This window comes from Marinobacter persicus (genome assembly GCF_900114155.1).
Classification (GTDB): domain Bacteria; phylum Pseudomonadota; class Gammaproteobacteria; order Pseudomonadales; family Oleiphilaceae; genus Marinobacter; species Marinobacter persicus.
The window spans coordinates 1-230,214 of the sequence record NZ_FOSC01000004.1; the positions used below are offsets into that span (position 1 = coordinate 1).

Sequence of the window (230,214 nt, forward strand, 5' to 3'; positions counted from 1 at the left end):
TGGCTCTGGCTCTGGCTCTGGCTCTGGCTCTGGCTCTGGCTCTGGCTCTGGCTCTGGCTCTGGCTCTGGCTCTGGCTCTGGCTCTGGCTCTGGCTTCGGTTTAGGTTCAGGCTTCGGTTCCGGCTCAGGCTTTGGTTCGGGCTGCGGGTCAGGCTCGGGTTCTTTTACCGGCTCTGGCTGGCGGGCTGGCTTGGGTTCATCTTTTTTCTGGCCAGCCAGGCTGATTTTCACCGCTGGTGCGGTGTTGACGCTACTGTCGCCCAGTACCGGCAGCTCCATGGGTTCCCTGGGGCTGGCGAAGACCAGTGCGATGGCGGCCAGGGTAATGGACAGGATGAGAAAGGCCGCTTTGGGGAGGTTGCCGGCGGTTTTCATCTGGCCGGCTCCGTCAGCAGCAGTACCTCGGTATAGCCTCCGGCTTCCAGTACTTCCAGCAGGGCCTCCAGGTCCGCCATGCCAAGATTTTCGTCGGCGGCTATTTTCAGCGGTTTGCTTTCGTCTGGTTCCCTCAGTTCGGGCAGCAGGGTGTCCTTGTTGTAGGTTTCTCCCTGCACCTGCCAGCTCCCGTCGGCCTTGACCATCAAGTCGGCCTCCGGGGTCCGTTCCTGTTCCAGTTGCGCACTGCCGGGCAACTCCGGCAACGGATCGTCGGCCAGCTGGCCCGCCACGATGAAAAACATCAGCAGCAGGAAAACCAGGTTGATCAGCGGCAGAAGCGCATCTTCAACTCGCTCCAATAAGCCTTTGCCGGATGTGGAGGGTGCGGGAACCAGATCTGTCATGAGTCGTTGCGGCTGCGTTGCCAGTGGGCTTCTATTCCGGCGCCATCCAGTGCGCTCAGGGTCTGGGTAAAGTCGGCTAATGCGGTATCTGGCGCGGTGCTTAGGTTGGCTTCACCGATGCCGGCGGCAGTCAGCGCCGATACCAGTTCTTCCAACGGATAATCCTCGCCCTGCCAGCGCACAGAGCCGTCGGCGGCCACAACCAGTTCCGGCAGTGGTTCGCCAGTGGACATCCCACGGCTGTCGGTGTTGTTGCCGAGCTCCAGATAGTCCACCGGTAGCAGGCGGGTGGTCAGCATGAAGAACACCAGCAGGATAAACACCACATCAATCAGTGGTGTTATCCGTATGGGCATTGGCCGGCTGGGACGGGGTTCAACCAGCTGCATGGGCAAAGCGGGGGCTGCTGGTAACGCTGTAATTGCTGTCCGGTTCCGGGCTGCTTTCCCGGTGCGCCGCCGGCGCCGGTGCGGGCTGAGCGGTTTCGGTGCTGGTCAGCGGTGTGACATTGAACACGCTCACCAGAGCACCGTTGATGTTCTTGTGAATCCGGCGCAGGCGGAACTCAATCCACGCCGCCAGTGCGGCAAACGGAATGGCCACGACTAGCCCCGCCGCCGTGGTTGCCAGGGCCTCATAGATGCCGCCACTGAGTTGGGTGGCATTGGCACGGCCTTCGGTGGCTGCCATGGCGCTGAAGGCTTCCATCATGCCCATGACGGTACCCAGCAACCCGAGCAACGGCGCCAGGGCAGCGATCACTTCGATAATCTTCAGGGGCGCCTCGAACGGCTCCAGTGCATTCTGGGCATCACGCACCGCAGTTTCACGAACGGCCGGTATGTTGGTGCTGCGCTGGCAATCCTGCATGGTGTTGGTAAGCAGGTGCAGCAGCGGGTTGGTGCGCCCCAGAAAGCCGGCCTGTTGCTGTACTTCCTGTGGCCGGGCACTGGCTGGATCTGCCTGCCACTGGTTGAGAAGGTGGCGGAGTTTTCGGCTGAAGCGGGGTGTGTAAAAGGCGCCGAACAGCATCAGGTAGAAGAAAGTCACCAGGCCGATTACCGCCAGGGCAATCAGCACCACCATGACCGGGCCGCCCATATCAATGAGTTGGGACAGCGGCCCCTGGGGTAGCAGGGATTCTGAAGCAGCACTTATGGAGTTCATGGCTATACGCACCGATTATCGAAACCTGAAGTGAATGGTAACGATTATCAGTAAAATTACAAGTCAAGAACTCATCCTGTTTGCAGCTTTTAGCCAATCCAGCCCGATGAGATCGCCGCCTGCCAGAGTAGCCTTAATGCCAGCAGGGTCAGGGCAATGTTGAATACCCAGCTGAACCAGCGATTGCTCATGGTGTTGAGCAGGTGCAGGCCGACCCAGGTGCCGGCAAAGCCGCAGGCAATCATGGCCAGAATGAACAGTAACCAATCGGAGAACACGAAGCCGGCGACGGTAAAGACCAATGCCTTCGGCGCGTGTTGTAACACCATGGCGGTGGCAAAGGTGGAAACGGTGCGAAACCGGTCGGTATGGATCTGTTTGATGAACGCCGCCACCAGCGGGCCGGTGGCACCGACGAACAGGCTGATAAAACTGGTAACGGCCGAGGCCAGAAGAATGCCCGGCGTACCAAAGGAAGCCTTGGGCAGCTTCGGCCCCCAGCACAAATAAAGGACAAAAAGCGCGATGGTCAGTTGCCACAGGTATTCGGGAAGATCCACCAGCAACCAGGCGCCCAGCGCAGAGCCGACTAAAACGCCCGGAGCAAAGGCGGCAATCACTCTCCAGTCGATGTGCTTGCGGGTGAGCGTGGCGCGGCCGGCGTTGGAGCCGAGCTGAATCATGCCATGCACGGGAATAATCGCGGCCGGCGGCATCCAGGACGCCATCAAGACCAGCAGCAACACGCCGCCACCGGCACCAAGGGTGGCGGTGATCATGGAGGTAACGGCCGAGGCCAGCAACAAAAACAGGCCGACGCCGGAACCGATGGCCTCCGGGAAAAAACTCAGCTCCATGAAGCTCACCTATGTCTATTAGTTTTTAAACGGGTGCTGGAACGAGCGGGGCAGGCCTTTCCAAAACACGCCTCGCAAGTACGTCCCTGGCAGATTTTTGCTCCTGCAAAATCTGCACTTCCGCCTTCCATGGCGGGCGTAGTCTTGACTGCAGCCATCCATGGCTGCAGACAGTTTTGGAAAGGCCTGCCCCGCTCGTTCTCGCACCAATCAATTAACCGCCGAGTTTTCCGCGTTTAACGAGTAATGTCCAGCAGGGGTTGTGATCCGTCTTCATCGCCTCCACGTTTATCTTTCTTACCGGAACAGGCTATGCTGTGGTTGAGGGAACCCGTTTCCCACCGACCCTGATGGCATCGAGGAGGCGAGCATTTATGAACCAATCGATGGCAATCGACGATCTGGTGTCTGTCGCACAGGCCGAAGCCATGGGAGAACTGGATGCTCCGATGATGGCCATTGTGCTCTCAAGCGAAGAGAGCTATGACCTGCCCATTAACTCCCTGGAAAGCGATGCCGACAAGGCCCGCTGGGGTCTGATTCTGCGTGCAGCCCGCGAGCACGTGGAAGCCGATGCTGTCGCGGTACTTTACCCGGCCTGGACAACAATCCGTCGCAAGCCTTCGGAAACCGACGCGGTGCAGGTGACCGATGACTCGGATGAAGATGATGACAAGGGGCCGATAGATACGCTGTTTGTCCAGCTGCACACCCGTGACCGGATTTACTGGCGCGGTTTCGAGCAGATTCGGGATCCCAAGCATCGGCGGATTATCGGTTTCCGGCGCATCAAGGCGCTATCCACCGATTACGACCGCGACAACGCACCGTCGGTGACCGCCTGGCTGGATACACTGTTTGAACCCTTGCCGGAAGAGGGCGAGGAAACCGCCGTCGATCGTGAACTGGCGGACCTGCTTGAAGAGCCGGAAGTCAGCGCCGCACTCTACCCCCGGCACATGCGCTCACTTCACTGAACCGGCAGCCCGGTAAATCGGGCTGCTATCGCGCCGACATCAACGCCAGGCACAGCTGGGCATTCTGTATGAAATGGGCAAACGCTTCTTCCTGTTGTTTTGACGGCACATAGCCGGCCGCCGCATTGTCCGCGTAAAACAGCCCGACCAGTCGCCCTTTGGCGGTCAGTGTCCCCACCAGTCCCCGGGTGATTTCCAGGAACGTGGTATGGAGAACGGCCCGCTGAGCCTCGATGGGCGGCTCCTCCAGCCGCAGCCGCTCCTCCAGCTCCGTGGCCTGGTCGGTCTCGCAGGACCAGAACGCCAGTTCACCGATGTTCATCAACAGCGCGCCGATGAAAACTTCCTCCAGCGCCTGCTCTTTTGTGCTTGGCAGCAGGCACCTGGCCTGAACGGCGGCGTGAATGGCCCGGCTGACGGTGCTCACCTGGGTGGCGGAGCGGTTGTAAAACACGGTGTTTGACAGGCGAAGCACCTGCGAGGTGAGCTGGGCGTCGTTCAGAATCACGTTGGCCAGTTCGTTGACCGTGCTGTTCTGGCTTTCGGTCAGCTCATTGATGCGCCGGAGTGTGTTGGCCAGAACCGGCAGCTCGACCTTGCTCAGATAAGAAACCCATGCCTGGGTGGAATTCATCCTTGAGGGCGGGTGTTCCGGAGTTGTTGTCACAGCTCGAATGCGCCTCAATCGGAAAATGGACAGTTGTTAATATGCGTTGGTTTTGTCAGTTTAGACGACAGCACATCGGCCTGTCAGGTAGCCAATGGTGTACGGGCAACTACACAGATGCCGTTGCTGCGAATGATTCGGGTTTGCCCGGCAAATAGGCTATAATCGCGCGTTTTAACGGCGCACCTGCAAGGCACTGATCGTGATTGTATTTGACCAGGTACAGAAGTCTTACCAGGTGGGCGGCCGGGCGATCCCCGCGCTGCACCCCACCAGTATGACCATCGACACCGGCGAAGTCTTCGGCATCGTCGGCCACTCCGGCGCGGGCAAATCCACCCTCGTGCGGCTGATCAACCGGCTGGAACCGTCTTCCGGCGGGCGTATTCTGATTGATGACGAAGACATCAACCGCTACAACCCGGCCGAGTTGCGTGCTTTTCGCCGCAAGGTGGGCATGATCTTCCAGCACTTTAACCTGTTGTCCTCGAAAACCGTGGCCGACAATATCGCTTTCCCCATGAAGCTGGCCGGCATCTATTCAAAAAAAGAGATCCGCGAGCGGGTGGAAGAGCTGCTGGCCCGGGTGAGCCTGAGTGACCACGCCAACAAATACCCGACCCAGCTCTCTGGTGGTCAGAAGCAGCGTGTGGGCATCGCCCGTGCCCTTGCCTGTCGGCCCACCATCCTGCTGTGCGACGAAGCCACCAGCGCCCTGGACCCGCAAACCACGCAATCGGTGCTGAAATTGCTGGCGGACATTAACAAGGAACTGGGCCTGACCATCGTACTGATCACCCACGAAATGGACGTGGTGCGCCGTGTCTGCGACCGAGTGGCCGTGATGGATGCCGGCGAAGTGGTGGAAATGGGGCCGGTTAGCGAAGTGTTCCTGCATCCTCAGCATCCCACTACCAGGGATTTCGTGTTTGAAAGCGAAAACGTCGACCGGGATGAGCTTCAGGAAGACCTGCAGAAAGCCGAAGGCCGAATCCTGCGTCTGACCTTCAAGGGCGAATCCACCTACAAGCCGCTGCTGGGCAGCGTCGCCCGGGAATCCGGTGTGGATTTCAGCATCCTCTCTGGTCGCATTGACCACATCAAGGACACCCCCTACGGCCAGCTGACCCTGTCGCTGGTGGGCGGTGATCTGGACATTGCCATGCAGGCGCTGGAAGCCGCCGACGTGCACGTGGAGGTGGTACGCTGATGGAAGCTTTACTGACGAATGTAGACTGGACGGAAATCGGCCTGGCCAGTTGGGACACCCTGGTCATGGTGGGCATGTCTCTGTTGTTCAGCGTGTTGATTGGCCTGCCGATTGGCGTGCTGCTGTTCCTGTTCGGCAAACGCCAGCTGCTGGAGCAGCCCGTGGCTTATGCCGTGCTGTCTTTTGTGGTGAACGTGCTGCGTTCCGTGCCGTTTATCATTCTGCTGATTGTGATGATCCCGTTCACCGTCATGTTGATTGGCACCTCACTGGGCGTGGCGGGTGCCATTCCCCCGTTGGTGGCCGGTGGCGCGCCCTTCTTTGCCCGGCTGGTGGAAACCTCCCTGCGGGAAGTGGATCGGGGCATCATCGAAGCCACCCAGGCCATGGGTGCCAACGTTCGCCAGATCATCTTCGGCGCCTTGTTGCCGGAGGCGCTTCCGGGCATTATCGCAGGTATCACGGTTACCGCGATCACGCTGGTGTCCTACGCTGCCATGTCCGGCGTTATCGGCGGTGGCGGCCTGGGTGACCTGGCCATTCGCTTCGGTTACCAGCGCTTTCAGACAGATGTGATGGTCATTACCGTCGCTCTGCTGGTAATCTTCGTACAAGTATTGCAAATGGTTGGTGACCGCCTGGTGCTGTACTTCAGCCGGCGCTAACTCCGAATCAGCGCGCCCTTGCGGCACCTCCTCCAGAAACTGTTGAGGGCCATGGATGGCCCGATTCAAGAGCACGACCGCCAAGGATGGCGAAAGTGCAGATTTTGCAGGAGCAAAAATCTGCCATGGAAGTGCTTGTAGGCGTGTTTCTGGAGGAGGTGCCGCAAGGGGGGGCGTCTGGCTCTCAACAGTTTCTGGAGACGGCCGGCCACACCGTGCATAGACCTTTTTCGAGCCTTCAAAGAATTTCAAACAGGAGCATAATAATGAACTTCAAGAAAACTCTGGTGGCCGTAGCCGCCGCAGCAAGTCTTTTTTCCACCACCGCCCTGGCCGAAAAACTGTCAGTCGCCGCCACCCCGGTACCCCACGCCGAACTGCTGGAATTCGTAAAGCCGGCTCTGGCCGAGCAGGGTGTGGAGCTGGACGTGAAAGTTTTCACCGACTACGTGCAGCCCAACATCCAGGTGGACCAGAAGCGCCTGGACGCCAACTTCTTCCAGCACCAGCCGTATCTGGATGAGTTTAACGACGGCCGTGGTACCAACCTGGTGACCGTTGCCGGCATTCACGTTGAGCCGTTTGGCGCGTATTCCAACAAGATCGACTCACTGGACGATCTGAAAGACGGCGCCGTGGTTGCTATTCCGAACGATCCCACCAACGGCGGCCGTGCCCTGTTGTTGCTGCAGAAAGCCGGTCTGATCACCCTGGAAGACGAAAGCAAGATCACCGCCACCCCGCGTGACATTGCTGACAACCCGAAAGACCTGGATTTCAAGGAACTGGAAGCCGCTACCCTGCCGCGTATTCTGGGCCAGGTGGACATCGCCCTGATTAACACCAACTACGCTCTGGAAGCAGGACTGAACCCGTCTGAGGACGCGTTGATCATCGAAGGCTCTGAGTCACCGTACGTGAACATCCTGGTGGCCCGTCCGGATAACAAGGACAGCGAGGCCATGCAGAAGCTGGCCAAAGCCCTGCAGTCCGAGGATGTGAAGGCGTTCATCAAGGAAAACTACGAAGGCGCGGTGGTTCCGGCATTCTGATCGCTGGCCTTCACGGCGGGCAACCTTGCCCGCCACCCATAAAAAAACCGGGCCGCCTGAGCAGCCCGGTTTTTTTATGCCTGAACTTTTTACACTTTAATACAGGGCTGGCGGATCAGTCGCCGCTCCAGTTGGCTGTCGGGTCCGGCGTCATGCGCAGGTACGACTTCACGGCCTTGTAGCCTTTCGGGAAGCGTTGCTTGATCTCATCCTCGTCCTGCAGAGACGGCACGATAACCACGTCGCCGCCACGTTCCCAGTTGCCCGGGGTGGCCACCTTGTGCTCGTCGGTCAGCTGCAGGGAATCGATCACCCGCAGTACTTCGTTGAAGTTACGACCGGTGGAAGCCGGGTAAGTAATGATCAGACGAATCTTCTTGTTCGGATCAATAATGAACAGCGAACGTACAGTCAGGGTGCTGTCGGCGTTCGGGTGGATCATGTCGTACAGTTCGGACACCTTGCCGTCGTGGTCGGCAATGATCGGGAAGTTAACGGCACAACCCTGTGTTTCGTTGATGTCCTTGATCCATTCCTTGTGGGAATCGACAGGATCCACGCTCAGGGCAATGGCCTTGACGTTACGCTTCTCGAATTCGTCTTTGAGTTTGGCGGTCAGGCCCAGCTCGGTGGTGCACACCGGCGTGAAATCCGCGGGATGTGAAAACAGAACGCCCCAGCTGTCGCCCAGCCAGTCATGAAAACTGATTTTGCCTTCACTGGAATCCTGTTCGAAGTCCGGTGCGGTATCTCCTAAACGCAGGCTCATAAACACTCTCCTTTTGGTGTCTTGATGGAAGCATTCTCTTCGTGGCTTCTACGTATGTTGGCGCGACAAGGGCGGAAAACAAGAGTCCGGCGAGTCATCGCTGTAATTATTTGCGCACATCCTTATGCGCTGTGTGACTATCCGCCGGTTATGGCCGGGTGCCTGCCTGCTTGTTGAAATAATCCCGGGTCAGCTTGAACACCACCGGGCTGAGTAACAGCAGGGCTATCAGGTTGGGCAGTGCCATCATGGCATTCAGGGTGTCGGCCACCAGCCAGATGAAGCCCAGGTTGACGGTGGCGCCCACGGGAATGGCGATGATCCACACCACCCGGTAAGGCACAATGGCGCGGGTACCGAACAGGAATTCGATACAGCGCTCACCGTAGAACGACCAGCCCAGAATGGTGGTAAAGGCGAAAATGGCCAGGGCGATAGCGACAATGTAGTTGCCAAAGCCTGGCAGGCCGGTTTCAAATGCCAGAGAGGTCAGTGCTGCACCGGTTTCGCCAGAGGTCCAAACGCCGGAGGTGATGATCACCAGGCCGGTGATGGAGCAGACTATGATGGTGTCGATGAAGGTGCCGAGCATGGCCACCATGCCCTGTTTCACCGGGTCCTTGGTTTGCGCCACTGCGTGGGCAATGGGCGCCGAGCCCAGGCCGGCCTCATTGGAGAAAATGCCACGGGCAACACCGAAGCGGATGGCGGCCCAGACCGCGGCACCGGCAAAGCCACCCTCGGCTGCCGTGCCGGTAAAGGCGGAGCTGAACACCATGCCGATGGCTGCCGGAATCTCGGTGGCGTTGATGGCCAGAACAATCAGGCCGATCAATACGTAGGACACGGCCATGAACGGGACCAGCGCACTGGCCACCTGGCCGATACGTTTGATGCCACCAATCAGTACCATGCCCACCAGCACCATCAGGATGATGCCGGTTGCCCAGTGTGGCAGGCCGAAGTTGGTTTCCAGTACATCCGCGACCGAGTTGGCCTGTACCGTGTTACCGATACCGAACGCAGCGACCGAGGCAAACACGGCGAACAGGATCCCCAGCCAGGCCCATTTGTTGCCCAGCCCGTTGCGGATGTAATACATGGGGCCGCCTACGTGCTTGCCGCGCTCGTCGACTTCCCGGAAGCGAACCGCCAGCACGGCTTCGGAGTATTTGGTGGCCATGCCCACCAGTGCTGTCAGCCACATCCAGAACAGCGCGCCGGGTCCGCCCAGAAATACGGCGGTGGCCACGCCGGCAATGTTGCCGGTGCCCACGGTGGCGGACAGGGCGGTCATCAGGGCCTGGAAGGGCGGAATCTCCCCCTCGTCTTCCTCGCCCCGGGCGCGGCCGCTCCACATAAGGCGGAAACCGGCGCCCAGTTTCAGTACCGGCATGAGTTTCAGGCCGATGCTCAGGAACAGGCCAACGCCCAGGATCATGACCAGCATGGGAGGGCCCCATACCAGTCCGTTGATTTGGCTAACGAAGTTTGAAATGGCTTCCATGGGGTCTCCCGCGTTGTGCCATGGATGAATGAAGATCAAACGCCCGTTTTGGACATGATTACAAGAGTTTAGCGGGAACTGGCGGCATGTAAACCGTTATCGGCGATTGTTCAGGAGCGAAAGCCCCAAAGCAGGCTGAAATCCATGGATGGCATGATTTCCGGCTCTTCCGGCCCCCGGATCATGTAATCCAGCAGGCTGGTGTCCCGCTCAAAGGTGCCGTTGTAGCGATGGCCCCGGGGATTGAAGATGGCCTGCACAAAAGGCCCCCGGGATTTGTTGGCCCGGCGGGTGACCACCCCCACTTCGTTGTTGTCCAGGCGCACCAGGACTCCGGGGGGGTACTTGCCGAGCACTTCGAGCAGCGCCCTGGGAATGGCGGGGCGGAATTTTCCGTCGGCCAGGTTGGCGATCATCTGGCGCGCTTCGGTGATATCCATGCGGTTGCGGTAGGCTCGTTTGGTGATCATCGCCACGTAGCGCTCGGCCAGGGCCAGAATTTCCGCCTCCGGCAGAATATCGCTGCCGCTCAGGTTGTCCGGGTAGCCGGAGCCGTCGGCGTACTCATGGTGCTGGGCAATAATGTTCAACAACAGCTTGTTGTCGATCCCGGCGGCCTCCAGCGCCCGTATGCTGCGGTCCGGATGCTTCTCGATGACGGCCCGCTGCTGCTGGCTCAGGATGATGTTGGATGAGTTCAGCTTGTCGGCCACCGGCACCAGGGCCAGGTTGGCGGCCAGGGCTGCGGCTGTCAGTATCCTTGTGCGTTTCTCATCAAGGCCGAACTGGCGGGCCGTGAACTGGCACAGAATGCCGTAAAACAGGATCTGCTCGTGGATGTTCGGGTTGACCGAATACAGGTGTACCAGCGCCAGGCTGGCATCCGGCGCTTCCATGCAGGTGCGTTCGAGCATCCGGCTCAGACCCAGCAGGCGCTTTTGTGCCGACTCTTCCCGGGAGGTGATGGCATTGAGGGTGGTTTCCAGGGTCAGCAGCAGCTCGGCGTAATCGGCAAACGGATTGCGGTGGCGGTTGTCCTCGAACTCCGCTTTTTTGTAGGGGCTCATCTTGCGGGGCTTGAAGCGGCCTCGCTCGAACAGGTGCTCCAGTTGGCTTTCGGTCTGGATCACATAGCCCTGGCGCAGCAGCACGTTGCCGTCGGCATCAAACACATCCCACGGCAAAGGCCGGCCAATAACGAGTGCCCCGGGGGCAATTCTTACGAGTGAATCCAATGCTGTGTCCTTGATGTCTGGAACCTTTATAACGGCGCCCTACAGTTTTACAGAATGGGTAGCGGTAAATACTAGTGAAAACTGCCCACACTTGCATGCACCAATATGTCGTGTCTGCCGATAGAATTGTTAAGAAACGTATCGTGCTAAGGAATTTATCCGCCTCCTGGTCTACGCTTGCCGGAAACAATAAGACTATCGTCTGAAGCGACACAACAATGCTGCACCGGCTGAAAAACGATTTCCGTCTTTCCATCATTACCCTGCTGGCGTTCAGCGCCATGGTCGGGGTAACGCCCTTTGCCATCCTCCGGCTCGTGCAGGGTAACTCACTGGCCTTTGTGATTGATGTTCTGATCCTTGCCGGCGTGGCCCTGGCCACAGGCCATGCCTGGCGTACCGGTGATACCCGCAGGGCTGGCTTATTAATGGCATGTGTCGCCACTTCCGGCGCGGTGATCATTGGCACCCTGGTGGGGGACCCCGGCCTGTTCTGGCTCTATCCGTGCCTGGTGACCAGTTTTTTCCTGACACCGCCGCGCGTGGCCATGGGCATCAACCTGTCCGCCGTGGCGGTAATGATGGGGCTGGGCGATGCCTTCCGCAGCCAGGAGCAGATGTGGTCGTTTGCCGCCACTGCCATTGTGGTGACCTCCTGCGCGTTTGTCTTTGCCATCCGTAACCGCGACCAGCGCCGGCGGCTGGAACATCTGGCCACCATTGACCCGCTAACCGGAGTAAACAACCGTCGCTCCATGGACCAGGAACTGGCCATGGCCGTGGCCAAACACGAGCGCACCGGGCTGGATCAGGCCCTGGTGATTCTCGACATTGATCACTTCAAGAAGATCAATGATCGGTATGGCCATGTGGTGGGTGACAACATCCTCAACGAACTGGTGGCGCTGATCGCCGCCCATACCCGCCGTTACGACCAGCTGTTCCGCTTTGGTGGCGAGGAGTTTGTTCTGCTGCTGCCCGGCGTTGGTCCGTTGGCACTGAAATCCGTGGTGGCAAACCTGCAGCGGATTGTTCGCCAACACTTGCGTGGGCCGGGTGGCCAGATCACCGTGTCGTACGGGGTGGCCGTGCTGCAGGCCGGTGAAACCGTCGAAAGCTGGCTGACCCGTGCCGATCATGCACTGTATCGAGCCAAGGACGCCGGCCGCAACCGGGTGATTTTTGCTGATGACGCCCCCCGCGAGTCGATGCCGGTCTCAGCCTGACGATCAGCCGGTTTTGCTGCCCCGCTATTGCATGGCGGCGTGGTAACGGAACGCCTGTTGCACGTGTTCGCGGATCTGTGTGTCATCCCAGGGTTTTGTCAGGAACTTGTAGATGGCGCCCTCGTTGATGGCTTCGGTGACCGATTTCAGATCGGTGTAGCCCGACAACACAATCCGCACGGTGTTCGGGTGAATGGCCTTTACCTGGCTGAGAAAATCCGTACCGGACATCTCCGGCATGCGCTGGTCCGAGATAATCACCTGTACCTCGTTGCTGGCCAGCAGGTTGAAGGCTTCGCTCACACTGGTGGTTGACAGAATCCGGTAGCCGTCCCGGCGCAGGGTGCGGGTCAGTGCCTTGATGATGTTGTGCTCATCGTCGAGCAGCAGCAGCGTTTTTTGCTCATTTTCACAGTCCAGGCGAGTGTGGGGTTGTCTGCCTCCGTGCACATGCATGAATTCGGTCAGTTCGTTAAACGGCATGGGGCGCGCAAAGGCGTAACCCTGAAGCAGGTCGCACTGGTTTCTGCGCAGGAACGATGCGTGGGCCTCGGTCTCCACCCCTTCTGCCACGACCTCCAGGGACAGGTGGTGGGCCATGGATATGACCCCCTGGGTGATGGCCGCATCGTTGCGGTTGTGGGTGACGTCCATGATGAATGAACGGTCGATCTTGATCTTGTTGGCCGGCATCAGTTTCAGGTAACTGAGGCTGGAAAAGCCGGTACCGAAATCGTCGATGGCAATGTGCACACCCAGTTCGCTGATCTCGTTCAGAGTCTGCACCACCTGATCGGTGTCGTAGAGTACGGCGGATTCCACCACTTCCAGTTCCAGGGACTCGGGTGGAAGGCCAGAAGCTTTCAGCTCCTTTTTGACCACATCCACAAACCCGGCCTGGCGGATCTGTACCGGTGACACGTTCACCGCCACCGTGCATTCCCGGAAACCGGCGGCGTGAATGCGCACCATGTCCCGGCAGGCCTGGCCCAGTACCCACCGTCCCAGGGCGACAATCTGCCCGGTTTCCTCAGCCAGCGGGACGAAGTGCACGGGTGAGACCAGTCCCCGGGTGGGGTGCTCCCAACGCACCAGTGCTTCCACGCAGCGGGCCTGGCCAGTGCGGGCATCAATCAGTGGCTGGTAGTAAATCAAGAGGGTTTCGGAATCGATGGCCTCCTGTAGCTCATTGCGCAGCTGTACCCGGTGGCTGGCTTGCTCGTTCATTTCCTCGGAGAACCACTGCCAGGTGTTTTTGCCAAGCTGTTTGGCCTGGTACATGGCCAGGTCCGCCTGCTGGATCAACTGGGCGGGGTGGTCGATGCTGCCGTCAGAGATCTGAATACCAATACTGGCGGTCAGGTGGAGTACTTTATCGTCAATCCGGTAGGGCAAGGACAGGGACTGCATGACGTGGTCGACCACCAGCTGGGCGTCTTCCGCCTCCGCCAGATCGGTCAATGCGATAACGAATTCATCCCCACTGACCCGGGCGACTGTATCGCCGGAGCGCACCAGGTCTTTCAGGCGGTGAGCCACTTCCACCAGGATTTTGTCACCGGTGCGATGGCCGAGGGAATCATTGATCAGCTTGAAGCCGTCCAGGTCTATGAACAACACACCCAGATAGCGTTCGTAACGGCGGGCAAAACGGCAGGCCTGCTCCAGCCGGTCCTCCAGCAGCGCCCGGTTGGGCAAGTGAGTGAGCACGTCGTGGCTGGAATTGTAAGCCAGCTGGCTTTCGATGGATTTGCGCTCGGAGATGTCGTTCTGGATACCTACATAGTGGGTGATTTCGTCCCGGCTGTTGCGAATGGGCGAGAGATACAGGTCGTTCCAGAAGGGCGAGCCGTCCTTCCGGTAATTGCGCAGCACCACGGCCACCTCTTCACCCTGGGCCAGTGCCCGGCGGATCTGGGCCAGCGGCTGTTCGTTGCTGAGGTCAAAATCGTCGCCCTGCAGGAACCGGCAGTTCTTGCCCAGCGACTCTTTGGCGCTGTAGCCGGTGATCGTCTCAAAGGTGGGATTGACGTACACCAGTGGCATGCCTTTGACCCTGGCATCGGTAATGACAATGCCGTTGGAGCTGGATTCAATGCACCGCTGTAGCAGTTTGAGCTGGCGGGTGCTGTCAATCTGCTGGGTTCTGTCGGTCAGGGTGTAGAGAACCAGCTCGTGCTGGTCGATCACCAGCTCTTCGCTGGCCAACTCCACAATCAGCGGCTTGCCGGTGCGGGTGCGGTGATGCACCAGGCGGCTGCCCGGTGGCAGCACGATGCCCTCGCCGTCCGGTTCGGCCGGATTGGCGGTGGTGTTTTCCAGGTCCGCCATGGTCAGCCCGGCCACGTCCTGGGCCGACAGTCGATACAGGGTGCGGGCGGCCTCGTTCATGGCGTTGATGCGCAGGGTGTCTGGCCGGGCCAGGCACATGGGCGTGGGGTTGTTCTCGAACAGCAGCCGGTACTGGGCCTCGCTGATGGCCAGGTTTTCGGTGGCTGCGGCCCGGTCAATGGCGTAACGGATACTACGCAGCAGGGTATGGCTGTCGAGTTTGCCCTTGACCAGATAATCAGCCGCACCCAGGGACACGGCCTGGGCGTCCAGCTCGTCATCACCCTGGCCGGTCAGCAGGATGAAGGGCGTGGTGATGCCTTCATCCTTGGCCTGCTGGATCAGATCCAGGCCCGAATCCGGGCCCAGGCGCAGGTCCACCAGGGCGACGTCAAAGGTTTCTTCCCGTAGTGAGGTAAGCCCGTCTGCCACGTTGTCGCGCCAGATCAGGCGGGTATCCACCGGGCTGGCTTCGGTCAGCAGGTCCCGGGTGATCAGGTAATCGTCTTCGTCGTCCTCGATCAGCAGAACGCGCAGCATTGGCTCAATCATGGCGAGTCCAGTAGTTTTCCAGGGATTGCACAAGGGTCAGCAAGGCCCGAAACCGGTTTGGCTTGACCAGGTAGTCGTCGGCGCCGGCCGCCAGGCAGGCCTGGCGGTCATCGTCATTGTTGGATGTGGTCATAATGACGATCGGCAGCCCCGTGAACGCCGGGGTGGCCCGCAGCTCCTTCAGCGCCTGCCGGCCATCCTTGAACGGCATATTCAGATCCAGCAGTAGCAGGTCCGGCAACTGCTGAAGCGATGGCGCCTGCAGATAGTCCAGCAGTTCCAGACCGTTGCTGACAAAATCCAGCCGGCAGTTCGGGCAGGCTTCCTGGAATGCATCTTCCAGGAGCAGGCGATCGTCAGGGTCGTCCTCGGCGATCAGGATATGAATGTACATCTCGTTCATGCTCATACGTTCCCTGACTAGCCCCGGCTGAAGCGGATGCGGAAAGTGGTGCCCTGTCCGGGCCGGCTTTTCACACTGACTGTGGCACCGTGCCGGTCCAGAATCTTTTTGACAATGGCCATGCCGATACCGGTGCCGGCAAACCCGTTTTTCTGGTGCAGGCGCTGGAACGGGTGGAACAATTTTTCCGCGTAACGCTCGTCAAAACCGATGCCTTTGTCGCTGACCACCAGTGTCCACTGGTCTTTGTCGATGGCCTCGGCGGTCACGGATATCTCCGGCCTCTGGCCCGGTTCGTGGAACTTGATGGCATTGCTCAGCAGATTCTGGAACACCTGGCGCAGCTGGGTGGCGTCGCCGAAGGTGTCGGGCAACTCACCCATGTGTATCTGCGCGTTTTCCCGGGTAATGGTGGTTTCCATGTCCTGCAGGACTTCCTGGAAAATCCTGCTGGTATGGCAGGACACCATGGGTTTGGCGCGGGTGGTGACCCGTGAGTAGGTGAGCAGGTCTTCGATCAGATTCTGCATGCGCCCGGCGGCGGACTGCATGCGCCGCAGGTAGTCTTTTTCCTGTTCGTCCAGATGCTCGGAGCGGGACACCAGCCGGTCGGAGAAGGCCTGTATCTTGCGCAGCGGTTCCTGCAGATCGTGAGAGGCGACAAAGGCGAAATCCTGCAACTCCCGGTTGCTTCGCTCCAGCTCTTCCCGCACCTGACGGGAGGCGGTGATATCCTGGAAGGCGCCCTGCAGGCCGACGATCTGGCCGTCGTCATCTTTTACCGCGTGGCCAATAGCACGCACCCAGCGCAGCCGGCCCTCGGCGGTACGGATCTGCAGGTCTTCATCGAACGGAATGCCGGTTTCTGCCGTTGTCTGCACGGCATTGCGGATGCGTTCCCGGTGCTCGGGTACGTAGAATTTGATGGCGTCGTCCACATCCGGTGCCTGGCCGGGGGCCACTTCGTGGATGGCACACACCGCGTCGGACCAGGTGGATTTGCCGGTCTGGAGGTCCACCACCCAGCCGCCGATCATGGCCACTCTTTCCGCCATTTTCAGCAGGGCCTCGTTTTCCTTCAGCTTCTGCTCGATGCGCCGCTGTCCGGTGGTGTCCCGGGCCACCACGTAGATCAGGTCGTCCGCGCTGAGAATGGCGTTGATGTTAAGCCAGTGGTGGTTGCCGGCCCGGTCAATCACCTGAATCAATAGCTCGAAGACATCATTGCCCTCCAGCAGTGACTGTACCGCCTCCATGACTTGTGGATGATGCTCCGGGTGCACAATATCCATATAGGAGGTGCCAATCAGCTCGTCCCGGGAGTAGCCCAGGGTTTCTACAAACGTGTTGTTGGTCTCGAAGAAATGGGTGTTCAGATCGACAATGCAGAACATGTCCGGCGACAGGGAAAAGAACTGGTCCCGCTCCCGGGTCAGGGTTTCGGCGACCAGCTGGTCGCTGATGTCGCGGCCAACGCAGAACAGTGCCTGCTCTTCTGCGGACCACTCCGCGGACCAGGAAATGGTGATAATGCGCCCGTCCCGGTGAATCATGCGGTTTCGAAAGCCCGAGGTTTTGGCATGATCACCGGACACCAACAGGTCGATTTCCTGATCGCTGGGGGACCGGTCTTCCTGCACCAGCAGGTCATGGAAGTGGGTGCCCAGGAGTATTTCCGGCCGGTAGCCAAGAATGAGTTCGCAGGCGGGGCTGATTTGTATAAAGCGTCCGTCCCGGCTGATAGAACAAAGAATGTCCCGGGAGAACTCCACAATGCGCTCATTGGTTTTACGTAGTTTCCGCTCCTGCTGAAGATGAACATTCAGGGTTTCGTTCAGCTGCTTGAGCGACGAGGCGCGGTGCTCGGATTCACGCCAGTACTGGTGGCTGAGCATCACCAGGAAACTGAGGCCCAGCCCGCCGAACAGCAGTAGCGGCGGCAGATAGCGTTCGCCGGGTGGAAGCGTGTTTTGTGAAATGCTGATGTCGATGGTCCAGCGGGTGTCATGGTGGGCCTCCACCTGCCGGCTGACCAGTGGCAAGCGTTCGCTCTCCGGCACCTGGGGTGCGGTGTCCAGCACCGGATGGCCGTAGTTGGAAATGGTGATGATCCATTCCGGGTCAATGTGCCGGACCATAGCCTGGTAGGTGCTTTGCAGATCCACCACCGCGATCACAGACCAGGACAGGCCCGGCCGGGGCGTGACAGGAACGATGACAGCTGCGTGGGCACGGCCGTCTTCAGTGTCCATGGCGCGGCTCAGGTGGGCGGACCTGGACTGGATGATGTGTTCAAGCCGATCGTCGAAGCCGGGCCGGTTGAGGAACTCGTGCAGCCAGAAGCGGTAGGTCAGATCACGGGATTCGATCATTACCGGCCGGTGCTTGGGGTCCAGAATGGTGATCAGGCGCAGCTCGGGAAAATCCCTGAGGTAGCTGTTCACTTCCCGTTGCCAGAGTTCCTCGGTGGGCATACCACCCATGGTTTCCCAGCGCTCGGCCATTCGGCGGATCAGCGTCAGCTTGGCCACGTAGGTATCTGTGCTGGCGGCTTCCAGGGTATCGCCCAGGGCCTCGGCTCGTTGCAGCAGGTATTCGGTATGCTGCAGGCGCAGCAGGTGCCAACTGAGTGTGGTTACCAGAATGCTGGCCACACCCACGGCCACCAGCCCCTTGTAGGGTACTTCCTGTTTCTGGTGGAACACCCGGCCAAGAAATGGCAGTACAAGACCGGTCAGTGCCACCATCGGGCCCAGAATCAGGCTGCTCTCCGCGCGCATGCCCAGTGCGAAGGGGGGTACGGCATCATGCCAGTGGGAAAATACTGACAGCAGGCCGACCAGCACGGTGATGCCGCTGGCCAGCCCGCCAAGGCGCCAGCTGCGTGGCAAGCGGATGGCGGCAACAATACTCAGAGTGATCAGGCCGGTGACCAGCAGCAACAATGGATTAATGGCCCACTGCAGGGTTGCTTTGGCTGAGCCGGCCAGCGGCAGAAGGGTGAAGGCCAGAGCCAGAACCAGCGCGCTGCCGGCCAAGGTTTGCGACAGCCAGCCCCGGCGAAAAACCAGGGCGAGCAGGGCCAGACCGAAACACAGGGACAGCAGACCAACGCCGGGTTTTAGCCGGATATAGCCCGGGTTGCTGGGGTGGTTGGTTGCCAGGCCGTCAAACAGCACCACCACACCCATGGCGGCCAGGGCAATGGCAATAGCCATTACGGCGCACAGCCAGAATACCGTGAAGTTCCGTGAATTACGCATTCAACACCTGCGGCCCCAGCAGACGCAGTACTTCTTCCGGGGTGGTCAGGCCCTGGCGCAGTTTGTCCAGCGCGTCGTCCAGCAGCATCTGCATGCCCTGTTTCCTGGCCAGGGCTTCAATCTGCATGGCGCTGGCGCCTTCGGTAATGGCCGCGCGCAAAGCTTCATCCACGGTCAGTACCTCGTGCAGGGCCACACGGCCCCGATAACCCTTGTGGCATTTTTCGCAGCCACGGCCCCGGTAAAAGGTAAGTTCGGGGGCCAGGAACTGTGGGCCCAGCTGCTGCAGGACGTCTTTCGGGGCCGGCACCTCTTCCCGGCAATGGTCGCACACCTTGCGAACCAGCCGTTGGGCAATAATGGCCTCCAGCGCCGAGGCCACCACATAGGGCTTGAGCCCCAGGTCCAGTAGCCGCGCCACGGTGGCGGCGGCAGAGCTGGTGTGCAGGGTGGAATACACCAGGTGGCCGGTCATGGCGGCATGGAACGCCACATCAGCCGTTTCCTCATCGCGGATCTCGCCAAGCAGGATCACGTCTGGGTCCTGGCGCAGGATGGCCCGCAGGATGCTGGCGAAATTCAGCCCGATACGGTCTTTCACTGGGACCTGGCCGGCCATGTCCACGTGGAATTCCACCGGGTCTTCTATGGTCACGTAGTTCCGCTCGGCGCTGGCGTTGTGCTGCAGCAGAGCGTACAGGGTGGTGGTCTTTCCGCTGCCGGTGGGGCCGGTGGCCAGGATGATGCCCTGGGGCTTGGCGGTGACGTGCATTAGCCGTTTCAGGTTGTGCCCGGACAAACCCAGGTCGGTCAGCGACTGGGCCGAGGACTGGCGTTCCAGCACCCGCATGACCACCTTCTCGCCGTTGATGGTGGGCAGGGTGGAAATGCGCAGATCGACAATGCGCATGGGCGTTTTGACGGTAATGCGGCCATCCTGGGGGCGCCGGCGTTCGGTGATGTCCAGCTCGGCCATGACCTTGATGCGCGAGACCACCGACATCAACAGGTTGGTGGGAATGTGGATCTTGTCCTGCAGCACCCCGTCAATCCGGTAGCGCACCACCAGGGATTTGGTGCGCGGATGAATGTGGATGTCGCTGGCGCCCAGGCGCAGGGCTTCCAGGATAATGGCGTTCACCAGGCGGATGGCCGGCGGCTCCTCGGAGCTGCCCAGTAGCTGTTCCAGCGATTCCTGGTCGGAATCATCGTCCAGGACAATTTCGATGCCTTCGTACGGGTCATCGGTGCCCACTTTGGTGGCGATGTCGTCCAGGTCCTGGGTTTCGCCGAAGATCTCCGCCAGTTTGGCCTGCATCTGGCCGGTCTCGGCCAGCAGCGGGTGAATGGTGTAACCGGTCATGAAGCCCAGTTCGTCGATCAGGTTTACGTCCATGGGATCGACCATGGCCAGCCGCAAACGCTGGCCGCTGACCCGCAATGGCAGCACCAACTGGCGGGTGCAGATTTTCTGCGGAATCAGGGACAGCAGGCTCGGGTCCGGCTGAAATTCCCGCAGGTCCACCTCCTCGAACAGCATGTCGTCCCGCAACAGCTCGAATACCTTGCGAAAATCCACCCAGTCATGCTTTAACAGGGAGCGCACCACCGGGTTTTTCTTGCTTTGCATTTCCCGGTGCAGTTGCTGGATCTGCTGGGCGTTCAGCCAGCCTTTCTTGTGCAGGAGGATGGCCAGCTGGCTGCGGTTGGTGGCCGTCAGCTTGCTGATGGTGTCCAGGTCCTTGCTCTGCTTTTTGGTCTGCTGTTCCAGGGCCCGGGTACGCTGGATCAGTTCGTATTGTTCCAGCGCCAGGGCGATGGTCAGGCGGATGTCGTCGTCGTTCCAGGGCTTGAGGATGAAGCGGTACACCGCTCCGTCGCGGATCGAGCCCATTACCGCATCGGTATTGGCGTGGCCGGTGAGCATGATGCGGATGGTCTGGGGCCAGCGCTCACGCACTTCCCGCAGCAATTCACTGCCATTCATGCCGGGCATCATGAAATCGGTCATGATCAGCTCGACCGGCTGCTTTTCCATGATGGCCAGGGCTTCGGTGGCGCTGGAGGCAAACAGTAGCTCATAGTTTTCCCGGTGGAATACCCGTTTGAGCGAGGCCAGAATGTTGGGCTCGTCGTCCACCAGCAGCAGCCGGTACGGGGCCTTTTTCGGCTCCGCGCTGCGGCTGTCGCTGGGCTGGGCATCTTTGCCATAAAACAATGAGGCGTAGCGTTTGGCCATCCGGCTTCCTTAATTGATTGGTAGGGTCAGCAGCACCCGGGTGCCGGTGCCTTCACGGGAGTGTAGCTGCAATTGGCCGCCGTGGGCACGTACCGTGTCCTGGGCCACGGTCAGTCCCAGGCCGGTGCCGGAACCCACCGGGCGGCTGGTGTAGAAGGCATCGAAGACCCGGGGTCGGTGACTGTCGGCAATGCCGCAGCCGTTGTCCTGGATAATCACTTGCACGCTGCCGTTCTGCTCCAGGGTTTTCACCAGAATGCGGCCGTTGTCCTGGGGTTTGTCCGGGCTGCGAATGGCCTGGGCGGCGTTGTCCAGCAGGTTGAAAAAGGTTTGTGACAGGCGCGAGGGATGGCCCGAAATTTCCGGCAGGTCGTTCAGCTGCTCCATGATGTGCAGCCCGTGGTCGTATTCGGTTTGCACCAGGTGAATGGCGCTGGTGAGCAGGGCGTTGATGTTGCAGCGGGTGTAGTCGGCCTGGTCAATGCTGGAGAAGGTTTTCAGGTCCGCCACGATGTCGGCGATGCGGCCGGCGCCGTCGATGGATTCGTTCAGCAGGTCGTTGAAATCCGTGGCCAGCTCCCGGTTGTCCTCGGTGTCTGGCAACATGGCCTGCATTTCTTTCACGTAGTCCCGTGCCACCCGCAGATTGCTGCTGATAAACCCGATGGGGTTGTTGATCTCGTGGGCCACGCCGGCGGCGAGCTGGCCCACCGAGCGTAGCCGGGCGCTTTCATAAAGCTCCTGCTGGGTCTGGCGGATCACTCCCACCTGTTCGTCCACTTTTTGTTGCAGCTGGTCCGACAGCTCCCGATAGCGGGCTTCCGATTCTCGCAGGGCGTCATTCTGGCGCTGCAGTTCGGCGTAGCTGGCCTCGGTGGTGTCGTGGTGCAGGTTGGCGGCCAGCCGGTATTTGCCGATGAACATCATCAGGAACGATACCAGGCCGGCGGCGGCTGCCCGCTCCTGCTGATCCTTCCCGCCCGAGAGCCAGCCCACGGTTTCCAGGTTGAATTCCACCGGGGTGGCGTCCCCGCCCGGGTGGCTTTCGGTCAGGGTGATCGGGGCCTGGCACAGGGCGCTCAGGCTATGGTTCAGCCGCGCCAGCTGCTCATCGTTGAGCAGTTGGGTCAGGGTCGGGTCATCTTCAAAATTCAGCACCGGGCACCTCGCTGTCGCTGCTCCGGCTGAGCCGTTCAACAAATTGCCGGCGGTTGATGCCGTGGTCGGCCGCCAGATGGAATTCGTCGTCAACCACGGTATACAAGCGGTCGAGTAAAGTCCGGAAGGTGCGGATAACGCCCTCGCCTTTCAGTGCGGAGGCCATGATGAGCGGTGCCCAGGGTGTATCCGCCCACCAGCCCTGCAATTCGTCCTCGGCCACCACGTGGGGCAAATCCCGTTTGTTGAACTGTACGGCCATGGGCAGGGTGTCGATATCCAGGCCGACTTTTTCCAGGTTTTCTTCCAGGTTGCCGAAGGCAATGGCATTGTTGTCCTGCTGGTTGAGTTGCGAGTCGGCGACAAAGACCACCCCGTCAGCCCGGGACAATACCGCCTTGCGGGTGCTGTCGTGCTGGACCTGGCCGGGCACGGTGTAGAGCTTCAGGCGCAAATCCAGGCCAGACGTACCACGCAGACCGATGGGCAGCATGTCGAAGAACAGGGTGCGGTCGTCACGGGTTTCCAGCACCATTAACTCGCCCTTGCGCTCCGGGTTGAGCAGGGTATGCAGCTGCATCAGGTTGGTGGTCTTGCCGCTCAGGGCCGGGCCATAGAACACCACTTTCAGCGTGAGTTTGTTATCTTCCGGGCTGAAATCAGGCATGGGTGGTCACAGTCGTTCAGTCATGGTTCAGGATGACCGAGCCGTCGGCATCCCGGCGTACCCGGGTGATGCCGGGGCTGTCGGCTTCCAGGCGCAGCAGTTCTTCTTCCCGGGCCTTGAGTTCGGCCCGCTGGCGGTCATTTTCCTCGCGCAGGCGCTGGTTTTCCTTGTGCAACTGGTACAGGTCCAGCGCGGATTTGATCGCCGCCACCACTTCGTAATCGTCCCAGGGCTTGGACAGGTAACGGTAAACCTCGGCCTGGTTGATGGCCTTGATCATCGACGCCCGGTCGCCATAGGCGCTGAGCACCAGGCGGATGGCGTCCGGCTGTTTCTGCTTGGCGAACTGCAGGTAGGTCACGCCGTCGGCTGTGGGCATCTGGTAATCGGAGATGATCACCGCGTATTCGTGTTCCAGCAGTGCGCCCAGGGCATCCTCCACCTGGGTGAAGGTGTCCACCTGCCAGCCCTGGGGTTTGAGCAGCCGGCGCAGGCTGCTGAGGATGTTCGGTTCGTCGTCTACCAGTTGAATGCGGGTCATGCCGGGTTCTCCGTGTCGTCTTCGTCCTCTTCGGGCTCGCGCACATACAGGATGTAGCGATGCCCGTCCGGTTCGCCCTGTTCAAAGGCCGCCAGTTTCTCGATCAGCAGGGCGGTCAGCACCTTGCCTTCATTCAACAGCAGCATGCCGGACGCGGCATAAAGATTCCGGGCCAGTATCATGCCGGGTTTCAGGCGCAGGGTATCCAGTATTTTTACCGATGGGTCATCGTGGTCGATGTCCGGCGCCAGTTCCACCAGCATGTCGATGAAGCGGTCGACCAGTTCCGGGTCGTACAGGCGGTTGCGGTAGCGCTTGAGCAGTTTGATGGCGTTTTCCCGGGCGACTTTGCGCTGAAGAATCAGGCCCAACTGAAGCTCCACGTAATCCACGGCGATTTTCAGCAGGCGGGACTCGTAGGGAATCTGGTCGCCTTCCAGCCTGTCGGGCACGCCGTAGCCGTTCCATTTTTCCTGGTGGTGGCGGATGATCCGGGCGGTGTCTTTCAGCGGTTCCAGCGCCATCAACAGCTGCTCGCCGGTGACCGGGTATTTCAGGTATTCCAGCCGGTCGTCTTTTTTAAGCAGGTCGGATGGTGCAGCGAACAGGTCGTCTTTCCAACTCAGCTTGCCCAGGTTGTAAAGGGCACCGGCCATGGCCAGGTTTTCGGTGGCCTCTTTCCCCATCTCTGTGTAATCGGCAAAGGTTTTAACCAGATGGATCACCTTGGCATTGGGCCGGCGCTCGGCGGGGAGGCGTTTGTTGATCAGCGAGGAAAATACCTCGGTGGTGGTGACATAACTCTGGCGCAGTTCCTGATAGGCCACTTCCACCATGCCGGCGGCTTCTTCCAGCTCTTCGGTGCGTTCCTTTACCTTTTCCTCCAGGTTGGCGTTGAGCGCCTGCAACTCCTTGTTCTGTTTGCGGGTAAGCTTTTCCAGAGCCAGGCGGCGGCGCTCGGAGTGCTGGAAGGCAAGGGCCTGGCGGATGACCAGGCGCAGCTCGTCATCATCCCAGGGCTTGCTGATATAACGGTAAATCTGGCCGTCGTTAATGGCCGAGATGGTGGAGGTGATATCGGCATAACCGGTCAGCAGAATACGGATGCACCAGGGGTATTTCCGGCGGATTTCCGCCAGCAGGGTCGGGCCGTCCATGCCGGGCATGCGGGCGTCGGAAATCACCAGATCAAACTTCTGTTCGGCCAGCACCGCCAGCGCATCCTCGCCGGAGATGACGGTGGTCAGTTCCCAGGGCTCGCGCCTAAGCACCCGCTGCAGGCTGCGCAGGATATTTTCCTCGTCGTCCACCAGCAGCACTTTGGCGCTGGCCGGCAGTGGCGGGCCGTGTTTTTCCGGTGCCACGGTCTGGTCAGCCATCGTTACCTTGCTCCGGCTGATTTACCGGCAGGGTGATGCGAAAGCAGGTGCCGTGGCCCGGTGTGCTCAGGGCTTCGATCCGGCCTTTGTGTTTCTCCACAATGTTGAAGGACAGTGACAACCCCAGGCCCGTGCCCTTGCCAATGGGTTTGGTGGTGTAGAAAGGCTCGAAGATGCGGTTGAGGTTCTCCGGCGAAATGCCCTTGCCGTTGTCCTCGATTTCGATAATGGCCTGCTCGCCCTCATGGCGGGTACGAATAGTGATTTTCCCGAACTCTTCGATGGCGTGGGCGGCGTTAACCAGCAGGTTCATGATCACCTGATTGATTTGTGAAATGATGCAATCAATTTCCGGCAGATCGCCGAAATCGCGGATAATTTCGGCCTTGTACTTAAGCTCGTTGTTGACCACGTTCAGGGTGGTTTCAATGCCCCGATGCAGATCGGCCGGTTTGAATTCTTCGTCCTCGATGTGGGAGAAATCCTTCATGGCGGAGATGATGGTCTTTACCCGGTCAATGCCCTCGCGGGATTCGGCCAGCAGGTCTTTGAGATCGCTCCTGAGGTAGTCGTAGTCGATGTTTTTCTTGATCAGTTGCAGGTCTTCCAGTGACCGGGCGGAGTCGACCGCGTCGGTCAGCCTGAAGATGTCGTTAAGATACCCCTCCAGGCTTTGCAGGTTTGAGTAGATGTAACCCACCGGGTTGTTGATTTCGTGGGCCACGCCGGCCGCCAACTGGCCAATGGCCGCCAGTTTTTCCGATTGCAATAGCTGCCGGTTGGCCTGCTCCAGCTTGGCATTGAGACGTTCGTTCTCGGTTTGCGCAATGGCGGCTTCTTTCATGGCGGCACCTGCCTGTTATCGGCCATAAAACTGATCTGGATCAATTATAGGGTTTTGCCGGACGGAGTTTCGTAACGATTGGTATCCGGCCGGAAACCAATGCAATTCCGATAATTTAAGTGTTTCTTATCAGGAAGTGTAGCCGACAGCGGGCTGTTTTCAGCCTGAGGATCTGTATCGGTTTATGGGGATTTGTTACCGATCGTTGCGGGGGCGATAACGAAACAGGCGCCAACCCAGTAGCAGGCTGGCGGAGGTTAGGCCGGCGGTCAGGCCCACCCAGAAACCGGCGGCGCCCATGGCGGGCACCAGCCAGTCGGTGAAGGTGAGCACATAGCCTAGCGGCAGCCCCACGCCCCAGAAGGAAAACAGCATGATGAAAAACGGGATGCTGGTGTCTTTGTAGCCGCGCAGCGCACTGATGCAGGTAACCTGTAACACATCGGCAATCTGGAACAGGGCGGCGAAGGCCAGAAGGCGCACGGTAACGGCCTGAACATCCAGATCACCGGTGTAGAGTGCGGCAATCTGGCGGCCAAACACGAACAGCAGCGTGGCGAAGATCAGGGCAATGGCCGAGGCCAGAATCAACGAGCTGCGGGAAATCAGCCGGGCGGTGTTCGGCGCGCCCGCGCCGATCAGGAAGCTCACGCGCAGGGTCAGGGCCATGCCCAGGCTCAGGGGCAGCATGAACACCAGCGACACCACGTTCAGCGCGACCTGGTGGCCGGCCACTACCACCGGCCCCAGCGGCGCCAGGAACAGGGCAATGATGGCGAACATGCTGGCCTCGACAAAAATGGTGAAGCCGATGGGCACGCCAATGCGCAGGATATAACGAATGCCCCGCCAGCTGGGCCTGGCCCAGTCGGTCAGCAAATGAAACTGCTTATAAAGAGGGCTACGGTTCAGATAGACCAGCATGGCAATGGCCGCCAGGCTGTTGGAAATGGTGGTCGCCCAGCCGCAACCCACGCCGCCCATGGCGGGCAGCCCCAGCTTGCCGTAAATGAAGATGTAGTTCAGCGGCAGATTGATCAGGGTGCTCAGCACCGAAAACGCCATGATCACCCGGGTGTGCCCCAGGCCGTCGGTGAGCCCGCGCAGGGCGTTGATCAATAACAGGGCGGGGATGCCCCAGGCGAAGGCGTCCAGGTAACCCTGGGCAATATCGGCGGTTTGGGTGTCCAGCTTCAGCATGGACAGCACCGGGTGCACGTTGGTCAGCAGCAGAGCCATGATAATCGTACCGCCGCCGGCAATGTAGATGCCCTGCCAGGTGGCCGGCATGATCTTCTCAGTACGGCGGGCGCCGTTGTAGCCGGAGATAATGGGTTGCAGCGCACCCAACAGGCCCATGAAGAACAGGAACAACGGCATCCACAAACTGCTACCGATGCCCACGGCGGCCAGGTCCTCGGCACTGGCGTGGCCGGCCATGATGGTGTCGATCGCGCCATTGGCCATTTGCGCCAGCTGGGCAATCAGGATGGGGCCACCCAGCAGGGACAGGGTTTTCCATTCGGTCAGTGTGCGCCGTACCAGTGGCTGGCGCGTTTCCGGTAATGGCTGGTGGGTTTCATCCATGGTGCTGGCGGCTTGTTGGTGGTGAAGTGACCTTGTGGTCCTGAAAGGCGGGCATGATACCTGAAATTTGGTGCTGACGAGCAGTCGGGGGGACCTTTCCAAAACTGTCTGCAGCCAGGGATGGCTGCAGTCAAGCTTACGACCGCCATGGACGGCGGAAGTGCAGATTTTGCAGGAGCAAAAATCTGCCAGGGACGTACTTGCGGGGCGTGTTTTGGAAAGGCCTACCCGACTGCGCCTGCACCTGAAGTTTATTGTTCCGCTGGCTGTGCTTCAGCTCTAAATTGGGTATCGTAGCCGCCGTTTATTTCATGGCGAGGTCAACATGGCATTACTGGTACTGGTAACGGTTCTCTGGGCGTTTTCCTTCAGCCTGATTGGCGAATTTCTGGCCGGGCGGGTGGACAGCGATTTCGCGGTGCTGAGCCGGGTGCTGCTGGCGGCGCTGGTGTTCCTGCCCTTCACCCGCTGGCGCGGGATTCCCGGAGGGATGAAGCTCGGCATTCTGGTGACCGGGATGCTGCAGTTTGGCGTCACCTATCTGTGCCTCTACCGCTCCTTCGGCTATCTGTCGGTGCCGGAAGTGTTGCTGTTCACCATCTTTACCCCACTGTACGTCACCCTGGTGGACGATGCCCTGTCCGGGCGCTTCTCACCGGTGGCGCTGTTGGCGGCTGCTATTGCCACTCTGGGTGCAGGCATCATCCGCTATGACGGGTTGAGTGAAGACTTCCTGATTGGCTTCTTACTGCTGCAGGTGGCCAACTTCACCTTTGCCGCCGGTCAGGTGGGTTACAAGCATGTGATGGCCCGCTATCAGCTGGCGGTGCCCGGTTATCGCACCTTTGGTTATTTCTTCTTCGGGGCGTTGGTCATCGCCCTGCCATCGTTCCTGATTTTCGGTGATGCCAGCAAACTGCCGGCCACGCCCACTCAATGGGGCATTCTGGCCTGGCTGGGCCTGGCGGCCTCCGGGCTTGGCCTGTACCTGTGGAACCGGGGTGCCTGCGTGGTGGACGCGGGAACGCTTGCAGTGATGAACAACGCCCTGGTGCCCGCTGGCCTGCTGGTCAACCTGCTGATCTGGAACCGCGATGCCGACCTGCTCCGGTTGGCGCTGGGTGGTGGCGTGATCGCCTTTTCTTTGTGGGTGAATGCCCGTTTTCACCCGCGGGCGCGGCTGGCACCGGGAACCGATTGAGGGAGACGCACTAAAGAAGTGCGTGGGGCAACCGTTAAGGGCATATGACCGTTACACTAATGTGACAGTGCGTAACCGTTTCGGCATTTTAATGTTGTCGGCATGCCAGTAGGCTACGCACGCTCGAACCCGGCCGTTTCCCAACGAACTGAAGCTCCCATGCGCAAGAACCTGCCCGTTACCGAACGTGAGATCAACATACCCGAGGGTATGCGTCTGATCAGCACCACCACCCTGAAAGGGGTGATCACCTACTGTAACGATGATTTCGAGACCATCAGTGGCTATACCCGCGAAGAGCTGATCGGCCAGGCCCATAACCTGATTCGCCATCCGGACATGCCCCAGGCGGTATTCGCCGACATGTGGGAATACCTGAAGGCCGGCAAGGCCTGGATGGGGGTGGTGAAAAACCGGGCCAAGAATGGCGACCATTACTGGGTGAGTGCCTATGCCACGCCGATCTGGGAGAACGGTCAGATGGTGGGGTACGAATCGGTACGGGTGGCGGCCACCCGGGACCAGATCGCCCGTGCCGAGCGGTTGTACCGCAAGATCAATGTGGGTCGGCTGACGTCTGCCTGGCGGAACAAGGCGCTGTCCATGCTGCGTTCCGGCTGGCCATTTCTGGTGTCCATGGGGCTCAGCCTGGCTGCCCTTTGGCTTGGCTCGCCGGTGTTGGCGGCGGGGATTGTGGTGGGCTCCCATGTGCTGGCGTTCTGGCTGGTGTTTCATTCGCTGTCCCGGCGCCTGCAGGGGCTGCTGGACTTACGGCCGGATGCCTTCCAGGACCCGATTGTGGCCCGCACCTACAGCGATGAGCGGGGGCTGATGTCGCGTCTGGCGTTGTTGCTGGTCAGTGAGCGGGCGCTGATCCGGACCGCCCTGGCCCGGATTGACGATCAGGCGGAGCACCTGTTCGAGCAGGCCGGCGCCACCCAGGAGCATATCACCGAAGGTGCACAAGCCATTTCCCGCCAGCGGGCAGAAACTGAGCAGACGGCGTCCGCCATCAATGAAATGACGGCGTCCATCCAGGAAGTGGCGGAGTCGGTCACCACCAATGCCCGGGAGGCCGAACAGACCAATCAGCTGGCACACCAGGGCCGCGAGCGCAGTGGTGAGGCTTTGACGGCCATTGATGAACTGGTGCAGCGGGTGCATGGTATTGGTGAGTCGGTCAGTAAGCTGGGTGAGGCCACCCGTACCATTGGCGAGGCGGCGGATCTGATTACCGGCATTGCCGACCAGACCAACCTGCTGGCGCTGAACGCGGCCATCGAGGCGGCACGGGCCGGCGAACACGGCCGGGGTTTTGCCGTGGTGGCGGACGAGGTTCGGGCGCTGGCGCGGCGGACTCAGGAATCGACGGTGAAAATCCACGACGTGGTGGCCGATTTTCGCACCCAGGTGGATCACACCATAGCCGCTGTGCGCAGCGGTGAGGAGTTGGCCGGCAACGGTCTGGCGCGGGTACGGGAAGCGGCCGATTCCCTGGAAACCATTGCCGGTTCGGTGGACTCCATTTCCGACAGCTTTATCACCATGTCCGCGGCGTTTGAGCAGCAGAGCCAGGTGTCCGATGAAATCAACCAGCAGATCGTCAACATTGCCGGTCTGGCGGATCAGAGTGACGAGCAGGCGAAATCCGCCCGCCAGAGCAGCGATGAGCTCAGCCGCCAGGCCCGTGGCCTGAAGGACCTCATCGCCCGCTTTATCAGCCGCAATGGCTGATTTTCCACCTTGCGTTGAAAAAATCACCAGTTGATGCCCTTCCAGCACTGGCATAGATGTGCCAGTGCTGGCAGAATCCCGCCCCAATTGCCCGGAACTTCCTTTCCGGCGCACATTCAATTCGTAGTTTCCTTAGCCAAAAGCACAGGAAGAACACTCATGAGTCAGTCCAACTCGGCATCCAGCGGCGGCAACGGGGCTCGCGGCCTCTGGTCATCCCGGCTTGCGTTTATTCTGGCGGCTACCGGTTCGGCCGTCGGCCTCGGTAACGTCTGGAAATTCCCCTATGTCACCGGCGAGAACGGCGGTGGTGCCTTCGTTCTGGTGTACCTGCTTTGTATTGCCATCATCGGTATTCCCATCATGATGGCGGAAGTCTTTATCGGGCGGAACGGACGCCATAACCCGATTACCAGTTTCCGGCTTGTGGCCGAACGTAACCTGGCGTCGCCGGGTTGGCGCCTGTCGGCGATAGTCGGCATGCTGGCCGCCTTTATCATCCTGTCGTTTTACTCGGTGATTGGCGGCTGGGCGGCCTCTTACGTGGGCCATGCTGCGGCTGGCGACTTTACCGGTGGCGATGCCGATTCCATCGGCGCGCTGTTTGGTGGTCTGCTGGGTAGTCCCCTTCAGCTACTGGGCTGGCACACCCTGTTCATGGCCCTGGTGGTCCTCGTGGTGTCCCGTGGCTTGAAAGGTGGTCTGGAGCGGGCCGTTACCATTTTGATGCCGGCGCTGTTCATTCTGCTGTTGCTGGTGGTTGGCTATGCCACAACCACAGGGCACTTTGGTGAAGCCGTCAGCTTTCTGTTCAACCCGGATTTCGGTGCCCTGACGGTGAACGGCGTGCTGGTGGCCCTGGGCCACGCCTTCTTCACCCTGAGTCTGGGCATGGCAATCATGATGGCCTATGGCTCCTATCTCGGTACCGATGTGAACATCGGCCGTACCGCCATCAGCGTGGCGATCATGGACACCGTGGTGGCCTTGCTGGCGGGCCTGGCCATCTTCCCGGTGGTCTTTGCCAACGGCCTGGAAGCCGGTGCCGGCCCCGGGCTGATTTTCCAGACCCTGCCCCTGGCCTTCGGCGCGATGCCCATGGGCAGCGTGTTCGGTACCCTGTTTTTCGTACTGCTGCTGTTCGCCGCCTGGACCTCCGGCATCTCCCTGCTGGAGCCGGTGGTTGAGTGGGTGGAAGAAAAGACCACCCTGGGCCGCACGGGCAGTGCCGTACTTGCTGGTGGTGCCTGCTGGGCGCTGGGTATTGTCTCCATCCTGTCGCTGAACGTCTGGTCGGATGTGACACCGCTGGGCATGTTCGCGGCCTTTGAAGGCAAGACCATCTTTGATCTGCTGGATTACTTCACCGCCAACATCATGCTGCCGCTGTCTGGTCTGCTGACCGCCGTTTTTGTCGGCTGGTTCGTGGCGAAGGAATCGCTGCAGGGCGACCTGGATCTGCGCGGTGGCGGCTTCAGCCTGTGGTATAACCTGATCCGGTTCGTAACCCCGGTTGCGGTGCTGATTGTGTTTATCTACAACCTCACCGCCTGACCGGTTCCGGTTGTCAGGCAAAAGAAAACCCCGCTGCCGGTTTGTGCCGGTAGCGGGGTTTTTTGTGGGCTAACGGAAGGAGCGGGTCAGACCTTGAAGCGCCCCACCTGGGTGCTGAGTCCTTCGGCCAGACGGGCGAGCTCCTCGCTGGCGCTGGACACCTGCTCGGTGGAGGCGGCGCTGTGCTCGCCCACATCCCGAATGCGGGTGACGTTCTGGTTGATGTCTTCAGCCACGGAGGCCTGCTGCTCGGCGGCGGTGGCGATCTGGCTGTTGTACTGGCGGATTTCTTCCACCGCATCGGCCATCTCGCGAATGGTGGTGCCGGCCAGCTCGGCCCGCTCCAGGGTCTGCTCACCGAGCTTGATGCTTTCCTCCATGGTGGTTACCGAGCCTTCAGTGCTGGTCACCAGGTTGTTGATCAGCGTTTCAATCTCTTCTGCGGAGCTTTGTGTGCGCTGGGCCAGAGAACGAACCTCATCGGCCACCACGGCAAAGCCACGGCCTTGCTCACCGGCGCGGGCGGCTTCGATGGCGGCATTAAGGGCCAGCAGGTTGGTTTGCTCGGCCACGGATTTGATCACATCCAGTACCGTGCCGATATTCTGAGTGTCGCTTTGCAGGCCATGCAGCTTCTGCATAACGTTGCTGATGTGGCCGTTCAGGTCGGTGACAAATTTCAGCGCCTCCTTGCCGGCCTCGTCGCCTTCATTGGATTTCTGACTGGCGTACTGAGCGGCGTTGAACGCTGATTCCGCACTCTTGGCCACATCGTTCACCGTGGCCACCATCTCGTTCATGGCGGTGGCCACCTGGTCGGTCTGACTCTGCTGGTCGTTCACGCCCTGGCGGGTTTCCCGGGTTACTGCCGACAGCTCTTCGGACGATGAGGCGATACTGGCAGAGCCCGAGTCGATCTCCTTGATCAGCTCCCGCAGGCTGGTCACCATGGTGCTGAAGGCGGCCAGCAGAGTGCCGAACTCATCGCCCCGGTCGGCGTCTACCCGCACGGTGAGGTCACCGGAGGCGACCCGGTTGGCGACCTCGACGGTCTGGTTGATCGGGTTGGTGATGGAGCGAATCATGAACCAGGCAATCAGGGTGCCCAGGACCACGGCGGCGATAGTCAGCACCGCCAATTGCAGTAGCGCAGAACTGTATTGATCCTCCATGCGGCCAACCTGGATTTCCTGCAGCGAGACGGCTTCATCAACCATGGCCCGGGCAGTCTTTCTCAGGGCCTCCTCGGAATCGCTCACTGCGGAGGGGTTGCGCTCCATGTTCTTTGCCAGCTCTTCCAGCTGGCGTTTGTAGACTTCCGCGTTTTCGGCAATGAAATCGATCTTTTCATCGTTCTCCACCGAGGCCAGCACATCTTTCAGGGGCAGCAGGGTTTCCACCGCCTGGTCGACCAGGCTCTCTGCATTTGCCCGGTATTCGTCGTCCTGACGTAATTGAAAGTTCTTCTCCTCGGTTCGCGCGTCCAGAAGGTAGGACTCCGCGGAGCTCGCGCCGGCCACAATCAGCGAGCGCTGGTTGTACGATTGCAGGGTGGTCACGCTGATGACAGCGACAATCACCGTCAGCAAAACCAGCAAGGCGAAGCTGGCGCCGAGCTTTTTGCCAACCGAGACATTATTCAGTTTGGCCAGGGACATAAGTTTTCCTTGTTTGCTGGAAGGAAGGGGGGGGCACTGTTTGGCAATGCCGGTAATAGGTTTACGGAAAACCTTGCGAAACCTTTACATTATTTTTGAAATTTGATGTAAGTCAATGTTGCGAGATAACAAAGATACATTTGGTGTGAGCATTATACTTTTCCGCCCAGCAGAATACGTACCGCCGTGCAGGCATCTTCCAGCTCGTCCTCACGGGGCTCACGACCACCAATTAGATCACTATATAGGCAGGATTCCGCGATCCGGATCATAAAGTAGGAAAGGCTTTGTATGTTCATGGGCGGTGTCAGGTGGCCGGCCCGGATTTCGTCTTTCAACAGGCGGGTGTTCAGCTCCACGGTGCGGGTGTGCAGGGTGGAGTGGGAGGAGGTCAGCATTTTCAGCGCGTATTCCGGATCCTGGTGCAGGAATTTGCGCAGGGGTTTGAAATGCAGGGCGGTCACGTTGATGTAGCGGTACACGCCAACGATGTAGTCAATGCCCTGGCCGGGGGTGTTGGAGCGGGCTTCTTTGTACAGCGGCTCGTACAGTGACCAGAGTATCTCGGCAATGAGCAAATCACGGTTGCCCACCCAGCGAAACAGGGTGGCACGGCCGATGTTCAGATCGTCTGCCAGCGCGGCGAGGCTGATTTTCTCGCCTTTGAGCCACAGTTTTCTGGCGCGGCGGAAGGCGTCCAGGGGCGTCGCTTTGGTGTGTTGAGCGGGCACTGCCACCTCTGTTCGGGATTTGCGGGTATTCTAGCGGGCTCCGGCTGTTTTGCCTATGTTGCCCGCCAGTTTTGGAGTTTCCTCGGTAGCCTGACAATTTGTGGTACGTGGCACGAAACAAGTTTGAGGCAAGATGACCGTCTAAACCCACAAATCCCCGACAGGTGTATCTGCACTAAAATGGTGCGAAATCTGGGCCTGTAGCAACTCCGCTGTGGCGATGGCGTCAATCAGGGCGTTGTGGCCGGTGTAATGAGGCAGGCCGTAGCGTAACCGGCTGTCTGGCAGGCGGATGGACAGGGGCTCGGCGCCCAGCAGGCGCTTGAGGAAGCCCGGATTGCGGTCCGGGTGCAGGTGGGCTTCGATGGCCATGGTATCGATGACCGGGAAACGCAACTCCTCTTCCAGGCGGGATTGCAGCGCCTTGTTCAGAAATGGGCGTTCGATGTTCCGGTAATGGACCACCGGCACATGGCCATTCAGGTAACCAAACAGGGTATAGAGTACCTCGCTGAAATCCGGTGCCTGCTCGATTTCGCTGTGGGTGATGCCGTGGATAGTGACAGACGTCTGGTGCAGTGGCAGTCGCGGGCGCACCACCTGATGCCAGGCTTTGCCCAGCTGTATGCCCTCCAGCGTGAAGGGCACCACGCCAACGCTGACGATGGCATGTTCTTCGGCATCCAGACCGGTGGTTTCGAAATCCAGGGCCAGTAAAGGCACGTCTCGAATGGGCGTTTCCGGGGCCGGGCAGCCGGCTTCGTAGAAGGCGCGAATGCGGCTGTCCCTGGCTTCGGCGGCCAGCGCCCGGTATCGCTCCGGCCAGGTGCCGGGAGGCAGTTCAGACATTGCGCACACCCCCCGCGTTGTAGCGGAAACGCAGGAATTTCTGGGCGTTACTGACCACCTGGAAGGCGTCTTTGAGGTGGCTGCGCTCGAACGGTGACAGGTCCTCCGGGCGCACGTTGTTGTCCGGCTCGCGCCCTTCTTCAATGGCCAGGGCCTGGTGGCGGATGCGTACGATGGAGATGAACTCCAGGGCGTCGCGCAGGTTGCCGGCGTCGTCATCCATCAACAGTTTGGTTTTGGCGATGTCGCGCAGCCGCTCGAACGAATTCTGGGACCGGCTGCCGCAGGCCAGGGCGTGCACCCGGATCAGGTCCGACAGGGGCGCGGTGCCCCGGCGCTTGAGGTTGAAGCTTTTCTGGTGCTTGCCGTCCTCTTCCATCACAAAGGTACGGAAAAAGCCCAGTGGCGGGGTGCGGTTCAGTGCGTTGCGGGCCAGGAAGGTCAGGAAGCGCTGGCTTTCACTGGCTTTGCTGGCAATCAGGTCTTTAAGCTCCTCGGCGAAGCGGGTTTCCCCGTGGATGCCGTCAAGGTCAAAGAAGATGTTGCTGTTCAGCAGCGCTTCCGCCTTCGGGTTCTCGATCCAGTCGGTGAAATAGCCTTTCCAGACTTTTAACGGCTGGCGCCATTTCACGTTGGTGGCCATGATGTCGCCAGTGCAGTAGGTGTAGCCACATTCCGCCAGGCCGTCGGACACGAATTTCGCCAGCGCCAGGAAGTATTCGTCGTGTTCCTCGGGGATGAAACTGTCGTCCAGCACCATGGCGTTGTCCTGGTCGGTGACCACCAGTTGTTCATCCCGGGCCATGGAGCCGAGGGCCATGAAACAGTAAGGCACCGGCGGGGGGCCGAGCTTTTCCTCCCCCAGCTCAAGCAGACGCTGGCTGAAGCTGCGGCCAATGCCGGCCATGGCGCTGCCGATCATGTGGGAGTTGGCGTCTTCGTTGACCATGCGCACGAAGCTGTCGCGGATATCCAGGCTGAGCTTTTTCAGGCTCTTCACGTCCTGCTGGTGGTAGATGTTGCTCACCAGGTACAGGCTGCTCTGGCTCTCGTATTTCACGATATCCGACAACGCCACCACGCCGCGGATTTCATCGCCTTCCATGACCGGCAGATGGTGCACGTTGTTGTGCAGCATGGTGAGCATGGCTTCGAAGATATAGCTGCGGGCGCTGATGGTAATCAGCTCTTCGGTCATGATCTCGCTGATCGGTGTTTCCGAGGCCAGGGCGTTGGTCACCGCGCGGGTGCGCAGGTCCCGGTCGGTGATGATGCCTTTGAGCCGGTGCTGGTTGTCGGCGTCATCCACCAGAAGCAGCGCCGAGACGCCGTTGTCGGTCATAATCCGGGCGGCTTCCTGCAGGCGCACGGTGGCTGGCGCGCAGATGGGCTGGCGGGAAATCAGTCGGGTGACCTTGGCGGTCATCAGCTCGTTGGATTTTTCCTGACGGGAGACGGCGGAGCGCAGGCGGCTGCGGTCTTCCACTTCGACAAAGTCGGCGAAGTTCTCGTCGTTTTCCCACAAGAACTGGAAGGTTTCGAAGGGAATCTTGTACACCAGCGTGTCTTCCAGTGCCCGGGCGGGGAAGCGCACCTGCTGGTTTCGCAGCAAGCCGAACTGGCCGAAGATTTCCCCCTCGGTGACCCGGTTGTACAACTCGCCCGAGCGCCGGTAGATTTCCACGGCGCCGCTGCGTACGTAATGCAGCCAGTAGTTTTGCTGCTTCAGTTCCAGGATGTCGGTGCCGGCGCGATAGTAGGCCACTTCAAGAGTGGTGACGATGCGCTCGAGCAGCTCTTCGGGCATTTCATCAAACGGCGGGTACTGGGCAATGTGGTTGCGAATATCGAGCAGCTCTGCCTGCATGGGCTCTCCGTGTTGGTCGCCGGGTTCCTGTGCCGGTCTGGTTGCCGGCTGTTATTGTGTCTGGCAACTATAGCAGCTGTCGGTTTTGCTGGTGTACCTTTGCCGCAGAATCAGCGTGTTGGAGGCAGAGAATGTGCAAAAAAGTACTGATTACCGGCGGTATCCGCTCGGGCAAGACCGGGCTGGCCGAGCAGCGGGCCATGCAGGCGGGCCCGGCGGTGTTTTATGTGGCTACGGCCACCGCCGGCGATGATGAAATGGCTGCCCGTATCGAGCGGCATCGCCGGCTTCGCCCCGATGACTGGGGGCTGGTGGAAGAGCCCCTGCGCCTGGGAGAAGTGTTGTCGGATTTCCGCAAGCAGCCGTGCGAGCCACCCCTGCTGCTGATCGACTGTATGAGCCTTTGGCTGAGCAATCTGCTGTTTGCCGGTGGCGAGGTATTCAGCGAGGAGAAGGCATTGTTCCTGCGGGAAGTGTCGGACTATCCGGGTGACCTGGTGGTGGTCACCAACGAAGTGGGTCTGGGTACCATCGGCATGGATGCCCTGACCCGCCGGTTTGCCGACGAGCTGGGCTGGATGAATCAGGCTCTGGCCGAGCGTTGTGACGAGGTGGTGATGTCTGTGGCGGGCTTGCCGCTGACCCTTAAAGGTCCGGCACCGGCGTGAGGCTGAGCATGCTTCGAAAGGTGCCGAATTCCGACTGATCCACGCGAACGCGGGCGCGGCAGCCGTAGGGCACGGCCAGACCGGTGAATGAACGTTCCAGGGGGATGCCGAGGATGTCGGCCAGCACCATGCGGATTACGCCGCCATGGCAGACCACCAGCACCTTCTTGCCCGCCAGTTTTTGCTGCCATTGGCTGAAGCTTTCGGTCACCCGCCGATAGAACTCCGGCACCGGTTCGCCACCCGGTGGGATGTGGTTGATTGAATCCTGCCAGAAACGATTGAGTTGGTCTCCATAACCCTGCTGAACCTGTTCGGCGGTCAGGCCTTCCCACTCGCCAAAGCCGATTTCCCGCAGGTTGTTTTCCACATGAAGTGGCAGCCCGCGTTCTTCGGCGAGTGTTTCCGCAAACGCCCTGCATCGGGCCATGGGGGAGCTGACGATGACGTCCCAATTGTCATCGTTGCTCACTGCCGCCCGCATCTGCTGCCAGCCCTTGGTGCTTAGTGGGTCGTCCTGGCTGCCCCGGAACATGGGGCCCCCTTCGGGCTCGCCGTGGCGTATCATGTCGATCACAGTGGTGGTGCTCATTCAGGCTCCGGGTTTGTCGCTGACGCCGGCATCGGCGAAAGTGGCCATCTGATTATGCAGGGCGCAGGCTGTGCGTAACAGCGGCACGGCCACGGCGGCGCCGCTGCCTTCGCCCAGTCGCATGTGGAGGTCCAGCAGGGGAGCCGCGTTCAATGCTGCCAGCACCGATTGATGACCAGGTTCCGCCGAGCGGTGGCTGAACAGCAACCAGTCCCGCACGCCCGGTTGCTGACGGGTGGCGACCAGGGCCGCGACGGAGACAATAAAACCGTCCACCAGAACCGGAATCCGGCGGGCGGCACAACCCAGTATGGCACCTGTGAGCCCGGCGATTTCGAAACCGCCGAGGGAGGCGAGTACGCTGAGTGGTTCACGATCTTCCCCGTGACGCTCCAGCGCGGTTTGTACGACCCGGGCCTTGTGGCTGACGCCTTTGGCATCCAGGCCCGTGCCCGGGCCAACCAGTTCTTCGGGGCGGCGGTCAAGCAGGGCGCAGGCCAGGGCAGCCGCGCTGGTGGTGTTACCAATGCCCATGTCGCCACCAATAAAAAGCCGGGCCCGGTTGTCGGCGGCGCGTTGAGCCGCCTGATCGCCGGCGTTCATAGCTTTTTGCAGCTGTTCGTGTGTTAACGCGTCGGTTTTGGCAAGGTTCTGACTGGTTTGAGCAATCACCTGATGCCATACGCCGGGAAGCGCCGGTACTTCGCCCACGGTACCGAGATTAACCACTTCCAGTTGTGCGCCCAGCTCCCGGGCCATCACGCTGATGGCCGCGCCACCGCTGGCGAAGTTGGCAATCATCTGGGCGGTGACCGCCTGGGGGAAGGCGGAAATACCCTCGTCGCACACGCCGTGGTCGCCCGCGAATACAGAAATGTGCACCCGGTCCACGGAGGGGCTTTCACTACCCTGCAACGCGGCCAGCTCAATGGCTAGCTGCTCCAGCCTGCCCAAAGACCCGGGTGGCTTGGTCAGCACCTGTTGGCGTTCGCGGGCCTTGTCGGCAAGGCGAGCGTCTGGCCTGGGGGGCGGTTGGGTGCAACTGGTGGGCAGTGGCATGGGGTGTTTCCTGATGGCCGGTGAAGCGAGGGATGGTCTACCGGGGTGGTTTGGCTGTCAAGTTGAGGGACGTGTCGGGTAGACTTGCCGGCAATTAGTTCAAGGAGCCTGAATTGTGGAAATCTGGGTCATGCCGGTGATCGTGTGTATCTCGGCACTCCTGCTGGATCATCTGCTTGGCGAGCCGCGTAACTGGCACCCGTTGGTCGGCTTCGGCAACCTGGCTGTGCGGGTCGAGCGTTGTCTGAACCGGCAGCCGGGCCGCTCCGGCAAATCGGTGCTGGCTGGTGCCTTCGGCCTCTTGGTGGTGTGTGGTCCCTTTTTCGCGCTCGCCTTACTGGCCGAAGTCTGGTTAACGGGATGGTGGTTGCTGATCATTCAGGCGTTGGTGTTGTGGTTCGCCCTGTCACTGCGGGGTCTGGCTGAGCACGGCCGAGCCGTGGCCGAGCCGCTTGCCAGAGGTGATCTGGATGAGGCTCGCCGCAAAGTCGGCTTTATCGTCAGCCGTGATGCCACAGCACTCGATGAGCAGGGTGTGGCAGCGGCGGCTTCCGAATCCATGCTGGAAAACGGCGCCGATGCGGTATTCGCCAGCCTGTTCTGGTTTCTGCTGGCGGGACTGCCCGGCGTGATTCTGCATCGCCTGGTTAACACCCTGGATGCCATGTGGGGCTATCGGAATGCTCGTTTTCTGTATTTTGGCCGATGCGCCGCCCGGCTGGATGATGCCATGAACTGGATTCCCGCCCGTCTGACCGCCCTGACCTACGCCCTGGTGGGGCGAACCCGTCTGGCGCTGCGCTGCTGGCGCGAGCAGGCCCGGAGTTGGGACAGTCCGAATGCCGGGCCGGTGATGGCATCGGGTGCTGGTGCACTGGCTGTGACCCTGGGCGGGCCGGCGCCTTATGCCTCTGGCGTTAAGCAGCGTCCGGTTCTGGGTAATGGTCCGGCGCCGCAGGCGGCCACCGTGGACAACGCCATCCGTCTGGTGCAGCGGGGTGTCGTACTCTGGCTGGTGGTGTTGGTGGTTGCCGCCGTGTTTTACAGTCTCTCCGGAGGGCAGTGATGCGAGACCCCCTGGGCAATCGTCGTCCAGACCAGCTCAGCCTGCCGGAGCACGGCGGCCGGGTGGCCCGGGCGGCCCGGCAATGGGGCATTCCTGAAGATCAGTGGCTGGACCTGTCGACGGGCATCAATCCTGTTTCCTGGCCGGTTCCCGCCATCCCTGCCTCGGTCTGGCAGCGCCTGCCGGAGGATGACGATGATTTGCCCTCCGCGATTCGCCACTGGTCCGGCGCCCCTGCTGCCGCGTCTTGCCTGCCTGTGCCCGGCAGCCAGGCGGCCATCCAGCTATTACCGCAGTTATACCCGCGCGGCCGTGTGGGTATTCCGGTGCCCGGGTATCGGGAACATGAGTATTGGTGGCGCCGGGCCGGGCACGAGACAGTTCCGGTTGCCCTGGACCGGGTTCAGCGGGATGACCGTTGGCTGGATTCCGTGGACGTGCTGGTGTGGATCAACCCGAATAACCCCACTGGTCTGGCAATCCCGGCCGGGCATCTGCGGCAGTGGCACCAGCGTCTTCAGAGCCGGGGCGGCACACTGGTGGTGGACGAGGCGTTTGTTGCTCCTGGCGGGAACCAGAGCCTGGCACCCTTTACCGGCACGGCAGGCCTTGTGGTGTTGCGTTCACTGGGCAAGTTCTTCGGCCTGGCGGGGGTGCGGGCCGGAGCCGTGCTTGGCAGTGACGAGGTGATTTCAGCCCTGGCTCACAGGCTCGGGCCCTGGGCCATGAGCGGTCCGGCCCGTTATGTCATGCAACGGGCCCTGGGGGATGAGTCCTGGCAGCGCCGGGCAGATGTCCGATTGCGTGAATCCGCCCACCGGTTGCATCAATTGCTGTTAACGCATGGCCTGGGCGAGAGTTCGGGTACCGAATTGTTCCGCTACCTCGCTCACCCGAACGCTGCGGGTATTCATCAGGCGCTGGCCCGGCAGGCGGTTCTTGTCCGGCGGTTTGAAGCGCCCTCCGCCATTCGGGTTGGCCTGCCGGACGACGAGGCTCAGTGGCGCAGGCTGGACGCCGCCCTTGCCAAATGTCATTGACCAGACATTAACCAATTGTTAGCCTTGCCCGCGTTTTCAGGTGTCCCTGGCAAAGCTGCCAGGGGTGAAACGGGAAGCCGGTGCGCTCAAACCTTTTCTTTTGAGCTAGTCCGGCGCTGCCCCCGCAACGGTAATTGAGTAAACAGCCATCGATGGCGCCACTGTGCTGACACACGGGAAGGCGATGGCTGCGGTTCCAGCCCCGGAACCGGCTCAAGAGCCCGGAGACCGGCCTGATAACACACCAAATGCTGCGGAGGGCGGCAACGGTGGGTGAAGGCCTGTGTTTCCCCGTGCGATAATCCGCGCTCCTTTCTTCATCCCCCCATTTCTTGCCTCTGCAGCCCGAACGTTAACTGTCGTGCGGGTGCAGCACGACTTGATGGTGAGAAATGATTATGGGTATTTCCAAGGCCTCCCCGGCCCTTCTTTGCTCCACGCTTTCTTTTGCATTACTGCCACTGGCTTCTGCTGTTGCCCAGGCTAACGAATCCGAATCCTCCAATGACACTTCAGAACTGGACCCCATTGTGGTCACCGCGACGCTCGGCCCGCGTACCGTGGGTGAGAGTTTGTCATCGGTGACGGTGATTGATGAGGAGGAGATTCGGGAGAAGGCGCCGAATGATTTCCAGGATTTGCTGCATGGGCAGCCAGGTGTTTCTGTTAAAACCAACGGCTCGTTTGGTAAAACAACGAGTGTATACACTCGTGGCACGAGTAATGCCTCCACACTTTTCATGGTTGATGGCGTTCGCCTGCACTCTGCAACATCCGGAGGTGCATCCTGGCAATATTTTCCGCCCGAACTGGTTGAGCGCGTAGAAATTGTGCGTGGTCCGAAAAGCTCGCTATACGGGGCAGATGCTCTCGGTGGCGTTGTGCAGGCGTTTACCCTGGACCCTGAGAAGGATAGAACCGGTTGGATCGAGGCTGGAACGGGTAACTTTGATACACAGAAAACCGCTGCCGGTGTTGGTGGGAAATTTGGCAATACCCGTGTCAGTTTGAGTGGTGTCCACCGGGAAACCGACGGCACGGCCGTGGTAACCGACGGTGAAGATAAAGGTTATCGCAATACCTCAGGTGTTGGCCGCGTGGCTCACGAGTTTCATAGTGGTGGCGAGGCTAGCGTCATGATGTTCCAGAGCGGCGGGTCAACCGAGTATGACGGCGGGGAAATTGATTACCTGCTTCGCACCGTCGGAGCCAGTCTGGATGCTCCGGTGAATGATTATTGGCGTCAAAGGGTCCAGTTCTCTGAGTCACGGGATGAGACTGAAAACCTTGCCTGGGGTTCTGAATTCAATACTCGGACGCGTATAGCCCGCTGGACCAATACTCTGACCTGGGATGTGCATGAGTTCGCAGTAGGCACGGAACTTATGAGTGACGAAGTAAAGAGCACGACAGCGTTTGATGAAACCAGCCGAACCAATGCTGCATTATTCGGTCAGTTGCGGCTGAATTTCGGCCCGTCGGATCTGCAGTTGAGTTTGCGTGGCGACGATAACGAGGCCTATGGAACGAACGACACAGGTGCAATTGCGTTGGGTCACCAGTTTGATCGTTCCCATCGGATGCGTGTGAGTTATGGAACGGCATTCAGAGCGCCCACATTTAATGACCTCTATTATCCGCTTGAGGTGTATGGCCCCGATTCTTCTTATTCAGGTAACCCTGAACTGGAGCCGGAAGAGTCCGAGACCTTGGAGCTTGGTTTTAGCGGTAACTACCAAACATGGTTCTGGGACGTAGCAGCTTATCAGTTGGATGTGGAAAACCTGATTGCGCTCGAAACCGATTCGAGCGGGCTGATGTCACCAAAGAATGTGGACAAAGCGCGAATTCGTGGATTGGAGTTGCAGAGTGGGTTAAAGGTAAACGGTTGGACCGGTAAAGCTTCTGTCTCGTTGATGGATCCTGAAAACAAAGCGAATGGCAAGGATCTTGAACACCGAAGCACCCAGACACTGAAATTGGATCTCAGCAAGCAGATTGATACCTGGAACCTGGGAGCTACGCTGGTTGCGGCGAACCACAGTTACGATGACGAAGCCAACGATGATCGTTTACCTGGGTATGGAACCCTTGATTTACGAGCAGGCTGGAATTTCGCGCCGGGCTGGTCCAGCAAACTATCTGTGAAGAATGTATTCGACAAGGAACGTCAAATTTCGGAGAAATCCGACGGGGTTTACTACATTACCGCCGGCCGCACCGCCATGCTCACCGTTCGCTACGACTTCCAGTAACCCGCTGGCACAGGCAATCGCATGATGAACCCGGTATCCAGCATCAGTGAATCACGACAAGCGCGGGCCAGACATCTGGTGATGGTCTCACTGTGTGTTTTGGCCTGGTGGGCAGCTCCGGCCATGGCTGAAGTCTGCGCCACCGATGCCCGGGACCGTGAGCTCTGCCTCGGCCAGCCGGCCAAGCGGATTGCCGCCCTGTCGCCCGGTGCCACGGAGCTGGCCTGGGCGGCCGGTGCCGGTGAAAAAGTGGTGGCTGTGGTGGACTATTCCGACTACCCACCCGCCGCGCGGCAAGTGCCCAAGGTGGGCAGCCACACCCGGCTGGACATGGAGCGTCTGTTGGAGCTAGAGCCGGATTTGGTCATTGCCTGGGTAACGGGCAATCCGGAGGAACAGGTGGAAATGCTGGAAGAGCTCGGCTTGCCGGTATTTTCCATCGAACCGCGTAATTTTGAGGCGGTTTCCACCACCATCGAGCAATTGGCCACTCTGGCGGATACAGAAACAGAGGGCTTTGCCGAGGCCCAGCGTTTCCGCCGGGGTATTGATGAGCTGCGCACCGAGTACGCAGAGGCAGAGCCGGTGCCGGTGTTTTACCAGGTCTGGGACCAACCCTTGATGACCGTGAACGATGAGCACCTGATCGGTGAGATGATTCAGCTGTGCGGGGGCGACAATGTCTTTGGCGACCTGGACCGCCTGGTGCCCCGAATCAGCCCGGAAGCGGTGATCTCCGCCGACCCGGAGGCCATCCTGGCCGGCGGCATGGGCGAGGAAAATCGTCACTGGCTGACCCGCTGGAAAGACTTTCCGGACATGACCGCGACGGCGCGGGACAACCTGTTTTTCATTCCGCCATCACTGGTGCAGCGCCCTACACCGCGCATGCTGGAAGGTACCCGGCTGTTCTGTGAAAAACTCGAGGTGGCCCGTGGCCGTCGCTGATCCCGGAGTGTGCTGTTGACTCGTCCTATTGGTGTGCCCCTGGTCATTCTGGCACTGGCCAGCTTGCTGGCCATCGGCCTGTCTGTGGCCATTGGCAGCGTGGCCCTGACGCTGACGGATCTTGGTGCGGTGCTGTTTGGCGATGCGCCGGCGTTGCACCGGACCCTGGTGCTTGAACTGCGCCTGCCCAGAACGCTGGCGGCCTTTGCCACCGGCGGCCTGCTGGCCGTGGCTGGCGCACTGATGCAGGTGTTGCTGCGCAACCCGCTGGCCGACCCCTACGTGCTGGGCCTGTCCGGTGGCGCTGCGGTAGGCGCCTTGTTGGCCATGCTGGCGGGGCTGGGTGGATTGCTGGTATCCGGTTCCGCTTTCGCTGGTGCTCTGCTGTCGACCCTGATGGTCTTTGGTCTGGCCCATGGCACCGGCAGCTGGACGCCCTCGCGCCTTTTGCTCACCGGTGTTGTTGTCGCTGCCGGCTGGGGCGCGGTCATCACCCTCATGCTCTCCATCAGCCCTGCCCGCGAACTGCCGGGCATGCTGTATTGGTTGATGGGCGACGTTTCCTACGCCAGAACACCCTGGCCGGGTCTTGTCTTGCTGACCCTGATTTGCCTGGTGGTGATCCCCCTGGGCCGCAGCCTGAACGTACTGGCCCGTGGCCCCCTCCAGGCTGCCGCCCTGGGCATTTCCGTAAGGCCCATGGAGTGGCTGATCTACCTCCTGGCCAGCCTCCTGACCGCCACAGCCGTCACCATGGCCGGGAGTATCGGCTTTGTCGGGCTGGTGGTACCGCACATGCTGCGCCTGGTGCTGGGCAATGACCAGCGCCTGATCCTGCCCGCGTGCGCCTTTGCCGGTGGTACTTTGTTAGTGCTCGCCGACACCCTGGCGCGGGTAGTCATCGCCCCGGAACAACTGCCGGTGGGAGTGATCACCGCCCTGCTGGGCGTGCCCACCTTCCTGTACCTGCTGTACCGGAGCCGCTGATGGTTGTCACCAAACGCCCGACCATGCAGACCCTGAGCACCCGACAGCTGGTGATCGACATTCCCCATCGCCCGGACGGCTATCCTCTGGATTTAACTATCGAACCGGGCCAGATCTGGGGTGTCCTGGGCCCGAACGGCGCCGGCAAAACCACCCTGCTGCACACCCTGGCCGGACTGCGGGCACCCCGGGCCGGTTCCCTGTGCCTGGACAACCAGCCCACGGGCACGTTGAAACGCCGGGCGTTTTCCCAGCAGGTAGGCCTGGTCTTCCAGGATCACCAGGACGGCTTTCCGGCGACGGTACTGGAAACCGCCCTGATCGGCCGCCACCCCTGGCTCTCCCCCTGGCAGATGGAAAGCGCCGATGACGTGGCCATGGCCGAGCGTGCCCTGGAAGCCCTGGACGTGCTGCACCTGAAGGACCGCCTCGTCAGCACCCTTTCTGGCGGCGAGCGCCAGCGCGTGGCCATCGCCACCCTGATGACCCAGGCGCCCCACACCTGGTTGCTGGACGAGCCCACGAACCATCTGGACTTACACCATCAGGTGGCGGTGATGAAACTGCTGACCGAAAGGGCGAAAGCCGGCAACGCCATCTTCATGTGTCTGCACGACCTGAACCTGGCCGCTCGCTGGTGCGACAATATCCTGCTGATGTACCCGGATGGGGAAGCTTGCTGGGGCCGGGCGGAACGCATGCTGGTGCCAAGTGCACTGGAGCGTTTGTACAACCAGGACCTGACCACGGTGGAAGTGGACGGCGCGCCATTTTTTGTACCAAAACGAGGCTAGCAAAAGTTTATGTCGAGGGAGTGGGGTAACGCCTCTCGAGACTGTCTGCAGCATGGATGCTGCAGACAAGCCCCCATGGATTGGCGCAGAGGTCGGGTACCGCCTTCCGGGACCGTCAAAAACAGGGATGTTTTTGTCGAGCGTACAGGGATGTATTTACCGCGTGTCCCGGAAGGCGGTACCCGACCTCTGCTTACGCCCTTACTTTCGGACAAATTGGTATTTATGAGAGCAACTGTACCCGCAGCAATGATCACCGCCCCCGGCTCCGGCCAGGGCAAGTCCATGGTCACCGCCGCCCTGGCGCGCCTGCACCGTAATGCCGGCTTGAATGTGCGTGTCTTTAAACACGGCCCAGACTACCTGGATCCCATGGTGCTGGAAGTGGCCTCCGGTAACCCGGTTTACCAACTGCACCCCTGGATGACTGGCGAGAGCGAATGCTGCTGGCGGCTGGCCGAGGCGGCGCAGACCGCCGACCTGATTCTGGTGGAAGGCTCCATGGGCCTGTTCGACGGCGACCCCAGCAGTGGCGACCTGGCCAAACTGGTCGGGATTCCCGCCCTGCCGGTTATCGATGCCAAGGGCATGGCCCAGACCTTCGGTGCGGTGGCCTTCGGCCTGGCCCGGTTTGATCCGGAATTGCCGGTGCTTCAGGTGATCGCCAACAAGATCGGCAGTCCGTACCACGGCCAGCTCCTTAAAGAGAGTCTGCCGGAAGGCATCGACTTGCTGGGTGCGATTCCCCGTAACGAGGCCATGGATATTCCGGACCGTCACCTGGGGCTGGTGCAGGCCAACGAGCTGTCGGATTTGAGTGACCGCCTGGACCAGGCCGCCGAAGTGTTGAAAGCCGCCGGGCTGGACGCGCTGCCGAAGCCCGTGGAGCTCAGCGCGGAATCACCCACAGCGTCTGAACGCCTGTTGGAAGGCCACCACATCGCCATCGCCCGCGACGCCGCGTTCAGCTTTCTTTACCGGGCCAATCTGGACCTGCTGGAAGCCATGGGCGCGGAGCTGCACTACTTCTCACCGCTGGCGGATACCGAACTGCCGGAGGCGGACGCCCTCTGGCTGCCGGGTGGTTACCCGGAATTGCACGCCGCGACACTGGCCGCCAACACCCCGATGCTGGAGGCCATTCGTGCCTTTCATCAGGCGGGCAAACCGATACTGGCCGAATGCGGCGGCCTGATGGCCTGCGCTGAAACCCTGGTGGACAAGGAAGGCGGCGAGCATGCCCTGGTGGGTCTGCTGCCTGGCCGGGCCATCATGGCGGGTCGGCTGAAGGCGCTGGGCTTGCAAAGTCTGGACACGAACCTGGGTGATTTGCGGGGCCATACGTATCACCATTCCACCCTGGAAACGCCGTGGCAGCCGGCTGCCCGAACCCGCAAGCAGGCCGGCTCCGAAGGCGAGGCGGTGTATCGCCAGGGCACGCTGACGGCCAGTTACTTCCATGGCTACTTCCCCTCGGCCCCGGCCCTCGTGGCTGCGATTTTCCGGGGCGAATCCTTCGCCGTTACCCATTCATCATCCCAATAAGGAGTGCCATCATGCGAGAGCGCGCAAAAGAACCCGAACGCCACGCCAGGCGCATGGCCGCCAAACAGAAAATCATGCAGGAACGCATTGCCCGCGCCCAGAACGAACAGGGTGTGCTGCTGGTTATGACCGGCCCCGGCAAGGGCAAGAGCAGTTCCGGCTTTGGCATGGTGGCCCGGGCCCTGGGCCACGGCATGAAAGTGGGCATCGTGCAGTTCATCAAGGGCGCGTTCAGCACCGGCGAAGAAGCGTTCTTCCGGGATTTGCCCAACGTGGACTACCACGTGATGGGCCAAGGCTACACCTGGGACACCCAGAACCGGGAGCAGGACGTGGCCTCCGCCAACGCCGCCTGGGAAATCGCCGCCGCCATGCTGAAGGATGACAGCTACGACCTGATCCTGCTGGACGAACTCAACATCGCCCTGAAGTACGACTACATCGACCTGGACCGGGTGCTGGATGATCTTCAGGGTCGGCCCGAGATGCAGCACGTGGTGGTCACCGGCCGTCATGCCCCGCAGGAGTTGATCGACCTGGCCGACACCGTCACCGAGATGGGCGTGGTCAAGCACGCGTTCAAGGACCAGGGCATCAAGGCCCAGAAGGGTGTGGAGCTGTAAATGGCCACGCTGATGGTGCAGGGCACTACCTCGGATGCCGGCAAGACCACGGTGGTTGCCGCCCTGTGTCGATGGCTGGCCCGCCAGGGGGTGTCGGTGGCGCCGTTCAAGCCCCAGAACATGGCTCTGAACAGCGCCGTCACCGTGGACGGTGGCGAGATTGGTCGCTCCACCGCCCTACAGGCGCTGGCTTGTGGGCTGGAGCCTCACAGCGATATGAACCCGGTTTTGCTCAAACCCCAGAGCGACCGGGGAGCCCAGGTGATCCTGCGCGGGCGCGTACATGGCAACATGGACGCGCTGGATTACCACGCCTACAAGGCCGAGGCCATGAACTCGGTGATGCAGAGCTGGCAGGCGCTGAGTGCGCGATACGATATGGTGATCGCCGAAGGCGCCGGCAGCCCGGCGGAGGTCAACCTGCGAGCCAACGACATCGCCAACATGGGTTTTGCCGAAGCGGCGGACTGCCCGGTGCTGCTGGTGGGCGACATCGACAAAGGCGGCGTGTTCGCCCAACTGGTAGGTACGCTGGAATTGATTTCCGAGAGCGAGCGGGCGCGCACTGCCGGGTTTGTCATCAACCGCTTCCGGGGCGACATCGCCCTGCTGGAACCGGGGCTGGACTGGCTGCGCGAACGCACAGGCAAGCCGGTGTTCGGCGTGCTGCCCTACCTGCATGGCCTGGTGATTGATTCGGAAGACAGCGTCGCTGCGGCCGGAACCAGTGAGGCGGGTGCGCTCAAGGTGGTGGTGCCGGTGCTGCCACGCATCAGCAACCACAACGACTTCGACCCCCTGCGCCTGCACCCGGGTGTGGACCTGATGTTTGTCGGTCCGGACGAGCCTATCCCCCCGGCGGACCTGATTATCCTGCCCGGCAGCAAAAGCACCCGACACGATCTGTCCTGGCTGAAACAGCAGGGCTGGCCCGAGGCCATTCGCCGACACCTGCGTTATGGGGGAAAATTGCTGGGGATTTGCGGTGGCTTCCAGATGCTGGGGCAACGGGTGGACGACCCGGAGGGCCTGGAAGGCGAACCGGGCAGCACCGAGGGGCTGGGCTGGCTGGCCATGACCACCCGTATGGTGCCGGGTAAGCAATTGCGTTATGTCTCCGGCCCACTGAACCTGGCCGCTTCAGGCGGGGAGAACGCGCCCATCATGCAGGGCTACGAGATGCACAACGGCGTCACCGAAGGCCCGGCCCTGGCCCGGCCAGTGGCGGAGCTGGATGGCCGCCCGGACGGAGCCATCAGCGAGGATGGCCAGATTCTGGGCACCTACGTGCACGGCCTGTTCGACGAGCCCGAGGCCTGCGAGGCCTTTCTTCAGTGGGCCGGCCTGAAAACCGGCGATGCACGGTCCGTGGATTACCAGGCCCACCGGCTGCAACAGCTCGACCGCCTGGCGGACCAGGTGGAGCAGTGTCTGGATACCAACGCCCTGAAAAGGCAGCTGGGTTTATGAACGATTCAAACCAAACCTTTACCGAAGCACAGCGGGAAGGTCTCTATCGGGCCATTTTCGAACGGAGAGATGTGCGCTCCCAGTTTCTGCCCGATGCCATTCCCGACGAGGTGCTGGCCCGCTTGCTGGAGGCGGCTCACCACGCGCCCTCGGTGGGCTTCATGCAGCCCTGGGATTTTATCGTCATCGACAGCGTGGATGTGCGCCGGCAAGTGCTGGACAGCTTCAACGCCGAAAACGACCGGGCGGCCGCCAACTATCAGGGCGAACGCAAGGAGCGCTACCAGAGCCTGAAACTGCAGGGCATTCTCGACAGCCCCATCAACCTGTGCATCACCTGCGACCGCAGCCGGGGCGGCCCGAACGTGCTCGGGCGCAACTCCATTATGGAAATGGACCTGTTCAGCACCTGCCTGGCGGTACAGAACCTGTGGCTGGCGGCCCGGGCGGAAAACATCGGCGTGGGCTGGGTCAGCATCCTGAGCCAGGAACGGTTGGCGGAGATCCTGCAATTGCCGGAACACGTCTACCCGCTGGCCTACCTGTGCCTGGGCTATGTCAGCGAATTCCTGGACCAGCCGGAGCTTCAGGCCAAGGGCTGGAGGTCGCGCTTGCCGCTTGAGGAACTGGTGCATGGCAACCAGTGGTCCGGGCCTCTGGTTAACCAGGAGCTAATGTCGCGTTTGAAGAAACGCTGAAATAAACCCGCCTCCAAGGCCTCCTCAGTCCCTTATAGGAGGCAAAGCTTCAACAAGCTTCTGGAGTTCCCGGGTAATAACAATCAGCTCTTTGAGTAATTGAGGGTTCACATCCACCTGCCCCTCGTACTCAGCCAGGTTGCGAGCGGAATGGCATTTATCCAGCACCCGCCATTTTCCGTTGGATAATCCCACGGTGTGTTGCAGACATTGGAAAACGATATAGCGGCTTTCGGAGCGATAGCCGTGCCATCTCAATGCCGCAAGAGACAAGGCATGTGCAGCTCCATAGGCAAGAGAAAACTGGCTGTCGGGTGAGAGTCCTTCCAGACTGGCGTCCCGGAGTTTGGTGTCGGCTGCACGAAGCATGCCCTCAAATTCCTTTTTATCAGGCTTTTCTATCTTCAAACGATGGATTTTAACCAGGTTATCAAGTGCTTCCATGCGAGATCCTTGTGGTTTAATGCTGAAAATTCAGTTCAATGCGGGGTTGCTCTAATACCCTTGTCACAAAACTCTGTTGTTCCTGAATCCGTTTTTCGAAGTCGGATACCGAGTATAGCGTGGGGTTTATGGTTCGTTGTAGTTGTTCCTCAGCAGGCGCCAACAGTTCCATGATGTCGCTGTAGCTGAGCTCGTCGCCGATCAACATCAGATCAATATCGCTTTCGGCATGGGCCTCGCCTTTGGCAATGGAGCCATAGATGAATGCCCGTTTGATATGGTCTGATAGCGGTATCAGAGCTTTTTGAACAACTTCGGCTACGCCAAAGGTTTTTTGGACGATGTTTGCCAAATCCTGAAAAATCGGGTTTTGTGTATTTGCACGGTAGTGATTCTGGTTGCCTCGCGACGTCATGCTGACCAGCCCTGAGCCCGTTAACTTGCCCAGTTCCCTTACGACGGACCCTCGGCCGACCTGAGCCAATCGCATCAACTCGTTAAGGTAGAAGCTTTGGTCTGGATGGCCATAAAGAATGGCCAACAGGCGTTGTTGGGTTTTGGTAAAAAGGGCGTCACCGATACTTGTGCCGGGCATTGGTATGCTTGTCTCTATTCAGGAGTCCTATCCTGGGTACTATAGTCCCTAATTTGGGTATGACAAGTCCCAATTTGGGTACGATAGGTCCCGAATTGGGTACAATGCGCGGCATAGAGCATACAGAGCAGTTAAAAGGAGCCAGCATGCAATTCTCTACTTTCTATGACCAGGCACTGATTCGGAAAGGCGGTGAAGCTGCTCTGCAGTCATTACTTCCCTACGTGGTGGAAAAAAGCCATCTGGCGGAAATCAGCGACGACCGTTACCTGTCCGAGATGACCCGCTGCATCTTCAAGGCGGGCTTCGTCTGGCGGGTGATCGAGAACAAGTGGGCCGATTTTGAAGAGGCCTTTAAGGGGTTTGTGCCGGCCTACTGGCAGCAGGTGCCACCGGAGGTGTTGGAGGAACTGGCCAAGGACGAGCGCATCGTGCGCAACCTGCAGAAAATCCGCACCGTGCCGGAGAATGCCCGCATGATCATGGATGTGGTGAAGGATCATGGCAGCTTTGGCCGCTTCCTGGCCGATTGGCCCAGCATCGATCAGGCCGGGTTGCTGTTATACCTCAAGCGCAATGGTTGCCGTCTGGGCGGTAAATCTGCGCAGTATTTCCTGCGCCGCGTGGGCTGGGACGGCTTCATCCTGTCCCGGGACGTGGTCACCGCCCTGACCCGGGCGGAGATTCTGGATGCCGCCCCCACCAGCCAGAAGGGGCTGAAACAGGTGCAGGCAGCGTTCAACCAGTGGCATGAGGAGACCGGGTTGCCGTTCAGTCACCTGTCGCGGATTGTTTCTTTTACGGTGGATAACTGACCGCATGCTGATGGAGTCGGACAGTCTGAGGTGGGTCTTTCCAAAACACGCTGTAAAGACGTCCATGTCCCGCTCGAGCTCCGCCCTTCAGCGCTTATTGCTCCTGCGTCGCGCTGAAGGTCCAGGGCAGGCCCTCCATGGCCAGCCCGTGAAGAGCTTTCGCTCTTCACCCATGGCTCCGCACGGTTTTGGAAAGACCCACCTCAAACTGTCTTACAGCTGCTGAGTCAGCCTTCTAGAGAAATAGCAACAACACCAATTCGCTTAATACTACGCTAGCCCCCAGCGCATCGCCGGTGTAGCCACCCAACTGGCGTTTGAGATAGGCGCCCCAGCAAAGTGCCACCAACAGCACCGCCGCCAGGGTGCCGGTGATCAGGAACGGCTGCCAGAATGAGAGAGTGCCCGTAAGCACCATGACAAAACCAACGGCGGCCAGCAGTCGGGCGGTGGAGAAGCCATCCGCCACCGGTTTGGATTTGCTCTTATCCGGATCGGTCACGTAGTTGAGTGTGGCCATCAGCAGCAAGGGGGTGAGCCTTGCGACCGCCGGGGCGGCCAGTAGCGCCAGCCAGATGTGCTCCGCTTCGGCCAGCAACGCCACTTTCAGCAGCAGCGCCATCACCAGGGTTACCGTGCCGTAGGTGCCAATGCGGCTGTCCTTCATGATCGCCAGGCGTTTTTCCACGGTGTAACCCCCGCCCAGCGCATCCACGCTGTCGGCCAGCCCATCCTCGTGGAAGGCGCCGGTCAGGAACAGGTGCACGATCACCACCAGGATGATCGAGACCAGCGGGCTGAAGGCCAGGCTTAGCAGGCCGTACACGCACAGGTAAATGACGCCCAGCATCAGGCCCACCAGGGGAAAATACAGGCTGCTCTGGTTCATCAGGCGCTGGGAGTAGTCGATGCGCGCCAGCATGGGGATGCGGGTGAGAAACCCCACGGCCAGCCAGAAGGCCTGCCATTCGCGTTTGAAGCTGGGCTCGGTGGGCATGGGCGTCTCCGGGGATTGGTGAAAACGCCCATTGTACCGGTTAAGAAGCCTTGATGAATGGCGTCAATTCAAGGCATTGCGCAGGGCTGCCAGAAGCGCGATCACGCCATGCGCTTCATGATGCGGTCCCCCAGCATGTACTGGTGCGCCAGGGCGGCGGCCACGTGCAGGCCGATCATCACCCAGAGGGCATTGGCCAGTGCTTCGTGCAGGTCTTCGCCGCTGTCTTCCAGCCATTCGATTTCCGGGCCGCAGCCGAACAGGGTCCAACCCAGGAAGGTGACACTTTCCCCTTCCCCCAATGAGGTGGCCAGGCCGGTCAGTGGCATCAGAATCATCAGGGCGTACAGGGCCAGATGTCCCAGCCGAGCCATGGTGGCCCAGTGTGCCGGTGGTTGTACCCGTGAGCGATTCAACCAGCGCCAAAGGCCCCGGAACAGTACCAGGGCAAACAGCGCCAGTCCCAGGCTCTGGTGCCAGTCCATCAGCGAGCGTTCGGAAAAGCTGTGCTCGAGTGCCTCGAGCCAGACCTCGCTGGCCAGCATGAGCAGAAGCAGAACGGCCATGCCCCAGTGCAGGGCCCGGGCCACGGCGCCGTAGCGGTTTTCGGTATCCATCATTGTCATGATCAATCTCCCTGGTCACGGGCGGGGGATTCCCCATTCCCCCGCCGTGAGTCAACGTGTCAATCCCGGCCGCCGCCACGAACGGGGGCGCCGTAGCGGTTGAATTCCTGTTCACGCATCAGGTTGTCTTCGGCATCGCGCAGCTGGACGCGATAGGTGCCGTCATCGGTCTCGTCAACGGTCACCTCCACCCCGGGGCCAAACCGGCGCAGTGCCTGGCCATAGGCCATGATGCGCATTTCTTCGGAACTGTACTGCTTCATGTCTGACTTCATTCGCTTGTCGTCGTCGCGATACTCGTAGCGGTCGTCGTCCCAGTAATCGTCGCTAGCCGATACCAGCAGCGGCGCAGCGCTGAGCAGGGCGGCTGCGGACAAAGCGGCAATTGTCGTGGTCTTTTTCATGACAGAACTCCTTGTTGATTGAACCCATTGAACCGCGATGGTTGTCATCGCTGGTTGAGAGTTATTCCAACAGGCAAACGTCGCAGAAATGTCTCGCAGCCACGGCGAGTTTGTCGCAAATTGTCTCAACGGCCGGTATTGCGACATTTTTTGACAACCTCATGCCCAAGCCGGGCGCACAGTTCCCTATAATCGGGCCTCAGTACACAGAGGGAGTGCCCCGTGAACGCCACGTCCACAATCCTGGTGGTCGATGATCACCGCGACATTCGCGACCTGGTGGGTCGTTATCTCCAGGAGCACGGCTTGCGCGTGTTGCTGGCGGATGGCGGCGATGCCATGAAACGCCAGTTGAAGGATCACGCCGTTGATCTGGTGGTACTGGACATCATGATGCCGGGGGCCGACGGCCTGACCCTGTGCCGCTACCTGCGGGAGCACACCGAACTGCCGGTGATCCTGCTCACCGCCATGAGCGAGGAAACCGACCGCATCGTGGGTCTGGAAATGGGCGCCGACGATTACCTGACCAAACCTTTCAGTCCCCGCGAGTTGCTGGCGCGAATCAAGGCGGTGTTGCGTCGGGCCACCGCATTGCCACCCCGGCGCAGTCCGATGGCCGGCCAGTGTTTGTGTTTTGATGGCTGGACCCTGAACGTCGACCGGCACCAGCTGACCGACCCGGAAGGGGTGGAAGTGTCGCTCAGTACGGCGGAATACAAACTGTTGCTGGCGTTTCTGGAACACGCCGGCCGGGTGCTGTCGCGGGACCAGCTGATGGACCTGACCCTGGGCCGGGAGGCCGATGCCTTTGACCGGAGCATTGATAACCACGTCAGCCGTCTACGCCGGAAAATGGACCCGGACCCGCGCCACCCCCGCCTGATCAAGACCATCTGGGGCGGCGGTTACCAGTGGATTGCAGATGTTGAAGAGGTCCCGGTATGAGGTTCTGGCCCCGGCGCGCCGCCGGGCAGCTGGCGCTGCTACTGGTCCTGGTACTGTTGGTGGCGCAAATCATCACCATCGCGATACTGGCGGGTGAGCGCCAGGGTGCCTTGCGCAGTGCGAGTCTTGAGCACGTGCTGCAGCGGGTTGCCGACGCCCATGCGTTGCTGGATACCACCGACCCGGAGCGCCAGGAGCGGGTCCTGCGCGCGCTTTCCAGCCCGACCCTGCAGCTTTCCATCGACACAACACCCTACCTGCCCCGCGATGAGGGTTCGGCCATGGCCGGGCGGCTGGCCCGGGAGTTTGAAACGCCCCCGACCGGCATGCGCGCCAGCATGGAGGCGGACGAAGAGGAGTGTCTGCCTGACCGTTATCGTCATCGTGAGGAAGATCATGACCGGGACGATGACGATCATGACGAGGAACACGACGAAGACCATGATGAAGAAGACGAACATCGTGATGACGAGTACCACGAAGAGGACGATGACCGGCACGAATGCCCGCCCATTCTGACCGCCTCGCTGCCCCTGGCGTCCGGGCAATGGCTTAACGCCCGGGCCCAGCCACCGGCGCCTTCCTGGCTCTGGCTCAAGGCGACCCTCACCAGCGTGGGTATTACCGCGGTGCTGCTGGTGTTAACGCTCGTGCTGGCGATTCGCCGCATTCTGCACCCGGTGAATGAACTGAGCCGCGCCGCCCGAGCGTTCGGGCGGGGTGAAAAAATCGAGACGCCGGAGCGGGGCCCCGAGGATATCCGGGAAGTGACCCGTGCCTTCAACGAGATGCAGCATCAAGTTAGCCGGGCCCGGGAAGACCAGGCCCGTTTGCTGGCGGCCCTGGCCCACGACCTGAGAACGCCGATCACCTCCATGCGCCTGCGGGTGGAAATGCTGCCGGAAGGCGAGGACCGCAATCGGCTCCTGGATTCCCTGCGGGAGATGCAGCAGCTGGCGGAATCGACCCTGGATTTCATTCGGGGCAGCACAACGGAGATGCACCGCAAGTACGACCTTGAATCATTGCTGGACAGTCTGTGTGGAGATCTGCAGGAGATGGGGCTGGCAGTAACATTGGCTGATGGCCCCAGGTGTGTGCTTCACGGTCAGCCGGAAGCGGCCAGGCGGGCCCTTCGAAATCTCATCGAGAATGCGGTGAATTACGGCGAGCGGGCGGAGGTATCCCTTGACTGCTCGGAACACGAAGCAATTGTGACCATTGTCGATCAGGGGCCGGGTATTCCCGAAACAGAATACGAGCGGGTGTTCCAGCCGTTTTACCGCCTGGAACAGTCCCGCAGCCGGGACACCGGCGGTGCCGGGCTGGGGTTGGCCATTGCCCGTACCCTGGTCCGGGCAATGGGTGGCGATATCCAGCTGGCACGTGGCCCCTCCGGGCAAGGGTTGCAGGTAACGGTCACTTTGCCCAAGGGCGCAGCTTAAGCCTTCTTTTCAGGTGGAGAACCCTTTAATCCAGCCAGTCGCCTGGCCGAGGCGTTGTAAAGTGTCTGATGCGTTGGGGAGGCGGGCAATCGCTTTTCGCCTGCTGATCGGTGAGCAGGAGATAGCTCTCTCTGTGCGCTGTGCCCAGCGCATGCGCGCCTTTCATCGTGAAGCACGACAGGCGGGCTGAGGCTTCAACCATCAGATAACTGTCGGGAGTCTCCTGCATCCAAAGCCAGGCGTTGCGGTTTTCCTGCTCAAGTGTGCTGAAAAAACTGAAATGAGTAAAATCCCGTTTCGAAAATAACAAAAACTGCTCGCTGAAATTGATCATGCCTAACTGACCGTGAGCGGGTATATGCTGCTCGGCAGCCGCCAGAACATTTCGGGGTGTGCGTAGTGGTTCAAGAACACGATATCCCCACGTGGTGAATACCAGCCAGCTGATCATCAAGGCTACAAAGAATCTTGCCAGGGCACTCGAGCGCCAGAACCTCACAAGGCCAATCAGCCAAACCAGTCCGAGACAGAACACCAGAGTGCCTGCCTCGTGCAGATGCGAAAGGTTCTGTGTGTAGTCGGTAATTTTTGCCACCAGATGCGGGTGATCGTTCCACGCCAGAATTCCGATGGTTATCAGAGCGGTGGCCAGTAAGCTATGCACTCCCGTCAGAACGGGGGAAAACCATCGTGCGGGCTTCTGCTCAGCCAAAATCGGCGCCAGGCTTAGCGCAAGAAGTGGCAGGGCTGGCAAAATATAGACCCCCCGCTTGCCAGGGCTCAAACTGAAAAATGCAATGACCAGCGCCACCCATACCAGCATTGTCAGGATCACGGGTTGGCTGCGAAGGGCCCGTAATAATGGACGTGCCAGTGCCAGGAGCAACAATGGCAAAGGAAACCAGAGTGTGGGGACAACACTCGAGAGGTAATAATGCCAGGGATTGATGTGGCCCCAGGAGTCGGCATACCGTTCGCCAGTTTGCTTGAACAGGATGTTGTTCCTGTAGGCCAGGGCTTCATCGGTGCCCAATTGACTGACCTGTAGAGTCATGGGGATCAGCCAGGCAGCGACAACCAGAACCATCACCACGGGGCCGAAGGCGCATCGCCAGGTCAGGCTGTCAGAAAATCGGCTATTATCCTGAATTTTCAGTGCAATGATCGGCACAAACAACAGGGCGGGTAAAAAACCGACACCCTTGGTAATGATGCCGAGCCCCATGAATCCCCAGGCCGTGAAGTACCACTTCCATGATCGTCGGATAAAAAAGTGATAAATCAGGCCATAGCAGGCGACCATGATCCAGCAGGCGACCATGGCATCAATTTGTGCTCTTTGAGCCTGAATCAGGAACTGAGGAGCCAATATCAGCAACAAGGCAGCGAGGGCGCCTGTGCTTTGGTTCCATAAGCGGGTGCCGAGATTAAACACCAATGCGAGACTGAGCAGGCTGCACAAAGCGTTGGGCAACAGGAAAGCGAGCTTCAGGTTGCCGGTGAGCCAGAAAAAAGCGGCGATACTCCACATGAATACGGGTGGCTTGTCCGGGTAGAGTTCGCCTCCTCTCATGGGAAGCAACCACTGGCCAGAGGTCACCATTTCACGAGCGACTTCCGCAAAACGTGGTTCATCGGCCGGCCACGGAGAGCGCAAGCCAATGCCGCTGAAGATCATGATCGCCGCGAAGGCAAGTAATGAAAGCATCAGCCGGTTGCGGGGAATATTATCCAGTACATCAGTTAACGGTGGGGTACGTGAGATAAGCATAAGATGAGCTCAGGATGGGTCAGAGACCGGCTGTGCAAGGGATTGATTCCGTTGTTTCTGGTAGAGATAAGCACCGATGACAGAAGCCAGAATGAAAAGAAGCGCGCTGACAGCCAGTTGATAACGGTTGGCCTGGCCCATGCCCGCTCCGGCAAGGGCGAATACCAGCATTTGTGGCAGGTAACCAAGCGTGCTGCCTGCCAGAAATGGTAGGAAGCGAATCGAAGAGCAGCCTGCGACAAGGTTAGTCAGCAGGTTGCTGCCGACCGGTAGTAGCCGAACCATCAGAATTTTCAGCAGGCTCTGTTCGTGAAAAAGCTTGTTGAACGAGTGCATTCGATGCCCGAAGCGTGTTGAAAGCACATCTCTCAGCAGCCACCGAGCCACCCAAAAACAACCCGTAGCGCCAATAGCGGCGGCCAGGGTTGATGTCACAACTCCCTGCACTCCTCCTAGAGCAAAGCCCAGCGCAAAAGCCAACAGTTGTCGGGGGCCACCAATCCCGGTGAACAGGCCCCCGGCCAGACAAACCATGATCAGGCCACTGAGACCGTTATGGTTGAGGTAGCTGGCCAGTTGAACCTGGTCGCTTATTAACTCTAGCCAGCCATGCTCTACTGCCACATATCCGGTCAGGGCCAGCAGTGCAAATCCGAGCGAACGCACGACTAGCAGCATTTCAAGCCTGCTCCTTGAAGAGCGTATCGCTGGTGTTGTCCGTTATGCTGGTGATCTGTGCAGAACGGGTCCGGTGGATCAGCCACATTACGCCAATCATATCGAGGATGCCGGCCCAGACTCGATTCCAGGCGTTGTACTTTGAAAGCCCGGCTACCCGCGGGCGATGATTGACAGCGACAACAGCTATGTCACCGCCAAGGCCTTTGACCAGGGCGGGAATGAATCGATGAGCGTGATTAAACCAGGGCAGCTTAAGAAAGGTGGACTTCGGGAACAGCTTCAGGCCACAGCCCGTATCCGGAACCCCATCATGCAGAAAGATATTGCGAACACGGTTAGCCAGGCGAGACTGGACGCGTTTCCAGGCGGTGTCTTTGCGATTGACACGGTAGCCGGCGACACAGAAATCTGCGGCCTGTGTTTGTAGTTCATTGGCTTTGTGCAGGAGTGCGGGTATGTCTGTCGGGTCATTCTGGCCATCACCATCCATAGTGATGATCAGCGTGCCATGGGCCTGATGAATGCCCGTCGCGAGTGCTCCGCTTTGTCCAATGCTTCGCTCATGCCGGACCGTTATAAGCCGGCCGCCCAGGCCATTAGCGGTGCGTATAGCCGTAGTGAGCGTACGGTCGCTGCTGCCATCATCCACCAGCACGACTTCGAAACCGGGATGATCACGCATAACATTGAATGTTTCAGTCAGCAGGGTGGCGATGTTGTACTGTTCGTCTTTGGCGGGAATTACCACTGACAGAGTATGTTGCCGAGCCATTTATCCGATCTCCCAGAGTATGTCGGGGCCAGAACCCCGGTGTCCGGAAGTGATTATCGGTTGATGACCTTAATTGAACCTTAAAGGGCTGGCAGGGGGAGTTATCCTGCGGGCAGCCAGATGTGCACACACAGCCCCGGTTGCCCGTCGGCCCGATTGGCCAGTGATAACTGGCCGCCATGCAATTCCGCGATTCGCCGGGCAATGGCCAGCCCCAACCCGGCGCCGCCGCCTATGCGCTGGTCGAGCCTGACGAATCGGCTCAATGCCCGTTCCCGCTCGGTCTCGGGAATGCCCGGGCCCTGGTCGCACACCGTGATCGAATAGCCTTCTCCCGACGGAGACAGGTGCGTGGTAATGATAGTGTGTTTCGGGCTGTACTGAATGGCATTGGCCAGTAGCGAGCGCATCAGGGTGTTCATCAGTGCGCTGTGACACGGCACCTGGGCCTGGCCGTCGGTGTCGTCTTCCAGGGTTGGCTCGATGTCTTTCCTGAGTGCCAATGGCACCACATCTGCGATGCTCTGCTCGATCAGGGCGGACAGGTTATGGGGCGCCGGCTTGCCGTCCAGCCCGGCATCAACCCGGCTCAGCAGCAGCATCTGCTCGACCAGGTGCACCATTCGGTCCACCGCGCTGGTCAGGCTGCGGAATTGTTCCGGGTTATCCGCACAGGCTTTCTCCAGGTTGAGTCGCAACACCGACAGGGGCGTGCGCAATTCATGCGCAGCGTCGGCCGAGAAGCGCCGTTCCCGTTCAAGCGCCAGATTCAGGCGCTTGAGCAGGCCATTGACCGCCTGCACCAGTCCGGCTACTTCTTTGGGGGCCTGGCGGTCATCGAGCGGATGAATGTTTTCCGGTGCCATGTTCCGCACGGGCGCTTCCAGCCTGCGCAGAGGGCGGAAACTCAGTTGGGTTGCGGCAATCACGGCCAGAGCCAGTAATGGCAGAGCGATCAGCAGGGGCAGGATGTTGCCCAATGCCAGCTCCTGGCTCAGTTCCTGGCGGATGTCCTCCCGTTGGGCGGTGCGAATCCAGAAGCCGGTCTCCGGATCATGAAGGGTAAAGGTTCGCCAGCGGTAGCCGGTGGATTCCGCCCAGGTGTAACCCGGCACCAGCCCTTCGCTGTCGTCCGCTTTTAAAGTGTCCAGAACAGGCTCACCCTCGGCACTCCAGACTTCGAACGCCAGCTTCTTTTCATACTTGTGGCCTGCGCCGTTGGGCAGAACTTCGTCCCGGTCCGCCTCCAGTTCGGCGTCCGGGAGGCTGGTGTCAGGTAGCTGGAGCGTGTCCCGCAGCGTGGTGGCGAGCTGGTCTGCAGACTGGGTATCAACAAGATGGCGGACCACGCCCTGAACAATCCTCGTGCTCTGGGCCAGTTCCGCATCGAACAGTTCTTCGAGTTCGTGGTTGCTCTCCACATAGCTCCAGCCGGCGGCCACCATGGCAATCAACAGCACGGCCGAGGTCACCAGCAAAATCAGGGTGCGGGTCAGTGACATGGTTCGGCCTCTGCCGCAGCGCTGTCCAGCAGGTAACCGACGCCCCGCACGGTACGGATAGTGCTCTTGCCAACCCGGCGGCGCAGGTGGTGAATGTGCACTTCCAGAGCATTGCTTTCCGCGCCCGCTTCCCAGCCGTACAGTTGTTCCTCCAGCCGGCGGCGTGTCGCCACCTGATCCGGGTGGCGCATAAGGTATTGCAGGATCTGGAATTCACTGCGCGGGAGGGTGTTGGCCTGGTTGTCGAGAATAAGCTGACCGGAGTCGGTATTCAGTGTCAGGCGCCCCACCTGAAGTCCGGACAGGCAGGGCCCATTGGCACCACGGCGGGTCACCGCCCGAATGCGCGCCTTGAGTTCGGCCATGGCGAAAGGCTTGGTGAGGTAATCATCCGCACCGGCGTCCAGGCCCTGGAGTTTCTCATCCAGTTCGGTGCGGGCGGTCAGAATGATGATGGGCGTCCGGTTACCTTTTTGCCGGGCTCTTCGCACAACCTCCAGGCCATCCAGTCGCGGCAGGGTCAGGTCGAGAATGATCAGGTCAAACGAGTCTTCCACGATGGCGTTCACCGCCTGTTGGCCGTCGTCCAACCAGTCTACGGTGTTCTGGTCCTCGCGCAGCATGTCCAGCATGGTTTGCGCCAGGGGGTGATCGTCTTCTACCAGCAGTATTCGCATCGCTTGCGCCCTGTTTGCCCTACCGCCCTAGAGTCTGCCACAGAAAGCTTAAGGCGAGCTTAAGAATTCTGTCCGGTTTGGTTAAGGGTTGCTTAAGCCCTGGGCCTTACTCTGGCAATCGTGATGAAAAGGCATGAGGCCTTCTTTCGATTGCTGGAGTGCAGCCATGACCGACCCGATGACAATATCCGCCTGTTGCCCGCCGGAGTCCCCGGACGTGGTGCCGGTGTTCCGGTGCGCCGGTCGCTGGCTCAGTGAGATTAAGGCCGACACCGAAACCGCCGCGAAAACCACCGCCTTTATTCGCCGACGCTTCCTGCAGGCCTATGGCGCCGAGCCGGTGTTGCGGGTGCCGGGCCTATTGGCGTTGACCACGGCCCAGGGTTCGTTACTGGCTGCCGTGGGTGTTCGTAGTGCCGGTCAGGAGCGTCTGTTTCTGGAGGACTATCTGTCCACGCCGGTGGAAACCGTGATGCCGGCCCCCGGTCAGGATCGCAACGACATTGCTGAAATCGCGCATCTGGCGGGGGTGGAAGCAGGCGTGAGCCGATACCTGTTTGCGTCCCTGTCGCTGTGGCTGCACAACGCGGGCTTCCGCTGGGTGGTCTGTACCGGCACCGATCAACTTCGTAACAGCTTCCACCGACTGGGCATTCCCACCCAGGTGATTGCCAACGCCGACCCTGCCCGACTTGCCGACGGTGGCGCGGGCTGGGGACGTTACTACGAGCACCAGCCGGTGGTCATGGCCATTCGCGTGGCCGATGGTATTGCCGCATTGGAAAATGGCGGCTTGCTTCGACTGGTGCAGCCCGTGGCGTCTGCAACGGTCAACCACGCCAACGGAGGTGCGGTTTATGGCCACCTTGCCTGAATACTTTCAACAACTACACGCGCAAGTGGAGCAGCACCCGGACCGGGTGGCATTGAAAGGCGCTGCTGGTGAACTGAGTTACGGCCAGATGTGGCAGGCCGCTGGTGAACTGGCGCAGCAATTGAAAGACCGTGGTGTCCGCCGGGTGGGGCTGTGCGGTGACAACTCCGTTGCCTGGGTGCTGGCGGACCTGGCGTGCCTGTTGGCGGATGTGGTGTGCGTTCCGGTACCGGTGTTCTTCTCCCGGGGTCAGACGAATCATTTAACCCAACGCGCGGCACTGGACGCCCTGCTGTTCAGCGACGCCTTGGCACCGAAAGCCGCCCAGTTGCTGGGCTATGGAGTGTCGCTGCAATCCCTGCCGGTGTTTCCGGCTCCGGCCCGGATGCCGGAGCAGACGGTCAAGATTACGTTCACCTCCGGCAGCACCGGCACACCCAAGGGGGTCTGTCTGTCGGCAGGCCAGATGACCGCCACCACTCTGGCACTGAAAGAGCGTTTGAAGCACGTCGAGCTTGAGCGACACCTTTGCATCCTGCCGTTGGCCACCCTGCTTGAGAACATCGCGGGTGTATACCTGCCCCTGCTGATGGGCGCCACGGTCACCGTTGCCCCGTTGCAGAGTCTGGGAATGAACGGTAGCAGTGGCTTGTCGCTGGAACAGCTGGTGGCTGGCATTCAGCAGCATCAGCCGCATTCCATGATTCTGGTGCCGGAATTGGCCATGGCCCTGGTTCACGCGGCCGAACAGGGTGAATTGAAACACCATGATTTCCGGTTCCTGGCCGTGGGTGGTGGTCGTGTGTCACCGGCGCTGCTGGCGCGAGCCGGAGCGGTGGAACTGCCGCTGTACGAGGGCTATGGCCTGTCCGAATGCGCGTCGGTGGTGGCGCTGAATGTGCCCGGCGCGGCTCGCGTCGGTACCGTGGGCCGTCCTCTGAACCATGTCGAGGTCCGGGTGGATGAGGATCGCCGCATTCTGGTTCAGGGTAATACCCATCTGGGCTACCTGGGGGATGAGCCGGTCGCCGAACAGGATGACTGCTGGCTGGACACCGGGGATCTGGGGGCGCTCGACCCCGACGGGTTCCTCTCCGTCAACGGCCGGGCCAAGAATCTGCTGATCACCAGCTTTGGCCGCAATATCAGTCCGGAGTGGCTGGAGAGTGAATTGATCCAGGCGGTCGGTGCAAGGCAGGCCGTGGTGCTGGGCGATGGCGAAGTACAGCCGTTCGCCCTGTTGGTGGTGGGCGGTGGTCGTTCGGTTGAGGCGGTGCATAACGCCCTGGTCCGCCTGAATGAACGCCTGCCGGATTACGCCCGATTGAGCTCTGTCTACATCCGTCATCAACCGCTGACGGCCGGGCAGGGCTATGTCACGGCCAATGGCCGACCGATACGTCACCGACTGCAGGCGGACTTGCCGGTGTTAATGGCAGACGCTTTATTCCTTTCCCTGAATGCTTCCGGAGCCGTGCCGTCGTCTCGCGCGGCTTCCTCCCATACCCGCAATACCCACTATCAGGAGTACTGATCATGACTTTCTTTGAACAATTGCAATCTGAAACCGCCGAGGCCCGCGCCCACGTTACCAGTGCGCCCGTGATCACCGCCATCCGAGAGGGGCGCTTTAACCTGGAGGGCTACACCTGGTTCCTCACTCAGGCGTATCACCACGTCAAACATACCGTGCCACTGATGATGGCCTGTGGCGCGCAGTTGCCGGCGCGCCTGGAGTTTGTCCGCAAGGCCCTGGTGGAATACATCGATGAGGAATACGGCCACGACGAGTGGATTCTGGATGACCTGGTTGCCTGTGGTGAGGATCGTGAAATCATCCGCAACAGCCAGCCCGACACCAGCATTGAACTGATGGTGGCCTACCTTTACGACGCGATCCAGCGCGGCAACCCGGCCACCTTCTTTGGCATGGTGCAGGTGCTGGAAGGTACCTCCATAGAGCTGGCCACGCCGCTGGGCAAGGCCATCCAGACTCAGCTGGGCTTGCCGGACGAAGCCTTCAGTTACCTGTATTCCCACGGAGAGCTGGACCAGGAGCACTTCGAATTCTTCCGCAACCTGATGAACGACATCACCGATCCGGACGACCAGAAGGCCATCATTCAGGCTGCCCGCATGGTTTACCGGCTGTATGGCGACATGTTGCACAACATTCCCCTGGAAACCGGTACCAAGGAGCCTGGACATGAAGCTGCGTGACCGCACGTTTCTGTTGCTGGGTGCATCGGGGGGGATTGGCCAGGCGCTGGTCAAGCCCCTGCAGGCGGCCGGGGCGCGGGTGATTACCGCGTCGCGGCAACCGGAAAATCTTTCACATCAGTCGGGGGTGGCCACGGCCCACCTGGACCTGGCGGCCGAGGATCTCGATCAGCAACTGATCCGGCTGAGTGAGTCTTACCCCGATATTGATGGCGTGATCCATTGTGCCGGCCAGAATCGCTTTGCTGCCCTTGAGGATATGACGGTGTCGCAGATAGACGCCCAGTTGGACGTCAACCTGCGCTCGGCCATGATACTGGCCCGGCACTTTGTGCCCCGGTTCCGGCAAGCGGGCACCGGCGCCCTGGTATTTATCGGCTCCACCTTCGGCAGCATCGGCTTTCCCGGTTACACCGGTTACTGCGCCAGCAAATTCGGGGTGCGGGGATTCAGTGAAGCATTGCGCCGAGAGTTGGCGGATACGCCGGTACAGGTCGTTTACGTGGCTCCCCGCGCCACCCAAACCGCCATGAACCCCACCGAAGTGGAGGAATTGAACCGCGCGCTGGGCAACAAAATGGATGCGCCGGAGCAGGTGGCCAACCACATTCTGGCGGCGATGCAGAAAGATGAGCGCCGTCGTTTCCTGGGCTGGCCTGAAAAGGCGTTTGTCGTGATTAATGGTCTCTTCCCGAAGATAGTGGACAAGGCCATGTTGAAGCAGTTGCCGGTGATCCACCGGTTTCTGAAAGGAGGTGTGTGATGATACGAACACTGATTCTGTCTTTATTGGTCGTGCTGACGACGCCGGCGTGGGCAGCGGATATGGCCTCGGAGCTGGCCGGCATCCAGTCACGCTGGGATGAAATCCAGTACCAGATGCCGGAGGACAAAAAAGAGGCGGCCTTTGAGAAGCTCGCCAGGGAAACCGAACAACTGGTGAGTCGTTACCCGGATAAGGCGGAGCCGCTGATCTGGCAGGGCATTGTGTTGAGCACCTATGCCGGCGCCAAGGGCGGGCTGGGTGCCCTGGGTGTGGTGAAAGATGCCAAAGTCGCTCTGGAAAAAGCGATTGAGATCGATCCCGACGCTCTTAACGGCTCGGCCTATACTTCCTTGGGCAGTCTGTATTATCAGGTTCCGGGCTGGCCACTGGGTTTTGGCGATGACGACAAGGCAAAAGCCTACCTGCAAAAGGCGCTGGCGCTGAACCCGGACGGCCTGGACCCGAATTATTTCTTCGGGGATTTCCTGCTTGAACAGGACGAGCCGGAAAGAGCCCGAGTGTATCTGCAAAAAGCGCTGGCAGCGCCGGCCCGCCCGGGGCGATCCATTGCCGACGCTGGCCGAAAACAGGAAGCCCAGGAACGCCTGGACCGGATTTGAGTCAGTATGACCAGCTACCTGGCTGGTCATACTCTATGATGGTGTCGGCTTATCGCTGCTATAAGAAAACAGCATTTCACCTTTATGCCGTTTGCATATATGCTTAGATCAAAGTATAGGATTCTTGAGCATTTGACGACATCAGAGGTGAAACGCCATGAGCCAGCCCATCGTCCAGCATTTCTTTGACGAACCGACCAACACGTTCAGCTATGTGGTGCGGGACCCGGACAGCCAGGCCTGCGCCATTATCGATTCGGTGCTGGATTTTGATTACGCCGCCGGCCGCACCGATGTGCGCTCCGCGAACGAGATCATCGAATATGTGAAAGACCAGGACCTGACTGTTGAGTGGATCCTGGAGACCCACGTGCACGCTGACCACCTGTCCGCCGCCCCCTATCTGCATGACAAGCTCGGCGGTAAAACCGGTATCGGTGCCAACATTACCGTGGTGCAGGATGTGTTCGGCAAGGCCTTCAACGCGGGCACCGAGTTCGCCCGGGATGGCAGTCAGTTTGACCGGCTGTTCGAGGAAGGCGATACCTTCGCCATCGGCAACCTGAAAGGCCGGGTACTGCACACCCCGGGCCATACTCCGGCCTGCCTGACCTACGTGATCGGGGACGCGGGTTTTGTCGGCGATACTCTGTTCATGCCGGATTTTGGCACCGCCCGCTGTGATTTTCCCGGCGGGGATGCCCGCACCCTGTATCAGTCCATCCAGAAAGTACTGGCGCTTCCGCCGGAAACCCGTTTGTTCATGTGTCACGACTACGGCACGCCGGAGCGTGATGAATTCCTGTATATGACCACGGTGGCCGAAGAGCGTGAAGCCAACGTGCATGTGCATGAAGGCGTCAGCGAAGACGAGTTTGTGAAAATGCGTAGCGAGCGGGATGCGACGCTGGATATGCCGCGTTTGATCCTGCCCTCGGTTCAGGTCAACATGCGCGCCGGTGAAATGCCGCCGGCCGAGGACAACGGCCAGGTATACCTGAAGGTGCCCATCAACCTGTTCTGAGCCGCGCATGAACGTGAAACGCTATTTGCCCATTCTGGACTGGGCGCCCCGTTACGGTCGTGATCAGGCCACCAGTGATATGGTGGCTGCGGTCATTGTTACTGTTATGCTGATTCCCCAGTCCCTGGCCTACGCGCTGCTCGCCGGTTTGCCGGCGCAGGTGGGGCTGTACGCCAGCATCCTGCCGTTGGTGATTTATGCCATTTTCGGCACCAGCCGCACCCTGTCGGTGGGGCCGGTGGCCGTCGCCTCGCTGATGACGGCTGCTGCCCTGGCCCCCATCGCCGAAGCGGGCACCAGTGCCTACATTGCCGGGGCGGTGCTGCTGGCGGTGATGTCCGGCATCATGCTCACCCTCATGGGCGTGTTCCGGCTTGGCTTTCTGGCCAACTTCCTCAGCCATCCGGTGATCTCCGGCTTTATCACCGCCTCGGGCATCGTGATCGGGGCCAGCCAGCTCAAGCACATTTTTGGCGTGGAAGCTTCCGGACATAATCTAATCGAGATTATCCATGCCATAGGTGTTTCCATCGGTGAAACCAATGGCTACACCCTTGCCATCGGGGTGGGTGCCTGGGCGTTTCTGATGCTGGCGCGCAAACATGTGAAACCTTTGCTCAAGGGCCTGGGCATCAAGCCGAGGCTGGCGGACATTCTCGCCAAAACCGCGCCCATTCTGGCGGTGGTGGTGACTACCTTGCTGGCCTGGTTTTTCAACCTGGACGAGAAAGGCGTTCGCCTGGTGGGGGCGGTGCCGTCCGGCCTGCCTGAATTTACCATGCCCCCGCTGGACACCGGCCTTTGGTCCCAGCTGGCCGTGAGCGCGCTGCTGATCAGCGTGGTGGGTTTTGTGGAATCGGTGTCGGTGGGCCAGACCCTGGCCGCCAAGCGCCGGCAACGTATCGACCCGGACCAGGAACTGATTGGCCTGGGCACCGCCAACCTTGGCTCTGGCTTTTCCGGTGGTATGCCGGTTACCGGTGGCTTTTCCCGTTCAGTGGTGAATTTTGAAGCCGGTGCGGAAACGCCGGCTTCCGGCGCCTATGCTGCCGTGGGCATTGCCCTGGCCACCCTGTTTCTGACGCCGGCCATTGCTTATCTGCCGCAGGCCACGCTGGCGGCGACCATTATTGTGGCAGTCACCACGCTGATTGACCTGCCCGCCCTTGGCCGCACGTACCGCTATTCCCGCACCGATTTCGGCGCCATGCTGGCGACCATTGTGCTGACCCTGGTGCACAGTGTGGAAGCCGGCATCATCGCCGGTGTGGCGCTGTCCATTGGGCTGTTCCTGTTCCGCACCAGCCGGCCGCACTGCGCCGTGGTGGGCCGGGTGCCCGGCACGGAACACTTCCGCAACGTGTTGCGCCACGATGTCGAGTTGTGTCCGAAGGTGACCTTCCTGAGGGTGGATGAAAGCCTGTACTTCGCCAACGCCCGTTTCCTTGAAGAAACCGTGCTGGACCTGATTACCCGGGAGCCGGAGCTGACCGATGTGGTGTTGGTGTGCCCGGCGGTGAATCTGGTGGACGCCTCGGCTCTTGAAAGTCTGGAAGCGATCAACGAGCGGCTGCATGACGCCGGTGTCCGGCTACACTTGTCAGAGGTGAAGGGGCCGGTGATGGATCGCCTTAAGGGCACCGAGTTTCTGGCACATCTGGCCGGCCGGGTATTTCTGAGTACCTTTGAGGCCTGGCAGGCGTTGACCAACAAGCCGGACCGGATGATGTGCAGCAAGTGATCCTGTTGAACAAAACCCGGGTATCAGTAGCATCGCCCCCTAGATCACTCAATGTGGAAGTTCTGAATACCGGTGAAGCGCCATGGGAATGACTGAAAATCTGCTGTCGACCGGCCAATGGCTGGTGACGGCTGTTCTGTTCGCATTCATTCTGCTGGCGGCGGTGCGCAGCATTGACTGGCAAACCCTGCGCAGAGACAACGCCCTGCAGCATTCGCTGTTTGGCGCGGCGGTAATTCTCGGGTTTGTCTGGCAACTGCGGGCGGGTATTTCACCGGGGCTGTCCATCCACATTTTTGGTATCACCGTGATCACGCTGATGCTGGGCTGGGGCCTGGCAGTCCTGAGCGGTTTGATGGCGCTGGTGATCACTGTTGTCACCGGCAAGGAACCACCGGTGATGTACGCGGCCAACGCGCTCATTACCGTGATGATTCCCGCACTGGTCACCCACGCCATCATGTTGTGGGAGCGCCGCCGCAATTTCCGTAACTTCTTCGCCTATATTTTCTTCTGCGGTTTCTTCGCGGCGGGTTTCTCGGTGGCGGCCGCGGGCCTGGTGATGTGTCTGTTGCTCTGGACCGGCGGGGTCTACAGCTTTGACGAGCTGATACACGAGTACATCCGCTACCTGCCCCTGTTCATGATTCCGGAAGGCTTTATCAACGGTGCGTTTGTCACCGGCCTGATGGTGTTCCATCCGGACCGCCTGAGTACGCTGGACCAGCGCCGCTACCGTTGATTCAGCCGCTTCTCCCGAACGCTTTTCTGCCACTGGGCCAGCCAGGGTAAGACGTCGTTCGCTGGCATGGGCCGGGCGATGCCGAAGCCCTGCACCTGGTTGCAGCCCATGTCCCGCAGGGCGTCGGCGATCTCCATGTTTTCCACCCCTTCGGCCAGTACCACCCGGTTGAACCGCTGGGCCATGAAAATCACACTCTCGACGATGGCCCGGTCGCTGTCGCTGTTCAGCATGTTCAGAATGAAGCTCTTGTCGATCTTGATGACATCCACCGGCAGGGTGCGCAGGTAGGTCAGTGAGGAAAAGCCGGTGCCGAAGTCGTCCAGCGCCACCTGCAAACCCATGTCACGGCATCGGGACAGCACGTTGCTGGCCCGCTTGGTGTCTTCCAGGGCGGTGGTTTCCAGTACCTCCAGGGTGATCTGGCTCGGGCAGACTTCCGGGTGGTTCTGCAGGTAGCCGCTCAGGTAATCGACGAACCGCCGGTCTATCAAATGGGCGGAGTTGACGTTGATGCACACCGCCAGATTCTTGCCCGCTTCCCGCCAGCGGTTCATCTGATGGATCGCCTCTTTCATGACCCACTGGCCCAGGGGTATTTCCAGGTGGCTGTTTTCCAACACCGGCAGGAACTCGCCCGGCGGAATCAGGCCCCGTTGCGGGTGCCGCCAACGGATCAGCGCCTCGAAACCGATAATCTCGCAGTCGGCCATGCGCACCTGGGGCTGGAAGTGAAGCTCAAACTCCTCGTTCTCCAGCGCCCGGGTAATATCGGTGAGTTGCTCCCGGCGTAGCCGTCGGTTGGCGTCTTCGCCCGGGTCGAAGACCTGGTACTGGTTCCGGCCCTTCTCCTTGGCCGCGTACATGGCCTGGTCGGCGTGGCGGATCAGGGCCTCGGCGTCGGTGTTGTCGTCCGGATACAGGGTAATGCCCAGGCTGGCGGTCAGGGTGATGTTGGTGTCTTCGCCAATGGCGATGGGGGTGTTTACGGCGGAAAGAATGCGCTGGTACACCAGATCGCATTCATCACTTCGTATCAGCAGGACAAATTCATCGCCTCCCATGCGTGCCAGGGTGTCGCCGCTGCGAACGGTTCTGGACAGGCGGTCGGCGATGGTGCGCAGCACTTCGTTGCCGGTGTCCTGGCCGTGTTCGTCGTTGAGGCCCTTGAAGCCGTCAATGTCCAGGTAACAGACCGACAGTGAATGATGCTGCCGGTCGGCATGGTTACAGGCATTACGAAGGCGCTCTTCCAGCAACTGCCGGTTGGGCAGACCAGTCAGGTTGTCATAGTTGGCGGCCCGGTCCAGCTCTTTGGCGTGGTTTTTCAGGGCCGTTATGTCGGTGAACGAGGCCACGTGGTAATAGCGCCCGGGTTCTTGCAGGTGCACCCGGCTGATCGACAGCAGTTCGATGAACTCCTCGCCGTTCTTGCGTCGGTTCCATACTTCGCCGCGCCAGTGATCGTCCCGCTCAATGGTTTGCCACATGGAGCGGTAATATTCCGGTGAATGCCGGCCGGAACTGAGTATGGAGGGGTTCAGGCCCAGTACTTCTGCGCGACTGTAGCCGGTAATTTTTGAAAATGCCGGGTTGACGTCAATAATCTGGTTGTTGTGGTCGGTGATGATGATGGCATCGTGGCTGCGGTCAAACACGCTGGCGGCAATGCGCAGGCCCCGTTCGCCATTCTTGCGGTCGGAAATGTTGGTTTGAACCACCACAAAGCCCGGCTCGACGCCTTCCGGTTTGCCAACGGGCACACAATAGGTGTGCACCCATAAAGGTGTGCCTTGAGCGGTGTACTGCAGCAGGTCCTCTTCGAAGGCTTCGCCCCGGCTAATGTGCCGACGGATTGTGTCAATGGTGGCGGCGCAGGTGTCCGGGCCGGTCAGGATGGTTTCCGGTGGCTGGCCACGCACGCCTTCCAGAGTATGGCCGGTGTCTTGTTCGAACGCCTGGTTCACCCATTCGATCCGGCCACTGCCATCGAGAATCAACACCATGTTGCGGGTGGCGGTGGCTACCAGGGCCAGTCGTCGGGGATCGATGTCGGGGGGTGGTTGAACGGGTTCGGGTGCTTTCGGCATAAACGGGCGGTTCCGGTTAACATGCGTCCGTTGCAGTTTGATGACGGGTCTGTGACAGGCGCGGATGCTACCTGATCCAGAGATGGATAACATGCGAACGATGTCTCGTTCTGTTGATTGCAATCAAAAACCGCGCAACTAAATCAATGCGTTCGGGAGGATAACGGGGAGCGCTGGCTGTTACTCGCGCCAGCGTGAATGCTTCTGCAACTTGCGCTGCAGGGTGCGCCGGTGCATGTTCAGGGCCCGGGCGGTGGCGGAAATGTTGCCGTCATGCTCGTTCAGTACCCGCTGGATGTGCTCCCACTCCATTTCTTCCACCGAGGGGGGCTCGGCCCGCAGGTCCGGCATGTTTTCCAGCGGCTCGAACCCCTGGATCAGCTGGCCCACGGTCACCGGCTTGCACAGGTAATTCACCGCACCCCGGCGCATGGCTTCCACGGCGGTGGCAATGCTGCCGTAGCCAGTCAGCACCAGCACATCAAGATCGGGTTGTAGCTCGAGCAGTTCGGGCAACAGTTGCAGGCCGCTTTCACCGGCCAGGTTCAGGTCCAGTACGCAGCGGCGGACCGGATTGTCCGCCAGCAGTGCCAGTGCCTGCTGGTGATTGTGGCTGACCAGGGCGGTAATACCCTGGCGGGACAGGGAACGGGACAGCACCTGCAAGAAAGCCTGGTCGTCGTCGATCAGCAGCCATTGTTCAGTTGTGGACATGCTCAAAGCTCCTTCGAAACGTTGCCGTCGGCCACCGGCAGGTCAATCACCATGGTGGTGCCTGAGCGGTCTGCCCGGGCCCGCAGGTGCCCGCCCAGGCGCTGGATGGTGGCGTTGGACAGGAACAGCCCGACGCCCAGGCCGTTCTGTGAATCGACCACCGCTTCGCCCGGCATGTCCTGCAGGGTGGTTTCCAGACCATCGCCCCTGTCCCTGACCGCCAGTTCAACGCGGTTCTGAGCCGTGATGCGGGCACTGATTTCCACCCAGCGCGGGCTCGCTGTCAGAGCGTTGGCCAGCAGGTTCAGGACGGCCTGGTCCAGGGTGGCGTCAATCGCCACCGGCGCCTGTGGCGGGCTGTCTGGCCAGTGTATGGGGCCACCGGGCCACAACAGGGTGGCCGACTCCCTCAGCCGGGCCAGCCATTGATGGGTTGGCAGAATTTCGAGTTTGGCGGTCTTGGCTTCCACGGCGGCCCGGGTCAGTTGTTTCAGATGCTGGCTGCACAGCTGGAGCTGTTGTTCCAGTAAGTCCAGGTCTTCGGTCAATTCCGGCGGGCCCAGCTGCTCGGTCTGGTTACGGATTTCTTCGATCAGCAGGGTCATGGTGTTCAGGGGCGTGCCCAGCCGGTGAGCCACGGCGGCGGCGGACAGGCCGAGGGAAATGATCTGTTCATCCCGCAGGCGATTTTCCCGGAACCGGGCCAGCTGGTTCTGCTGAAGACGCAGGCGCCGGGCCAGGGTGCCGACCACCAGCAACAGGATGGCGGCGGTCAGGGCAAAGGTGACCCACATACCGCCCAGATGCAGCTGTGCCAGATGGTCGCTCCCACCCTGGTGCATGGGCTCCTCGGGCATCACCGGCGTGTGCCAGAGTACCAGGAGGGTGTAGGCGACAATGCCGGTGAGTGTGAGAACAATACTCTGGCGCAGGGGCACAAGAATGATGGCGACGGCAATGGGCAGCAGCAACAGCGACACCAGCGGGTTGGTGTAGCCCCCGGTCAGATACAGCCAGGCGCTGATCAAAAGCACATCGCCGGCGAGCGTCAGTGAAACGGTGAGCGAACTGGCCGGAGGCCTGCGGCTGAACCACAGCCAGCCCAGGGTGGCCAGTACGCCGTACAGCAGGCACAGCAGTAAGGCTTCGGCCCGGTGAGTCAGGCTGATGACGGTTTCGGCGACGGCGACAGCGACCAGCATGGAAGCAATGATGGCCAGGCGCATGCCCAGCAGATAGCGGGCCGCCTGTCGATAACCGGTTTGGGAGTGAGTGAGCCATTCCATGGCGTCGATTCTATCAGTATGCCAGGTCAAACGGAGCGGGCAGTGTCATTCTGTCGCAGGTCATTTCGGAAAGTAGCACACCAGTTGCTGGCCAACGACGTCAGCCGATAATTGCAGGGGGCGATCACCCAGTTGATACACCTGGACGGCCCGTTCAGGCGGGGTCGCTTCGGTGTTCAATGGTTCGGGAATGGGCAAATGCTCGGGATGGTACTGGCATTCCCGGCTGTCCGGGAACAGGGCGGCGTAGGCAATGCCGGTTTCCACCAGGTCCTGGAAAAAATGCGAGCCGTAGGACAGGTCCGGCACCATCTCGCCGGATTTCTCCGACACCTCCACCAGCGCACTGACTCCGGCAATGTCGGAAAAACGCACCGGTACGCCAAGGTCCGGGCTGCTGGTGCCCCAGCGGCCGGGGCCGATCAGCAGGGTTGGCGCGGAATCCATCCGCATGTGCTGGCCGATCAGCCGGGCCACCTCATGGCGCTCGCTGGTGGTGAGCTGTGCATAAGCCGGGGCATCGACCCGGATGACGCGCTCAATGGGCAGGTTGATGTTGCCTCCCATGAAATGGCCTTCGGTGCGGAACAGCAGTTGGCCGGGTTCCAGCCGCTCGGGAATGCTGACCGGTCCGGTTTCCCCGATGGTGGCCAGGGGCCGGCACTGCACCACGTTAAAGGCCGGTTCGCCATCGGGCGTCAGGTGCAGGGTGAATTCCACATCCACCGGGTGGCGATACCCGTTCTCCAGCGTGTGCAGCAGTTGTGACAGGCGGTCTATGAAGTTGGTTTTTTGCACCAGCGGCTGGAAGGTCAGCCGCCAGACCGGGCCGTCCAGCCCGATTTGCCGGGCCCGTTCAGTGGCCTGCCGATCGATTTCTGCCAGGTGGGGCAGGGGCAACTGAGGTGCGGCCGGCTGAAGCTGGCTCAGCGGCCGGGTAACGAGCGCGCCTTCGTCCAGATCCAGTACATCCAGCAGGTGCTGGGAATAGCGGTAGCTTTCATCCTGGTTGCGGAAGGGCTGGCGACCGGGATGATCCAATGCCATCACGCAGGCGTGGTCGCCTTCAATCCGGTCTACCGCGCGGGTGCCCAGGCCCATTACCAGCCGCACCATGCCGGCTTTCGGGTCCATGTGGCTGTCCCAGGCAAAGGTATTGCGGGACACGCCCACGCCCGCGGCATCCGGCAGGTAGTAGCGCCCGTGGAAGCGCCCGTTGACTCGCTGGATCAGCAGGGCCATGGGCTCCTCGCGCTGGTCCAGCCCACGCTGCCGGCGGTACACCAGGGCATCTTCGCTCATGGATGAGGCATAAACCTGGCGAATAGCATCTTCCAGTGCGGACAGGCGCTCTTCCGGCGGGCCCTGGTTGACCAGGAAAACGCTGTCGTATTTGCCGGCGAAAGCGTTACCGAAGCCGTCTTCCTGCAGGCTGGAAGAGCGCACCAGTATCGGATACTGGCCATAGTGGTCGAGCAGGCGTTCCAGTTCGGCCCGGATTTCCGCTGGGAACCGGCCTGCCAGAATACCTTCGCGCAGTGCCGGCGCTTCACTCAGGTAGCCGGCTTCCGAGCGTTGACGCATCACCGAGGGCCACAGGCCGTTGTGCACCAGAAAGGCGTAGTAGGCATCGGTGGCCAGGTAGCTGGAATCGTGGGGTTCCAGCGCTGTCTGCCAGAGCCGGGGTTGGTCGTTCAGCAGGATGTTGCGGGCTATCAGCATGCCGGTGGCCTTGCCGCCAATGTAGCTACTGCCGATCAGTCGCTGGCGAATGGTCAGCAAGTCGGCGAGTGACAGGTAATGGCGGGCCAGCTCCAGGATTCTCTCGTCCCGGCTGATCATCACCTGCAGCACCTGTTCCTTTAGCGTGCTCATGGCCTGCATGTCGTTGTTTTCGATGGCCCGGCTGGCGTCCTGGAACAGCCGGTCCCAGTAGTCCAGCAATGGCTGGCGGTGCAGGGTGTCCAGCTCCAGGCTGGCCTGCAGGCGGGTGGCATCGCTGCTGTCGGTGACCGGGTGGAATTCGCCCTGCTGTTCCCGGTGCGGCAAAAACATGGTGGGCGACTGGCGGCGCCAGGCCTTGATCGGGTGAATCTGCACGTTGTCGCCGTGGCGGTGCACGTCGATCATCACCTGGGTGGTCTGGCGGATGCGGTCCAGGGTCATGCGCGAATGGCGCTGCGGGTCCAGGGCGAACCAGGCCACGGTGTCCAGCTCGAACAGGAACGGACACACCACCCGGAAGAAATTGCCCACCATGTCGTCGGTGGCCCAGGCATTGAGTAGCTCGCTCAGGCTGTCGCACACGTAAAAGGCGCCACGACCATGCTGTTCAATCAGGTGCCAGACCCGGCTGGTGAAGCTTTCAAAACCGCCCAGGGCGTCGATGCGGATGGTCCGTACCGCCGGGTGGTCTTCAATGATGGGAGGGTGTTCGCCGAAGCGGAGGTAAAGTACCTGCCGGCCGGTACTGGCGGCAGCGTCCAGAAAAGGAAGAACAAACCGGCGATAGTCGTCCAGCTGTGATACCCGCCAGACCACGTTGTCGCCGATTCGCAGATCATCGAGTACCTCATCCAGCCCGGCGAGGCCGGTGGGTACCCGCTCGTCGGACTGAAGAGGCTCGTGATTCATGGCGCGATCAGATCACGCCCATGGCCAGCATGGAGCGGGCCACACGGACGAAGCCGTTGATGTTGGCGCCCATCACGTAGTTGCCTTCGGAACCGAACTCGGCAGCGGTTTCGTAGCAGTTCTTGTGGATATCAATCATGATTTCCTCAAGACGGTTCTGGGTGTAGTTGAAGGTCCAGGTGTCGCGGCAGGCGTTCTGCTGCATTTCCAGCGCAGAGGTGGCCACCCCGCCGGCGTTGGCGGCTTTACCCGGGCCGTAGGCCAGCTTGGCGTCCTGGAATATGGTGATGCCTTCCGGGGTGGTTGGCATGTTGGCGCCTTCGGCCACGGCGATACAGCCGTTCTCGACCAGCGTCTTGGCATCTTTGCCGTTCAGCTCGTTCTGGGTGGCGCACGGCAGGGCGATGTCGCACTTCACGCTCCAGATGTTGCCGTCTTCCACGTATTTCGCGTGCTTGTGCACTTCAGTGTAGGCACTGATGCGGCGACGCTCCACTTCCTTGATGCGCTTGACGGCGGCCAGGTCGATGCCTTTCTCGTCAACGATGATGCCCTGGGAGTCGGAGCAGGCGATCACCTTGGCGCCCAGCTCGTGGCATTTCTCGATGGCGTAGATGGCCACGTTGCCGGAACCGGAAACCACCACGGTCTTGCCGTCCAGGGAGTCGCCACGGGCCTTCAGCATTTCCTGGGTGAAGAACACGGTGCCGTAGCCGGTGGCTTCGGTACGGGCGCGGCTGCCGCCCCAGTCCAGGCCCTTGCCGGTCAGAACGCCGGACTCGTAACGGTTGGTGATGCGCTTGTACTGACCGAACAGGTAGCCGATCTCACGACCGCCCACGCCAATGTCACCGGCCGGTACGTCGGTGTACTCGCCCAGGTGACGGTACAGTTCGGTCATCAGGCTCTGGCAGAAACGCATGATTTCGGCATCGGACTTGCCCTTCGGGTCAAAGTCACTGCCGCCCTTGCCGCCACCGATGGGCAGGCCGGTCAGGGCGTTCTTGAAGATCTGTTCGAAGCCCAGGAACTTGATGATGCCCAGGTACACAGACGGGTGGAAACGCATGCCGCCCTTATAGGGGCCCAGGGCGCTGTTGAACTCGACACGGAAGGCGCGGTTGATGTGGATCTCGCCTTTGTCGTCCTGCCAGGGCACACGGAAGATGATCTGGCGCTCCGGCTCACAGATACGCTGGATGATTTTCTGGTCGGCGAATTCCGGGTACTTCACCAGCACAGGGCCCAGGGTTTCCAGTACCTCGTGAACGGCCTGGTGGAACTCCTTCTCACCCGGGTTGCGGTGCAGTACGTCCTGAAAAATCGGTTCGAGTTTTTCGTCAAGTTTGGCTGGCATAGCGATTTGCCCTCGGAATACACGTATTGAGGCTGCCCAATATTTGTGCAGCCGCCCAAAAAAAAGGGCGTTGATTGAACCATAAAAGTGCACGGCGCTGCAAGTTCGGGGGTTGAAATCCGTGTGGGTTTTTGTTTGGCAATATCCCTTAAGGGGTGCGGCATTGTGTCTCAATTCATTGAAACGGGCCGCTTTTATAATCGGTGCCATTGAAAACTCCAGTTATAAGAGAAACAAGGAATCCACCCCGTGATGAAGACCCCTCTGGCTCGCTGCGTTGGCCTGGTTCTGGCCGGTTACTCTCTGGCGCCCCTGGCACAGACCCAGGCCGACACTGACAAACAAATGCTGATCCGTGTGACCGAGGGTCAGGCGGCCCCGGCATCCCGCCTGTCGGAAGCGGCTTTGGCATCCGAGCCGGCCGCGCGTCTCAATGCGGATGCGCGGGTCTCCATGTCCCGCCTCGGCGGCCGGGGACTGGACCCGGTGATTCACGGTCAGAGCCAGGAGCGGGTGGATGTGCTGCTCGATGGCATGCGGGTGGAAGGGGCCTGCCCCAACCGCATGGACCCACCCACCAGTCGATTGAGCAGTGCCCTGCCGCAAGTGCTTGAAGTGCGCACCAGCAACCAGACCCTGCGCTGGGGGCCGATTGCCGGTGGCCAGGTGGTTGCCACCACCGCTGCCCCCGAGTTTGGTGATTCCACCACTACCGGCCACGTGACCCTGGGCGGTTCGGATAACGGCGACGGCGTATTGGCCGCGGCCAGTGCGGCCGTGGGTAATGAAGACGCTTATATGCGCCTGTCCGGCGGCCATGAAGAAGCCAATGATTACGAAGATGGCGACGGCGATAAAGTACCCAGCGCCTTTGAAAATACCGAGGGCCGGGCCGAGGGCTTCTGGCGTGCCGATAACGGCTTCTACCTGAAAGGCTCCCTCAGCCGTCAGGAAGAGCGGGATGTGAAGTACGGCTCTGGTATGGACGCTCCGAAGACCGACACCGACATGTACAAATTGGAAATCGGCTCACCGGTGGCCAATGGCGACTGGACCCTGCTGGCCTGGCAGGCGGACGTGGATCATGTGATGGATAACTTCAGTTTGCGAGAGCCGCCGGTTCGTATGGGCAGTGAGCGTCCCATGCAGACTCTCTCGGAAACACGTACTCAGGGCGCGCGCCTGGTGGTCGATCAGGTGTTTAACTACACCAAAGAGCTGTCGTTTGGCGTGGACGTTGAGAGTAATAAGTGGGATGCAACCTTGTATGGCGAGCCGGGTGTTGAGCCTCCAACACAAGTTGCTTCGTTTATGTGGCCGGGGGTGGAGCGTGACCGGGTCGGTGTTTTTGTTGAAGGATTCCACCAGATTCGGGCCAACATCAAGTTGGGTGCCGGCATTCGTTATGACCGTGTGGAAATGGATGCCACGGAGGCTGACCAGGCTTACATGATTATGGGCCGTGGTATGAACACCGCTGCCGATTCATATGCCAATGAATATGGTGTGAATGACTTTGAGGTAACGGATGACAACACCAGCGCATTTATCAGTGGTGAATTCCGTTTGTCCTCGCGCAACACCTTTAACGTGGTGGCCAGCCACAGTGTGCGCAGTCCCGGCGTCAACGAGCGTTACGTTGCCCGAGATACTGCGATGGGCACCTGGATTGGCAACCCGGACCTGGATACCGAAAAACACCACAAGCTGGAACTGAGCCTGAAAGGCAAGGAGGGCAACTGGCAGTGGCGGCCGGCGGCGTGGATTGACGAAGTGGACGATTACGTTCTTCGCTATGACGACAATCCCGACCCGAATGTCAGTGATGCTCGCTACAAAAACATCGACGCCCGCCTGCTGGGCGTGGAAGCCGAACTGGGCTGGAGCAACGGCACCTGGAGCAGCGCCGGCGCTTTGACCAGCGTTCGCGGTTACAACAACACCGACAACTGGGATCTGCCACAGATTCCGCCGATCATGTACACCCACACGCTGGGCTGGCAGAGCCAGGGCCACAGTATTGAAGTTGAATGGCAACTGGCCCGGCGCCAGGACCGCATTGATGAACAATCCGGTCTGGACCCCAGTGAATCCCCCGGTTATGGCGTGTTCAACCTCAATGGCAATCACCCGCTGACGGATTTCCTTTCGGTCAGCTGGGCGGTGGATAACGTGTTCGATAAAGACTACGCGCCTCATGTCAGCCGTGAGGATTCCGTCACCGGTGAAGGCTTCCGGGTCAATGAACCCGGCCGCACCCTTCGGGCGGCCGTCACAGCCCGATGGTAAATGAGTTGTCAGGTTGCCCGCTCTCATAGCCGGCGGGTAGCTTTTATGCCCTGCGGGAGCCACCTGGCTCGCGTGGGGCTTTTTTGTGTTGCATCAACGTGTAACAGCTGGAATGGACTATGCTGGAATCGAAGACAGTCGATGGTTTCTGAATGAAAGGAAGAGAGCTATGCGTTTGAAAGGAAAGAGAATTCTTGTTACTGGCGGTGCCAGCGGTATTGGTCTGTCCTCGGTGGAGCGGTGCCTGGAAGAAGGCGCCTCAGTGGTCATTGCCGATCTGGCCGGCAGCGAAGGCGCCCATGAAGCGAAAGAGCTGGACGGCAGGCACCAGGGGCGTTGTCTGTTCATTCCGGTGGATGTCACCTCCACCGAAGAAGTCGACCAGATGGTGGCCAAAACCGTGGAAGAGCTTGGTGGCCTGGATGGGGTATTCAATAACGCCGGCATCGGAGGCATCTGCCCGGTCGAGGACTACGCCGATGAGGATTTCCTGCGCATCATTGATATCAATCTCAGCGGTGTGTTCCGGGTCGCCCGGGCGGCCATTCGCCAGATGTACAAACAGGGCAGCGGCAGCATTGTGAACTGCGCCTCCATTCTGGGGGTGTTTGGCCAGAGCAACACCGCTGCCTATACCGCCGCCAAGGGTGGAGTGGTCAACATGACCCGCACCCTGGCCATTGAAGGCGCGAAAAAAGGCGTGCGGGTGAATTCCATCGGCCCCGGCTACATCGATACCCCACTGATTGCCGGTCTGGATGAAGAGCTAAAGCAGAGCCTGATTGATCTGCACCCCATGGGGCGCCTGGGCAAACCTGAAGAAATTGCCAATGCCTTCCTGTTTCTGGTCAGCGACGAGGCCAGTTTTGTCACTGGCGCCAACCTGTTGGTGGATGGCGGCTTTACCGCCGGCAAATCCTGATGGAAGCAGCACGTTTGCGCCATTCTTTCGAGGCAAGGGTGCTGGTATCATGACATTCGTGGAATAGTTATTAGCAAAGAACTATAAGGAATCGACTGCTCATGTATACCCGACTGTTTGTTCACGCCAGCCTTGCGGCTGCGGCGCTGTGGTTTTCGGTTCATGCCATGGCGCAGGAGCCAGAGGCCATGGAAGCCACCGAAGTGCGGCAGGCTGTCATTCAGGAAACCGTACACCTGGACGGGGTGATTGAGGCGGTCAAACAGAGCACGGTATCCGCCCAGACCAGCGGCACGGTGGTTGAACTGCCGTTTGATGTGGACGATTCGGTGATGGCGGGGGATCTGATTGCCCGGCTGGACGACACCGAACAGCGTTCCCGTTTGCGACAGGCCCAGGCCAACCTGGACGAGGCCCTCTCCGGGCTGCAGGATGCCCGGCAGCAGTATGACCGCATTGAAGCCATTCACGAACGTGGCCTGGTGTCCCGGCAGGAATTTGACAGTGCCAGCAACAACCTGAGCGCGGCCCGGGCCCGTGTTGAACGGGCGCAAGCGGCAGTTGAGGAAGCGCGGGAACAGCTGGACTACACCCGTGTGATCGCTCCCTACGGGGGTATTGTCACCGAACGCCATGTGGAAATTGGCGAATCGGTCAGTCCTGGTCAGCCGTTGTTGAGCGGCCTCTCCCTGGAGCAACTGCGGGTAGTCGTTGACTTGCCCCAGCAATACGCCGACCTGGCTCGCAGTGAACAGCAGGCGACCGTCACCCTTTCCGACGGGCGGGTGCTGGATACTGGCGAGATGACCTTTTATCCCTACGCCAACCCGGAAACCCACACCTTCCGCCTGCGCATGCGCCTGACCGAGCCCAACGGCACGCTGTTCCCGGGCATGCTGGTGAAGGTTCAGGTGCCGGTAGCCAGTCGTGAAGCCCTGTGGATTCCCGCCACCGCGCTGGTTCGGCGCAGTGAGTTGCGGGCGGTTTTTGTGCTGAATGACGAGGATCAACCCCGTTTGCGGCAGGTTCGCACAGGTACACGCCAGAACGGCCAACTGGAAGTGCTGTCCGGCGTCAGTGCCGGTGAGCGTGTGGTCGCCAACCCGGCGGTGCTGGTGGGCAGTGAGCGCCTGGCATTGCCGGGCTCTGCCAACAAGGGTGGGGAGTAAGCGATCATGAGCGAAGAGCTGCCACCGGTAGGCCCGTCCGGCGCCATTGCGCGCGTGTTCCAGAACAACCATCTGACGCCCTTGCTGGCCATTCTCGCGATCATTCTGGGTGTGCTGGCTGTGGTTATCACCCCCAAGGAGGAAGAACCGCAGATTGATGTCACCATGGCCGACATCATGGTGTCCCTGCCTGGTGCCAGTGCCCGGGAGGTGGAAAGCGCCATTGCCACCCCGGCCGAACAGGTGATGAGCGAAATCAAGGGCGTGGAGCATGTGTATTCGGTTTCCCGGCAGGGCGAGGCGGTGGTGACCGTGCAGTTCGAGGTGGGTATTGAACGCCAGGAAGCACTGGTTCGCCTGTACAACCAGGTGTATTCCAACCAGGACTGGCTGCCGGCCGATCTGGGTGCCTCGCAGCCGTTGATCAAACCCCGGGGCATCGACGATGTGCCGGTAATGACCCTAACGCTCTACGACCCGACCGGCAACCAGACTGGCGAAGAGCTGACCCGCCTCGCCCACATGCTGGAAGTAGCGCTCAAGCGGGTGCCCGGCACCCGTGACATCTATACCGTGGGCGGCGTGCCGGACCGGGTGGATATCCGGTTTGATCCCGCCCTGCTGGCCGGTTTCGGGCTGACCACCGACGACATTGCGTCAGCGCTGGACTCGGCCAATAGCGCCAGCCAGGAGGCCCGGGTTACCCGCAACAACGTTTCTATCCCGGTACAGGCCGGAACCCTGCTGGAATCGGTGGCCGATGTACGCCGGCTGGTTGTTGGCATGCATAACGGCGCGGCGGTGTACATGGATGATGTGGCGGAAGTCAGCCGAGGCGGTACCGTGCCGGATCAGAGCGTGATGGCCGGTTTCGGTCCCGCGCATCCCGAGGCCCGCAGCGGTGAGCCTGGCGAGGTCTACCCGGCAGTCACCCTCGCCATTGCCAAGAAACCCGGCGAGAACGCCATCGATATCACCACCGCCATTGGCGAGCGGCTCGACGAACTTCGTAACCGGGCCTTGCCGCCCAACGTAGAAGTGCTGGTGACCCGGGACTACGGGGTGACCGCCTCCGACAAGGCCGACAAGCTGATTTCCGATCTGGTGTCCGCCACCCTCGCGGTCATGCTGCTGGTGCTGGCGGCCATGGGCTGGCGCCAGGCGCTGATCGTGGGGGTGTCCGTGCTGATCACCCTGCTGCTGACCCTGGTGTTCTCCTGGGCCTGGGGCTTCACCCTCAACCGGGTGTCGCTGTTCGCGCTGATTTTCTCCATCGGGATCCTGGTGGACGACGGCATTGTGATTACCGAGAACATCAACCGCCGTATCCAGAACACCCGCCGGGCCATCAAGGACATCATTCCCGTGGCGGTGGATGAGGTGGGCACCCCCACCATCATGGCCAGCCTCACCATCATGGCCGCCCTGCTGCCGATGGCGTTTGTGACCGGGCTGATGGGGCCATACATGAGCCCGATCCCCATCAACGCCTCGGCGGGCATGGTCATTTCGCAGATTGTTGCTTTTGTGGTGGCGCCCTGGCTGGCTTTCCGGTTACTCAAGCACAAAAAAGGCGAAGCCATTGAGGAAAGTGGTGGTGGCAACCCCAGTTCTGCTGAGGGTGTCAGTCCGGCTGCCCTCAAACTGTTCGGCATCCTACTCACGCCGTTTCTCGGAGAACACGCCTGGCGTCGGCGCTTGCTGGGTCTCGGGGTTGTTGGCCTGACCCTGGTGGCGGCCTCCCTGCCGGTATTTCTGGCGGTCATTCTTAAAATGCTGCCGTTCGACAACAAGTCGGAAATGCAGGTGGTGCTGGACATGCCCGAGCGCACGCCGGTGGAGCAGACCCAGCGAGTGTTGATGGAGATGGGGCAGTATCTGGAACGCGTTGACGAAGTCTCGGACTGGCAAACCTACGCCGGTACCGCCGCGCCCATCAATTTTAACGGTCTGGTGCGGCAGTATTACCTGCGCAGCGAGCCCTATCAGGGCGATATTCAGGTAAACCTGGCTGGTGCCGAGGCCCGTGACCGGCAGTCCCACAATATTGCTCAGAGCTTGCGAGGGCCGCTGACAGACATTGCGGATAAATACGACGCGAAGGTGAAGATTGTCGAAGTGCCCCCCGGCCCGCCGGTGCTCTCGCCGGTGGTGGCGGAAGTGTACGCCGCCGATGCCTTCCGCCGTGCCGAGCTTGCCACCCTCATCGCTGAAAATATGACGGAAGTGCAAGGTCTGGTGGATATCGACACCACCCTGGAAGCGCCCACCCGGCAGTGGGAAGTGGTGGTGGACCGCGCCCGGGCCGCGCGCCTGGGTATTTCCCAGGCACAGGTGGTGCAGACCCTGCAAACCGCCCTGGGCGGTGCTGGCGTCAGTTACCTGCACGACGACCAGGCCAAATACCCCGTACCCATCCGGGTGATTCTGGGCGAGGGCGACAAGGCTCAGCCGTCGGCCCTGCTGTCCATCAAGGTCCGTAGCCGCAGTGGCGAACTGGTGCCGCTGGCCAGCGTGGCCGAGGTGCGAGAAGCCGATTGGATGGGCGCCATCCACCACAAGGATTTGCTGCCGGTCACCTATGTGACCGCCGACATGGCCGGCGATATCGATTCGCCCCTGTACGGCATGTTTAACATGGTTGATCTGCTCAAACAGCAGCCAGACGCACCGGAACAGTTCTTCATCCAGCAGCCGCCCGTGCCGGAAAAAGGCACCCTGAAATGGGACGGTGAGTGGCAGATCACTTACGAAACTTTCCGGGACATGGGGGCTGCCTACAGCGTGGGCGTGTTCATGATTTTCGTGCTGCTGGTGGCGCAGTTCCGTTCCTACATTCTGCCGCTGGTGATCATGGCGCCGATTCCGCTGACCCTGATCGGCATCATGCCGGGGCACGCTCTGCTGGGTCGGGAATTCACCGCCACCAGCATGATCGGCATGATCGCCCTGGCCGGCATCATTGTGCGCAACTCGATTTTGCTCGTGGTCTTTATCAAACAGTTACTGGAGGAAGGCATGGAGCTGGAGAAAGCCGTGGTGCTGGCGGGAGCCGTGCGCATCAAACCCATCGCCCTGACGGCCATTTCGGCGATGGTGGGCGCTTACTTCATTCTCAGTGACCCGATTTTCAACGGCCTGGCCATTTCCCTGGTATTTGGCCTGGCCATGTCGACCTTGTTCACCGTGATTGTGGTGCCCTTGCTGTATTACACCCTGGCCCGCTGCAAGTGGATCTGAGCGAGTGACTATCGAGTTGGCCAGTAGCGCTGCATTTCCAGGAACAGGAACGAGGCGCTCCAGGTGATCAGCAAAAAGCCGGTGAGCGCTTCGATGCCGGTCAGGTAGCGCAGGGCCCCAAGGGCTTCAATGTCGCCATAACCGAGTGTGGTAAATGTGGTGAAGGAAAAATAGACAGAATCGAGCAGGCTGCCATTGAAGTTGCCGACCAGCTGGCCCCAGCCCTGGGCGTTGTGCATGAAATAGAAGGCGGTGGCAAAAATCCACACTTGCAGCGCGTGGGCCGTCAGGCAACCAAGTACCGCGAAGGTAAGCCGAAAATGATGACTGCGGCGCATTTTGGGAAGAAAGCTGCTAAGGCGCATCAGCGCCTCATTATGGATAACCACCACCACGCACACGAGAAAACAGTTCAGGAGTGTGACATTTAACAAAGTGTCGTGGCTGCTTTCCATGCGCGGGTCCGGAAGGTGGATTGTTGTTATGAGAAAACCAAACAGATTAATGGATTGTATAGTAGCTCACTGTTTCACCACACCCCAACCTGATTGAGCACGAACCACGATGACCCCAAGCCTGCTGAAAAAACTGTTGCCCCTGTTGATTGTTGCCATTGGCGTTCTGGTGTTTGTGGTGTTGAGGGTAACCCGTCCGGAGCCGGCCCAGATTGAAGCCACGGAACGAAGCTGGCGAGTAAAGGTCCAGGCGGTACAGCCGGCAACCCATGTGCCGGTGCTCTCTCTGTATGGTGAAGTTGTGGCACCGGATCAGCAGGTTGTCTCCGCGACCCTGCCTGGGCGGATTGCCCAGCGCCCGGTTGAGGAAGGTGCCGAGGTGCGGGCCGGCGATTTGCTGGTGGCGCTGGATGTGGCGGATATCGAGCCGGTACTGGCTCAGGCCCGGGCGCAGGTGCAGGACCTGGAAGCCCAGCTGCGCTCCGAACAGGTGCGCTACCGTAATGACCAGCGGGCACTGGAAAGCGAGCAGGCCATTCTGGACAACGCCCGGCGCCAGCATGAACGCATCCGTTCGCTGGTGAACCGCAACCTGGCGTCCCGGGAAAACCTGGAGGTTGCGACCGACGCCCTGGCCCGTGCCGAGTTGACGGTCACTACCCGCCAGCGGGCGATCGAGGAACACCCGGCGAGGGTGCAAAGCCTGGAAGCCAAACTGGCCCAGGCCCGGGCCAACCTGGCGGCCACTGAACTGGATGCTGAACGGGCCCGGGTAACCGCGCCGTTTGATGGACGGGTGACCAGTGTGCAGGTCTCGGTGGGTGATCAGGTGTCACCGAATCAGGCATTGCTCACCGTTTATCCGCTGGAAGGGCTGGAAGTCCGTGCCAGGGTGCCACAGATGTTCCAGCAGGAGCTGATAGAAGCACGCGCCGATGGACAAACGCTGGTGGCCCGGTCCGGCGATGGCAGGCGGAGCTTCGAGCTGGAGCGGTTTGCCGGGCTGTCTGACCCCGCCGGCACCGAAGCGGTACTGAAACTGACGGGCCCGGCCCGCGGGCTGCGCCCGGGCGCACTGGAGACCCTGGAGCTGGAACGCCCGGCCCGGGACCGGGTGGTGTCGGTGCCGTTCAGCGCCCTATATGGTTCCGACAGTGTGTATCTGTTGACTGACGACAGCCGCATGCGCCGGATTGAGGTGGAGCGTGTGGGCGAAGCTCGCGGTGCCGATGGTGAGCGACGACTGTTGATCGCCGGCGATCAGTTGCAAGCCGGTGAGCGGGTGATTATCACCCACCTTCCCAATGCCGTGACCGGCCTGAAAGTTGAGGCCACTGAATTATGAGTCGCAGGAAATCCGGCGTCATCGGCTTCTTCGTCCACCACCGGGTCGCCGGCAATCTGGTGATGCTGGTGATGTTGCTGGGCGGTGTGCTGGCGCTCACGCGCATGAACATCCAGTTCTTTCCCACCTTCGCGCTGGATGTGGTCAGTGTACGGGTGGTCTGGAGTGGCGCTTCGGCCGAAGACATCGAGCGGGGCATAACCGATCCGCTGGAGCAACGCCTGCGCAGTGTCGATGGCCTGAAGAAAATGACCTCCACCTCGGCCCAGGGGGTGTCGTCCATCAGCCTGGAATTCCACGAAGATACCGACCCGATCCAGGCCGTGGACGACGTTCGCCAGAACGTGGATGAATTCACCAATCTGCCTGCCGATGCCGAAGAGCCCCAGGTGGCCCGGGTGGAAAGGTACGAGCCGGTGGCGCGCATGCTGGTCTATGGCGACGTGGACCGAAGGGAGCTGCGGCAACTGGTTTACCGGTTTGAGGACGAGCTGCTGGAGCGGGGCATTGATCGCATCAACATTCGCGGTCTGCCCGAACAGCAGATCAGCATTGATGTACCGGTGGAACGGCTGGAAACCCTGGACCTGTCGCTGCAACAGATCGCCGACCGGGTCGCCTCCCTGTCCCGGGACCTGCCGGCGGGCATGATGGCCCAGCAGGATGCCACCCGTGAGTTGCGCTCGCTTGAACAGCGGCGCAGCCCCCAGGCCTTCGAGACCATTCCAGTGCTCAGTGGGGACCGGATTCGCCTGCAACTGGGTGATATTGCCATCATTCGCCAGGAAGCCCGGGAAAACCAGACCACCATGGAAAACCAGGGAATGCCGGCGGTAGAGCTGCAATTGCAGCGGGCGGAAGACGGCAATTCCCTGGCAGCAGCCAACGCCCTGGAAGACTGGCTGAAAGACACCCGGCCGGCCCTGCCACCAAGTGTCGATATCGAAGTCTACGACCAGACCTGGCAGTTGATTGAAGAGCGGATTTCGCTGCTGGTGAATAATGGCCTGGGTGGTCTGGTGCTGGTGGTGTGCCTGTTGTACCTGTTCCTGCCGGGCCGCGTGGCCGCCTGGGTGGCCGTGGGCATTCCCACCGCCTTCATGGCGGCACTGGCCGTGCTCTGGCTGGTGGGTGGCTCCATCAACATGATGTCGCTGTTTGCCCTGATCATGGCCCTGGGGGTGATTGTTGATGACGCCATTGTGGTGGGTGAAGACGCCGATGCCCACGCGCGCCTGGGCGAACCATCCATCTACGCGGCCGAAGGGGCCGCCAAGCGGATGGTCTGGCCGGTGCTGGCCTCGTCCCTGACCACGGTGGCAGCCTTCATGCCGTTGCTGGTGGTGGGTGGCATCATCGGCAATATCCTGGGGGATATCCCGCTGGTGATGATCTGTGTACTGGTGGCCTCCTTGCTGGAGTGCTTTATCGTTTTGCCGGTACACCTGCGCAGCGCGTTCGTCGGCAAGGCACGGAAACCGGCCTTGCCCGGGGGCTCTGACGAGAATTCCGGCGAGCCCGCCCAGCCGCCGCGGCCGAATGCGGTGGTCCGGCTTCGTCAGGGGTTTGAACAGCGTTTTGACCATTTCCGGGAAGGGCCCTTCCGCCGCTTTTCCCGCTACACCCTGAAGCACCGCGGCATCACCCTGGCGTCTGCCCTGGCGCTGGCGGTGATGACCGCGGGCTTGCTGGCCGGCGGCCGCCTGGGGTTCAACTTCTTCCCCACACCGGAACCCTCGGTGTTCTATGCCAACGCCAATTTTGTCGCCGGCACCGACAAGCGCACCGTGGCGGATTTCATGCGTGAAATGCAGCGATCGCTCAACGAAACTGAAAAAGCCCTGGGCGGTGACCTGATTCTGCATGCGGTTACCACCTTTGGCGCCACCCAGGGTGCCGAGGGCAGTTCCCGCAACGATGACGAGCTGGGTTCGATGCTGGTGGAACTGGTACCCTCGGATCAGCGCGATGTTCGCAATGCAGGGTTCGTTCGTGAGTGGCGGGACCGCATAGAACTGCCGGCCGGCATTGATTCGCTGAACATCAACGAGCGCCAGGCCGGCCCGCCGGGGCGGGACGTTAACGTGCGCCTGACGGGCGACGATGCCGAACAGCTCAAGAGGGCGGCGGACGAAGTGTCGCAGGCGCTCGGAACCCTGCCGGGCGTACTGGATGTGGAAGACGACATGCCCTGGGGCCGGGAGCAGCTGATTTACCAGGTCAGTGCCTATGGTGAGGCACTGGGCCTGACCACTGCTGACCTTGGGCAGCAATTGCGGGCGGCCTTTGACGGGCAGATTGCCCAGATCTATCAGGATGGCCGCGACGAGATGGAGGTGCGGGTACAACTGCCCCGTGATCAACGGGAGCAGTATTCCACCCTTGAACGGATGACCGTTCGGGTGCCGGATGGCCGGTTTGTGCCGTTAACCCAGGTGATGAACCTGGACCACCGTCAGGGCTTCCAGGCCCTGCGCCATGCCGAGGGCAAACTTGCGGTGGAAGTCACCTCCGCGCTCAATACCAGCGTGACCACCACCGATGACGTGCTCGAAAGCCTGCAGGCCGGCCCGTTGCCGGAAATCGCCTCACGCTACGGGGTGCGTTACAGCTTCGAGGGCCGCTCGGCCGATCAGCGGGAAACCATGGAGGACATGAAAACCGGCCTGGTGATCGGGCTGGCGCTGATGTACGTGGTGTTGGCCTGGGTCTTCGCCTCCTGGAGCCTGCCGTTGATCGTCATGGCGATCATCCCCTTTGCCCTGGTGGGCGCACTGCTCGGCCATTGGTTGATGGGGCTGCAACTGACCATTCTTTCCCTGTTCGGGCTGTTTGGCCTGTCCGGGATTGTGGTCAACAACGCGATCATCCTGGTGGCTTTCTACAACCAGCAGCGGCAGAAAGGCCTGGGCATCACCGATGCGCTGAACGAAGCCGCCGTGCAGCGGGTACGGGCCGTGTTGCTCACCTCCCTGACCACCATCGGCGGCCTGCTGCCGTTGCTGTTTGAAACCTCGCTGCAGGCCCAGTTCCTGATTCCCATGGCCACCTCCATCGCTTTCGGCCTGGGACTGTCCACCTTCCTGGTACTGCTGGTGATTCCGGCGCTATTGAGCTGGCTGGAGCAGTTCCGGGAGTGGCGGGGGAAGGAGAATTATCAGGGGACGGTAGGCAACCAAAGCGAGTAAGTGGGCTGGCAGGCCTTTCCAAGACCGTGCGGAGCCATGGATGGCGGAGCTCGAGCGGGACAGGGAAGTCTTTACAGCGTGTCTTGGAAAGGCCTGCCAGCCCGCTTACGGGTTGTAACCTACCAAGTTATTTCGCCCTGTGGCTCGGAATCGTCGGCGGGCGGATCCACCGTCAGATCAATATCCGGCTCGTCCTGTGGCACAGTCAGCCCCTGCTCGGCCATTTCCTGCAGACGCATCTGCTCCAGCTGCATGGGCCCGGCCAGGTCGACAATAATCTCCACACGCCGGTTTTTCGCGCGGTTTTCAGAACTGGTATTGGGCTCGAGCGGCTCGGTATCGGCCAGCCCCGTCACCCTCAAACGCCCCGGCTGAATCTGGTCCCGGGCCAGCAGCACGTTCGCCACCGCGGCTGCCCGGGCGGCCGACAAATCCCAGTTGCTCTGGAACCGGGACGTGCTGATGGGGACATCATCGGTATGACCCTCAACGGCCAATTCGCCCGGCATGTCGGCGAGAATTTCCGCCATATCCAGCAGCAACCCCTCGGACTCCCAGGTTAGCTGGGCCGAACCTGAAGGGAATGATCCCTTCTCTTCCACGCGAATGACAATCCGCCGCTGGTTCTCGCTGACATTAATCCGGCCATCGTCGATGGCCGGCTCCAGAACGTCGCGGATTTTTGCCATGTCTTCCTGAAGCTGGCGCTCAACCGCGCGTTCGGCTTCCTGTTCGGTGGGACTTTTCAGGGTCTGGATTTCCGGGGCGTCGGTGGTGGTCGTTTGCTTGACCTCGTTCACCAGCGTGGGCTCCGGGGGCGCCGGAGAGAACTTGTCGAAGATCGGGCTGGTGCCTTCGGGAATTTCCAGTACCGGGACTTCCCGCTGAACGCCGAAGGCCTTGGACAGCTCGCCGGCAATCTGCTTGAACTTCTGGGCGTCGATTTCGGAAAACGACAGCAGCAGTACAAAAAAGCACATCAGCAGTGACATCAAGTCAGCAAAGGTGACCACCCATGCCGGTATGCCCGGTTTTTCCTCTTCCGGCAACTCTTCCATGTTCTAGGCGGCCTCTTGCTGCTCGTTGTCTTCCTTTTCCCGTTCTTTGGGTGGCAGGTAGCTGGACAGCATCTGCTCGATGATGCGCGGGTTGGTGCCCTCCTGAATGGCCACCAGGGCATCAATGTAAAGTGACTGCATGCGCGCCTCTTCGGTCATGCGCAGGGACAGTTTGTCGGCAATCGGGTTGGCAATCATGGTGGCGATCATGGCGCCGTACAGGGTGGTCAGCAGGGCCACCGCCATGGCCGGGCCGATGGATTTCGGGTCTTCCATGTTGGAGAGCATCTGCACCAGGCCGATCAGCGTACCGATCATGCCCATGGCCGGGGCTACGTCGCCCAGGGCGGTAAAGACCTTGGCGCCGGAGCGATTGTGGTCGATGGTCATCAGTCGCTCTTTGCTGAGCAGCTGTTTGGTGGTCTGGGCGGTCTGGCCATCCACCAGCATCTGAATGCCCTGGGACAGAAACGGTGAGTGCACTTCCCGCCCTTCCAGGCCCAGTACTCCTTCCTTCCGGGCGACCTGAGCGATTTCCACCAGTTCATCAATGCTCTCGCGCACTTCCGGCAGCTTGAACTTGAACGCCCGGGCGGCGGCCTTGAAGGCGCCAAAAAACTGCCCGAAGCTGAACTTGGAGAGTACCACCAGAAAACTGCCGCCAACGACGATCAGCAGGGAAGCAGGGTTCACAAAAACGCCGGGCGAGACTCCAAGAATAATGGCAGCGCTAATCAGTAGCATGGCCCCGGACAGGCCGATCAGAGTGGCGAAATCCACAATAACTCCGTTTATTTCAATTGGGCAGCGTTCGAGTGGGCCGGAGCTTACCGGCTGTGCAGTCCTTGATCAATCAATGGTTAGCTTGCTCGTTTTCTTTCTCCTGCTGCATCTCCTTCCAGGCCGCGTAGCGGTGCAGATCGCCTTCCACCAGTTTCAGGCAGAAGGCGATAATGGTGGCGTCGTCCAGCAGGCCGAGGCCGACAATCAGGTCCGGGATCAGGTCCAGCGGGTTAATCAGGTACAACAGGGCGCCGGCGATGGCCGCCACGCTTTTCCAGGGAATGGCGCGGTAGTTGCCCTGCCAATAATCCCGCACCAGGGAGAACATCAACCTGATGTCGGTACGCAGCCGTTGCAGGCGACCGCTCTGGGCCATTTTCTGCTCAATAACCCTGCGTTTCTCAAGCAGGGTTTTGAGGTCCCGCTTTTCCAGCCTGCGGGCTTCCTTGTCCAGTTGGTGCCGGGCGGTTTTGTCGGAGAATAATGCCATGGTTTGTGCGCTTATGTATTGATTGGCGTCAGGCTATTGGCCAGTCGGCGGCATCCACCTGGTGCCGGGGGACCGGTCGGGCCGCATGCCCGTGCCAGCGTTGAGTGAAAGTGCCTTCAGGGTCGTACTGTTCTGCCTGTCTGGCCAGGTTGAACTGCCGCAATCCCCTCGGGTCTGCGCCGACACCCGCCAGATACTGCCAGTTACCGTAGTTACTGCCCGGATCATAGTCTACCAGTTGCTGCTCGAACCAGGCAGCGCCATATCGCCAGTCCAGTTCCAGCTCGTTGACCAGGCAGCTGGCCACCAGTTGTCGGGCCCGGTTGCTTATATACCCGGTTCGACGAAGCTGGTTCATGGCTGCGTTGACCAGCGGGTATTCGGTGTTGCCTTCACACCAGGCCCGGAAACGTTGTGGATAGAAAGTTACCGGGCGCCGCTTGTGCTGTATACCATCGCGGCAGAACAGCCTGCGCCCGTGCCTGAACGCGTACCAATGAAAATATTCCCGCCACAACAGTTCAAACCACAGCCAGTAGGTGGACTCGTTGCGCTGATAATCCCGTTCATATTGCTCGATGGTCGCGGCGACCTCCCGGGCAGACAGGCTGCCGTTGGCCAGCCAGGGGGAAAGTTTGGAGGACGATGGCCAGTGGTCCAGGGCGTTGCGGGTCTGTTTGTAGCGGGCGATGCCCTGCTGCTCGAATACAAAGGCTTGCAGCTGGCGTAATCCGGCCTGTTCGCCGCCGGTAAAACCGTTGGGATGACCGGGTTCGGCAATGGCCGGGCACTCGCCACGGTTGTCTTCGGCGAAGCCCGGCGGTGGCGGCAGGGATGCCAGGGTGCGGATGCGCAGCTGGTTGGCATAGCGCTCGCCCTGCTTTTCTACCTGTTTTCGGAACCCTGAAAAGGTATCGGGCATGTTTCCCAGCGCCATGGGCAGGCTTCCCTCGGTGAACAGGCTGAGGGTCTCAAACTGTTGAAACATCCGTTCCGGTAGGGATTGCCGAAGCTGCTGCCAGAGTTGTGTCTCCTCGGTGCCGGGAAGTCGCGAGCGAATCAGCCGGGTAATGTCGTACTCGCGGACCAGTTCCGGCAATACCTGTTCGGGCAGGCCCCAGGCAATGTGCAGGCGCTGCCCCATCACCCGCAGGGACCGTTCCAGGTCCATCAGGGTTTGCCAGAGAAAACGCCAGCGGTGAGGCCCCATCCGTTGGTGAGGGAGCCGGGGATTGCTGATGGCGTCGGTAAACCAGCGCGGGTCCACCACGTAGACACACAACAGCATGTCCGACCGGGATGCGGCCAGCAGAGCGGCGTTGTCGTGCAGTCTCAGGTCGCGGGTGAACCAGTAAAGTGTTTTCAAGGTCGTTTTTCCATCCGGGCGTGTCAGGGGCTTGTGGTCAAGCTTACGCACACCCGGCGGAAAAGGATTTCGGTGTGAGTGAATTCGGCCCGCGGGGTTTAGCCGTCCTGCAGTGCCTGCAGAACCGCCTTGGCGGCGCCTTCGGACGAGGCCGGATTCTGGCCGGTAATCAGTTTGCCATCCACCACGATGTGCGGGGCCCAGTCATCGCCCCGGGTGTAGCGGGCGTTGTTTTCCTTCAGCATGTCCTCAAGCAGGAACGGCACGACACCGGTCAGTTGCACGGCTTCTTCTTCGGTGTTGCTGAAGCCGGTTACCTCGCGGCCGCCGACAATGTTTTGCCCGGGTTTGATAAACACGTTTTTGAATACGGCCGGAGCGTGGCACACCGCGCCTATCACCTTGTCCTGCTCATGGGCGGCCTTGATCAGTTCGGCGGACTTCTCGTCATTGGCCAGATCCCACAGCGGGCCGTGACCGCCGGGGTAGAAGATGGCGTCGTAACGATTCATGTCCACGTCCGCCAGCTTCTTGGTGCTGGCCAGCATTTCCCGGGCCTGGGCGTCCTGGCGGAACCGGCGGGTGGATTCGGTCAGGGCCTCTTCCGCTTCACTGTTGGGGTCCACCGGCGGCTGCCCGCCTTTGGGGGAAGCCAGGGTGATGTCCGCGCCGGCGTCCTTGAACACGTAAAAAGGCGCGGTGAACTCTTCCAGCCAGAAGCCGGTTTTGTGGCCGGTATCGCCCATCTGGTCGTGGGATGTCAGTACCATCAGTACTTTCATTGGACGCTCCTTTTTGTGCCGCCAGTGGTTGGCGGGCGTTTAAAATGAGGGTTTTCGCTGCCTACCCAACACGTTTGTGATTGGGTACGGTCATTTCAAGATGTGTGATCGGTTGCCGCCTCTGGTAGTACGCTTAACAGGGCAGTATGGATGGCTTTGCAGGCTATACTGAAAAGGAACTATAAAAAGTTCAGGATATACTTCTTTATGCAACAAAGAGTTCCGAGCCGGTGGCTGGCGATCTGTCTGGCGCTTTTGGTGACCATGGCGTGGGCCGGGACTGGCGCAGGCGCAGAGGGTGAGCCGGCGGTGACGGTGACCGTTGGCGTGGATCATTCGCCCCCGTACCGGATTGTCGATAACGGCCAGCGGTCCGGTCTGTATCTGGATATTTTCAACGAGCTGGCGGAACGTCTGGGCTGGCAGGTGGCGTACGAGCGGGTGCCGTTTCGGCGTATTCTGCTTCTGATGCGCGAGGGCGACGTGGATGTCATGCTCGGCCCGGTGCAGACCGACAACCGCCAGGAATACATGACCTACGTGGCACCGGCATTTCCCCCGGAGCGTCGGCTGTTTTTCTTCCTCGATGAAGACCATCGCATCGACGGTTATGGTGATCTGCAAGGCAAGCGGGTGGGTGTACTGGAAGGTGCCCGCTATTTCCGGCGCTTTGACAGGGACGCCAGTTTGCACAAAGTGCCCGCCCCACGTTATGAGAACCTGATGAAAATGTTGGAAAAACAGCGGGTGGATGTGGTGATCGCTCCGGAAATGGCCGGACTCAGGGCGGCCGCCGCCCTGGACGCCAGGCCCCGCGTGTCGCCCTTTTTTGTGCCCGGTGAGCCGGCGTGGATTGCCGTTTCCAATGGTTCACCGCTGCTCAATCATACTGACGAAATGCTGTCGGCTTATGAGAGCATGGAGCAGGACGGGGTGATAGAAAGCCTGATGCTCAAATATCTGGCCCGGCCAGTGCCCTGACCTGCTGGCTTTGAGGCCCGCCAATGCGGACTGCTACGGATGGCTCCGGGAACTTCGCTTGCTTATGGTTGTCAGCCTGTCACCCGTTTCCGAATAAAAGGATTTACCATGAAAACGATTCGCCTGTGGGATGTGCCAACACGCCTGTTTCACTGGTTGCTGGTTCTGGCGGTTGTCGGTTCCGTTGTCACCATCAAGCTGGGCAGCAGCTGGATGGACTGGCATGAGCGTTTTGGTCTGGCGGTAATCGGCCTTCTGAGCTTCCGCCTGGTGTGGGGTGTTGCCGGTTCCACCTATGCCCGTTTTACCGGTTTTGTTCCTGGCCCGGGTGCAGTCGTGGCCTATTTGCGCGGCCAGTGGCAGGGTGTGGGTCATAACCCTCTGGGAGCCCTGTCGGTGCTGGCGCTGATCGGTCTGTTTGGCTTCCAGGCGGTAACCGGCTTGTTCGCCAATGATGATATCGCCTTTGATGGCCCGTTGGCCTCGCTGGTGTCTTCCGGTTGGAGCAACACCCTGAGCAGCTGGCACCGTCAGGCGGAATGGTACCTCTATGGGCTGGTGGCCCTGCATGTGTTGGCGGTGATGTATTACACCCATGTGAAGAAAGACAACCTGGTTAGGCCGATGGTGACCGGGCGTAAGGTGGTTCCGGGCGAGCAGGCGGAAGATGCCAAAGGTGGTGGCTGGCTGGCGTTTATCGTGGCGGTTGCCATTGCGGCAGGGGTTGTATGGGTGGCGAATGGCGGTCTGGTGCCGCCACCGCCACCCACGCAGGACCTGGGCTGGTAATCAGCCCGGCCCCGGTTTTATTCGGCGCGGAAGTTGTCGTGGCAGTTCTTGCAGGTTTCGCCCACTTTGGCGAACTGCCGGGCCACGGCCGCTTTGTCACCGGAAGCGGCGATCTCTTGCAGCTTGCTGGATTCCTGAGCAAAGCTGACGGCGATTTCCTGCACCTTGTCGAGCTCGTCGAAGAAGTTGGGCTTCAGACGGGTGTCATCGGCACGGTCATTGGCGCTGTCCCGGCTGTACAGGGTGCCCATGCCTGAGTTGGCCACGGCGGCAATGGCGTTGGCGGCCGCGGCAATCTGCTTCTCATCGTATTCCACTTCTTCATCAACGGCCTGGGCCTTGATCTTGCCCATGTTCCAGGCGGCGAACTGGTAGGCACTCTGGCGGGTCTCAATCTGGTCTTCCACGCTCATCTGGGCGGCGGCGGGCATGGCCAGGGCCGAGGCCAGCAGTGCGGCGGAAAGTACGGTCGTTTTTTTCATTTCAGATCCCTCTTTGTTTATCGGTTCATTGCAAAGCGGCACTATATCGATAGGGCTACTGACAAGTAACCTATCGGCATAGTGCCATTCCAGACAGATATATGTCCGTAAAGTTCACGCGGATCAATTTCTGGCGTGGCACCCCGTGGTGACCGCTGTTAAAGTTGGTTGAGTTTGTCACATACGATACTGCGGAACGCCTATGACTGAGTTGTTTTCGGGACGCCGGACCACGCCATTTTTACGCCACTTTGTTTTCTGGTTGGCCATGGCAGGTTCGGTTCCTATGGCTTACGGCCAGTCCGAAGGCGTTTGCGATACTCTGGTGGTCAGTGGCAATCCCGAATACCCGCCTTTGCTCTGGCGCCCGGCGGATAACCCCTCAACCTTGGTGGGGGCGGTGCCGGCGCTGCTACGGGAGATCGTTGAGCCGCTGGGCATTGAAGTGAAAGTGAAGGACCTCGGGTCCTGGGCCCGGGTGTTGCATCAGGCCCGTACGGGTGAGCTGGATCTGATCGCCGGCGCCTTTATTACCGATGAGCGCCAGACCTTCCTGGATTATATCCAGCCACCGATTACCTGGCAGCCCACCCATATCTGGGTGGCCCGTGGCAGGGAGTTCAATTACCGGTACTGGTCCGATTTACGGGGCAAGCGGGGCGCGACGCTGATCAACAACAGTTTCGGTCAGGATTTTGACCGCTTTGCCGAGGATCATCTGTCCATCGAGGGTATCCGTACCATCGAGCAGTCCTTCCGGATGGCCAAGCTGGGCCGGGTGGATTACGTGCTTTACGAGCATCTGCAGGGGCACGCCAAGCTCGCCCGCCTGGGGCTGGAGGATGAATTTGTGGATCTGCTGCCACCGATCAGCAGCGAACCTCTTTATTTCGCCTTTCCCCGGAACTCTGCGTGCAATACCGAGGCGCTACGCTCAGCCTTCGCCGAACGGCTGGCGGAAGCCACCGGCGACCGCCGTATTGATCGGCTGTTGGAGGAATACACGGATCGGTATCTGAACGAAAAGTGACCAGTGGTGGGGTCAGGCGTCCGGCAGATTGACGTTCACCTGGCTCCGGCCCAGGTCCTTGGCGCGGTAAAGGGCGCGGTCTGCCCGCAACATCAGGTCTTCCAGGCGCTGGTCACCATCGGCCAGCACGGTTACCCCAAAACTGGCGCTCGCTGGGATCTTGTGGCCGCGATAAACGATCTCTGCACCCAGAATCAGTTTGAGCAGCCGCTCGGCCATCTCCCTGGCCTGCAGCGCGTCGGCTTCCGGCAGCAGCAAGGCAAACTCTTCGCCGCCCATGCGGGCTGCGCAGTCGGAGTCCCGCACGCGGCCATGCAGTAATCCGGCAATGTGTTTCAGTACTTCATCGCCGGCCTCGTGGCCGTGGGTGTCGTTGACCTGTTTGAAAAAATCCAGGTCCATCATGATCAGCGCCAGAGGGGTTTTGTACCGCTGTGCCTGGCTCAGCAATTGCCCACCGCAATGGAAAAAGGCACGCCGGTTGTTCAGGCCGGTGAGCTGGTCGGTCAGCGAGGCCTTGTGGGCGGCCTCGTGGGCCTGTTTGAGCGACAGTTCCATTTCCTTGCGTTCGGTGATGTCGGTGGCGATTTCCAGGCGCACCAGCCGGCCGTCGGTCCAGTGTATGGCCTGGTCACGGCACTGGTACCATCGTTTGTCGAGCTGGTTCTGGAATTCCCACACGTGGGTGCCGGCCGGAAGCCCGTCCGGCTTGCGCAGCAGGTGGTTGGTGCAGAAGTCACAGGGACCATCGCCGTCCTGCAGGACCTGCCAGCACTTGCGCCCACGGATATCGCCCCAGATCCGGCGGCCGTAGTCGTTCATGTAAAGCAGGTCGTGGGTGTCGAAATCAGACACATAAACGAGCGCATCCAGATTGTCGAGAATCGCCTGCATGCCGGCGGCCGAGGTGGCTCCGGTGTCGACGGCCTGCCCGTTGCGGGCAGGCAGGTTCAATGACGGGATGCGGGTTTCCATGGGGTCGGATGTTTTATTCGAAATCTGGCAGATCGGGCGATGTGGTGTCTTTGCCTGCCTGTTGCCAGGCGTCGAAACCGCCGGCAATGGATTTGATATGCCGGTAGCCCATTTCCTGAAGAACCTTGGCGCTCAGAGCGGCGCGGCCGGAGCTCTTGCAGTACACAACGATGTTCATGTCTCGGTTTTCCAGGGCGGGGTCAGTGCTGAACTTGAATTCCAGCCGGCCGCGGGAAACGTTGGTGGCGCCGGGAATATGGCTGACCTGGTATTCGTCGGCATCGCGGACATCCAAGAGCAGGTCGGCCTGCTTGATGGCCTCGTCGGCCTGGTCGACCGAGATCTCCTCGACCTGTTTCCTGGCTTCTTCAACGAAATCGTGTGCAGTTTTCATGGTGCCTCCTGTAATCGGTCAAGCATGAACCAGAATGATGGATTTTGCGAGCCCCCGGAAAGGCTCAGAGAGTTAATAAGCCGCGTACCAGCGCAGCGCTGCCAGCCACGGCGGCTATGCCCAGAATGAGCGGTCGTAATCGTTCGAATGGTACCCGGTGTACCAACCGGCCAGACAACCAGAAACCCAACAGTACTCCCGGGAAGGTGGCTGCGAACAGAAGGAATTCCCGGTAGCCCAGATAGCCGGAGAACAACAGCGCCGTCAGGCTGAGAAAACTGGCCACCAGGAAAAAGGCCGACATGTTGGCGCGCACCAGCGGGCCCTTTTCATTCTGGTAGATCAGTGCAATGGGTGGACCCCCGATGGCAGTGATGGTTCCCATGTAAGTGGAAGCGGCGCCGGCAATGGCGCTGTTGGCGGCATTCAGCCGCGGCCGGAGGCCGCCAACGCTCAGGGCTACACCGGCCAGGATCAGCAGGCCGAAAATCAGCTCGAAGCCCTTGGGGGACAGAACCGCCAGGGTCATGCCGGCCAGTATCATGCCGATCACGCCGCCGCCAATGGCAAACCGGACCTGGCGTATCTCCAGCGCCGCCCGGTTGCGCACCAGCATGAAAATGGTCAGCAGCGTGGCGTTAAGGACCAGTGGTGCCGGCAACAAAATGGGGCTGATCAGAAACAGCAGCGGCGCTGACAGGGTGCCGATGCCATAGCCGGCCACGCCCTGCAGACAGGCTCCGGCGGCAATGGCCAGGTTGGCCAGAACCAGTTGTAACAGTGAAATGTCGGGCAAGTGGGGGCGTCCTTCTGGTTAGCTTGGCACCTGACCATAATCCGGCAGTCCGCCCATGGCCAGTATTACCCGACGAACGTCGGCTTTCTCCGCTTGCATTCGCCGGGTCAGGTCGTGGGCCGCCGCCGGCAGAATATCCGGCGCCTGTTCCTGGAAACCGCGAACCAGCTCGCCCTGCACGTGCAGGTCCTGGAAGCGGCCGTAAAGCTCCTGGCGCTCCTTCATTTCTTTTAACGCCTGCCTGAACGGTTCCGGATTCAGCTCCATCAGGTAACGGATACGTTTAAGCTGCTTGCGCAGACTGTGGATCTTTTCATCGGGCGAATTGTGCAGGAGCTCCGCGGTGGCCCGGTTGAAGTTCCTGACCCGGCGGTTCACCGCCTTGGCGATATCCCGTGTGGCCAGGTTGGCCGCGAGTTTCCTGAAAGCGCCGGAATGAAGCAGATCCTCCCAGTCATGCAGGGTGCGGCGATAGCTCTTGCTGTCCATGTGCGCGACCAGTGCCTGGTGTTCATGGTGGGCTTCGGTCAGCGCCCAGGTTTCCAGGGCCGTTTGCAATTCGCCGTTGTTCTCCACCCGTTCCGGCAAGTCCTGCAGAAAGACGTGCAGATCCCTTAACCGGCTGGTGGCCCGGGCGTGTTGTTTCAGGGGTTTGATATAACCTGCCAGGGTTTTGTCGCCGGTAATCTCCTTCAGGGACTCGGCAATGGCCCTGCTTCGACGCAGGGCAATCCTGAATTGGTGCAGGAATTCATCATCCAGGCCGGTTCTCACCCCCGGCTCCAGTTCGTGCAGCCGTTTCAATTGATGTTGCAGTGCCTTTGGTATGCTTTTTTCTGGCGCCTCGCCGGTGGTTTTGGCGCGTTTTTTACGCTTTCGTGCGAACTCCCGGTAACTGTACTCTTTCGGAGTGAGAAAGTTTTCAAGCCTGCCCTGGCCTTTATCCAGTTTGGCCCAGGGTTTGTCCGGCAGATTCAGGCAGATAAAGCTGGCGGTGGGCAGATGGGCCGGCGGGTGTTTGAGCAGATAACCGGCCAGGTCCAGCAACGCGGGGTTGTGGCCGACAATGGTTACGGTATCCTGCTCATCGCCCAGCGTTTGCAGCCAATTGAGCAGTTTTCGGTAGTCAAAGGTGTAGAGGCCCGGCTCGATCGCCACCCGGTTTTCCGGAAAGGCCGGGGGCAGAATGCCGTCAAGCGTGGCCCGGGCGCGCCTTGCGTCGCTGGCGTACAGCTGGCCACCCAGTGCGCCGGCACGGCTGAGCGCTCGCGCCAGTGGCTGCAGTTGTTCCTGCCCTCGGGCATTGAGAGGGCGGTCCCGATCTTGCAGAGTGTCGTCCTGCCAGCTGGATTTGGCGTGCCGGACAAGATACAGGTGCTTCATGGTGCCCTCCGGTGTGTTAAATGATGAAACTTTAGTCTGACACAGGCTAAAGTCGTTTACATGGTGGCCGATAAGTTAACGACTCGTAACACTTGATATAGCAGGCTTCGCAGCCGGTTGCCGGCCTTAACGCGTGTAACTTTGGCACACACTCGTTAACAAACTGGAATAGCCTTATGGCCAAACCTGTGCATAATTCGCGAGCCTGAAACATTGATCCGGAGCAAGAAACATGTCTTTCCTGAACAAGTTCAAAATCCGAACCCGGCTGCTGATCGGCATCATTTTGCCGGTGTTGCTGACCGCGGGCATCATTGCCTGGATCACGGCAAACCAGATACAGGCCAATGGCGAGGCTGAACTGGATCGCCTGGAGCGGGAGTTGTTGGATACCCACAAAGCCGGTTTGAAGAACCTGGTGGAATCCGCCCGCGACGTGATGATGGAGGCGAAGAACAACGCCTGGTCCGAGGAGGAAGCCAAAACCGAGGCTCGCGAGCGCATGCGCTCGATCATCTTCGACGAGACCAACTACGTCTTTGTTTACGACGAGGACCTGAACAACCTGGCCTATGCGCCGGATCCGTCAAAAGAAGGCCCCACCAAGAATGCCGATTCCCGGAAGGTGTTGAGCAACATTTACCAGGCGGCCGAGAATAATGAGTTCTACCAGTACGACTGGACCAATCCGGCCACCGGCAAGGTAGAGCCGAAGGTGTCCTACGCCATGATCATTCCCGAGTGGGACTGGATGGTGGGTGCCGGTGTTTACATCACCGACATTCAGGCAGTGCTGGCGGAAACCAAGCAGGAAATTGATGAAGCCATGGCGCGCGCCCTCAGCTTTATCCTGATGGTGACGGTTGTGGTCATCGCCGGGGCCGTTGTTATCGGCATGCTGGTGGGCCGCACCGTAACCGGCCCGATCCGCCAGGTCAGTGACATGATGCGGGAAATCGCTGATGGTGACGGTGACCTGCGCCATCGCCTGCCGGAAGACGGTACCGACGAGCTGGCTGTGCTGGGCAAGCGGTTCAACCACTTCATCGTGAAGATTCAGGACACTGTGCGGGAAGTGGGTGCCACCACCGATCAGGTGGCTTCTGCGGCGGAAGAGCTGAGCAGTGTTGCCAGTGAAACCCGCCAGTCTGTACAGGAGCAGGGCAGCGAGACCGATCAGATCGCCTCGGCCATCAATGAAATGGCCGCGACCATCCAGCAGATTGCCGGTAACGCCAACTCGGTGGAAGGTGCGGCATCCGATGCCGACCGCATGGCCCGTGAAGGTGGTGAAACCATCAGCAGCGCCCAGACCTCGGTGAACCACCTGTCCGAGGAAATCGAGAGTACCGCCAAGGGTATCGATGCGCTGGCGGAGAAATCCGGCGACATTCAGCAGGTGCTGGACGTGATCCACGCGGTCACCGAGCAGACCAACCTGTTGGCCCTGAACGCCGCCATCGAGGCGGCCCGTGCGGGCGAACATGGCCGTGGCTTCTCGGTGGTTGCCGATGAGGTGCGCCAGCTGGCCAAGCGTTCGGCCGAATCCGCCGACCAGATCCGCGAGATGATTGATGGCTTTGTGCAGGAGTCCAAAGCCTCGGTTGAGCGCATGAGCCATTCCCGCAAGAGCTCGGAAGAAACCGTTGAGCGTATTAATCACGCCACTGCGGCTCTGAATACCATCGTCAGCTCGGTTGGTCATATTCATGACCAGGTCACCCAGATCGCCACGGCCGCAGAGCAGCAGAGTCAGGTGGCCGAGGAAATCAACCAGAACGTGGTGCGCATTGTTGATGCCGCCCAGCGCAGCGATACCGGCGTGAATCAGACCAACGAGGCTAGCCATGAACTGGCACGCCTGGGTGAGCACCTGCGCGAGTTGGTTAACCAGTTCAAGTTCTGACAGGGAGAATGACAACGTGAGTATTCGCAAGACCCTGCTGGCGGCGGCTGCCTGTGCCGCCGGCCTGCTGGCCACACCGGCGCTGGCCGAGAAGACCTACACGTTGCGGCTGGCAGAGACCTGGGGGCCCAACTCTCCCATTCTGGGTGAGACGACGCGCCACTTTGAAGACATGGTGGAAAGCATGTCGGGCGGGCGCATTGAAGTGCGGATTGATTCGGCCAACAAGCACAAGGCCCCGTTTGGCATTTTTGATCTGGTGCGCTCGGGTCAGTACGACATGGGGCACACGGCCTCTTATTACTACAAGGGCACCATTCCCAACGCCATGTACTTCACCACCGTGCCTTTCGGCATGCTGGCTCCGGAGCAATACGCCTGGTTTTACTATGGCGGTGGCATGGAATTGATGCAGAAGGTCTACGAGCCCTACGGCCTGCTGTCGTTTCCCGGCGGCAACACTGGCAACCAGATGGGCGGCTGGTTCAACGAGGAAATCACCTCCGTTGAAGATCTGCAGGGCCTTAAAATGCGCACGCCGGGCTTTGCCGGCGAGGTGATGGCCGAGCTGGGCGTGGCGGTAACCAACCTGCCGCCGGGCGAGCTTTACACCGCACTGGATCGCGGCACCATTGATGCCTTGGAATGGGTGGGCCCGGCTCTGGACTTCCCCATGGGCTTTCACCAGATCGCCAAATATTACTACTCCGGCTGGCAGGAGCCGGGTGCCGAGGTGCAGTTCCTGGTCAACCAGAAAACCTGGGAGCGCCTGCCGGAGGAATTGCAGGACATACTGCGGGTGGCCATGCGCACTGCGGCCTACGACATGTATGCCAAAAGCACCAACGACAACGCGGACGCCTGGGCGCGCATGAAGGAGGAATATCCGGAGGTGGAGCACAAGGTATTCCCGCCCGAGGTTATCGATGCCCTGCGTGAAACCACCCATCGCCTGTTGGCGGAATACGCCGAGGAAGATCCGCTGGCCAAGGAAATCATCAACTCCCAGCGGGACTACCTGAGCAAGGTTCGCAAGTGGACCAACATTTCCGACAAGGCCTATCTGAACAGCGTTGCAGACCAGTAAGCCGTCAATGGTCGAAATGACAGGGTGCGAGGGCGCAGATAGTGGCCTCGCACCCTTTCTGTTTGCGGCCTTTTCTGGAAAAATGGGCCGCTCACAATTCGGGCAGCGCCAATGAAACAGACACTGCTTTCACTGAGCAATCTCACCAAGCAATTCGACGGCAAAAAGGTACTGGATTCGCTGGATCTGGATATCCTGGACGGCGAGTTCATTACCTTGCTGGGCCCCTCCGGCTGCGGGAAAACCACTCTGCTGCGCATGATGGCCGGCTTCGAGCATCCGGATGATGGCACGATTACCCTCGGCGGGCAGGATCTGACCCACACGCCTCCCGAGCACCGACCGCTCAATACCGTGTTCCAGAACTACGCCCTGTTTCCCCATATGTCGGTGTTCGACAATGTGGCCTACGGCCTGAAGATGGAAAAGCGCCCGAAGGATGAAATTAACCAGCGGGTGGAAGAAGCCCTGGCCATGGTGCAGCTTGAAGACTTCGCCAGACGCAAGCCACACCAGCTGTCCGGTGGTCAGCAGCAACGGGTGGCCATTGCCCGGGCCGTGGTAAAACGCCCGAAACTGTTGTTGCTGGACGAACCCCTGTCGGCGCTGGATTACAAACTGCGCCGCACCATGCAGGTGGAACTCAAGCGCCTGCAGCGGGAGCTGGGGATTACCTTCGTGTTTGTCACCCACGACCAGGAAGAGGCACTGTCCATGTCCGACCGGGTGGTGGTGCTCAAGGATGGCGTGATCCAGCAACTGGGTACGCCCCGGGAAGTGTACGAACGCCCGGCCAACCTGTTCACGGCCCGCTTTGTGGGCGAAACCAATCTTTTCCCGGGGCAGGTGGACAGGGCCAATGGCGATGACACGGTAACGGTGGATGTGTTTGGCCTGAAACGCACCTTCCGCAAGCCGGATTTCGAGCTGCGCGAGGGCCAGCAACTGCACGTTTTGCTACGCCCGGAAGATATCCGGGTGCTGGCGCCGGACGAGGCAGACGGCGTGGCCGGCAAAGTGGTGGAGCGCAACTATAAAGGCAGTACGCTGGACTCGGTGATTCATCTTGATGACGGCACCGAAGTGCTGGCCTCGGAGTTTTTCGACGAGGACGACCCCGCCTTCGATTATCGCCTGGGTGAACCGGTGCGGGTCAGCTGGGTGGATGGCTGGGAGTGGCTGTTGCCGGAAGAAGCAGCCACCTTCCAAGAGGAAGCCAGCGTTGATGCGTAGTGCCCTGCAGCAGCCGTTCAAGACGGCGGTGCTGGTGCTGGTCTGGGGCTGGTTATTGTTCCTGGTGTTCACCCCAAACCTGCTGGTGGTGGGCGCCAGTGTGATGACCCGAGACCCGGGCAGCTTCATCGCCCTGCCATTCAGCCTGGACGCCTATCGCCAGCTGCTCAACCCGCTGTATCTGGAAGTCTTCCTGCATTCGCTGTACATGGCCGCGATGACCACACTGTGTTGCCTGTTGATTGGCTACCCCTTTGCCTGGGCCTTGTCTAAGGTACCCAAACAGCGCCAGATGCTGCTGATTTTCCTGTTGATCGTTCCCTTCTGGACCAACTCGCTGGTACGCACCTATGCCCTGAAGTTGATACTGGCGACCAACGGCCTGCTGAATAATGCCCTGCTGGGGCTGGGCGTGATTGAAGAGCCTGTCAGGCTGCTGTACACCGAAGGGGCGGTAATCATTGGCCTGGTCTACTTGCTGCTGCCGTTCATGATCCTGCCCCTGTACTCGGTGTTTGATGACCTTAGGGAAGATTATCTGAGAGCCTCACACGATCTGGGTGCCGGGCGCTGGCCCACGTTCATTCACGTGATTGTGCCGCTGACCCTGCCCGGTGTGCTGGCGGGCATCATGCTGGTACTGCTGCCGGCCATGGGGCTGTTTTTCGTGCCGGATATTCTCGGTGGCTCCCGCAACCTGCTGGTGGGCAATGTCATCAAGAACCAGTTCCTGGACGCCCGTAACTGGCCGTTCGGGGCGGCCGCCAGCATCCTGCTGACCCTGGCCATGGCGTTTCTGATGTTTGCTCACAAGCTCAGTAAAAAACGACTCGGGGAGGATGGTGTATGAGCCGCTGGCTGCCCCGTGGGTACCTTGCCATCGTCTATGGTCTGCTTTACGCCCCAATCATCGTACTGGTGGTCTTCTCCTTCAACGATTCGCGCACCGGCTACGAATGGGGCGGGCTGAGCTGGCGCTGGTATGAGTCCCTGTTCAACAACCGTGCGATGGTCGAGGCCATGTGGAACTCCCTCTGGCTGGCTCTGTCGGCAGCCACGGTGTCCACCTTGATTGGCGCCCTCACGGCTCTGGCGCTGCACCGCTACCGGTTCCGGGGCAAGAAGGTGCTCAATGGCATGCTGTTTGTGGTGATGATGTCGCCGGAAATCGTGCTGGCCATTTCCCTGCTGGCCCTGTTCCTGCTGGTGGGCCTGCAGCTTGGCTATGTGTCATTGCTGCTGGCGCACGTGACCTTCTGCCTGCCGTTCGTGGTGATTACCGTGATGGCGCGCCTGAGCGGCTTCGACGAGCGCCTGCCGGAAGCGGCCAGGGACCTGGGCGCCAACGATTTCACCATGACCCGCACGGTACTGATTCCGGTGATCATGCCCGCGTTGCTGGCAGGTTGGCTGCTGGGTTTTACACTGTCACTGGATGATGTGGTGGTGAGCACCTTTGTCAGTGGTCCGAGTTATGAAATCCTGCCCCTGCGTATCTACTCCATGGTACGTGTGGGCCTGAAGCCCGAGGTGAACGCCCTGGGCACGTTATTGCTGGTGTTCTCACTGGTCATGCTGATGTTGTCGCAATGGATACTTACAAGGAGCAAACAATGAAGAAAATTGCACTGGCCAGCCTGCTGGCGGTGGGCCTGACAGGCTGCGGCGGTTCCGAGGAGCCAGAGGTGCTGAACCTGTACAACTGGTCGGAATACATGCCCCAGGAAGTGCTGGACCGGTTTACCGAAGAAACGGGTATCCAGGTGGTGTACACCACTTACGATAGCAACGAGGCCATGTACGCCCGTCTCAAGCTGCTTGATGACAGCGCTGCCTACGACCTGGCCGTGCCCTCCACCTATTACGTGAGCAAGATGCGCCAGGAAGATCTGCTGATGCCGATCGACCGCAGCAAGATTGAGGGCTTCGATAACCTGGACCCTGAACTGGTCAATCTGGATATTGACCCGGACAACCAGTACAGCGTGCCTTACCTGTGGGGCACCACCGGCCTGGCCGTGGACACCGGGGATGTCGAGGGAGACGTGACCGCCTGGGAAGACCTCTGGGACGAGCGTTTTGAAGGGCAGGTGATGCTGACCAACGACATGCGCGAAGTGTTCCACGTGGGCCTGCGGGTGCTGGGCTATTCCGGCAACAGCACCAACCCGGATGAAATTGAAGAAGCGTACGAGAAGCTCTCCGAGCTGATGCCGTCGGTGCGCACCTTCAATTCCGATGCTCCGCGTATGCCCTACCTCGAAGGTGAAACCGAGGTGGGCATGATCTGGAACGGTGAAGCGGTGATGGGCCGTGATGCCCTGCCAACACTCGAATACGTGTACCCGGAAGAAGGCATTATTGCCTGGCTGGACAGCTTCGTGATTCCGAAAAACGCCAAAAATCCGGATGCGGCTCACGAGTTCATCAACTTCATGCTGAAGCCCGAGATTGCGGCATTGATCAGTGAAGAGATCGGTTATGCCACCCCGAACCTGCCGGCCCGTGACCTGCTGCCGGACGAAGTGGCGGACGATCGCGCCAGCTATCCGACGGCAGAAGACATGGTGAATGCGGAATTCCAGACCGACATTGGCGACGAGGCCCTGCAGGTGTATGCCAAATACTGGGAAATGCTGAAATCCGGCCAGTAAGCGCGGACCGGCACTCACCCTGAGAACGGAGGCTTTGGCCTCCGTTTTTGTTTGTCTGTATTTTGCACAGTTGCTTATCGTTCCTATACTGAACAGTACAAACCTTGAACAAGGAGATGGACGATGGCGAATGCAATCAATGGCAAGTTCAAGAATATGGATCAGGCCCGGAACACCCGGGAAGACCTGATTGGCAGTGAAATTCCCCAGGATCTGATTTACATCGATGAGCAGGAGCAGACGATCCGTGTGATGCTACCACCGGGCGAGGCCCGGGAAGTGTATGAAATCTTCGAGCGCCACGGCATCACCCACGAATAAGCCGTGAACCATAAAAAAGGCCACCCGGTTGCACCGCGTGGCCTTTTTAGTTGGTTTGACAGTGCCGCAGAATCGTCAGTGCCAGATGTCGCTGTCGATTTTTTCGTGCAACTCCGGGTAGTGCTCGGATTTGAAATGGGGCACTTTGCCTTCCTTGCGCTGGGCCAGATAATCCCGGGTGAGCTTAACCACCGTGCCGGACAGAAGCACGATGGCCACCAGGTTAATGGTCGCCATCAGACCCATCGAGGCATCGGCGGCATTGAACACGGTTACCACGGCCTCGTAACCGCCCCAGACCACCATGCCCAGCGCAGCCAGGCGCAACAGGGTCAGCCCCAGGGTGTTGCCACCCTTCAGGTACACCAGCGCGTTCTCGGCATAGGTGTAGTTGGCGACGATGGAGGTAAAGGCGAAGAACAGGATGGCAATGGCAATGAAATAGCCGCCGAATTCCCCGAGGTGGACTTCCATGGCTTCCTGGGTCAGTTGAGTGCCGGTGACGCCCGAGCCGGGCTCCAGTGCGCCTGACAGCAGAATCATCACGGCCGTGGCGGTACAGACCACAATGGTGTCGATGAACACACCAAAGCCCTGCACCAGCCCCTGGGAGGACGGATGGTGTGGTGCCGGGGTGGCCGTGGCGGCAATGTTGGGGGCCGAGCCCATGCCGGCCTCGTTGGAAAACAGGCCGCGCTTGATGCCGTTCAGCATGGCTGCGGTGACCGAGCCGGCCGCCCCGCCGGCGGCTTCTTCCAGCCCGAAAGCACTTTTCACGATCAGCGCCAGAATGCCGGGTACCTCGGTGATGTTCATGGCCATCACGCCCAGTGCCAGCAGGACGTAGGCCCCGGCCATGAACGGCACGACAAACTCGGCAAACCGGACAATACTGCGCAATCCACCGAAGATGACCACGCCGGCGAATACGGCGATGACGATGCCCACGCCCAGTTTGGGGGCACCAAAGGCGCCTTCCATGGCGTCGGCAATGGAGTTGGCCTGAACGGCGTTGAACACCAGGCCGAAAGAAATGATCAGGCAAATCGCGAAAATGGCAGCGGCCCAGGGGGCATTCAGACCCTTGGCAATATAGACCGCCGGGCCGCCCCGGTACTGGCCCTTGCCGTCACGCACTTTATAGAGCTGCGCCAGTGTACTTTCCGCATAGCCGGTGGCCATACCCACCAGTGCCACCATCCACATCCAGAAGATGGCGCCGGCGCCGCCCAGGTACAGGGCCACGGCCACGCCTGCCAGGTTGCCGGTACCCACCCGGGAGGCCAGGCTGGTACACAGCGCCTGGAACGGCGAGATGCCGTGCACATCGCTTTCCCGGGAACCGCGAATGGCCCGGATCATTTCACCGAAATTGATGAATTGCAGAAGGCCCAGGCGAATGGTGAAGAAGACGCCCACCGCCAGCAGGCCATAGACGAGCACGTAGCCCCAGAGAATGGAATTGAGAAAATCGACAATCGCAGTCATGCACCGCCGCCTTTTGCCGTGTGAATTGAGCGTGTCACTTGAATCGCTCGTGTCGTGGAAACGAGCGTCAAGTTCTGGCGGGGGAGTCTATCACGGTGAAATGAACGGCAACTTGCGGAAATCCGTGATTGCCAGGCGGCGAATGGACGCCGCCCGGAGGGAGCAGGAATGGGAGAAAGGTCGAATCAGACGACCAGTACCGGACACTTGGCGTGGGAAGCCACCCGATGCGACACACTGCCCAGGAACATACCGTCTTTGTCGCTGTTGGTGCCCTTGGTGCCAACCACAATCAGGTCGGCCTGTTTGTCCTGGGCAAACTTGACGATCACCTTGGATGGTCGGCCTGCTTTCACAAACCCGCGCACCTTGGTGGCGCCGTGGTCGGCGGCCAGCTCCTTGGCGTGATTGACCACCCCCTTGGCGTATTCCGACAACACCTTGTCGGGGATGTCCATGTCATCCGGCCGTCCGATGGACAGTGACGCTTCGAACAGGCTGTGGTGCTTGTAGACACAGAGAATGAGTATCTCTGCCTCGGGAATCAGCTTCTGCAGATCAATGGCCTTGTCCAGGGCTTTTAATGAGGTCTTGGACCCATCCACCGCCACCAGAATACGTTTGAACATGCCTATCTCCTTTTATCAGTTCGTCAGTTGGCGAGGATTTAATCCCTGAAGGCCACGTCCCGCAGGAACAGGGCGATGTCCGGGAAGATGATCAGCAAGGCCGCCGCGCCTACCAGCATGAAAATAAACGGCGGCGTACCACGGATCACTTCCATGTAGGGGCGCTTGAAGATGGCAATGGCTGTGAAAATGTCACAACCAAACGGCGGTGTCGCCGAACCGATGGCCACCTGCAGAGTGATCAGCACACCCACCAGTACCGGGTCCAGGCCAGTGGAGGCAATGGCCGGCGCAAAAATCGGGGTCAGCACCAGGATCACCACGATCGGGTCCACGAACATGCAGGCAATGAAGAAGGATACGCAAATGGCGATCAGTACGCCGGTTGGGCCCGCTTCGTTCACGCCCACCGCTTCCATGATGGCCTGCGGAATCTGGGCAAAGGAGATGATCCAGGAGAAGCCGTTGCCGACCGCCACCAGGATGAACACCACGGCGGTGATCAGGCCCGTGGATTTGGCAATCCTGTACACATCCTTGAGCTTGAGCGACCGGAACACCACGAATTCCAGCAGGAACGCGTAGAGCACGCATACTGCAGCCGCTTCGGTGGGGCTGAAAATGCCGCCGTAGATCCCGCCTACAATAATCACCGGGAACATCAGCGGCCAGGACGCATCCCGCACCGACAAAGCCCGTTGTTTCCAGGTGGCCCTCTCCTCGGTGGGCACATTGTTGCGGTAGGCGTAGATCAGGCAGTAGATGGAGAACATGATCAGAATCATGATGCCCGGGCCAATACCGGCGATGAACAGCTCGGCAATGGAGGTTTCGGAAATAACCCCGTAGATAATCATGCCGATACTGGGCGGAATCAGGAAGGCAATGTCACTGGCGTTAATGATCAGTGCCAGAGTGAACGGGTCCGAGTAGCCGGCCTTGAGCATTTTCGGGCGCAGGGGGGAGCCCACCGCCACTACCGTGGCCTGGGTGGAACCGGACACAGCACCGAACAGGGTACAGGAAGTGGCGGTACTGATGGCCAGACCGCCTTTGATGTGGCCAATAAAAGCCATGACCATGTTGATCAGCCGGTCCGCCGACTGGCCGCGGGTCATGATATCGGCGGCCAGAATGAACATGGGCACCGCAATCAACGACGCCGGCCGGATGCCACCCATCATCTGCTGAATGAATGTGCCCATCTGGCCGAAGCCGTCAAACATCATAAAGAAGCCGAACACCGCAGCGGTGGCCAGCGGAATCATCATCGGGAAGCCCAGAAGCAGCAGCCCGATCATGATGATCATCATCCAAGTTGCCATGTGATTATCCTCGTGGTTCAGGCTGCATCAGACTTCGGATTCGGTGTCGGCGTAACCGTCCACCACCCCGGTCGACAGATACACGTCTTTGCTGGTCAGGTTTTTGATCGCGGTCAGCAGGTACTGGATGCCGGTGATGGCAAAACCAACCGGAGCCCAGATATAGATCCACCAGATTTCGAAACCCAGGGCCGGCAGTATACGCCCCCGGCTATAGAGTGTCTGGATGTAATCGAAAGAGTGATAGCACAGGAAAAACATCACGGCCGAGGTGAACAGGGCAATGATGATCATCAGCACCCGGCGGCCGGTGGTCGGTAAAGCATCGTAGACCGCCGACATGCGGATGTGGCGACCGTGGCGCGCGGCATAACCAATGCCGGCAAAGGTGATCAGGATAATCAGAATCCGGTTGATCTCCCCGGAAAAGAACAGCCCCTCACCAAAGACAAAGCGGGCAATCACGTTAACGCAGGTATTGACGGCCATGAGGATGACCCCGAGGGCCAACAGAACCGCCTCGAATTTGGCGATCCATTCGTCAAGGGTACCCAGAAACCCGGGCAGGCCGGATTCATAATGACCGGTATCGTCTTCGATTTCCGGGGAATTCTCGGACATGGATTCTGCTCCAGAACATGTCGCTCCCGGCGGGAAGATTCCCCGGCGGGGCGGGGTTAAAGCGGAAACGGAACCGGACGCTGTGGCCCGGTTCCGTTGGTTCCTTCAGGGTTAGTCGTTCTGCACTTCCTGCAGATCTTCCTTGAACTGGTTCAGCAGCTCTCTGCCGCGCTCACCAGTCATTTCGATGAACTTCTCTTCCACCTGCGGCGCACGGGCCTTGAAGGCTTCGATCTGTTCATCGTTCAGACGGGTAACGGTGACCTCGTCACTGGCTTCGGTAATCTTCTCCAGTGCCTCGTCAGCCAGACCGTCGATGTGCACGATGATCTCTTCAAAAGCGTAGTCAGCGGCGTCCTGCACCAGCTGTTTGTCTTCGTCAGACAGGCCGTTGTAGAAATCCTGGTTAGCCATCATGGCGGTAGTGAACCAGCCATGGCCAGTGAACACCAGGTGCGGGGATACTTCATACAGACCGCCGGATTCGATCCAGAAGATCGGGTTTTCCTGACCCTGGATCATGTTGGTCTGCAGCGCACCGTACACCTCGCCCCACGGCAGGGGAGTCGGGGTTGCGCCGAACGCCGAGTAGGTCTCAGACAACAGCGGGTTGGTCATGACCCGGATCTTCTTGTTGTTGAAACCTTCCGGTGAGGTGACCGGCTCGTCAACGGTAACCACCATCTCGCCTTCCGGATACATCTGCAGCAGCTCAAGACCTTTCTCGGCGTACAGTTCCGGGAAGTCTTCGTTGATGGCTTCGGACTCGCGGAAGAATTCGATCACCATGTCCATGTCGGTGGGCATGAGATACGGAATGAAGAAGATTTGTGCTTCCGGAATCAGGGAGCCTGTGAAGCCTGGAGACTGGTTCACGAAGTTCAGGATGCCGGCCTGGGTCTGTTCCATGATGTCATCGGATTCGCCCAGTTCGCCAAAACGGTAAACCTGCAGGGTGTGATCGGAATTGTCTTCGATGTATTCCTTGAACGCGTAGGCATACACGTCTTGTACATCGCCTTCGTATTCCTCGTGGGCATAGCGCCAGTTGGCGGCGTTGACCGAGTTTGCGGCCGTCAGACCGGCGAATGCCAGGGCCGAGACAATGCCCAGTTTCTTGAATTTCGTTGTGCTGCTCATTGCGTTTTCTCCGCTGTTTTTTCTAGTTAAGCGACTGTCACGTTTTTTTAGATTGGCAAAACAACGGGGTTTTCGCAAGGAAATCGGGAAAATGAGTCAGACCCGGCCGGTGCATGAAGGTGTATGGCAAGTCCATGAAAAACCGGTTTTATTGATTCCGGGCTCTGCAGAAAATCGGGGAGTGGAGGTGCTTTCGAGGGGAATGGAGTCCGCAAAGGCGGCCGGGGCTCGGCCGCCCGCAGACGCGTTGGTCAGGCGCCCGGTGCGTAGCTGTTACACCAGCCGTTCTCGTTGACAAGAACGTCGGCAAACTTCGGATGACGACAGGTGCCCCAGCCATCTTTGGCGTCCTTGGCCCAGAAGACACAGTTCTGGCACTTCTGACCGTCCTGGTATTTGTCGTGGCTGGAGGTGGTCGCGTCATTGACATAATTCAGTGCGTGGCCGTCTTCAGCGTGTGGCTTGGCGGCGTGTGCGCTCGGCACCACAAAGCGGGCCATCGGTACAGCGGCGGCACCCAGTGCAGCGGTGCGCAGGAAAACTCTTCGACTCTTGTTAATCTCGCTCATTGGTGAATCCTCTCTCATCTCATCACGTTGAACTTCTGGATTTTGCCCTGTTGAAGTGCTTTTTTTATGGTCGTGGGCAGGGGTCCCAGCCAGACCCTAACAAATCAGTTCGACAGCGCACGAAAAACGGATGACATATATCAATTGTTTCTGAGCTTTAATTTTTTAGTAATGAGTCAGGATTGCTGCAAGAGCTGGCGGGTTTCCGCCAGAATGTCCAGAGCCTGCCTGCGTTCTTCCGGGTCGTAAATGTCAACGGTGAACATAAGCTCGTTAACGTGAATATCCGCCAGCCGTTGCTGCAGCTGTTCGGCGAGGTCCTTTGCGTTACCGCTGATCTGCAAACCGAGAAAATCCTTCACGCCGGCTTCTTCTCCGCGACCCCACAGACCGTCCATTGACGCCACTGGTGGCTTCATCCACAAAGGCTGGCCCCGGAACAGGGCAAGAATGCGTTGGTAGCTGGTGGTCGCCAGAAACCCGGCGTGCTCCCGGCTCTCTGCTGGAACGGCCGGTAAGGCCAGCATTGCATAGGGCTCGGCCAGTTGATCGGAAGGCCGGAAGTTATCCCGATAGGTTTTCAGGGCTTCCCGGTACAGGCGGGGCGCGAAATGGCCGGCAAAGGCGTACGGCAAACCACGCATGGCCGCCAGTTGAGCGCTGAACAGGCTAGAGCCCAGTAGCCAGATCGGAACCTGTGTGCCGGCCCCGGGAATCGCCTTCACCGGCTGGCCCGGTTGCAAGGGGCCAAGCAAGGCCTGAAGCCGGGCTACATCGTCGGGAAACTGCTCGGCACTCAGGCCGTCACGGCGCAGTGCCCTGGCGGTGACCGGATCGGTACCGGGTGCGCGACCCAGGCCAAGATCAATGCGGCCGGGATACAGGCACTCCAGGGTGCCGAATTGCTCGGCAATGACCAGCGGCGGATGGTTGGGCAGCATGATACCGCCGGAACCCACGCGCAGCGTGTCTGTTTTACCGGCGATATGGCCGATCAACACGGAGGTGGCAGCGCTGGAAATACCCTCCATATTGTGGTGTTCCGCCAGCCAGAAACGTTTGAATCCAAGCTGTTCAGCATGTTGGGCGTAGCTCACGCTGTTAGCGAGGGTGTTGGCTACGGAATCCCCCTCCCGCACAGATGCGAGTTCGAGCAGGGAGTAGTCGGGTTGGTTAGACATAGGGCTCCTGACAGTTCATCGATACCGGGTTGAATGTGGCGGTGACGGGTGTTTCTTTCAAGGATGAAGCGTTATTCTCGGAGCATAAATACGTATTGGGAGGAACAGGCGTGTCGAGCACGGACTATTACGAAAACAACACCACGCTGGCGCAATACCTGGAATTTCATTTCGGCGAGACCTGGCATGGCGAGGGCAACTTCCCAAAGGAATTAGCGGATGCCGCCATGGCCGTGCTGGATGGTCGCCCGACACGCCGCGCCCTGGACATCGGTTGTGCCTGTGGTCGCACCACGCTGGAGCTGGCGCGGCAGTTTGATCACGTGGACGGCGTGGATTTTTCGCACCGCTTTATTGATAAATGCAGGGAAGTGATTCGTCTGGGCGAAGCCCGTTATGCCCGCCCCGAGGAGGGGGAGCTGGTGAGTTATCACGCGCGGTCGCTGGCCGCCTTGGGGCTGCAGCCTTACACCAATAAAGTGGCTTTTCACCAGGGTGATGCCTGCGACCTGGCGCCGGATCTGGCCGGTTACGACCTGGTGGTGGCCGGCAACCTCATTGACCGGTTGTATAAGCCGGCAAAGTTTCTCGATGATATTTATCATCGAATCAACGACCTGGGACTGCTGGTGATCGCCTCGCCCTACACCTGGCTGGAAGACTATACCCCAAGAAGCGAATGGCTGGGCGGGTTCGAGAAAGACGGCGAACAATACACCACCCTGGATGGCCTGCAGGATGCCCTGGCCGGCCGCTTCCAGTTGATGGCTGAACCCCGCAGCCTGCCGTTCGTGATTCGCGAGACACGCAACAAGTTCCAGCACAGTTTTTCCGAACTGACGGTCTGGGAAAAACTGCCGGCCGCTTAATAACGGCTTTTTCGACGCAGGGCCCGCTGCTTGCGGGTTTCCTCTTCGCTGTGTTGCGAAATGGCGCTTTGGACAAAGGCAATGTGATCGCCGGCAATGCCCCGGGCCTGTTCGGCCTGCCCTTCCATTATGGCCTGAAACAGCCGTTGGTGCTGTGCCAGGAGGCCCTGGCGAGTGTCATTTTCCCGCGCATAGAGCCCGCCGATGCTGGTAACAATGTTGTGTTTGAGCATATGGAAAAGGTTGCGCATGGTGTGCAGTAACACCGCATTGTGGCTGGCTTCGGCAATGGCGAGGTGGAAGCCGGCATCCGCCGCGGCTTCCCGCTCGATGGTGTTCTCCGGCGGGTTCTGATAGCAGCTTGCCAGCTCCGCCCAGGCCTGCGCCAGCCGTTCCCTGTCGACATCGGTCGCCCTGAGGGCTGCGTAATAGGCGCAGTCGGCCTCCAGCGTGCGTCGGAATTCCAGCAGGTCCCGGTGGGCTTCCGGGTGGCTTTGGAGTAATTGCACCAGCGGGTCGCTGAAACTGGTGCCCAGTTTTTCGGTGACGAAGTTGCCGCCCCCCTGGCGACTGACCAGCAAACCCTTGGCGACCAGCCGCTTTACGGCTTCACGCAAGGATGGCCGGGACACGCCGAACTGCTCGGCCAGTGTCCGTTCCGGGGGCAGTTTCTGGCCTGGCTGCAGGGTGCCCTCCAGAATCATGGTTTCCAGTTGTTCCACAATGGTGTCTGCCAGGCGTTTGGGGGCAATCTGTCCGATGGGCATGGTGCTGCTTCCGGCTGAGTGACTGGAATTGGTCTTACCAATACAGTCTACCGGCTGGTGTGCGTCAGGCCAAATTGACTGAGCTATAGTTGAATGCCTGAGCGGCAAATTTGACACTCAGGGCATGGTCAAATATCGTTCACTTAGTTTTCGTGTAAATTGGTCTTACCAATTAAAGAGGCTCAGGCCCGGAGACCCTGTTAATGACGGATCTTTTCTACGACGCTGCTCCGAACGCCACCCGCGTGGCTCCGGAGAGGCCGAAACCGCGCCACTATCCGGACAAGCCGGCGGAAGTCATCCTGTTCGGCACCTGTGTGATGGATCTTTTTTTCCCGGAAGCCGGTCTGGATGCCATCCGGTTGCTGGAGCGGGAAGGCCTGAAGGTTCATTACCCTCAGGCGCAATCCTGCTGCGGCCAGCCGGCCTGGACCTCGGGCTATGTGGACGAAGCCCTGGAGGTGGCCCGGGCACAACTGGCATTGCTGGATAACGGCTTGCCGGTTGTTGTGCCTTCCGGATCCTGCGCGGGCATGTTTCGCCAGCATTACCGGGAAGTGTTCGCCGACGAGCCGGACACCCTCAAGCGGGTTGAAAGCCTGGCTGAGCGTACGTTTGAGTTGACGGAGTTTCTGCTGCACGTGTGCAAGGTGCAATGGCAGGACCTGGGTCCCCCCACGCAAATTGCGTTACACACCTCCTGTTCCGCCCGGCGGGAAATGAACACCCACCTCCACGCCCGTGAGCTGCTGGCGGGGCTGGATAACGTCGAGCGCCTGGATCATGACCATGAAAGTGAATGCTGCGGTTTTGGTGGTACCTTTTCCGTGCGCATGCCGGAAGTTTCCGGCGCCATGGTACTGGACAAAACCCGTTCGCTTAGAGAATCCGGCGCGGCGGAAATGGTCACCGCCGATGGTGGCTGTCTGCTGAACATTAACGGCTCGCTGGCCAAACAGAAACAGGCTTTCCGGGGCCGGCACCTGGCCAGTTTCCTGTGGGAGCGGGTCAGCGGGGAGGTGCGATCATGAACCAGCGTATTCCGGTTACCGAGTTAAGCGATACTTTTCGCGGCCGCGCCAAAGAAGCACTGGCGGACGATCAGCTACGTACCAACTTCCGCGTGGCCATGGATTCGCTCATGCAAAAACGCGCGGACGCCTTCCCGGACGAAGAAGAGCGCGAGGGCCTGAGGGAGCTGGGCAACCGCATCAAGGCCCGTGCCCTGTCCCGTTTGCCGGATTTGCTGGAGCAGCTGGAGGCGAAGCTCACGGAAAATGGTGTCAACGTCCACTGGGCGGAAACCACGGCAGAAGCGAACCGGATTGTTCACTCGATTATTGAGTCCAAACAGGGCTCGCAGGTGGTCAAGGGCAAGTCCATGGTCAGCGAAGAAATGGAGATGAACGATTACCTGGCCGAGCGGGACATCGAGTGCCTGGAGTCGGACATGGGCGAATACATTGTTCAGCTGGACGGTGAGAAGCCCTCGCACATCATCATGCCGGCCATCCACAAGAACCGGTACCAGGTCTCGAAGCTGTTCCACGACAAACTGGGCGTGGAAGAAACCGACGATGTGAACAAGCTGATCCGTATCGGCCGGGAAACCCTGCGCCAGAAATTCATGGAAGCGGATGTTGGTGTGTCCGGCGTGAACTTTGCCATCGCCGAAACGGGCACCCTGCTGCTGGTGGAGAATGAGGGTAACGGGCGCATGAGCACCACCGCGCCGCCCGTGCATGTGGCGGTCACCGGCATTGAAAAAGTGGTGGAGAACCTGCGGGATGTAGTGCCGCTGGTTTCCCTGCTGACTCGCTCAGCTCTGGGCCAGCCCATCACCACCTATGTGAATATGATCTCTGGCCCGCGCAAACCCGACGAGCTGGATGGCCCCGAAGAAGTTCATCTGGTGCTGCTGGACAACGGCCGCACCGGCGCCTTCGCCGACGCCCAGATGCGCCAGACCCTCAACTGCATCCGTTGCGGTGCCTGCATGAACCACTGCCCTGTGTACACCCGAGTGGGTGGCCACACCTATGGCGAGGTCTATCCCGGGCCGATTGGTAAAATTGTCACGCCCCACATGGTCGGGCTTAAGCAGGTGCCGGATCACCCCAGTGCCTCCTCCTTGTGCGGTGCGTGCGGGGACGTGTGCCCGGTCAAGATTCCCATTCCGGAGCTGTTGCAGCGGCTACGGCAGGAAAATGTCAAAAGCCCGGCCGAGCAGCCGAAAGTCAAAGACGGCGGTGCCAAGTATTCCGCCAGGGAGCGCGCGGTCTGGCGTTTCTGGAGAACCCTGAATACCCGGCCGGGCCTCTATCGGCTGTTTCTCTGGGGCGCGACCCGGTTCGGCAAGCTGACACCGAAAAACCTTGGCCCATGGACCGAAAACCACACCGCGCCAGTGCCCGCCCGGCGCTCGCTGCACGATCTGGCAAAAGCGCACCTTGCCAGAGCTGAGAGTCAACACACCGGAGGCCAGTCATGAGCGCTCGCAGCAATATCTTGAACAAACTCAGGGCGGGGCTGGCCGGCACCACGCCTCGGCCGGACGAGTTTGATGAGGGCCTGGTCACCCGCCCCTGGCAGTACGCGCCGGAAGATCGGATCACGCGTTTGCGCTCGCTGATGGAAGCGGTGCAGACCGAGGTGCATCAACTGCCTGCGGCGCAGTGGCCGGAGAAGGTGCTGGCGCTCTTGCAGGAACGGGGGCTGAACAACCTGTTGTACGCGCCGGGCACGGCCCATGGGCAGGTGCTGGTCAACTACTGGCAGCAGGCGGGCGCAAAACCTGAGTTGTTGGCCTACGATCGGCCGGTGGACGACTGGAAGGAAGAGCTGTTCTGGCGGGTGCAGGCCAGCGTGACCAGCACCGTCGGCGGAATTGCCGCCACCGGTTCCCTGGCGCTCTGGCCGGACAGGCACGAGCCGCGGCTGATGAGCCTGTTGCCGCCGCTGCATATTGCCCTGCTGAACGCCAGTGAGATTGAGGACAACCTGTACACAATGATGCAGAAGCAGAACTGGTCGGCGGGCATGCCCACCAACCTGTTACTGGTGTCCGGCCCGTCGAAAACCGCCGATATCGAGCAGGTGCTGGCCTACGGTGCCCACGGGCCGAAGGAGTTGGTGGTCCTCATCCTTGAAGACCGGTAGGGGCTTTTACGTCACCCTTTATTTCACCCCGAAGCCGCGCTTCTCCAGGAATTCCTTCATGTGGGGGCGCAGCTTGTCGGTAAACAGCGGCTTGAGTTCCTCGGACCAGTTGCTGTCCTTTTTGCCGCCTGTCCTTTCCAGATAGTACTGGTGCATGGTGTCGTCGAATGCGTCTACCTGGGCCTGGTCCTGGCTGTCGTCGTAGTAATCCTGTTTGAGAATGGTTTCCACCGGCAGGCGGGGTTTGACCTGCGGGTCGTGGTCCGGATAGCCGATGCACATGCCGAAAACCGGGTACACGTGTTCCGGCAACCTGAGCAGTTCGCTGACCTGCTCGGGGTTGTTGCGCAGCCCGCCAATGTAGCAGATGCCCAGCTTTTCCGACTCCGCAGCCACCGCCACATTCTGGGCCATCAGGGCCGCATCGATACTGGCGACCAGCAGCTGCTCGGTCATGCCACGGACGACGTCGGCGCCGGCACGCTCGGCGGCTTCGGTTGCGCGCTTCATGTCGGCACAGAACACCAGAAATTCCGACGCAGCCTTGATCCAGGGCTGACCTCCAGCCAGTTCCGCCAGGGTTTCCCGGTTTTCCGTGTTGGTGACACGGATGACCGTATAGGCCTGAACCTGATTGGAGGTGGCGGCACACTGGCCGGCGCTGATCAGGGTTTCCAGCAGACCATCCGGCAGAGGCTGGTCTTTGAACTTGCGGATGGATCGGTGGGATTTCAAAAGCTCGATGGTCGGGTTCATGGTACCTCGTCTGCTTTGGATAAAAGCCAACGATAGCCTTGTTTCACGGCCTTAGGCAAGCGTCGGGCTGTCGGTTGGTATGCGGTAAATACACGATAAAAAAGGGCGCACCTCTCGATGCGCCCTTGATACTGACCGTTGCCTCAAGAGGCCATGTTTAACCGGTTACGGCACCATGTCGACCGGCTTCGGTGTCTTGGCGGTGCTTGGCGGCAACTGCGGGTAGGTCACTTCCGGCACTTCACCAGTCAGGGACTTCAGGAAAGCCACAATGGACTGAACCTCTTCATCATCCAGTTCGGTGCCCAACTGGGCGGTACCCATAACCGCAACCGCCTCTTCCAGGCTCCAGACCGCGCCAGAGTGGAAGTAAGGCGCCGTGAGTTCGATATTCCGCAGTGGAGCGGCGCGGAACACGTACTCATCAGAGGCGGTTTCGGTTACCGCGAAACGGCCTTTGTCACCCTCGGGCAGAATCTCGCCACCCGGGCGGGATACCAGGCCAAACGGGTAGTAATCCTGGCCACCCAGGTTCACACCACTGTGACAGGCGGTACAACCACGGTCCATGAACAGCGCCAGACCTTCTTTCTGCTTGTCGTTAAGTGCGTCTTCATCACCGCGCAGGTAGCGGTCAAAAGGTGCATCCGGGGTGATCAGGGTCGCCTCGTAGGCTTCGATGGCGGTTGCCATGTTGTCGAAAGTGACCGGCTCCTCGGAAGTCGGGAAAGCATTTTCAAAGCGCTCGATATACTCGGGCATGCTTTTCAGCGTTTCTTCCACACGCGCCGGAGTGCTGCTCATTTCCACGCCGGCCTGAACCGGCCCCTTGGCCTGTTCGGCCAGGTCAGCCGCACGGCCATCCCAGAACTGGGCGGCGTTAAACACGGCGTTGAAAACGGTCGGGGAATTACGCGGACCCTTCTGCCAGCCGTGACCGATAGAGGTGGGCAGTTCGTCGTCGCCACCGAGGCCGACGTTGTGGCAGGTGTTACAGCTGATCAGGTGACTGGAAGACAGGCGCGGTTCAAAGAACAGCATCTTGCCCAGCTCGACTTTGGCCTGGGTCAGCTCATTGCCATCAATGACAGGTGGATACTTGGGGATTGGCTCGAAGTTGCTGTTGGCGCGTTCCATCAGCTCGTCGGCCATGGCCGGGCCGGCGGCCACGGTCAGGCTCAGCGCCAGTGCCTTGATCAGGGGGTGTTTGGTCATATCGCTTTCTCCTTATGAGAAGGGCTTGCTCTCTCTTATTGATGACATTAACAAAATGTTCAGGTTCTTCACGTGAATTTCAGCGTAGATGGCGATGGAATTGACGTCTGTCAAGTTTGTTCCCGGGACCACGCTTTTGGGGCCGGGTGTGGCATTTGGCCGCTGTTTGCTCCCTGCTCCTGACTGGCAAAACCACGGGTTATAAGGTTATTCTTGGTGTGAAGTTCATGTAGCGCAGGAGAGAATGATGAGAGTGTTATTGTTGTCAGCGTTGTTTGTGTTTGGCCTTGTAACCTCGGCCCAGGCCGAAGAAGCCCTGTCTCTGACGCCTGAAGAAGTCTATGAAATGACTCAGGCGCAGGGTGATGACATGCTGTTCATCGACGTTCGTGATCCGGTGGAAATTATGTTCATCGGCTTTACCGATTCGGTGGACCGCAACATTCCTTTCCAACTGGTTGACCGTCATGAGTGGAACGACGAGAAAGGCGTGTTCACCATGAACATCAACGAAAATTTTGTCAGCCAGGTGGATGAGGCTCTGGAGGAAAAGGGCCTGGACCGGGATGCGCTGATCGTCACCATGTGCCGCTCCGGTTCGGCCCGTGGAAAGCCCAGTGCCGATTATCTGCTTGAGCGTGGTTTCACCAACGTGAAGTACGTGGACAACGGCTTTCAGGGTGGTACCGTCAAAGAAGGCGAGAAGAAAGGCTTCCGGGTGAAAAATGGCTGGCAGAATTCCGGTCTGCCGTGGTCAACCAAGGCCAATCCTGAAAAAATCTACCGTCCGTAAGGCCGGTTTCGGAAACCAGAAAGCGCCTGTTTGCGGACAGGCGCTTTTTTTATGACCGTTTTTATTCCTCGATGCAGATTTCCCACCGGCTTACGGCTATGGCTGTTCTCGCCACCAGTCCTGCGATTAGCACCACCAGAAGCACCAGCAGTGCACCGCCCAACCATTTGAAAAAGGCCAGATCCAGCGCCTCGTACATGCCCAGAGTGGCAATGGTGATGGCGGCCATGGGGAACGAATAAGCCCACCAGGACAGGAAAAACTGCAGTTTTACAAACCGTGGCACCTGGGTCAGCAGCATCAGCGTCAGGAACAGGGCGCTGTAATAGAGAATGCGGGCAAAGGCATCCACTTCGCCGTTCAGCTGCAGCCAGGACACAAATCCCACGCCCGGCGGCGCAATCAGGATGAACAGGGTGGGCAGCAGTTTGCCCGGCAGCGGCTGGTGGAAGAACATCCGGTAGAAAATGATGGTCAGCAGCACCAGCCAGAACACCAGCCCGATACTGAAAAAGAACCAGCCCAGTTCGGCAAAGCCATGCTGCACGCCGGCAATGGGCACCAGAATGTTACCCACGATGGGAATGAACCAGGCCGGATTCATATGGTTGATTTCAAAGTGGGTATGGTGAATCCACGCCGACAGTACGTAGAGCGTGAAAAGCAGATGCAGGCCTGTGCCCGTGGCCCAAACCATAAGCGACAACAGCCTGTGGTGCGGCAGCAAGGCAATGCTGATCAGGATCAGCCCGATGGAAATGGTGGGAAAGAAGTTGAGCTTGATCGGGTGGCTGAACTCAGCCTTGACCGCACAGGGGTGTCGCACAGCCTTGAGGGTATAAAGCAGTGCCAGGGATAAAAACACCGCGATAGTGACAACCAGGGTCGCGGAGCTGGCCGGTACCGGCAGGCCAAACAGGGTTTCGGCCCGGTGCAGGGCGATGGTCAGTCCGGCCAGCCCCATCACCATGGCAAACCAGGAGATCGGAAAGTGCTGCAAGCGGGAGGTTTCTGCGGGGTTCATTACACGCCTCAACTGTCAGGAACCGAATGAAAAACGCCAGCCCCGAAAGGCTGGCGCGGATACTGCCATTTAATGCGACACCGGTTTAGAAAGTGAAGGTGCGCATCTTGCGGTCGAGCATCTGGCCGGCCATCTCCGGCGGCATGGCAACGCCAACACCGTCAACCAGATCGTTTTTGCTGTACTCGCTGTTTGGCAGGTACAGGGCGCAAACCTTAACGCTACCACCGGCTTTCATCAGACCGCGCATCATCTGCCCCGGAGTCACATCTTTCGGGGCCAGGGCGTCGCCGGAATAGGATTTCAGGGCCAGGTCGCCGGCTGCGTCACACAGCAGTACGTTCACTTTGGCACCCTTCTCCGCCATGGTATTGGACAGCACCATGGCCATGCCCTGGGTTTGCAGTGAGTCGCTGGAAAGGATCACCAGTACCTCGTCCACCTGGTTGCCTTTGTCGGCTTTCTTTTCCTTGTGGTTGTCGGCCATGGCGTGCATGGGGGCAAGTGCAACCACCAGTGCCAGCGCGAACAGTTTCATGCTTTTGATCATAACGTCTTACTCCTGCCTTGGGTTTGTTCTGACGGTTTTCAGATTAGGGAGCGTGGGGTGAAAGTTCAGTGACTAAGTCACTCTTGAGGCTGGGGAAGCAGGTAGTAAGGGTGTGACAGAAGGTCGCAGGTGCCAAAGTCTTAATGACAACGTTTTGTAAGCTACACTTGGAATAAGCATATTCCAAGTATTTGCGAAGGTTGGTGAGGGCCATGGATAAACGAGCTGCAATAACCTTTGTATGTGGTTTGCTGCTGATGGGCTTTTCAGGCCTGGTGTCAGCGGCGGCAGACCGTTCCCCGCCAACTGCGGACCATAGTAAATTCAAGGCCCTGCAGGGGCCGTTCGAGCGCGCTGAAGATGTCACAGCGGCTTGTCTGGAGTGCCACACGGAGGCGGGTGAGCAGGTGCGGGGTACCACTCACTGGACCTGGTTGTACGAGCATGAGGAAACCGGCCAGACCCTGGGCAAGAGTAAGGTGATCAACAGTTTCTGTGGCATGACCGTCACTAACGAGCCCCGTTGTACCTCCTGCCACGTGGGCTATGGCTGGGAAGACATGAACGAGCCGCCGCCCGAGGCGGACAACGCGGTGGACTGTCTGGTGTGCCACGACACCACCGGCGAGTACTGGAAGTTTCCTACCCTGGCCGGCCACCCCACTTACGAACCCCGGGAATGGCCGAAAGGCAGTGGCAAGATGGTACAGCCACCGGATCTGGCCAACATTGCCCAGAATGTCGGCGCCAGTGACCGGCAAAACTGCGGCAGTTGCCACTTCTACGGTGGTGGCGCCGACGGAGTGAAGCATGGCGACCTGGACTCATCTTTGGTGGACCCGCCCAAGCATGTGGATGTTCATATGTCACCGGAGGGCCTGGATTTCGCCTGTTCCGATTGCCACACCACCTCGGGACACGAAGTGACCGGTAGCCGGTATCAGGTCAACGCCCGTGACGAGCTGGGTATTGATGTGCCGGGCCATACTGATCTGAGCCGCGCCAGCTGCGAATCCTGCCATGGCATGGAGCCCCACGAAGAAACCAAGATTAACGACCACGTGGACAAGCTCGCGTGCCAGAGCTGCCATATTCCGGCGTTCGCCCGGGGTGGCGTGGCGACCAAAACCTGGTGGGACTGGTCCACCGCCGGCCGGCTGGATGAAGACGGCAATCCGATCAAGGAACTGGATGAAAACGGTGACCCCAGCTACCTGAGCGAGAAAGGGGATTTCCGCCACGGCGAGAACGTGGTGCCCGAGTACGCCTGGTTTAACGGCACCGTGGAATACACCCTGGCCGGCGAGCCGCTGGATATCGACAATCCGCCGGTGCCCATCAATGACATTCAGGGCAGTGCGGACGATCCGGACTCACGCATCTGGCCGTTCAAGATCATGCGCGGCAAGCAGCCGTTTGATACCGAACTGCAAACCCTGCTGGCCACCCACGTGTTCGGTGCCGATGACACCTCCCTATGGAGCAACTTCAGCTGGGAGAAAGCCCTGCAGGCGGCCAGTGATCTGTCCGGCCGGCCCTACAGTGGCGAGTTCAGCTTCATAGAAACCACCATGCACTGGCCGATTACCCACATGGTGGCTCCAGCGGATGACGCGGTGCGCTGCGGCTCCTGCCACCAGTCTGACAGTCGGCTGGCGGGCATTGGCGGTATCTACATGCCGGGCCACGACCGCAATGTCTGGCTTGACCGGATTGGTTGGTTCCTGGTGGCGGCCACGCTGTTTGCCGTCTTGCTGCACGCCATCGCCCGGGTGATCTTTCGTGGGAGGAGCGCAAAATGAGCCGTGAAATGATTTTCAAACGTTTCGAGCGCTTCTGGCACTGGACTCAGGCTCTGCTGATCTTCGTGCTGCTGTTCACCGGTTTCAATATTCACGGCACGCTGGATTCGTTGAAATTCAGTACCGCCGTGCAGGTGCACACGCTGGCGGCCTGGGCGCTGATCGTGTTGTGGGTGTTTGCCATTTTCTGGCACTTCACCACCGGCGAGTGGCGACAGTACATTCCCACCCGAAATGGCCTGTTTGCCGTCATTCATTATTACCTGATCGGCACGTTTACCGGCGCCGAGCACCCCTACAAGAAAACCACCAAGGCCAAGCACAATCCTTTGCAACGCCTGGCTTACCTGTTTTTCAAACTGGGTATTACGCCGGTGATCTGGGTCTCCGGGCTGTTGTACCTGTTCTACAACGACTGGCCGGAAACCGTCGCTGGCGCCATGGAGCTGGAAACCGTGGCCCTGGTGCATACGGGGGCGGCCTTCGCGATGATGGTGTTCATTATTGGTCACGTCTATATGGTCACCATGGGCAAGACCCTGACCAGTCACATCAAACCGATGATCACCGGCTACGAAAACCCCGACGACCACTGAAAAGTCTCCTTTGCGCATGACCAGAATCTGAAGTTGGTCCGGACAGACAGCTGAGGATTGAAAAAACGCCTCCGGTTTCCCGGGGGCGTTTTTGTGTCTGGAACAAATAAATTGTATGAGTCGATACGTAAGTGTCGGTGATTCCGGGGAATTGCTGCTATTGTAAACTTATTGAACACATTTTTTTCACGAGGCCGGGAACCTCTTAATGGCGGATTCAGACTCCAGGTTTGTTGAACAGCCGGGCAAAACACTCAAGCCGGTGGCGGTGTACCTGTTGGTGATGCTGGTGCTGGTGGCTTCTGCGGCCACTGTGGCCGTACAGACCTACCGGCATAACAAGGACGCCGCCGCCAGCCGCTCCAACGCCCGGGCGGATCTGGCCGCCGAATTTGTCGCTACCGCGTTCATGTCCTCACGTTCCGGTTTGCAGACGGTGGCAGGTTTTGTCGAGCCCATGGTTGCCCAGGCCGGGGTGTTGCCCGATACCGGGCTGGAAAGCCTGGAACGCCTGCTGGACGAGAAGCGTCAGCAGTTGAATTATGTCGATGCCCTGTTCATTACCGATACCTCGGGTAATCTGCTGTACGATTCGGAAGAGTCCGGTGCGCAGAAGCTGGCGAGCTGGGATTTTCTGCGCGCGCAGCTGGCCAGCAGCGACCGCGACGGTGTGATTACCCCACTACACCCGAACCCGAAAACGGGGCAACTGGCGATCTGGAATGCCCGGCCCCTGCGTTCCCCTTCCGAAGAACTGGCCGGCTATCTGGTGGCCCGCCACACTCCCGCCATGCTGGCTGATTCACTGGCACGTTTGTCCATGTCCGAAGGCCAGAGCATCGCCATTCTGGATACGACCATGACTCTGGTCGGCCGCTTGCCGGCCGATGGTGATCTGGTGCACACCGGCATCCGGGTAAAAGAGCCCCATACCCGGGACTTCATCGACAGTGGCCAGGACTCTGCCCAGGCGATCACAGCCTCACCGGTGGATGGTACACAACGTCTTTACACGTTCCAGCGGGTGAAGGATACGCCCTATCTGGTGATTGTCGGTGAGGAAGTGGCGGTTATTGTCCGTGACTGGTGGCAGAATCTGTGGATCAGCGTTGTGGCTTTTGTTGTTGTGGCGGTGGTTGGCTGGTTGTCGGTACGCCAGTTCCAGCGGCGGGCAAAGGCCGAACAGGCGCTGCTGGCGGAGAACCATGAACGGTTGGAGCTGCAGCGCTCGGCCCAGGCCAGCGAGGCGCGTTTGCGGGCGCTGATTCGTTCGATTCCCGACCTGATTTTTGTGTTCGACGAACAGGGGCGTTTTGTTTTTGTGCACGCCTCTGACGAAGATCAGCTCATCAAACCGGCTGAAGACATGTTGGGCGAGCATTATCGTGACCTTCTGCCGCCAGAGTTGTCCGGCCGTTTGGCCAGTGTGACCGAGCAGGTCGGGGTGACAGGGCAGCCGGCGGATCTTGAATACCAACTGGTCTTTGACGGCGAGGTGCGGGAATTCAGTGCCAAAATCACCGTGCTGACGGACAAGGAGAACCGCAACACCGGCTTCCTTGCCGTGGTGCGGGATGTTACCCAGAGCAAAATCCAGGAAGCCGAACTGCGTATTGCCTCAACCGCTTTTGAAACCCACCTGGGCATTATCATCACCGACGATCAGGGACTGATTCTGCGGGCCAATCGGGCTTTCACTCGCATTACCGGTTATGAAGAGCATGAGGTGGTGGGTAAAACCCCGGCGGTATTGCAATCCGGGTTGCAGGATCGCTCTTTCTACCAGAATTTCTGGGCCAGGGTGAAAGAGCTGGGTTCCTGGGAAGGCGAGATCTGGAACCGCAAGAAAAACGGCGAGGTATACGCCGAGTGGCTGACGGTAACCGCCATCCGTAGCGAATCCGGCGCGATTCTCAATTACGTGGGCACTTTCCACGACATTACCAAGCGAAAGGAAGCGGAACGTGAAGCCCATCGCCTGGCCTTTTACGATTCCCTCACCGGTCTTGCCAATCGCGTGTTGCTGGAGGACCGGATAACCGAGGTTGCCCGGAGCAATGCCAGGAGTGGCGGATTTGCCGCCCTGTTGGAGGTGGAACTTGATCATTTCCGTGCTGTGAATGATAGCCGGGGCTACGACGTGGGTGACCAGGTGTTGAAAAGCGTGGCCGAGAGGATATCCGGGCTGGTGCGCAGCAACGACACATTGGCCCGAATCGGTGGCGATGAGTTTGGTTTGCTGCTTCTGGAGTTAGGTGAATCTGAACAGGCAGCGGCCCGGACTGCGGAACGCATGGCTGAAAAGATTCAGACAGCATTGCAGCAGCCCTTTGAAATGGCGGGAAGTGTTGTCCGGTTGGCCTCGAGTATCGGGATTGTCCTTATCGGCAACCGGCAAATCCCGGGCGACGAGCAACTCCAGCGGGCTGAGCAGGCCACTCAGCAGGCCAAGCAACAGGCCCGGCAAAATGGCGGCAGACCCATTGCTTTCTTCGACCCTGAAATTCAGGCCCGGGCGGTGGAAAACATTTTGCTGGAAGATGAGCTACGCAGCGCCCTGGACGCCGAGCAGTTTCAGCTTTATTTCCAGCCGCAGATAAGTCATCCGGACAAGGTTCAGGGATATGAGGTGCTACTGCGCTGGCAGCATCCGGACAAGGGCATGGTGTCGCCGGGCGTGTTTATACCCCTGGCCGAGCAGAGCCGCCTGATTATCCCCATTGGCGAATGGGTGTTGCAGCAGGCCTGCGAGCAGCTGGCACGCTGGCAGGCCAACCCTGACAGAAAGGATCTGTACCTGGCGGTGAATGTCAGCGTTTATCAGTTCCAGCATGCCGGCTTCCCGGACCAGGTGGCCCGGATTCTGGATGAGACCGGTGCACCACCGCACCTGCTGGAGCTGGAAGTAACCGAAAGCTTGCTGATGGATGACCCGGACCGTGTCACCGAGATCATGAACCGGCTGCGTGATTTGGGTATCCGTTTCTCGCTGGATGACTTCGGTACCGGGTATTCCTCGCTCAGCTATCTCAAGCGCCTGCCGCTGGATCAGATCAAGATTGACCAGTCCTTCACCCGGGATCTGGGCGAGAATAGCACCAGTGGTGCGATTGTCGACTCCATCATCGGTCTGTCCAATGGCCTGAAGCTGCAGGTCATTGCCGAAGGGGTGGAAACCGAAGAGCAGAGGGACTGGTTGGTGGAACACGGCTGCCGGCATTTCCAGGGTTACCTGTTTGCCAGGCCGGGACCACTGCCAGCCGACAGCTGAAACAGCACTTGTCGGCCGGCGCGCAGACCGTTCAGGCGGCCGTTTTGCCGCGACTCTCTGAAGCGTCGGTTGGCACCAGTGCGCGGGCCAGGTCTTTCATGTGCAGGGTGCCCACCTGCTCGTCACCGCGCATGACCCTGAAGTTGAGTGTCATATCTCCACCGGACTTTCGCAGCACGTCTTCAAGATTGTCTTTCTCGGAGATGTCGCCGGCGTAGTCGGTTTCCTCGGGGTCCGGCTTAGTCATCATCGAGCGTACCCTTAGCACCCGTGCCCGGTTGATGTCGCTGATGAAGTCGACAATGTAAGGGTCGCCCGGGTTGAGCAGGATATCCTGCGGATCGCCCTGCTGAACCACTTCGCCTTCCTTGAGAATGACCAGGTGATCGGCCAGCTTCAGGGCTTCGTCCAGGTCGTGGGTGATGAACACGATGGTTTTCTTCAGTTCTTCCTGCAGTTCCAGCAGCAGGTCCTGCATGTCGGAACGGATCAGGGGATCCAGGGCGGAGAAGGCCTCGTCCATCAGCATGATCTGGGCGTCGGATACCAGCGCCCGGGCAATGCCCACCCTTTGCTGCATGCCGCCGGACAGCTGATGAGGGTACTGCTGTTCGTTGCCTTCCAGGCCGACCCGGGCCAGCCATTTTCTGGCCTCCCCTTCGAAATCCTCGGTGGTGTAGCCGCGAATGTCTTTTGCCATGCCGGCATTTTCCAGCACGGTTTTGTGGGGCAGCAGGGCAAATTTCTGGAACACCATGGACATCCGTTCTCGCCGTAATTGGCGAAGCTGTTCCTCGGTGTAAGTCATGATGTCATCACCATCCACCTGGACCTCGCCGGCGGTGGGGTCGATCAGCCGATTGAGATGGCGGATCAGGGTGGATTTGCCCGATCCAGACAGGCCCATGATGACGGTAATTTCACCCTCATGAATATCCACGTTGATGTCGCGCAGACCCAGCACGTGGTTATGCTGCTCGAGCATTTCGGCCTTGTGCATGCCCTGGCGTGCGTACTCCAGTACGACATCGGGTGTCGGGCCGAAGATCTTGTACAGGTTCTTGATGGAAATCTTGACGTTGCGTGTCATGTGCCTTACCTCAATGCTCTTTCGACACGTCGATGCGTGCAAGGGATGCCTTGGTTACCCGGTCAAGAATGACCGCCAGAATCACGATACCCAGGCCGGACACCAGACCAACGCCCAGTTCCAGGTTCCGGATGCCGCGCAGCACCAGTACGCCCAGACCCGGTGCGGACACCAGGGAAGCGATAACAACCATGGCAAGACTCATCATGATGGTCTGGTTCACGCCGGCCATGATGTTGGGCAGGGCCAGCGGGATCTGCACCTTGTACAGCTTTTGCCGGGGCGTCATGCCAAAGGCATCGGCGGCTTCGATCACGTCTTTGTCCACAAGCCGAATGCCCAGGTTGGTAAGGCGGATGACCGGAACAATGGCGTAAAGAATAATGGCAATGCCGTAGAGCTTGGATTCGGTCACGCTGAACAGGAAGATCAGCGGAATCAGGTACACAAACGGCGGCAGGGTTTGCAGCATGTCCAGAACCGGGGTGATCACGCGCTGAAGGCCGTCGCTGCGAGCCATGGCAATGCCAATGGGGACCCCGAACAGGACGCAGAGGAAGGCGCATACCATGATGATCGCCAGTGTTTGCATGGCGTAGTCGTAGTGATCAATGAATGCCATGAGGACGATGCTGATGCCGACAAAGGCCACCAGTTTCCAGGATTTGGTGACGACGAAGACCACCGCCAGCAACAATGGAATAACAATCCACCAGGGTGTGTTGAGCATGGCGTAAAGGGCGCCGTCAAGAAACCAGCTCAGGGGTTGAGTCAGTGGGTCAAGTACCAGGCTGAGGCTGTCCTTGATGGCGAGGAAGCCCTGCTCCAGACCCTTGGTCAGTTCCCGTGACTGGGGGAAGGCTGCACAGGATTCGTTCAGTGCGTCCATGGATGGAAAAGGCAGTTCCCAGATGGAGGTCTCCTGGGTTTGTTTGCCACTGGTTTTGTTCAGCAAGTCGGCCATCGACATGGGGCCACTGCTCTTGCCTTCGGAACACCATTCCTTGAGCCCGAGTGTTTCAAACAGGGGGTCGTAAGTTGCCATGGGCGGTCAGTTTCTCCTGCGCGTATGGGACAGCGTGGTTTTGCAAAGAAATCGTCCGGGGCGCAGGGGATACGCCCCGGACGGGGCAGGTCAGTTACTCGAGAACGTTGGCCAGCCGTTTGGTGGCTTCATCGTTCAGCCAGGTGGACCACTCTTCACTGTTGTTGCTCAGGAAGTAGACGGCCGCTTCTTCGCCGGTGGCGTTGTTCTCATCCATCCACGCCAGGATGGAGCTCATGGTGGCGGTTTTGAACGTCATCTTGCCCAGCATTTCAGCGACTTCCGGCTCACGCTCTTTGAAGTCGGTGGTGATTGAGGTCAGGACAGTTGCCGCCGGGAATTCGGAAACGCCGGGGTTGTCCGCATCCGGGGTCTGGTTTTTCTGGTGCACGTCCTGTTTGTACTCACCCAGCTCGACACGGGTCATGTCGTACTTGCCGAGAGGCACGGTCGGGCCCCAGTAGTAGCCAAACCAGGGTTCCTCGTTCTGCACCGCGGATGCCATGGAAGACGCGAGAGTCTCGCCGGAGCCATGGTTGAACACTTCAATGCCGGACTCTTCCAGGTCCAACGCTCGAATCAGGTTGTCACTGACCACCCGGCAGCCCCAGCCATCGGGGCAGTTATTAAAGGTACCGCCCACCAACTCCGGGTTGTTCATCACGCCTTCAATGGTGGTCAGCTCCGGGTGCTTCTCGGCCAGGTAGGTGGGAATCCACCAGCCTTCCACACCGCCGGGGTCCAGAACCTTGCTGACCCGTTCAACCTTGCCCTGCTCTTCCAGGCGCAGATAGGCTTCGCCAGCGGAGTTCAGCCACAGCTCGGTAATAATGTCCGGTTCGCCGTTTTCGGCAACGGAAGTGACAGCTGGCACTGTGTCGGATGGCACGATGGTCACGTCACAGCCGTAACCCTGCTCCATGATGAAGGTGGCCACGTTGGTCACGACCGTGTTGGAGGCCCAGTTCATTTCGGTGATGGACACTTCTCCGCACTCGGCTTGTGCCAGGCCGGGCGCTGACAGCGCGCACAGTATTGCAGCAGACGTAAGCTTTCGCATAGTCACTTTCCTCTTTCGGTTTTTGTGATTGGAATGTCGTTCCGATAACGGGAAGCCGCGATCCGGGCGGATCGGGATAACTGCCATGTTTTGTTCACGAATGTGATGTGACAAACCAGTGAATCTCGGTTAGTACCTACATTCAGGATAACGAACGAATGAATGGTTGCAAGGCTGTAATTTAAATGTGTCTTTGTTATCGACGGATTTTCGCACTTTACCAAGGCAACCCACGGGAAAACCGTTCAATCAGAAATTCGTTAAGCACCTTGAGTTTGACCGAGCGCTGTTTGGCTTGCGGATACACCAGCCAGACACCACTGAACGGGTAACGATATTGCTCCAGCATGGACACCAGCTCGCCCCGGGCCAGCAATGGCTCCACGTAGTAGTCCGGCAGTTGTGCAATGCCCAGCCCCTTGCGCACGGCGTCCAGCAGGGCGGGGCCGGAGTTGGAGCGCCAGTTGCCGGTCACCTTCAGTTCCCGCCGTTGACCGTTCTCGCTGAATAACCACCAGGTATTTGAGCCCAGCAGGCAGTTGTGGTGTGCCAGCTCGGCGAGGGTGTGAGGCATGCCATGGCGCTGTAAATAGGCCGGACTGGCGCATAGGTATTCCCGGCGGTCGCACAGCCTTCTCGACAGCAGAGAGGAATCTTTCAGCGATCCCATGCGCACCGCCAGGTCATAGCCTTCGCTGACCAGGTCGGTTTGCCGGTTGGTCAGGTGCAGATCCAGCTGAATGTCCGGGTAGCGTGTTACAAAGTCGTTCAGTGCCGGTGCCAGAAACCGCTCACCGAAGGTGGTGGCGCAGGTGACCCGCAGGGAGCCGGCCGGCTTTTGCTGGGCCTGGCGCAGTTCTTCTTCGGCACTGATAAACCCTTCCATCAGGCTGTGGCATTGCTGGAAGTAGGTTTCGCCGGCCTCGCTCAGGCGTATTGAACGGGTGGTGCGGTACAGTAGGGGTGTGCCCAGGCGTTTTTCCAGCCCGGCAACCTGCCGGCTGATGTGGGAAGGCGATACCCCGAGCCGGCGGGCGGCGGCACTGAAACTGCCTTCCTGTACGACGGCAATAAAGGCTTCGATGGCATCCCAGTGCTTCATGAGGGCTCCGCTTACCAGTGGTCTGTGTGAGATGCCCCTTCATACGTTAATTGTTGCTGTGTGGCAACAATGCTTTGCCACCTGTGCAGCGATGAGTGGCGTGGGGTGGTATACACTGGGAGCATTGTTCATCCAACCGTTCTGGAGATGCCTGTTATGAAATCACGCGCTGCTGTTGCCTGGGGACCAGGCGAGCCACTGAGTATTGAAGAAATCGACGTCCAGGGCCCGAAGGCCGGTGAAGTGCTGGTGCGCATTGTCGCCACCGGGGTTTGCCATACCGATGCCTACACCCTCTCCGGCGCCGATCCGGAAGGCATTTTCCCGTCGGTTCTGGGCCATGAAGGCGCTGGCGTGGTGGAAGAAGTGGGCGAGGGTGTGACCTCCCTGAAGCCGGGCGACCATGTGATCCCGCTGTACACCGCCGAGTGTGGTAAATGTAAATTCTGTCTGTCCGGCAAGACCAACCTGTGCGGTGCGGTGCGCGCGACCCAGGGCCAGGGCCTGATGCCGGACGGCACCAGCCGGTTCTCCCTGAATGGCAAGACCATTCACCACTACATGGGCACCTCCACCTTCTCCGAGTACACCGTGCTGCCGGAAATCTCCCTGGCGAAAATCCAGGTGGACGCGCCGCTGGAGAAAGTGTGCCTGCTGGGCTGTGGCATCACCACCGGCATTGGCGCCGTGCGCAACACCGCCAAAGTGGAGCCGGGTTCCACCGTGGCCGTGTTCGGTCTGGGCGGCATCGGCCTGTCGGTGATCCAGGGCGCGCGCATGGTGGGTGCCAGCCGGATCATTGCCATCGACATCAACGAAGACAAGTTCGAGATGGCCCGCCAGTTCGGCGCCACCGACTGCGTAAACCCGAAGGATTTCTCCGACCCGATCCAGCAGGTGATCGTGGACATGACCGATGGCGGCGTGGATTACTCGTTCGAGTGCATCGGCAACGTGCAGGTGATGCGCTCGGCCCTGGAGTGCTGCCACAAGGGCTGGGGTGAATCCATCATCATTGGCGTGGCCGGTGCCGGCGAGGAAATCTCCACCCGTCCGTTCCAACTGGTGACTGGTCGGGTCTGGAAAGGCTCCGCCTTCGGCGGCGTGAAGGGCCGTTCCGAGCTGCCGGGTTACGTGGAGGATTACATGAACGGCAAGATCGAGATCGATCCGTTCGTCACCCACACCATGGGTCTTGAAGACATCAACAAGGCCTTCGACCTGATGCACGAAGGCAAGAGCATCCGGTCGGTCATCCTGTTCGATCAGTGAGGTAGCACATGAGCAACACCACTCCGGAGCTGGTGGCCAGCAACAAGTGTTTTGGCGGCTGGCTCAAGCGTTACAAGCACACCTCGAAGGCAACCGGCACGGAGATGGTGTTCGCCATCTACCTGCCGCCGCAGGCCGAGACTCAGAAGGTGCCGGTGCTCTACTGGCTCTCCGGGCTGACCTGCACCGATGAAAATTTCATGCAGAAGGCCGGCGCCCAGCGCGTGGCGGCGGAACTGGGTATTGCCCTGGTGGCGCCGGACACCAGTCCGCGCGGCACCGACCTGCCCGGCGAGCACGAGAGTTACGATTTCGGCTCCGGTGCCGGCTTCTACGTGAACGCCACCCGTGAGCCCTGGTCGGCCCACTACAACATGTACGATTACGTGACCGAGGAACTGCCGGCACTGATCGAACAGCACTTTCCGGTCACCGAAAAGCGCGCCATCAGCGGCCACTCCATGGGTGGCCACGGGGCGTTGATCTGTGCCCTGAAGAATCCCGGGCGCTATGCGTCGGTCTCGGCCTTCGCGCCGATCACCAACCCGGTGAATTGCCCCTGGGGCGAGAAAGCCTTCAGTGGTTATCTGGGGGACGACCGGGAGAGCTGGAAAGCCTGGGATGCCTGCGAACTGGTGGCCACGGCCAAAGAAAAACTGCCGTTGCTGGTGGACCAGGGCGAGGCGGACAACTTCCTCGAAGAGCAGCTGAAACCCGAGGCGCTGAAAGCGGCGTGCGAAGCGGCCGGCCACCCGCTGGAGCTGCGTCTGCAGCCCGGGTATGACCACAGTTACTTCTTTATTGCCAGCTTTATCGAAGACCACCTGAGGCATCACGGGAAAGCCCTGGGAGCCCTTTAGCTGGACATGTGATACTTGGTTTTCCGGGGGGCTGGCTACTTACTCCGTGTTAGCGTCACCAGCAAGGTAACCCCGCCCGAGGCCAGAAGGGCTCCAGCAAAGGGTGCCAAGGTTGGTGCCCCGCCCGGGAAGCTGGCAATGTGCAGTGCTTCGAGCAAACTGCCCGTTATTAACCAGTTGGGCGCAATGGCGCCCGCCAGGCCTGCCAGTGCCCCTGCAAAAGCGGCAGCAGGAGTAACTCTTGGCCAGAGGCCCATCAAAACCGGCACAATAGCGGTGGCGCAAAGCAGGTCGGCAATCAGGAACAGTCGCAAGACCGAAGCGCCCTGCAAGGCAATGATAACCACCGGAATCATCAGGGCGACGGTAACCCACCGCGCGCCCGGTAGTGTCAGGCCTTTTTTCTCGGCAACCGTCAGCGATGCGATACCGTTTTGCAGCGTGTCGACCGAAGAAGCCACCAGCGTGACTGCCAGCACCAGCGCTACTGCGCCCAGCCATTGCGGAGCTGAACTGAGTAGTGCGAAGAAGGGAATGGGAGGCTGGCCTAGATCGAGCCCCGCCATGGCAGCACTCATACCGAGACCGCCGACGATAGCGACGACGATCACGGTGGTGCCGCCGCCCAGCAGGGCACCCTTCCACAAAGAGGCGCTGTCTCTGGCAGCCCATACCCTTTGCCAGTATCCCTGGTGAAAAAGATTGGCGGCAGTCACTGCCAGTACCAGCGTTAGGGCAACACTGACCGCGCTCCAGAATGGAATGCCGGGCATGGTGGCGCTCTGCTCGATGGTGGGTAGGTGCTTCCAGTCCACCAGCAGCACTGCCGCCAGTAAGCCCATCAGGAGCAGGGCTTGCCAGCGATCCGTGGTCAGGCTGGCACGTAGGCCGCCCCAGGTGGTGTATGTCAGCGTGGTGAGGGCGACGCCAATAATCACCCACTGACCGCCAAGATCGGACAGCAGGTTGGTAATGGAGCCGATGGCCGTGAGCTCGGCCGCCAGGAAACACAACATATACAACACGGAGATCAGTGAAACCCACCGGCGCATGCCCCGGCCGAAGCGTTGTTCGGTGAACTCGCTGATGCTGCGCCCCTTTGGCATCTGCCTGCGGATCATCGGGCCCAGCCAGGCAAGAACAATGAATGGGAGTGCGGCGCCCACAGCGTACCCGGCCAGGGCGACTGGGCCTACAAACGCACCCACTTCAGGCGGGGCAAACAGAATCCACGCCCCCATCCCGGAAGCCAGAAAGGAAAGACCAATGGTGGTGGCGCCCTGGCTGTTGCGGGCAGTCATGTAGTCATCAAGGCCCTCGGCAGTTTTGCGGGCGCGCAGGCCCAGCCAGCCAAACAGGCACAGTGCCGCGATGATTGCGGCCAGGTGGGTCATCATCATGTCGCACTTCCTCCGCCGGCATGAACCGGATCAGGTGTCAGGGTCTGTTCACAACACTCTCAGCCCCGCGCAATGCCGGGACTCCCCTGTCGACTGGGTTAACTTGTCTGGGTGTTATTGGCGCTGGCTTGGCCAACGCGTAGGGCATGGTAAAGCGACGCTGAGCTGTCGGCAACTGCGAACAATCATCGAACATTGCCGAGCATGGAAATCGTGTAATTGGGAGCGCGTGACAAGTTGGCGGCGGTTGCGGGTTATGGGCCGAAGGCAATTATGCTCAATTGCTGTGACCCTGAGATCCTGACCGCTGCCATGCCAGAACTGGCCGGCAGGCACCTGACTTCGAACCTTGAGAAAGAACTCGAGCTTATTCGGTTCTCTCAGATTTAGGCGCCACCACGTAACGGTCCCGCCCACCGTCTTTGGCAGCATAGAGTGCTTCATCGGCCCGCTGCAGCAGCCGGGTACGATCTTCATCCTTGTCGTGCAGCACCGCGATGCCGATGCTGGTGCTGAAGCTGACTTCCTCTCCGGTGGGCACTTTCACCCGGGTGTTATGGCAGCCCTGGCGGACGGCATCCGCCACCTGTACGGCATCCGCTTCGTTCATCCCGGGCAGGACCATCAGGAATTCCTCACCGCCGAAACGCCCGGCCAGGTCCACCTTGCGTTTGGCATTGTCCTTGAGAATCCGGGCAAATTGTTTGAGCACCAGATCACCGGCGGCATGGCCATGGTTGTCGTTGAAGCTTTTGAATTTGTCCAGATCGAACAGCAGCACAGACAGCGGCTGGTTGAGTTCGCGCGCATCCTTGATATCGCCATCCAGCTGATCCATCACCTGCCGGCGGTTGGCCAGCCCGGTCAGAGGGTCGCGGGTGGCCTGGCGGTAAAGCACCAGCAGCATGCTCAGCTGGTTCACGGATGCCCAGCCGGCAATGCAGCCAAGTACGGCCAGCAGCCAAAGGTCATTCAGGCCGGCTACCACACCGAACTTGCCGGTCCACAGCTGAGTGACCAGCTCCACAAGGATAACGAACACGGCAAAGCCGGTGACCTCCAGGATGGTCAGCGGAAAAATGGCCAGCATGGTGATGATCATGAATGGAAAAAAGGCGTAGCCGGCCAGCACTTCTGATTCAAGACCGTGGCCAATCAGGATGAAATTGCTCCAGGTCTGGAAGATGGTCAGCACCAATACCAGCAGCAATAGCCGGATCAGCGAGATTTCCAGGCGATAGGGATGGCTGAACCAGATGCCCAGTGCCAGGCAGGATAGGCTGGCAAGGATGCGGCCATAGGCGATGGTGCTGCTTACGTCTTCCGGCAATAGAAGCCAGTCCACCAGAATCCAGGCAGTTTGCAGAATGGCCAGAATCCAGGCAATGGTGCGTACCCGCGAGAACAGGCCGTAACTTCGGGTGTGATTGAAATAGCGCGAGTGCTTGCCCGCGCTGAACAGGTCATTCATGAATTCAGGCATGCCCTGCCTCAAACGGTGTCTGACATGGGACGCCCGGAGCCATCCCGATTATGAGCGATGAAAACACCGTTTTTACAGTAGTTGAAGCGGCCAGACCATGATCAGGGACAACATTGTGGTTAGCGGCTTTGGTCTGAGGTCTCCGATTCGCTGCGGCCTTTGCGCTCAGGGCGCAGCTCATCTTCAACCCAGCGGCGAACTTGATGCCGGTCTTTGCGCTTGACGAGTTGTTCGCTGTAGATGTTACGGGGAAGAATCACGGGCCCGCCCTCGTGGCGCAGAGTGAAACGCCGCCTCACGCCCACTGGGTATTTACTCGGTCCATGAATGACTGCTGCGCGGATTTCCACGTCAACGATGTCTTCGAACAGGTAGTTTGGATCAGCCTCCTCGCTTCGTCGACCTAGGATGATGTTCCTGAAAGAGCCAAGTACCAGATACCCGCCGGATTGAAGCGGTCCCTGGCGTAACACCTGATGCACATTGGAGTCATCTGCCTGAATACGCCGGTATTCGGTGACCGTCATGATCTTTTCCTCACCAGCTCGGGTAAACAGGACTACCTGCACACACTGTACATGCACTGTTTCCTTGCCCATATTGACCAACAGGCAAAGAGCGTCCGGGTTTTCATTCTGGGCGTGATGAATAACCAGATAAGGGCGGTTATTGCGCTGGTACTGCAGGAAAAACAGCTGGAAATAGACAATCCAGACAAGAGCCATGACGGCGCTGCTAACGGTGGCGATGTAGTCCATAGGCTACATGCTAGCGAAGTAAGGGAAGGAATGATATTTCGGTGCTAGCCTCAACACCGAACATTACTAGTAAACAGTTGGATTAAAGACTGGGGGGCAGGTCAGATAGTTCTGGTGTCGTACTTGATGCGCTGGGCGAGTTCTTCGGTAGTCAGATACTCTTGTGACATAACATTTTTCCTCTGCTATGGTTTGTCGCTGGAGAACAGGGTGCTGTTTTAGTGCCTCATAATGTTCTTCTGTAGATCATTATGCACTCATTAAGACCTTTTGCAAGTCTTTGTGATCTCCTGTGGGTTATTTTGTTCTTTGGTGGGCCAAATGATTAAGTGCCATCTATCCAAATTGATGGGTGAAAAAAAACTCAAAATCGTTGATGTGGCGAGAGAAACAGGGGTGAACCGGGGGACGATTACCCGGCTTTACCATGAGACTGCCAGTCGCGTGGAGTTGGAAACGATTGATGCGCTGTGCCGCTATCTCGATTGTGAGGTGGGGGAATTGTTTGAATTTATGGATGATCACTGATAACAGCAGTGAGCGGATGGTACAGAGAAGGTTAAGCAGAGAATTATGAGGGTTTATTAGTGAATCAAGCAGTCCACAACAAACTGGTGTCCTTTATCTGGTCCATCGCCGATGACTGCCTGCGCGATGTCTACGTGCGGGGTAAATACCGTGACGTGATCCTGCCCATGGTGGTGCTGCGCCGCCTGGATGCCTTGCTGGAATCCACCAAGGACGCAGTGACGGAGGAGGTCAGTTTTCAGCAAAACGAAATGAAGCTGACGGAGCTGGATGAAAGCGCCCTGAAAGCGGCATCCGGCTACGTGTTCTACAACACCAGTAAGTGGACCCTCACCAAGCTCTTCAAAACCGCCACCAACAACCAGCAAATCCTCCTGGCGAATGTGGAAGAGTATCTGGACGGCTACAGCAGCAACGTCAAGGAAATCATCAGCAAGTTCAACCTGAAATCCCAGGTACGCCACATGGCCAGCAAGGACGTGTTGCTGGACGTGCTGGAAAAGTTCACTTCGCCCCACATCAACCTCACGCCCCATGAAAAGGAAGATCCGGACGGCAACCGCCTGCCCGCCCTGACCAACCTGGGCATGGGCTATGTCTTTGAAGAACTGATCCGCAAGTTCAACGAGGAAAACAACGAAGAGGCCGGGGAGCACTTCACCCCCAGGGAAGTGATCGAGCTGATGACCCACCTGGTGTTTGATCCGGTCAGGGACAGCCTGCCGCCAGTGATGACCATCTACGACCCGGCCTGTGGCAGTGGCGGTATGCTCACCGAATCCCAGAACTTTATTGATGAGAAGTACCCGAGTGCGGATACCCGGCGGGATATCCACCTATACGGCAAGGAAATCAACGACGAAACCTACGCCATCTGCAAGTCGGACATGATGATCAAGGGCAACAACCCGGCCAACATCCGTCCGGGTTCCACGCTGTCCAATGATGAGTTTGCCGGCACCCGCTTCGATTTCATGCTCTCCAACCCGCCCTACGGGAAAAGCTGGAGCAGTGAGCAGAAGTTCATCAAGGATGGCGGCGATGTGCTGGACCCGCGCTTCAGGGTCAGCTTGAAAGATTACTGGGGAAATCAGGAAACGGTGGACGCGACACCGCGCTCCAGCGATGGCCAGCTCCTGTTCCTGATGGAAATGATCAGCAAGATGAAGGCGCCGGGTGATGGCGCTGTCGGCTCCCGCATTGCCTCTGTCCATAATGGCTCCAGCCTGTTCACTGGCGATGCCGGCAGCGGCGAGAGCAATATCCGCCGCCACATCCTCGAAAACGACCTGCTTGATGCCATCATCCAGCTGCCCAACAACCTGTTCTACAACACCGGAATCACCACCTACATCTGGCTGTTGTCCAACAACAAACCGGAACACCGCCGGGGCAAAGTGCAGCTCATTGATGCCAACTTGCTGTACCGGAAGCTGCGCAAGAACCTGGGTAACAAGAACTGCGAGTTCTCACCGGAACACATCGCCGAAATCACCGACACCTACCTGAGCCTGGGCAGTATCGACCGCCCGGCCGGTGGTGACGGCATCGCCGCCAAAGTGTTCGACAACCGGGATTTTGGCTACCACAAAGTCACCATCGAACGTCCGGACCGTCGCATGGCGCAATTCAGCCGGGAACGCATTGAAACCCTGCGCTTCGACAAATCCCTGCGCGCCCCCATGGATTGGATGTACCAACAGTGGGGCGATGCCATTTACCAGCCCGGCACGCTGAAGGCCCAGGAAAAGGACATTCTCAAATGGTGTGAGGAACAGGAAATTAATCTGAACACCAAGCAACGCAAAAAGCTGCTAAGCCCGGACACCTGGAAAAAGCACGCCACCCTGTTGAAGGTTGCCAACTATCTGATGGAAACCATCGGCACCGACACCCACCAGGACTACAACCGGTTCAAGGCAGTGGTGGACCAGGAGCTGAAAACCCTGGCCAGGGAATCCGGCATCAAACCCGGCGCCAGCGACAAGAACCAGATCCTCAATGCCGTCAGCTGGTATGACGAGCGTGCGGAAAAGGTCATCCGCAAAACCGAAAAGCTCTCCGGTGACAAACTGGACAGCCTGCTGAATCGTCTGGGCTGCCAGCCGGACGAGTTGCCCGATTTCGGTTATTACCCCACCGGAAAGCCCGGCGAATACATCACCTACGAGCCCTGTACTGATTTGCGGGACAGCGAGAGCATTCCGCTGGCGGACGATATCCATCGCTTCTTCCTGGCCGAGGTAAAACCCCACGTCGCCGAAGCCTGGATCAACCTGGATTCCGTGAAAATCGGCTACGAAATCAGCTTTAACAAATACTTCTATAAGCACCAGCCGCTGCGGAGCATGGAGGAAGTGGCGAGCGATATTGTGGCGCTGGAGCGTGAGACTGAGGGACTAATTGCGGAGATTTTGGGAGTCCGAGTTAAAGATGTTTCGGGAGTAGGCAGTGACTGAAAATATCAGCCATTATCCATTACATTGGACCTCTAAACCTCTTGGCGTGATATCGAGTCTAAGGTCTGAGACTGGGTACCCTAAGGAAGAACTCTTGTCCGTGTATCTGGACCGCGGTGTTGTGCTGTTCTCGGATGTCGATGAAAAGAGGACGAATGCCACCAGTAGCGATCTCTCTGGATACCAATTAGTTGAAGTTGGTGATTTTGTTTTAAATAACCAACAGGCTTGGAGAGGTTCGGTCGGAGTGTCGTTCTATCGGGGAATCGTAAGCCCCGCTTATCTAGTTCTTCGACTATCCGATGAGCTGCATCCAAATTTTGCTAACTACATGTTCAGAAATCGCGATATGGTTGGCCATTTTGTGATCTGTTCGAAAGGCGTTGGTACTATTCAAAGAAACCTTTATTGGCCGCAAGTTAAACGAATGCCGGTAGTTTATCCTGACTTGCCCGAACAGAAAGCGATTTCTAACTTACTTGACCAAAAAACCACCCAAATCGACAAAACCATCCGCGTCAAGGAACAACAAATAACTCTTCTCAAGGAGCGCAAACAAATCCTGATTCAGAATGCCGTCACCCGTGGACTGAACCCAGAAACGCCTATGCGGGATTCGAAATTCGAGTGGATTGGTGAAATTCCGGCGCATTGGGACGTTATGGCAAACCGTGCGTTGTTCGCCGAGCGTGTCGAACCCGGCAGAGAAGGCCTGCCGTTACTGTCGGTCTCAATACACTCCGGTGTTTCGGAGGAAGAAGTCTCGGAAGAGGAGAATGTCCGGGGCAGAGTGAAAATAGCGGATAAAACCAAGTACAACCTCGTTCGCCCCGGTGATATCGCATTCAACATGATGAGGGCCTGGCAAGGCGCTATAGGGGAGGTGCGAACTGAAGGGATGATTAGCCCGGCCTACACTATCGCAATGCCCTCACAGAAGATCGTGCCGAAGTTTTTTGAGTATCAATACCGGACTCCCATTTTCATCCAACAGATGGATCGGAACTCAAAAGGAATTACCGATTTCCGGAAGCGGCTCTATTGGGACGGGTTTAAGCAGCTGATTACCTTGGTTCCACCTATTGAAGAGCAGGGAGCCATTGTCGAATACATTGACAGAGAAGTAGCTAAGCAGGATCGAGCCGTGTCTCTACTCGACCAACAAATCACCAAGCTGAAAGAATACAAGGCCACCATGATCAACAGCGCTGTCACCGGCAAAATCAAGGTGCCGGGTGTGGTGGAGCCTGTCCAAGGAATGAACGAGCCGGAGGCCAGGGAGGTGTGCCAGTGACAGCGGAACGTAAGCTTCAGGATCTTTTGGAAACGGATGGCGAAAACGAGATTGTCGAGTTCAAAGAAGCCAAAACCAACTTTGACCTCAGCAAGCTAGGCAAATACTTCTCCGCGTTGAGCAATGAAGCCAATCTCAAGGGGAAGCCCTCGGCCTGGCTGGTTTTCGGGGTAGATAACGGGCAGAAAGTCGTCGGCACCCGGTTTCGCGAAAGAGGTCGGGAACTTCAGTCACTCAAAAAAGAAATTGCGGACAGGGTAACGCCTCGTCAGACCTTTGTAGACATTCATGTCGTTGCTCATCCACAGGGGCGTGTGTTGCTCTTTGAAATACCGGCAGCGCCCCAGGGTATTCCGGTGGCATGGGCCGGGCACTTTTACGGTCGTGATCATGAGTCGTTGGTGGCTCTATCGCTGGAGGAGCTGGAGCGGATCCGCAACCAGAACAGGACGACTGACTGGAGTGCGGGCATCTGCGCTGATGCGACATTGGCGGATCTGGATGCCGATGCTATTGCTCTTGCCCGGGATGAGTATGCCAAGAAACATCCCAGGTTCGCCGCCCAATTGGATGATTGGGATGATGAGACCTTCCTGAATAAAGCCAAGATTACGATCAAGGGAAGAATTACCAGGGCTGCCATTCTGCTGCTAGGGAAGTCCGAATCTTCCCATTTTGTCAATCCTGCCACGCCAACCATAACCTGGATACTGAAAGACCGGGACGGTATTGAGAAGGACTACGAGCACTTTTCCTGCCCGCTACTTATAAACGCGGATCAGGTCTACAGGAAAATCCGAAACCTCAAATATCGCTACATGGCTGAGGGGAGTCTGTTCCCGGAAGAGGTGGATCAGTATGACCCGTTCGTTATTCGAGAGCCGCTCAACAACGCCATTGCCCATCAGGATTATGAGTTGGGTGGAAAAGTCTCGGTGATCGAGTTCGAGGATGGGCGGCTGTGTTTCAGTAACTCTGGCACCTTCATTCCCGGGTCCGTTGAAGAAGTGATTCGTTCCGATGCACCGGAAAACCGGTACCGGAACCGCTTCCTTGCCGAGGCCATGGTGAACCTCAATATGATTGACACCATTGGCAGCGGCATTCGGAAAATGTTTGTAACCCAAAAAAATCGATTCTTCCCGCTTCCGGAATATCAGTTGGATCGTGGCATGGTAAAAGTCACCATAACCGGCCGTGTTCTGGATATGAGCTACGCCAGGAAACTGGCAGAGCTGCCGAACTTGTCTTTGGATGACATTATTCTGCTGGACCGTGTCCAGAAGAAGAAGCCTCTAACAGCCGCACAGGTGCGCCACCTGAAACAACAGGGATTAGTGGAAGGGCGAAAGCCGAATCTGCATATTTCCGCGCGAGTGGCCAGGCAAAGCGGCAACAAAGCCGAGTATATCCGTAATCGTGGGTTCGATGATCAGCACTACAAAGGGCTGATTTGCGAATACATTGAAAAGTTTGGTGAAGCCCGCAGAGCAGACATTGATCGTCTGCTTTTAGACAAACTGCCCGATGTTCTAGACGAACGCCAGAAGGCTAATAAGGTTAGGAATCTCCTTCAAGCCCTTAAAAATCAAGGTGATATAGTGGTTGATGGCAAGGTCTGGAAAATGTCTAAACAGTGATTCCTAAACATTTTCTAAACATTTTTAGACATTTGGGGCGGTCCGTTTCTTTTGTTTCTCATTTGATTTTGCGGGCTTTTATTGCCAAGTGGGAAGCGTAAAATCCCATAAAAACGTAAGGATAGCTCTAGCGCTCCATTTGACTGGATGAGGGCGGTAGCGAGTAGCGGGGAAAAGCATGGTCAGCCAAACCAACGAACAGGCACTGGAAGCCAGCATCGAAAAGCACCTGACGGGCACCTGCCTGGAAGAGCAGCGAGGTATCCGTGAGCAGGTGCCGTTCAGCCGCCATCATGGTTATCGGCTTGGTCAGGCCAGCGATTTCAATGCCCGCTACGCGGTGGATACCCGGTTTCTCTGGCAGTTTCTGGAAACCACCCAGGCCGAAGAGCTTGCCCGCCTGAAAGATCGTTACGACAACTGGCAAACCCGGATTCTGGACCGTTTTGACAAGCTGGCAAAAAAGTACGGCTCACTGCATCTGCTCAAGCGCGGGCTGGATATTGAGGATGTGCATCTTCATCTGATGTATCCCGCGCCTCTGGCCAGCAGTTCCGACCGGGTGAGGCAGAATTTCGAGGAGAACATCTTCAGCAGCACCCGGCAGGTGCGCTACTCCATGACCAATACCCTGGAAGAGATCGACATGGTGCTCTTCCTCAATGGCCTGCCTTTCGCCACCCTGGAGCTGAAGAACCCCTGGACGGGCCAGACCGCCCGCTATCACGGCCAGAAACAGTACCGGCTGGACCGGGACACCTCCCAGACTCTGCTGCAGTTTGGCCGTTGCCTGGTGCACATGACGGTCGACACCGACGAAGTCTACATGACCACCAAGCTGGCAGGGCAAAGCACCTTCTTTCTGCCATTCAATAAAGGGCACAATTACGGCGCGGGCAACCCGCCAAACCCGGATGGACACAAAACCGCTTACCTGTGGGAAGACGTGTTCAGTCGAGGCAGCATTGCCAACATCATCCAGCACTTTGTGAGGCTGGACGGCACCAGCAAACTGGCCCTGAACAAGCGGACGCTGTTCTTTCCCCGGTACCACCAGTTGGATGTGGTTCGTAAGCTTGTAGCTCATACCGGAGAGTATGGGGTCGGCCAAAGTTACCTGGTTCAGCATTCGGCGGGCTCCGGTAAATCCAATTCCATTACCTGGGCGGCATACCAGTTGATTGAGACTTATCCGGCGACAACGGATGTGCCCGGCGCGCGGGGGATTGAGGTGCCTCTGTTTGATTCGGTCATCGTGGTGACGGACAGGCGTTTGCTGGATAAACAGCTTCGGGAGAATATCCGGGAGTTTTCGGAGGTAAAGAATATTATTGCTCCGGCTTTCAAATCGGCCGATTTGAAGCAGTCTCTGGAGCAGGGCAAGAAAATTATCATCACCACCATCCAGAAGTTTCCGTTCATTATTGATGGCATAGATGACATGAGCGAGAAACGCTTCGCCGTCATTATCGACGAAGCGCACGGATCCCAGGATGGCACCGCCCATGGCAAGATGAACCAGGCCATGGGCCAGGCTGCGGACGGGGAGGAAGAGCCCGATTCCCAGGAAAAAGTCCTCAAGGCCATGCAGGCCCGAAAGAGGCGTGACAATGCTTCGTATTTTGCGTTCACCGCCACCCCGAAAAACAGCACGCTGGAGAAGTTTGGCGAGCCTCAGCCGGATGGCAGTTTCCGGCCCTTCCATCTGTATTCCATGAAGCAGGCCATTGAGGAAGGCTTCATTCTGGACGTGCTTGCCAACTACACCACTTACCGCAGCTATTACGAAATCCAGAAATCGATCGAGGACAACCCGGTCTTTGATACCGTCAAGGCGCAGAAGAAGCTTCGGGCCTATGTGGAGCGGCATCCGCAGACCATCGCGGCCAAGGCCGAAATCATGCTGGACCACTTCATTCCGCAAGTGGTCAATACTCGGCGCCTGAAAGGCAAAGCGAAGGGCATGGTGATCACTCAGAATATTGAGGCCGCTATTCACTATTACCGGGCCATTTCTCGCGTGTTGGCGGCCCGGGGCAACCCGTTCAAGGTGCTGATTGCTTTTTCCGGTACCAAGGAAGTGGGCGGTATTGAGTACACCGAAGCCGAGATGAATGGCTTTGCAGAATCGGACACCCGCGGGAAATTCGATTCCGATGAGTACCGGCTGTTGGTGGTGGCCAACAAGTACCTGACCGGTTTTGATCAGCCCAAACTCTGCACGATGTACGTCGACAAGAAGCTGCAGGGCGTGCTGGCGGTGCAGGCGCTGTCCCGCTTGAACCGCTCCGCGCCCAAGTTAGGCAAGAAAACCGAGGACCTGTTCATCCTCGATTTCTTCAATTCCGTGGACGACATCAAGACCGCTTTTGACCCGTTTTACACGGCGACCAGCCTCTCGCAGGCAACAGACGTAAACGTGCTCCATGAGCTGAAAGACAACCTGGAAGAGGTGGGCGTCTTTGACTGGCCGGAAGTGGAAGACTTTATTGCTCTGTATTTTGACAACGCCGATGCGCAGAAGCTGAGCCCCATCATCGATGCAGCTGCAGACCGGTTCGACAGCGAGCTGGGCCTGGAGGAAGAGGAAAAAGCCGATTTCAAGATCAAAGCCAAGCAGTTTGTGAAGATCTACGGGCAGATGGCTTCGATCATGCCTTTCGAGGTGTTGGCCTGGGAGAAGCTGTTCTGGTTCCTGAAATTTCTCATCCCGAAACTAAAAATCAAAGGCAAAGGTGCTGACGAGATCGATGCCTTGCTGGAATCGGTTGATCTCTCATCCTACGGGCTTGAGCGGGTAAAACTGAACCACGGTATTGGCCTTGATGAAGCGGATACAGAACTGACGCCGACGAACCCCAATCCAAGGGGTGCCTACGACGGTGAGGACGACAGGGACCCGCTGGACGAAATCATTCAGAGCTTCAACGAGCGGTGGTTTCAAGGCTGGGAAGCGACGCCCGAAGAACAGCGGGTGAAGTTTCTGAGCATCATGAAAAACATTCAGGAGCACCCGGACTTTGAAACCAAGTACCGGAATAACCAGGATGCGGACAATCGCAGTCTCGCGTTCGATAAAATCTTTGAGGAAGTGATGCTTGAGCGGCGCAGGCAGGATTTGGAGTTGTACCGCCTGATTGCAAGTGATCCGGCTTTTAAGTCTTCGATGCAGCAGAGTTTGCGGAATTTGATCGGATGAAATAATCAATGTTGATTATTTCTGTGTCCAACAAGTGGGAGGTTGCTGGTTTCTGGGCAAAGGTCAGGATTTTCGGTCTGCAAAAAAAGCCCTGAAAGTTTGAGACACATCGTGGTTACAATTCGGTCACAGCCATAAAAAAAGGACCTGCACTCTCGCGCAAGTCCTTGATATATATGGCCCGCCCGATAGGATTCGAACCTATGACCTTCGCCTCCGGAGGGCGACGCTCTATCCAGCTGAGCTACGGGCGGGTGAAACAGAACGCCGGTGGCGTCAATTTCGAGTGCGCAATGTTACGTTGGCCGGGGGCGTCTGTCCAGCCCTTCGCCACGTTGATTCAGTCTTTGGCGGGCAGTTTCTGTACCGGGGTCAGGGAGGTAACCGCTTCGCCATCGGTGACGGTGACTTCGCCATCCTGAATGTTGATCTGTAGCTCCATCGAGCGTTGTGCCATCTGCGCCAGTTCGGCGGTTTGTTCAGCGGGCAGGTCGATGATCCGGAGGTTGCCAAATCGGGCGAGCTTGTTATGGTGTTTCTCCCACCAAACGGGGACGGCGCGGCCACCATAGGTGTAGAGAATGACCTGCCTGGACCGGTTACAGGCTTTGCGCAGCCGGTCTTCATCGGGCAGGCCCAGTTCCACCCACAGCTCGATGTCGTTGGTCAGGGTTCTGGCCCAGAGTTCGGGTTCGTCGTCGGTGCTCAGGCCTTTGGTAAACTCCAGAGCGTCGCTGGCGTTGAGAGCGAAAGCCAGCAGCCGAATCATCATGCGTTCATCGGTTTCAGACGGATGGCGGGCGATCGTCACGGACTGGTCGGCGTAGTACTGCCGGTCCATATCGGCGATATGCAGGGTGGCTTTGAATATCGTGGCTTTCAGGGCCATGGAACGTCCTGTTAACAGTGGCGGTAAAGTAGGGATTGTAATGCATTTGGCAGAGGACGGGGCTTAACGATGGGCTGGTTATGGGGTTTTTTCATTCTGGTGCTGTTTTTTTTGCTGGGCGAGGCCATCCGTGTGGTGGCTGGTCTGCCTGTCAGTGGCGGTGTGATTGGTATGGTGCTGGTGACGCTGAAGCTGATGATCCGGGGGGATATTACCGACAGCCTGGCGTCGGCCAGTCAGGGGCTTATTTCCGTGCTGGTGCTGCTGATCACGCCCGGAGTGGTGGGTGTGTTCTTCATTGCCGACCAGTTTGCCGGTGAGTGGTGGATCCTGGCCGTGGCGCTGGTGGTGGGCACCTTTCTCAGTGTGGCAACCACCCTTTGGTTGATGAATACAGTGGCCGGGGCAGAAAAAGAAGGAGCCGGGCATGACTGAACGCAGTGATTGGCTCTCCCCCGTGATGGAGGTCTGGTTGTCTGGCCCCATGTTGTCGATTGGCCTGACCCTGGCCGCCTTTATTGCCGCCCAGTGGCTGTTTGCCAAACTTCGGCGTCCGTTGTGGATGCCGCCGGTGCTGATCGCAGCGGTGATCCTGGCGGTCATTGTGTGGGGTTCAGGTATTGGTTTTCACCAGTACGAGCAGGGTGCCCGCTGGCTGACCGTGTTGCTGGGGCCCGCGACGGTGGCGTTGGGTGTGCCTCTTTATCAGCAGATGCACCACATCCGAGCCTTGTGGCGCCCGATTCTGTTCACCTTGCCGATCGCGGCCACATTGGCCGCCGGCTACGCGCTGGGCATTGCCTGGCTGATGGGGGCCTCGCCGCTGGTGATGGCGTCGCTGGCGCCCAAATCGGTCACCGCTCCGATTGCCATGGGCATCGCCAACCAGTTGGGTGGTTCTGTTTCCCTGACCCTGGGCGGGCTTTTGGTGACCGGTGTTCTGGCATCCCTGTTTGTGGAGTGGCTGACCCGATGGCTGAACATTACCGATGAACGCATCATCGGCTTTACCCTGGGGCTTAACGGCCACGCGATTGCTACCGCCCGGGCCTTTGAAATCAGCCCGTTGGCGGGTGCGTTCTCGTCACTGGGCATGGGGTTGACCGGGGTGTTCACGGCACTGTTTCTGCCGCTGGCGTTCATGCTGGTCTCCTGACCTGAAAAAATATCCCTCAGGGGGTTGCAAAGCGTCGTGTAAATGACAATACTTATCACTAACGTTTATGTTGTTGGTGAGTATAGTCTTATGTACGTGTGCCTCTGTCAGGGTGTAACCGATCGGGAAATCCGCGAAGCGGCGGATAACGGCATCAGCTCCATGCGCCAGTTGGGCAAGGAACTGGGTGTGGGTCGCCAGTGTGGTCGTTGTGCCTGCAGCGCCCGGGAAATTCTGCGTGAGGCCCGTCGTCCGGATTATCTGGCCCTGGCGAATATGTTGGCGCAGCCGGCATAACCACCAGTAACGTCACTTCCCCTCTCATTAACAATTGCGTCTGCTTTACAGCGGCGATTTTTTATCGCCGAAAAACCGTCTATCCTTGTCTACCAACTCCTCAGTAAATAAGGAAAACGGTTATGAAAGGCGACAAGAAAGTAATCCAGTACCTCAATAAGGCCCTCGCGAACGAACTGACCGCGATCAACCAGTACTTCCTGCATTCACGCATGTACAAGGACTGGGGCATCACCAAGCTGGCGGACAAGGAATACGAGGAATCCATCGATGAGATGAAGCATGCGGACATGCTCATCGAGCGCATCCTGTTCCTCGAAGGTCTACCCAACCTGCAGGATCTGAACAAGCTGCTGATCGGTGAAAATGTGGAAGAGATGCTTCAGTGCGACCTGAAACTGGAAATCGACGGCCACGCCGATTACAAGGAAGCGGTTGCCTACTGCGATGAAATCGGTGATTACACTAGCCGTGAGCTGTTCCGCAGCATCCTGTCCAGCGAAGAAGAGCACATCGACTGGCTGGAAACCCAGCTGGAAATGATCTCCCAGATGGGTATTCAGAACTACATTCAGCTGCAGTCGTCAGCAGAATAAGGGGTTAATAGCTGTAAGCCTGTTTGGTGGTGGGGCTTTCTGAAACACGCTCCTTGCGGCACATCCCTGTGTCGCTTGAGCTCCGCCATCCATGGCTCCGCACAGTTTCAGAAAGCCCCGCCACCAAACAGGCCCGGCACCCAAGCCTCAAAGCCAGTCGTTAATCATGATCCCCAGCCCCACCCGCTCGATGCGGTGGTTGTAGTCAATCAGACTCTCCCCGTAACCGTTGTAATACTGCACAAACCCCTTGACCGTATCCCCCAGCGGAAAGCTGTAACCAAACTCCACGGACGTGTGGTTGTCTTCCGAACGCAGGTTGTTCATCAGCTTCAGAGAAAGGGTCTGATCTTCCGACAGTTTATAAACCGCGTGATAGCTGGCGTGCCCCAGGTACTTTTCGATATCGGCATTATCGTCATTGCCTTCCTTTTCCGGAATGCGGTACCAGGGTTTGACCATGAACAGCCAGCGGTTGTAGCTGTAGGCCAGGCTGCCCATGATCCGGTTCCAGCTACGCGAGCGGGGCTCTGACTGACCGTTGGATTGATGGTTGAAGCCGAGTGTCACGCCATTGAGGGTGCCGGGGCCGAGCTGCCAGTCCAGTTTATGGCGAAAAAAGATCTCCGGTTCGTAATTGGTCTCACGGAAAGGAGCCGACTCATTCTGGTTGTACACCTGCCAGAAGGATTTCTGGGTATAGCCGAACCAGAGCGTGGTGTCGTCATCAAACAGGCCGGTTAGCAGCGGCAATTTGAAACTGATCTGGTACTTGGCCTCTTCGTTTTCCAGGAAGTAGTCGTAGCCTGCCTGCCCCAGGCGTGGGCCGGTCGGGTCCGGGTTGGGATCGTTGACCCAGCTCACCGGCAGAATGTAATTGGGGCGGTGGGTAACAAAGCTATTGGTAAAGGAAAAAATCGCCCGCTCGGCGGCCAGGGTGTTGTCAATCAGCTTGTCTGCGCTGTTGGCGTCGGGCCTGGCGTCTTCCTGCTCAACCGGAGTTGGGTCGCCGTTGCCGCCGCTGGCCAGGGTGTCGTAGCAGGTCAGGCGTTCGTTGTTATCCTCCAGTTGGGCGCAGCGCTCCAGCCCGCGGGTAATGTCGTCCGCTGTGGCCGCCTGCAGAGGGCCCGAGGCAAGTAGCGTGGTGGCCAGGGTGGCGTGGGTGATTCGCAGGGCAGGTTTCATGGGGTTCCTCAGGCAGCGTTCAGGCTGACCCAGGTGTTGCCAACGGCGTACAGCCACACGCCGAGCAGGGTCAGGGTCAGGAGGGCGAACACGATGCGGTGCCGGGTCAGGCGTTCGGCGTTGGCGGCTGCCACCCAGCGCAGGTACATCAGACCGATGAAGCTCAGAAACAGGGCCAGGCTGGCCAGGGCGGGAATCAGGAGCCAGCCGGCGGAGAGCGGTTCGCCGCTGTTTTGCCGGTTGCCAAACCAGGCCATGGAGGCCAGCAAAATGGCCAGGCTGGAGAATTCAATAATCAACAATCGCTTGCGCATAAGGTTCCCACTGTCCGGTTTCATCTGGCCATGGTAACCGGAAAACCGACTATCCTGCCCGTGGGCTACAAAATTGTCATTAATCTGGTTGAAATCAATTTCTGTTCGGGGCTTTGGTTTTTTTGCGCGGGTTCAGCCGCTATAATGCGGCGTCTCAAAGATTATAACGCTCAAATGCGAGGTGCATTGTGAAGATGAAGAGAGTCCTGGCTGTTGTTCTGCTTGGTTTTGGCCTGGCTGCCGGCACTGCGCTGGCAAGTGTCGAAGATGAAATTCGTGAGCGCATCAAGCCGGTGGGCGAGGTTTGCCTGCAGGGTGAAGAGTGTGGTGCCGAGTCTGCGGCGCCAGCAGAAAGCGCCAGTTCCGGCGGTGCACGCTCCGGCAGCGAAGTGTATAACGCAGCCTGCGCGGCCTGTCATGCCTCTGGCGCCGCTGGTGCGCCGATCATGGGCGATGCAGGCGCCTGGGCACCTCGCATTGAAAAGGGCATGGAAACCCTGACCGACCATGCCATCAATGGCTTTAACGCCATGCCGGCTCGTGGTGCCTGCTCAGATTGCTCCGATGATGAAATCGTCGCGGCTATCGAGTACATGGTCGACGAAAGCCAGTAAGCACTGCCCTGATAAAGCCCCACCCCTGAGTGGGGCTTTTTTATGCGCCCAGATCGCCCAGTAGCGCGCTCAGGGTGGCCTTGCCCTTTTTCTGATTGGCTTCCTGGTCCAGGTCGCCCGTCCCTTCCCATTTCAGATCGTCCTCCGGTAACTCGTCCAGAAACCGGCTTGGGATCGTTTCCAGTTTCTCCCCGTATTGCTTGCGCGAGGCGGCGTAGGTCAGTGACAGGGTCTCCCTGGCCCGGGTAATGCCCACGTACATCAGGCGGCGCTCTTCCTCGATATTGCCTTCCTCGATACTGCTGCGGTGCGGCAGGATTTCCTCCTCCAGTCCCATGATGAACACATGCGGGAATTCCAGCCCCTTGGAGGCATGCAGTGTCAGCAGTTGTACCTTGTCGCTGTCATCCTCTTCCTCCTTCTGCTCCATCATGTCACGCAGGATCATCTTGGTGATGGCGTCTTCAATGCCGATTTCATCGGCCGTGCCCTTGTCGTTGTCCAGCATGCGCTGGAGTCCTTCCACCAGATACCAGATGTTTTCCATGCGCCGTTCGGCCTGTTTGGGTGTGCCCGAGTGCTGGTGCAGCCATTCCTCGTATTCAATGTCGGTGAACAGCTGCTTGATCACCGGAATCGGGTCCTCCGAGAACAGCCGCTCGCAGGTGCCATCGACCCAGTGGGCAAAACGCCGCAGCTTGTCCAGGCCCTTTTCGGTCACGTGGGTTTCCGCACCCAGATCCCCCAGTGCCCTGAACAGGCTGACATTGCGCGAGCGTGCGTAGTGGCTGAGCTGCTCGAGTGTGCGAGGACCAATTTCCCGGCGGGGCACGTTCACCACCCGCAAAAACGCGGCATCGTCGTCCGGGTTGATCATCAGCCGCAGGTACGACATCGCATCCTTGATTTCGTTTTTCGAGAAAAACGACTGGCCACCGGAGATCCGATAGGGAATCTGATAGGCCTGCAGTTTCATTTCCAGTAGCCGGGCCTGGTGGTTGCCCCGGTAAAGCACGGCAAAGTCCCGGAAATCCAGGCCGTTTTTCAGCTTCTGGTCGATGATCTCGGTGGCAATGCGCTCGGCCTCCGCATCCTCGCTGCGGCAGCGGATAATGCGGATTTCCTCGCCGACGGTGTGCTCGCTCCACAGGGCCTTTTCAAACACGTGGGGGTTGTTGGCGATCACCGTATTGGCGCAACGCAGGATGCGGCTGGTGGAACGGTAGTTCTGCTCCAGTTTGACGATCTTCAGGCTGGGGAAATCTTCTTTCAACTGGGCCAGGTTTTCCGGCCGGGCGCCGCGCCAGGCGTAGATGGACTGGTCGTCGTCGCCCACCACGGTGAACGCGGCGCGCTCGGCCACCAGCTGTTTCACCAGTTCGTACTGGCACAGGTTGGTGTCCTGGTACTCGTCCACCAGCATGTAGCGGATTTTCCGCCGCCATTTGGCCAGGATATCCGGGCACTCACGGAACAGCTGCACCGGCAGCAGAATCAGATCGTCGAAATCCACCGCGTTGTACGCTTTCAGGTATTCGCTGTAATGCTTGTAGATAATGGCGATGCGCTGCTCGCGGTCATCGGCGGCCTTGCTGTAGGCTTCCGCCGGCCCACGCATGGCGTTTTTCCAGGACGAGATGGTCATTTGCACGTCGTTGAGCTCGTCACCGGCATCGGCGGCCTCGCGCATCATCAGGTCCTGCAGCAGGGCCTTGGCGTCTTCGGCATCGAAAATGGAAAAACCGGGGTGGTAGCCCAGGTGTGCATGCTCCTCCCGGATCATGTTCAGGCCCAGGTTGTGGAATGTGGAGACGATCAGCCCCCGGGTTTTGCCCTTGTCGACAATCTTGCCCACCCGCTCTTTCATCTCCCGGGCGGCCTTGTTGGTGAAAGTCACCGCCGCGATGTGACGGCCGGGAATGCCCTTTTGCTCGATCAGGTAGGCAATTTTGCGGGTGATCACGCTGGTTTTGCCGCTGCCGGCACCGGCCAGCACCAGCAGGGGGCCGTCGGCGTAGCGAACGGCTTCGTGTTGTCTGGGGTTGAGCTTGTTCACGCGGATAGTACCGAGCCGATGGCAGGGAGAATTGAACGGTTGGTTATTCTACACCAGACACATCGTCAGGTATCGGCTACTCTTATCATAGGAATACCAAGCTGTTTCAAAACAATGGATTTCGTTAAATGCCTTTGCCTTCAGCCCCTGGAGCCGGTTCGGTTCGCCTGCTGATATTGACCGCCGAGTACACGGATTTCCTGTGGCTGGAGTCCATGCTGTTGGAAGACCCGGAGCTGATGCCGGATGCGGTCTGGTGCCCGGACCTGGTCGACTGCGACGACCTGATTCGTAACGCCAGCTTTGATGTGATTGTGTGGGACTGCGTGCTTCATGGCAGCTCGGAGACGGCTTTCCTGCAATACCTCTGTGTGGCCAGTGATGACAAGCCGGTGCTGGCCATGAGTGCGGAGCCCTGCTCGGAAAAGGCGGAAACGCTGATCGGGCATGGTGCCGCAGATTATCTGTGCTTGCAGAGTCTGGATCGGTGGAATTTCTGCCGGGCCGTCAAATACCTCTGGTATCGGGAATGTCTTTCCGAATCCACCCGGGCCCAGCGGGGCCGTGAAGCGCATATGGCCGCTGATATGCGGGTGGAAGAAGGCTTGCGCAGAGCCCTGCGTGCTGGTGAGCTGGAGCTGTATTACCAGCCCCGGATCGATCTGGCCACCGAGGAAGTGCGCGGGGTGGAGTGTCTGCTTCGCTGGAATCACCCGGAGCGGGGGCTGGTGATGCCCGACCAGTTCATTCCCGCGGCCGAGCGCAGCGGCTTGATTGTGCCCATTGGTTACTGGGTCATTGAACAGGCCTGTCGGCGCTTGCAGGAATGCCAGGAGCAGGGGTTGCCGGCCATGGTGTTCGCAGTCAATCTGTCGTTCCGGCAGTTCCACGACCGCAAGATGACCGAAACCATCTTCCGCATCATCTTCAACAGCAACATCGACACCAGTCTGCTGGAGCTGGAGTTGACGGAAAGCGCCATGATGCATGACCCGGATTATGCCCAGCGCTGCCTGCGCGAGTTGAATCAGTTGGGTATCAGCTTCGCGCTTGACGATTTCGGCACCGGGTTTTCGTCTCTGAGTAACCTGCAGCACCTGCCCATTTCTCTGGTGAAAATCGACAAGTCGTTTGTCCAGGACCTGGGCGAATCGGCCGACGCGGAACACATCATCCGGGCCATTATCAGCCTCGCTCACAGCCTGCGCATCAGCGTGGTGGCCGAAGGCGTGGAAACCGAAGGCCAGCTGGAATTCCTGCGCCACCAGCATTGCGATGAGATCCAGGGTTACTACTACGCCCGCCCCATGCCCTGGCAGGATCTGGTGCAATTCGTTGACCAGCAGAATCAGTTCGCTTGCTTGCAGAACTGAGGCGCTGTACCTTTCTCCGTTAATCTGAACTCCGAGTGACTGACTGAGGTTGCATGAACAGTATTGCCAGCCGTATTGCCGAAGAACTGGGTGTGCGCGAACAGCAGGTGAACGCCACCATCGCCCTGCTGGACGAAGGCGCCACCGTGCCGTTTATCGCCCGCTACCGTAAGGAAATCACCGGTTCGCTGGACGACAGCCAGCTGCGCAACCTGGAAGACCGCCTGCGTTACCTGCGCGAGCTGGAAGACCGGCGCGGCACCATCCTTAACAGTATTGAGGAACAGGGCAAGCTGACCGATGAACTGCGCGCGGCTATCGAGGCGGCAGACACCAAGAACCGTCTGGAAGACCTGTATCTGCCCTACAAGCCCAAACGCCGAACCAAGGCCCAGATTGCCCGGGAAGCGGGCCTGGAGCCCCTGGCCGACGCCCTGTTTGATACCCCCGATCTGGATCCGGAAGCGACCGCGGCGGATTACCTCAACGCAGAGGCCGGTATTGATGACACCAAAGCCGCGCTCGACGGTGCCCGCTATATCCTGATGGAGCGTTTTGCCGAAGACGCCGAACTGCTGGGCACCTTGCGGGATTTCATCTGGCAGCAGGCCAGCCTGAAGGTCACCGTGGTGCCGGGCAAGGAAACCGAGGGTGCCAAGTTCCGGGATTATTTTGATCACGTCGAGCCACTGAAAAAGGTGCCCTCTCACCGGGCGCTGGCCATTCTGCGCGGCCGCAACGAAGGCATTCTGGCCTACTCGCTGGTGGTCGGCGATGGCGAAGACGATCGCCGCCAGCCGCACCCGGCCGAACAGCGCATCGCCGCTCGGTGGAACATCCAGGATCAGGGCCGCGCCGCCGATAAATGGCTGTCGGATGTGGTGCGCTGGACCTGGCGGGTGAAGTTGTCCACCCAGATCGAGACCGATCTGATGGCGCAGGTGCGTGAGGCGGCCGAAAGCGAGGCCATTAATGTGTTCGCCGCCAATCTCAAAGACCTCTTGCTGCTGGCGCCGGCCGGCCCAAGGCCCACCCTGGGCCTGGACCCGGGGCTGCGCACCGGCGTGAAAGTGGCGGTGATCGACGGCACGGGCGGCGTCTCCGACCACGGCGCCATCTACCCCCACGCTCCGAAAAACCAGTGGGACCAGTCCATCGAGCAGCTGGCCGCCTGGTGCCGGAAGTACAAGATTGAACTGGTGGCCATTGGTAACGGCACCGCCTCCCGGGAAACCGAAAAGCTGGTGGCTGACCTGTGCAAGCGTTACCCGGAGCTGAAGCTGGCACGGATCATCGTCAGCGAATCCGGCGCGTCGGTTTATTCCGCATCTGAATTTGCCTCCCGTGAATTGCCGGACCTGGACGTGACCATCCGGGGTGCCGTCTCCATCGCCCGTCGCCTGCAGGATCCGCTGGCGGAACTGGTGAAGATCGAGCCCAAGTCCATTGGCGTGGGCCAGTACCAGCACGACGTGTCCCAGGTGCAGCTGTCCCGCAGCCTGGATGCGGTGGTGGAAGACTGCGTAAACGGTGTGGGCGTGGACCTGAATACGGCCTCCATACCTTTGCTGACCCGCGTTTCGGGCCTGAATGCCACCATCGCCCGTAATATCGTTGATTTTCGCAGCCAGAACGGCATGTTCACCAACCGTAAGCAGCTGCTGAAAGTGGCCCGGCTGGGCGACCGCACGTTTGAGCAGGCCGCCGGGTTTTTGCGGGTGGCCGGTGATAATCCGCTGGACCGCTCCTCCGTGCACCCGGAGGCTTACGGCGTGGTGGAGGCCATCGCCGAGAAAAACGGGCGTGAGGTGGCGTCCATCATTGGCGACAGCCACTTCCTGCGCAGCCTCAAGCCGGAAGACTACGTCACCGAACAATTTGGCTTGCCGACAATCAAAGACATACTTGCAGAGCTGGAAAAGCCGGGCCGTGATCCGCGCCCGGAATTCCGCTTTGCCAACTTCGAAGACGGGGTGGAAACCCTCAATGACCTCAAACCGGGCATGATCCTCGAAGGCTCGGTCACCAACGTGACCAACTTTGGCGCGTTCGTCGATATTGGCGTGCACCAGGATGGCCTGGTGCATATTTCCGCACTGTCCAATACCTTTGTGAAAGACCCGAGGGAAGTGGTGAAAGCGGGTGATATCGTCAAGGTCAAGGTGATGGAAGTGGACATACCGCGCAAGCGCATCGGTCTGTCCATGCGCCTGGACGATGAGCCGGGCGCGGAGGTACCGGCGAAAGCCGGCCGTGGGCCGAAAGGGGATAACCGTCGTAGTGGTGGGCCTGGTACTGGCAAAAGCCGTGGCCAGAACAATGCGAAAGCACCCCAGGGTGCCATGGCCGGAGCGCTGGCCGAAGCCATGGCTTCGGCGCGCAAGGGCCGTTAATCCGATAGCTGAAGGAGTTCAACATGGCACAATCCCGCCACGCCCTGTTCCATCGGTTTGCCGCAACCGACTGGCATGGCTTTTTGAAAGGGGTTGAGAAAGAAGGGCTGCGGGTGGATGGCAACGGCTTTATTGCCCAGACCCCGCATCCGAAGGCGCTGGGCTCCACGCTGACCCATCCGCGCATCACCACCGATTACTCCGAAGCCCTGCTGGAGTTGATCACCCCGGTGTGCGAAAGCACCACCGAAATGCTCGGCTCGCTGCGCCACATTCATCAGTTCGTGCAGCAGAATCTGGGCGACGAAGTGTTCTGGGCCGCCAGCATGCCCTGCGAAATCGACGGCGATGAGAGCATCCCCATTGCCCAATACGGCAGCTCCAACACTGGTATGCTCAAGCATGTGTACCGCCAGGGTCTGGCGGTGCGCTATGGTCGGATCATGCAGAGCATTGCCGGTGCCCATTACAATCTGTCCTTCCCGGACAGCTTCTGGCAAACGTGGCAGCAGGTCACCGGCGACCAGAGCACCCTGAAGGACTTCAAATCGGACCAGTATTTCTGGCTGATCCGCAACTTCCGCCGTCGCAGCTGGCTGCTGATGTTGCTGTTTGGCGCCTCGCCGGCCCTGGATGACAGTTTTGTGGCTGGGGTGAAACATGACCTAAGTCGTTTTGATGCGCGCACCTGGTACGGCAAGCATGCCACCTCCCTGCGCATGGGCGACCTGGGCTACCACAACAACGCCCAGGCGTCGCTCAACATCTGTTTCAACGAGCTGGATTCCTACAGCCGTACCCTGGAACGTGCCATTCACACCAACTGGCCGGCCTATGAGGCCATCGGTACCCGTCGTGATGGCCAGTTCGTCCAGCTCAACACCAACGTACTGCAGATTGAAAACGAGTATTACAGCGCGGTGCGGCCGAAGCGAACCACCCGTTCCGGCGAGAAACCGATCCAGGCACTGGATGCCCGTGGCGTGGAATATGTGGAAGTGCGCTGCCTGGATCTGGACCCGTTCTCGCCGGTGGGCGTTACCCGTGAGCAGATCGATTTCCTCGACCTGTTCCTGCTGGACTGCCTGCTGTCGGATTCACCAAGGATCAGTGACGAGGAATGCGAGCGCCTGGACGACAACTACAAGGACGTGATCGCCAACGGCCGCTGGCAGGACCTGACCCTGTGCCGGGCCGGCGAGCGGGTGCCGGCCGGTGAAGCCGCCAAAGACATGCTGGCACAGCTGGAGCCGCTGGCGGAGAGGCTGGACAGCTGGGCCGGCAATGACACCTACCGCTCGGCACTGAAGGCTCAGGCAGAAAAATTGCAGGGCACGGATTGGGCGGTCCCGTCGGCGCAGGTACTGGAGGCCATGAGCGCTTCCGGACAGGGCCACCGGGATTGGGTACAGGCGATTTCACGCCAGCACCAGCAGACGCTGCTTAACGAGCCGCTACCGGCGGACGTGTTGGCCGACTACCAGGCCATGAGCCGGGATTCTCTGGCTGAGCAGTCGGCCATTGAAGCGGCGGAAACCCAGCCGTTTGCCGAGTTCCTGGATGCTTACCTGAAAGCCTGAGGTCTTCAGAGGGGGGTGGTCGGGCCTTGTCAGCGCTGGACCACATACTCGGTGAAGAACACGCTGGTGATCTGTTCACCGGTTTGCTGCTCTTCCAGTACCTGGTTGATCCGTTGTGTGGCGGCTTCAACCAGAGCCTGTTTGCCTTCGTTGGAGTCCACCCGGGCCGTGTCTGTCTGCTCTCCGAACAGCAGCACCAGCTCGTGGCGGAGCCTTGGCATATGGGCCTCGACCGCCTCTCGTACACCCTCAGACGAGGCGCGCAGTGTTACGGCCGCCTTAAGGTAGTCTACTTTATTGCCGGGCTGGCCAATATGGGTGACAAACGCCGGTTTCATTTCGATGTAATCGACGATCTTTTCGGCCTCTTCCCCGGCGTCGGCGTTTTCCTCACTGGCAGTGTCGTCGCCTGCCTCGTCCTGGGCCTGGACAGGCAGCGCAAAGGCCGTGCAGAACAGGAAGATAAGGGTCAGTAGTCTGGCTCTGGCAATGGTCATAGGATTGGCGTTCTTCATAGGGTACGATTGGTTTCATTCATTTCTGCAGTCCACATAATGATTCCGGGGTGACGTTTTGACAAGCAGATGGGTATACGGGCTCGTTTTTCTGGTGTGTGCAGCACTGTTGGCGACCGCGCTTTACATGGAGAAGGTGATGGGGCTGGAACCCTGCCCGTTGTGCTGGCTGCAGCGTTTCGCCTTTGCCGGCGCCGGCTTGGTGGCTCTGGTGGCGTTTTTGCACAGGCCATCAGGCTTTGGTAACCGGGTATACGGTTTTTTGCTGGCGCTGACGGCCGGTGCGGGTCTTGGCGTGGCCGGTCGCCAGCTCTGGCTGCAGAGTCTGCCGGCGGATCAGGCGCCGGCCTGTGGCCCGTCAGTGGATTACATGCTGGATGTCCTGCCCTGGTTTGAAGTGCTGAAAACCGCGCTGCAGGGTACCGGTGACTGTGCCGAGGTGGTCTGGCGTTTTCTGGGCCTGAGTATTCCGGGCTGGACCGCGCTGTTCTTTGCCGTGCTGGTGGTGATTGGTCTGGTGATGATGTTCCGCCGGTACCGGCCCAAGAGCTGGTTACTGCGCTGAAACAGTTGCGGGGCCCGCGCGCCTTGGGGTAACTTGATGCTTGCACGGTACTAGCCATGAACAGGAGACGGGTGTCATGTTGGAGAATTGCCAGAACGCCAGGGAACGTTGGGGTGGCGTCAGCGAATTGATCGACCGCTGGCTGAAAGAGCGCCAGGAACTGCTGGTGCACTATTGCGCCCTCTCCGGCGAAACCGACAGGGAGGATGTCCAGGCGTTACAGCCCAAGTTTGTCCGCCTGTGCGAAGTGTTGATGGATTACGTGTCGGCCGGCCACTTTGAAGTGTACGAGCAGTTGATCCAGGAAGCCCGGGAGTTCAACGATGGGGGCCTTGAACTGGCTGCCCGCGTATACCCGCAAATCGAGAAAACCACCGAGGTGGCTTTGAACTTCAACGATCGTCTGGATGGCGGAGCTTTGAGCGGCGAAGACACGGAGCAACTGTTCGGGGAGTTGTCCAGGCTGGGCGAAGCGCTGGAGAACCGCTTCGAGATGGAAGACGTGCTGATTGACCAGCTGCACAATGCCCACGCCAGCAAGCTGGAATCGGTCTGACCCGGCAAGTGCCGTGAACGGATAAAAAATGGCCCGGAATGTCCGGGCCATTTTTGTTTGCACGCAGCGGTTATTCGCCGTCAGGATTGACCGCCAGCAGCTCCACGTCAAACACCAGGGTCTCGTTCGGGCCGATCGCCTGGTTGCCGCCCGCGCCGTAGGCCAGGTCAGACGGGATGTAGAGCTTGTATCGCGCGCCCTCGCTCATCAGTTGCAGGCCTTCGGTCCAGCCGGGGATGACCTGGTTCAGGCCGAAAGTGACCGGTTCGCCCCGCTCGCGGGAACTGTCAAACACTTCGCCATTGATCAGTTCGCCGGTGTAGTGCACTTCCACCTGATCGGTCTCGGCCGGGCTGTCGCCGTTGCCTTCCTCGATCACCTCGTATTGCAGGCCGGACTCCGTCACGGTCACGCCTTCGCGCTCGGCGTTTTCCGCCAGGAAGGCTTCACCGGCCTCACGGTTTTTTTCCGCCAGTTCCGCCATCTGGTTTTGCTGGTCTTCCTGCAACTGCTGCTGGTAGGCCATCAGGGCTTCACGGATTTCTTCGCGGTTCAGGCGCTGTTGGGCTTCGTCACCGGAATGACCGTGCTGAATGCCCTGCAGGAACTGGTCCATCTGCAGATCGGGAAGGTCATTGGTCATGCGCTCGCCCATCACCAGGCCCATGCCGTAACTGACTTTCTCGGTGGTGCTTTCCAGGCTTGGCTGTGCCGGTTCTTCCTGGGCGGTACTGCAGCCGGCTACCAGGCCGGTGATGGCGATCGCCAGTAGGGTTTTTTTCATGGGTCTGTCCTTTGGTTTTTACGTTTGATGTCGTGTTCAGGAACCACTGGCTGCCGGGTGTTCGTCGAGGGAGAAGGGAGCCCTGTAAGGAGACTGCCAATCCTCTTCCGGTGCCTTGGGCAGATTGTCCGGCGCGCCGGTATTGTGCCGGTCGATGGCCAGTGTGTTCCAGGAGCCCTGTGCCGGCGGCTTGTCGGCATAATGCCAGTTGCCCTCGGTGTCCTGCCACTTGAAGACCACTTCCGGGCCGTCGGTTTCCACCGGCGAGGGTAGCAGGCCCTCAAAATCGGGAATTTCGTGGGTGTTCAGTTCGCTGACGGGCTCGGAGACGTCATCCGGGTCCCCCAGGCCGAAGAAGATCAGCAACAACAACAGGCCAAGCGCCGGAAATGCCAGGCGGATCAACCATTTCATCAGCATTGGTCCGGCTCCCGGTCAGTGGCAAGGTGGTTTGCCAGTTGCTCCAGTGTTGTCCGCAGTGACCGGTCCGGTGTCATATCCGGGGTGGGTGCCGCCGCCTGCAGGTTTTGCCGGATGAGTTGGGCCTGGTCGGGCATGGTGTCTTTCTCGGTTCGACTGGAGTTGAGTGTGTGCCATGCCAGTGCAAGCTCGGTCTTTTCCGCTTCCAGCTCGGCCCTGGCCAGGGTGTCGCGCAGGTGGCCCAGCGCCTGTGCATGCCTGGGAATGGATTTTCGGGCGCTGCGGATAACACCGGTTACACGGCTGCGCCACTCTGTTACCTTAGCGCTTTCTTCGCCAGTGAAGCGCTGCCCGTTCTGTGCCAGCCAGCCGGCGCACAGTATACGGGTGACATCCCAGCCCCTGGACTGCAAGGCCAGACAGGCTTCGGAAACGGCCGGGTTTTGCCAGCGCGCCAGTGCATAACGCCACAGCGGATTATCGGTTGTCAATGCATCCGGCAGGATCAGTGGCTCGGGTTCCCGGTGGCTCATGGCGGGGTGCATCCCTGGCGGCAATCTATTGATAAAAGACATCTATGCTAACGATAACCGATCTCAGTTTACAACGAGGTGGCGCCTGGTTGCTAGAAGGCGTCAATCTCACCGTACAGCCAGGCCAGCGGGTGGCCATTGTCGGCGCCAATGGCGCCGGTAAATCCAGCCTTTTCCAGTTGTTGTTGGGTCAGTTGGCGCCGGAGCAGGGCAGTGTCTCTCTGCCCGGTGGCTGTCGTATTGCCCACATGGCCCAGGAGTTCGAGGCTTCCAGTCGCTCGGCCCGGGATTTTGTTCTGGATGGTGATTTCGAGCTGCGTCGAATGGAGCGGGAGCTGGCCGATGCAGAGGCCCGGGGCGATGACCATGAAGCAGCCCGGATTCATGGCGAGCTGGATGTGCACGAAGCCTGGTCGGCACCGCGCCGCGCAGAGACCCTGTTGCGCGGGTTGGGCTTTGCTGACAGCGACACCGACCGGCCGGTGTCGGCGTTCTCCGGCGGCTGGCGGATTCGGCTTAATCTCGCCCAGGCGTTGATGCGCCCGTCCGACCTGCTGTTGCTGGACGAGCCCACCAACCACCTGGACCTGGACGCCTGCCTGTGGCTGGAGAACTGGTTACGCCGCTACCCCGGCACCCTGTTGTTTATCTCCCATGACCGGGATTTCATGGACCGGGTGGCCACCCACCTGGTGCATTTCGATCAGCGAAAACTGGAGCTGTATACCGGCAACTATACCGCCTTCGAAACCCAGCGCAGTGAGCGACTGGCATTGCAGCAGGCCAACTATGAGCGCCAGCAGGCCCGCATTGCCGAAATCCAGCGCTTTATTGACCGGTTCAAGGCGAAAGCCACCAAGGCCAAGCAGGCCCAGAGCCGGGTGAAGGCGCTGGAACGCATGGAAAAAATTGCCCCGGCCCACGTGGATTCGCCGTTCAGTTTCGAGTTTCCGGTGGCCGAAAAAGTCTCCAATCCACTGCTGTCGATCCGCCAGGGCGAGGCCGGGCACGGCCACACGCCGATCCTGCGGGATATCAATGTGACACTGTTGCCCGGTTCACGCATTGGTTTGCTGGGGCCCAACGGTGCTGGCAAGTCCACGTTCATGGATGCCTTGCGAGGGGCCGGAACCCTGCTGTCGGGCGAGCGGACCTGTGGTGAGCATCTGGCCATTGGCTATTTTGCCCAGCATCAGCTTGAGGCCCTGGATCTGGATGCCAGTCCCTTCCTGCACCTGCAGCGACTGGCACCGAAAGCGTCCGAGCAGAGCGTGCGCAACTTCCTGGGCGGCTTTGATTTTCACGGCGACGAGGCGTTAACGCCGATCCGCTCCTTCTCCGGGGGCGAAAAGGCGCGGGTGGCCCTGGCAGTGATCGCCTGGCAACGGCCGAATCTGTTGCTGCTGGATGAGCCCACCAACCACCTGGACCTGGAAATGCGCCAGGCGCTGACCATGGCGCTGCAGAATTTTGACGGTGCGATTGTGGTGGTCTCCCACGATCGGCACCTGCTGCGCAATACGGTGGACGATTTCTGGCTGGTGTGCGATGGCACCGTGGCCGAGTACGACGGCGATCTGGAAGACTACGAGCGCTGGCTCGCCGAGCGCCGCAAAGACGAAGAGGCGCCACCCCGACGGGAATTACCTGAGCCGGCGGCACAAGCACCCGCCAATACATCGGCTACCGCTCTGAGTGCCGATGAGCGCAAGGCCCGCAAGCGCCGGGAAGCGGAGCTGCGCAAGCAGCTGAGTCCGTTCCGAAAACAGCAGGCTGCGCTGGAAAAAGACATGGAACGTTTGCAGGCGGGCCTGCAGGATGTGGAGCACCGTCTGGCGGAGCCTGAGATGTATCAGGAGGGGCAGAAGGCACGGTTGAAAGAGCTGTTGGGCGAGCAGGCAGAGCTGAAACGACAGCTGGAAGCGGCGGAGAGCCAGTGGCTGGAAGTCAGTGAAACCGTGGAGGAGATGGAGGCTGCCCTGGCAGAGTGATTCCGCCAGGGCTTGCCCGCAGGGCTACCGGGTAAGGATCTCCAGGGTGAAATCCTGCCGCCGCAGGTAGTCTTGTTCGTTCTCCAGGTCTGCCAGAGTCAGCGGTCGTTCGTTCAGCCAATCCTGCGGCAGCTCCACCACCAGGTGATTCTGGCGGCCGTTCAGTACCATCTCCGGTGGCGCCTCGTAATTGCGGGGGTGCTGTAGCAGTACCGCCAGGCGCACCAGCACGCACAGATGGCGCAACCGGGATTTTTCTTCCGGTTCGATGTCCTGGAAAACCGCCGGCGAGAACTTGCGCCGGTGACCACGCACCAGGGTGGCCAGGTCTTTCTGGAACTGCTGGGTGAAACCGGGCAAATCCGAATAGCGCAGCAGGTAGGCGCCGTGCTTGTGGTACTGGCTGTGGGCGATGGTCAGGCCGATTTCGTGCAGCCGGCATGCCCAGCGCAGCAGGTCTTCATCGTTGGCGGTGTGCAGGTCCCACTGGTCGGCTATCTGTTGCCAGGCGGCAATGGCCGTTTCCTCAACCGCCGCGCCGTGGGCCTGGTCCACATGGTAGCGTTCCTGCAGGGCGGCGATGGTGCGTTCGCGCACATCCTCGTGCTGGATGCGGCCAACAATGTCATACAGCAGTCCTTCCCGCAGGGCGCCATCGGCAAACGTCATGTTGTCGATCTCCAGGGAGCGGAAAGCGGCCAGCAGAATGGCAAAACCGGCGGGGAAAATGCTCTGGCGCTCGGTACGCACCCCCAGGTCCGCCAGCTTCTCGGCCTTGCCCAGACTGATCAGCCGCTTGCGCAGCTCTTCCATGGCCTCGCGGGTGATGGTGCCATCGGTGATTTTCAGCATTGCCAGCACGTTGGCGATGGCTTTGATGGAACCGGACGAGCCCACGGCGCTCTGCCAGCCAATGGAGCGGTAATGCTGACGGATATTCAGCAGCTCCTGTTCGGCATGGGTGATCGCCTTGTCCATCTGCCGTTTGGTGATCTTGCCATCGGGAAAGTAGCGATTGCGGAAAGACACGCAGCCCATGTGCAGGCTTTCCATCTCCTCGGGTTCGAAACGCTGCCCGATGATGAATTCGGTGCTGCCGCCACCGATATCGATCACCAGGCGCTTGCCCCGGTCATCGGAAAGGGTGTGGGAAACGCCCAGGTAAACCAGGCGGGCCTCTTCCCGGCCGGCGATCACCTCCACCGGGTAACCGAGTACCTGCTCGGCCCGGGCAATGAATTCCTGTTTGTTGCGGGCCACCCGCAAGGCGTTGGTGCCGACAATCTGGACCGCTTCGTCCGGCATGCCCTGCAGGCGCTGGGCGAAGCGGCCCAGGCATAGCAGGGCGCGTTGCTGGCATTCTTCGGTCAGGCGGTTGTATTGATCCAGGCCGGCTCCGAGCTGGACCTTTTCCCCCATTTTCTCGATGGTCCGGATTTCTCCGTGCACCAGTCGGGCGACCACCATGTGGAAACTGTTGGAACCCATGTCGATGGCGGCAAGGGTTTTTGGCGGAGTGGCATTGCCCGCGTTCGTTGAGGCCGTCACGTTGGTTGGCATCCTGTGTGGCGTGAACTTGGCGGTACTATAAGGGAAGTCTGTTGCGGCTGTCAGCACAAGCCTGCGGTCATTACGGATGTGGATCTTTTGGCCAGTCCGTACAAGCCACTTCACAGATTGATTGGCAATCGCGTAAAGTAATGGTCTGTTGTAAATCGGGTGGGTCATGTTAGCTGTGCATCAGAACAGCCACCCGCTTCAGTCCACAGCGACTCCGGCAGGGCTGCCCGGCGGCCACGGAGCGCCTGAATCAGGAAAAGGTAATGAGCGGAAATATCGTTAATGTCACCGACGCTTCCTTTGAACAGGACGTGCTGAAATCCGACGTTCCGGTACTGGTAGATTACTGGGCCGAATGGTGCGGACCCTGCAAGATGATTGCACCGGTTCTGGAAGAAATCGCCGATGAATACGAAGGCAAGCTCAAAATCTGCAAGCTCAACATTGACGAAAATGAGCAGACTCCGCCCAAGTTCAACATCCGCGGTATTCCGACACTGATGCTGTTCAAGAACGGCAACGTGGATGCCACCAAAGTGGGCGCATTGTCCAAATCCCAGCTGGCAGCCTTCCTCGACAGCAATCTGTAATCCGGTTGGTTGCCTGAAACCGCCCCCGGGCTTTGCCCGCGGGCGGTTTTTTATTGGTTTCGGCGCTCAGGCCTTGACAGGCCCCAGTAAGGTGGTCGATGATCATGTCTGCCCGGCGAACGTTTGTTCCCACTCTCTGGCTTTAGCGTACTTTCCGGCTTCCACCATCACCGGTTGCTCAACTCGGCCAGCACTCAGTTTTTAGCGTTTTACCAGTTCAATGCGTTCAGGGGCATCCCTGTCATTCCAACAGACGTTTACTTCCATTCCTGAAAATCCAACAAACTATGAATCTTACTGAACTCAAGCAGAAATCTGTGCCCGAATTGCTCGATATCGCGCAAGAAATGGGCCTCGATAACCTCGCCCGTTCGCGCAAACAGGATGTGATTTTCACTATCCTGAAAAAGCATGCCAAAAGCGGCGAAGACATCTACGGCGACGGTGTACTGGAGATTCTGCAGGACGGCTTCGGCTTTCTTCGCTCCGCCGATGCTTCCTACCTGGCCGGCCCGGACGACATCTACGTGTCCCCCAGCCAGATCCGCCGTTTCAACCTGCGTACCGGCGACACGGTAGCCGGCAAGATCCGCCCGCCCAAAGACGGCGAGCGCTATTTTGCCCTGCTGAAAGTCAACGAAATCAATTTCGACAAGCCGGACAACGCCCGCAACAAGATCCTGTTTGAAAACCTGACCCCGCTGTTTCCCCAGGAGCGGCTGGTGCTGGAAGCGGGCAATGGCAGTACCGAAGACCTTTCTGCCCGGGTTCTGGATTTGGTGGCACCGATTGGCAAGGGCCAGCGCGGCCTGATTGTTTCACCGCCCAAGGCCGGTAAGACATTGCTGATGCAGGGCATTGCCCAGTCGATCACCCGCAATAATCCCGAGTGCCACCTGATGGTGCTGTTGATTGACGAGCGCCCGGAAGAAGTGACCGAAATGCAGCGCACCGTGCGCGGTGAAGTGGTCGCCTCCACCTTCGACGAGCCGCCGGCCCGTCACGTCCAGGTGGCCGAGATGGTGATAGAGAAGGCCAAGCGTCTGGTTGAACACAAAAAAGACGTGATCATCCTGCTGGATTCCATCACCCGTCTGGCGCGCGCCTACAACACCGTGGTGCCGTCCTCCGGCAAGGTGTTGACCGGTGGTGTGGACGCCCACGCTCTGGAAAAGCCCAAGCGCTTCTTTGGTGCCGCCCGTAACGTGGAAGAGGGCGGCAGCCTGACTATCCTGGCCACCGCGCTGGTGAACACCGGTTCCAAGATGGACGAAGTAATCTACGAGGAGTTCAAGGGCACCGGTAACATGGAAGTGCACCTGGACCGCAAGATTGCCGAGAAACGGGTGTACCCGGCCATCAACATCCGCAGCTCCGGCACCCGCCGGGAAGACCTGCTGATGTCCGAGGCGGACCTGCAGCGCACCTGGATCCTGCGCAAGCTGTTGCATTCGATGGAAGACGACACCGCGTCTCTGGAGTTCCTGCTGGACAAGCTCAAGGACACCAAGACCAACGAGGAATTCTTCCAGTCCATGAAGCGCCGCTAGGCATTGATGTCATAACCGATGAAATACAGCGACCTGCGAGACTTCATCGCCCAGTTGGAAAAACTGGGCGAACTTCAGCGCATCAGCGTTGAAGTGGATCCCCACCTGGAGATGACCGAAATCTGCGACCGCACCCTGCGGGCGGGTGGGCCTGCGTTGCTGTTTGAAAATCCCAAAGGCTATGACATGCCGGTACTTGCCAACCTGTTTGGCACGCCCAGACGGGTGGCGCTGGGTATGGGGCAGGACGACGTGACCGCCCTGCGGGACATTGGCAAGCTGCTGGCGTTTCTGAAAGAGCCGGACCCGCCCAAGGGGTTCCGGGATGCCATCGAAAAGCTGCCCATGTTCCGGCAGGTGATGCGCATGAGCCCGAAGGTGCTGCGCTCGGCGCCTTGTCAGCAGGTTGTTATTGAAAAAGACGACGTGGATCTGGGCCAGATTCCGGTGCAGCACTGCTGGCCGGGCGATGCCGGGCCGCTGGTGACCTGGCCGCTGGTGATTACCCGTGGGCCGGGCAAGGAGCGCCAGAATCTGGGCATCTACCGTCAGCAGGTGATTGGCCGCAACCGGCTGATCATGCGCTGGCTGAGCCATCGCGGCGGCGCCCTGGACTATCAGGAATTCCGCAAGGCCAATCCGGACCAGCCCTATCCGGTGGCCGTGGCCCTGGGGGCGGACCCCGCCACCATTCTGGGCGCAGTTACGCCAGTGCCGGACACGCTGTCGGAGTACGCCTTCGCCGGCCTGTTGCGCGGTGGCCGTACCGAACTGGTGAAAGCCGGCCTGAGTGATCTGCAGGTGCCGGCCAGCGCGGAAATGGTGCTCGAAGGGTTCATTTATCCGAATGACACCGCGCCGGAAGGGCCGTTTGGTGATCACACCGGCTATTACAACGAGGTGGACGAATTTCCGGTGTTTACCGTGGAGCGTATCACCCGTCGCAGGGATGCCATCTACCACAGTACCTACACGGGCCGTCCGCCCGATGAGCCGGCCATACTGGGGGTGGCTCTGAATGAAGTGTTCATCCCCATTCTGCAGAAGCAGTTCCCGGAAATTGTCGATTTCTACCTGCCGCCGGAAGGCTGTTCCTATCGTCTGGCCGTAGTAACCATGAAGAAGCAGTACCCCGGTCACGCCAAGCGGGTGATGATGGGGGTCTGGTCGTTCCTGCGTCAGTTCATGTACACCAAGTTCGTGATCGTACTGGATGACGATGTGAACGCGCGCAGCTGGGAAGATGTGATCTGGGCCATGACTACCCGCATGGACCCGGCCAGGGATACCACCATGGTGGAGAACACCCCCATCGATTACCTCGACTTTGCTTCTCCGGTTTCCGGGCTGGGCTCTAAAATGGGCCTGGATGCCACCAACAAATGGCCGGGTGAGACCGACCGGGAATGGGGCACGGCCATCAGCATGACCGATGAGGTCAAACAGCGGATCGACGAGATCTGGGACAGCCTGGGTATTGAAATCCCGGGCACCCGCCCCGAGTGACAGAACCGGTTCCATTTATTCTGCCAGGCAAGTGGCGGCCGTGAAGGTCCGTCAGCTTGTCTGTTTTCGTATTGGAGATACCTGCCGTTATGGCATCAACAAATTATCAGCCCCGGGAAGTGCTGGCCCATGTGGTGGACGTCAGCCCGATTAACCACGATGTGTATCGTGTTGCCCTGCAATTGCCCCGTCGTGACGAGGTTGGCTTCCATGCCGGGCAATATCTGTCGGTGAATCTGCCGGATGCTGAACCCTGCTATTTTTCCATTGCCAGCAGCCCGGCCGCCGAGCTGATCGAGTTGCAGATCCAGGCCTGCCCGGATGGTGGTGCTGCCCGCCGGGTGATTGATGCCCTGCTGTCGGGTGAGGATGTGCCGGTGGTATTGCCTCACGGCAAGGCCTGCCTGACTGCGCCGCCGCAAAAGCCATTGTTGCTGGTGGCCGCCGGTACCGGGTTTGCCCAGATGAAAAGCCTGGTGGAGTACCTGCGTGATCAGCCTTTCGATCAGCCGGTTAAATTGTTCTGGGGTGTGCGCAAGCACGAGGACATGTATTTGCGCTCGCTGGCGGAGCAGTGGCACGAGCAATGGCCGCCGCTGACGTTCACGCCGGTGGTGAAGGATGACGCCGACAACGACTGGGAGGGGCATCACGAGCCGTTGGTGCGCGCTGTGCTGGCTTCCGGTGTGGACTGGCAGAAGGTCGAGGTGCATGCCAGCGGTTCGCCCACCATGGTCTATACCCTGATGGATGCCCTGCTGGAGCAGGGCATGCCAGAACAGGCGTTTTTCTCCGATGTGCTGGAGTACGCACCGCGTTACTAGATTTTCAGGCCTTGGGCATCGGCAGTTGCGGCAGGCCGTTGTCGGCTTCCAGGCCCTGCATCATCAGCTTCAGGCTGGCGTCTTCGTGGCCCATGTGGGCATTCAGGCGGCTGAGTTCCGCCAGTGTCTCGCGGCTGCGACGCAGCTTCAGGCTGGTTTCGAAATACTCCCGGGCCTTGCCCCATAGTTCATTACGCAGGCTCAGCCGGCCCAGTGCCAGGAGCAGTTCCGGGTTGTTGGGCCGGTCTTTCAGCCATTGCTCGGCCAGCAGCAGTTGTTCTCCAGGTTCCCTGCCGGCAATCCGGCCATAAAGGTTGGCCAGCTCGTCACTCCAGTTGTTCTGCAGGATTTTCCGGATCAGTGTCTCTGCCTGGGCTTCATCGCCGAGGTGGGCGAGGATCAGGGCGTAGTCCCGGATAATCTGTTCGTCCTGGCGCAGGGTTTTGGGCAGTTCGTCCCACACCCGGGTCAGGGGTTCCAGCGAGGTTCCCGGATCGTCCTCCTGACGTTTCTCGCAACGTTCCGCGGCATTCTCCAGAAGGTTGTGCCAGGCCTGGCGTTCGAGGTCGGCCAGCTCCGCTTCGGTCAGCACGCTGCGTTTGCGCAGTTCCGGGATCAGTTTGGCCAGCTCCCCCCAGTCTTCCAGGCGGACGTAGGTGTTTTTCAGCAACTTCAGAACAAACGGGTGGTGGGGTGATTCCTTGCGCAGGCGCAACAAGGTGGCGAGGGCCTGTTCCAGGCGGTTGCCCGCCAGTTGCAGCTGGGCCTGGGTGAGCCCGACGGCCATGCTGGAACCCGGGGTGCTTTCGAAGGCCTTGCGCAGCAGCTCGTCGGCACCTTCGTGATCGTCGGTTTCAAAGGCCGCGTGGGCAGCCGCCAGATAGTTGATCAGCGGCGTTTCCACTTTACCGGCCGAGCGGGTCAGTAGTTTCCGGGCCCGGGGCCAGTTACCCTCGGCCAGTGCCAGCAGGCCCTCGGTGGTGCGGCGCCGTGCCCGGCGCTGATGGCTGCGGGCCACCCAGCCGCTCATCAGGGTGCCACCCTGGCGCAGGCGCCGGAGGGCGTTGAATAACAGGTGACTGGCAATGAACAGTACCACAACCAGGCCCAGGCCGACCCAGAAGTTGGTCTCCACCACGTAATTGCCCAGGCTGATCCGGATATAGCCCAGGTCATAGGCCAGGCCCAGTGACAGGCCGGTTCCAATCAGCAGGGCGACGAGGATGATCAGCAACAGGCGAATCATTGGCCATTGCCTCCGGATTCGTCGCTGTTGTCGTTTTCCCGGTTCTCGGTGCCGTTACCGGCAGTCCGGCCCGCCAGTCGCTCTTTAAGCAGCTCCAGGGACTTGCTGATGTCCGGCAGCTCCGGGTCGACATTGCGGCCGGCCAGCTCTTCGAGGGTGCTGCTCAGGCCGCGAATTTCCGGATTGCTGCTGTTGTACCAGTCGTTGACGGTGGTGATGGCTTTCTCCAGTGCCCGCTCGTACAGGGGCTGGTTGCCCCGCAGCACGGCCATTTCGGCTTCTTCCAGCATCAGTTGCAGGTTCAGCCGCGCCCAGGCGCTCTGATCCGGGGACAGAAGGGGCTTTACCGGTTCATCCATGCGCCTGACCACCACCACTTGCTTGAGGGTGTCGACAAAGCGGTTCCAGCCCCGGGTCAGCCTGTTGCTGCCATCGGCCGGAGCCTCGTCGCTCTCGGCCAGCTTCAGGGCGGGTGCCTGGTCGTGAATCAGGGCCTGGTCGGTCAGGTCGTGCACGGTGGCAATGGCGGCTTCCAGTTTCAGGTAGAGGCCGGTGCGATCCACGCCTTCGATCCCTTTGAGTGACTGAATTTCCCGGGCCAGTTGCTGGCGCACCGGGTACACGCCCACGTCGTCGGACTCGGCCAATACCTCGTCGGCGGACTGCAGGGCCGACAAGGCGCCTTTGATGTCTTTTTCAATCAGCAGGCGCTGATTGCCAATACGCAGCAGGTATTCGGCTTCTGCCAGCAGCCAGTCGGTGCGGGTCCGATTGCCGGCTTCCAGCAGTTCCCGGGCGTTGTGGTCGATCTGCCGTTGTTGTGTGGCGATCAGTTCCCGCTGCTCGGCCAGGCGTTCTTCCAGTGCCTGCAGACGGCTGCCCTGTTCGTTGTTCCGGTCACCGTAGCGTTCTTCCAGTTGGTTGGTATCCGACCGAAGTTCGGCGAGGGTTTGCAGGGCCGCCTGGTGGCTTTGCCGCTGTTGCCAGTTCCAGAACGCCAGCACCAGCACGAGAATCAGCGCCAGGCCAGTCACAAGCCAGACCGGCCATAGTCTGGCCGGACCGTGTGTGGACGGGGCAACAGGCGCGGGCAGTTTTTTGGGTTCTTCAGTCACGGGCATCCTTACTTTGTTGTCCGGTATGACCGGCTTGCGGGGCAAGCCGTGAAGCCACACTGGTAACCAGGTCCCGGTCGGCCAGGCCATCGGGCACCAGAATGTGACCGAAACCGGCCTGGCGGGCCTGTTCGGCTACTCTTTCGGCCGGCGCCACCAGCAGTGCCTGTTGCAGGGCCGGCAGGGCACCGGGGTCAGTTGTCACCAGATTGTTCAGGGTTTCGCCGGAAAGCGCAACAATCACCTCCGGACGGAACCGGTTGCACACTTCGTCGATTGTCTCTGAAGGATAGTACGGGCAGAAGCGCCGGTACAGTGGCAGCACGGTTACCCGGGCACCGCGGGATTCCAGGGTTTGCCGGATGAGTTCCCGGCCGTGTTCACCGCGGGCCAGCAGTACCCGTTCGTGCTCCAGGTTCTGCAGGGAGGGCAATGCCAGCAGGGCTTCGCTGGTCCAGCCTTCAGATGGCCGGCGTGGACGCAGGCCGTGGCGGCCCAGTTCGGCGGCGGTGGCGGCACCCACTCCGTACCAGTGAATGCCCACCGGCAGTTGCGGCCACCAGGCATCGGCTTCTTCCAGCAGGCGTTTGGCTGCGTAAGGGCTGACGGCAATCACATGGGTGAAATTATCCAGCTCCTGCAGAATGCTGCGCTGCTCCGGGGTTTCCGGCAGGGGTTCCCGGGCCACCAGGGGCAACAGGCGAACCTCGGCGCCGGCCTGTTCAAACACGCGGGCCAGGCGCGAGGCCTCCGGTTCCGGACGGCAGATAAGTATCCGCCGTCCTTGCAGGTTCACTTCCAGCGGGGCTTCAGGTGGGGGTGTGGCCATAGATTTCTGCCAGTACTTTGTCGGCGCCCATGCCCAGCAGTTCTTCGGCCAGTTCCCGGCCCAGACGCTCGCCTTCCTTGCGCGGTACGCGCCCTTCCACCCGGAAAATCTGGCTGCCATCAACCGCGCCCACCAGGCCTCGCAGCCACAGCAGGTCATTGTCTTCGAGCAGTGCGTAGGCGGCAATGGGTACCTGGCAGCCGCCTTCCAGGCGACGGTTCAGGGCGCGTTCGGCTTTTACCCGGTCGGCGGTGTCCTGGTGGTTCAGGGGCTCGATCAGTTTCAGCAGTTCGGTGTCGTCTGTGCGGCACTCGATGCCCAGCGCACCCTGGCCAACCGCCGGCAGGGATACTTCGGCGGGCAGGCAATAGCGGATTCGGTCGTGGAATTCCAGGCGCTTGAGGCCGGAGCTGGCCAGCACGATGGCGTCGTATTCGCCGGCGTCCAGTTTGGCCAGGCGGGTGTTGACGTTGCCGCGCAGCACCTTGACCACCAGGTCCGGGCGGTTGGCGCGCAGCTGGGCTTCGCGGCGCAGGCTGGCAGTGCCGACGACGGCGCCTTCGGGCAGTTCGTCAATGCTGTTGTAGTGGTTGCTGACAAAGGCGTCGGTCGGGTCTTCGCGCTCGCAGATGGCGACCAGGCCCAGGCCCTCGGGAAATTCCATGGGCACGTCTTTCATGGAATGCACGGCCAGGTCGGCGCGGCCGTCGAGCATGGCTTCTTCCAGCTCTTTCACGAACAGGCCCTTGCCGCCGATTTTGGCCAGCGGCACATCCAGGATTTTGTCGCCCTGGGTTTTGATTTTAACCAGCTCAACGGTGACGTTGTCGTGCAGCCGTTCCAGCTCGGATTTGATGAATTCTGCCTGCCACAGCGCCAGGGCGCTGCTGCGGGTTGCGATGCGTAGGGTTCGTGTTGACATGGTGCTCGCTGTCGTTTGGAAATGTGTGGTCCAAGGTTACCTTGTGATTTGGAAAAAGTCCCGCTGTGAGTGGGGATCTATTACCTTTGGGGGAGAGTCCGGAGTCGGCTCCCTATGCGGGGTTAATTGTTTCCAACGGTAGTTCATTGAGTTGATCTCTCGCTGTACGCCAACCGGAGAAGTGTTCGTCCAAAATGTTTATGAACCGTTCGTTGTGGGTTGGCTCGAGCAGATGCGCAACTTCATGTAGCACTATGTAGTCGAGTAGCTCCTTGGGCTTTTTTACCAGCTCGGTATTCAGGCGGATATTACCGGCCTTATGGTTGCAGCTGCCCCATTTCGTCTTCATTTTCTGCAAGTAGTAGCGGTTTACCTTAACCCCCAACCGTTGCTCCCATTTTTGGATCAAGGATGGCACTGCTTTGTGTAGTAGCGACTTGTGCCAGGCATGAACTACCTCGGCACGTTTGTTGTGGCTGCTCCCAGGCCGCACGGTGAGTAGAATTCGGGTGTGGTCCCAGGTAACCCCCGGCGGGGTATCCTTCTCTTCAACTTCGAGCAGGTATCTTTTACCCCACAGGTACAGTGTTTCTCGTGTCACAAATTGTCGGGGTTCTTCCCGTGCCTGTTGCTGCAGTTTGGCCCGTTGGTTACGAATCCAGGGCAACTTACTGATTGCATAGGCACGGGCTACATCCAGTCGTGTGTTGACAGGCGCAACCAGGGTAACCTCGCCGTCGGGCGGATGTACGCTGAGGTGCACGTTTTTCACCGACTTGCGGGTAACCTGAATCCGCACCTCACCCAGCTCGATTACCTCGTTCATTGGTAGCCTTCCTGCTGCTTGATCAGCTCAAACAAGGCCAGTGTTGCTTCACGGCTCTTACCCATAATCGGGTGCAAGGCATTGAGTACCTGATTTTCGCGGGCGTTATCACCTTTCCAGTTGGAGGGGACCTGTTCACGCATAGCGTGGTCAATCTTCAACGTGATTTCAATCAGGTCGCTCTTCTGGCCATCGTCACCATCCTGCACTTCCCACGTCGGGGATGCCTGCGCGAGAATATCTGGCAGATTGTTGAATATGATCTGGGCCTCACGATGACCTTCAAGCGCATCGGGCACAACGATATGGCCCTTGCCGTTGGCCATATTTCTGACCAGCTCTTCCATCTGCTGCAAGAATTCCTGATAGGTCAGGGTCTGCTTGCGCCAGTCCACAATCAGGTCATCCAATAATTTTGAGATTTTCTCGTAGAAGCGGGGGTCTGTGAGTTGATCACGGATAATCGTCTTGCGCACATTGTTCACGATTCCCTCGGCGACTGCGTTTTTCGACAGCTTGCCCTTTGCGTTCAGTTTTGTGGCAATGGCGTCGTGTACTCCTGTTTCGATGATCAGCTCAACCAGTGAGTAATTGTCCACCGCGCCCAGGTCCGTGGGCTGGTCTGCCTGAATGTAGGTGTTGATCAGGTGGCGCATATCCGCCTCAAACGGCTTGATATCCAGTTCTTCGCCGGAATAGTGTTTGACGGCGTCTCGAACTTCTGCAAAGAAAGCGGTTTCCCGGTTCAGTTTCTCGATCTCATTGGTTGGATAGCCAGCTTCTTCCAAATGTTGAGATACGTCCGAGAATGCGCGAATGAAAGCGGCGGTAGCCTTGTAAAAGGTAATACGCAAGGCCTCTGTTTCTTCCAGCGCTTCGGGATCGTTGATGTCGCCGCAGAAGGTATGGATATAGTCCTCGATTTCACGCGGTGCGAGGACTGGCTCACAAAGGTACATCAAGGCCTCTCGAGCTTCCTCCAGTTTTCGGCAACTCTCCTTCAGCCAATCTTTCAATTCAACGTTATTATCCGTCGCAGAACCGTTATCCAGATCCAACTCCTCCGAGCTGTAAACCGAAATAGCGTGTTGCACATCACCAAACAGGTGCACGTAATCCACGATATGGCCATATTCCTTGTCTTCCCCGTCGAGGCGGTTGGTGCGGCAAATAGCCTGGAACAGGTTGTGGTCACGTAGCTCATTGTCCAGATAAATATAGGTGCAAGAGGGCGCGTCAAATCCGGTCAGCAGCTTGCTTACCACAATCAGTAACTTGAGGTTGGCCGGCTCCTCCTTGAAGCGGCGTTTCATTTCCTCTTCGTATTTTTGGGTTGTCGGGTAATCCGTCAGGACATGCTTGGTGTAGGTATCAAACTTATAGCGCTCATCGCTGTCAGCTGGCTCGCGGGAAATGGCGTTATGATTGGGCTCGAAGGAGGTGATGATGCCGCAATACTTGCCGAAGGTTGTGCTCTGAAGCAGGCGGAAATAATGGCAGGCATCGTAGATGGATGCCGCTACCAGCATGGCGGTGCCTCGGTTATTGTTCAGGCGCGGCTTTAGACTGAAGTCTTCGATGATATTGGCGATGATCCGTTCTTTGCGCTCCTTGGCACTCATCAGCTCTTCCAGCTTGGCCCAGCGTTTACGTAGTGCCGCTTTCTGATAATTGTTCAGGTTTTTGGTTTTCTGTTCGAACCAGTTATCAATCGATTTCTGGGAAATCAGCCGTTGGGGTACATCCCGGGCTTCGTATTTGAGATCCAGCACTACGCCATCCGCCACAGCCTGCGGAAACTTGTAGGTATGGATGTAGCGACCAAACACCTCACGGGTAGTCTGTTTGTCCTTGCGTAGCAGGGGGGTCCCGGTGAAGCCGATAAAGATGGCGTCTTCCAGCCAGCGCTTCATCTGCTTGTTCATGCGGCCGCCCTGGGTTCGGTGACATTCATCAACGAACACATAGAAGCGTCCATGAATCGGTGGCGGTTGGCCATCCAGGTCGCTGGGGTCAAACTTGTGTACCAGCGCGCACAGTAGGCGAGGCGTGGTAGCACCCAGATTGCTGGCCAGTTGTGCCCTTGATCCCATACGCGGCTTGGGGTCGTCTTCCCCGACAACACCTGCATTGCGCATGACACCTTCGATCTGTTGGTCCAGTTCATCTCTGTCGGTGACTACCAAAATGCGAGCATCCGGGTCATTTTCCAGCAGCCACTTGGCCAGCAGAACCATTAGTATGCTCTTTCCACTACCTTGGGTGTGCCAGATCACACCGCCTTCACGCTCGGCGATGCGTGTTTGCGCTGCCTTGATTCCGAAAAATTGGTGCTGGCGCGGGACTTTCTTTTGCCCGGCATCAAAGATGATAAAGTTGTAGATCAGATCCAGCAGTCGCCCTTTTTCGCAGATTTGCGCGAGGGGCTGATCCAATAGGGTGCCGGGAGTATGCTCGTTGGTGCCGTTTTCATCTTTCCACTGCACGTAGAATTGTTCTGGCGTGCCGGTTGTGCCGTACCTCAGGCCCTGGGAGTCGTTGCCGGCCATTAGCAGTTGGGAGGTGGCGAAGAAATCCTGGTTGAAGATTTTTTCCTGATTGCTGATCAACTGGCGAATGCCGTCACCAACTTCCACCGAACTGCGCTTGAGTTCAATGATGGCGATGGCGATGCCGTTCAGATAAACCACCAGATCAGGCCGGCGCTCATGGCCGCCTTTGAGTGTGACCTCCTCGGCCAGAGCAAAATCGTTGTTTTCCGGGTTTCGCCAATCGATCAGATGCACATCCTCATGGGGGCTGCCCGGTGACAGCTGTACCTTGACCGGATACCGAAGCAGGTTATACACCCGCATATTGGCCTGATACAGAGCATCGCTGCCTACTTCAGCTGCGGTTTGCAGTTGCATCAGCGCTGCCGCGATATGCTGATCGGAATAACCTCGACGGAGAAGATTGGCGCCGAGAAGCTCCGGTTCTATGCAACGATTTTGCTCTCGCTTGCTCCACTCGCCAAGGTATTCGTAACCCAGGCCGCCCTCTTTAATTGGTGTGGTGAACAGCTCGACTACCCGGGTCTGTGTTTTTCGTTCAGGGCGGGGTACAGCGTAAGTCATGGATCCTCTCCCGGGATGGGGTTATCAGTCTTGTTCGTCGCTCAGCCGTGAGCGCGCATTGACAATGGATTCGTGCAGTTTGGCCTGCAGGGTTTCGCGGGGCGGCAGTACCGTCAGGTATTCGGCGACGTGGATGCCACTCTTGTCCAGCTCCAATAGCTCTATCTGTTCCTGCTGCTTGCCGGCGCACAGAATAATGCCCAGTGGCGGCTGCTCACCGGACTCCAGTTCATGCCGTGTCAGCCAGCGCAGGTAGAGCTCCATCTGGCCCTTGAATTCGGCCTTGAAGCGGCCGAGCTTCAAATCAATGGCGACCAGGCGCTTCAGCTTGCGATTGTAGAACAGCAGGTCGATGTAGAAGTCTTCGTTGTCGATCTGGATACGCTTCTGGCGCGCCACAAAGGTGAAGCCGGCACCCAACTCCAACAGGAACTGCTCGATATCGCGCAGAATGGCGTCTTCCAGATCCCGTTCCAGATAGCGGTCATTCAGGCCAAGGAAGTCCAGCAGGTAGGGATCTTTTAGTAACAATTGCGGTGATGGCTCGCCCCGACGGCGCAGAGTGCTGAGTTCCTGCTGGATGGTCTCATCCGGCTTGCGAGAGATGGCCGTGCGCTCGTACAGCATGGACTGCATTCGATCCTGCAGCTGGCGCACGGACCAGTTTTCAAGACGGCACAGCTCGGTGTAGAACTCCCGCTGAAGATCATCCTTCTGGCCAATCAGTAGCACGAAATGGCTCCAGCTCAATTGTGCAGACAGTGTCTGCACAATCTCGAAGTCCGGGTAGGACTGGGCAAACAGGCACATATTGGCCAGATTACGTTTGGACCAGCCCCGGCCGTAGGCGCGGGTTAATTCGGTGGCCAGCCTTGCCATCACGCTTTCACCATACCCGGCGCGCTGTTCCTGCAGGATCTCGGTATTGATCCGTTTACCCACCTGCCAGTAGAGCAAGGTCAGCTCGGCATTCACGGCCACCGCTGCCCGTTGGCGGGCCGAATCGATTAACCGGCGTAACTCTTCCAGCAGCATCGGGTTGGAGATGGGGGAGTTGCTCATACCAGACGCGTCCTCCCGGTCAGCAGCTCCTGCATCATGCCCTGTTTCAGCTCGGCGGTTTTGCTGCGGCGTTGTTCCAGGGCCTGGATCTCGGCGTCTATGTCGGAGAGGTTAGCAGCAATTGCTCTTTGTTCTTCAACGCTTGGAGGAAGGGAGATGGGCAGTTTTCTTACTAGGCCTGCAGTATAGCTTTGCTGCTTTGTACCTTGGCAATATTTAAAAGCAAGCGCATCACCACGAAAAACGTAGTAATGGAAGAGGTACATTGTGTCGAGCTTTTTCGTAGGATAAATCGCCATACAGGATTGGTTCGTAGCTGAAGGCTTACCTACGATGCCACAAGTGCCTCTTGTCCCTGCCGCTTCAAGGCCCGTGATCGCCATCAAAAAAGTACCCGCCGGATGGATAGTTAAGTTCGCACTACGTACTGCTTCAAGAGAGATGTGCTCATCAGTGTCATTTATGACGCCATAATTGAGCTCACCGCTAGAGATCCATCTGATGTTGCCTTTATAAAAATCCGGCCGTCCTCTATAAGGGGTTGCTCCGCTGGTGCAGCGCTCAGTAACTTCACCCAGTTCAACCTGCTCCCACTCCCCCTCAAACCCCGGCAGGCGGGTTTCGCCGGACAGGAGCTGCTGCATGGCAGCCTGTTTGATGTCGCGCTTTTTGGCGATCAGCCGGTCCAGTTCTTCCAGCAGGGCATCCACATCGCTCAGGGCGGTGGCGATGGCACGTTGTTCATCTAATGAAGGCAAAGGAACAGGCAGCCGGGAATATTCAGCGCCATTGATTCCCGGTTGGCCACTGCGCATTGACATTAGCCGCACCCACTGCCAGTAGTGCCCTGTTGTTACATAAGCTGCCAAAAAGTCGGAATTAAGCTTCAGTTGGTCGGGTGTGACTCGAATCAAGAAGCCAGCGTATACCAGTGGCCCATCATCAGTTCTATATAGATAGGACTTACCGACACTTGCACCTGTGCGAGCAAAGACAATGTCATTAGCTGAAAGATAATAATGTTTTGCTAATTCAGATCGAACGGATACTGCAGGGGATGGTTTGAATCGACCTTCTTCTGATATATCAGTTATTCGAATGTAAGTTGGTAGCTTGTCAGAGTACGGCGCTGCTGCTGCGTTTATGCCGTAACCTGGCCGAGTAACTAAACAATCGCCAAGAGGAGCAACCTCCCAATCCTCAGGAATTGCGCCAACCTCAGTCTGCTTATACCCCACCGGCACCGCCGGATTCTCGGCCACAAACTCATACCCCGGCGACACCTCCTGCACGCCCATCACGTCCTTGTTCATGCCCGGCGTGCTCCCATCTTTTTCAGATGTTCATCCACTTTGGCTGACAGGGCGTCTACCCGCTGGGTCAACTCCGGCAGCGGGGTGGCATAGCGGTCAGCCAGCTGGCGCACGCGGCCGGTGAGGGTCTGGGATACGCGCTCCAGCTCGTTCCGCAGCGCAGCTTCCAGTGCGGCGAGCCACTTGTCATCCACCACCAGGGTTTTGATCTCGTCCACACTGAGTTTGGCGTACTGGTCGTAGGCAAGCTGATCCAGCGCGGCATCCGCTTCCTTGATCTGCCTTTTCAGGTCGCCCTGCTGCTTTTCGAAGGCGCTCCATTGCTTGAGCACCCTGGCTTCCTCCGCGCAATCGGGGTCACCTTTGATCTCTTTCAGGCGTTTGGCAACTTCGCCCTTGTTGATCTTGTCCAGTTCGGCAAAGGCGCCGTCCTCCCCGCCGTGTTCCTCTTCTAGCTCGGTCAGTCGGCTGCCGGTGCTGTCCAGCTCGGCCTGCAGGGCATCCAGCTCGGCCTGCTCGTCGGCAAAGTAACGCGCCACAATGTAGGGTTTGGGGATCAGGTCGCAGGCCCAGCCCTTGTCTTTGGTCTGGCCCTTTTTCTTGCCGCTGGTGATCTCTTCAACAATGCGCGTGGGTTCGGCTACCCAGCCATCGGCGGTGATCTCGTAGGCGTCGTCCTGCAGGGTGTCGGCCCAGTAATCCATCAGGTGCTGGTAGATGTCGTAGGGGTTGAGCAGAGGCGCTTGGCGGAAGGTTTCCAGCAGATCTTCACCCACCTGAGCAATCAGCGCCTTGGGGTTGTCGTCGATATCAAAGCCTTTGAACACCGGGGTGTTCCGCGTGCGCCACTGGGCAAACAGGTCATCAATGGTGTTGCGGAAATCGGCAAACTCGGGGTGCTGCAAAATGGTGGTTTTGAGTGCACCGGACTCTACCGCCAGATCGGCATAGCCTGGATGGGCGTTGGCGGTGAACAGCGCTTGACGCAACCCCGGCAGCGCCTGCCAGTAGGCCGACAGGCCCGGAATGGGCGGCAAGGCATTGGCATCACCGTCGATATCGCGCACCGGAATACCACCGTTCAGGTGGGCGTGAATATCGTGCACGTCTTCCGGTGCGCTGGTGTCGATGTAGCGCGGCAGGTTGAGGTTGTAATCGTTCTTGGCATCGGTGATCTCGTCAAAGGGCACCATGCGCGCATAGCCGGTCACACTGTTGAGCTTGTTGAAGGTGTCTACAATGCGGTGGATATCCTGCTCGCGCAGCCGATTCTTATTGCCATCTTTGATGAAGCCCTTGGATGCATCGATCATGAAGATGCCTTTGCGGGCCTGGGCATTTTCCTTGTCCAGTACCAGGATACAGGCGGGGATTCCGGTGCCGTAAAACAGGTTGGCGGGTAAGCCGATAATGCCTTTCAGGTAGCCCGAACGCACCAGCTGTTTGCGGATTACGGCCTCGGCATTACCACGGAAGAGCACACCATGAGGCAAAATAACGGCTGCCTTGCCAGTGCTGTTCATAGAACGGATCACGTGCAGCAGGTAAGCGTAATCCCCTTGCTTGGCCGGTGGCGCGCCCCAGGTGAAACGCTGGTAGGGGTCGTCGTCCACAGCGACACCGCTACTCCAGGCCTTATCCGAAAATGGCGGATTGGCAACCACATAATCATAGGTACGCAACTGGTCGCCATTTCTGAACTTTGGGTTGGCCAGGGTGTTGCCCTGCACGATATCGGCGGTCGGGAAGTCGTGCAGGATCATGTTCATACGCGCCAGGCCGGCGGTGCTGACGTCTTTTTCCTGTCCTTCGAGGGTGATGTGCTTGCCGGCCTCGGCAGCTACCTTCAACAGTAGGGAGCCGGAGCCGCACGCCGGGTCGTAGGCCACGGTGCGGGCGGTGGTGTTGTGCGGCCCGATTCCCAGCACTTGCGCCAGAATGCGGCTCACTTCGGAGGGAGTATAAAACTGGCCCTTGCTCTTGCCGCTCTCGCTGGCGAAGTGGCGCATCAGGTATTCGTAGGCATCGCCCAGGATATCGTCATGCTCGGCACGGTTTTTGGCAAAATTAAGCTCGGGCTTCTGAAAGATGCCGATGAGAGCGGTCAGGCGATCTACCATCGCCTTGCCTTCGCCCAGCTTGTTGGGATCGTTGAAATCCGGGAAGTCGCTACGTGACAGGCGGTCGTTGGCGTCGATCAACGGCTGAATGATCTGAGTGTTGATCTTGTCACCGATATCCGTCCTACCCTTGAGCTTGACCATATCGTTGAAGCTGGCACCAGCCGGGATGCTGACCGGCGGGGCGAAGGCATCCGAATCCGCATACTTGTCGGTGATGTATTTGATGAACAGCATAAACAGGACATAGTCCTTGTACTGCGAGGCGTCCATGCCGCCACGCAGGGCATCACAAGACGCCCAAAGAGACGAGTACAGTTCTGATTTCTTGATAGCCATTCAGATAGTCCAGGTTGTTGCAGTAATGTTGTTCGCCAGGCTGGCCCGGATATTGCCGGTAAATCCGAGACGGTTCATGTTGTTACGCATCATATCAAATGAGCTGGAATCGGGTTGCTGAATTTGCTTATCGCTGCTCCAGCCACTGGCGAACGTGAGTGGCGTGCCGTCGGCTGACCGGTAACCGGGCGTCGGTTTCTTTCAGGGTCAGGACCGCACGGCCCTTGCTGTCGCGTTTGAGTGCCTGGATGAAGGCCACCCCCGCCAGGGTGTGGCGGTGTATGCGGAAAAAATGGGCCGGGTAGGCCTGTTCCAGTTCTTTCAGGCTGTAGTCGCACAGGGTTTCGCCGTGGCGGTGCACGAGGGTGACGTATTTCTGGTCGGCCTGGCAGTAGTAGATGTCGGCCAGGTCGATCAGTTCGGTGCCGCGTTGGCTGCGCACGGTGATTTGTTCGCGTTCGTTGGGTGGCTGGCTGTTCAGGGCCTGGCGTTGCAGGCGGTTGGTTTTGCCGGCTTGCGTCAGGGCCTGAGCCAGGGCTTCTTTGCGTACGGGTTTGAGCAGGTAGGCGGTGGCGTTAACCCCGAAGGCTTCCAGCGCGTGTTGGTCGTGGGCGGTGCAGAATACCAGGGCTGGCGGGTTGGCCAGTTCGGAAAGCTGGCGGGCAGTGGCCATGCCGTCCAGGCCGGGCATGTGGATGTCGAGCAGGACGATGTCCGGCAGGTGAAAGGCCACGCCGCTCAGGGTATCTTCACCGTTGGCTGCCTCTCCGCAGGTCTGGTGGTCTGGCAGTTGGTCGATCAGTCGTTTCAGTCGTTCCCGGGCGAGGGGTTCGTCGTCGGCTATGAATACCTTTTTCGGGGCTTTGTCCATGCGGTTAATGCTCCATTCTGGCCGTTTGCCGGGGTAATCTCAGGGTGACGGTGTGGATGCCATTATGCCGGCTCTGTTTCAGCACCGCCTGTTCGCCGAATACGGCTGTCAGCCGGGCCCGGGTGTTGGCGAGCCCCACCTGGTTGCCGTTGTGCCTGGGTCCATTGGTGTCCGGTTCCGGGTTCTGGATCAACAGATAGGCGTAGGGTCCTTTTTCATAGGCCTCAACACGGATGGTGCCACCCTCCGCCCGGCTCTGGATACCGTGATGCACGGCGTTTTCCAGCAAGGGTTGAAGGGTCAGGGGCGGGATGGCCTGTTGTTCCAGGCCTTCGGCAATATGCCACTCGGTTTGCAGCCGCTCGCCCAGGCGCAGGGTTTCGATGCCCAGGTAGCGCCGGCACAGTTCCAGTTCCCGGGCCAGGGGAACCAGTTGCTGGTCGGTGCGCAGGTTGGCGCGGAACAGTTCGGACAGATCCAGCACCGCGTCTTCGGCTTTGACCGGGTCACTGGCGATCAGGCTGGCGATGGTGTTCATGCTGTTGAACAGAAAATGCGGGCGAATGCGCGCCTGCAGGGAGGCCAGTTGGGCCTGCATCTGCGCTTCCCGTTGTTGTTGCCACTGGTGCTGCAGGTAAAAGTAGCGCAGCACCATCAGGGTGATCAGTGCCGCCAACAGCAGTTTCTTGGCGATGGTTTGCCAGTCAACGCCGCCGGGGCTCGGGTGCAGCACCCGGTCGGCAAACAGGCTGAAGGCCAGTACGTCCAGCACCACGATGAGCACGATGACGGTGGTGGCGCGGGCAATGCCGGTGTTTGCCAGCCTGGGCCGCAGCAGGCAGATGAAGGCGGCACTGGTGAGGGTGGCCCATTGCACAAACAGCGACAGCAGGCCGAAATAGCTCCAGTCGATCCAGCCCTGGGGGGCCTGCACCACGGCCAACACCAGCACCAGTAACTCGCTGGTCACCAGCATCAGGAACACGGCCCGGACCCGGCACAGGTCAGGCACGAAGAATTCCGGTGTTTTGGGCTGTTTGTCGGTTTTCAGGGGTGTCTCCTTAACGGTGGCCACAATGCTATACTGCGACCACTTTTTGCTCATCCATTCATTTACTCATCGCCGGTGGCGCGACACTGGCGTGACAGCAGGAAAGATAGACCATGTTTTGTACCACATATAATGTAACTCTCCTATTGCAGTCTTAAATCACTCCTTTATACTGAACAAAAATACAGTATTGGAGATCCGAGGGTGGAGTTCCTTCTTGCCACACCAGAGTTTGAAATCAGGGGGCATTCCTATGAAGGGTTCCCGATTCTTCTCAAAGCCAATCATGATGTGTTTGTCGAAGGAATGGAATTTCTCGTCCATCACTGCTTGAAACGTGGAAGTGTGCAAAGCCGACGTAGCTGGGAAACGTTTGGAAGGGATCTGTGTGATTATTTCGAGTTCATTGAAGCCAATGGGTTTGATTGGAGAGAGCTTGATCACCGAAACCACGAAACCCTGTTAGCCCTGTATCGCGACGTTTCCTTTGATCGATTTAACCTCAGCGCCTCCACGGTAAACCGACGACTTCACCTCGTGATCAAGTTTTATCAGTTTGCCCTCAAACAAGGTTGGGTAAGCACATTGCCGTATGACCTTGAAACGGTGAGAGTCCGGCAGACAAAGGGTTTTCTGGCACACACAGACACGTCCGGGGGGTATGCTGTAAAGCCTGATGTGCTGCTGAAAACCACGCCAACCAAGATCAAAGTCCTCAACAAAGAGCAGGTCGATGAGCTGCTGAAAACCACCAAGAACAAAACTCTCCGATTGATCGTTAGGTTGGCGTTGCTGACGGGTTTGCGGAAAGAAGAGCTGCTGACAATTCCAGCTCACTACATATCTGCACCCCAGTCGATCTCGGCTCGAAGTCATGTGGTGGTTGAGCTTGATCCCCAAGATATGAGCACCAAGGGAGACAAACCGCGGACGATCCATGTGCCGATATCATTGATGGCGGATCTCTGGAATTACGTGATCCACGAGCGTAACGAAACGATCCGAAAACACGGGACAGACCCACAAACCCTCTTTGTAACCGCCAAGGGCAACCCCTGGAGCATTCGAACCTCGCTCAACAATCAACTGAACCGATTGAAGCTGTCGTTCGCTTGCCATCCCCACATCCTGCGTCATACCTACGCGACGCATACCCTGAAATCGTTGATGTCCCGAAAGAGCACGACTTTCAATCCTTTGATCTATGTCCGAGATCGCCTCGGCCACAGCAGCATCATGACCACGGAAAAATACCTGCATTTTCTCGACGACATCGAAGACGACCTGCGCACCAGTTATCAGGAGGAAATTGAGGAGACGGCAAAGGAGGCAGCCTGCGTATGAAGAAGGATTTCACGTTAGAGGGTGATTTTAAGGTTCAGGAGGCTGGCGAGACGGCGAACAAAGAAACGACCGACTCCAGCGATGCGCCGCGATCCTCAGAGTCAGAGAATACGTTGGTCGCCTTCCCCGAAAACACAAGAAGCATCAGAAACGCCGACTTCGGGCCGTTTTACGGTCAGGGCTTTGACGAAATTACCGCTACGTGTCAGCGCACCCTCGAAAAGCTGGTTGCCGAGAGCGTCAAGACGAAGGGCAAATCCCTCAGTGTGTCCACGATTACGGGTTACTGGAGCAGCGGCTTTCGTTACTTTGCGCCCTTTCTGTCGTTATTCCATGCCGCTAGCGGTGAACGGCTGACCATGGCGGATCTCAACGCCGAGACGATCAAGCGATTTATTCAATACCTGAGAAACGGGCCGCTTGAATACACTGGGCAAAAGAGCTGCTTCAGCGCCACCAAATCGCTACTCAGGGCCTGTCATCGGTTCGGGTTCTGGCTAGAGGCGGATATGAAGACCGTCTGGCCTGCCAATCCGTTTCCGAATTCCAACAAGCGAGTGAAAGGTCAGAAGGCGCTGAGCAAGAACGAGAAGCGGTTTTTGATCAAAGCGCTCCGCGTTGAGATGGAACGAATTGTGGCCCACTCGGAGCCGCTGACTGGCTATGATTTGACCGTCTGCGTCTTGTCCGTCGCGCTGTCTACCGGAATGAACCCGACGCCCATTCTGGAACTGACCATAGACTGCGTGCAGCCTCACCCTCTCAAATCCAACCTGCGGCTCCTGGTGAGCTTTAAACGTCGCGGTAACGCCACGCACGTGGTTTCCCTCAGAAAGTCTGAGGAAGTGTCTGAGATGGCCAGTGTCCACCTTTATGCCGCTGATGCCATTGATCTGATCGTTACGAGGAACGCCACGACACGCGCCCAGTTTGACGACCCAAATCGGCTGCTGGTTTACAAGGGAACTCGTGGCAAATACGTGGACAAACCATGCCGACTTACGAGCTCACTATTGAACTACAACATCAACGCATTCGTTGACCAGCACCAGCTTCAAACGGACGATGGCAAGCCGCTCACGTTGAATGTCAGCCGGCTGCGTCAGACGCTGCTGAACCGCGTTTGGGAAATGTCGGGCCAAGACCCTCTGATGACGGCCAGAACAGGGCGACATGCCGTGGAAACTGGCAATGCCCACTACTGGGAAGCACCACCAGAAGCGGAAACCAACATGCGTTTCTTAGGCGAGGCCCGAGTGGAAGAATTGCTCAGCACGCCGACGATCATTGCCAGCGATCGAACCCCCGTCGCGTCCTGTCAGAATGTTCGCCGAGGGCACCGCGCCCCGAAAGACGGCGAGCCCTGTCAGGACTACTTGGGCTGCTTCCGATGCAAGAGCTTCGTGGTGACTGGCGATGACCTTTATCGGCTGTTCAGCTTTTACTGGGCGGCTCTGCGCAATTACGACACATTCGGAGGCAAGCGCTGGACGAAATATCTAAAGCAAGTCGTTCGACTGATCGACGAAGAGATTGCGCCCCGCTTTGATGCAGGGCTCGTGAACAAGCAGCGGGAGAGGGCCAAACACCAGCCGCACCCGTTCTGGCGGGACCTGAGCATGGCGAGGATGGCGATATGATCGAGACTACCGGCGCAGAGGTGCTGGCCGACCGTGAACGTCTGCTTCGAACTTTGCCCCATGGTGAGGGAATCAACGGCATCATCACCACGGATCGAGCCGACAAGGTGCTGTACGTGCTCTCTCGCTACGATGACTCGGTGTGGTGGTTGCCCAAATCTAAGAGCCCAGACCACGCACCGGACACTCTACGGAAACTGGATTTTACTCGTATCGCCTGCGAGCAACTGCGATCCGAAGCGAAAATCGTGCTGGCACGCAAGATGTGGGTTGAGGATTCGTTGGGTAATGCCTCGACCAGACAAACTTTCGACGGCTTGGTGTGTTGGCTGAACTGGTTACACGATCAGGGCATTAGCAGTCAGGCGCGGGTCACGCCTTTGGTGGCTGCCCGCTACGTGCAATACGTCCACCTCCTGACCACGCCAAATAAGCCAGGGAAGCTACTAGCCAGCCAGACGAAGTGGAATAAGTTATCGGCTATTGAGCGCTGCTGGCAATTCCTGCGAGATACGCCCTGCGGTTTTGATCACCCTTGGCCCGAAAGCTCGGCTATCGCGCTGTCCGGACATAAGAGATCAAACAAGGCCAAGACTGACATCATTCCTGATGACATTCTTCGGCAACTGTTCCAGCACGCCGAATTTCTGCTCAATCGAGCCGACGACTTGTTGAAGCATCGGGATGCCCTGGCTGACTTCCAACCCTGTTCTAAAAACCATAACGATCAATGGGAGGAGCGGGTCGAGTTTTTGAAAACCCGAGGTTGGGATCAGGGGCCACATGCACTGAACACGAAGCTGCGCGACCTAAGAGACGGATGCTTTGTCATTATTCTGGCCACGACCGGCATACGAGCCCATGAACTCGGCAATATCCGTCGAGGCGAATGGTACAGCGAAGTTAGGGATGGTGAGCGCTTCTATTTCCTTGGCTCACGCTCCGATAAAACCCACGAGGGCACGGCCTCTTGGCTGTGTCCTGAAATCGCCATTCAGGCGGTAAAGATACTGGAGCAGCTGTCCGCGCCCTTGCAGATTGCCCTTGAGCGGGAGTTGAAAAAGGCTAAAGCAGTCAGAGATTTTAAGAACGTTACGCGTCTTGAACAGTGTTCTAACTGTATCGGACTGACGAAACAAAAGAACAAGGGAAATGGTGTTTTCCTTCTCAGTGGCAATGCCCTTTATAAAAGGATCAGAAAGTTCGCAAAGAACCTCGGTGTGGACTGGATGCTCGCATCTCACCAATTCCGGCGCACCTTCGCCAACTATGTTGTCCACCACAAGCTGGGCGATCTGCGCTATCTGAGGGATCACTTCAAGCACTGGAGCCTGGATATGACCATCCTGTATGCAATGAACGAGACGCAGGATCAGGAGCTCTATGACGAAATTTACGCCGCTTTTGACGGCAAGCGTCAGGCGATTGTCGGTCACTGGTTGGAGCCTGATACGCCGCTTTCAGGTGGTATGGCCGGTCATATTCGCCAAATGCGAAACCGCTCGGAAGAAGTGCGTACCTACAAAGATCGAAAAGAGATGATTGAGGCCATCAGCGAACTGGTTTACCTGCGGTCCACCGGCATTGCCTGGTGTACCAATGATACCGGCGTGGACTGTGCAGGCGGCCAATGCGAGGATTGCGAGCACGGTTGTATTGACGATAGCCAAAAGCCGTTCTGGGAAGGACTTTACATGCAACAGATTGAGCTTTGCCAGATCGATGATCTGGACGACTCGGGATCAAAGACCGTCGAACGCACCATGGCACGCTGCGAGAAGGTGCTGGCCGATCTCGGCGTAGACATCAACCGACTCAAGGAGCAAATGGCCGATGTTGAAGCCATCTGAGTCAGAAACTCACAAGCGTATTCGCCTGGCGATTGTTCGATTGGAAAAAGGCCAGCCCAAGGTCGTTGAGAAGGGCAGGAAAGTCTCGGTGGCCGCTGTTGCCGAAGAGGCCGGAGTAAGTCGAGCCCTGATCCACAAAGACTACCCAGACTTGATGGAGCGCATCCGGGGCAATGCCAACAAGGCGATCCAGAGACAGCGTGATGAGAAACACGAGAAACTCAAGGAAGAGCGAGCCAAGAACCGTCAGCTACGGGAAAAAATCGTAGATTTGACTGAGCAGCGCAACGAACTTGCTTCGAAAAACGCGACTCTTGAACTCGAAAATCGCCGGCTCTCGGCAATCTTGGAAAGTAAAAACGTTAGAGTTTTTAGGGGGAAATTGGGTGAGTAGCGCTACGCAGATTTTGGCCAGAATCTTTTTCTCCCGCTTCTAAACAAAAGCGAACATTCGCAGCATCCCATGCAATCTCAATCCGGCCATTTGGGATGCAGGCTATCAATGACGTAGTGGTGACGGTGAACTCCCGAGTTGGAGGCGCTTGCAACATGAGGATGGTCGCCTGGCAGGTCGTCGTGATTGTGAGAGCACTCTAACGGATCAACAGAGGGCCATACCTTCAACGCAAGAATTAGCCCTCCAAGAGCAAGTCCCAGCAGTACCAACAGAGTAATGGTCATCCCCGCAGTAGATCCCAGCCAGCCGGCTAAGGGATAGGCGAACAGCCATCCGGCATGAGATAACGAGAACTGGGCAGCGAACAGAGCTGGTCTGTCATGAGTATGCGATGACCGCGTTAGGACCCTGCCGATAGGGGTTTGAACGGTCGAAAAACCAACGCCTAACCAAGCCCAAACGGGCAGCAGCCATTCCAGAGAGCCGACCGGCAGAGCGAGAACCAACCCAAAAACAAGAATTCCGCCTCCCGTGAGCATAACTCGCCGGTCCTGCCAGCGCTTCAAGAGAGCCGGTAACGCCAATGCTGCCAACATGGAGCCACCACCGAATGCGGCAAGAGCCATGGCCGTATGCTGGTCGGTAAGGCCGAATTGTCCCTGCACCAGCACAACCGTATTCACGATCACCATCGCTCCCGCAAGACTGACCACCAGGTTCAGAGCCATCACCCCACGGAGGCGAGGAGTTGCCATGAAAATGCTGAACCCGGCCCGCACTCGGTCATAAACCCCTCGACGTTTCTCTGATTTGGCTGCGGATGGCAAAGCAATGGACACTACAAGCAAGGCTGATGCGATAAACCCAATCACCGTGCCCGAAAACAACGCCTGCCAGCTGGTAGCAAGCAGAATCAACGCCGCGAGTGCCGGGCTTATAAGGTTTTCCAGATCGTATGCCAGTCGGGAGAGCGACAGCGCCTTGGTGTAGTCATCCTCATCTGGGAGAGTCTCGGGAATCGTAGACTGAAAGGTTGGTGTAAAGGCCGCCGACGCCGACTGAAGGACAGCAATTAACACGTACACTTCCCACACTTCGGTCACGAAAGGCAAAGCCAGCGCCGTCGCCGCTCGAACCACATCCAGAGAGACCAGCAGAGCACGACGAGGTATGTTCTCTGCCAGAGCCGATGCCAGTGGGGCTATCAAGACATAGGCGACCATTTTTATCGCCATGGCGGTGCCAAGCACCTGTCCCGCCTGATCTCCGGCCAGGTCAAACGCCAGCAGGCTTAATGCCACCGTCGCCAGCCCGGTACCCAGCAATGCAACTACCTGTGCCAGGAACAAATGGCGATAGGTTCGGTGCCTCAGAATTTCAAGCATGGCTTCACCAGTGAAAGCATAAGCAGCAGAAAGGTTGTGGTAGAAATCTGACTCCAGTAGCATTCCATGCTATCCCCCCAGGGGGGATAGGTCAAAACTGAGATTTTGCCTACAGGTCTACCAACCATCAGCCTCGCCGGGAAAACTGTTATGCACCATGAACGACTCGACCATTGGCAACATAATCACGTCTTTGGTCAGGATCAGAAGCGCTCTGGCGAAACCCGTACACTCATTGTGGTGGGCCTGACACTGGCGATGATGGTCTGGGAAATCCTGGCCGGAATCGTTTATGGCTCAATGGCGTTGCTGGCCGATGGCCTACACATGGGGTCCCACGCAGTGGCTCTGGGCATTGCGGCCTTCGCCTACGCGTATGCCAGGAAAAACGCGGGCAACCACCGTTTCTCTTTCGGCACAGGAAAGGTCAATGCGCTGGGTGGCTTTACTGGAGCAATCCTGCTGGTTGTCTTTGCGCTCTACATGGTCATCGAGAGCGTGGGGCGTTTTATCCAGCCTGTTCCCATTTCTTTCGATGGGGCTATTTTCGTGGCCATCATTGGCCTAGTGGTCAACGGGGTGTCAGCTTGGATACTGGGGGATGCAGGCCATGAGCATGGTCACAGTCACGGGCACGATCATGGTCACCACCATCATCACCATGACCACAACCGCCGGGCCGCCTACCTGCATGTGCTTGCGGATGCGCTGACGTCAGTCCTTGCAATTGTTGCCCTTCTGGCGGGTAAATATGCCGGGTGGAACTGGATGGACCCGATGATGGGGATTATTGGTGCGTTTCTGGTCACCAAGTGGTCCTGGCACTTGTTGAAAGACACTTCCAAGATCCTTCTCGACGAGCAGCACCAGGACATGGAGGAAACTGTCAGGCAAGCCGTCGAAGTCGACGATGCCAAGGTCAGCGATTTGCATGTGTGGGCGATAGGCCCAAACATTCACGCGGCCATTGTCTCAATCGTCTCGCATCAGCCAAAATCACCGACAGTCTATAAAGAGCGCATTCAGGCTCGCTGCCGGTCCCTGGTCCACGTGACGGTAGAGACTCTTCGGTGTGATTAACAATGAGATCGAAGAGTCGAAGCGAACGAACTCAAAGGTAACGGGCGATGGCCTTAAACTCATCGACACGGCGCTGCTGCTCCGGCTCCAGCGGCCCGATGGCATCGTCCAGGCAATGCTCGATATGGTCCTGTACCAACACGCGCTTGGCTTGTTGAATGGCTTTTTCCACCGCGTGAAGCTGCTGGGCCAGTTCCAGGCAGGGCTTTCCCTGGTCAATCATGCCAATCACGCTTTCAAGATGGCCGTTCGCTCGCTTCAGGCGTTTGATGATATTCGGATGAGATCGATGCGTGTGATCTTTTACCATGTTTAATTCCTATCCCCCATGGGGGGATGGTATCCTCTGTTTTCGTTGAAATCCAACCACAAGCTCGACGATTTAAATCGATGATTTCGGCCATTAACCAAAGAAAACTGCTTCCAACGCTGGTCATGCTGTTCGCATTGGCGGGCCTGTCACTGTCGGTGATTGGCGAGTCGTTCTCTCACGGTGTGGCCGAGATAGCGGGCGACTGGGAGTTTCAGTCGGATGGCCACCATGGCAGTCACAGTGGACACGGACACAGTCACGATTTCGACGAAGAACCAGAGTCACCTTCACTGCATCACGATGCGGGGAATCACACCCACGAGACCGTGGACCAGCTGAGGATTCCATTCGTTTCCCAAAGCCCGACCGTTTTCCGGCAGACCATTCCATTTGTCGGAGGTTCTCCCCGCAGTTTGCGCTATCGGCTCGAACGCCCACCAAAAGGCTCCCTTTCCACTTGATTCCTGCCGCTGGAGCGGCCCTAGAAAACAAATGTGATTGGAGTCTTTATGTTGTCAAGTTTGCTTGACGGTTGCCGTGGCGTGTCCTCGTCGGGCACCGGCAGTCGTCTGTTATGGATATTTCTGACCCTGGGCTTGCTGGGAATGAGTACGGATGTGCTCGCCCACGCAGTCGCCCAGGGCGACAAGGGGTACATCCAGGAAATTACCGGTGTAAACCTCATCGCCTTCACCTATCTCGGGGCCAAACACATGGTCACCGGCTATGACCACCTGCTGTTCTTGCTGGGTGTCATTTTCTTCCTCTACCAGATGAAGCACATCGCGATCTATGTGAGCCTGTTTGCCCTCGGGCATTCCACGACGATGTTGCTCGGGGTGTACTTCAACGTGGGCATCAATAGCTACATCATTGATGCGATCATCGGTCTGTCCATCGTGTACAAGGCACTGGACAACATCGGTGCCTATCAGCGCTGGTTTGGCTTCCAACCCAATACCAAGGCCGCCACGCTGATTTTCGGGTTCTTCCACGGTTTCGGTCTCTCCACGAAGATCATCGAGTACGACATCTCGCCGGACGGCCTGATTCCGAACCTCCTCGCCTTCAACGTGGGCGTGGAAATCGGACAGCTCATCGCCCTTGCCATGATCCTGATTGCGATCAGTTTTTGGCGGAAGACCGACGGCTTTTTTCGGCACGCCTACACCGCCAACGTGGCCATGATGAGTGCAGGTTTCCTGCTCTTTGGCTATCAGCTCACCGGTTACTTTGTCGCTTAATTCTGGAGATTCCCTATGTACAACACCGATATACCCAATCGTGAAGAACTGCCCAGCACTGCCAAGTTGATTCGATCAACCATTATTGCAGCCATTGTGGCACTGGTCCTGCTGGTTACCGTGGTCATGCCCGCCGAGTACGCTCTGGACCCGACTGGCGCGGGCCGACTACTGGGATTGACCGAAATGGGCGAAATCAAGGAACAACTCGCCGAAGAAGCCGCGGCTGACGAGGCTGCCCAGATGGTTGCGGTGAACTCCTCGGCTGACCAGATGGCTGCGGAAGTCTCGGAACCAGTCATGGCTGAAGCCGTTGAGGAACCAGCGCCCGCATCGGAAGCGGAGGTTGCGCCTGCGGAGCCAGAGCCGGCGCCTGAACCCGAAATTGCCGAACCCCAGTGGCAGGATGAAGTGCGCGTTGTTCTCACTCCGGGAGAGGGCACTGAATTCAAACTTACAATGGAGGAAGGCGCGGTAGCCCGGTTCTCCTGGGTGTCTGAGGGTGGCCCGATCAACTTTGATACCCACGGTGATGGAGGCGGCCAGTCCATTTCCTATGAGAAAGGCCGGGGCGTACCGGAAGATGAAGGCGAGCTGGAAGCAGCCTTTACCGGCAATCATGGCTGGTTCTTCAGAAACCGGAACGACAATGACATTACTCTGGTACTTCGCACTGGAGGAGACTACGGGCAGTTGAAGAAGATGTTGTGATTAGCCACTGAGTGTTGTGACGAAATCCGGGCCTGTGCCTGCAAAGGCCCGGATTTCGTATGCGGCCATGTCGAACCTGATCGAGCCACTCGGAGTAAACGCCAAACCAGTTTAAACTGCATTGAAGTCCAAAAAAGTGATCGCGACGAGCACCTCTCAATGTTCGCTTTGCGACCAGGGCATCCTCTGACCTCAGCTAAACAAAAGTGGACGTTCGAGCTAGGTCTGTAGGCGTCCGGTCTTTACACCTTGTCAGGCGATAGGCTCAGGAGCTTCGACGTGGAAGTGGAAATCATGCTCTTCCACCTCGATGCCCAAGACATGGTACTCCGGCTGATGGAGCATGTTGTCAGCAAAGTACGTCATGTTAAGTATCAGCTACCGGGACAGTATTAGTCAGGCGCAGATAGCGATGGCAGCTACATTGTGATGAGAATACCGCCGCTGGCCAGGATGAGTACCACCGCCCAAGCAGGCAGTTTCCAGACGCTGAGCAAGAGGAAGCCTGTCAGCGCTAGAGCGAACTCATGAGGGCCAAGAATGGCACTGGTCCATACCGGCTTATAGAGGGCTGCGCCCAAGATGCCCACGACTGCGGCATTAGCGCCGCGCATCAGTGCCTGCGCGCTGTCCCAACGGCGAAATCGGTTCCAATGGGGCAATACTGCCACCAGTATTAGCATTCCGGGAATGAAGATCATCACTAGCGCCAAAGCAGCACCGAATAAGCTGCCTCCTAGCGGTCCCATTACCGCACCTAAATAGGAGGCAAAGGTGAACAGCGGTCCCGGCACCGCTTGGGCTGCGCCATAGCCCGTCAAGAACTCGTCCGCAGCAACCCATCCAGATTGCACCACCTCGGCTTCGAGCAGTGGCAGTACTACGTGCCCGCCGCCAAAAACCAAGGCACCAGCGCGATAGAAGGAATCCATTACCGCTAGAGTTGCGGAAGGGCTTACCCAAGCAAGGAACGGCAAACCTACTAGCAGGCTAACAAATACTAGGCTAGCCAGATGGCCAGCACGGGCAGAGACAGGCAAAGGCAAGTCATGAACATCAGTTTCAGTGTGGACTCTACAGAGCGCCATACCGGCGAGGGCTCCGATCACAATGGCGGCTACTTGTCCGAGCGGGCCACTAACCAAAACCACCGTGAATACAGCGGCTAAGGCGATACCAGCGCGCTGCTGGTCGGGGCAGAGACTGCGAGCCATTCCCCAGACGGCGTGAGCGACGATCGCGACCGCCGTCACCTTGAGGCCGTGGATAATGCCCTGGCTAATAGGGCCGTCGAGCGAGGCCGCGCCAAACGCAAATAATACCAGCACGATGGCCGAAGGGAGGGTGAATGCCAACCAGGCCGCAGCCGCCCCCCAAGGCCCAGCACGCATCAGGCCCAAAGTGAATCCGACCTGGCTACTTGCAGGTCCGGGAAGAAACTGGCACAACGCGACAAGATCTGCGTAGGCCTGTTCGGTGAGCCAACGACGTCGCTCTACGAACTCGGTGCGGAAGTAGCCTAGGTGGGCGATAGGACCCCCGAACGAGGTCAAACCGAGCAACAGAAACGCCCTGAAAACTTCTCTGATGCGCCCTGCCGGGCGAGGTGTATGACTCATCGGTCAGATTCCTTGGTGTTGATTTGATGGGAAGTTGAGGTTTTTTTGCCTATGGCTTCGCCAGTCAGTTCCAGCAACTGTCGCTTCGCCACCGTCAGCCCCTCGCGTCCGAATTCAGTGGCGCGGTAAAGCCTGCGGTGAGTGCTTCCCTGATACTCTTCACGGGAGGTCAGATAACCCTTGCGTTCCATCGAGTGAAGCATGGGATAGAGTGTTCCCGGGCTCAATCGATAGCCGTGGTGAGCTAATTCGTCGATCATCCATTGGCCGTATACTTCATGCTCAATTGCATGGTGCAGTATGTGCAGTCTCACCAAACCGGCGAGCAAGTCGTGATGATCCATGGTATTAACACCTACGCGTCGGGAATCGAAAATCGATATCGGGTTTCGTTTTACCACTCCAATGTGACCATTTCAAGGCGGCATCAGTTGCCCACACTTTGAGGTAATTTCAAATGACGAAGCACACTGAGGAGTTCTTGCAGCGGGTCAGGGATGTCAAGCAGCGCATCACCGAAGTTTCACCTGCCGAGGCCCAGGCAAAGATTTTCGAAGGCGCTTTGCTGGATGTGCGTGAGAAGGATGAATTTGAGTCGGGTCACATTGACGGTGCAATGAATATCAGCAGTGACACCCTGGAAAAGTGAACCGGTGAAGTGGAACCAGACAAGCAGGCACCCATTGTCTGCCACTGTGGTGGGGGCAACCGTGGAGCGCTGGCAGCAGATACCTTGCAGCAAATGGGTGCACCTGGGTGTTCAGTATTCAGGGTGGTCTCAGAGCTATGAAGCGGACCAGGGGACCTGATGACCAGGCTTTAAGTGATTATCAATCATGAGTTACATAACTCAGGGTACCAAAACATAGCCGGCTTTCATTTGTGTGGCAATAGCTCATCGATGGCGTTGTTCTTCTGTGTCGGCAGTAGTGTCAGCACATCCTTCAGATAGGCATAGGGATCATGCTCGTTCAGCTTGACTAACTGGATCAGTGGCATGACCGCCGCCGCGCGCTGACTACTGGAAAGAAAGCCAAAAAGTGATTCTGCTCCAATATGTTTGAATGTTCCCTTTGCGACCTTTACGAACGATTTTAGGCTTTAGGAAAATTTTCCCCATGCCGAGTTCGAACAGCCACCACCCAAGATTTGTTTGGCAACCCCCAGTCGTCCTACGATATTTAGCGCGATTCCAGAATCTTGAAGCGTTACAATGAGGACAAAATTACCCGAAAAATAGCAAAAAGTGTCACTTTTACAATTCCACGTAAAAACAGGCGCTTAAGTAAAAGTTACATGTTACTATAGGACTAAAGTTATGACGGATCAGAAAAACTCTGACCAGGCCACATCCTCCGAAAAACCCTGGGGCGGCCGTTTCAGCGAGCCCACCGATGCGTTTGTCGAACGCTTCACCGCGTCCGTTGGTTTTGACCAGCGTTTGTACCACCACGATATTACCGGCTCCATCGCCCATGCGACGATGCTGGCGAAAGTCGGCGTGCTGACCGACGATGAGCGGGACCAGATTATCGAAGGGCTGAACGGCGTCAAGGCGGACATCGAGGCCGGGCGTTTCAACTGGTCGGTCAGCCTGGAAGATGTGCACATGAACATCGAGGCAGCCCTGACCGAGCGCATCGGCATTACCGGTAAGAAACTGCACACCGGGCGCAGCCGCAACGACCAGGTGGCCACCGACATCCGTCTGTACCTGCGTGACGAAATTGATGTGATTACCGAAGAACTCACGCGCCTGCAGAATGGCCTGTTGGATCTGGCCGAGCGCGAAGCCGACACCATCATGCCGGGCTTCACCCACTTGCAGACCGCACAGCCAGTCACCTTCGGCCATCACCTGCTGGCCTGGTACGAAATGCTGGTACGCGATGGCCAGCGCCTGCAGGACTGCCGCAAGCGGGTCAACATCATGCCCCTGGGCGCCGCCGCCCTGGCCGGTACCACCTATCCGATTGATCGTAACCTGACCGCCGAGCTGCTGGGCTTTGATCGCCCAACGGAAAACTCGCTGGATTCGGTCAGTGACCGGGATTTTGCCATCGAGTTCTGCAGCTTCGCGGCATTGCTGATGACCCACCTGTCCCGCTTCAGCGAAGAGCTGGTGCTGTGGACCTCGGCCCAGTTTGATTTCATCGATCTGCCGGATCGCTTCTGCACCGGTTCCTCCATCATGCCCCAGAAGAAAAATCCGGACGTGCCGGAATTGGTGCGCGGCAAGACCGGCCGGGTGAACGGTCACCTGATCAGCCTGCTGACCCTGATGAAGAGCCAGCCGCTGGCCTACAACAAGGACAACCAGGAGGACAAGGAGCCGCTGTTCGATACCGTGGACACGGTGAAGGGGTGCCTGAAGGCCTACGCGGACATGATCCCGGCCATTCGTTCCAAGGCCGACAACATGCGCGTGGCGGCCAAGAGCGGCTTCTCCACCGCCACCGATTTGGCGGATTACCTGGTGAAGAAGGGCGTGCCCTTCCGCGATGCCCATGAAATCGTTGGCAAGTCAGTCGCCTTTGGTGTCGCCGAAGGCCGCGACCTGTCGGACATGACCCTGGAAGAGCTGCAGCAGTTCTCCGATTTCATCACCGAGGACGTGTTTGATGTGCTGACCCTGGAAGGTTCGGTACAGGCTCGCAATCATACCGGCGGCACGGCACCCGAGCAGGTGCGCGCGGCCGTTCAGCGTGCCCGCGCTGCCCGCACGTAACGACCAGGGAGGTCTTTTGACGGTTCAGGCCCTGCCCATTGTCCTCGACTTCGAGGAAGGCATTGACCGCAAGACGCTCAAGCGCTTGCGTGACCGGTTTTTGCTGGTCAACCGTCAGCGCTGGGAGCGGGCCTGTTCCGCGCTGACCTGGCGCCAGCAGGTGGTGCTGGAAGTGCTGCCTCTGGTCTTTCACCTGAACCACCCGTCTCTGCCTGGTTACCTGAACGGCCTGTGTCCGGAAGGCATCTGTGGCTATACCCCCTCCCGCAGCACCATTAACGCGGCCCGTCGGGTTGCCCGCAGTTTCTGCTTCCGCGACAAGGGCCTGCGCCAGCCGGACATCGACAGTCTGTTTCTGATGGGCAGCCCCGGCACCCTGGGCCATTCGGTGGCCAGTGATCTGGACGTCTGGCTTTGCCACCGGGCGGATCTGTCCGAGCAGGGCGTCCGCAGCCTGGAACGCAAAGCCGACAAGCTGTCGGAGTGGGCGGCCAGCCTTGGCGTGGAGCTGCATGTGTTTGTCTTCTCCGCCGCCGACTGGCGCGCTGGCCGGCAACAGGTGGAAGTGACCGGCGAGAACTGTGGCAGCGCCCAGCACTATCTGCTACTGGATGAATTCTATCGCACCAGTATTCACCTGGCCGGCCAGTACCCGATGTGGTGGCTGGTGCCGGTGGACAGTGAAGGTGACTACGATGACATCCGCCAACGCCTGGTGGACTGCCGTTTTATCCGGCCGGATGAGTACATTGATTTTGGGCCGGTACCCTCGATTCCCTCCGAGGAATTCCCCGGCGCTGGCATCTGGCAACTGTACAAGGGTATTGATGCGCCCTGGAAAGCCATCCTCAAGCTACTGTTGATCGAATGTTACGCCACCGACCGGGCGCCACAGTTGTTGTCGGCCAGGTTCAAGCAGTCAGTGCATCAGGGGCTCCTGGATGTGGACGAGCTCGACCCCTACATCATGCTTTACCGGCGGCTGGAGGACTGGCTGCGGAACCAGCAGGCGGAGGGCCGTCTGGAGCTGGTGCGCCGCAGCCTGTACCTGAAAACCGGCCTGCCGCTGAGCCGGGCCGGCATGGTGGGCGATCAGTGGCGGATCGACATGCTGCGCCGGCTGGTGGCTGAATGGCAGTGGGACGAGGAGCGGCTGAAGTCCCTGGACGACCGCCAGGGCTGGCGGGCCGAAGAGGTCATTGGCCTGCGTCGCACTATTGTCAGTGAGCTGACCCACAGTTATCGACTGCTGTCGCGGATGGCCCGGGAGCAGGGTACCGACGCCGCCATCAGCCCGCACGATATCAACCTGCTGGGCCGGAAACTGTACGCCGCTTTCCAGCGCAAGGCCGGCAAGGTGGAGTTCATCAACCCCGGCCTGGTGCCCTCCCTGGCCGAAGAAAACCTCTCGTTCCATCACCAGTCCGAACAGGGCCGCGAGGGCGAGGGCTGGCTGTTGTTCAGGGATCTGGAAGACCCTTCCGACGCCTTCTGGAAGCCGGTCATTCGCCGTTCGGGCAACCTGGCCGAGCTGCTGGTGTGGTGTTATTGCAACGGGCTTTTGAATCGTGCCACCCGCCTGAATGTCCGTGCCGGTTCCAGCGTGGCCACGGTCACCGAAGTCCGGGAAATACTGGATGTTCTGCAGGCATTCCTGCCCATGCCTCTGGTGCCTGCCTCGCGCCAGGCCCTGACGCGCGAGGTGCGGCCGGTGAAAAACCTGCTGTTGGTGAATGTGGCCACCGATCCCCAGGCACATCTTTCCGAGCGTGGGCTGCACAAGCTGTCGGCCCGCAACGACTCGCTTGGTTTCAGTGGCGGCCACGACAACCTGGTGTCCACCATTGACCAGATCGCCCTGAACAGCTGGCAGGAGCTCAGTGTCCAGCACTACGCCGCCGGCGACACTCTGATCCAGTGCCTGAAGAACGTGCTGGCACAGGTGGCCGCCAGCCCCTCGGCGTTGCCGGAAATCCAGGTGTTCGCCCCGACCCGGGGCCATGGCGCCGCCATTGCCCGGCGTTTGCAGGAACTCTTTGGCGACGTCTTGCGCCAGTTCTTTTCCGGTGGCCTGGGGCCGGCACCGGTGCGTTATCTGATTGAAATGGATCGCCGTTATTTCCTGCTGCAATTCAATGGCCCGGAGCCGGGATTTGTTGCGCTCAACAGTCGACAGGCACTGATGCAGGCCCTGCAGCAGCCACAGGAACATTACCTGCCGTTGGTGCCGGACCGGCACGCCCTGCGGGACGAGCCCGAACTGCGGGCAGTGTGTGAAGCCTCCGAACCGGACAACCTGCAAGTGTTCTGGTCGCTTCGGGCCGGCATTGGCAGGCTGTGGGTGGTGGACGAGTGTGGCAGTATCTGGAGCCGTACCATGCGCGCCCAGAGGCGCAGCCATCTGCTTGGCCCCCTGTTGCGTTTCCTTGACAACCTGCAGGAGCGGCGGATGTTGCGGCAGCTCGACATGGGTGGCCCGACCGGTGAGCTGCGCTGCTACGAGCTGGAACGGCGTGGCGGAGACTGGCAGGCGGTGCCGCGCCCCGATCAGCAAAGTCGTGTCGCTCTGCCGGGTTTCGAGGTCCAGGCCGTTGGCGTGCGTCAGGGCGATGGTTCCCTCAGTTTTGACGTCTTCTGCCAGGACCGGGAATTTACCGCCGAGGAATACGGTGAGCAGCTGATTCCCGCTGTTGCCCATTACATCCGTTCGTTGCGCCGAAGCAATGAACCCTACCCTATTTACCTGACCGATCTGCACCTGCCCCATGACCTGGAGCCGCAGCACTATCAGCGAGACATCCAGACCTGCCAGTATCTGCAGTACCTGAACGTGCTGGAGCGGGCTCTGAACCGTTAGCCGACCGGGCCGGCTGTCGGTTATACTGCCGCCAACAGTCATTCAGGGGTAGGGTATGCAGGTTTCAGACAAAATTCGCCCGTTCTCTCTGGCCGCCTTGGCGCTGGGGATGGTTCTTGCGGTGATGCTGGCCGGTTGTGGCCAGAAAGGCCCGCTGTACCGGGACGCCGGCACCGCCGCCGAGCAAGCCACTGACTCTGCTGACGATTCACAGCCGTCACAAGAGTCGCGCTGAGCCTGCCGGCCCTGCCACTCCAGTTTTCAGGATTATCATGGACCACTTCAATTATCGTGATGGCGAGCTGTTCGCCGAAGATGTGCCCGTCAGCCGCATTGCCGAGCGTTTCGGTACACCGGCCTATGTGTATTCCCGGGCCACGCTGGAGCGCCATTACCGCGCTTACGACAAAGCCCTGGGCGAACATCCGCACCTGGTGTGCTACGCCGTCAAGGCCAACAGTAATCTGGCGGTGCTGAACGTCTTGGCCCGCCTGGGTGCCGGCTTCGACATCGTTTCCGCCGGCGAGCTGGAGCGGGTGCTGCGCGCCGGCGGCGACGCGGGCAAAGTCGTGTTTTCCGGTGTTGGCAAGCAGGAATGGGAAATGAAGCGGGCGTTGGAGGTGGGCGTGCGCTGCTTCAACGTGGAATCAGACACCGAGCTGGACCGCCTGAACAAGGTGGCCGGCGAACTGGGCGTGAAAGCCCCGGTATCCCTGAGGGTGAACCCGGATGTGGACGCCGGCACCCACCCCTACATTTCCACCGGCCTGAAAGAAAACAAGTTCGGTATCGATATTGCCGAGGCACCGGCTGTCTATGCCCGGGCCGCCGCCATGCCAAACCTGGACATTCACGGTGTGGACTGCCACATCGGCTCCCAGCTGACCTCGGTGTCGCCGTTTTTGGATGCCCTGGACCGGGTGCTGGCGCTGATTGACGGGCTGGCGGAGCAGGGAATCCACATTCGCCACCTGGACATGGGCGGTGGCCTGGGCGTGACTTATGACAATGAGCAGCCTCCGCAGCCGGAGCAATACGCTACCGCACTGCTTGAGCGGCTGGGTGAACGCAAGCTGGAACTGATTCTCGAGCCGGGGCGCTCCATTGCCGCCAACGCCGGTATTCTGGTCACCCGGGTGGAGTTCCTGAAGTGCACGGAGCATCGCAACTTTGCCATCATCGATGCGGCCATGAACGATTTGATCCGCCCCGCGCTCTACAGCGCCTGGCAGGCGATTATCCCGGTTAAACCGCATCAGGATGGCGAGGAGAAAAACTGGGACCTGGTCGGTCCGATCTGTGAAACCGGCGATTTCCTGGGCAAGGACCGAAAACTGCGCCTGCAGGCCGGTGACCTGCTGGCCGTGCGCTCGGCCGGTGCCTATGGTTTTGTTATGGCCTCCAACTACAACACCCGTAACCGCCCCCCGGAGCTGATGGTGGATGGTGACCAGGTATACGTGGTACGCCGCCGCGAGACCCTGGAAGATCAGTTGGGGCCGGAAAGTTGCCTGCCGGAATGAATGGGGAGGCGAGCATGAGCCAACACAGACGCAACCAGGGGCCAATGCTCCGGTTCACCAAGATGCATGGCCTGGGTAACGATTTCATGGTGGTGGACGCCATCAGCCAGCCATTTCGCCTGCGCCCGGACATGATTCGTGAACTGGCGGACCGCAATTTCGGCATCGGCTTTGACCAGTTGCTGGTGGTCGAGCCGCCGGGGCTGCCGGACGTGGACTTCCGTTACCGAATTTTCAACGCCGATGGTTCGGAGGTGGAACAATGTGGCAACGGTGCCCGCTGCTTCGCCCGCTTTGTCCGTGATCAGCGCCTGACCAACAAGCGGGTGATCCGGGTACAGACCGCCAAGGGCGTGATCGAACTGAAAGTGGGCAAAGACGGCCTGGTTCGCGTGAACATGGGCATTCCGGAGCTGAACCCGCCGGCCATTCCGTTTGCCGCCGATTGCCGCAAGGATGTGTACACCGTGGATGTGGGCAACGAGGTCGTCGAACTGTCGGCTGTTTCCATGGGCAATCCCCACGGTGTTTTACTGGTGGATGATGTCGACACCGCTCCGGTCGCCACCTTGGGACCCGCCCTGGAAAAGCATCCGCGTTTTCCTTCCCGGGCCAATATCGGCTTTTTGCAGATCATTGACCGGGGCCATGCCCGCTTGCGGGTGTACGAGCGGGGCTCTGGTGAAACCCTGGCCTGTGGCAGTGGTGCCTGTGCCGCCGTGGTGGCCGGTTGCCTGCGTGGCTTGCTGGACAGCCGGGTGGAAGTGGAGCTGCGCGGCGGTCGCCTGGTTATTGAATGGCAGGGCGATGGGGCCCCTGTTATGATGGAAGGCCCTGCAACCACGGTGTTTGAGGGGCAGTTACGTTTGCCCGGTGAAGGCAATTCCCGCCGCCGGAGAACACCCAGACGGTCCTGACAACCGGGAGATCACCGAATGACAGAACAAACGGCCCAGAAGAAGGTCGATGAACTGAACCATGAGCAGGTTGCCGAGTATCTGCGCGCGCATCCGGATTTTTTTGTCGGCCAGGATGACCTGCTCCGCAGCCTGACCCTGCCCCACGACAGTGGCCAGGCCATCTCGCTGGTGGAACGGCAGGTACACCTGTTCCGTGAACAGCGCGATGCCCTGCGCCGGGAAATGGTCGAGCTGGTGTCCATCGCCCGTCACAACGACCGTCTGTTCGAGAAGAGCAAGCGCCTGTTGCTGCAGGTGATCGAGGCGAAAACCATCAACGACATGGCGGCCGCCGTGGATGACAGCATGCGTGGCGATTTCGGTCTGGATGCTGCCTCGGTGCTCCTGTTCACCGATAACGCCCAGGGTACCTCGGCCAGCCGGGGCCAGGGCGCCCTGCACCTGGTCGACAGAAGCGAGGCACAACGCCGCCTGGGCACCCTGCTGGAAGGGGATCGTGCCGTGTGTGGCCACTTTAATGAACACGAGCGCAGTTTCCTGTTCCCGGACCGGGACGAACCCATCGCCTCCGTAGCCCTGATGCCTCTGCGCCATCAGGGCCTGGTGGGTGTGTTCGCGGTGGGCAGCTGCCAGCCGGGATACTTTGACCAGAATATGGGCTCGCTGTTTCTCGGCTACATCAGCGACACCCTGAGCCGGTTGTTGCCGCCCATGCTCAGGCAACACGACGCCGCGGCTCCGGTGGCGGACCTGGCCACGGAGACCGGCCGGGTGTGACTGCCTCCGCGCTGCCGGCGGAATTGCCGGAGCCCCTGGCCGCACCGCTGGCCGCGTTTATTCGTCATCTGGCCTCCGAAACCCGGCATTCGCCCCGTACCTGCGACAATTACCAGCGCGACCTTCAGCGTCTGGCGCACTGGCTGGTCGGGCGGGTGAATGACTGGTCGGCGGTGGATTTTCACCACATTCGCCATTACGTGGCGCAACTCAGCCGCGAAGGCCTCGGCGGCCAGAGTATTGCCCGCCACCTGTCGGCCATTCGCCGTTTCTACCAATATCTGCTGCGTGAAGGGCTGGCCCGCGATAACCCGGCGCTGGATGTCCGTGCCCCGAAAAGCGGACGGCGCCTGCCCAAGGTGGCCGATGTCGATCAGCTTCAACAGTTGCTGGATACCCCCGCTGACGATCCGCTGGAACTGCGGGACCTGGCCATGTTCGAGCTGATGTACTCCTCCGGGCTGCGGCTGGCGGAGCTGGCCTCGCTGGATATGCCCGCTCTGGATTTTGCCAGCGGCGAGTTGCGGGTGCAGGGCAAGGGCAGCAAGGAACGGCTTCTGCCGGTCGGCGGCAAGGCAACGGCTGCGCTCAAACGCTGGTTGGCGGTACGCCCAGGCTACGCCGATGAGCATGAGGAGGCGGTTTTTGTCAGCCAACGTGGCACACGCCTGAGCCGACGCAGCATTCAGGCCCGGCTGGCTCGCTGGGGTGTGCGCGCCGGGGCCGATCAGCGCCTTCATCCACACTTGCTTCGGCATTCCTTCGCCAGCCACATGCTCGAATCCAGTGGCGATTTGCGGGCGGTGCAGGAATTACTTGGTCACGCAGACATCGCCACCACACAGGTCTATACTCACCTTGATTTTCAGCATCTCGCCCGGGTTTATGACCGGAGTCACCCCAGAGCAAGGCGCCGATCTGGCACTATAGAGAAGCGCAAATCACAAGATTACCCGAAAACAAAAGACCCGAACGGTCACTGACGGAGTGCTGCATGGCATCGGACGAATCCTGGAAGGACAAGTACTTCCGGGAACTGGAAGAGTCCGAACACAAAGAAAAACAGTGGCAAACCGAGCGCCACCTGCTGGAGCGTATGCTGGTGCGCACCAGTCTTGCTTCCGAGGGGCAGTCCGACGAGCTGGATGGGCTGCTGGGCCGGGTGCGGGAGGATCTGCGTCAGAAAAAGCTCGACGTCGAGAGCTGGCGCGAGCTGCAGGACGAAATAGACCGGCAGATCACTCTGCTTGATGAAAGCCACGAACGGGCCCGGCGGGCAGCGCCGTCAGTCGCCGCGCCGGAGCTGGCAAAAGAGGCCCCGGCCGAGGAGGAGCTGGAGCTGGCGGACCGCACACAACAACTGCGTATCGCCCGGCGTGTTGGTCAGTTACTGGGACAGATGCTTCAGCAGGTATCACTGGAGTCGCAGGTGGAGGCCCGGGCCCGGGGGCTGCAAAAAATGCTGCTGGGCAGCAACGACTGGACCGTGCTGCGAAAAGGCTGGATCAGGTGGCCGATCTGGTCATTGAAGCGGTTACCCGCAGCCAGCGCGAATTCGAGGCGTTTCTTAAGCGCCTGGACGAGCGCCTGGAGACCCTGCGCCAGCACTTCTCCGAGCAGAGCCGTATGCACGAGTCGCGTCAGGGGGATACGGAAACCCTGAACCGGGAGATCCGTGACGAACTGGACCGGGTGGGCGAAGACATCGCCCGCAGCCAGGATCTGGGCTCGCTCAAGCAGTCGATCAGCCAGCGGCTGGAATTTATCGGCAATACCATGGAGCGCTTTCGTCAGCGTGAGCAGGAGCGGGAAGATCTGCTGGCCGGGCAGCTCGAAGCCATGCAGGAAAAAGTGGCGGCCATGGAAGCTCATTCAGAACAAATGCAGCAACAGGTGCGTGAGGAACGCCAGCGCGCCATGACCGACCTGCTCACCCAGTTGCCCAACCGGGAAGCCTGGCAGGAACGATTGCTGTTTGAATTCAATCGCTGGCAGCGTTACCAGCAGCCACTGTCGGTGGCGGTGATTGATATTGATCTGTTCAAAAAAGTGAACGATTCCTACGGCCATAAGGCCGGAGACCGGGTGTTGCAACTGGTCTCGAGGGAGTTGCGCTCGCGCTTGCGGGAAACGGACTTCATTGCCCGCTATGGTGGCGAGGAGTTTGTGCTGCTGTTACCGGAAACCGGCGTGGAAACTGCGGAAGAGGTGATCGACACATTGCGTAACCGGGTGGCGGTCCTGCCGTTCCACTTTGGCGGAGAGCCGGTGAACATTACCTTTTCAGCGGGGCTCACCGAGTTCCGGGCCAATGATTCGGTGGAAACGGTTTTTGATCGCGCCGACCGCGCCCTGTATCAGGCCAAGGACGCGGGGCGTAACCGAACCCAGAGTGTTTAACACTCAGTGGCGGAGCATGGCGTCAAGTTCGTCGATCAGCTCGGCCCAGTCGCTGTCTTCCTCCAGGCCTTCTTCCAGAAAGTGGGACTGGCTCTCTGACCAGAAAGGCGCGTCCTGCAGGGCGATTTCCCGTGGCAGCGGTGAATGCCGGCTCACAAACTCCTCAATACTGTCCTTGTCCGACGCCAGGCCCAGTTGCTCGAACAGAGTGGTCAGGGTGTGTTTGCTGGTGTCCATATAAAAGCCTCCTGTGGCTTGTCACTCAATGAAATTTTTTCAACGAGCAGGTATTGTTTGCTGAAACTGTAGTAAACCCGCCGAGGATATCCAGTGCCTTTCCGTCCCCACATACTGTATTGCCTGTTTTTATTGGTTTTTCAAGGGCAGGTGCTTGCCCAGAGCGCAGAAACCGATGCGTCCGGGCAGGCTGGTGCGATGATGCCGGCGGAACAGGACAGCATTCGCGTGGGGCTTCCCCATCCGCAGGTGCCCCTGGTTTTCGATACCGGTGACGGCCGGCTGACGGGGCTCTGGGTGGATTACCTGCAGCGGTTGGCGGTGGCCCTGCCGGCACCGGTTGAACCCTATGTGGCGGAAGAGCCGGCCCGTGCGGAAGTGTTGCTGACCACCCGCCTGCCCGGCCAGCCGGTCACTGCGGGCATGCGCCACACCCGGGCCCTGATGACCCTGACCTATGGCGTGTTCGTGCCCGCCGGTGATGCCACGGTACGTGGCCTGAAGGAGCTGGAGTCCCGCCGGATTGCGATCATCACAAGTGACCCTAACCAGTTCCCTCTGTTGGAGCGGGTCGACAGCTTCACGCCGGTTCCCGTGGCTAGCGTCAGCGAGGCGGTTGACCGTTTGCAGTCCGGTCAGGCGGATGCTTTTATCGGGCCGATTCCGGTGGTCACCGATTACCTGGCCTCTGCCTCAATGAACGACATTGGCCTTGCCCTGAGGCTGGACGATCAACCGGTCGAGGTGGTGCTGCAGGTAGCGCCGGAGCGAGACGCCCTGTTCGAGACCTTGAATCAGGCGGTTGCCGAGCTGACCGAGGAAGACCGCCGGGCCCTGCAGCAATCCTGGCTACAGGGCGACGTGCCCACCATCGAAAGCACCGAGCCGGCGCTGGCAGTGTCGGATGAACAATGGCTGGAAGAGCATCCGGAACTGAAAGTGGGCCTGCGCCGGGACTGGCCGCCGTTCGAGTTTGAACAGGATGGCCGGGCCGCGGGGCTGGTGGTGGACCTTATAAACCGGGTGGAAGAAGACATGGACTTCCGGTTCCAGCGGGTGCAGGTCGATTCCCGCTCCTCGGCGGAAGACCTGTTGAAATCCGGCGAAGTGGACATTATTCCGGGCATGTCGCGCACCCCGCGCACCGAACAGGAATTCCTGTTCACCCGGGCCTATGTCACCGTACCCATTGCCCTGGCGACCCGGGACACCGGCCGCTTCATCGGGGACTTGCGCGAGGTGCGCGATGAGCGGGTGGGCGTGGTGAACCGCCAGGCCAGTCACGATTACCTGTTGATCAATCATCCCGAGATCGATCTTTACCCCCAGAGTACCGTGGAGGAGGGCCTGCTGGCGCTGTCCAACGGTGATCTGGACGTCATGGTGACCCATATCCCGGCGGTCAGTTACACGGTGGCCCGGCTGGGGCTGTCGAACCTGCGCATCACCAGTGTGACCCCTTACGAATACGACCTGCGCCTGGCCGTGCGCAAATCCAGCCCGGAACTGCACCGGTTGCTGAACAAGGCGCTCAATAACCTGCCGGACTCGGAAACCGAGGAGGTCTACAACCGCTGGATTGATCTGGACATTGAACAGCGCACCGACTACACGGTTGTGCGCCGGATCGTGCTGATTGCCATCGTGGTGGTGCTGATGTTCCTGTACTGGAACCGCAAGCTGTCGCTGGAAGTGGATGAGCGCATCCGCTCGGAGAACGCCTTGCGCCGCAGTGAGGACGAGCTGCGCGCCGCCAAGCTGGAAGCGGAACGCCTGGCGCGCCAGGCGGAGGCCGCCAGCCGCTCGAAAAGTGAGTTCCTGGCCAACATGTCCCATGAGATCCGCACGCCCATGAATGCGGTGATTGGCTACAGCGACCTGCTGTACAACAGCGTCAAAGACCCTCAGCAGCGTAACTACCTGAACGCCATCCGGGCCGGCAGCCGTAGTCTGCTGATGCTGATCAACGACATCCTGGACCTGTCCCGTATTGAAGCCGGCAAGATGCGCCTGGATTTTACCCCGGTATCGATTCGCCGGTTGCTCAGCGATGTGCGTCATATTTTCGATTTGCGGGCCACCGAGCAGGGCATTTCCCTGGAAGTCAGCGTGGTGTCCGGGATGCCGGATGCGATGATTCTGGACGAGACCCGTCTGCGCCAGGTGCTGTTCAACCTGGTGGGCAACGCCATCAAGTTCACCCACGAGGGTGAAGTCACGGTTCGTGCCAGCGCCGAGGAGCTGGAGCATTCTGGCAGGGAATCCGGGGAAACCCGCCATTACCGGTTGGTGATCACCGTGACCGACACCGGTGTTGGCATTGCCCCGGACCAGCAGGAGCGCATTTTCGATGCCTTCGAACAGCAGGAGGGCCAGAGCTCCCGACGCTACGGTGGTACCGGCCTTGGCCTGGCCATCAGCCGCAAGCTGGTGGAAATGATGGGTGGCAAGCTGACCGTGGAAAGTGAGCAGAACAAAGGCTCAACGTTCACCGTTATCCTGCCACGGGTTGAGGCCACGGTGGAGCAGGCCGAGGAAGAAGGTGAACCGAAAGAGTCGGACCGCCTGCTGGCCCAGACCATGAGCCTGCGTGAGCGAAGCTGGCTGCGGGAAAAACTGGCGCAGGATTTTGGCAACGAATGGCAGGACGTGCGTGAAAGCGGTGACCCGGAACAGATGAAGGATTTCGCCCTGCGGGTGATGGAGTGGGGCAAGCGGTACCGGTCGTCCTCCGCGATCCGTTACGGCGAAAAACTGTTGGCGGATGTGGAGGCGTTCAACCTGGATGCGGTGAACTCGGCGCTGGAAGCCTTCCCGAATCTCCTCGGGCAGAAGTAAGCGGGCCGTCAGAGGCAGTCGAACTGGGAGCGGCGATCAAAGGCGACAGATACCATGTCGTAGCCGGAATCGGACAGCGAGCGGATCAGTTCCCGGTTCTCCAGCAGGGCCTTGCAGGCTTTATGAACGCTGGCCTGAAGCTGGTCGCCGGCTGGCATCTGGTCGGTAAAGCGGAAATCGACGATCAGGTATTTGCGTTCCACCGGTGAGGCTTCGGGGATGTCCTGGCGCTCCACGCTCTCGTGACCAATGTAGGCGGCCAGGTCCTGGGGGAATACGTCGCTCATCAGCAGGTCGAGATTTTCCGCCTGGGCTGGCAGCCCGAAGAGGGAGAGGCCCATGGCGAGCAAAGGAGCCGGGATGAAAGTCTGGATGCGCATACGAGATCCTGCCTGGGTTCGTTACGCTCCCTGTAACGTTGTGTAACCAATCTGTCATTATTATGGCAGAGAGTGTCGCAGCTTACTTCATATTTTCAAGTGTTTTTTGCCTCGGATCCGGCGCTTGATTTGGGCTATCATGGAAACAGACTCATTCAGGATGAAGAACGGGAAGTAGCCATGTTCCAGCTTGTGTTCAAGGGCGAGTGTGTCGAGGGTACCGACCTGCAAACAGCCCGCAACAACGCCAAAACACTGTTCAAGGCCAGTGTCGAGCAACTGGACCGGATGTTCAGTGGTCAGCCGGTGGTCATTCGCAACAAACTCGAGCAGGTGCAGGCGGAAAAATACCGTACGGTTCTGGCCAAGCACGGCATGGTGGCCTACGTGCAACCCATGCCCGGTACTGAGGCCAAACCCTCGGCGCCAGAGCGGCCCGAGCAACCGCAGGCCGCCAGCAAAGCACCGGAGTCCTCTTCGCGGCAAGCCACCGCTGACAAACCCGCGGCGCCACAGCCAGACCCGAAAGCGGGGCCAAAAACCGAGCCGGGTGACCGCCTGCCGGTTGCCGGTGAAAAGGTGGATGACATTCTGGCCGGCTCGGCCCTGAGCCTCGACCCCGCCGGCGTCAGACTGGTCGAGGTGCCCGAGGAACAGGCGCCCATGTTCGAACACCTGGATGAATGGAGCCTGGCGCCTCCCGGTACGGATCTTGGGGTTGAGCGGGACCTGCCCCCGCCCGTGGTTCCGGATGTTTCTCACCTGTCCCTGGCCGATGATGACACGCACAAAGACTGATCGTTCTGCACTTCCATGCCGAAACCGCTCCCGGTGGAGCGGTTTTTTCATTCTCACGATGCTGGCAAGCCTGCTGATAGCGGGTTCAGCCAACGCCGACACCAACGAGCGCCCGACCGTGGGGCTGGTGCTCAGCGGTGGTGGCGCCAAGGGCATGGCTCATGTGGGCGTGCTGCGGGTGCTGGAAGAAATACGCGTGCCGGTTGATCTGGTGGTGGGCACCAGCGCGGGGTCGGCGGTGGCTGCCCTGTATGCCTCTGGCATGCCGGTGGATGAAATTGAAAAACGCTTTCTGGAACTGGACTGGCTGGCCAGCTTTCGTGACGACCCGGGTCGTGTGTACAAACCTGTGCGCCGAAAGCAGAACGACTGGCGCCTGCCGCTGGTGCCCGGACTGGGCGTCAGTACCGAGGGTTTCCACTTGGGGGGAGGCCTGGTGGCGGGCCAGAACCTGGGGTTTATCCTCAATGAGCTGACCCGCAATGCGGCACTGGTGGAAGACTTCGACGATCTGACCATCCCGTTCCGGGCAGTTGCCACCGATCTCGAGACCGGGGTTGAGGTGGTGATTGGTCAGGGCAACCTGGCCGAAGCCATCCGTGCCAGCATGAGCATTCCGGGCGTTTATGCGCCGGTGGAGCGGCATGGGAGGCTGCTGGTTGACGGTGGTATCGCCAATAACCTGCCGGTCAGTGTGGCCCGGGACATGGGTGCCGACGTGGTGATTGCCGTCGATATCACCGATCCGCTGTTGAGCAGTGAAGACATGCGCGAGGCGTTCTCGGTCATCGGTCAGCTCACCACCTTGCTCACCCGCCGCAACACCGAGCACCAGCTGGCCCGTCTGAGGGATAACGACATCCTGATTCGCCCGGACCTGGAAGGCTACGGATCGGCCGATTTCTACGATGGTCCGGCACTGTTTGAACTGGGGGCCTCCGCCGCCCGAGAGCACGCGGTCGCCCTTAACCGACTGCAAGTCAGTGAGCGTGACTGGCAGGCGGTACGGGGACAGCTCGAACAGGAGCCGTCAGCCCCCGGCGTCATCGCACGGATCGATTTCCGCCAGGGGGATCGCCTTGCCAGTGATTTCCTGCGCCAGCGGATTCGTCAGCAAATTGGTCAGCCGCTGGATGTGCCGCAGCTGGAGGCGGACCTGAAGCGAATCTATGGCCTGGGGTACTACGAGAGCGTGACCTGGTCCCTCAAGCCCGGTGATGATGGCCCGGTGCTAGTGATCCGGGCCCGTGAGAAAAGCTGGGGGCCGAACTATCTGTCGTTTGGCCTGAATTACGAAGACAACTTTGACGGCGACACCCGCTTTAACCTGGCTGCCGGCCTGCGCATGACCGAACTCAACCGGCTGGGGGCGGAATGGCAAACGGGCGTGCAGTTGGGCACCCAGCCCTGGTTGCGCAGCCAGTGGTATCAGCCGCTGGGTTACGGCTACGACCAGTTTGCAGTGGTGGGGCTGGAATACAATCGTGATGATTACAGCATTTATGACAACGGTCAGCGCATTGCCGAGGTGGATGTGACCTCCCGTCAGTTTGATCTGGCGCTGGGCATGGAACTGGGAGGTAACGCCGAGGTGCGGGCCGGCTGGGTGCGGGGTATTGCAACGGTTGAGGATAATCTTGGCGCGCCGGTGGCTCCCACCGATGACGTGCATCAGGGGTATCTGTCGCTGCAGCTGGTGCACGATTCCCTGAGCGATGCGTTTTATCCCAAATCCGGTGCCTTCGCGGGCATCCGGGGCAGAATGGAGCGCCCGGGGCTGGGCTCGGATCGCAATTTCGACGCGTTGCGGGTGATGGCGCTGGGCACGGGCAGCTGGAAACGCTTTAACCTGACGGGCCTGGCCTGGGGCCGGACCATCACCCGGGGTGAGCCGGGGCTGGAGAACCTGGCCCGATTGGGCGGCTTCCGGCGGTTGTCGGCGTACGCGCCGGGGCAGATCACCGGCAATGACGCGGCCTTGTTCTCGGTTTATGCCCGCCGTGAATTCGGCGGCCCGGTGGTGCCCTGGTTCGCCGGTGTTGGCTTTGAAACCGGCAATGCCTGGGAGACCATGGACGATGCCCGCTGGTCCGACATGGTGCGTTCCTACAGCCTGTTTGCCGGCGTGGACACGTTTCTGGGGCCGGTGCAGCTGTCCGGCTCCTACAACAACGAGGATGACTGGACGGCTTACCTGAATATCGGGTTTTCGTTCAGTCAGTTGTTCTACGAGTAATGTTCCCGGGCACAGGCGGGTAGGCCTTTCCAAAACACGCCACGCAAGTACGTCCCTGTAGGGCTTGACTGCAGCCATCCATGGCTGCAGACAGTTTTGGAAAGGCCTACCCGCCTGTACCCTAAATCATTGCTATCTCATAGCAGTGGCGCCAGCAACCGCACTGCGCGGCAGGCCAGGCGGAAGGCGAGGGAGCGGTCCTGGTAATCGGCGGGCGTCAGCAGCCGGCATTGCTGGAAATCGTCGGAGAGCATCTTGTCCACCTCGGCAATAAAATGGGGGTGGGTGTTGATGGCGGTGATCTCGAAATTCAGCCGCATGGAGCGGTTATCCAGATTGGCGGTGCCAATGGCCGCGTAGCGATCGTCCACCAGCACCACCTTCTGGTGCATGAAACCCGGCTGGTAGCGGTAAATGCCGATGCCGGCCTGGCAGGCCTGCACCAGGTAGGAATAGGCTGCCAGGCTGACCAGTGCGCTGTCCGCTTTCTCCGGAATCAGCACGCGCACGTCCACCCCCCTCAGAGCCGCCAGTTGCAGCGCATTGATTACCTGGAAATCGGGTACGAAGTAGGGCGACGTCAGCCAGATCCTGTCCCGGGCGTTGTTGATGCAGTTGAGGAAGAACAGGCTGCAGGTTTCCCAGGTATCGGCCGGACCAGTGGGTAGAATCAGCACTTCCTCGTCCCCCGGCGGATGGCTCATCGGCTGCCAGTTGAGCTCGGGGCGCTCGCCGCTGGCCCAGTTCCAGTCTTCCAGCCAGGCCAGTTGCAGACCGGTAACCGCCGGGCCCTCGATCCGGCAATGGCTGTCGCGCCAGGGCTCCTGGTCCATGGCCGTGCCCAGGTATTCATCGCCCAGATTGATGCCGCCGACAAAGCCCACCTGGCCATCACAGACCAGCAGCTTCCGGTGATTGCGGAAGTTGATCTGGAATCGCCGGGTGCGCAGGTTACCGCGACCGAACGAGGCAATGCGGGCGCCGGCGGCGGACAGTTCCCGCAACCAGCGTTTGGCCAGAAAGGCGCTGCCAATGTCGTCGTACAGCAGCCAGACCTGCACGCCCTGGGCCAGCTTGCGCTCCAGAATGGCCTTGATTCGCTGGCCCACCCGGTCGGAACGGACGATGTAGAATTCCAGCAGGATGTACTCGCGGGCGTCTTCCATGGCGTCGAACAGGGCCTGGAAGGTGGCTTCGCCGTCTTTCAGCAGGGTGCTTCGGTTGCCGCTGGTGAACGGTTGCCGGCCGAGCTTGCACAGCACCTGCAGTTCGTTGTCGAAGTGTGGCTCTCCCTGGCGGGGCATGGAGGTGGTTTGCTGCTCGAATTCATCAAGCAGGCCGGTCAGGTTTTTCTGGCCCATGCGCCGGGCGGTAACGTAGCCACCAAAGCGGTAGCGACCAATCATCAGGAACAGGGGCACGGCCACGTAGGGCAGGCCAATCAGGGCGATGATCCAGGCAATGGCTCCCTGGGCCGTGCGGTAGGTCAGAAGAATCCGGTAAATGCATGCCAGTGCGGCCAGGTACAACCCGGCCACCATAACCGCAATAAAAGAAAAGTCCCCGCTCATGGGTTATTCATCCGCCCCCTGGAAAATAGCGCCCATTCTTTGTACCCCATCGCTGTCCCGGGCGCAAAACCACCGTAATGATAGCCCTTGCCACCGGCTCTGGCGGTGGTAGTGTAGCGGTTTCTGTGTACGAGGGGAGGTTTCTACCCATGAGTGTCGAGCTCAACTATCGCATCAGTGGTGAAGGCGAGCCGCTGATTGTTTTGCACGGGCTGTTCGGCTCGCTGGACAACCTGGGTGGTATCGCCCGGCGCCTGGAGGACCGCTGGCAGATTCATGCGCTGGACTTGCGCAACCACGGTAGCTCGCCTCATACGGAGGAGATGAGTTATCCGGCCATGGCGGCCGATGTGGTGGCTTACATGGATGCCAGGGGGCTGAGCCAGGCCAGCATTCTGGGCCACTCCATGGGTGGCAAGGTGGCCATGCAGGTGGCGTTGAGTTATCCGCAGCGGGTGCGGTCTGTGATTGCGGCGGACATTGCACCGGTGGGGTATGAGCCGCGCCACGATGAGATTCTCGATGGTCTGAATGCGCTTGATTTCGCACGGGTCAAAAGCCGGAGGGATGCGGACAGGCAACTGGCGGAGTATGTGGACACGCCGGGCGTTCGGCAGTTTTTGCTGAAAAACATGGAGCGGGTGCCGGCGGATGAACAATCCGGCGGTGGGCCGACGTTTCGCTGGCGGCTGAACCTGCCGGTGATTGATGCCTGTTACGCCAACATCGCGGCCGCACCGGAGGGTGACGGCCCGTTTGAAGGGCCGGTTTTGTTTATCAAGGGCGGGGATTCGCCTTACATTCAAAAGCAGCACCAACAGACCATCAACACCCTGTTCCCTGCTGCCGAGCTGCGTATTATCGAGGGCACCGGCCACTGGCTGCATGCGGAAAAGCCGGATACCTTCGCGGCGTTGTGCCGTCGTTTCCTGGAACGATGAGCGAAGCGGCGATGGATTGTCAGTCGCGGGACGATATCTGCTAAGGTGAACCTCTCCGGCCGGGGGTCTGTGTACCCTCCGATGCATCAACAGGTCACGCGCACATGATGAAATGGTTGCTCATTGGCTTGCTGGCAGTCTTTCTTCTGCTGGGCAGTTTTTTGCTGACACCCTCACCGGTGGACAGCAAAGCCTGGCAGGCACCCGCACCACCAGCCATGAACGGCATTCTGGCAGCCAACGAACGTTTGCGACTGGCCGATTTGCTGGCCCGTGGTCAGGTGAGCGGACCCAAAGACGTGGCGGTTTCGGCCGACGGCACGGTGTACTCCGGTACCGCCGATGGCCGCATTGTACGCCTGGATGCCGAGGGCCGGGCACATACCTGGGTGAATACCGGCGGCCGGCCCATGGGGCTGGCGTTTGACGCCAGCGGCAACCTGATTGTTGCCGACGCCAGACGGGGTCTGCTCTCCATCAGCCCGGAGAGGGAGGTTTCAGTCCTGGCGCGGGAAGCCCGGGGTACCCTGTTCCGGCTGACCTCGGGGGTGGATGTGGCCCCGGACGGCCGTATTTATTTCACCGATGCCAGCTCGACCCATACGCTGGACAATTATGTCTATGACCTGCTGGACATGCGTCCCCACGGTCGCCTGCTGCGGTATGATCCGGCCAACGGCCGTGTGCAGGTCTTGATGGATCACCTGCACTTTCCGGGCGGCGTGACGGTCGCCCCGGATGGTGGTCACCTGCTGCTGACCGAAACCTGGAAATACCGCATCCTGAAATACCGTCTGCGTGGGCCTGCCGAGGGCCAGGCCGAGGTGTTTGCCGACAATCTGCCGGGTTTCCCCGGCGATATGGGCATTGATCGGCAGGGCCGGCACTGGGTTGCGTTTCTGGCGCCCCGTCATCTGCAGGTTGATGCCCTGCATGGTCAGCCCTGGCTGAAAGACCTGGTGGCCAAGTTGCCCCGGTGGTTGCGGCCATGGCCGGAGCCTTACGGCCTGGTTGTGGCCTACGATGCCGACGGCCAGGCCCTGATCAGCCTGCACGATACCCGGGGTACCCGTTTGCGGGCACTCACCTCGGTGACGCCGCAAGACGGTGCGCTATACTTTGGATCGCTGCACAACGACCGGATTGGCCGGTTGCCATTTCACGCCATTCCAGGCCTTGGAGATGAATCATGAGCCAGATCACTGAATCGACCCGGATGCGCTGTGTGCGCTATGAACAGTTCGGCGAGCGGGATGTCCTGCAGGTTGTCGAAACGGATCTGCCCCAACCCGGTCCGGATCAGGTACTGTTCCGCGTCCACGGTGCCGGGGTCAATCCCATTGACTGGAAAACCCGCAAGGGTCTGGGTTTCGCCGCCCGCCAGATCGAGAACCAACTGCCCTGGACGCCCGGCTATGACGCCGCCGGCGAGGTGGTCGCCGTGGGTGAAGAGGTCACCAGTCTGGTGCCGGGCGACCGGGTGATGGGCATGATCGGTTTTCCAGCAGCCGGTGGTGCCTACGCCCAGTACGCCGTAGGCCGCGCTGACGAACTGGCCCTGGTGCCGGAAGAACTGGATCTGGTGACCGCCGGCGCCGTGCCGCTGGCGGCGTTGACCGCCTGGCAGGCCCTGTTTGAAATGGCCCGGCTGGAAGCGGGACAGAAAATTCTGGTGCAGGCCGGCGCTGGTGGTGTCGGGCATTTTGCCGTGCAGTTTGCCCTGGAGCGTGGTGCCCATGTGATTGCCACTGCGTCACCGGGAAACCGGGATTTTCTGGCGGAACTGGGTGTACATGAGGTCATCGATTATCACGACACGGATATTGCCGAAGAATGCTACGGCCTGGACGTGGTGCTCGACCTGGTGGGGGGTGAGGCCGGCAAGCGGTCCCTGCATACCCTGGCGGAAACGGGGGTGCTGGTCACGGTGCCAACCGTCACCGCCGATGATATTGTCAGTGAGGCCGAAGCCATGGGTCTTCGTGCCCACGGCATGACCGTGCGCCCGGACAGCTTCCATCTCGATGAGATTGCCGAACTGATTGAAGACGGCGACGTGAAGGTACACATCGAGAAGGCGTTTGCGCTGGTGAACGCGGCCGACGCACATGAACTGCTTGAAGGCGGCCATGTGCGCGGGAAGCTGGTGCTGGACTGTCGTTAATTCCCCCGCTCCTTGCGTTCTTTCCGTTCTTTCTTCGGCTGCGGTGGCACCAGGCTGATCAGGGTCCAGTCTTCTTCCGGCTCCAGTTCCTCCATGCTGCGTACCGGCCGGATGTGCTTGCGGCTGTCCATGACAAACAGCACCAGCGGCTGGTTCTGGTATTGATCCAGGAACTGCTGGTAGCCGAATTCCTCGCGCAGGTGGGTGGTTTTTACCGTATAGCCCTGGCTCACCAGACTGGCCAGTTTGGCGTAGCTGGCTTCGCTGAACAGGCCCCGGGTGCGCTGGATTTTACCGGCGGTCTGCAGGCGCGCACGCTGGTCCTGGTCCCCCTCCGACAGGCTGAACACCGAGCCATCGCCAAACCAGTCCAGGAAGTGATAGGTGGCCAGTGAATTGAGCTGCTTGTACGGCGAGAGAATCAGTACGTTGCCGATACCGGTCAGATCCATGTGGGTGGCGGCGTGCTCGGATACCGGGTTGCCGAAATACACCGGCATGTTTTTCATGCGTGCCTGACGAACGTTTTCCCAGTTGGTGTCGGTCAGCATGACCGGCACATCATGCTTTTGCAGGGCCTCGGCAATCAGCCGGGCAACCGGGTTGGCACCCAGGATCAGGAAGCCGTGGGCTGGCGGTTCCTGAACGCTCAGCAGCCGGGCGAAGGGCCGGGCGGTCAGGCTCTGCAGGGTCACGGTGGTGATGATCAGCATGAACACCATGGGCACCAGAACGTCTGCCCCCTCAAAGCCGATGCGCTCCAGCTGGAAGGCAAACAGCGCCGAAACGGCGGCCGCGACAATACCCCGGGGTGCAATCCAGCTGAGATAGACTTTTTCCCGCCAGTTCAGTGAAGTGCCGATTGCCGACAGGAAAATGCTCACGGGCCGGGCCAGCAACATCAGCACCGCCAGTACAGCCGCCAGACCCCAGCCCAGTTCGGCAATGGAACCGAAATCCACCCGTGCGGCCAGGATAATGAACAGTGCCGAGATCAGCAGGACGCTCAGGGATTCCTTGAATTCCAGAATGTCTTCCACCGGCACCTGTTTCATGTTGGCCATCCAGATACCCATCACGGTCACCGTCAGCAGGCCGGACTCGTGTGCCAGTTCATTCGACAGCACATACACGCCGAGCATGAAGGTGAGGGTGCCGGCATTGTGCAGGTATTGCGGCAGCCAGTGTTTGCGCAGGGCCAGGCCATTCAGGTAGCCGGCACCGGCGCCGATCAGAAAGCCAACCATGAGGGTCTTGCCAAAAATCCAGGCGGAATGGCCGAACACGTTGCCCTGGCCCCAGGAGACAATGCCTTCGAACACCAGAACCGCCAGCAAGGCGCCCACCGGGTCAATAATAATGCCTTCCCAGCGCAGGATGTTGGCTATGGACGACGTCGGGCGCACGGCCCGCAACAGGGGCGCAATCACCGTCGGGCCGGTGACCACCGAGATGGCACCGAACAGCAGTGCCACTTCCCAGGGGACGTCAAGAATCCAGCGTGCGGCCAGGGTACCGATGGTGCAGGTGACAATGCTGCCCACCGGAATCAGGTTGCGCACCATCTTGCCGTGACTGCGTATTTCTTCGGCGCGCAGGGTCAGGCTGCCTTCGAACAGGATGATGGCCACCGCCAGGGAGATCAGCGGAAACAGCAGGTCGTCGAATACGGCCTCGGGTTGCAAAAAGCCGGTGACCGGGCCGGCAACAATACCGCCGATCAACAAAAACAGGATGGCGGGCATGCGAACGCGCCAGGCCAGCCATTGGCAGAACAGGGATATAACGCCAATACTGGCGAGTATCATTGCCGTACTCGCGGGCATAGATGATTACCGTGTTGATGTTCTAAGGGGTGGCGCGCCGGGCAATGCGATTGAGCAAGCGGGACGCCGCAAAAAAACCGAAACTGGCCGTGACCGGGCTGGCGGCGCCGAAACCGGAGGCGCAATCCAGCCGCACCGGGCCATCGGTGGCCGGCTTCTGCTGGCACACGTCACCGTCGGCTGCCGGGTAGGTCAGCTGTTCCAGAGAGTATACCGCCTCTATGCCGAAACGCCGTTTCGGATTGCGGGAAAAGCCGTATTCCCGGCGCAGTTTATTACGCACTTTCGCCAGCAACGGATCCTGCGTGGTTTTCGACAGGTCTGCGACCTGTATTTGCGTCGGGTCCGTCTGGCCGCCCGCGCCACCGGCACACACCACCGGAATCTTGCGGCGCTGGCAGTGGGCCAGCAGGGCGGCCTTGGCGTTTACGCTGTCGATGGCATCCACCACACCGGTGATGTCGCTGGTGATCAGCTCCTGCACATTTTTGCTGGTCAGGAAACCAAAGTGCACCCGGATGTCGGCCTGTGGATTGATGGCCTGTAGCCGGCGTGCCATGGCGTCGGTTTTGGTCTGCCCATACTGGCCCTGCAGGGCGTGCAGCTGGCGGTTGGTGTTGGACACGCAGATGTCGTCCATGTCGATCAGCGTGAGTGTGCCGATGCCACTGCGAGCCAGGGCCTCGGCGGCCCAGGAGCCCACGCCGCCAAGCCCGACAATGACAATGTGGGCATCGCGAAAGGCGGTTAATGCCTGGCGGCCGTACAGGCGTTCTATGCCGCCAAAGCGAAAGTGATAATCATCGGCTGTCATGTCTGGCTCGTAGGATGAAAGTGGAAACGGCCATTGTAACAAGTCCGGGGCCGGTTGAAGTAATCAGGAGGCACACAATGACCACCCTTATCGCCGGAGTGTCCGGTGCCATCGGTTCTGCCCTCGCGGAGCGTTATCTGGCGCAGACCCAAGAGACGGTAATCGGCCTTTGCCGAAAGCCGGAGGCCGTATCCTTCCGACTCAGGGATGACCCGCGGGTGCGACTGCTGCCCTGGCAGGCGGATGCTCCGGAATCCCTGCCGGTTGACCGGCTGGCGGACCTGCTGGCATCCCGGGAACCGCTGATCAATGTGGTGTACGCCACTGGCCTGCTACACGATGCGGCCATGTTTCCGGAAAAACGGCTGGAGGATATGCAGCCCCGGAACATGATAAAAGCGTTCGAGGTAAACTGTCTGGGCTTCGGGCTGCTGATGCAGGCATTGGCGCCACATCTGCGTGGCCGGCATCTGAAGCGGGTAGCGGCGGTGTCGGCGAAGGTTGGTTCTGTTTCTGATAACCATCTGGGTGGCTGGTACGCGTACCGGTGCTCGAAAGCCGCACTGAACATGCTGGTAAAGAATCTGTCGGTGGAGTTGCCCCGGAGGTGTGCCCCCATTGCCTGCGTGGCCCTGCATCCGGGTACCACGCGCTCGGCGCTGAGCGAACCGTTCAGCCAGTCGCTGGCCAAACTGACGGTACATGAGCCGGACGAAACCGCAGACAATCTTTTCCGGGTGCTTGAGAGCCTGTCTGACAAAGACAATGGCCAGTTCATCAACTGGGATGGCAGTGATTTGCCCTGGTAAACGGGAAGGGCCGGCGACAGCCTGGGGCTGCCGCCGGTAGTCCCGGGATTAACGAATAAACGGGTTCAGCAGGCGGGTAAAGGTGCCGGTCAGTTTCAGGGGGGCGCTCAGTACCGACAGGGTGATGCAGTCTTCGTTGCCCACCGCCACCGGGCGGTGTTCGTCGTGCTCGTCCAGGGAAACAAAATCCCACTGGTTGAACACGCCGTTCTTGTCGGCGAAGGCGCCCTGCAGAATCACCGTGGTTTCGTCGCCCTTATGGGTGTGGGCGGGTGCCTTGCCGCCGGCACACAGTTTCTGCAGAACCACCCGTTCACTCTGGTCGGCGAACTTGTCGGTAATGTCCAGCACGCTCACGTCGCCGAGCTGGCGTTTCCACGGCAGATTGTCCAGATCGTCGCCCAACAGTTTCTGGATCGGGCTCAGTCTGGGCGTTTCCACCACCGGCGAGGTGTCCTCCGGGGCGGCATCAATGCGCGCCATCAGTTGCTCGAAACTTGTCTCAGACACGGTCACTTTGGGCTGTTGATCCATCATTACCGCGCCCAGGCTGTCCAGGGTATCGACCCGGCTCCGGCAGTGCGAACACTCGGCCAGATGCAGGCGGATGCACAACGCCCGGGGTTCGGTCAGGTTGCCCGCGCTGTACTCCATCAATGTCAGGCTGTCGGGATGATGCCGTGTCATACGTTCTGGTCCTGCAAAATAACTCGTAACTTGTTCAGTGCCAGGCGAACCCGGCTTTTCACGGTACCCAACGGAATGCCCAGCTCGTCGGCCACCATCTGGTGGGATTTGTGTTCCATGTACACCTTGGCGATCACGGTGATCTGCTCTTCCGGCAGCTGGCTGAGCGATTCACGGATGCGCCGTTCCGACATCAGCCGATGCAGAGAGGTAACCGGCTCGTCTTCATTTTCACCGGGAATCTGCCACAGGTCTTCCGTTTCCACCGCCATTTCCGCGTTTCTGCGTTGCAGTTTGCGCAGCATGTCGATGCGCTGATTACGGGCGATGGTGAATATCCAGGTGGATGCGGCAGCCTTGCGCCAGTCGTACAGGCAGGACCGTCGCCAGATGGAGATAAAAACTTCCTGCACCAGTTCCTCGGCGTGATTGGCTATGCCGTTGGAAATGGCGTAGTACTTGATCTGCGGGGCGAAGTGCTCGAACAGAGCCTGGTAGGCGGCTCTGTCCTGATGTTTGCCCACTTTCTCCAGCAACACGCCCCAGGGGTCTTTTCGGCCCTCGGCTTTGGCTGGCTTTTGCTCCAGTGTGGTCACCGGACGCTCCTTGACGGTCGCGTGGGTTGAGCGCGTTATGGCTATCATTTTATTCACTCATCGCAGATTTGTCAGTGAAGGGATTTACGCCCCCCTGCAATAAGTGGATTGCCGTCGCGTGCCAAAAAATCAAAAAAATGCGCTTTTCTTGATCTGTCTCAGTGCTCGAGGTAGGTGTAGCCGTTCAGGCCCTCGGCCAGTTCCGCCAGAAGTTTTTGATCCGGCTCGCTATCCAGACCCTGGTTGGCGAATTTTCTGCGGTAGGCAGCCAGCAGGGTGCCCGCGTCAAAGTTCACATACTTCAGCACTTCAGCCACGGTATCGCCATTGACCGTTCCTGTCACGGAGTAGTGGCCGGTGTCGTCCAGGCGCACATCCACCGAGTGGGTGTCGCCGAACAGGTTGTGCATGTCGCCGAGGATTTCCTGATAGGCGCCGGTCATGAAAAAGCCGATCAGCTGTGGCTCATTGCTGTCTTCCTCGGGCAGGGGCAGGGTGGTTTCAATGCCCTGGCCGTCCACGTAGTGGTCAATGCGGCCGTCCGAGTCACAGGTGATGTCCTGGATAACCGCCCGACGGGTCAGTGGCCGGTTCAGGCCGTTCACCGGCATCACCGGGAAGATCTGGTCGATGCCCCAGACATCCGGCAGGGACTGGAACAGTGAAAAGTTGACGAACAGCTTTTCCGCCAGTTTTTCATTCAGCTCGTCGAGAATTTCCCGGTGGGCGCGGTTGGCGGTGTTGAGCTGGCCGCGCAGCAGGCGGCAGCAGTTGGTATAAAGGTTTTCCGCCTGGGCCCGCTGTGCCAGAGAAACCAGACCGTGGGAGAACTGCGCGTGTACGTCGGCCATGGCGTGCAGTACATCGTGGTAGATTTCCGCCAGCGCGCGCGGGGAGCGCTCATCCTGCAGGCTGGTCAGATCCCGCCAGAGATCCTGCAGCGGCGCCGGTGCCTCGGGTTTGGGCGGCCGGGGCGTGCGTACATCCGGGGTTTCCCGGTCAATCACATTGGTGACCAGCACCGAATGGTGGGCGGTCAGCGCCCGGCCGGATTCGCTGATCAGGTGCGGGTGGTCAATGCCCTGACGGTCGCACTCGGCCTGCAGCACGTGCACCACGTTGTAGGCGTATTCGGCCAGGCTGTAGTTCATCGAGCAGTTGCTGCGCGAGCGGGTGCCTTCGTAATCCACGCCGAGTCCGCCGCCGATATCCACGGTGCCCACCGGTGCGCCCAGCTGGCGCAACTCGGTATAAAAGCGGGCACATTCCCGCAGGCCGGTCTGGATGTCACGGATATTGGCGATCTGCGAGCCAAGGTGGAAATGTAGCAGCTGCAGGGCTTCCAGGGCGTTGTGGTGGCGCAGGGTTTCCACCACATCAAGCACCTGACCGGCCGACAGGCCGAACTTGGATTTCTCGCCCCCGGTATTCTGCCAGTTGCCCTTGCCAATGCTGGCCAGACGGGCCCGCACGCCAATCAGTGGCTGTACGCCGAGCTTACCGGCCTCTTCCAGGATCAGCGGCAGTTCGGACTGCTTTTCCACCACAATGAACACGCGGTAGCCGAGTTTGCGGCCGATCAGGGCCAGGCGAATGTATTCCCGGTCTTTGTAGCCGTTGCAGACAATCACCGAACCGGGTTTGCCGGCCAGTGCCAGCACCGCCATCAGTTCCGGTTTACTACCCGCTTCCAGGCCGATCTGGCCGGCGGAGGCGGCGGGTTTGGCGGCCAGCAATTCCTCGACCACGCGGCGTTGCTGGTTGACCTTGATCGGGTAGACAGCGGTGTAGCTGCCCCGGTAATCCTGTTCCCGGGTGACCCGGTTGAAGGCATCGCACAGGCGGTTGACCCGGTCGTGCAGCACGTCGGTAAAGCGGATCAGCACAGGCAGGGTTACGCCGGATGCCACCAGGGAGCGGGTCAGGCCCGGCAGGTTGATGCTTGCCGGGGTTCGGCCGCGGTCCGGGCGGATTTCCACCTCGCCGCCTTCGTTGACAGACACATAGCCGTCACTCCAGTGAGCAATGTTATAAACCTGATGGGCGGCGGATTCGGGCATGGTTGCTATCCTGTGGGTAAACCGGGCAAGCGGCGACTGGCTGCATTGTAGGAGCTGCTCGCTGGCCCTACAATACGCCGCCGGCAAAAGGCCGGGCATCGCTGCAATGGCACAGACTGAGAGGCAGACATGACAGCATTGAATGATGGTTGGTTTACCGAAGTGTTCCAGGATCAGGGCACGGCGTTTTCCCTGCAGGTTAAACGGAAGCTGCACGAGGAGCAGACGCCCTTCCAGAAGCTTGAAATCTATGAAACCGAAACCTTCGGCAACCTGATGGTGCTGGACGGCTGCGTGATGCTGACGTCCCGTGACAATTTCCTGTACCACGAGATGATGACCCACCCGGCGCTGTTCACCCACAAGAACCCGAAGAAGGTGGTGATTGTCGGCGGTGGCGATTGCGGCACGCTGAAAGAAGTGCTCAAACACCCGGGCGTGGAAGAAGCCTGGCAGGTGGAGATCGATGAGCGGGTAACCCGCATGTCCGAGAAATACTTCCCGGAACTGTGCGAGAGCAACGAAGACCCGCGCGCCAACTTTTTCTTCGGTGACGGTATCCAGTGGATGCGCGACATCGAGCCGGA

The 230,214-nt window shown here is 59.3% G+C and carries 200 protein-coding genes, 1 tRNA gene, 4 pseudogenes and 2 riboswitches (1 of these 207 only partly in view); of the genes and pseudogenes, 101 read left to right on the forward strand and 104 right to left on the reverse strand.

From position 1 onward, the window contains the following. The 5 genes and pseudogenes from BMZ63_RS05050 to BMZ63_RS05070 form a co-directional block, all read right to left on the reverse strand. Positions 1–375: pseudogene (locus BMZ63_RS05050) on the reverse strand (energy transducer TonB); the annotation flags it as partial. Then, entirely contained in the window at positions 372–782 is a 411-nt protein-coding gene (locus BMZ63_RS05055; protein WP_091702549.1) for an ExbD/TolR family protein, read from the reverse strand. The pseudogene BMZ63_RS05050 and the gene BMZ63_RS05055, both read right to left, overlap by 4 nt. Further along, on the reverse strand, positions 779–1,171 hold the full coding sequence (locus BMZ63_RS05060; RefSeq protein ID WP_091702551.1) for an ExbD/TolR family protein: 393 nt from the start codon (positions 1,169–1,171) through the stop codon (positions 779–781). Before BMZ63_RS05060 ends, BMZ63_RS05055 begins: the two co-directional genes overlap by 4 nt. Further along, complete coding sequence (locus BMZ63_RS05065) at positions 1,158–1,949, reverse strand: MotA/TolQ/ExbB proton channel family protein (RefSeq protein ID WP_091702554.1); 792 nt, start codon at positions 1,947–1,949, stop codon at positions 1,158–1,160. Before BMZ63_RS05065 ends, BMZ63_RS05060 begins: the two co-directional genes overlap by 14 nt. Positions 1,950–2,038: 89 nt before the next feature. Next, positions 2,039–2,806: a sulfite exporter TauE/SafE family protein gene (locus BMZ63_RS05070; RefSeq protein ID WP_091702556.1), complete on the reverse strand. Its 768-nt coding sequence runs from the start codon at positions 2,804–2,806 to the stop codon at positions 2,039–2,041. Between the two features lie 374 nt (positions 2,807–3,180). Here BMZ63_RS05070 and BMZ63_RS05075 point away from each other — a divergent pair, with 374 nt between their 5' ends. After that, positions 3,181–3,783 carry a hypothetical protein gene (locus tag BMZ63_RS05075; RefSeq protein ID WP_091702559.1) on the forward strand — a complete coding sequence of 201 codons (603 nt, stop codon included), beginning with the start codon at positions 3,181–3,183 and terminating at the stop codon, positions 3,781–3,783. Positions 3,784–3,808: 25 nt separating this feature from the next. Here the strand turns inward: BMZ63_RS05075 and BMZ63_RS05080 are convergent, their stop codons facing one another. Beyond that, positions 3,809–4,450 (reverse strand): HDOD domain-containing protein, encoded by a 642-nt coding sequence (locus BMZ63_RS05080; RefSeq protein ID WP_091702562.1) that lies wholly within the window; start codon positions 4,448–4,450, stop codon positions 3,809–3,811. A gap of 202 nt (positions 4,451–4,652) precedes the next feature. Between BMZ63_RS05080 and BMZ63_RS05085 the strand changes: the two genes are divergently transcribed. From BMZ63_RS05085 to BMZ63_RS05095, 3 genes are all read left to right on the forward strand, one after another. Beyond that, the gene (locus BMZ63_RS05085) at positions 4,653–5,660 is read left to right on the forward strand and encodes a methionine ABC transporter ATP-binding protein (protein ID WP_091702565.1); all 1,008 of its coding nucleotides are present in this window, start codon (positions 4,653–4,655) and stop codon (positions 5,658–5,660) included. Further along, positions 5,660–6,325, forward strand: coding sequence for a methionine ABC transporter permease (locus tag BMZ63_RS05090; protein WP_091702568.1), 666 nt, complete (start codon positions 5,660–5,662; stop codon positions 6,323–6,325). The genes BMZ63_RS05085 and BMZ63_RS05090 overlap by 1 nt, the downstream gene beginning before the upstream one ends. A gap of 266 nt (positions 6,326–6,591) precedes the next feature. Beyond that, positions 6,592–7,377 (forward strand): MetQ/NlpA family ABC transporter substrate-binding protein, encoded by a 786-nt coding sequence (locus BMZ63_RS05095; RefSeq protein WP_091702572.1) that lies wholly within the window; start codon positions 6,592–6,594, stop codon positions 7,375–7,377. Between the two features lie 115 nt (positions 7,378–7,492). On the opposite strand, the gene BMZ63_RS05100 is transcribed toward BMZ63_RS05095, so the two are convergent. From BMZ63_RS05100 to BMZ63_RS05110, 3 genes are all read right to left on the reverse strand, one after another. Then, complete coding sequence (locus BMZ63_RS05100) at positions 7,493–8,146, reverse strand: peroxiredoxin (protein WP_091702575.1); 654 nt, start codon at positions 8,144–8,146, stop codon at positions 7,493–7,495. Positions 8,147–8,294: 148 nt separating this feature from the next. Next, on the reverse strand, positions 8,295–9,653 hold the full coding sequence (locus BMZ63_RS05105; RefSeq protein ID WP_091702577.1) for an alanine/glycine:cation symporter family protein: 1,359 nt from the start codon (positions 9,651–9,653) through the stop codon (positions 8,295–8,297). A gap of 110 nt (positions 9,654–9,763) precedes the next feature. Next, positions 9,764–10,888 carry an HD-GYP domain-containing protein gene (locus tag BMZ63_RS05110; RefSeq protein ID WP_091702580.1) on the reverse strand — a complete coding sequence of 375 codons (1,125 nt, stop codon included), beginning with the start codon at positions 10,886–10,888 and terminating at the stop codon, positions 9,764–9,766. A gap of 218 nt (positions 10,889–11,106) precedes the next feature. Between BMZ63_RS05110 and BMZ63_RS05115 the strand changes: the two genes are divergently transcribed. Further along, positions 11,107–12,114 (forward strand): GGDEF domain-containing protein, encoded by a 1,008-nt coding sequence (locus tag BMZ63_RS05115; protein WP_091702583.1) that lies wholly within the window; start codon positions 11,107–11,109, stop codon positions 12,112–12,114. Positions 12,115–12,138: 24 nt separating this feature from the next. On the opposite strand, the gene BMZ63_RS05120 is transcribed toward BMZ63_RS05115, so the two are convergent. From BMZ63_RS05120 to BMZ63_RS05165, 10 genes are all read right to left on the reverse strand, one after another. Continuing rightward, on the reverse strand, positions 12,139–14,997 hold the full coding sequence (locus tag BMZ63_RS05120) for an EAL domain-containing protein (protein ID WP_091702585.1): 2,859 nt from the start codon (positions 14,995–14,997) through the stop codon (positions 12,139–12,141). After that, positions 14,990–15,400: a response regulator gene (locus tag BMZ63_RS05125; protein ID WP_177187031.1), complete on the reverse strand. Its 411-nt coding sequence runs from the start codon at positions 15,398–15,400 to the stop codon at positions 14,990–14,992. Before BMZ63_RS05125 ends, BMZ63_RS05120 begins: the two co-directional genes overlap by 8 nt. A gap of 17 nt (positions 15,401–15,417) precedes the next feature. Beyond that, the gene (locus BMZ63_RS05130) at positions 15,418–18,663 is read right to left on the reverse strand and encodes a PAS domain S-box protein (RefSeq protein WP_091702591.1); all 3,246 of its coding nucleotides are present in this window, start codon (positions 18,661–18,663) and stop codon (positions 15,418–15,420) included. Beyond that, positions 18,656–20,902 carry an ATPase, T2SS/T4P/T4SS family gene (locus BMZ63_RS05135; protein WP_091702594.1) on the reverse strand — a complete coding sequence of 749 codons (2,247 nt, stop codon included), beginning with the start codon at positions 20,900–20,902 and terminating at the stop codon, positions 18,656–18,658. The genes BMZ63_RS05130 and BMZ63_RS05135 overlap by 8 nt, the downstream gene beginning before the upstream one ends. A 9-nt stretch (positions 20,903–20,911) precedes the next feature. Continuing rightward, positions 20,912–22,060 carry a sensor histidine kinase gene (locus BMZ63_RS05140; protein WP_091702597.1) on the reverse strand — a complete coding sequence of 383 codons (1,149 nt, stop codon included), beginning with the start codon at positions 22,058–22,060 and terminating at the stop codon, positions 20,912–20,914. Next, positions 22,047–22,727 (reverse strand): GTP-binding protein, encoded by a 681-nt coding sequence (locus BMZ63_RS05145; protein ID WP_091702599.1) that lies wholly within the window; start codon positions 22,725–22,727, stop codon positions 22,047–22,049. The genes BMZ63_RS05140 and BMZ63_RS05145 overlap by 14 nt, the downstream gene beginning before the upstream one ends. 16 nt (positions 22,728–22,743) lie before the next feature. Beyond that, entirely contained in the window at positions 22,744–23,268 is a 525-nt protein-coding gene (locus BMZ63_RS05150; RefSeq protein ID WP_091702602.1) for a response regulator, read from the reverse strand. Then, positions 23,265–24,647 carry a response regulator c-di-GMP phosphodiesterase, NosR family gene (nosR, locus tag BMZ63_RS05155; protein ID WP_091702605.1) on the reverse strand — a complete coding sequence of 461 codons (1,383 nt, stop codon included), beginning with the start codon at positions 24,645–24,647 and terminating at the stop codon, positions 23,265–23,267. Before nosR ends, BMZ63_RS05150 begins: the two co-directional genes overlap by 4 nt. Then, positions 24,640–25,491, reverse strand: a complete 852-nt coding sequence (locus BMZ63_RS05160; protein ID WP_091702607.1) for an ATP-binding protein — start codon at positions 25,489–25,491, stop codon at positions 24,640–24,642. The genes nosR and BMZ63_RS05160 overlap by 8 nt, the downstream gene beginning before the upstream one ends. A gap of 195 nt (positions 25,492–25,686) precedes the next feature. Further along, on the reverse strand, positions 25,687–27,078 hold the full coding sequence (locus BMZ63_RS05165; RefSeq protein WP_091702610.1) for an MATE family efflux transporter: 1,392 nt from the start codon (positions 27,076–27,078) through the stop codon (positions 25,687–25,689). A gap of 325 nt (positions 27,079–27,403) precedes the next feature. Between BMZ63_RS05165 and BMZ63_RS05170 the strand changes: the two genes are divergently transcribed. The 3 genes from BMZ63_RS05170 to BMZ63_RS05180 all read left to right on the forward strand — a co-directional run bounded on the left by BMZ63_RS05170 (position 27,404) and on the right by BMZ63_RS05180 (position 31,567). Then, positions 27,404–28,279, forward strand: a complete 876-nt coding sequence (locus BMZ63_RS05170; protein WP_091702613.1) for an EamA family transporter — start codon at positions 27,404–27,406, stop codon at positions 28,277–28,279. Between the two features lie 159 nt (positions 28,280–28,438). Then, entirely contained in the window at positions 28,439–30,013 is a 1,575-nt protein-coding gene (locus BMZ63_RS05175) for a methyl-accepting chemotaxis protein (RefSeq protein ID WP_091702616.1), read from the forward strand. Positions 30,014–30,172: 159 nt separating this feature from the next. Next, positions 30,173–31,567 carry a sodium-dependent transporter gene (locus BMZ63_RS05180; RefSeq protein ID WP_091702618.1) on the forward strand — a complete coding sequence of 465 codons (1,395 nt, stop codon included), beginning with the start codon at positions 30,173–30,175 and terminating at the stop codon, positions 31,565–31,567. An 86-nt stretch (positions 31,568–31,653) separates the two neighbouring features. Here BMZ63_RS05180 and BMZ63_RS05185 read toward each other — a convergent pair whose 3' ends face one another. The 4 genes from BMZ63_RS05185 to BMZ63_RS05200 all read right to left on the reverse strand — a co-directional run bounded on the left by BMZ63_RS05185 (position 31,654) and on the right by BMZ63_RS05200 (position 36,672). After that, the gene (locus BMZ63_RS05185) at positions 31,654–33,225 is read right to left on the reverse strand and encodes a methyl-accepting chemotaxis protein (protein ID WP_091702621.1); all 1,572 of its coding nucleotides are present in this window, start codon (positions 33,223–33,225) and stop codon (positions 31,654–31,656) included. A gap of 152 nt (positions 33,226–33,377) precedes the next feature. Then, positions 33,378–33,956, reverse strand: a complete 579-nt coding sequence (locus BMZ63_RS05190) for a QsdR family transcriptional regulator (RefSeq protein WP_091703158.1) — start codon at positions 33,954–33,956, stop codon at positions 33,378–33,380. Between the two features lie 141 nt (positions 33,957–34,097). Continuing rightward, on the reverse strand, positions 34,098–34,805 hold the full coding sequence (locus tag BMZ63_RS05195) for a 3'-5' exonuclease (RefSeq protein WP_091702624.1): 708 nt from the start codon (positions 34,803–34,805) through the stop codon (positions 34,098–34,100). Further along, the gene (locus BMZ63_RS05200) at positions 34,798–36,672 is read right to left on the reverse strand and encodes a putative nucleotidyltransferase substrate binding domain-containing protein (RefSeq protein ID WP_091702627.1); all 1,875 of its coding nucleotides are present in this window, start codon (positions 36,670–36,672) and stop codon (positions 34,798–34,800) included. Before BMZ63_RS05200 ends, BMZ63_RS05195 begins: the two co-directional genes overlap by 8 nt. A gap of 131 nt (positions 36,673–36,803) precedes the next feature. On the opposite strand from BMZ63_RS05200, the gene cobU reads away from it, so the two are divergent. Then, positions 36,804–37,340 carry a bifunctional adenosylcobinamide kinase/adenosylcobinamide-phosphate guanylyltransferase gene (gene cobU / locus BMZ63_RS05205; protein WP_091702629.1) on the forward strand — a complete coding sequence of 179 codons (537 nt, stop codon included), beginning with the start codon at positions 36,804–36,806 and terminating at the stop codon, positions 37,338–37,340. On the opposite strand, the gene BMZ63_RS05210 is transcribed toward cobU, so the two are convergent. Beyond that, positions 37,318–37,932: a histidine phosphatase family protein gene (locus BMZ63_RS05210; RefSeq protein WP_091702632.1), complete on the reverse strand. Its 615-nt coding sequence runs from the start codon at positions 37,930–37,932 to the stop codon at positions 37,318–37,320. The two genes, cobU and BMZ63_RS05210, sit on opposite strands and share 23 nt — an antisense overlap. Beyond that, positions 37,933–38,991 carry a nicotinate-nucleotide--dimethylbenzimidazole phosphoribosyltransferase gene (gene cobT, locus BMZ63_RS05215; RefSeq protein ID WP_091702634.1) on the reverse strand — a complete coding sequence of 353 codons (1,059 nt, stop codon included), beginning with the start codon at positions 38,989–38,991 and terminating at the stop codon, positions 37,933–37,935. 130 nt (positions 38,992–39,121) lie between these two features. On the opposite strand from cobT, the gene cbiB reads away from it, so the two are divergent. From cbiB to bluB, 10 genes are all read left to right on the forward strand, one after another. Then, on the forward strand, positions 39,122–40,057 hold the full coding sequence (gene cbiB / locus BMZ63_RS05220) for an adenosylcobinamide-phosphate synthase CbiB (protein WP_091703161.1): 936 nt from the start codon (positions 39,122–39,124) through the stop codon (positions 40,055–40,057). Further along, a complete protein-coding gene (cobD, locus tag BMZ63_RS05225) occupies positions 40,057–41,097 on the forward strand; it encodes a threonine-phosphate decarboxylase CobD (RefSeq protein WP_091702637.1) in 1,041 nt (346 codons plus the stop codon). Before cbiB ends, cobD begins: the two co-directional genes overlap by 1 nt. Positions 41,098–41,118: 21 nt before the next feature. Beyond that, a riboswitch (cobalamin riboswitch) is annotated at positions 41,119–41,348 on the forward strand. A 147-nt stretch (positions 41,349–41,495) separates the two neighbouring features. Next, positions 41,496–43,352, forward strand: coding sequence for a TonB-dependent receptor domain-containing protein (locus BMZ63_RS05230; protein WP_091703164.1), 1,857 nt, complete (start codon positions 41,496–41,498; stop codon positions 43,350–43,352). A 21-nt stretch (positions 43,353–43,373) separates the two neighbouring features. Next, the gene (locus BMZ63_RS05235; RefSeq protein ID WP_227663458.1) at positions 43,374–44,300 is read left to right on the forward strand and encodes a cobalamin-binding protein; all 927 of its coding nucleotides are present in this window, start codon (positions 43,374–43,376) and stop codon (positions 44,298–44,300) included. A gap of 15 nt (positions 44,301–44,315) precedes the next feature. After that, a complete protein-coding gene (locus BMZ63_RS05240) occupies positions 44,316–45,287 on the forward strand; it encodes a FecCD family ABC transporter permease (RefSeq protein ID WP_091702640.1) in 972 nt (323 codons plus the stop codon). Between the two features lie 23 nt (positions 45,288–45,310). Continuing rightward, positions 45,311–46,081 (forward strand): ABC transporter ATP-binding protein, encoded by a 771-nt coding sequence (locus BMZ63_RS05245; protein ID WP_091703169.1) that lies wholly within the window; start codon positions 45,311–45,313, stop codon positions 46,079–46,081. A gap of 225 nt (positions 46,082–46,306) precedes the next feature. Then, positions 46,307–47,626 (forward strand): cobyrinic acid a,c-diamide synthase CobB, encoded by a 1,320-nt coding sequence (locus BMZ63_RS05250; protein WP_091703172.1) that lies wholly within the window; start codon positions 46,307–46,309, stop codon positions 47,624–47,626. Between the two features lie 11 nt (positions 47,627–47,637). Continuing rightward, positions 47,638–48,249 (forward strand): cob(I)yrinic acid a,c-diamide adenosyltransferase, encoded by a 612-nt coding sequence (gene cobO / locus BMZ63_RS05255; RefSeq protein WP_091702642.1) that lies wholly within the window; start codon positions 47,638–47,640, stop codon positions 48,247–48,249. Further along, entirely contained in the window at positions 48,250–49,719 is a 1,470-nt protein-coding gene (locus BMZ63_RS05260; RefSeq protein ID WP_091702645.1) for a cobyric acid synthase, read from the forward strand. After that, positions 49,716–50,417 carry a 5,6-dimethylbenzimidazole synthase gene (bluB, locus tag BMZ63_RS05265; RefSeq protein ID WP_091702648.1) on the forward strand — a complete coding sequence of 234 codons (702 nt, stop codon included), beginning with the start codon at positions 49,716–49,718 and terminating at the stop codon, positions 50,415–50,417. The genes BMZ63_RS05260 and bluB overlap by 4 nt, the downstream gene beginning before the upstream one ends. A gap of 24 nt (positions 50,418–50,441) precedes the next feature. Here the strand turns inward: bluB and BMZ63_RS05270 are convergent, their stop codons facing one another. Then, positions 50,442–50,861 (reverse strand): hypothetical protein, encoded by a 420-nt coding sequence (locus BMZ63_RS05270; RefSeq protein WP_091702650.1) that lies wholly within the window; start codon positions 50,859–50,861, stop codon positions 50,442–50,444. 16 nt (positions 50,862–50,877) lie between these two features. Beyond that, complete coding sequence (locus tag BMZ63_RS05275) at positions 50,878–51,456, reverse strand: nucleotidyltransferase domain-containing protein (RefSeq protein ID WP_091702653.1); 579 nt, start codon at positions 51,454–51,456, stop codon at positions 50,878–50,880. 146 nt (positions 51,457–51,602) lie between these two features. Here BMZ63_RS05275 and BMZ63_RS05280 point away from each other — a divergent pair, with 146 nt between their 5' ends. Further along, the gene (locus BMZ63_RS05280; protein ID WP_091702656.1) at positions 51,603–52,271 is read left to right on the forward strand and encodes a DNA-3-methyladenine glycosylase I; all 669 of its coding nucleotides are present in this window, start codon (positions 51,603–51,605) and stop codon (positions 52,269–52,271) included. 235 nt (positions 52,272–52,506) lie between these two features. Here BMZ63_RS05280 and cobS read toward each other — a convergent pair whose 3' ends face one another. From cobS to BMZ63_RS05295, 3 genes are all read right to left on the reverse strand, one after another. Further along, a complete protein-coding gene (gene cobS / locus BMZ63_RS05285) occupies positions 52,507–53,268 on the reverse strand; it encodes an adenosylcobinamide-GDP ribazoletransferase (RefSeq protein ID WP_091702659.1) in 762 nt (253 codons plus the stop codon). Between the two features lie 101 nt (positions 53,269–53,369). Further along, a complete protein-coding gene (locus tag BMZ63_RS05290) occupies positions 53,370–53,894 on the reverse strand; it encodes a cytochrome b (protein WP_091702662.1) in 525 nt (174 codons plus the stop codon). A gap of 59 nt (positions 53,895–53,953) precedes the next feature. Continuing rightward, positions 53,954–54,298 carry a hypothetical protein gene (locus BMZ63_RS05295; protein ID WP_091702664.1) on the reverse strand — a complete coding sequence of 115 codons (345 nt, stop codon included), beginning with the start codon at positions 54,296–54,298 and terminating at the stop codon, positions 53,954–53,956. A 222-nt stretch (positions 54,299–54,520) separates the two neighbouring features. On the opposite strand from BMZ63_RS05295, the gene BMZ63_RS05300 reads away from it, so the two are divergent. Next, positions 54,521–55,246 carry a response regulator gene (locus BMZ63_RS05300; RefSeq protein WP_091702667.1) on the forward strand — a complete coding sequence of 242 codons (726 nt, stop codon included), beginning with the start codon at positions 54,521–54,523 and terminating at the stop codon, positions 55,244–55,246. Then, complete coding sequence (locus BMZ63_RS05305) at positions 55,243–56,691, forward strand: sensor histidine kinase (RefSeq protein ID WP_091702670.1); 1,449 nt, start codon at positions 55,243–55,245, stop codon at positions 56,689–56,691. Before BMZ63_RS05300 ends, BMZ63_RS05305 begins: the two co-directional genes overlap by 4 nt. Before the next feature lie 25 nt (positions 56,692–56,716). On the opposite strand, the gene BMZ63_RS05310 is transcribed toward BMZ63_RS05305, so the two are convergent. The 5 genes from BMZ63_RS05310 to BMZ63_RS05330 form a co-directional block, all read right to left on the reverse strand. Next, complete coding sequence (locus tag BMZ63_RS05310; protein WP_091702673.1) at positions 56,717–58,462, reverse strand: ArnT family glycosyltransferase; 1,746 nt, start codon at positions 58,460–58,462, stop codon at positions 56,717–56,719. 9 nt (positions 58,463–58,471) lie between these two features. Continuing rightward, positions 58,472–59,140: a TVP38/TMEM64 family protein gene (locus BMZ63_RS05315; protein ID WP_091702676.1), complete on the reverse strand. Its 669-nt coding sequence runs from the start codon at positions 59,138–59,140 to the stop codon at positions 58,472–58,474. A 1-nt stretch (position 59,141) separates the two neighbouring features. Beyond that, positions 59,142–59,915, reverse strand: coding sequence for a glycosyltransferase family 2 protein (locus tag BMZ63_RS05320; RefSeq protein ID WP_091702679.1), 774 nt, complete (start codon positions 59,913–59,915; stop codon positions 59,142–59,144). A 101-nt stretch (positions 59,916–60,016) separates the two neighbouring features. Further along, on the reverse strand, positions 60,017–61,417 hold the full coding sequence (locus BMZ63_RS05325) for an ATP-binding protein (protein ID WP_091702682.1): 1,401 nt from the start codon (positions 61,415–61,417) through the stop codon (positions 60,017–60,019). Further along, a complete protein-coding gene (locus BMZ63_RS05330) occupies positions 61,408–62,094 on the reverse strand; it encodes a response regulator (protein WP_091702686.1) in 687 nt (228 codons plus the stop codon). The genes BMZ63_RS05325 and BMZ63_RS05330 overlap by 10 nt, the downstream gene beginning before the upstream one ends. Before the next feature lie 166 nt (positions 62,095–62,260). Between BMZ63_RS05330 and BMZ63_RS05335 the strand changes: the two genes are divergently transcribed. From BMZ63_RS05335 to BMZ63_RS05365, 7 genes and pseudogenes are all read left to right on the forward strand, one after another. After that, complete coding sequence (locus tag BMZ63_RS05335; RefSeq protein WP_177187032.1) at positions 62,261–62,968, forward strand: thermostable hemolysin; 708 nt, start codon at positions 62,261–62,263, stop codon at positions 62,966–62,968. Continuing rightward, positions 62,952–65,188, forward strand: a pseudogene (locus tag BMZ63_RS05340) (AMP-binding protein). The gene BMZ63_RS05335 and the pseudogene BMZ63_RS05340 overlap by 17 nt, the downstream one beginning before the upstream one ends. Then, the gene (locus BMZ63_RS05345; protein WP_091702689.1) at positions 65,175–65,951 is read left to right on the forward strand and encodes an SDR family oxidoreductase; all 777 of its coding nucleotides are present in this window, start codon (positions 65,175–65,177) and stop codon (positions 65,949–65,951) included. Before BMZ63_RS05340 ends, BMZ63_RS05345 begins: the two are co-directional and overlap by 14 nt. Continuing rightward, positions 65,951–66,574, forward strand: a complete 624-nt coding sequence (locus BMZ63_RS05350) for a tetratricopeptide repeat protein (protein ID WP_177187033.1) — start codon at positions 65,951–65,953, stop codon at positions 66,572–66,574. The genes BMZ63_RS05345 and BMZ63_RS05350 overlap by 1 nt, the downstream gene beginning before the upstream one ends. Positions 66,575–66,731: 157 nt before the next feature. Then, entirely contained in the window at positions 66,732–67,598 is an 867-nt protein-coding gene (locus BMZ63_RS05355; protein ID WP_091702691.1) for an MBL fold metallo-hydrolase, read from the forward strand. Positions 67,599–67,605: 7 nt separating this feature from the next. Further along, entirely contained in the window at positions 67,606–69,339 is a 1,734-nt protein-coding gene (locus BMZ63_RS05360) for a SulP family inorganic anion transporter (protein WP_091702694.1), read from the forward strand. 82 nt (positions 69,340–69,421) lie between these two features. Further along, on the forward strand, positions 69,422–70,081 hold the full coding sequence (locus BMZ63_RS05365; RefSeq protein ID WP_091702697.1) for an energy-coupling factor ABC transporter permease: 660 nt from the start codon (positions 69,422–69,424) through the stop codon (positions 70,079–70,081). Here the strand turns inward: BMZ63_RS05365 and BMZ63_RS05370 are convergent. From BMZ63_RS05370 to gdhA, 5 genes are all read right to left on the reverse strand, one after another. Next, positions 70,072–72,171, reverse strand: a complete 2,100-nt coding sequence (locus BMZ63_RS05370; protein ID WP_091702699.1) for a putative bifunctional diguanylate cyclase/phosphodiesterase — start codon at positions 72,169–72,171, stop codon at positions 70,072–70,074. The genes BMZ63_RS05365 and BMZ63_RS05370 overlap by 10 nt on opposite strands. A 180-nt stretch (positions 72,172–72,351) precedes the next feature. Continuing rightward, entirely contained in the window at positions 72,352–72,885 is a 534-nt protein-coding gene (locus BMZ63_RS05375; RefSeq protein ID WP_091702702.1) for a response regulator transcription factor, read from the reverse strand. Between the two features lie 2 nt (positions 72,886–72,887). Beyond that, positions 72,888–74,171, reverse strand: a complete 1,284-nt coding sequence (locus BMZ63_RS05380) for a sensor histidine kinase (RefSeq protein WP_091702705.1) — start codon at positions 74,169–74,171, stop codon at positions 72,888–72,890. Positions 74,172–74,231: 60 nt separating this feature from the next. Continuing rightward, positions 74,232–76,805, reverse strand: coding sequence for a PEP/pyruvate-binding domain-containing protein (locus BMZ63_RS05385; RefSeq protein WP_091702708.1), 2,574 nt, complete (start codon positions 76,803–76,805; stop codon positions 74,232–74,234). 7 nt (positions 76,806–76,812) lie between these two features. Continuing rightward, complete coding sequence (gene gdhA, locus BMZ63_RS05390; RefSeq protein WP_091702711.1) at positions 76,813–78,162, reverse strand: NADP-specific glutamate dehydrogenase; 1,350 nt, start codon at positions 78,160–78,162, stop codon at positions 76,813–76,815. A gap of 252 nt (positions 78,163–78,414) precedes the next feature. Here gdhA and BMZ63_RS05395 point away from each other — a divergent pair, with 252 nt between their 5' ends. The 4 genes from BMZ63_RS05395 to BMZ63_RS05410 all read left to right on the forward strand — a co-directional run bounded on the left by BMZ63_RS05395 (position 78,415) and on the right by BMZ63_RS05410 (position 85,782). Beyond that, on the forward strand, positions 78,415–80,451 hold the full coding sequence (locus BMZ63_RS05395; protein WP_091702714.1) for a TonB-dependent receptor domain-containing protein: 2,037 nt from the start codon (positions 78,415–78,417) through the stop codon (positions 80,449–80,451). Positions 80,452–80,620: 169 nt separating this feature from the next. Beyond that, on the forward strand, positions 80,621–81,373 hold the full coding sequence (locus BMZ63_RS05400) for an SDR family NAD(P)-dependent oxidoreductase (protein ID WP_091702717.1): 753 nt from the start codon (positions 80,621–80,623) through the stop codon (positions 81,371–81,373). 101 nt (positions 81,374–81,474) lie between these two features. Next, the gene (locus tag BMZ63_RS05405; protein WP_091702719.1) at positions 81,475–82,542 is read left to right on the forward strand and encodes an efflux RND transporter periplasmic adaptor subunit; all 1,068 of its coding nucleotides are present in this window, start codon (positions 81,475–81,477) and stop codon (positions 82,540–82,542) included. Positions 82,543–82,548: 6 nt separating this feature from the next. Then, positions 82,549–85,782, forward strand: coding sequence for an efflux RND transporter permease subunit (locus BMZ63_RS05410; RefSeq protein ID WP_091702722.1), 3,234 nt, complete (start codon positions 82,549–82,551; stop codon positions 85,780–85,782). A gap of 8 nt (positions 85,783–85,790) precedes the next feature. On the opposite strand, the gene BMZ63_RS05415 is transcribed toward BMZ63_RS05410, so the two are convergent. Further along, on the reverse strand, positions 85,791–86,237 hold the full coding sequence (locus BMZ63_RS05415) for a potassium channel family protein (RefSeq protein WP_091702725.1): 447 nt from the start codon (positions 86,235–86,237) through the stop codon (positions 85,791–85,793). Positions 86,238–86,346: 109 nt separating this feature from the next. Between BMZ63_RS05415 and BMZ63_RS15220 the strand changes: the two genes are divergently transcribed. Together BMZ63_RS15220 and BMZ63_RS05425 are read left to right on the forward strand one after the other, a co-directional pair. After that, positions 86,347–87,582: an efflux RND transporter periplasmic adaptor subunit gene (locus BMZ63_RS15220; RefSeq protein ID WP_265013599.1), complete on the forward strand. Its 1,236-nt coding sequence runs from the start codon at positions 86,347–86,349 to the stop codon at positions 87,580–87,582. Further along, positions 87,579–90,770: an efflux RND transporter permease subunit gene (locus BMZ63_RS05425; protein WP_091702727.1), complete on the forward strand. Its 3,192-nt coding sequence runs from the start codon at positions 87,579–87,581 to the stop codon at positions 90,768–90,770. The genes BMZ63_RS15220 and BMZ63_RS05425 overlap by 4 nt, the downstream gene beginning before the upstream one ends. A 119-nt stretch (positions 90,771–90,889) precedes the next feature. Here the strand turns inward: BMZ63_RS05425 and BMZ63_RS05430 are convergent, their stop codons facing one another. From BMZ63_RS05430 to BMZ63_RS05450, 5 genes are all read right to left on the reverse strand, one after another. Next, complete coding sequence (locus BMZ63_RS05430; protein WP_091702730.1) at positions 90,890–91,828, reverse strand: MotB family protein; 939 nt, start codon at positions 91,826–91,828, stop codon at positions 90,890–90,892. Between the two features lie 3 nt (positions 91,829–91,831). Continuing rightward, the gene (gene pomA / locus BMZ63_RS05435) at positions 91,832–92,608 is read right to left on the reverse strand and encodes a flagellar motor protein PomA (RefSeq protein ID WP_091702732.1); all 777 of its coding nucleotides are present in this window, start codon (positions 92,606–92,608) and stop codon (positions 91,832–91,834) included. 73 nt (positions 92,609–92,681) lie between these two features. After that, positions 92,682–93,101 (reverse strand): YkvA family protein, encoded by a 420-nt coding sequence (locus BMZ63_RS05440; RefSeq protein WP_091702735.1) that lies wholly within the window; start codon positions 93,099–93,101, stop codon positions 92,682–92,684. 28 nt (positions 93,102–93,129) lie between these two features. Beyond that, the gene (locus tag BMZ63_RS05445; protein WP_091702738.1) at positions 93,130–94,467 is read right to left on the reverse strand and encodes a DASH family cryptochrome; all 1,338 of its coding nucleotides are present in this window, start codon (positions 94,465–94,467) and stop codon (positions 93,130–93,132) included. Between the two features lie 98 nt (positions 94,468–94,565). After that, complete coding sequence (locus BMZ63_RS05450; RefSeq protein ID WP_091702741.1) at positions 94,566–95,249, reverse strand: type 1 glutamine amidotransferase domain-containing protein; 684 nt, start codon at positions 95,247–95,249, stop codon at positions 94,566–94,568. A gap of 207 nt (positions 95,250–95,456) precedes the next feature. Between BMZ63_RS05450 and BMZ63_RS05455 the strand changes: the two genes are divergently transcribed. Next, the gene (locus BMZ63_RS05455) at positions 95,457–96,230 is read left to right on the forward strand and encodes a substrate-binding periplasmic protein (RefSeq protein ID WP_227663456.1); all 774 of its coding nucleotides are present in this window, start codon (positions 95,457–95,459) and stop codon (positions 96,228–96,230) included. 108 nt (positions 96,231–96,338) lie between these two features. Further along, positions 96,339–97,019 (forward strand): cytochrome b/b6 domain-containing protein, encoded by a 681-nt coding sequence (locus BMZ63_RS05460; RefSeq protein WP_091702744.1) that lies wholly within the window; start codon positions 96,339–96,341, stop codon positions 97,017–97,019. Between the two features lie 17 nt (positions 97,020–97,036). On the opposite strand, the gene BMZ63_RS05465 is transcribed toward BMZ63_RS05460, so the two are convergent. After that, positions 97,037–97,501 (reverse strand): c-type cytochrome, encoded by a 465-nt coding sequence (locus BMZ63_RS05465; protein ID WP_091702746.1) that lies wholly within the window; start codon positions 97,499–97,501, stop codon positions 97,037–97,039. Positions 97,502–97,703: 202 nt separating this feature from the next. Between BMZ63_RS05465 and BMZ63_RS05470 the strand changes: the two genes are divergently transcribed. Then, entirely contained in the window at positions 97,704–98,531 is an 828-nt protein-coding gene (locus BMZ63_RS05470; protein WP_227663455.1) for a substrate-binding periplasmic protein, read from the forward strand. Positions 98,532–98,543: 12 nt separating this feature from the next. On the opposite strand, the gene BMZ63_RS05475 is transcribed toward BMZ63_RS05470, so the two are convergent. The 4 genes from BMZ63_RS05475 to BMZ63_RS05490 all read right to left on the reverse strand — a co-directional run bounded on the left by BMZ63_RS05475 (position 98,544) and on the right by BMZ63_RS05490 (position 102,079). Continuing rightward, positions 98,544–99,506, reverse strand: a complete 963-nt coding sequence (locus BMZ63_RS05475; RefSeq protein WP_091702752.1) for a sensor domain-containing diguanylate cyclase — start codon at positions 99,504–99,506, stop codon at positions 98,544–98,546. 13 nt (positions 99,507–99,519) lie between these two features. Next, positions 99,520–99,900, reverse strand: a complete 381-nt coding sequence (locus tag BMZ63_RS05480; RefSeq protein ID WP_091702755.1) for a rhodanese-like domain-containing protein — start codon at positions 99,898–99,900, stop codon at positions 99,520–99,522. Between the two features lie 64 nt (positions 99,901–99,964). Next, positions 99,965–100,696, reverse strand: coding sequence for a sulfite exporter TauE/SafE family protein (locus BMZ63_RS05485; RefSeq protein ID WP_091702758.1), 732 nt, complete (start codon positions 100,694–100,696; stop codon positions 99,965–99,967). An 18-nt stretch (positions 100,697–100,714) separates the two neighbouring features. After that, positions 100,715–102,079 carry a CHAD domain-containing protein gene (locus BMZ63_RS05490; protein WP_091702761.1) on the reverse strand — a complete coding sequence of 455 codons (1,365 nt, stop codon included), beginning with the start codon at positions 102,077–102,079 and terminating at the stop codon, positions 100,715–100,717. 232 nt (positions 102,080–102,311) lie between these two features. Between BMZ63_RS05490 and BMZ63_RS05495 the strand changes: the two genes are divergently transcribed. The 7 genes from BMZ63_RS05495 (at position 102,312) to BMZ63_RS05525 (ending at position 109,280) form a co-directional block, all read left to right on the forward strand. Beyond that, on the forward strand, positions 102,312–103,985 hold the full coding sequence (locus BMZ63_RS05495; protein WP_091702764.1) for a methyl-accepting chemotaxis protein: 1,674 nt from the start codon (positions 102,312–102,314) through the stop codon (positions 103,983–103,985). Positions 103,986–104,001: 16 nt separating this feature from the next. Continuing rightward, positions 104,002–105,072 (forward strand): TRAP transporter substrate-binding protein, encoded by a 1,071-nt coding sequence (locus tag BMZ63_RS05500; RefSeq protein WP_227663454.1) that lies wholly within the window; start codon positions 104,002–104,004, stop codon positions 105,070–105,072. Between the two features lie 111 nt (positions 105,073–105,183). Further along, entirely contained in the window at positions 105,184–106,305 is a 1,122-nt protein-coding gene (gene potA, locus BMZ63_RS05505; protein WP_091702767.1) for a spermidine/putrescine ABC transporter ATP-binding protein PotA, read from the forward strand. Then, on the forward strand, positions 106,298–107,155 hold the full coding sequence (gene potB, locus BMZ63_RS05510) for a spermidine/putrescine ABC transporter permease PotB (protein WP_177187035.1): 858 nt from the start codon (positions 106,298–106,300) through the stop codon (positions 107,153–107,155). The genes potA and potB overlap by 8 nt, the downstream gene beginning before the upstream one ends. After that, positions 107,152–107,922 carry a spermidine/putrescine ABC transporter permease PotC gene (gene potC / locus BMZ63_RS05515; RefSeq protein WP_091702773.1) on the forward strand — a complete coding sequence of 257 codons (771 nt, stop codon included), beginning with the start codon at positions 107,152–107,154 and terminating at the stop codon, positions 107,920–107,922. The genes potB and potC overlap by 4 nt, the downstream gene beginning before the upstream one ends. After that, positions 107,919–108,959 carry an ABC transporter substrate-binding protein gene (locus BMZ63_RS05520; RefSeq protein WP_091702775.1) on the forward strand — a complete coding sequence of 347 codons (1,041 nt, stop codon included), beginning with the start codon at positions 107,919–107,921 and terminating at the stop codon, positions 108,957–108,959. Before potC ends, BMZ63_RS05520 begins: the two co-directional genes overlap by 4 nt. A gap of 123 nt (positions 108,960–109,082) precedes the next feature. Continuing rightward, complete coding sequence (locus BMZ63_RS05525; protein ID WP_091702778.1) at positions 109,083–109,280, forward strand: hypothetical protein; 198 nt, start codon at positions 109,083–109,085, stop codon at positions 109,278–109,280. A gap of 75 nt (positions 109,281–109,355) precedes the next feature. On the opposite strand, the gene BMZ63_RS05530 is transcribed toward BMZ63_RS05525, so the two are convergent. The 7 genes from BMZ63_RS05530 to BMZ63_RS05560 all read right to left on the reverse strand — a co-directional run bounded on the left by BMZ63_RS05530 (position 109,356) and on the right by BMZ63_RS05560 (position 116,233). Beyond that, a complete protein-coding gene (locus BMZ63_RS05530) occupies positions 109,356–110,768 on the reverse strand; it encodes an alanine/glycine:cation symporter family protein (RefSeq protein ID WP_091702780.1) in 1,413 nt (470 codons plus the stop codon). Positions 110,769–110,953: 185 nt separating this feature from the next. After that, positions 110,954–111,397 carry a universal stress protein gene (locus tag BMZ63_RS05535; RefSeq protein WP_091702783.1) on the reverse strand — a complete coding sequence of 148 codons (444 nt, stop codon included), beginning with the start codon at positions 111,395–111,397 and terminating at the stop codon, positions 110,954–110,956. Positions 111,398–111,435: 38 nt separating this feature from the next. Continuing rightward, a complete protein-coding gene (locus tag BMZ63_RS05540; protein WP_091702786.1) occupies positions 111,436–112,722 on the reverse strand; it encodes a TRAP transporter large permease in 1,287 nt (428 codons plus the stop codon). Positions 112,723–112,749: 27 nt separating this feature from the next. Next, positions 112,750–113,343, reverse strand: a complete 594-nt coding sequence (locus BMZ63_RS05545) for a TRAP transporter small permease (RefSeq protein ID WP_091702790.1) — start codon at positions 113,341–113,343, stop codon at positions 112,750–112,752. A 111-nt stretch (positions 113,344–113,454) separates the two neighbouring features. Further along, positions 113,455–114,483 (reverse strand): TRAP transporter substrate-binding protein, encoded by a 1,029-nt coding sequence (locus BMZ63_RS05550; RefSeq protein ID WP_091702793.1) that lies wholly within the window; start codon positions 114,481–114,483, stop codon positions 113,455–113,457. Positions 114,484–114,734: 251 nt separating this feature from the next. Beyond that, positions 114,735–115,052 (reverse strand): high-potential iron-sulfur protein, encoded by a 318-nt coding sequence (locus tag BMZ63_RS05555; RefSeq protein ID WP_091702796.1) that lies wholly within the window; start codon positions 115,050–115,052, stop codon positions 114,735–114,737. Between the two features lie 176 nt (positions 115,053–115,228). After that, positions 115,229–116,233 (reverse strand): LLM class flavin-dependent oxidoreductase, encoded by a 1,005-nt coding sequence (locus tag BMZ63_RS05560; protein ID WP_091702799.1) that lies wholly within the window; start codon positions 116,231–116,233, stop codon positions 115,229–115,231. Positions 116,234–116,343: 110 nt separating this feature from the next. Here BMZ63_RS05560 and BMZ63_RS05565 point away from each other — a divergent pair, with 110 nt between their 5' ends. Beyond that, the gene (locus BMZ63_RS05565) at positions 116,344–117,102 is read left to right on the forward strand and encodes a putative 4-mercaptohistidine N1-methyltransferase (RefSeq protein WP_091702802.1); all 759 of its coding nucleotides are present in this window, start codon (positions 116,344–116,346) and stop codon (positions 117,100–117,102) included. Here the strand turns inward: BMZ63_RS05565 and BMZ63_RS05570 are convergent. Beyond that, positions 117,099–117,869, reverse strand: coding sequence for a GntR family transcriptional regulator (locus BMZ63_RS05570; protein ID WP_091702805.1), 771 nt, complete (start codon positions 117,867–117,869; stop codon positions 117,099–117,101). The genes BMZ63_RS05565 and BMZ63_RS05570 overlap by 4 nt on opposite strands. Before the next feature lie 203 nt (positions 117,870–118,072). On the opposite strand from BMZ63_RS05570, the gene BMZ63_RS05575 reads away from it, so the two are divergent. Genes BMZ63_RS05575 through BMZ63_RS05585 form a run of 3 tightly spaced genes read left to right on the forward strand, consistent with a single transcriptional unit; the run spans position 118,073 to position 121,028 of the window. Beyond that, positions 118,073–118,900, forward strand: coding sequence for a (Fe-S)-binding protein (locus tag BMZ63_RS05575; RefSeq protein WP_091702807.1), 828 nt, complete (start codon positions 118,073–118,075; stop codon positions 118,898–118,900). Next, positions 118,897–120,360 (forward strand): LutB/LldF family L-lactate oxidation iron-sulfur protein, encoded by a 1,464-nt coding sequence (locus BMZ63_RS05580; protein ID WP_091702810.1) that lies wholly within the window; start codon positions 118,897–118,899, stop codon positions 120,358–120,360. Before BMZ63_RS05575 ends, BMZ63_RS05580 begins: the two co-directional genes overlap by 4 nt. Continuing rightward, positions 120,357–121,028, forward strand: coding sequence for a LutC/YkgG family protein (locus BMZ63_RS05585; protein WP_091702813.1), 672 nt, complete (start codon positions 120,357–120,359; stop codon positions 121,026–121,028). Before BMZ63_RS05580 ends, BMZ63_RS05585 begins: the two co-directional genes overlap by 4 nt. A gap of 18 nt (positions 121,029–121,046) precedes the next feature. Here BMZ63_RS05585 and nfsA read toward each other — a convergent pair whose 3' ends face one another. Then, positions 121,047–121,784 (reverse strand): oxygen-insensitive NADPH nitroreductase, encoded by a 738-nt coding sequence (gene nfsA / locus BMZ63_RS05590; protein WP_091702816.1) that lies wholly within the window; start codon positions 121,782–121,784, stop codon positions 121,047–121,049. Positions 121,785–121,949: 165 nt separating this feature from the next. Then, a complete protein-coding gene (locus tag BMZ63_RS05595; protein WP_091702819.1) occupies positions 121,950–122,999 on the reverse strand; it encodes a cytochrome-c peroxidase in 1,050 nt (349 codons plus the stop codon). Between the two features lie 247 nt (positions 123,000–123,246). On the opposite strand from BMZ63_RS05595, the gene BMZ63_RS05600 reads away from it, so the two are divergent. Next, positions 123,247–123,792 (forward strand): rhodanese-like domain-containing protein, encoded by a 546-nt coding sequence (locus tag BMZ63_RS05600; RefSeq protein WP_091702821.1) that lies wholly within the window; start codon positions 123,247–123,249, stop codon positions 123,790–123,792. A 61-nt stretch (positions 123,793–123,853) separates the two neighbouring features. On the opposite strand, the gene BMZ63_RS05605 is transcribed toward BMZ63_RS05600, so the two are convergent. After that, positions 123,854–124,816, reverse strand: a complete 963-nt coding sequence (locus BMZ63_RS05605) for an SLAC1 anion channel family protein (RefSeq protein WP_091702824.1) — start codon at positions 124,814–124,816, stop codon at positions 123,854–123,856. 85 nt (positions 124,817–124,901) lie between these two features. Continuing rightward, the gene (locus BMZ63_RS05610; RefSeq protein WP_091702827.1) at positions 124,902–125,366 is read right to left on the reverse strand and encodes a DsrE family protein; all 465 of its coding nucleotides are present in this window, start codon (positions 125,364–125,366) and stop codon (positions 124,902–124,904) included. 212 nt (positions 125,367–125,578) lie between these two features. On the opposite strand from BMZ63_RS05610, the gene BMZ63_RS05615 reads away from it, so the two are divergent. The 3 genes from BMZ63_RS05615 (at position 125,579) to BMZ63_RS05625 (ending at position 131,035) form a co-directional block, all read left to right on the forward strand. After that, positions 125,579–127,168: a tetrathionate reductase family octaheme c-type cytochrome gene (locus BMZ63_RS05615; RefSeq protein WP_091702829.1), complete on the forward strand. Its 1,590-nt coding sequence runs from the start codon at positions 125,579–125,581 to the stop codon at positions 127,166–127,168. Then, on the forward strand, positions 127,165–127,764 hold the full coding sequence (locus BMZ63_RS05620) for a cytochrome b/b6 domain-containing protein (RefSeq protein WP_091702832.1): 600 nt from the start codon (positions 127,165–127,167) through the stop codon (positions 127,762–127,764). Before BMZ63_RS05615 ends, BMZ63_RS05620 begins: the two co-directional genes overlap by 4 nt. A gap of 208 nt (positions 127,765–127,972) precedes the next feature. After that, the gene (locus BMZ63_RS05625) at positions 127,973–131,035 is read left to right on the forward strand and encodes a bifunctional diguanylate cyclase/phosphodiesterase (protein WP_091702834.1); all 3,063 of its coding nucleotides are present in this window, start codon (positions 127,973–127,975) and stop codon (positions 131,033–131,035) included. A gap of 31 nt (positions 131,036–131,066) precedes the next feature. Here the strand turns inward: BMZ63_RS05625 and BMZ63_RS05630 are convergent, their stop codons facing one another. The 4 genes from BMZ63_RS05630 to BMZ63_RS05645 all read right to left on the reverse strand — a co-directional run bounded on the left by BMZ63_RS05630 (position 131,067) and on the right by BMZ63_RS05645 (position 135,332). Then, positions 131,067–132,125 carry a quaternary amine ABC transporter ATP-binding protein gene (locus BMZ63_RS05630; protein WP_091702837.1) on the reverse strand — a complete coding sequence of 353 codons (1,059 nt, stop codon included), beginning with the start codon at positions 132,123–132,125 and terminating at the stop codon, positions 131,067–131,069. 10 nt (positions 132,126–132,135) lie between these two features. Beyond that, positions 132,136–133,170 carry an ABC transporter permease gene (locus BMZ63_RS05635; RefSeq protein ID WP_091702839.1) on the reverse strand — a complete coding sequence of 345 codons (1,035 nt, stop codon included), beginning with the start codon at positions 133,168–133,170 and terminating at the stop codon, positions 132,136–132,138. 94 nt (positions 133,171–133,264) lie between these two features. Next, positions 133,265–134,230, reverse strand: a complete 966-nt coding sequence (locus tag BMZ63_RS05640; protein WP_091702842.1) for an ABC transporter substrate-binding protein — start codon at positions 134,228–134,230, stop codon at positions 133,265–133,267. Positions 134,231–134,447: 217 nt separating this feature from the next. Then, the gene (locus BMZ63_RS05645) at positions 134,448–135,332 is read right to left on the reverse strand and encodes a LysR family transcriptional regulator (RefSeq protein ID WP_091702845.1); all 885 of its coding nucleotides are present in this window, start codon (positions 135,330–135,332) and stop codon (positions 134,448–134,450) included. Between the two features lie 147 nt (positions 135,333–135,479). Between BMZ63_RS05645 and BMZ63_RS05650 the strand changes: the two genes are divergently transcribed. After that, positions 135,480–136,604 carry an S-(hydroxymethyl)glutathione dehydrogenase/class III alcohol dehydrogenase gene (locus BMZ63_RS05650; protein WP_280522338.1) on the forward strand — a complete coding sequence of 375 codons (1,125 nt, stop codon included), beginning with the start codon at positions 135,480–135,482 and terminating at the stop codon, positions 136,602–136,604. 8 nt (positions 136,605–136,612) lie between these two features. Then, on the forward strand, positions 136,613–137,464 hold the full coding sequence (gene fghA / locus BMZ63_RS05655; RefSeq protein ID WP_091702849.1) for an S-formylglutathione hydrolase: 852 nt from the start codon (positions 136,613–136,615) through the stop codon (positions 137,462–137,464). A gap of 35 nt (positions 137,465–137,499) precedes the next feature. On the opposite strand, the gene BMZ63_RS05660 is transcribed toward fghA, so the two are convergent. From BMZ63_RS05660 to BMZ63_RS05670, 3 genes are all read right to left on the reverse strand, one after another. Further along, a complete protein-coding gene (locus tag BMZ63_RS05660; protein WP_091702851.1) occupies positions 137,500–138,864 on the reverse strand; it encodes an SLC5/6 family protein in 1,365 nt (454 codons plus the stop codon). Then, positions 138,855–138,962, reverse strand: a riboswitch (TPP riboswitch). (Overlaps the previous gene by 10 nt.) A 269-nt stretch (positions 138,963–139,231) precedes the next feature. Continuing rightward, the gene (locus BMZ63_RS05665; protein WP_091702853.1) at positions 139,232–140,347 is read right to left on the reverse strand and encodes a GGDEF domain-containing protein; all 1,116 of its coding nucleotides are present in this window, start codon (positions 140,345–140,347) and stop codon (positions 139,232–139,234) included. A gap of 119 nt (positions 140,348–140,466) precedes the next feature. After that, on the reverse strand, positions 140,467–141,105 hold the full coding sequence (locus BMZ63_RS05670; protein WP_091702856.1) for a hypothetical protein: 639 nt from the start codon (positions 141,103–141,105) through the stop codon (positions 140,467–140,469). A 321-nt stretch (positions 141,106–141,426) separates the two neighbouring features. Between BMZ63_RS05670 and BMZ63_RS05675 the strand changes: the two genes are divergently transcribed. The 5 genes from BMZ63_RS05675 to BMZ63_RS05695 all read left to right on the forward strand — a co-directional run bounded on the left by BMZ63_RS05675 (position 141,427) and on the right by BMZ63_RS05695 (position 150,225). Further along, entirely contained in the window at positions 141,427–141,633 is a 207-nt protein-coding gene (locus tag BMZ63_RS05675; protein WP_091702859.1) for a helix-turn-helix domain-containing protein, read from the forward strand. Positions 141,634–141,692: 59 nt separating this feature from the next. Beyond that, on the forward strand, positions 141,693–144,092 hold the full coding sequence (locus BMZ63_RS05680) for a type I restriction-modification system subunit M (RefSeq protein WP_091702861.1): 2,400 nt from the start codon (positions 141,693–141,695) through the stop codon (positions 144,090–144,092). After that, positions 144,085–145,386 carry a restriction endonuclease subunit S gene (locus tag BMZ63_RS05685; protein WP_143072197.1) on the forward strand — a complete coding sequence of 434 codons (1,302 nt, stop codon included), beginning with the start codon at positions 144,085–144,087 and terminating at the stop codon, positions 145,384–145,386. Before BMZ63_RS05680 ends, BMZ63_RS05685 begins: the two co-directional genes overlap by 8 nt. Beyond that, positions 145,383–147,026, forward strand: a complete 1,644-nt coding sequence (locus BMZ63_RS05690) for an RNA-binding domain-containing protein (RefSeq protein WP_091702866.1) — start codon at positions 145,383–145,385, stop codon at positions 147,024–147,026. Before BMZ63_RS05685 ends, BMZ63_RS05690 begins: the two co-directional genes overlap by 4 nt. A 178-nt stretch (positions 147,027–147,204) precedes the next feature. Continuing rightward, positions 147,205–150,225: a type I restriction endonuclease subunit R gene (locus tag BMZ63_RS05695; RefSeq protein ID WP_091702868.1), complete on the forward strand. Its 3,021-nt coding sequence runs from the start codon at positions 147,205–147,207 to the stop codon at positions 150,223–150,225. Between the two features lie 177 nt (positions 150,226–150,402). Here BMZ63_RS05695 and BMZ63_RS05700 read toward each other — a convergent pair. Next, positions 150,403–150,479 (reverse strand) — tRNA-Arg (locus BMZ63_RS05700). A gap of 86 nt (positions 150,480–150,565) precedes the next feature. Continuing rightward, entirely contained in the window at positions 150,566–151,114 is a 549-nt protein-coding gene (locus BMZ63_RS05705) for a YaeQ family protein (protein ID WP_091702870.1), read from the reverse strand. A gap of 69 nt (positions 151,115–151,183) precedes the next feature. Here BMZ63_RS05705 and BMZ63_RS05710 point away from each other — a divergent pair, with 69 nt between their 5' ends. From BMZ63_RS05710 to bfr, 4 genes are all read left to right on the forward strand, one after another. Further along, complete coding sequence (locus BMZ63_RS05710) at positions 151,184–151,549, forward strand: CidA/LrgA family protein (protein WP_091702874.1); 366 nt, start codon at positions 151,184–151,186, stop codon at positions 151,547–151,549. Beyond that, entirely contained in the window at positions 151,542–152,270 is a 729-nt protein-coding gene (locus BMZ63_RS05715; protein WP_091702877.1) for an LrgB family protein, read from the forward strand. Before BMZ63_RS05710 ends, BMZ63_RS05715 begins: the two co-directional genes overlap by 8 nt. A 90-nt stretch (positions 152,271–152,360) precedes the next feature. After that, on the forward strand, positions 152,361–152,567 hold the full coding sequence (locus BMZ63_RS05720) for a bacterioferritin-associated ferredoxin (RefSeq protein WP_091702879.1): 207 nt from the start codon (positions 152,361–152,363) through the stop codon (positions 152,565–152,567). A 122-nt stretch (positions 152,568–152,689) separates the two neighbouring features. Then, on the forward strand, positions 152,690–153,163 hold the full coding sequence (gene bfr / locus BMZ63_RS05725; RefSeq protein ID WP_091702882.1) for a bacterioferritin: 474 nt from the start codon (positions 152,690–152,692) through the stop codon (positions 153,161–153,163). 147 nt (positions 153,164–153,310) lie between these two features. Here bfr and BMZ63_RS05730 read toward each other — a convergent pair whose 3' ends face one another. After that, positions 153,311–154,348, reverse strand: a complete 1,038-nt coding sequence (locus BMZ63_RS05730; RefSeq protein WP_091702883.1) for a phospholipase A — start codon at positions 154,346–154,348, stop codon at positions 153,311–153,313. 8 nt (positions 154,349–154,356) lie between these two features. Next, on the reverse strand, positions 154,357–154,686 hold the full coding sequence (locus BMZ63_RS05735) for a hypothetical protein (protein ID WP_091702886.1): 330 nt from the start codon (positions 154,684–154,686) through the stop codon (positions 154,357–154,359). A 170-nt stretch (positions 154,687–154,856) separates the two neighbouring features. Here BMZ63_RS05735 and BMZ63_RS05740 point away from each other — a divergent pair, with 170 nt between their 5' ends. Next, positions 154,857–155,276 (forward strand): c-type cytochrome, encoded by a 420-nt coding sequence (locus tag BMZ63_RS05740; protein WP_091702888.1) that lies wholly within the window; start codon positions 154,857–154,859, stop codon positions 155,274–155,276. Positions 155,277–155,316: 40 nt separating this feature from the next. Here the strand turns inward: BMZ63_RS05740 and rep are convergent, their stop codons facing one another. Then, positions 155,317–157,332, reverse strand: a complete 2,016-nt coding sequence (gene rep, locus BMZ63_RS05745) for a DNA helicase Rep (protein ID WP_091702890.1) — start codon at positions 157,330–157,332, stop codon at positions 155,317–155,319. Positions 157,333–157,460: 128 nt separating this feature from the next. Here rep and BMZ63_RS05750 point away from each other — a divergent pair, with 128 nt between their 5' ends. The 3 genes from BMZ63_RS05750 to gshA are packed head-to-tail and all read left to right on the forward strand — an operon-like array spanning position 157,461 to position 162,678. Then, positions 157,461–158,705 (forward strand): EAL domain-containing protein, encoded by a 1,245-nt coding sequence (locus tag BMZ63_RS05750; RefSeq protein WP_091702893.1) that lies wholly within the window; start codon positions 157,461–157,463, stop codon positions 158,703–158,705. 53 nt (positions 158,706–158,758) lie between these two features. Further along, the gene (locus BMZ63_RS05755) at positions 158,759–161,098 is read left to right on the forward strand and encodes a Tex family protein (protein ID WP_091702895.1); all 2,340 of its coding nucleotides are present in this window, start codon (positions 158,759–158,761) and stop codon (positions 161,096–161,098) included. Between the two features lie 23 nt (positions 161,099–161,121). Continuing rightward, positions 161,122–162,678: a glutamate--cysteine ligase gene (gshA, locus tag BMZ63_RS05760; protein ID WP_091702898.1), complete on the forward strand. Its 1,557-nt coding sequence runs from the start codon at positions 161,122–161,124 to the stop codon at positions 162,676–162,678. A 29-nt stretch (positions 162,679–162,707) separates the two neighbouring features. On the opposite strand, the gene BMZ63_RS05765 is transcribed toward gshA, so the two are convergent. After that, positions 162,708–163,175, reverse strand: a complete 468-nt coding sequence (locus tag BMZ63_RS05765) for a flagellar basal body-associated FliL family protein (RefSeq protein ID WP_227663451.1) — start codon at positions 163,173–163,175, stop codon at positions 162,708–162,710. 76 nt (positions 163,176–163,251) lie between these two features. Between BMZ63_RS05765 and BMZ63_RS05770 the strand changes: the two genes are divergently transcribed. Together BMZ63_RS05770 and rsd are read left to right on the forward strand one after the other, a co-directional pair. Then, the gene (locus BMZ63_RS05770; protein WP_091702902.1) at positions 163,252–163,758 is read left to right on the forward strand and encodes a disulfide bond formation protein B; all 507 of its coding nucleotides are present in this window, start codon (positions 163,252–163,254) and stop codon (positions 163,756–163,758) included. 76 nt (positions 163,759–163,834) lie between these two features. Continuing rightward, on the forward strand, positions 163,835–164,314 hold the full coding sequence (gene rsd / locus BMZ63_RS05775) for a sigma D regulator (RefSeq protein WP_091702905.1): 480 nt from the start codon (positions 163,835–163,837) through the stop codon (positions 164,312–164,314). Between the two features lie 70 nt (positions 164,315–164,384). On the opposite strand, the gene bamJ is transcribed toward rsd, so the two are convergent. Genes bamJ through BMZ63_RS05790 form a run of 3 tightly spaced genes read right to left on the reverse strand, consistent with a single transcriptional unit; the run spans position 164,385 to position 166,051 of the window. Next, complete coding sequence (gene bamJ / locus BMZ63_RS05780) at positions 164,385–165,098, reverse strand: BamJ family beta-barrel-assembly machinery protein (RefSeq protein WP_091702908.1); 714 nt, start codon at positions 165,096–165,098, stop codon at positions 164,385–164,387. A 36-nt stretch (positions 165,099–165,134) separates the two neighbouring features. Continuing rightward, positions 165,135–165,518, reverse strand: a complete 384-nt coding sequence (locus BMZ63_RS05785; RefSeq protein ID WP_091702911.1) for a hypothetical protein — start codon at positions 165,516–165,518, stop codon at positions 165,135–165,137. Continuing rightward, positions 165,512–166,051 carry a TIGR02444 family protein gene (locus BMZ63_RS05790; protein ID WP_091702913.1) on the reverse strand — a complete coding sequence of 180 codons (540 nt, stop codon included), beginning with the start codon at positions 166,049–166,051 and terminating at the stop codon, positions 165,512–165,514. The genes BMZ63_RS05785 and BMZ63_RS05790 overlap by 7 nt, the downstream gene beginning before the upstream one ends. Before the next feature lie 44 nt (positions 166,052–166,095). Between BMZ63_RS05790 and BMZ63_RS05795 the strand changes: the two genes are divergently transcribed. Continuing rightward, complete coding sequence (locus BMZ63_RS05795) at positions 166,096–168,042, forward strand: ATP-binding cassette domain-containing protein (protein ID WP_091702916.1); 1,947 nt, start codon at positions 166,096–166,098, stop codon at positions 168,040–168,042. A 24-nt stretch (positions 168,043–168,066) separates the two neighbouring features. Here the strand turns inward: BMZ63_RS05795 and ppx are convergent, their stop codons facing one another. Next, entirely contained in the window at positions 168,067–169,602 is a 1,536-nt protein-coding gene (gene ppx / locus BMZ63_RS05800; protein WP_177187036.1) for an exopolyphosphatase, read from the reverse strand. 263 nt (positions 169,603–169,865) lie between these two features. On the opposite strand from ppx, the gene trxA reads away from it, so the two are divergent. From trxA to BMZ63_RS05820, 4 genes are all read left to right on the forward strand, one after another. Next, positions 169,866–170,192: a thioredoxin TrxA gene (gene trxA / locus BMZ63_RS05805; protein ID WP_091702921.1), complete on the forward strand. Its 327-nt coding sequence runs from the start codon at positions 169,866–169,868 to the stop codon at positions 170,190–170,192. 287 nt (positions 170,193–170,479) lie between these two features. Next, a complete protein-coding gene (rho, locus tag BMZ63_RS05810; protein ID WP_091702924.1) occupies positions 170,480–171,742 on the forward strand; it encodes a transcription termination factor Rho in 1,263 nt (420 codons plus the stop codon). Positions 171,743–171,760: 18 nt separating this feature from the next. Continuing rightward, a complete protein-coding gene (gene ubiD, locus BMZ63_RS05815; protein WP_091702927.1) occupies positions 171,761–173,248 on the forward strand; it encodes a 4-hydroxy-3-polyprenylbenzoate decarboxylase in 1,488 nt (495 codons plus the stop codon). Positions 173,249–173,337: 89 nt separating this feature from the next. After that, on the forward strand, positions 173,338–174,072 hold the full coding sequence (locus tag BMZ63_RS05820; protein ID WP_091702931.1) for an FAD-binding oxidoreductase: 735 nt from the start codon (positions 173,338–173,340) through the stop codon (positions 174,070–174,072). A 4-nt stretch (positions 174,073–174,076) separates the two neighbouring features. On the opposite strand, the gene BMZ63_RS05825 is transcribed toward BMZ63_RS05820, so the two are convergent. The 11 genes from BMZ63_RS05825 to BMZ63_RS05875 form a co-directional block, all read right to left on the reverse strand. Further along, positions 174,077–175,318, reverse strand: coding sequence for a heme biosynthesis HemY N-terminal domain-containing protein (locus tag BMZ63_RS05825; protein WP_091702933.1), 1,242 nt, complete (start codon positions 175,316–175,318; stop codon positions 174,077–174,079). Beyond that, a complete protein-coding gene (locus BMZ63_RS05830; protein WP_091702936.1) occupies positions 175,315–176,439 on the reverse strand; it encodes a uroporphyrinogen-III C-methyltransferase in 1,125 nt (374 codons plus the stop codon). The genes BMZ63_RS05825 and BMZ63_RS05830 overlap by 4 nt, the downstream gene beginning before the upstream one ends. Beyond that, the gene (locus BMZ63_RS05835) at positions 176,426–177,262 is read right to left on the reverse strand and encodes a uroporphyrinogen-III synthase (protein ID WP_091702939.1); all 837 of its coding nucleotides are present in this window, start codon (positions 177,260–177,262) and stop codon (positions 176,426–176,428) included. Before BMZ63_RS05835 ends, BMZ63_RS05830 begins: the two co-directional genes overlap by 14 nt. Beyond that, positions 177,243–178,184, reverse strand: a complete 942-nt coding sequence (gene hemC / locus BMZ63_RS05840) for a hydroxymethylbilane synthase (protein ID WP_091702942.1) — start codon at positions 178,182–178,184, stop codon at positions 177,243–177,245. Before hemC ends, BMZ63_RS05835 begins: the two co-directional genes overlap by 20 nt. A 112-nt stretch (positions 178,185–178,296) precedes the next feature. Next, positions 178,297–179,010 (reverse strand): M48 family metallopeptidase, encoded by a 714-nt coding sequence (locus BMZ63_RS05845; protein WP_091702944.1) that lies wholly within the window; start codon positions 179,008–179,010, stop codon positions 178,297–178,299. Continuing rightward, a complete protein-coding gene (locus BMZ63_RS05850) occupies positions 179,007–182,126 on the reverse strand; it encodes a type I restriction endonuclease subunit R (protein ID WP_091702947.1) in 3,120 nt (1,039 codons plus the stop codon). Before BMZ63_RS05850 ends, BMZ63_RS05845 begins: the two co-directional genes overlap by 4 nt. Before the next feature lie 24 nt (positions 182,127–182,150). Next, positions 182,151–183,188, reverse strand: coding sequence for a PDDEXK nuclease domain-containing protein (locus tag BMZ63_RS05855; protein WP_091702950.1), 1,038 nt, complete (start codon positions 183,186–183,188; stop codon positions 182,151–182,153). Further along, the gene (locus BMZ63_RS05860) at positions 183,185–184,501 is read right to left on the reverse strand and encodes a restriction endonuclease subunit S (RefSeq protein WP_218141223.1); all 1,317 of its coding nucleotides are present in this window, start codon (positions 184,499–184,501) and stop codon (positions 183,185–183,187) included. Before BMZ63_RS05860 ends, BMZ63_RS05855 begins: the two co-directional genes overlap by 4 nt. Beyond that, positions 184,498–186,960, reverse strand: coding sequence for an HsdM family class I SAM-dependent methyltransferase (locus tag BMZ63_RS05865; RefSeq protein ID WP_091702953.1), 2,463 nt, complete (start codon positions 186,958–186,960; stop codon positions 184,498–184,500). The genes BMZ63_RS05860 and BMZ63_RS05865 overlap by 4 nt, the downstream gene beginning before the upstream one ends. A gap of 127 nt (positions 186,961–187,087) precedes the next feature. Continuing rightward, positions 187,088–187,831, reverse strand: coding sequence for a LytR/AlgR family response regulator transcription factor (locus tag BMZ63_RS05870; RefSeq protein WP_091702955.1), 744 nt, complete (start codon positions 187,829–187,831; stop codon positions 187,088–187,090). Positions 187,832–187,835: 4 nt separating this feature from the next. Then, positions 187,836–188,807: a sensor histidine kinase gene (locus BMZ63_RS05875; protein ID WP_244888378.1), complete on the reverse strand. Its 972-nt coding sequence runs from the start codon at positions 188,805–188,807 to the stop codon at positions 187,836–187,838. A 279-nt stretch (positions 188,808–189,086) separates the two neighbouring features. Here BMZ63_RS05875 and BMZ63_RS05880 point away from each other — a divergent pair, with 279 nt between their 5' ends. From BMZ63_RS05880 to BMZ63_RS05895, 4 genes are read left to right on the forward strand one after another with little or no spacing between them, the layout of a single operon-like run. Further along, complete coding sequence (locus tag BMZ63_RS05880) at positions 189,087–190,226, forward strand: tyrosine-type recombinase/integrase (RefSeq protein ID WP_091702960.1); 1,140 nt, start codon at positions 189,087–189,089, stop codon at positions 190,224–190,226. After that, positions 190,223–191,866: a phage integrase SAM-like domain-containing protein gene (locus BMZ63_RS05885; RefSeq protein ID WP_091702963.1), complete on the forward strand. Its 1,644-nt coding sequence runs from the start codon at positions 190,223–190,225 to the stop codon at positions 191,864–191,866. Before BMZ63_RS05880 ends, BMZ63_RS05885 begins: the two co-directional genes overlap by 4 nt. Further along, positions 191,863–193,716 (forward strand): site-specific integrase, encoded by a 1,854-nt coding sequence (locus tag BMZ63_RS05890; RefSeq protein ID WP_091702966.1) that lies wholly within the window; start codon positions 191,863–191,865, stop codon positions 193,714–193,716. Before BMZ63_RS05885 ends, BMZ63_RS05890 begins: the two co-directional genes overlap by 4 nt. After that, positions 193,700–194,110: a DUF6262 family protein gene (locus tag BMZ63_RS05895; protein WP_091702971.1), complete on the forward strand. Its 411-nt coding sequence runs from the start codon at positions 193,700–193,702 to the stop codon at positions 194,108–194,110. Before BMZ63_RS05890 ends, BMZ63_RS05895 begins: the two co-directional genes overlap by 17 nt. A gap of 77 nt (positions 194,111–194,187) precedes the next feature. On the opposite strand, the gene BMZ63_RS05900 is transcribed toward BMZ63_RS05895, so the two are convergent. Beyond that, a complete protein-coding gene (locus BMZ63_RS05900) occupies positions 194,188–195,498 on the reverse strand; it encodes an MFS transporter (protein WP_091703191.1) in 1,311 nt (436 codons plus the stop codon). 150 nt (positions 195,499–195,648) lie between these two features. Here BMZ63_RS05900 and dmeF point away from each other — a divergent pair, with 150 nt between their 5' ends. Next, positions 195,649–196,578: a CDF family Co(II)/Ni(II) efflux transporter DmeF gene (gene dmeF / locus BMZ63_RS05905; protein WP_091702974.1), complete on the forward strand. Its 930-nt coding sequence runs from the start codon at positions 195,649–195,651 to the stop codon at positions 196,576–196,578. 31 nt (positions 196,579–196,609) lie between these two features. Here dmeF and BMZ63_RS05910 read toward each other — a convergent pair whose 3' ends face one another. Beyond that, on the reverse strand, positions 196,610–196,888 hold the full coding sequence (locus BMZ63_RS05910; RefSeq protein WP_091702977.1) for a metal-sensing transcriptional repressor: 279 nt from the start codon (positions 196,886–196,888) through the stop codon (positions 196,610–196,612). Between the two features lie 80 nt (positions 196,889–196,968). On the opposite strand from BMZ63_RS05910, the gene BMZ63_RS05915 reads away from it, so the two are divergent. From BMZ63_RS05915 to BMZ63_RS05925, 3 genes are read left to right on the forward strand one after another with little or no spacing between them, the layout of a single operon-like run. Continuing rightward, complete coding sequence (locus BMZ63_RS05915; protein ID WP_091702980.1) at positions 196,969–197,352, forward strand: hypothetical protein; 384 nt, start codon at positions 196,969–196,971, stop codon at positions 197,350–197,352. A 48-nt stretch (positions 197,353–197,400) separates the two neighbouring features. Next, a complete protein-coding gene (locus tag BMZ63_RS05920; protein WP_177187037.1) occupies positions 197,401–198,135 on the forward strand; it encodes a HupE/UreJ family protein in 735 nt (244 codons plus the stop codon). Between the two features lie 15 nt (positions 198,136–198,150). Then, entirely contained in the window at positions 198,151–198,846 is a 696-nt protein-coding gene (locus BMZ63_RS05925) for a hypothetical protein (RefSeq protein WP_091702983.1), read from the forward strand. 419 nt (positions 198,847–199,265) lie between these two features. Here the strand turns inward: BMZ63_RS05925 and chrA are convergent, their stop codons facing one another. Both chrA and BMZ63_RS05935 read right to left on the reverse strand, forming a co-directional pair. Further along, positions 199,266–200,465, reverse strand: coding sequence for a chromate efflux transporter (chrA, locus tag BMZ63_RS05930; RefSeq protein WP_091702985.1), 1,200 nt, complete (start codon positions 200,463–200,465; stop codon positions 199,266–199,268). Further along, entirely contained in the window at positions 200,462–200,809 is a 348-nt protein-coding gene (locus BMZ63_RS05935) for a PadR family transcriptional regulator (RefSeq protein ID WP_091702988.1), read from the reverse strand. The genes chrA and BMZ63_RS05935 overlap by 4 nt, the downstream gene beginning before the upstream one ends. A 113-nt stretch (positions 200,810–200,922) precedes the next feature. On the opposite strand from BMZ63_RS05935, the gene BMZ63_RS15015 reads away from it, so the two are divergent. Continuing rightward, a complete protein-coding gene (locus BMZ63_RS15015; RefSeq protein ID WP_218141224.1) occupies positions 200,923–201,114 on the forward strand; it encodes a rhodanese-like domain-containing protein in 192 nt (63 codons plus the stop codon). Between the two features lie 227 nt (positions 201,115–201,341). Here BMZ63_RS15015 and BMZ63_RS05945 read toward each other — a convergent pair. After that, positions 201,342–201,500, reverse strand: a pseudogene (locus tag BMZ63_RS05945) (transposase domain-containing protein); the annotation flags it as partial. A 283-nt stretch (positions 201,501–201,783) separates the two neighbouring features. Here BMZ63_RS05945 and argH point away from each other — a divergent pair. The 9 genes and pseudogenes from argH to BMZ63_RS15255 all read left to right on the forward strand — a co-directional run bounded on the left by argH (position 201,784) and on the right by BMZ63_RS15255 (position 211,670). Continuing rightward, positions 201,784–203,193, forward strand: coding sequence for an argininosuccinate lyase (argH, locus tag BMZ63_RS05950; RefSeq protein ID WP_091702990.1), 1,410 nt, complete (start codon positions 201,784–201,786; stop codon positions 203,191–203,193). Then, on the forward strand, positions 203,171–206,050 hold the full coding sequence (locus BMZ63_RS05955) for a class I adenylate cyclase (RefSeq protein WP_227663448.1): 2,880 nt from the start codon (positions 203,171–203,173) through the stop codon (positions 206,048–206,050). The genes argH and BMZ63_RS05955 overlap by 23 nt, the downstream gene beginning before the upstream one ends. Positions 206,051–206,105: 55 nt before the next feature. After that, positions 206,106–206,285: an LPS translocon maturation chaperone LptM gene (lptM, locus tag BMZ63_RS05960; RefSeq protein ID WP_091702998.1), complete on the forward strand. Its 180-nt coding sequence runs from the start codon at positions 206,106–206,108 to the stop codon at positions 206,283–206,285. 37 nt (positions 206,286–206,322) lie between these two features. Further along, a complete protein-coding gene (gene lysA, locus BMZ63_RS05965) occupies positions 206,323–207,573 on the forward strand; it encodes a diaminopimelate decarboxylase (protein ID WP_091703001.1) in 1,251 nt (416 codons plus the stop codon). A 14-nt stretch (positions 207,574–207,587) separates the two neighbouring features. Continuing rightward, positions 207,588–208,490 carry a diaminopimelate epimerase gene (gene dapF / locus BMZ63_RS05970; protein ID WP_091703197.1) on the forward strand — a complete coding sequence of 301 codons (903 nt, stop codon included), beginning with the start codon at positions 207,588–207,590 and terminating at the stop codon, positions 208,488–208,490. An 18-nt stretch (positions 208,491–208,508) separates the two neighbouring features. After that, on the forward strand, positions 208,509–209,270 hold the full coding sequence (locus BMZ63_RS05975) for a DUF484 family protein (protein WP_091703004.1): 762 nt from the start codon (positions 208,509–208,511) through the stop codon (positions 209,268–209,270). Then, positions 209,267–210,253, forward strand: a complete 987-nt coding sequence (xerC, locus tag BMZ63_RS05980) for a tyrosine recombinase XerC (protein ID WP_091703006.1) — start codon at positions 209,267–209,269, stop codon at positions 210,251–210,253. The genes BMZ63_RS05975 and xerC overlap by 4 nt, the downstream gene beginning before the upstream one ends. Positions 210,254–210,264: 11 nt before the next feature. Continuing rightward, positions 210,265–210,405: pseudogene (locus BMZ63_RS15250) on the forward strand (GGDEF domain-containing protein); the annotation flags it as partial. A gap of 374 nt (positions 210,406–210,779) precedes the next feature. Further along, positions 210,780–211,670 carry a GGDEF domain-containing protein gene (locus BMZ63_RS15255; RefSeq protein ID WP_342351334.1) on the forward strand — a complete coding sequence of 297 codons (891 nt, stop codon included), beginning with the start codon at positions 210,780–210,782 and terminating at the stop codon, positions 211,668–211,670. A 3-nt stretch (positions 211,671–211,673) separates the two neighbouring features. On the opposite strand, the gene BMZ63_RS05990 is transcribed toward BMZ63_RS15255, so the two are convergent. Continuing rightward, positions 211,674–211,907, reverse strand: coding sequence for a DUF2789 domain-containing protein (locus BMZ63_RS05990; protein WP_091703009.1), 234 nt, complete (start codon positions 211,905–211,907; stop codon positions 211,674–211,676). 198 nt (positions 211,908–212,105) lie between these two features. Between BMZ63_RS05990 and BMZ63_RS05995 the strand changes: the two genes are divergently transcribed. After that, entirely contained in the window at positions 212,106–214,745 is a 2,640-nt protein-coding gene (locus BMZ63_RS05995) for an ATP-binding protein (protein WP_091703011.1), read from the forward strand. A gap of 8 nt (positions 214,746–214,753) precedes the next feature. Here the strand turns inward: BMZ63_RS05995 and BMZ63_RS06000 are convergent, their stop codons facing one another. Further along, a complete protein-coding gene (locus BMZ63_RS06000; protein ID WP_227663445.1) occupies positions 214,754–215,125 on the reverse strand; it encodes a hypothetical protein in 372 nt (123 codons plus the stop codon). Between the two features lie 180 nt (positions 215,126–215,305). Between BMZ63_RS06000 and BMZ63_RS06005 the strand changes: the two genes are divergently transcribed. After that, positions 215,306–215,923 carry a hypothetical protein gene (locus BMZ63_RS06005; protein ID WP_091703202.1) on the forward strand — a complete coding sequence of 206 codons (618 nt, stop codon included), beginning with the start codon at positions 215,306–215,308 and terminating at the stop codon, positions 215,921–215,923. 58 nt (positions 215,924–215,981) lie between these two features. Further along, positions 215,982–218,159 (forward strand): patatin-like phospholipase family protein, encoded by a 2,178-nt coding sequence (locus tag BMZ63_RS06010; RefSeq protein ID WP_091703014.1) that lies wholly within the window; start codon positions 215,982–215,984, stop codon positions 218,157–218,159. A gap of 137 nt (positions 218,160–218,296) precedes the next feature. On the opposite strand, the gene cls is transcribed toward BMZ63_RS06010, so the two are convergent. Next, complete coding sequence (gene cls, locus BMZ63_RS06015) at positions 218,297–219,730, reverse strand: cardiolipin synthase (RefSeq protein WP_091703017.1); 1,434 nt, start codon at positions 219,728–219,730, stop codon at positions 218,297–218,299. A 149-nt stretch (positions 219,731–219,879) separates the two neighbouring features. On the opposite strand from cls, the gene BMZ63_RS06020 reads away from it, so the two are divergent. The 3 genes from BMZ63_RS06020 to BMZ63_RS06030 all read left to right on the forward strand — a co-directional run bounded on the left by BMZ63_RS06020 (position 219,880) and on the right by BMZ63_RS06030 (position 222,835). After that, entirely contained in the window at positions 219,880–220,671 is a 792-nt protein-coding gene (locus tag BMZ63_RS06020) for an alpha/beta fold hydrolase (RefSeq protein ID WP_091703020.1), read from the forward strand. 107 nt (positions 220,672–220,778) lie between these two features. After that, complete coding sequence (locus BMZ63_RS06025) at positions 220,779–221,864, forward strand: SMP-30/gluconolactonase/LRE family protein (protein WP_091703205.1); 1,086 nt, start codon at positions 220,779–220,781, stop codon at positions 221,862–221,864. Then, positions 221,861–222,835 (forward strand): NADP-dependent oxidoreductase, encoded by a 975-nt coding sequence (locus tag BMZ63_RS06030; RefSeq protein ID WP_091703022.1) that lies wholly within the window; start codon positions 221,861–221,863, stop codon positions 222,833–222,835. The genes BMZ63_RS06025 and BMZ63_RS06030 overlap by 4 nt, the downstream gene beginning before the upstream one ends. On the opposite strand, the gene BMZ63_RS06035 is transcribed toward BMZ63_RS06030, so the two are convergent. Continuing rightward, a complete protein-coding gene (locus tag BMZ63_RS06035; RefSeq protein ID WP_091703025.1) occupies positions 222,832–224,661 on the reverse strand; it encodes a cation:proton antiporter in 1,830 nt (609 codons plus the stop codon). The two genes, BMZ63_RS06030 and BMZ63_RS06035, sit on opposite strands and share 4 nt — an antisense overlap. Positions 224,662–224,683: 22 nt before the next feature. Beyond that, a complete protein-coding gene (gene tcdA / locus BMZ63_RS06040; protein WP_091703027.1) occupies positions 224,684–225,475 on the reverse strand; it encodes a tRNA cyclic N6-threonylcarbamoyladenosine(37) synthase TcdA in 792 nt (263 codons plus the stop codon). A gap of 77 nt (positions 225,476–225,552) precedes the next feature. Between tcdA and BMZ63_RS06045 the strand changes: the two genes are divergently transcribed. Continuing rightward, positions 225,553–226,284, forward strand: a complete 732-nt coding sequence (locus tag BMZ63_RS06045) for an SDR family NAD(P)-dependent oxidoreductase (RefSeq protein WP_091703030.1) — start codon at positions 225,553–225,555, stop codon at positions 226,282–226,284. A gap of 48 nt (positions 226,285–226,332) precedes the next feature. Here the strand turns inward: BMZ63_RS06045 and BMZ63_RS06050 are convergent, their stop codons facing one another. From BMZ63_RS06050 to speA, 3 genes are all read right to left on the reverse strand, one after another. Then, positions 226,333–226,971 (reverse strand): ChrR family anti-sigma-E factor, encoded by a 639-nt coding sequence (locus BMZ63_RS06050; protein ID WP_091703033.1) that lies wholly within the window; start codon positions 226,969–226,971, stop codon positions 226,333–226,335. Then, a complete protein-coding gene (locus BMZ63_RS06055; protein WP_091703036.1) occupies positions 226,968–227,567 on the reverse strand; it encodes a sigma-70 family RNA polymerase sigma factor in 600 nt (199 codons plus the stop codon). The genes BMZ63_RS06050 and BMZ63_RS06055 overlap by 4 nt, the downstream gene beginning before the upstream one ends. Before the next feature lie 158 nt (positions 227,568–227,725). Beyond that, entirely contained in the window at positions 227,726–229,627 is a 1,902-nt protein-coding gene (speA, locus tag BMZ63_RS06060; protein WP_091703039.1) for a biosynthetic arginine decarboxylase, read from the reverse strand. Between the two features lie 129 nt (positions 229,628–229,756). On the opposite strand from speA, the gene speE reads away from it, so the two are divergent. After that, positions 229,757–230,214, forward strand: the 5' portion of a protein-coding gene (speE, locus tag BMZ63_RS06065) for a polyamine aminopropyltransferase (RefSeq protein WP_091703041.1). It continues 424 nt past the right edge of the window; the window shows 458 of its 882 coding nt (coding positions 1–458); the start codon lies at positions 229,757–229,759; its stop codon lies off the right edge, out of view.

Coding starts and splice junctions, on each gene's coding strand:
- BMZ63_RS05055 (WP_091702549.1), bottom strand. CDS start 782: ATGACAGATCTGGTTCCCGCACCCTCCACATCCGGCAAAGGCTTATTG.
- BMZ63_RS05060 (WP_091702551.1), bottom strand. CDS start 1,171: ATGCAGCTGGTTGAACCCCGTCCCAGCCGGCCAATGCCCATACGGATA.
- BMZ63_RS05065 (WP_091702554.1), bottom strand. CDS start 1,949: ATGAACTCCATAAGTGCTGCTTCAGAATCCCTGCTACCCCAGGGGCCG.
- BMZ63_RS05070 (WP_091702556.1), bottom strand. CDS start 2,806: ATGGAGCTGAGTTTTTTCCCGGAGGCCATCGGTTCCGGCGTCGGCCTG.
- BMZ63_RS05075 (WP_091702559.1), top strand. CDS start 3,181: ATGAACCAATCGATGGCAATCGACGATCTGGTGTCTGTCGCACAGGCC.
- BMZ63_RS05090 (WP_091702568.1), top strand. CDS start 5,660: ATGGAAGCTTTACTGACGAATGTAGACTGGACGGAAATCGGCCTGGCC.
- BMZ63_RS05095 (WP_091702572.1), top strand. CDS start 6,592: ATGAACTTCAAGAAAACTCTGGTGGCCGTAGCCGCCGCAGCAAGTCTT.
- BMZ63_RS05100 (WP_091702575.1), bottom strand. CDS start 8,146: ATGAGCCTGCGTTTAGGAGATACCGCACCGGACTTCGAACAGGATTCC.
- BMZ63_RS05105 (WP_091702577.1), bottom strand. CDS start 9,653: ATGGAAGCCATTTCAAACTTCGTTAGCCAAATCAACGGACTGGTATGG.
- BMZ63_RS05115 (WP_091702583.1), top strand. CDS start 11,107: ATGCTGCACCGGCTGAAAAACGATTTCCGTCTTTCCATCATTACCCTG.
- BMZ63_RS05120 (WP_091702585.1), bottom strand. CDS start 14,997: ATGATTGAGCCAATGCTGCGCGTTCTGCTGATCGAGGACGACGAAGAC.
- BMZ63_RS05125 (WP_177187031.1), bottom strand. CDS start 15,400: ATGAACGAGATGTACATTCATATCCTGATCGCCGAGGACGACCCTGAC.
- BMZ63_RS05130 (WP_091702591.1), bottom strand. CDS start 18,663: ATGCGTAATTCACGGAACTTCACGGTATTCTGGCTGTGCGCCGTAATG.
- BMZ63_RS05135 (WP_091702594.1), bottom strand. CDS start 20,902: ATGGCCAAACGCTACGCCTCATTGTTTTATGGCAAAGATGCCCAGCCC.
- BMZ63_RS05145 (WP_091702599.1), bottom strand. CDS start 22,727: ATGCCTGATTTCAGCCCGGAAGATAACAAACTCACGCTGAAAGTGGTG.
- BMZ63_RS05150 (WP_091702602.1), bottom strand. CDS start 23,268: ATGACCCGCATTCAACTGGTAGACGACGAACCGAACATCCTCAGCAGC.
- nosR (WP_091702605.1), bottom strand. CDS start 24,647: ATGGCTGACCAGACCGTGGCACCGGAAAAACACGGCCCGCCACTGCCG.
- BMZ63_RS05160 (WP_091702607.1), bottom strand. CDS start 25,491: ATGAAAGAAGCCGCCATTGCGCAAACCGAGAACGAACGTCTCAATGCC.
- BMZ63_RS05165 (WP_091702610.1), bottom strand. CDS start 27,078: ATGGATGAAACCCACCAGCCATTACCGGAAACGCGCCAGCCACTGGTA.
- BMZ63_RS05170 (WP_091702613.1), top strand. CDS start 27,404: ATGGCATTACTGGTACTGGTAACGGTTCTCTGGGCGTTTTCCTTCAGC.
- BMZ63_RS05175 (WP_091702616.1), top strand. CDS start 28,439: ATGCGCAAGAACCTGCCCGTTACCGAACGTGAGATCAACATACCCGAG.
- BMZ63_RS05180 (WP_091702618.1), top strand. CDS start 30,173: ATGAGTCAGTCCAACTCGGCATCCAGCGGCGGCAACGGGGCTCGCGGC.
- BMZ63_RS05185 (WP_091702621.1), bottom strand. CDS start 33,225: ATGTCCCTGGCCAAACTGAATAATGTCTCGGTTGGCAAAAAGCTCGGC.
- BMZ63_RS05195 (WP_091702624.1), bottom strand. CDS start 34,805: ATGTCTGAACTGCCTCCCGGCACCTGGCCGGAGCGATACCGGGCGCTG.
- BMZ63_RS05200 (WP_091702627.1), bottom strand. CDS start 36,672: ATGCAGGCAGAGCTGCTCGATATTCGCAACCACATTGCCCAGTACCCG.
- cobU (WP_091702629.1), top strand. CDS start 36,804: ATGTGCAAAAAAGTACTGATTACCGGCGGTATCCGCTCGGGCAAGACC.
- BMZ63_RS05210 (WP_091702632.1), bottom strand. CDS start 37,932: ATGAGCACCACCACTGTGATCGACATGATACGCCACGGCGAGCCCGAA.
- cobT (WP_091702634.1), bottom strand. CDS start 38,991: ATGCCACTGCCCACCAGTTGCACCCAACCGCCCCCCAGGCCAGACGCT.
- cbiB (WP_091703161.1), top strand. CDS start 39,122: ATGCCGGTGATCGTGTGTATCTCGGCACTCCTGCTGGATCATCTGCTT.
- cobD (WP_091702637.1), top strand. CDS start 40,057: ATGCGAGACCCCCTGGGCAATCGTCGTCCAGACCAGCTCAGCCTGCCG.
- BMZ63_RS05230 (WP_091703164.1), top strand. CDS start 41,496: ATGGGTATTTCCAAGGCCTCCCCGGCCCTTCTTTGCTCCACGCTTTCT.
- BMZ63_RS05235 (WP_227663458.1), top strand. CDS start 43,374: ATGATGAACCCGGTATCCAGCATCAGTGAATCACGACAAGCGCGGGCC.
- BMZ63_RS05245 (WP_091703169.1), top strand. CDS start 45,311: ATGCAGACCCTGAGCACCCGACAGCTGGTGATCGACATTCCCCATCGC.
- BMZ63_RS05250 (WP_091703172.1), top strand. CDS start 46,307: ATGAGAGCAACTGTACCCGCAGCAATGATCACCGCCCCCGGCTCCGGC.
- cobO (WP_091702642.1), top strand. CDS start 47,638: ATGCGAGAGCGCGCAAAAGAACCCGAACGCCACGCCAGGCGCATGGCC.
- BMZ63_RS05260 (WP_091702645.1), top strand. CDS start 48,250: ATGGCCACGCTGATGGTGCAGGGCACTACCTCGGATGCCGGCAAGACC.
- bluB (WP_091702648.1), top strand. CDS start 49,716: ATGAACGATTCAAACCAAACCTTTACCGAAGCACAGCGGGAAGGTCTC.
- BMZ63_RS05270 (WP_091702650.1), bottom strand. CDS start 50,861: ATGGAAGCACTTGATAACCTGGTTAAAATCCATCGTTTGAAGATAGAA.
- BMZ63_RS05275 (WP_091702653.1), bottom strand. CDS start 51,456: ATGCCCGGCACAAGTATCGGTGACGCCCTTTTTACCAAAACCCAACAA.
- BMZ63_RS05280 (WP_091702656.1), top strand. CDS start 51,603: ATGCAATTCTCTACTTTCTATGACCAGGCACTGATTCGGAAAGGCGGT.
- cobS (WP_091702659.1), bottom strand. CDS start 53,268: ATGCCCACCGAGCCCAGCTTCAAACGCGAATGGCAGGCCTTCTGGCTG.
- BMZ63_RS05290 (WP_091702662.1), bottom strand. CDS start 53,894: ATGACAATGATGGATACCGAAAACCGCTACGGCGCCGTGGCCCGGGCC.
- BMZ63_RS05295 (WP_091702664.1), bottom strand. CDS start 54,298: ATGAAAAAGACCACGACAATTGCCGCTTTGTCCGCAGCCGCCCTGCTC.
- BMZ63_RS05305 (WP_091702670.1), top strand. CDS start 55,243: ATGAGGTTCTGGCCCCGGCGCGCCGCCGGGCAGCTGGCGCTGCTACTG.
- BMZ63_RS05310 (WP_091702673.1), bottom strand. CDS start 58,462: ATGCTTATCTCACGTACCCCACCGTTAACTGATGTACTGGATAATATT.
- BMZ63_RS05315 (WP_091702676.1), bottom strand. CDS start 59,140: ATGCTGCTAGTCGTGCGTTCGCTCGGATTTGCACTGCTGGCCCTGACC.
- BMZ63_RS05320 (WP_091702679.1), bottom strand. CDS start 59,915: ATGGCTCGGCAACATACTCTGTCAGTGGTAATTCCCGCCAAAGACGAA.
- BMZ63_RS05325 (WP_091702682.1), bottom strand. CDS start 61,417: ATGTCACTGACCCGCACCCTGATTTTGCTGGTGACCTCGGCCGTGCTG.
- BMZ63_RS05330 (WP_091702686.1), bottom strand. CDS start 62,094: ATGCGAATACTGCTGGTAGAAGACGATCACCCCCTGGCGCAAACCATG.
- BMZ63_RS05335 (WP_177187032.1), top strand. CDS start 62,261: ATGACCGACCCGATGACAATATCCGCCTGTTGCCCGCCGGAGTCCCCG.
- BMZ63_RS05345 (WP_091702689.1), top strand. CDS start 65,175: ATGAAGCTGCGTGACCGCACGTTTCTGTTGCTGGGTGCATCGGGGGGG.
- BMZ63_RS05350 (WP_177187033.1), top strand. CDS start 65,951: ATGATACGAACACTGATTCTGTCTTTATTGGTCGTGCTGACGACGCCG.
- BMZ63_RS05355 (WP_091702691.1), top strand. CDS start 66,732: ATGAGCCAGCCCATCGTCCAGCATTTCTTTGACGAACCGACCAACACG.
- BMZ63_RS05360 (WP_091702694.1), top strand. CDS start 67,606: ATGAACGTGAAACGCTATTTGCCCATTCTGGACTGGGCGCCCCGTTAC.
- BMZ63_RS05365 (WP_091702697.1), top strand. CDS start 69,422: ATGGGAATGACTGAAAATCTGCTGTCGACCGGCCAATGGCTGGTGACG.
- BMZ63_RS05370 (WP_091702699.1), bottom strand. CDS start 72,171: ATGCCGAAAGCACCCGAACCCGTTCAACCACCCCCCGACATCGATCCC.
- BMZ63_RS05375 (WP_091702702.1), bottom strand. CDS start 72,885: ATGTCCACAACTGAACAATGGCTGCTGATCGACGACGACCAGGCTTTC.
- BMZ63_RS05380 (WP_091702705.1), bottom strand. CDS start 74,171: ATGGAATGGCTCACTCACTCCCAAACCGGTTATCGACAGGCGGCCCGC.
- BMZ63_RS05385 (WP_091702708.1), bottom strand. CDS start 76,805: ATGAATCACGAGCCTCTTCAGTCCGACGAGCGGGTACCCACCGGCCTC.
- gdhA (WP_091702711.1), bottom strand. CDS start 78,162: ATGCCAGCCAAACTTGACGAAAAACTCGAACCGATTTTTCAGGACGTA.
- BMZ63_RS05395 (WP_091702714.1), top strand. CDS start 78,415: ATGAAGACCCCTCTGGCTCGCTGCGTTGGCCTGGTTCTGGCCGGTTAC.
- BMZ63_RS05400 (WP_091702717.1), top strand. CDS start 80,621: ATGCGTTTGAAAGGAAAGAGAATTCTTGTTACTGGCGGTGCCAGCGGT.
- BMZ63_RS05405 (WP_091702719.1), top strand. CDS start 81,475: ATGTATACCCGACTGTTTGTTCACGCCAGCCTTGCGGCTGCGGCGCTG.
- BMZ63_RS05410 (WP_091702722.1), top strand. CDS start 82,549: ATGAGCGAAGAGCTGCCACCGGTAGGCCCGTCCGGCGCCATTGCGCGC.
- BMZ63_RS05415 (WP_091702725.1), bottom strand. CDS start 86,237: ATGGAAAGCAGCCACGACACTTTGTTAAATGTCACACTCCTGAACTGT.
- BMZ63_RS15220 (WP_265013599.1), top strand. CDS start 86,347: ATGACCCCAAGCCTGCTGAAAAAACTGTTGCCCCTGTTGATTGTTGCC.
- BMZ63_RS05425 (WP_091702727.1), top strand. CDS start 87,579: ATGAGTCGCAGGAAATCCGGCGTCATCGGCTTCTTCGTCCACCACCGG.
- BMZ63_RS05430 (WP_091702730.1), bottom strand. CDS start 91,828: ATGGAAGAGTTGCCGGAAGAGGAAAAACCGGGCATACCGGCATGGGTG.
- BMZ63_RS05440 (WP_091702735.1), bottom strand. CDS start 93,101: ATGGCATTATTCTCCGACAAAACCGCCCGGCACCAACTGGACAAGGAA.
- BMZ63_RS05450 (WP_091702741.1), bottom strand. CDS start 95,249: ATGAAAGTACTGATGGTACTGACATCCCACGACCAGATGGGCGATACC.
- BMZ63_RS05455 (WP_227663456.1), top strand. CDS start 95,457: ATGCAACAAAGAGTTCCGAGCCGGTGGCTGGCGATCTGTCTGGCGCTT.
- BMZ63_RS05460 (WP_091702744.1), top strand. CDS start 96,339: ATGAAAACGATTCGCCTGTGGGATGTGCCAACACGCCTGTTTCACTGG.
- BMZ63_RS05465 (WP_091702746.1), bottom strand. CDS start 97,501: ATGAAAAAAACGACCGTACTTTCCGCCGCACTGCTGGCCTCGGCCCTG.
- BMZ63_RS05470 (WP_227663455.1), top strand. CDS start 97,704: ATGACTGAGTTGTTTTCGGGACGCCGGACCACGCCATTTTTACGCCAC.
- BMZ63_RS05475 (WP_091702752.1), bottom strand. CDS start 99,506: ATGGAAACCCGCATCCCGTCATTGAACCTGCCTGCCCGCAACGGGCAG.
- BMZ63_RS05480 (WP_091702755.1), bottom strand. CDS start 99,900: ATGAAAACTGCACACGATTTCGTTGAAGAAGCCAGGAAACAGGTCGAG.
- BMZ63_RS05490 (WP_091702761.1), bottom strand. CDS start 102,079: ATGAAGCACCTGTATCTTGTCCGGCACGCCAAATCCAGCTGGCAGGAC.
- BMZ63_RS05495 (WP_091702764.1), top strand. CDS start 102,312: ATGTCTTTCCTGAACAAGTTCAAAATCCGAACCCGGCTGCTGATCGGC.
- potA (WP_091702767.1), top strand. CDS start 105,184: ATGAAACAGACACTGCTTTCACTGAGCAATCTCACCAAGCAATTCGAC.
- potB (WP_177187035.1), top strand. CDS start 106,298: ATGCGTAGTGCCCTGCAGCAGCCGTTCAAGACGGCGGTGCTGGTGCTG.
- potC (WP_091702773.1), top strand. CDS start 107,152: ATGAGCCGCTGGCTGCCCCGTGGGTACCTTGCCATCGTCTATGGTCTG.
- BMZ63_RS05520 (WP_091702775.1), top strand. CDS start 107,919: ATGAAGAAAATTGCACTGGCCAGCCTGCTGGCGGTGGGCCTGACAGGC.
- BMZ63_RS05525 (WP_091702778.1), top strand. CDS start 109,083: ATGGCGAATGCAATCAATGGCAAGTTCAAGAATATGGATCAGGCCCGG.
- BMZ63_RS05530 (WP_091702780.1), bottom strand. CDS start 110,768: ATGACTGCGATTGTCGATTTTCTCAATTCCATTCTCTGGGGCTACGTG.
- BMZ63_RS05535 (WP_091702783.1), bottom strand. CDS start 111,397: ATGTTCAAACGTATTCTGGTGGCGGTGGATGGGTCCAAGACCTCATTA.
- BMZ63_RS05540 (WP_091702786.1), bottom strand. CDS start 112,722: ATGGCAACTTGGATGATGATCATCATGATCGGGCTGCTGCTTCTGGGC.
- BMZ63_RS05545 (WP_091702790.1), bottom strand. CDS start 113,343: ATGTCCGAGAATTCCCCGGAAATCGAAGACGATACCGGTCATTATGAA.
- BMZ63_RS05550 (WP_091702793.1), bottom strand. CDS start 114,483: ATGAGCAGCACAACGAAATTCAAGAAACTGGGCATTGTCTCGGCCCTG.
- BMZ63_RS05555 (WP_091702796.1), bottom strand. CDS start 115,052: ATGAGCGAGATTAACAAGAGTCGAAGAGTTTTCCTGCGCACCGCTGCA.
- BMZ63_RS05560 (WP_091702799.1), bottom strand. CDS start 116,233: ATGTCTAACCAACCCGACTACTCCCTGCTCGAACTCGCATCTGTGCGG.
- BMZ63_RS05570 (WP_091702805.1), bottom strand. CDS start 117,869: ATGCCCATCGGACAGATTGCCCCCAAACGCCTGGCAGACACCATTGTG.
- BMZ63_RS05575 (WP_091702807.1), top strand. CDS start 118,073: ATGACGGATCTTTTCTACGACGCTGCTCCGAACGCCACCCGCGTGGCT.
- BMZ63_RS05580 (WP_091702810.1), top strand. CDS start 118,897: ATGAACCAGCGTATTCCGGTTACCGAGTTAAGCGATACTTTTCGCGGC.
- BMZ63_RS05585 (WP_091702813.1), top strand. CDS start 120,357: ATGAGCGCTCGCAGCAATATCTTGAACAAACTCAGGGCGGGGCTGGCC.
- nfsA (WP_091702816.1), bottom strand. CDS start 121,784: ATGAACCCGACCATCGAGCTTTTGAAATCCCACCGATCCATCCGCAAG.
- BMZ63_RS05595 (WP_091702819.1), bottom strand. CDS start 122,999: ATGACCAAACACCCCCTGATCAAGGCACTGGCGCTGAGCCTGACCGTG.
- BMZ63_RS05600 (WP_091702821.1), top strand. CDS start 123,247: ATGAGAGTGTTATTGTTGTCAGCGTTGTTTGTGTTTGGCCTTGTAACC.
- BMZ63_RS05605 (WP_091702824.1), bottom strand. CDS start 124,816: ATGAACCCCGCAGAAACCTCCCGCTTGCAGCACTTTCCGATCTCCTGG.
- BMZ63_RS05610 (WP_091702827.1), bottom strand. CDS start 125,366: ATGATCAAAAGCATGAAACTGTTCGCGCTGGCACTGGTGGTTGCACTT.
- BMZ63_RS05615 (WP_091702829.1), top strand. CDS start 125,579: ATGGATAAACGAGCTGCAATAACCTTTGTATGTGGTTTGCTGCTGATG.
- BMZ63_RS05620 (WP_091702832.1), top strand. CDS start 127,165: ATGAGCCGTGAAATGATTTTCAAACGTTTCGAGCGCTTCTGGCACTGG.
- BMZ63_RS05625 (WP_091702834.1), top strand. CDS start 127,973: ATGGCGGATTCAGACTCCAGGTTTGTTGAACAGCCGGGCAAAACACTC.
- BMZ63_RS05630 (WP_091702837.1), bottom strand. CDS start 132,125: ATGACACGCAACGTCAAGATTTCCATCAAGAACCTGTACAAGATCTTC.
- BMZ63_RS05635 (WP_091702839.1), bottom strand. CDS start 133,170: ATGGCAACTTACGACCCCCTGTTTGAAACACTCGGGCTCAAGGAATGG.
- BMZ63_RS05640 (WP_091702842.1), bottom strand. CDS start 134,230: ATGCGAAAGCTTACGTCTGCTGCAATACTGTGCGCGCTGTCAGCGCCC.
- BMZ63_RS05645 (WP_091702845.1), bottom strand. CDS start 135,332: ATGAAGCACTGGGATGCCATCGAAGCCTTTATTGCCGTCGTACAGGAA.
- BMZ63_RS05650 (WP_280522338.1), top strand. CDS start 135,480: ATGCCTGTTATGAAATCACGCGCTGCTGTTGCCTGGGGACCAGGCGAG.
- fghA (WP_091702849.1), top strand. CDS start 136,613: ATGAGCAACACCACTCCGGAGCTGGTGGCCAGCAACAAGTGTTTTGGC.
- BMZ63_RS05660 (WP_091702851.1), bottom strand. CDS start 138,864: ATGATGATGACCCACCTGGCCGCAATCATCGCGGCACTGTGCCTGTTT.
- BMZ63_RS05665 (WP_091702853.1), bottom strand. CDS start 140,347: ATGCCTGAATTCATGAATGACCTGTTCAGCGCGGGCAAGCACTCGCGC.
- BMZ63_RS05670 (WP_091702856.1), bottom strand. CDS start 141,105: ATGGACTACATCGCCACCGTTAGCAGCGCCGTCATGGCTCTTGTCTGG.
- BMZ63_RS05675 (WP_091702859.1), top strand. CDS start 141,427: ATGATTAAGTGCCATCTATCCAAATTGATGGGTGAAAAAAAACTCAAA.
- BMZ63_RS05695 (WP_091702868.1), top strand. CDS start 147,205: ATGGTCAGCCAAACCAACGAACAGGCACTGGAAGCCAGCATCGAAAAG.
- BMZ63_RS05705 (WP_091702870.1), bottom strand. CDS start 151,114: ATGGCCCTGAAAGCCACGATATTCAAAGCCACCCTGCATATCGCCGAT.
- BMZ63_RS05710 (WP_091702874.1), top strand. CDS start 151,184: ATGGGCTGGTTATGGGGTTTTTTCATTCTGGTGCTGTTTTTTTTGCTG.
- BMZ63_RS05715 (WP_091702877.1), top strand. CDS start 151,542: ATGACTGAACGCAGTGATTGGCTCTCCCCCGTGATGGAGGTCTGGTTG.
- BMZ63_RS05720 (WP_091702879.1), top strand. CDS start 152,361: ATGTACGTGTGCCTCTGTCAGGGTGTAACCGATCGGGAAATCCGCGAA.
- bfr (WP_091702882.1), top strand. CDS start 152,690: ATGAAAGGCGACAAGAAAGTAATCCAGTACCTCAATAAGGCCCTCGCG.
- BMZ63_RS05730 (WP_091702883.1), bottom strand. CDS start 154,348: ATGAAACCTGCCCTGCGAATCACCCACGCCACCCTGGCCACCACGCTA.
- BMZ63_RS05735 (WP_091702886.1), bottom strand. CDS start 154,686: ATGAAACCGGACAGTGGGAACCTTATGCGCAAGCGATTGTTGATTATT.
- BMZ63_RS05740 (WP_091702888.1), top strand. CDS start 154,857: ATGAAGAGAGTCCTGGCTGTTGTTCTGCTTGGTTTTGGCCTGGCTGCC.
- BMZ63_RS05750 (WP_091702893.1), top strand. CDS start 157,461: ATGCCTTTGCCTTCAGCCCCTGGAGCCGGTTCGGTTCGCCTGCTGATA.
- BMZ63_RS05755 (WP_091702895.1), top strand. CDS start 158,759: ATGAACAGTATTGCCAGCCGTATTGCCGAAGAACTGGGTGTGCGCGAA.
- gshA (WP_091702898.1), top strand. CDS start 161,122: ATGGCACAATCCCGCCACGCCCTGTTCCATCGGTTTGCCGCAACCGAC.
- BMZ63_RS05765 (WP_227663451.1), bottom strand. CDS start 163,175: ATGACCATTGCCAGAGCCAGACTACTGACCCTTATCTTCCTGTTCTGC.
- rsd (WP_091702905.1), top strand. CDS start 163,835: ATGTTGGAGAATTGCCAGAACGCCAGGGAACGTTGGGGTGGCGTCAGC.
- bamJ (WP_091702908.1), bottom strand. CDS start 165,098: ATGAAAAAAACCCTACTGGCGATCGCCATCACCGGCCTGGTAGCCGGC.
- BMZ63_RS05785 (WP_091702911.1), bottom strand. CDS start 165,518: ATGCTGATGAAATGGTTGATCCGCCTGGCATTTCCGGCGCTTGGCCTG.
- BMZ63_RS05790 (WP_091702913.1), bottom strand. CDS start 166,051: ATGAGCCACCGGGAACCCGAGCCACTGATCCTGCCGGATGCATTGACA.
- BMZ63_RS05795 (WP_091702916.1), top strand. CDS start 166,096: ATGCTAACGATAACCGATCTCAGTTTACAACGAGGTGGCGCCTGGTTG.
- ppx (WP_177187036.1), bottom strand. CDS start 169,602: ATGCCAACCAACGTGACGGCCTCAACGAACGCGGGCAATGCCACTCCG.
- trxA (WP_091702921.1), top strand. CDS start 169,866: ATGAGCGGAAATATCGTTAATGTCACCGACGCTTCCTTTGAACAGGAC.
- rho (WP_091702924.1), top strand. CDS start 170,480: ATGAATCTTACTGAACTCAAGCAGAAATCTGTGCCCGAATTGCTCGAT.
- ubiD (WP_091702927.1), top strand. CDS start 171,761: ATGAAATACAGCGACCTGCGAGACTTCATCGCCCAGTTGGAAAAACTG.
- BMZ63_RS05820 (WP_091702931.1), top strand. CDS start 173,338: ATGGCATCAACAAATTATCAGCCCCGGGAAGTGCTGGCCCATGTGGTG.
- BMZ63_RS05825 (WP_091702933.1), bottom strand. CDS start 175,318: ATGATTCGCCTGTTGCTGATCATCCTCGTCGCCCTGCTGATTGGAACC.
- BMZ63_RS05830 (WP_091702936.1), bottom strand. CDS start 176,439: ATGCCCGTGACTGAAGAACCCAAAAAACTGCCCGCGCCTGTTGCCCCG.
- BMZ63_RS05835 (WP_091702939.1), bottom strand. CDS start 177,262: ATGGCCACACCCCCACCTGAAGCCCCGCTGGAAGTGAACCTGCAAGGA.
- hemC (WP_091702942.1), bottom strand. CDS start 178,184: ATGTCAACACGAACCCTACGCATCGCAACCCGCAGCAGCGCCCTGGCG.
- BMZ63_RS05845 (WP_091702944.1), bottom strand. CDS start 179,010: ATGAACGAGGTAATCGAGCTGGGTGAGGTGCGGATTCAGGTTACCCGC.
- BMZ63_RS05850 (WP_091702947.1), bottom strand. CDS start 182,126: ATGACTTACGCTGTACCCCGCCCTGAACGAAAAACACAGACCCGGGTA.
- BMZ63_RS05855 (WP_091702950.1), bottom strand. CDS start 183,188: ATGAGCAACTCCCCCATCTCCAACCCGATGCTGCTGGAAGAGTTACGC.
- BMZ63_RS05860 (WP_218141223.1), bottom strand. CDS start 184,501: ATGAACAAGGACGTGATGGGCGTGCAGGAGGTGTCGCCGGGGTATGAG.
- BMZ63_RS05865 (WP_091702953.1), bottom strand. CDS start 186,960: ATGGCTATCAAGAAATCAGAACTGTACTCGTCTCTTTGGGCGTCTTGT.
- BMZ63_RS05870 (WP_091702955.1), bottom strand. CDS start 187,831: ATGGACAAAGCCCCGAAAAAGGTATTCATAGCCGACGACGAACCCCTC.
- BMZ63_RS05875 (WP_244888378.1), bottom strand. CDS start 188,807: ATGCTGGTGACCAGCGAGTTACTGGTGCTGGTGTTGGCCGTGGTGCAG.
- BMZ63_RS05885 (WP_091702963.1), top strand. CDS start 190,223: ATGAAGAAGGATTTCACGTTAGAGGGTGATTTTAAGGTTCAGGAGGCT.
- BMZ63_RS05890 (WP_091702966.1), top strand. CDS start 191,863: ATGATCGAGACTACCGGCGCAGAGGTGCTGGCCGACCGTGAACGTCTG.
- BMZ63_RS05895 (WP_091702971.1), top strand. CDS start 193,700: ATGTTGAAGCCATCTGAGTCAGAAACTCACAAGCGTATTCGCCTGGCG.
- BMZ63_RS05900 (WP_091703191.1), bottom strand. CDS start 195,498: ATGCTTGAAATTCTGAGGCACCGAACCTATCGCCATTTGTTCCTGGCA.
- dmeF (WP_091702974.1), top strand. CDS start 195,649: ATGCACCATGAACGACTCGACCATTGGCAACATAATCACGTCTTTGGT.
- BMZ63_RS05910 (WP_091702977.1), bottom strand. CDS start 196,888: ATGGTAAAAGATCACACGCATCGATCTCATCCGAATATCATCAAACGC.
- BMZ63_RS05915 (WP_091702980.1), top strand. CDS start 196,969: ATGATTTCGGCCATTAACCAAAGAAAACTGCTTCCAACGCTGGTCATG.
- BMZ63_RS05920 (WP_177187037.1), top strand. CDS start 197,401: ATGTTGTCAAGTTTGCTTGACGGTTGCCGTGGCGTGTCCTCGTCGGGC.
- BMZ63_RS05925 (WP_091702983.1), top strand. CDS start 198,151: ATGTACAACACCGATATACCCAATCGTGAAGAACTGCCCAGCACTGCC.
- chrA (WP_091702985.1), bottom strand. CDS start 200,465: ATGAGTCATACACCTCGCCCGGCAGGGCGCATCAGAGAAGTTTTCAGG.
- BMZ63_RS05935 (WP_091702988.1), bottom strand. CDS start 200,809: ATGGATCATCACGACTTGCTCGCCGGTTTGGTGAGACTGCACATACTG.
- BMZ63_RS15015 (WP_218141224.1), top strand. CDS start 200,923: ATGACGAAGCACACTGAGGAGTTCTTGCAGCGGGTCAGGGATGTCAAG.
- argH (WP_091702990.1), top strand. CDS start 201,784: ATGACGGATCAGAAAAACTCTGACCAGGCCACATCCTCCGAAAAACCC.
- lptM (WP_091702998.1), top strand. CDS start 206,106: ATGCAGGTTTCAGACAAAATTCGCCCGTTCTCTCTGGCCGCCTTGGCG.
- lysA (WP_091703001.1), top strand. CDS start 206,323: ATGGACCACTTCAATTATCGTGATGGCGAGCTGTTCGCCGAAGATGTG.
- dapF (WP_091703197.1), top strand. CDS start 207,588: ATGAGCCAACACAGACGCAACCAGGGGCCAATGCTCCGGTTCACCAAG.
- BMZ63_RS05975 (WP_091703004.1), top strand. CDS start 208,509: ATGACAGAACAAACGGCCCAGAAGAAGGTCGATGAACTGAACCATGAG.
- BMZ63_RS05990 (WP_091703009.1), bottom strand. CDS start 211,907: ATGGACACCAGCAAACACACCCTGACCACTCTGTTCGAGCAACTGGGC.
- BMZ63_RS05995 (WP_091703011.1), top strand. CDS start 212,106: ATGATGCCGGCGGAACAGGACAGCATTCGCGTGGGGCTTCCCCATCCG.
- BMZ63_RS06000 (WP_227663445.1), bottom strand. CDS start 215,125: ATGCGCATCCAGACTTTCATCCCGGCTCCTTTGCTCGCCATGGGCCTC.
- BMZ63_RS06005 (WP_091703202.1), top strand. CDS start 215,306: ATGTTCCAGCTTGTGTTCAAGGGCGAGTGTGTCGAGGGTACCGACCTG.
- BMZ63_RS06010 (WP_091703014.1), top strand. CDS start 215,982: ATGCTGGCAAGCCTGCTGATAGCGGGTTCAGCCAACGCCGACACCAAC.
- cls (WP_091703017.1), bottom strand. CDS start 219,730: ATGAGCGGGGACTTTTCTTTTATTGCGGTTATGGTGGCCGGGTTGTAC.
- BMZ63_RS06020 (WP_091703020.1), top strand. CDS start 219,880: ATGAGTGTCGAGCTCAACTATCGCATCAGTGGTGAAGGCGAGCCGCTG.
- BMZ63_RS06025 (WP_091703205.1), top strand. CDS start 220,779: ATGAAATGGTTGCTCATTGGCTTGCTGGCAGTCTTTCTTCTGCTGGGC.
- BMZ63_RS06030 (WP_091703022.1), top strand. CDS start 221,861: ATGAGCCAGATCACTGAATCGACCCGGATGCGCTGTGTGCGCTATGAA.
- BMZ63_RS06035 (WP_091703025.1), bottom strand. CDS start 224,661: ATGCCCGCGAGTACGGCAATGATACTCGCCAGTATTGGCGTTATATCC.
- tcdA (WP_091703027.1), bottom strand. CDS start 225,475: ATGACAGCCGATGATTATCACTTTCGCTTTGGCGGCATAGAACGCCTG.
- BMZ63_RS06045 (WP_091703030.1), top strand. CDS start 225,553: ATGACCACCCTTATCGCCGGAGTGTCCGGTGCCATCGGTTCTGCCCTC.
- BMZ63_RS06050 (WP_091703033.1), bottom strand. CDS start 226,971: ATGACACGGCATCATCCCGACAGCCTGACATTGATGGAGTACAGCGCG.
- speA (WP_091703039.1), bottom strand. CDS start 229,627: ATGCCCGAATCCGCCGCCCATCAGGTTTATAACATTGCTCACTGGAGT.